The 224,392-nt window shown below is 67.8% G+C and carries 219 protein-coding genes, 2 tRNA genes, 1 other RNA gene and 2 pseudogenes (2 of these 224 only partly in view); 143 read left to right on the top strand and 81 right to left on the bottom strand.

All coding sequences use genetic code 11. The features are described from left to right. The 3 genes from H512_RS22645 to H512_RS22650 all read right to left on the bottom strand — a co-directional run. Positions 1-2,373: the 5' portion of an ATP-dependent helicase gene (locus H512_RS22645; protein WP_053239590.1), read on the bottom strand. The gene continues 51 nt to the left of window position 1, outside the view; only the first 2,373 of its 2,424 coding nucleotides appear in the window; it begins with the start codon at positions 2,371-2,373; the stop codon falls past the left edge of the window. Positions 2,374-2,444: 71 nt separating this feature from the next. Further along, a complete protein-coding gene (ligA, locus tag H512_RS0105440; RefSeq protein ID WP_026782607.1) occupies positions 2,445-4,601 on the bottom strand; it encodes an NAD-dependent DNA ligase LigA in 2,157 nt (718 codons plus the stop codon). Between the two features lie 69 nt (positions 4,602-4,670). Continuing rightward, complete coding sequence (locus H512_RS22650) at positions 4,671-5,225, bottom strand: hypothetical protein (protein WP_053239591.1); 555 nt, start codon at positions 5,223-5,225, stop codon at positions 4,671-4,673. Between the two features lie 219 nt (positions 5,226-5,444). Here H512_RS22650 and H512_RS0105450 point away from each other — a divergent pair, with 219 nt between their 5' ends. The 7 genes from H512_RS0105450 (at position 5,445) to H512_RS0105480 (ending at position 14,275) form a co-directional block, all read left to right on the top strand. Continuing rightward, the gene (locus H512_RS0105450; protein ID WP_026782608.1) at positions 5,445-9,176 is read left to right on the top strand and encodes an AsmA family protein; all 3,732 of its coding nucleotides are present in this window, start codon (positions 5,445-5,447) and stop codon (positions 9,174-9,176) included. Beyond that, positions 9,173-9,703, top strand: coding sequence for a GNAT family N-acetyltransferase (locus H512_RS22655; protein ID WP_053239592.1), 531 nt, complete (start codon positions 9,173-9,175; stop codon positions 9,701-9,703). Before H512_RS0105450 ends, H512_RS22655 begins: the two co-directional genes overlap by 4 nt. Beyond that, entirely contained in the window at positions 9,700-10,248 is a 549-nt protein-coding gene (locus tag H512_RS0105460) for a dihydrofolate reductase (RefSeq protein WP_026782609.1), read from the top strand. The genes H512_RS22655 and H512_RS0105460 overlap by 4 nt, the downstream gene beginning before the upstream one ends. Before the next feature lie 104 nt (positions 10,249-10,352). Next, positions 10,353-11,471, top strand: a complete 1,119-nt coding sequence (gene hflK, locus H512_RS0105465) for an FtsH protease activity modulator HflK (RefSeq protein WP_026782610.1) — start codon at positions 10,353-10,355, stop codon at positions 11,469-11,471. Next, on the top strand, positions 11,471-12,385 hold the full coding sequence (gene hflC, locus H512_RS0105470; protein ID WP_026782611.1) for a protease modulator HflC: 915 nt from the start codon (positions 11,471-11,473) through the stop codon (positions 12,383-12,385). The genes hflK and hflC overlap by 1 nt, the downstream gene beginning before the upstream one ends. 7 nt (positions 12,386-12,392) lie before the next feature. Then, complete coding sequence (locus H512_RS0105475) at positions 12,393-12,581, top strand: DUF2065 domain-containing protein (protein WP_026782612.1); 189 nt, start codon at positions 12,393-12,395, stop codon at positions 12,579-12,581. A gap of 188 nt (positions 12,582-12,769) precedes the next feature. Beyond that, positions 12,770-14,275 carry a DegQ family serine endoprotease gene (locus tag H512_RS0105480; RefSeq protein ID WP_036790208.1) on the top strand — a complete coding sequence of 502 codons (1,506 nt, stop codon included), beginning with the start codon at positions 12,770-12,772 and terminating at the stop codon, positions 14,273-14,275. 77 nt (positions 14,276-14,352) lie between these two features. Here the strand turns inward: H512_RS0105480 and H512_RS0105485 are convergent, their stop codons facing one another. From H512_RS0105485 to H512_RS0105495, 3 genes are read right to left on the bottom strand one after another with little or no spacing between them, the layout of a single operon-like run. Further along, the gene (locus tag H512_RS0105485; RefSeq protein WP_026782614.1) at positions 14,353-15,366 is read right to left on the bottom strand and encodes a DUF4424 domain-containing protein; all 1,014 of its coding nucleotides are present in this window, start codon (positions 15,364-15,366) and stop codon (positions 14,353-14,355) included. Continuing rightward, positions 15,363-16,157, bottom strand: a complete 795-nt coding sequence (locus H512_RS0105490; protein ID WP_026782615.1) for a thymidylate synthase — start codon at positions 16,155-16,157, stop codon at positions 15,363-15,365. Before H512_RS0105490 ends, H512_RS0105485 begins: the two co-directional genes overlap by 4 nt. A gap of 32 nt (positions 16,158-16,189) precedes the next feature. Continuing rightward, positions 16,190-17,512 carry a chloride channel protein gene (locus H512_RS0105495; protein ID WP_026782616.1) on the bottom strand — a complete coding sequence of 441 codons (1,323 nt, stop codon included), beginning with the start codon at positions 17,510-17,512 and terminating at the stop codon, positions 16,190-16,192. Between the two features lie 109 nt (positions 17,513-17,621). On the opposite strand from H512_RS0105495, the gene ssrA reads away from it, so the two are divergent. From ssrA to H512_RS0105515, 5 genes are all read left to right on the top strand, one after another. Continuing rightward, positions 17,622-17,991: a transfer-messenger RNA gene (gene ssrA / locus H512_RS26235) on the top strand. 142 nt (positions 17,992-18,133) lie between these two features. Beyond that, a complete protein-coding gene (locus H512_RS0105500) occupies positions 18,134-18,727 on the top strand; it encodes an SspB family protein (protein WP_026782617.1) in 594 nt (197 codons plus the stop codon). Positions 18,728-18,731: 4 nt separating this feature from the next. Then, entirely contained in the window at positions 18,732-18,944 is a 213-nt protein-coding gene (locus H512_RS0105505; RefSeq protein WP_026782618.1) for a DUF4169 family protein, read from the top strand. Then, positions 18,941-19,180 (top strand): ribbon-helix-helix domain-containing protein, encoded by a 240-nt coding sequence (locus H512_RS0105510; protein WP_026782619.1) that lies wholly within the window; start codon positions 18,941-18,943, stop codon positions 19,178-19,180. Before H512_RS0105505 ends, H512_RS0105510 begins: the two co-directional genes overlap by 4 nt. Before the next feature lie 14 nt (positions 19,181-19,194). Then, the gene (locus H512_RS0105515) at positions 19,195-19,983 is read left to right on the top strand and encodes a TSUP family transporter (RefSeq protein ID WP_026782620.1); all 789 of its coding nucleotides are present in this window, start codon (positions 19,195-19,197) and stop codon (positions 19,981-19,983) included. 99 nt (positions 19,984-20,082) lie between these two features. Here the strand turns inward: H512_RS0105515 and serB are convergent, their stop codons facing one another. After that, positions 20,083-20,973, bottom strand: a complete 891-nt coding sequence (gene serB / locus H512_RS0105520; protein WP_026782621.1) for a phosphoserine phosphatase SerB — start codon at positions 20,971-20,973, stop codon at positions 20,083-20,085. A gap of 12 nt (positions 20,974-20,985) precedes the next feature. Between serB and miaA the strand changes: the two genes are divergently transcribed. From miaA to H512_RS0105550, 6 genes are all read left to right on the top strand, one after another. Beyond that, positions 20,986-21,915, top strand: a complete 930-nt coding sequence (gene miaA / locus H512_RS22660) for a tRNA (adenosine(37)-N6)-dimethylallyltransferase MiaA (protein WP_036790211.1) — start codon at positions 20,986-20,988, stop codon at positions 21,913-21,915. A 253-nt stretch (positions 21,916-22,168) separates the two neighbouring features. Then, complete coding sequence (locus H512_RS0105530; RefSeq protein ID WP_036790216.1) at positions 22,169-23,935, top strand: acetolactate synthase 3 large subunit; 1,767 nt, start codon at positions 22,169-22,171, stop codon at positions 23,933-23,935. Continuing rightward, complete coding sequence (locus H512_RS0105535) at positions 23,935-24,486, top strand: hypothetical protein (RefSeq protein ID WP_026782623.1); 552 nt, start codon at positions 23,935-23,937, stop codon at positions 24,484-24,486. The genes H512_RS0105530 and H512_RS0105535 overlap by 1 nt, the downstream gene beginning before the upstream one ends. A gap of 13 nt (positions 24,487-24,499) precedes the next feature. Further along, complete coding sequence (gene ilvN / locus H512_RS0105540) at positions 24,500-25,081, top strand: acetolactate synthase small subunit (RefSeq protein WP_036790219.1); 582 nt, start codon at positions 24,500-24,502, stop codon at positions 25,079-25,081. Beyond that, on the top strand, positions 25,081-25,740 hold the full coding sequence (locus H512_RS25615; protein ID WP_053239593.1) for a VOC family protein: 660 nt from the start codon (positions 25,081-25,083) through the stop codon (positions 25,738-25,740). Before ilvN ends, H512_RS25615 begins: the two co-directional genes overlap by 1 nt. Positions 25,741-25,805: 65 nt before the next feature. Beyond that, a complete protein-coding gene (locus H512_RS0105550) occupies positions 25,806-26,555 on the top strand; it encodes a pyridoxine 5'-phosphate synthase (protein ID WP_026782625.1) in 750 nt (249 codons plus the stop codon). A 36-nt stretch (positions 26,556-26,591) separates the two neighbouring features. Here the strand turns inward: H512_RS0105550 and H512_RS0105555 are convergent, their stop codons facing one another. Further along, complete coding sequence (locus H512_RS0105555; protein WP_026782626.1) at positions 26,592-27,305, bottom strand: aspartate/glutamate racemase family protein; 714 nt, start codon at positions 27,303-27,305, stop codon at positions 26,592-26,594. A 160-nt stretch (positions 27,306-27,465) separates the two neighbouring features. Here H512_RS0105555 and H512_RS0105560 point away from each other — a divergent pair, with 160 nt between their 5' ends. Together H512_RS0105560 and H512_RS22670 are read left to right on the top strand one after the other, a co-directional pair. Beyond that, complete coding sequence (locus H512_RS0105560) at positions 27,466-27,930, top strand: Lrp/AsnC family transcriptional regulator (protein WP_026782627.1); 465 nt, start codon at positions 27,466-27,468, stop codon at positions 27,928-27,930. A 151-nt stretch (positions 27,931-28,081) separates the two neighbouring features. Beyond that, positions 28,082-29,731: a methyl-accepting chemotaxis protein gene (locus H512_RS22670; protein ID WP_053239594.1), complete on the top strand. Its 1,650-nt coding sequence runs from the start codon at positions 28,082-28,084 to the stop codon at positions 29,729-29,731. An 83-nt stretch (positions 29,732-29,814) separates the two neighbouring features. Here the strand turns inward: H512_RS22670 and fumC are convergent, their stop codons facing one another. Then, positions 29,815-31,212 carry a class II fumarate hydratase gene (gene fumC, locus H512_RS0105570; RefSeq protein WP_245585358.1) on the bottom strand — a complete coding sequence of 466 codons (1,398 nt, stop codon included), beginning with the start codon at positions 31,210-31,212 and terminating at the stop codon, positions 29,815-29,817. Between the two features lie 263 nt (positions 31,213-31,475). On the opposite strand from fumC, the gene H512_RS0105575 reads away from it, so the two are divergent. From H512_RS0105575 to H512_RS22675, 4 genes are all read left to right on the top strand, one after another. After that, positions 31,476-32,129 carry a TetR/AcrR family transcriptional regulator gene (locus H512_RS0105575; RefSeq protein ID WP_026782629.1) on the top strand — a complete coding sequence of 218 codons (654 nt, stop codon included), beginning with the start codon at positions 31,476-31,478 and terminating at the stop codon, positions 32,127-32,129. A 78-nt stretch (positions 32,130-32,207) separates the two neighbouring features. Further along, the gene (gene ilvC, locus H512_RS0105580; protein WP_026782630.1) at positions 32,208-33,227 is read left to right on the top strand and encodes a ketol-acid reductoisomerase; all 1,020 of its coding nucleotides are present in this window, start codon (positions 32,208-32,210) and stop codon (positions 33,225-33,227) included. 396 nt (positions 33,228-33,623) lie between these two features. Further along, on the top strand, positions 33,624-35,297 hold the full coding sequence (locus H512_RS0105585) for a methyl-accepting chemotaxis protein (RefSeq protein ID WP_026782631.1): 1,674 nt from the start codon (positions 33,624-33,626) through the stop codon (positions 35,295-35,297). 144 nt (positions 35,298-35,441) lie between these two features. Next, positions 35,442-36,158: an NUDIX hydrolase gene (locus H512_RS22675; protein ID WP_053239595.1), complete on the top strand. Its 717-nt coding sequence runs from the start codon at positions 35,442-35,444 to the stop codon at positions 36,156-36,158. 77 nt (positions 36,159-36,235) lie between these two features. Here the strand turns inward: H512_RS22675 and H512_RS22680 are convergent, their stop codons facing one another. Further along, positions 36,236-36,649, bottom strand: a complete 414-nt coding sequence (locus tag H512_RS22680; protein WP_053239596.1) for a BA14K family protein — start codon at positions 36,647-36,649, stop codon at positions 36,236-36,238. A gap of 185 nt (positions 36,650-36,834) precedes the next feature. Here H512_RS22680 and H512_RS0105600 point away from each other — a divergent pair, with 185 nt between their 5' ends. Together H512_RS0105600 and H512_RS0105605 are read left to right on the top strand one after the other, a co-directional pair. Next, complete coding sequence (locus H512_RS0105600) at positions 36,835-37,746, top strand: PhzF family phenazine biosynthesis protein (RefSeq protein WP_026782632.1); 912 nt, start codon at positions 36,835-36,837, stop codon at positions 37,744-37,746. A 222-nt stretch (positions 37,747-37,968) separates the two neighbouring features. Beyond that, a tRNA-Lys gene (locus tag H512_RS0105605) sits at positions 37,969-38,044 on the top strand. A 103-nt stretch (positions 38,045-38,147) separates the two neighbouring features. Here H512_RS0105605 and H512_RS0105610 read toward each other — a convergent pair. From H512_RS0105610 to H512_RS0105665, 13 genes are all read right to left on the bottom strand, one after another. After that, positions 38,148-38,342 (bottom strand): hypothetical protein, encoded by a 195-nt coding sequence (locus tag H512_RS0105610; protein ID WP_026782633.1) that lies wholly within the window; start codon positions 38,340-38,342, stop codon positions 38,148-38,150. A gap of 452 nt (positions 38,343-38,794) precedes the next feature. Next, positions 38,795-39,175, bottom strand: a complete 381-nt coding sequence (locus H512_RS0105615; protein ID WP_053239597.1) for a thermonuclease family protein — start codon at positions 39,173-39,175, stop codon at positions 38,795-38,797. A 4-nt stretch (positions 39,176-39,179) separates the two neighbouring features. Next, positions 39,180-39,341: a hypothetical protein gene (locus H512_RS27315; protein ID WP_169507128.1), complete on the bottom strand. Its 162-nt coding sequence runs from the start codon at positions 39,339-39,341 to the stop codon at positions 39,180-39,182. Between the two features lie 12 nt (positions 39,342-39,353). Then, positions 39,354-39,785: a DUF2158 domain-containing protein gene (locus H512_RS0105625; protein WP_026782635.1), complete on the bottom strand. Its 432-nt coding sequence runs from the start codon at positions 39,783-39,785 to the stop codon at positions 39,354-39,356. Positions 39,786-39,796: 11 nt separating this feature from the next. Next, a complete protein-coding gene (locus tag H512_RS0105630; RefSeq protein ID WP_026782636.1) occupies positions 39,797-40,159 on the bottom strand; it encodes a hypothetical protein in 363 nt (120 codons plus the stop codon). Continuing rightward, entirely contained in the window at positions 40,156-41,496 is a 1,341-nt protein-coding gene (locus tag H512_RS0105635) for a site-specific integrase (RefSeq protein ID WP_026782637.1), read from the bottom strand. Before H512_RS0105635 ends, H512_RS0105630 begins: the two co-directional genes overlap by 4 nt. 30 nt (positions 41,497-41,526) lie before the next feature. After that, positions 41,527-41,685, bottom strand: coding sequence for a hypothetical protein (locus H512_RS26860; RefSeq protein WP_156899376.1), 159 nt, complete (start codon positions 41,683-41,685; stop codon positions 41,527-41,529). Then, the gene (locus H512_RS0105645) at positions 41,682-41,954 is read right to left on the bottom strand and encodes a hypothetical protein (RefSeq protein ID WP_026782638.1); all 273 of its coding nucleotides are present in this window, start codon (positions 41,952-41,954) and stop codon (positions 41,682-41,684) included. Before H512_RS0105645 ends, H512_RS26860 begins: the two co-directional genes overlap by 4 nt. Beyond that, complete coding sequence (locus H512_RS0105650) at positions 41,951-42,181, bottom strand: hypothetical protein (protein ID WP_026782639.1); 231 nt, start codon at positions 42,179-42,181, stop codon at positions 41,951-41,953. The genes H512_RS0105645 and H512_RS0105650 overlap by 4 nt, the downstream gene beginning before the upstream one ends. Then, entirely contained in the window at positions 42,181-42,591 is a 411-nt protein-coding gene (locus H512_RS0105655) for a hypothetical protein (RefSeq protein ID WP_026782640.1), read from the bottom strand. The genes H512_RS0105650 and H512_RS0105655 overlap by 1 nt, the downstream gene beginning before the upstream one ends. Then, the gene (locus tag H512_RS0105660) at positions 42,591-42,878 is read right to left on the bottom strand and encodes a DUF2312 domain-containing protein (RefSeq protein ID WP_156899378.1); all 288 of its coding nucleotides are present in this window, start codon (positions 42,876-42,878) and stop codon (positions 42,591-42,593) included. The genes H512_RS0105655 and H512_RS0105660 overlap by 1 nt, the downstream gene beginning before the upstream one ends. Next, the gene (locus tag H512_RS26865; protein ID WP_156899380.1) at positions 42,875-43,183 is read right to left on the bottom strand and encodes a helix-turn-helix transcriptional regulator; all 309 of its coding nucleotides are present in this window, start codon (positions 43,181-43,183) and stop codon (positions 42,875-42,877) included. The genes H512_RS0105660 and H512_RS26865 overlap by 4 nt, the downstream gene beginning before the upstream one ends. Positions 43,184-43,451: 268 nt before the next feature. Then, positions 43,452-44,111 (bottom strand): S24/S26 family peptidase, encoded by a 660-nt coding sequence (locus H512_RS0105665; protein WP_156899382.1) that lies wholly within the window; start codon positions 44,109-44,111, stop codon positions 43,452-43,454. 77 nt (positions 44,112-44,188) lie between these two features. Here H512_RS0105665 and H512_RS0105670 point away from each other — a divergent pair, with 77 nt between their 5' ends. The 34 genes from H512_RS0105670 to H512_RS0105845 all read left to right on the top strand — a co-directional run bounded on the left by H512_RS0105670 (position 44,189) and on the right by H512_RS0105845 (position 77,718). Further along, positions 44,189-44,395: a helix-turn-helix domain-containing protein gene (locus H512_RS0105670; protein WP_026782643.1), complete on the top strand. Its 207-nt coding sequence runs from the start codon at positions 44,189-44,191 to the stop codon at positions 44,393-44,395. Continuing rightward, positions 44,392-44,919 carry a helix-turn-helix domain-containing protein gene (locus H512_RS0105675; protein WP_026782644.1) on the top strand — a complete coding sequence of 176 codons (528 nt, stop codon included), beginning with the start codon at positions 44,392-44,394 and terminating at the stop codon, positions 44,917-44,919. Before H512_RS0105670 ends, H512_RS0105675 begins: the two co-directional genes overlap by 4 nt. Next, positions 44,919-45,161, top strand: a complete 243-nt coding sequence (locus tag H512_RS0105680) for a hypothetical protein (RefSeq protein ID WP_026782645.1) — start codon at positions 44,919-44,921, stop codon at positions 45,159-45,161. Before H512_RS0105675 ends, H512_RS0105680 begins: the two co-directional genes overlap by 1 nt. Then, the gene (locus H512_RS22685; RefSeq protein WP_053239598.1) at positions 45,158-45,919 is read left to right on the top strand and encodes an SAM-dependent methyltransferase; all 762 of its coding nucleotides are present in this window, start codon (positions 45,158-45,160) and stop codon (positions 45,917-45,919) included. The genes H512_RS0105680 and H512_RS22685 overlap by 4 nt, the downstream gene beginning before the upstream one ends. After that, entirely contained in the window at positions 45,916-46,755 is an 840-nt protein-coding gene (locus H512_RS22690) for an adenine nucleotide alpha hydrolase family protein (protein WP_053239599.1), read from the top strand. The genes H512_RS22685 and H512_RS22690 overlap by 4 nt, the downstream gene beginning before the upstream one ends. Then, the gene (locus tag H512_RS0105695) at positions 46,752-48,518 is read left to right on the top strand and encodes a DNA cytosine methyltransferase (protein WP_036790226.1); all 1,767 of its coding nucleotides are present in this window, start codon (positions 46,752-46,754) and stop codon (positions 48,516-48,518) included. The genes H512_RS22690 and H512_RS0105695 overlap by 4 nt, the downstream gene beginning before the upstream one ends. Further along, a complete protein-coding gene (locus H512_RS0105700) occupies positions 48,515-49,624 on the top strand; it encodes a DUF7146 domain-containing protein (protein WP_026782647.1) in 1,110 nt (369 codons plus the stop codon). Before H512_RS0105695 ends, H512_RS0105700 begins: the two co-directional genes overlap by 4 nt. Before the next feature lie 10 nt (positions 49,625-49,634). Beyond that, complete coding sequence (locus H512_RS0105705) at positions 49,635-49,847, top strand: hypothetical protein (RefSeq protein ID WP_026782648.1); 213 nt, start codon at positions 49,635-49,637, stop codon at positions 49,845-49,847. Positions 49,848-49,884: 37 nt separating this feature from the next. After that, positions 49,885-50,148, top strand: coding sequence for a hypothetical protein (locus tag H512_RS0105710; RefSeq protein WP_026782649.1), 264 nt, complete (start codon positions 49,885-49,887; stop codon positions 50,146-50,148). Positions 50,149-50,150: 2 nt separating this feature from the next. After that, positions 50,151-51,197: a hypothetical protein gene (locus H512_RS0105715; RefSeq protein ID WP_156899384.1), complete on the top strand. Its 1,047-nt coding sequence runs from the start codon at positions 50,151-50,153 to the stop codon at positions 51,195-51,197. Between the two features lie 87 nt (positions 51,198-51,284). Further along, a complete protein-coding gene (locus H512_RS0105720; RefSeq protein ID WP_026782651.1) occupies positions 51,285-53,180 on the top strand; it encodes a hypothetical protein in 1,896 nt (631 codons plus the stop codon). A 49-nt stretch (positions 53,181-53,229) separates the two neighbouring features. Next, positions 53,230-53,754, top strand: a complete 525-nt coding sequence (locus H512_RS22695; RefSeq protein ID WP_036790227.1) for a hypothetical protein — start codon at positions 53,230-53,232, stop codon at positions 53,752-53,754. A 456-nt stretch (positions 53,755-54,210) separates the two neighbouring features. Then, positions 54,211-54,900, top strand: a complete 690-nt coding sequence (locus H512_RS0105730) for a hypothetical protein (protein WP_026782652.1) — start codon at positions 54,211-54,213, stop codon at positions 54,898-54,900. Between the two features lie 318 nt (positions 54,901-55,218). Continuing rightward, positions 55,219-56,802, top strand: a complete 1,584-nt coding sequence (locus tag H512_RS0105735; protein WP_026782653.1) for a hypothetical protein — start codon at positions 55,219-55,221, stop codon at positions 56,800-56,802. 36 nt (positions 56,803-56,838) lie between these two features. Continuing rightward, a tRNA-Met gene (locus tag H512_RS0105740) sits at positions 56,839-56,914 on the top strand. A 13-nt stretch (positions 56,915-56,927) separates the two neighbouring features. After that, complete coding sequence (locus tag H512_RS27435; protein WP_210162663.1) at positions 56,928-57,326, top strand: Acb2/Tad1 domain-containing protein; 399 nt, start codon at positions 56,928-56,930, stop codon at positions 57,324-57,326. 119 nt (positions 57,327-57,445) lie between these two features. Next, complete coding sequence (locus H512_RS0105750; RefSeq protein WP_026782654.1) at positions 57,446-57,907, top strand: hypothetical protein; 462 nt, start codon at positions 57,446-57,448, stop codon at positions 57,905-57,907. 132 nt (positions 57,908-58,039) lie between these two features. After that, on the top strand, positions 58,040-59,611 hold the full coding sequence (locus H512_RS0105760) for a portal protein (protein WP_053239600.1): 1,572 nt from the start codon (positions 58,040-58,042) through the stop codon (positions 59,609-59,611). Positions 59,612-59,688: 77 nt separating this feature from the next. Beyond that, positions 59,689-60,063, top strand: coding sequence for a hypothetical protein (locus tag H512_RS0105765; protein WP_026782656.1), 375 nt, complete (start codon positions 59,689-59,691; stop codon positions 60,061-60,063). After that, a complete protein-coding gene (locus tag H512_RS0105770; RefSeq protein WP_156899386.1) occupies positions 60,035-60,958 on the top strand; it encodes a hypothetical protein in 924 nt (307 codons plus the stop codon). Before H512_RS0105765 ends, H512_RS0105770 begins: the two co-directional genes overlap by 29 nt. 131 nt (positions 60,959-61,089) lie before the next feature. After that, positions 61,090-62,010: a phage capsid protein gene (locus tag H512_RS0105775; protein WP_026782658.1), complete on the top strand. Its 921-nt coding sequence runs from the start codon at positions 61,090-61,092 to the stop codon at positions 62,008-62,010. A 69-nt stretch (positions 62,011-62,079) separates the two neighbouring features. After that, positions 62,080-62,349: a hypothetical protein gene (locus H512_RS22710; RefSeq protein WP_053239601.1), complete on the top strand. Its 270-nt coding sequence runs from the start codon at positions 62,080-62,082 to the stop codon at positions 62,347-62,349. Between the two features lie 13 nt (positions 62,350-62,362). Then, positions 62,363-62,989, top strand: coding sequence for a phage connector family protein (locus H512_RS0105785; protein WP_026782659.1), 627 nt, complete (start codon positions 62,363-62,365; stop codon positions 62,987-62,989). 9 nt (positions 62,990-62,998) lie between these two features. After that, complete coding sequence (locus tag H512_RS0105790) at positions 62,999-65,074, top strand: phage tail protein (protein ID WP_026782660.1); 2,076 nt, start codon at positions 62,999-63,001, stop codon at positions 65,072-65,074. After that, positions 65,071-65,631, top strand: a complete 561-nt coding sequence (locus H512_RS25620; protein WP_156899387.1) for a hypothetical protein — start codon at positions 65,071-65,073, stop codon at positions 65,629-65,631. Before H512_RS0105790 ends, H512_RS25620 begins: the two co-directional genes overlap by 4 nt. Before the next feature lie 15 nt (positions 65,632-65,646). After that, positions 65,647-68,664 carry a transglycosylase SLT domain-containing protein gene (locus H512_RS25625; RefSeq protein ID WP_053239603.1) on the top strand — a complete coding sequence of 1,006 codons (3,018 nt, stop codon included), beginning with the start codon at positions 65,647-65,649 and terminating at the stop codon, positions 68,662-68,664. After that, the gene (locus H512_RS0105805) at positions 68,664-71,033 is read left to right on the top strand and encodes a hypothetical protein (RefSeq protein WP_026782661.1); all 2,370 of its coding nucleotides are present in this window, start codon (positions 68,664-68,666) and stop codon (positions 71,031-71,033) included. The genes H512_RS25625 and H512_RS0105805 overlap by 1 nt, the downstream gene beginning before the upstream one ends. Positions 71,034-71,042: 9 nt before the next feature. Further along, the gene (locus tag H512_RS22725; RefSeq protein WP_169507129.1) at positions 71,043-73,556 is read left to right on the top strand and encodes a hypothetical protein; all 2,514 of its coding nucleotides are present in this window, start codon (positions 71,043-71,045) and stop codon (positions 73,554-73,556) included. 45 nt (positions 73,557-73,601) lie between these two features. Then, positions 73,602-74,966, top strand: a complete 1,365-nt coding sequence (locus H512_RS26870; protein WP_026782662.1) for a hypothetical protein — start codon at positions 73,602-73,604, stop codon at positions 74,964-74,966. Continuing rightward, positions 74,963-75,520 (top strand): DUF4376 domain-containing protein, encoded by a 558-nt coding sequence (locus H512_RS0105820; protein WP_026782663.1) that lies wholly within the window; start codon positions 74,963-74,965, stop codon positions 75,518-75,520. Before H512_RS26870 ends, H512_RS0105820 begins: the two co-directional genes overlap by 4 nt. Positions 75,521-75,533: 13 nt before the next feature. Further along, positions 75,534-76,634 (top strand): N-acetylmuramidase domain-containing protein, encoded by a 1,101-nt coding sequence (locus H512_RS25630; protein ID WP_053239604.1) that lies wholly within the window; start codon positions 75,534-75,536, stop codon positions 76,632-76,634. After that, the gene (locus H512_RS27595; RefSeq protein WP_210162664.1) at positions 76,634-77,044 is read left to right on the top strand and encodes a hypothetical protein; all 411 of its coding nucleotides are present in this window, start codon (positions 76,634-76,636) and stop codon (positions 77,042-77,044) included. Before H512_RS25630 ends, H512_RS27595 begins: the two co-directional genes overlap by 1 nt. Continuing rightward, positions 77,041-77,310, top strand: coding sequence for a hypothetical protein (locus H512_RS0105835; protein ID WP_026782664.1), 270 nt, complete (start codon positions 77,041-77,043; stop codon positions 77,308-77,310). The genes H512_RS27595 and H512_RS0105835 overlap by 4 nt, the downstream gene beginning before the upstream one ends. Positions 77,311-77,442: 132 nt before the next feature. Further along, entirely contained in the window at positions 77,443-77,718 is a 276-nt protein-coding gene (locus tag H512_RS0105845; protein ID WP_026782665.1) for a hypothetical protein, read from the top strand. A gap of 215 nt (positions 77,719-77,933) precedes the next feature. Here H512_RS0105845 and H512_RS0105850 read toward each other — a convergent pair whose 3' ends face one another. Then, positions 77,934-78,347, bottom strand: a complete 414-nt coding sequence (locus H512_RS0105850) for a four-helix bundle copper-binding protein (protein WP_210162665.1) — start codon at positions 78,345-78,347, stop codon at positions 77,934-77,936. A 207-nt stretch (positions 78,348-78,554) separates the two neighbouring features. Here H512_RS0105850 and H512_RS0105855 point away from each other — a divergent pair, with 207 nt between their 5' ends. Beyond that, positions 78,555-79,049: a DUF305 domain-containing protein gene (locus H512_RS0105855; RefSeq protein WP_053239605.1), complete on the top strand. Its 495-nt coding sequence runs from the start codon at positions 78,555-78,557 to the stop codon at positions 79,047-79,049. A 69-nt stretch (positions 79,050-79,118) separates the two neighbouring features. Here the strand turns inward: H512_RS0105855 and H512_RS0105860 are convergent, their stop codons facing one another. Both H512_RS0105860 and H512_RS0105865 read right to left on the bottom strand, forming a co-directional pair. Further along, a complete protein-coding gene (locus H512_RS0105860) occupies positions 79,119-79,571 on the bottom strand; it encodes a DUF411 domain-containing protein (RefSeq protein ID WP_026782668.1) in 453 nt (150 codons plus the stop codon). Between the two features lie 90 nt (positions 79,572-79,661). Continuing rightward, complete coding sequence (locus H512_RS0105865) at positions 79,662-79,994, bottom strand: hypothetical protein (protein ID WP_156899391.1); 333 nt, start codon at positions 79,992-79,994, stop codon at positions 79,662-79,664. A gap of 158 nt (positions 79,995-80,152) precedes the next feature. Here H512_RS0105865 and H512_RS0105870 point away from each other — a divergent pair, with 158 nt between their 5' ends. Further along, positions 80,153-81,169 (top strand): 2-hydroxyacid dehydrogenase, encoded by a 1,017-nt coding sequence (locus H512_RS0105870; protein WP_026782670.1) that lies wholly within the window; start codon positions 80,153-80,155, stop codon positions 81,167-81,169. A 5-nt stretch (positions 81,170-81,174) separates the two neighbouring features. Here the strand turns inward: H512_RS0105870 and H512_RS0105875 are convergent, their stop codons facing one another. Next, on the bottom strand, positions 81,175-82,278 hold the full coding sequence (locus tag H512_RS0105875; protein ID WP_026782671.1) for a M24 family metallopeptidase: 1,104 nt from the start codon (positions 82,276-82,278) through the stop codon (positions 81,175-81,177). A 155-nt stretch (positions 82,279-82,433) separates the two neighbouring features. On the opposite strand from H512_RS0105875, the gene pxpB reads away from it, so the two are divergent. Together pxpB and H512_RS0105885 are read left to right on the top strand one after the other, a co-directional pair. After that, positions 82,434-83,084, top strand: a complete 651-nt coding sequence (pxpB, locus tag H512_RS0105880) for a 5-oxoprolinase subunit PxpB (protein WP_156899393.1) — start codon at positions 82,434-82,436, stop codon at positions 83,082-83,084. Next, on the top strand, positions 83,081-84,037 hold the full coding sequence (locus tag H512_RS0105885) for a 5-oxoprolinase subunit C family protein (protein ID WP_026782673.1): 957 nt from the start codon (positions 83,081-83,083) through the stop codon (positions 84,035-84,037). Before pxpB ends, H512_RS0105885 begins: the two co-directional genes overlap by 4 nt. Here the strand turns inward: H512_RS0105885 and H512_RS27445 are convergent. Both H512_RS27445 and H512_RS0105895 read right to left on the bottom strand, forming a co-directional pair. Further along, positions 84,022-84,567 carry a biotin/lipoyl-containing protein gene (locus H512_RS27445; RefSeq protein ID WP_053239606.1) on the bottom strand — a complete coding sequence of 182 codons (546 nt, stop codon included), beginning with the start codon at positions 84,565-84,567 and terminating at the stop codon, positions 84,022-84,024. The genes H512_RS0105885 and H512_RS27445 overlap by 16 nt on opposite strands. Further along, positions 84,567-85,349 carry a LamB/YcsF family protein gene (locus H512_RS0105895; RefSeq protein WP_026782674.1) on the bottom strand — a complete coding sequence of 261 codons (783 nt, stop codon included), beginning with the start codon at positions 85,347-85,349 and terminating at the stop codon, positions 84,567-84,569. The genes H512_RS27445 and H512_RS0105895 overlap by 1 nt, the downstream gene beginning before the upstream one ends. A 131-nt stretch (positions 85,350-85,480) precedes the next feature. On the opposite strand from H512_RS0105895, the gene H512_RS0105900 reads away from it, so the two are divergent. From H512_RS0105900 to otsB, 3 genes are all read left to right on the top strand, one after another. Beyond that, positions 85,481-86,944, top strand: a complete 1,464-nt coding sequence (locus H512_RS0105900) for an MDR family MFS transporter (RefSeq protein WP_036790235.1) — start codon at positions 85,481-85,483, stop codon at positions 86,942-86,944. Between the two features lie 10 nt (positions 86,945-86,954). Beyond that, the gene (locus H512_RS0105905) at positions 86,955-87,263 is read left to right on the top strand and encodes a Dabb family protein (RefSeq protein ID WP_026782676.1); all 309 of its coding nucleotides are present in this window, start codon (positions 86,955-86,957) and stop codon (positions 87,261-87,263) included. A 250-nt stretch (positions 87,264-87,513) separates the two neighbouring features. Further along, positions 87,514-88,266, top strand: a complete 753-nt coding sequence (otsB, locus tag H512_RS22745; protein ID WP_053239607.1) for a trehalose-phosphatase — start codon at positions 87,514-87,516, stop codon at positions 88,264-88,266. A 15-nt stretch (positions 88,267-88,281) separates the two neighbouring features. Here otsB and H512_RS0105915 read toward each other — a convergent pair whose 3' ends face one another. Beyond that, positions 88,282-89,106 carry a hypothetical protein gene (locus H512_RS0105915; protein ID WP_026782677.1) on the bottom strand — a complete coding sequence of 275 codons (825 nt, stop codon included), beginning with the start codon at positions 89,104-89,106 and terminating at the stop codon, positions 88,282-88,284. Positions 89,107-89,177: 71 nt separating this feature from the next. Beyond that, complete coding sequence (locus tag H512_RS0105920; RefSeq protein ID WP_026782678.1) at positions 89,178-90,104, bottom strand: LysR substrate-binding domain-containing protein; 927 nt, start codon at positions 90,102-90,104, stop codon at positions 89,178-89,180. Positions 90,105-90,175: 71 nt separating this feature from the next. Here H512_RS0105920 and H512_RS26880 point away from each other — a divergent pair, with 71 nt between their 5' ends. The 4 genes from H512_RS26880 to H512_RS22750 are packed head-to-tail and all read left to right on the top strand — an operon-like array spanning position 90,176 to position 92,549. Then, positions 90,176-90,412: a hypothetical protein gene (locus H512_RS26880; RefSeq protein ID WP_156899395.1), complete on the top strand. Its 237-nt coding sequence runs from the start codon at positions 90,176-90,178 to the stop codon at positions 90,410-90,412. Next, positions 90,409-91,065 (top strand): ribulose-phosphate 3-epimerase, encoded by a 657-nt coding sequence (rpe, locus tag H512_RS0105930; RefSeq protein ID WP_026782679.1) that lies wholly within the window; start codon positions 90,409-90,411, stop codon positions 91,063-91,065. The genes H512_RS26880 and rpe overlap by 4 nt, the downstream gene beginning before the upstream one ends. Further along, positions 91,062-91,733 (top strand): phosphoglycolate phosphatase, encoded by a 672-nt coding sequence (gph, locus tag H512_RS0105935; protein WP_026782680.1) that lies wholly within the window; start codon positions 91,062-91,064, stop codon positions 91,731-91,733. The genes rpe and gph overlap by 4 nt, the downstream gene beginning before the upstream one ends. A 9-nt stretch (positions 91,734-91,742) precedes the next feature. Continuing rightward, positions 91,743-92,549 carry an HAD-IA family hydrolase gene (locus H512_RS22750; protein ID WP_053239608.1) on the top strand — a complete coding sequence of 269 codons (807 nt, stop codon included), beginning with the start codon at positions 91,743-91,745 and terminating at the stop codon, positions 92,547-92,549. A 148-nt stretch (positions 92,550-92,697) separates the two neighbouring features. Here the strand turns inward: H512_RS22750 and H512_RS0105945 are convergent, their stop codons facing one another. Beyond that, positions 92,698-93,174 (bottom strand): Lrp/AsnC family transcriptional regulator, encoded by a 477-nt coding sequence (locus tag H512_RS0105945; protein WP_026782681.1) that lies wholly within the window; start codon positions 93,172-93,174, stop codon positions 92,698-92,700. Positions 93,175-93,303: 129 nt separating this feature from the next. Here H512_RS0105945 and H512_RS0105950 point away from each other — a divergent pair, with 129 nt between their 5' ends. Then, positions 93,304-93,720: a DUF2000 domain-containing protein gene (locus tag H512_RS0105950; protein WP_026782682.1), complete on the top strand. Its 417-nt coding sequence runs from the start codon at positions 93,304-93,306 to the stop codon at positions 93,718-93,720. Positions 93,721-93,723: 3 nt separating this feature from the next. On the opposite strand, the gene H512_RS0105955 is transcribed toward H512_RS0105950, so the two are convergent. After that, positions 93,724-94,281 carry a DNA-3-methyladenine glycosylase gene (locus H512_RS0105955; RefSeq protein ID WP_026782683.1) on the bottom strand — a complete coding sequence of 186 codons (558 nt, stop codon included), beginning with the start codon at positions 94,279-94,281 and terminating at the stop codon, positions 93,724-93,726. Next, on the bottom strand, positions 94,278-95,168 hold the full coding sequence (locus H512_RS0105960; RefSeq protein WP_026782684.1) for a LysR family transcriptional regulator: 891 nt from the start codon (positions 95,166-95,168) through the stop codon (positions 94,278-94,280). Before H512_RS0105960 ends, H512_RS0105955 begins: the two co-directional genes overlap by 4 nt. 169 nt (positions 95,169-95,337) lie before the next feature. Between H512_RS0105960 and H512_RS22755 the strand changes: the two genes are divergently transcribed. Continuing rightward, a complete protein-coding gene (locus H512_RS22755) occupies positions 95,338-96,267 on the top strand; it encodes an NAD-dependent epimerase/dehydratase family protein (protein ID WP_036790377.1) in 930 nt (309 codons plus the stop codon). Here the strand turns inward: H512_RS22755 and H512_RS0105970 are convergent. From H512_RS0105970 to H512_RS0105995, 6 genes are all read right to left on the bottom strand, one after another. Continuing rightward, the gene (locus H512_RS0105970) at positions 96,264-97,256 is read right to left on the bottom strand and encodes a dipeptide ABC transporter ATP-binding protein (RefSeq protein ID WP_026782685.1); all 993 of its coding nucleotides are present in this window, start codon (positions 97,254-97,256) and stop codon (positions 96,264-96,266) included. The two genes, H512_RS22755 and H512_RS0105970, sit on opposite strands and share 4 nt — an antisense overlap. Next, positions 97,253-98,269 (bottom strand): ABC transporter ATP-binding protein, encoded by a 1,017-nt coding sequence (locus tag H512_RS0105975; protein WP_026782686.1) that lies wholly within the window; start codon positions 98,267-98,269, stop codon positions 97,253-97,255. Before H512_RS0105975 ends, H512_RS0105970 begins: the two co-directional genes overlap by 4 nt. Beyond that, positions 98,269-99,153, bottom strand: coding sequence for an ABC transporter permease subunit (locus H512_RS0105980; protein ID WP_026782687.1), 885 nt, complete (start codon positions 99,151-99,153; stop codon positions 98,269-98,271). The genes H512_RS0105975 and H512_RS0105980 overlap by 1 nt, the downstream gene beginning before the upstream one ends. A gap of 4 nt (positions 99,154-99,157) precedes the next feature. Continuing rightward, complete coding sequence (locus H512_RS0105985) at positions 99,158-100,168, bottom strand: ABC transporter permease subunit (RefSeq protein WP_026782688.1); 1,011 nt, start codon at positions 100,166-100,168, stop codon at positions 99,158-99,160. 9 nt (positions 100,169-100,177) lie between these two features. Next, positions 100,178-100,675 carry a GNAT family N-acetyltransferase gene (locus H512_RS0105990; RefSeq protein WP_036790238.1) on the bottom strand — a complete coding sequence of 166 codons (498 nt, stop codon included), beginning with the start codon at positions 100,673-100,675 and terminating at the stop codon, positions 100,178-100,180. A gap of 209 nt (positions 100,676-100,884) precedes the next feature. Further along, the gene (locus tag H512_RS0105995) at positions 100,885-102,477 is read right to left on the bottom strand and encodes an ABC transporter substrate-binding protein (protein WP_026782690.1); all 1,593 of its coding nucleotides are present in this window, start codon (positions 102,475-102,477) and stop codon (positions 100,885-100,887) included. A gap of 300 nt (positions 102,478-102,777) precedes the next feature. Between H512_RS0105995 and H512_RS0106000 the strand changes: the two genes are divergently transcribed. The 10 genes from H512_RS0106000 to H512_RS22770 all read left to right on the top strand — a co-directional run bounded on the left by H512_RS0106000 (position 102,778) and on the right by H512_RS22770 (position 113,794). Next, entirely contained in the window at positions 102,778-104,289 is a 1,512-nt protein-coding gene (locus H512_RS0106000) for a CYTH and CHAD domain-containing protein (RefSeq protein ID WP_026782691.1), read from the top strand. A 90-nt stretch (positions 104,290-104,379) separates the two neighbouring features. Next, positions 104,380-105,258 (top strand): dienelactone hydrolase family protein, encoded by an 879-nt coding sequence (locus tag H512_RS0106005; protein WP_026782692.1) that lies wholly within the window; start codon positions 104,380-104,382, stop codon positions 105,256-105,258. Between the two features lie 101 nt (positions 105,259-105,359). After that, entirely contained in the window at positions 105,360-106,286 is a 927-nt protein-coding gene (locus tag H512_RS0106010) for a DMT family transporter (protein WP_026782693.1), read from the top strand. A gap of 219 nt (positions 106,287-106,505) precedes the next feature. After that, positions 106,506-107,531 (top strand): FAD-dependent oxidoreductase, encoded by a 1,026-nt coding sequence (locus H512_RS22760; RefSeq protein ID WP_053239609.1) that lies wholly within the window; start codon positions 106,506-106,508, stop codon positions 107,529-107,531. 22 nt (positions 107,532-107,553) lie between these two features. Next, entirely contained in the window at positions 107,554-108,162 is a 609-nt protein-coding gene (locus tag H512_RS0106020) for a thiamine phosphate synthase (protein ID WP_026782694.1), read from the top strand. Further along, positions 108,159-108,956: a bifunctional hydroxymethylpyrimidine kinase/phosphomethylpyrimidine kinase gene (gene thiD / locus H512_RS0106025; protein ID WP_026782695.1), complete on the top strand. Its 798-nt coding sequence runs from the start codon at positions 108,159-108,161 to the stop codon at positions 108,954-108,956. Before H512_RS0106020 ends, thiD begins: the two co-directional genes overlap by 4 nt. Before the next feature lie 194 nt (positions 108,957-109,150). Next, positions 109,151-110,794: a glucose-6-phosphate isomerase gene (pgi, locus tag H512_RS0106030; RefSeq protein ID WP_026782696.1), complete on the top strand. Its 1,644-nt coding sequence runs from the start codon at positions 109,151-109,153 to the stop codon at positions 110,792-110,794. Positions 110,795-111,073: 279 nt separating this feature from the next. Next, complete coding sequence (gene pgl / locus H512_RS0106035) at positions 111,074-111,766, top strand: 6-phosphogluconolactonase (RefSeq protein ID WP_026782697.1); 693 nt, start codon at positions 111,074-111,076, stop codon at positions 111,764-111,766. Positions 111,767-111,944: 178 nt separating this feature from the next. Further along, positions 111,945-112,748 (top strand): UDP-2,3-diacylglucosamine diphosphatase, encoded by an 804-nt coding sequence (locus tag H512_RS22765; protein ID WP_036790243.1) that lies wholly within the window; start codon positions 111,945-111,947, stop codon positions 112,746-112,748. Further along, complete coding sequence (locus tag H512_RS22770; protein WP_084798320.1) at positions 112,745-113,794, top strand: glycosyltransferase family 4 protein; 1,050 nt, start codon at positions 112,745-112,747, stop codon at positions 113,792-113,794. Before H512_RS22765 ends, H512_RS22770 begins: the two co-directional genes overlap by 4 nt. A 123-nt stretch (positions 113,795-113,917) precedes the next feature. Here the strand turns inward: H512_RS22770 and H512_RS0106050 are convergent, their stop codons facing one another. Then, entirely contained in the window at positions 113,918-115,111 is a 1,194-nt protein-coding gene (locus H512_RS0106050) for a protein phosphatase CheZ (protein ID WP_026782698.1), read from the bottom strand. Positions 115,112-115,146: 35 nt separating this feature from the next. Between H512_RS0106050 and H512_RS0106055 the strand changes: the two genes are divergently transcribed. Then, positions 115,147-116,442 carry an MFS transporter gene (locus tag H512_RS0106055; protein ID WP_084798321.1) on the top strand — a complete coding sequence of 432 codons (1,296 nt, stop codon included), beginning with the start codon at positions 115,147-115,149 and terminating at the stop codon, positions 116,440-116,442. A gap of 10 nt (positions 116,443-116,452) precedes the next feature. Here H512_RS0106055 and dgcA read toward each other — a convergent pair whose 3' ends face one another. Then, complete coding sequence (gene dgcA / locus H512_RS0106060) at positions 116,453-117,433, bottom strand: N-acetyl-D-Glu racemase DgcA (protein ID WP_026782700.1); 981 nt, start codon at positions 117,431-117,433, stop codon at positions 116,453-116,455. Between the two features lie 379 nt (positions 117,434-117,812). Between dgcA and H512_RS0106065 the strand changes: the two genes are divergently transcribed. The 4 genes from H512_RS0106065 to H512_RS0106080 all read left to right on the top strand — a co-directional run bounded on the left by H512_RS0106065 (position 117,813) and on the right by H512_RS0106080 (position 122,119). After that, on the top strand, positions 117,813-118,928 hold the full coding sequence (locus H512_RS0106065) for an ABC transporter permease (RefSeq protein WP_053239610.1): 1,116 nt from the start codon (positions 117,813-117,815) through the stop codon (positions 118,926-118,928). 3 nt (positions 118,929-118,931) lie between these two features. Continuing rightward, positions 118,932-119,729 carry an ABC transporter ATP-binding protein gene (locus tag H512_RS0106070; protein ID WP_026782702.1) on the top strand — a complete coding sequence of 266 codons (798 nt, stop codon included), beginning with the start codon at positions 118,932-118,934 and terminating at the stop codon, positions 119,727-119,729. A gap of 8 nt (positions 119,730-119,737) precedes the next feature. Continuing rightward, on the top strand, positions 119,738-121,390 hold the full coding sequence (locus tag H512_RS25640) for an MCE family protein (RefSeq protein ID WP_053239611.1): 1,653 nt from the start codon (positions 119,738-119,740) through the stop codon (positions 121,388-121,390). A 108-nt stretch (positions 121,391-121,498) separates the two neighbouring features. Further along, positions 121,499-122,119: an ABC-type transport auxiliary lipoprotein family protein gene (locus H512_RS0106080; RefSeq protein WP_026782703.1), complete on the top strand. Its 621-nt coding sequence runs from the start codon at positions 121,499-121,501 to the stop codon at positions 122,117-122,119. 125 nt (positions 122,120-122,244) lie between these two features. Here the strand turns inward: H512_RS0106080 and H512_RS0106085 are convergent, their stop codons facing one another. After that, positions 122,245-128,346, bottom strand: a complete 6,102-nt coding sequence (locus H512_RS0106085; RefSeq protein ID WP_026782704.1) for an apolipoprotein A-IV repeat region-like domain-containing protein — start codon at positions 128,344-128,346, stop codon at positions 122,245-122,247. A gap of 637 nt (positions 128,347-128,983) precedes the next feature. On the opposite strand from H512_RS0106085, the gene H512_RS0106090 reads away from it, so the two are divergent. The 3 genes from H512_RS0106090 (at position 128,984) to H512_RS0106100 (ending at position 131,017) form a co-directional block, all read left to right on the top strand. After that, positions 128,984-129,325, top strand: a complete 342-nt coding sequence (locus H512_RS0106090; RefSeq protein WP_026782705.1) for a hypothetical protein — start codon at positions 128,984-128,986, stop codon at positions 129,323-129,325. Between the two features lie 72 nt (positions 129,326-129,397). After that, complete coding sequence (locus tag H512_RS0106095; RefSeq protein ID WP_026782706.1) at positions 129,398-129,718, top strand: 2Fe-2S iron-sulfur cluster-binding protein; 321 nt, start codon at positions 129,398-129,400, stop codon at positions 129,716-129,718. A 162-nt stretch (positions 129,719-129,880) separates the two neighbouring features. Beyond that, the gene (locus tag H512_RS0106100; protein WP_026782707.1) at positions 129,881-131,017 is read left to right on the top strand and encodes an acyltransferase family protein; all 1,137 of its coding nucleotides are present in this window, start codon (positions 129,881-129,883) and stop codon (positions 131,015-131,017) included. On the opposite strand, the gene H512_RS0106105 is transcribed toward H512_RS0106100, so the two are convergent. After that, positions 130,963-132,342, bottom strand: coding sequence for a glutamine synthetase family protein (locus tag H512_RS0106105; RefSeq protein WP_053239634.1), 1,380 nt, complete (start codon positions 132,340-132,342; stop codon positions 130,963-130,965). The genes H512_RS0106100 and H512_RS0106105 overlap by 55 nt on opposite strands. Before the next feature lie 146 nt (positions 132,343-132,488). On the opposite strand from H512_RS0106105, the gene H512_RS0106110 reads away from it, so the two are divergent. From H512_RS0106110 to H512_RS0106135, 6 genes are all read left to right on the top strand, one after another. Then, complete coding sequence (locus H512_RS0106110; RefSeq protein WP_026782709.1) at positions 132,489-133,019, top strand: SixA phosphatase family protein; 531 nt, start codon at positions 132,489-132,491, stop codon at positions 133,017-133,019. Positions 133,020-133,119: 100 nt separating this feature from the next. Continuing rightward, positions 133,120-134,583: a YcjX family GTP-binding protein gene (locus H512_RS0106115; protein WP_026782710.1), complete on the top strand. Its 1,464-nt coding sequence runs from the start codon at positions 133,120-133,122 to the stop codon at positions 134,581-134,583. Continuing rightward, entirely contained in the window at positions 134,580-135,578 is a 999-nt protein-coding gene (locus H512_RS0106120) for a YcjF family protein (protein ID WP_026782711.1), read from the top strand. The genes H512_RS0106115 and H512_RS0106120 overlap by 4 nt, the downstream gene beginning before the upstream one ends. Before the next feature lie 198 nt (positions 135,579-135,776). Then, entirely contained in the window at positions 135,777-137,546 is a 1,770-nt protein-coding gene (locus H512_RS0106125; RefSeq protein WP_026782712.1) for a flagellar hook-basal body complex protein, read from the top strand. A 77-nt stretch (positions 137,547-137,623) separates the two neighbouring features. Continuing rightward, on the top strand, positions 137,624-139,516 hold the full coding sequence (gene flgK / locus H512_RS0106130) for a flagellar hook-associated protein FlgK (RefSeq protein WP_026782713.1): 1,893 nt from the start codon (positions 137,624-137,626) through the stop codon (positions 139,514-139,516). Positions 139,517-139,560: 44 nt separating this feature from the next. Further along, a complete protein-coding gene (locus H512_RS0106135; protein ID WP_026782714.1) occupies positions 139,561-141,234 on the top strand; it encodes a hypothetical protein in 1,674 nt (557 codons plus the stop codon). Positions 141,235-141,415: 181 nt separating this feature from the next. Here the strand turns inward: H512_RS0106135 and flbT are convergent, their stop codons facing one another. Together flbT and H512_RS0106145 are read right to left on the bottom strand one after the other, a co-directional pair. Further along, complete coding sequence (gene flbT, locus H512_RS0106140) at positions 141,416-141,829, bottom strand: flagellar biosynthesis repressor FlbT (RefSeq protein WP_026782715.1); 414 nt, start codon at positions 141,827-141,829, stop codon at positions 141,416-141,418. Positions 141,830-141,852: 23 nt separating this feature from the next. Continuing rightward, a complete protein-coding gene (locus H512_RS0106145; RefSeq protein ID WP_026782716.1) occupies positions 141,853-143,037 on the bottom strand; it encodes a flagellin in 1,185 nt (394 codons plus the stop codon). A gap of 326 nt (positions 143,038-143,363) precedes the next feature. Here H512_RS0106145 and H512_RS0106150 point away from each other — a divergent pair, with 326 nt between their 5' ends. The 3 genes from H512_RS0106150 to flaF all read left to right on the top strand — a co-directional run bounded on the left by H512_RS0106150 (position 143,364) and on the right by flaF (position 148,059). Continuing rightward, the gene (locus H512_RS0106150) at positions 143,364-145,142 is read left to right on the top strand and encodes a flagellin N-terminal helical domain-containing protein (protein ID WP_026782717.1); all 1,779 of its coding nucleotides are present in this window, start codon (positions 143,364-143,366) and stop codon (positions 145,140-145,142) included. Positions 145,143-145,671: 529 nt separating this feature from the next. Continuing rightward, positions 145,672-147,438, top strand: coding sequence for a flagellin N-terminal helical domain-containing protein (locus H512_RS0106155; RefSeq protein ID WP_026782718.1), 1,767 nt, complete (start codon positions 145,672-145,674; stop codon positions 147,436-147,438). 246 nt (positions 147,439-147,684) lie between these two features. Next, a complete protein-coding gene (flaF, locus tag H512_RS0106160; protein WP_026782719.1) occupies positions 147,685-148,059 on the top strand; it encodes a flagellar biosynthesis regulator FlaF in 375 nt (124 codons plus the stop codon). A 229-nt stretch (positions 148,060-148,288) separates the two neighbouring features. Here the strand turns inward: flaF and H512_RS0106165 are convergent, their stop codons facing one another. After that, a complete protein-coding gene (locus H512_RS0106165; RefSeq protein WP_026782720.1) occupies positions 148,289-148,666 on the bottom strand; it encodes a FlaG family protein in 378 nt (125 codons plus the stop codon). A 96-nt stretch (positions 148,667-148,762) separates the two neighbouring features. Further along, positions 148,763-149,098: a hypothetical protein gene (locus tag H512_RS26885; RefSeq protein WP_156899397.1), complete on the bottom strand. Its 336-nt coding sequence runs from the start codon at positions 149,096-149,098 to the stop codon at positions 148,763-148,765. On the opposite strand from H512_RS26885, the gene H512_RS22780 reads away from it, so the two are divergent. Continuing rightward, the gene (locus H512_RS22780) at positions 149,073-150,179 is read left to right on the top strand and encodes an acyltransferase family protein (protein WP_053239612.1); all 1,107 of its coding nucleotides are present in this window, start codon (positions 149,073-149,075) and stop codon (positions 150,177-150,179) included. The two genes, H512_RS26885 and H512_RS22780, sit on opposite strands and share 26 nt — an antisense overlap. Here the strand turns inward: H512_RS22780 and H512_RS0106175 are convergent, their stop codons facing one another. From H512_RS0106175 to H512_RS0106185, 3 genes are read right to left on the bottom strand one after another with little or no spacing between them, the layout of a single operon-like run. Beyond that, entirely contained in the window at positions 150,180-150,659 is a 480-nt protein-coding gene (locus H512_RS0106175; protein ID WP_053239613.1) for a hypothetical protein, read from the bottom strand. It lies immediately after the preceding gene. After that, positions 150,656-150,973: a rod-binding protein gene (locus H512_RS22785; protein WP_053239614.1), complete on the bottom strand. Its 318-nt coding sequence runs from the start codon at positions 150,971-150,973 to the stop codon at positions 150,656-150,658. The genes H512_RS0106175 and H512_RS22785 overlap by 4 nt, the downstream gene beginning before the upstream one ends. Further along, positions 150,973-152,049: a flagellar basal body P-ring protein FlgI gene (locus H512_RS0106185; RefSeq protein ID WP_245585360.1), complete on the bottom strand. Its 1,077-nt coding sequence runs from the start codon at positions 152,047-152,049 to the stop codon at positions 150,973-150,975. Before H512_RS0106185 ends, H512_RS22785 begins: the two co-directional genes overlap by 1 nt. Positions 152,050-152,320: 271 nt before the next feature. Between H512_RS0106185 and H512_RS27320 the strand changes: the two genes are divergently transcribed. Next, positions 152,321-152,743, top strand: coding sequence for a flagellar assembly protein FliX (locus H512_RS27320; RefSeq protein ID WP_026782723.1), 423 nt, complete (start codon positions 152,321-152,323; stop codon positions 152,741-152,743). A 267-nt stretch (positions 152,744-153,010) separates the two neighbouring features. Beyond that, positions 153,011-153,427: an RNA polymerase-binding protein DksA gene (dksA, locus tag H512_RS0106195; RefSeq protein ID WP_026782724.1), complete on the top strand. Its 417-nt coding sequence runs from the start codon at positions 153,011-153,013 to the stop codon at positions 153,425-153,427. A 235-nt stretch (positions 153,428-153,662) separates the two neighbouring features. On the opposite strand, the gene flgH is transcribed toward dksA, so the two are convergent. From flgH to flgF, 4 genes are read right to left on the bottom strand one after another with little or no spacing between them, the layout of a single operon-like run. Then, positions 153,663-154,406 (bottom strand): flagellar basal body L-ring protein FlgH, encoded by a 744-nt coding sequence (flgH, locus tag H512_RS0106200; protein WP_026782725.1) that lies wholly within the window; start codon positions 154,404-154,406, stop codon positions 153,663-153,665. A 16-nt stretch (positions 154,407-154,422) separates the two neighbouring features. Then, positions 154,423-155,409, bottom strand: a complete 987-nt coding sequence (gene flgA, locus H512_RS0106205) for a flagellar basal body P-ring formation chaperone FlgA (RefSeq protein ID WP_026782726.1) — start codon at positions 155,407-155,409, stop codon at positions 154,423-154,425. A gap of 8 nt (positions 155,410-155,417) precedes the next feature. Then, positions 155,418-156,206 (bottom strand): flagellar basal-body rod protein FlgG, encoded by a 789-nt coding sequence (gene flgG / locus H512_RS0106210; RefSeq protein WP_026782727.1) that lies wholly within the window; start codon positions 156,204-156,206, stop codon positions 155,418-155,420. A gap of 16 nt (positions 156,207-156,222) precedes the next feature. Next, positions 156,223-156,966 carry a flagellar basal-body rod protein FlgF gene (gene flgF / locus H512_RS0106215; RefSeq protein ID WP_026782728.1) on the bottom strand — a complete coding sequence of 248 codons (744 nt, stop codon included), beginning with the start codon at positions 156,964-156,966 and terminating at the stop codon, positions 156,223-156,225. Between the two features lie 345 nt (positions 156,967-157,311). Here flgF and H512_RS0106220 point away from each other — a divergent pair, with 345 nt between their 5' ends. From H512_RS0106220 to H512_RS0106240, 5 genes are all read left to right on the top strand, one after another. Further along, positions 157,312-157,824: a flagellar basal body-associated FliL family protein gene (locus H512_RS0106220; RefSeq protein ID WP_026782729.1), complete on the top strand. Its 513-nt coding sequence runs from the start codon at positions 157,312-157,314 to the stop codon at positions 157,822-157,824. A gap of 11 nt (positions 157,825-157,835) precedes the next feature. Further along, the gene (gene fliM / locus H512_RS0106225) at positions 157,836-159,056 is read left to right on the top strand and encodes a flagellar motor switch protein FliM (RefSeq protein ID WP_026782730.1); all 1,221 of its coding nucleotides are present in this window, start codon (positions 157,836-157,838) and stop codon (positions 159,054-159,056) included. Next, positions 159,053-159,526, top strand: coding sequence for a DUF6468 domain-containing protein (locus tag H512_RS0106230; protein ID WP_026782731.1), 474 nt, complete (start codon positions 159,053-159,055; stop codon positions 159,524-159,526). The genes fliM and H512_RS0106230 overlap by 4 nt, the downstream gene beginning before the upstream one ends. Then, a complete protein-coding gene (locus tag H512_RS25645; RefSeq protein WP_053239615.1) occupies positions 159,523-160,797 on the top strand; it encodes a MotE family protein in 1,275 nt (424 codons plus the stop codon). Before H512_RS0106230 ends, H512_RS25645 begins: the two co-directional genes overlap by 4 nt. 161 nt (positions 160,798-160,958) lie before the next feature. Beyond that, positions 160,959-164,651 carry a tetratricopeptide repeat protein gene (locus tag H512_RS0106240; protein ID WP_026782732.1) on the top strand — a complete coding sequence of 1,231 codons (3,693 nt, stop codon included), beginning with the start codon at positions 160,959-160,961 and terminating at the stop codon, positions 164,649-164,651. Between the two features lie 15 nt (positions 164,652-164,666). Here the strand turns inward: H512_RS0106240 and fliP are convergent, their stop codons facing one another. Together fliP and H512_RS0106250 are read right to left on the bottom strand one after the other, a co-directional pair. Further along, positions 164,667-165,482 carry a flagellar type III secretion system pore protein FliP gene (gene fliP, locus H512_RS0106245; RefSeq protein ID WP_084798325.1) on the bottom strand — a complete coding sequence of 272 codons (816 nt, stop codon included), beginning with the start codon at positions 165,480-165,482 and terminating at the stop codon, positions 164,667-164,669. A 106-nt stretch (positions 165,483-165,588) separates the two neighbouring features. Further along, the gene (locus tag H512_RS0106250) at positions 165,589-166,866 is read right to left on the bottom strand and encodes a flagellar biosynthetic protein FliO (protein ID WP_026782734.1); all 1,278 of its coding nucleotides are present in this window, start codon (positions 166,864-166,866) and stop codon (positions 165,589-165,591) included. A 405-nt stretch (positions 166,867-167,271) separates the two neighbouring features. Here H512_RS0106250 and flgB point away from each other — a divergent pair, with 405 nt between their 5' ends. From flgB to cckA, 7 genes are all read left to right on the top strand, one after another. Further along, positions 167,272-167,682, top strand: a complete 411-nt coding sequence (gene flgB / locus H512_RS0106255; protein ID WP_026782735.1) for a flagellar basal body rod protein FlgB — start codon at positions 167,272-167,274, stop codon at positions 167,680-167,682. Positions 167,683-167,690: 8 nt separating this feature from the next. Next, positions 167,691-168,101 (top strand): flagellar basal body rod protein FlgC, encoded by a 411-nt coding sequence (gene flgC, locus H512_RS0106260; RefSeq protein ID WP_026782736.1) that lies wholly within the window; start codon positions 167,691-167,693, stop codon positions 168,099-168,101. Positions 168,102-168,127: 26 nt separating this feature from the next. Then, complete coding sequence (fliE, locus tag H512_RS0106265) at positions 168,128-168,466, top strand: flagellar hook-basal body complex protein FliE (RefSeq protein ID WP_026782737.1); 339 nt, start codon at positions 168,128-168,130, stop codon at positions 168,464-168,466. A gap of 29 nt (positions 168,467-168,495) precedes the next feature. Continuing rightward, positions 168,496-168,759, top strand: a complete 264-nt coding sequence (gene fliQ / locus H512_RS0106270) for a flagellar biosynthesis protein FliQ (protein WP_026782738.1) — start codon at positions 168,496-168,498, stop codon at positions 168,757-168,759. Beyond that, positions 168,756-169,520: a flagellar biosynthetic protein FliR gene (gene fliR / locus H512_RS0106275; protein WP_026782739.1), complete on the top strand. Its 765-nt coding sequence runs from the start codon at positions 168,756-168,758 to the stop codon at positions 169,518-169,520. The genes fliQ and fliR overlap by 4 nt, the downstream gene beginning before the upstream one ends. A 9-nt stretch (positions 169,521-169,529) precedes the next feature. After that, positions 169,530-170,606 carry a flagellar biosynthesis protein FlhB gene (gene flhB / locus H512_RS0106280; protein ID WP_026782740.1) on the top strand — a complete coding sequence of 359 codons (1,077 nt, stop codon included), beginning with the start codon at positions 169,530-169,532 and terminating at the stop codon, positions 170,604-170,606. A gap of 186 nt (positions 170,607-170,792) precedes the next feature. Further along, positions 170,793-173,333: a cell cycle histidine kinase CckA gene (gene cckA, locus H512_RS0106285; protein WP_026782741.1), complete on the top strand. Its 2,541-nt coding sequence runs from the start codon at positions 170,793-170,795 to the stop codon at positions 173,331-173,333. Between the two features lie 7 nt (positions 173,334-173,340). Here cckA and H512_RS0106290 read toward each other — a convergent pair whose 3' ends face one another. The 3 genes from H512_RS0106290 to H512_RS22795 all read right to left on the bottom strand — a co-directional run bounded on the left by H512_RS0106290 (position 173,341) and on the right by H512_RS22795 (position 176,509). Beyond that, positions 173,341-173,940, bottom strand: a complete 600-nt coding sequence (locus H512_RS0106290; RefSeq protein ID WP_026782742.1) for a hypothetical protein — start codon at positions 173,938-173,940, stop codon at positions 173,341-173,343. A gap of 102 nt (positions 173,941-174,042) precedes the next feature. Further along, a complete protein-coding gene (locus H512_RS0106295) occupies positions 174,043-174,957 on the bottom strand; it encodes a pseudouridine-5'-phosphate glycosidase (protein WP_026782743.1) in 915 nt (304 codons plus the stop codon). 637 nt (positions 174,958-175,594) lie between these two features. After that, positions 175,595-176,509, bottom strand: coding sequence for a PfkB family carbohydrate kinase (locus tag H512_RS22795; RefSeq protein ID WP_053239616.1), 915 nt, complete (start codon positions 176,507-176,509; stop codon positions 175,595-175,597). A 209-nt stretch (positions 176,510-176,718) separates the two neighbouring features. Between H512_RS22795 and recA the strand changes: the two genes are divergently transcribed. The 3 genes from recA (at position 176,719) to alaS (ending at position 181,259) form a co-directional block, all read left to right on the top strand. Next, complete coding sequence (gene recA / locus H512_RS0106305) at positions 176,719-177,804, top strand: recombinase RecA (RefSeq protein ID WP_026782744.1); 1,086 nt, start codon at positions 176,719-176,721, stop codon at positions 177,802-177,804. A gap of 34 nt (positions 177,805-177,838) precedes the next feature. Then, positions 177,839-178,288: a RidA family protein gene (locus H512_RS22800; protein ID WP_210162667.1), complete on the top strand. Its 450-nt coding sequence runs from the start codon at positions 177,839-177,841 to the stop codon at positions 178,286-178,288. 316 nt (positions 178,289-178,604) lie between these two features. Further along, complete coding sequence (gene alaS / locus H512_RS0106315; RefSeq protein ID WP_026782745.1) at positions 178,605-181,259, top strand: alanine--tRNA ligase; 2,655 nt, start codon at positions 178,605-178,607, stop codon at positions 181,257-181,259. An 83-nt stretch (positions 181,260-181,342) separates the two neighbouring features. Here alaS and H512_RS22805 read toward each other — a convergent pair whose 3' ends face one another. Next, entirely contained in the window at positions 181,343-181,969 is a 627-nt protein-coding gene (locus tag H512_RS22805; protein ID WP_084798329.1) for a PadR family transcriptional regulator, read from the bottom strand. A gap of 310 nt (positions 181,970-182,279) precedes the next feature. Here H512_RS22805 and H512_RS22810 point away from each other — a divergent pair, with 310 nt between their 5' ends. The 3 genes from H512_RS22810 to H512_RS0106335 all read left to right on the top strand — a co-directional run bounded on the left by H512_RS22810 (position 182,280) and on the right by H512_RS0106335 (position 183,839). Then, positions 182,280-182,741: a GNAT family acetyltransferase gene (locus H512_RS22810; protein ID WP_053239618.1), complete on the top strand. Its 462-nt coding sequence runs from the start codon at positions 182,280-182,282 to the stop codon at positions 182,739-182,741. Between the two features lie 366 nt (positions 182,742-183,107). Next, a complete protein-coding gene (locus H512_RS0106330) occupies positions 183,108-183,368 on the top strand; it encodes a hypothetical protein (RefSeq protein ID WP_026782746.1) in 261 nt (86 codons plus the stop codon). Positions 183,369-183,470: 102 nt separating this feature from the next. Further along, positions 183,471-183,839, top strand: a complete 369-nt coding sequence (locus H512_RS0106335) for a VOC family protein (protein ID WP_026782747.1) — start codon at positions 183,471-183,473, stop codon at positions 183,837-183,839. Positions 183,840-184,263: 424 nt separating this feature from the next. Here the strand turns inward: H512_RS0106335 and H512_RS26255 are convergent, their stop codons facing one another. The 4 genes from H512_RS26255 to H512_RS0106355 all read right to left on the bottom strand — a co-directional run bounded on the left by H512_RS26255 (position 184,264) and on the right by H512_RS0106355 (position 187,527). Beyond that, positions 184,264-184,440 carry a YegP family protein gene (locus tag H512_RS26255; RefSeq protein ID WP_084798330.1) on the bottom strand — a complete coding sequence of 59 codons (177 nt, stop codon included), beginning with the start codon at positions 184,438-184,440 and terminating at the stop codon, positions 184,264-184,266. 260 nt (positions 184,441-184,700) lie between these two features. Continuing rightward, positions 184,701-185,918, bottom strand: coding sequence for an NADP-dependent isocitrate dehydrogenase (locus H512_RS0106345; RefSeq protein WP_026782748.1), 1,218 nt, complete (start codon positions 185,916-185,918; stop codon positions 184,701-184,703). Between the two features lie 157 nt (positions 185,919-186,075). Beyond that, on the bottom strand, positions 186,076-186,825 hold the full coding sequence (gene map, locus H512_RS0106350; RefSeq protein WP_026782749.1) for a type I methionyl aminopeptidase: 750 nt from the start codon (positions 186,823-186,825) through the stop codon (positions 186,076-186,078). 153 nt (positions 186,826-186,978) lie between these two features. Then, positions 186,979-187,527: an NADPH-dependent FMN reductase gene (locus tag H512_RS0106355; RefSeq protein ID WP_026782750.1), complete on the bottom strand. Its 549-nt coding sequence runs from the start codon at positions 187,525-187,527 to the stop codon at positions 186,979-186,981. Between the two features lie 232 nt (positions 187,528-187,759). Here H512_RS0106355 and H512_RS0106360 point away from each other — a divergent pair, with 232 nt between their 5' ends. Both H512_RS0106360 and H512_RS0106365 read left to right on the top strand, forming a co-directional pair. Next, positions 187,760-188,215 (top strand): Lrp/AsnC family transcriptional regulator, encoded by a 456-nt coding sequence (locus H512_RS0106360; RefSeq protein ID WP_026782751.1) that lies wholly within the window; start codon positions 187,760-187,762, stop codon positions 188,213-188,215. A gap of 2 nt (positions 188,216-188,217) precedes the next feature. Continuing rightward, complete coding sequence (locus H512_RS0106365; RefSeq protein ID WP_026782752.1) at positions 188,218-188,841, top strand: LysE family translocator; 624 nt, start codon at positions 188,218-188,220, stop codon at positions 188,839-188,841. Here the strand turns inward: H512_RS0106365 and H512_RS0106370 are convergent. Beyond that, a complete protein-coding gene (locus H512_RS0106370) occupies positions 188,838-189,752 on the bottom strand; it encodes a LysR family transcriptional regulator (RefSeq protein WP_026782753.1) in 915 nt (304 codons plus the stop codon). The two genes, H512_RS0106365 and H512_RS0106370, sit on opposite strands and share 4 nt — an antisense overlap. A gap of 257 nt (positions 189,753-190,009) precedes the next feature. Here H512_RS0106370 and H512_RS0106375 point away from each other — a divergent pair, with 257 nt between their 5' ends. The 4 genes from H512_RS0106375 (at position 190,010) to rpsD (ending at position 193,695) form a co-directional block, all read left to right on the top strand. Next, positions 190,010-191,047, top strand: coding sequence for an aldo/keto reductase (locus tag H512_RS0106375; protein ID WP_026782754.1), 1,038 nt, complete (start codon positions 190,010-190,012; stop codon positions 191,045-191,047). Positions 191,048-191,157: 110 nt separating this feature from the next. After that, positions 191,158-191,949, top strand: a complete 792-nt coding sequence (locus H512_RS0106380; RefSeq protein ID WP_036790257.1) for an RNA methyltransferase — start codon at positions 191,158-191,160, stop codon at positions 191,947-191,949. 104 nt (positions 191,950-192,053) lie between these two features. Then, entirely contained in the window at positions 192,054-192,875 is an 822-nt protein-coding gene (gene murI / locus H512_RS22815) for a glutamate racemase (RefSeq protein ID WP_053239620.1), read from the top strand. Between the two features lie 202 nt (positions 192,876-193,077). Continuing rightward, positions 193,078-193,695, top strand: coding sequence for a 30S ribosomal protein S4 (gene rpsD, locus H512_RS0106390; RefSeq protein ID WP_026782756.1), 618 nt, complete (start codon positions 193,078-193,080; stop codon positions 193,693-193,695). Between the two features lie 63 nt (positions 193,696-193,758). On the opposite strand, the gene H512_RS0106395 is transcribed toward rpsD, so the two are convergent. The 8 genes from H512_RS0106395 to purC form a co-directional block, all read right to left on the bottom strand. Beyond that, entirely contained in the window at positions 193,759-194,880 is a 1,122-nt protein-coding gene (locus H512_RS0106395) for a serine hydrolase domain-containing protein (protein ID WP_026782757.1), read from the bottom strand. Positions 194,881-195,072: 192 nt separating this feature from the next. Next, positions 195,073-195,603, bottom strand: a complete 531-nt coding sequence (locus H512_RS0106400; protein ID WP_026782758.1) for a hypothetical protein — start codon at positions 195,601-195,603, stop codon at positions 195,073-195,075. Between the two features lie 596 nt (positions 195,604-196,199). After that, a complete protein-coding gene (gene grxD / locus H512_RS0106405; RefSeq protein ID WP_026782759.1) occupies positions 196,200-196,541 on the bottom strand; it encodes a Grx4 family monothiol glutaredoxin in 342 nt (113 codons plus the stop codon). A gap of 51 nt (positions 196,542-196,592) precedes the next feature. Then, the gene (locus H512_RS0106410; RefSeq protein ID WP_026782760.1) at positions 196,593-196,823 is read right to left on the bottom strand and encodes a BolA family protein; all 231 of its coding nucleotides are present in this window, start codon (positions 196,821-196,823) and stop codon (positions 196,593-196,595) included. Positions 196,824-196,862: 39 nt separating this feature from the next. Further along, positions 196,863-199,070, bottom strand: coding sequence for a phosphoribosylformylglycinamidine synthase subunit PurL (purL, locus tag H512_RS0106415; RefSeq protein ID WP_053239621.1), 2,208 nt, complete (start codon positions 199,068-199,070; stop codon positions 196,863-196,865). 84 nt (positions 199,071-199,154) lie between these two features. Then, positions 199,155-199,826, bottom strand: a complete 672-nt coding sequence (purQ, locus tag H512_RS0106420) for a phosphoribosylformylglycinamidine synthase subunit PurQ (protein ID WP_026782762.1) — start codon at positions 199,824-199,826, stop codon at positions 199,155-199,157. A 125-nt stretch (positions 199,827-199,951) separates the two neighbouring features. Continuing rightward, a complete protein-coding gene (gene purS, locus H512_RS0106425) occupies positions 199,952-200,194 on the bottom strand; it encodes a phosphoribosylformylglycinamidine synthase subunit PurS (RefSeq protein WP_026782763.1) in 243 nt (80 codons plus the stop codon). 116 nt (positions 200,195-200,310) lie between these two features. Next, entirely contained in the window at positions 200,311-201,108 is a 798-nt protein-coding gene (purC, locus tag H512_RS0106430; protein ID WP_026782764.1) for a phosphoribosylaminoimidazolesuccinocarboxamide synthase, read from the bottom strand. A 345-nt stretch (positions 201,109-201,453) separates the two neighbouring features. Between purC and H512_RS0106435 the strand changes: the two genes are divergently transcribed. Continuing rightward, a complete protein-coding gene (locus tag H512_RS0106435) occupies positions 201,454-201,837 on the top strand; it encodes an ATPase inhibitor subunit zeta (RefSeq protein WP_084798331.1) in 384 nt (127 codons plus the stop codon). A 19-nt stretch (positions 201,838-201,856) separates the two neighbouring features. Then, positions 201,857-202,630, top strand: a complete 774-nt coding sequence (locus H512_RS22820; RefSeq protein ID WP_053239622.1) for an HpcH/HpaI aldolase family protein — start codon at positions 201,857-201,859, stop codon at positions 202,628-202,630. Between the two features lie 4 nt (positions 202,631-202,634). On the opposite strand, the gene H512_RS0106445 is transcribed toward H512_RS22820, so the two are convergent. Continuing rightward, positions 202,635-203,195 (bottom strand): RBBP9/YdeN family alpha/beta hydrolase, encoded by a 561-nt coding sequence (locus H512_RS0106445; protein ID WP_026782766.1) that lies wholly within the window; start codon positions 203,193-203,195, stop codon positions 202,635-202,637. A gap of 123 nt (positions 203,196-203,318) precedes the next feature. Here H512_RS0106445 and H512_RS22825 point away from each other — a divergent pair, with 123 nt between their 5' ends. After that, positions 203,319-203,579: an excalibur calcium-binding domain-containing protein gene (locus H512_RS22825; RefSeq protein WP_036790261.1), complete on the top strand. Its 261-nt coding sequence runs from the start codon at positions 203,319-203,321 to the stop codon at positions 203,577-203,579. A gap of 136 nt (positions 203,580-203,715) precedes the next feature. On the opposite strand, the gene purB is transcribed toward H512_RS22825, so the two are convergent. Together purB and H512_RS0106460 are read right to left on the bottom strand one after the other, a co-directional pair. Then, positions 203,716-205,038: an adenylosuccinate lyase gene (gene purB, locus H512_RS0106455; protein ID WP_026782767.1), complete on the bottom strand. Its 1,323-nt coding sequence runs from the start codon at positions 205,036-205,038 to the stop codon at positions 203,716-203,718. Between the two features lie 61 nt (positions 205,039-205,099). Beyond that, positions 205,100-205,660, bottom strand: a complete 561-nt coding sequence (locus tag H512_RS0106460; protein WP_026782768.1) for a flavin reductase — start codon at positions 205,658-205,660, stop codon at positions 205,100-205,102. 374 nt (positions 205,661-206,034) lie between these two features. On the opposite strand from H512_RS0106460, the gene H512_RS0106465 reads away from it, so the two are divergent. The 11 genes and pseudogenes from H512_RS0106465 to recO all read left to right on the top strand — a co-directional run bounded on the left by H512_RS0106465 (position 206,035) and on the right by recO (position 216,873). After that, the gene (locus H512_RS0106465) at positions 206,035-206,955 is read left to right on the top strand and encodes a branched-chain amino acid ABC transporter permease (protein ID WP_026782769.1); all 921 of its coding nucleotides are present in this window, start codon (positions 206,035-206,037) and stop codon (positions 206,953-206,955) included. Positions 206,956-206,957: 2 nt separating this feature from the next. Continuing rightward, positions 206,958-208,352: a high-affinity branched-chain amino acid ABC transporter permease LivM gene (gene livM, locus H512_RS0106470; protein ID WP_026782770.1), complete on the top strand. Its 1,395-nt coding sequence runs from the start codon at positions 206,958-206,960 to the stop codon at positions 208,350-208,352. 1 nt (position 208,353) lies between these two features. Further along, positions 208,354-209,208: pseudogene (locus tag H512_RS22830) on the top strand (ABC transporter ATP-binding protein); the annotation flags it as partial. A gap of 56 nt (positions 209,209-209,264) precedes the next feature. Further along, the gene (locus H512_RS0106480; RefSeq protein ID WP_026782771.1) at positions 209,265-209,999 is read left to right on the top strand and encodes an ABC transporter ATP-binding protein; all 735 of its coding nucleotides are present in this window, start codon (positions 209,265-209,267) and stop codon (positions 209,997-209,999) included. Between the two features lie 14 nt (positions 210,000-210,013). Then, positions 210,014-210,361: a DUF6867 family protein gene (locus tag H512_RS0106485; protein ID WP_026782772.1), complete on the top strand. Its 348-nt coding sequence runs from the start codon at positions 210,014-210,016 to the stop codon at positions 210,359-210,361. A gap of 166 nt (positions 210,362-210,527) precedes the next feature. Further along, positions 210,528-211,646, top strand: coding sequence for a branched-chain amino acid ABC transporter substrate-binding protein (locus H512_RS0106490; protein WP_026782773.1), 1,119 nt, complete (start codon positions 210,528-210,530; stop codon positions 211,644-211,646). A gap of 134 nt (positions 211,647-211,780) precedes the next feature. Further along, entirely contained in the window at positions 211,781-212,878 is a 1,098-nt protein-coding gene (locus H512_RS0106495) for a branched-chain amino acid ABC transporter substrate-binding protein (protein WP_026782774.1), read from the top strand. 169 nt (positions 212,879-213,047) lie between these two features. After that, on the top strand, positions 213,048-214,631 hold the full coding sequence (locus tag H512_RS26260; protein WP_084798333.1) for a Ppx/GppA phosphatase family protein: 1,584 nt from the start codon (positions 213,048-213,050) through the stop codon (positions 214,629-214,631). Beyond that, positions 214,624-215,373, top strand: a complete 750-nt coding sequence (locus tag H512_RS0106505) for an RlmE family RNA methyltransferase (RefSeq protein WP_026782775.1) — start codon at positions 214,624-214,626, stop codon at positions 215,371-215,373. Before H512_RS26260 ends, H512_RS0106505 begins: the two co-directional genes overlap by 8 nt. Then, on the top strand, positions 215,370-215,993 hold the full coding sequence (locus H512_RS22840) for a regulatory protein RecX (protein WP_053239624.1): 624 nt from the start codon (positions 215,370-215,372) through the stop codon (positions 215,991-215,993). The genes H512_RS0106505 and H512_RS22840 overlap by 4 nt, the downstream gene beginning before the upstream one ends. A gap of 139 nt (positions 215,994-216,132) precedes the next feature. Continuing rightward, positions 216,133-216,873, top strand: coding sequence for a DNA repair protein RecO (gene recO / locus H512_RS0106515; RefSeq protein WP_026782776.1), 741 nt, complete (start codon positions 216,133-216,135; stop codon positions 216,871-216,873). 6 nt (positions 216,874-216,879) lie between these two features. Here the strand turns inward: recO and H512_RS0106520 are convergent, their stop codons facing one another. Both H512_RS0106520 and H512_RS0106525 read right to left on the bottom strand, forming a co-directional pair. Then, positions 216,880-218,505, bottom strand: coding sequence for an AMP-binding protein (locus tag H512_RS0106520; protein WP_026782777.1), 1,626 nt, complete (start codon positions 218,503-218,505; stop codon positions 216,880-216,882). A gap of 25 nt (positions 218,506-218,530) precedes the next feature. Then, entirely contained in the window at positions 218,531-220,354 is a 1,824-nt protein-coding gene (locus H512_RS0106525) for an extracellular solute-binding protein (RefSeq protein WP_026782778.1), read from the bottom strand. Between the two features lie 361 nt (positions 220,355-220,715). Between H512_RS0106525 and H512_RS22845 the strand changes: the two genes are divergently transcribed. Continuing rightward, complete coding sequence (locus H512_RS22845; protein ID WP_169507131.1) at positions 220,716-221,396, top strand: invasion associated locus B family protein; 681 nt, start codon at positions 220,716-220,718, stop codon at positions 221,394-221,396. A 157-nt stretch (positions 221,397-221,553) separates the two neighbouring features. Here the strand turns inward: H512_RS22845 and H512_RS0106535 are convergent, their stop codons facing one another. Beyond that, complete coding sequence (locus H512_RS0106535; RefSeq protein ID WP_026782779.1) at positions 221,554-222,996, bottom strand: catalase; 1,443 nt, start codon at positions 222,994-222,996, stop codon at positions 221,554-221,556. A gap of 127 nt (positions 222,997-223,123) precedes the next feature. Here H512_RS0106535 and H512_RS22850 point away from each other — a divergent pair, with 127 nt between their 5' ends. After that, entirely contained in the window at positions 223,124-224,038 is a 915-nt protein-coding gene (locus H512_RS22850; protein WP_036790266.1) for a hydrogen peroxide-inducible genes activator, read from the top strand. A 55-nt stretch (positions 224,039-224,093) separates the two neighbouring features. On the opposite strand, the pseudogene H512_RS22855 reads toward H512_RS22850, so the two are convergent. Next, positions 224,094-224,392, bottom strand: a pseudogene (locus tag H512_RS22855) (cytochrome-c peroxidase); its annotated part runs 436 nt beyond the window's last position; the annotation flags it as partial.

The raw sequence follows: 224,392 nt of genomic DNA on the forward strand, positions 1-224,392 counted from the left end.
GAAATCGACGGTCACCTTGTTGCCGTCGACGGCGGCCACCGAGCCGGGGCCGAACTTGACGTGGAACACCCGGTCACCGGACGCGAATTTCGGCGCACCCTCCACCACCGACTTGGCGATCAGCTCGCCCTCGATCAGCTTCGGCTGGCCGCGGCCGCGGCCGTAGGCCGACTGGGCCGGCGAGGCGAAGCCGCGGCCGCTGGGGCCGTTCGCCTTCTGCGCCTTCTGGGCGCGTTGCCAGCCGGGCGTGCCGTAGTTGGACTGGAAGCGCTCGACGCTGTCAAAGCGCGAGGCGCCGTAAGGGTTCTGGCGGCCGTAGGAGGAACCGTAGCCGCCGTAGGCGCTGCCGGTCTCCTTGATCTCGACATGGGCGGCCGGCAGTTCGTCGAGGAAGCGCGAGGGGATCGACGACTGCCAGGAGCCGTGGATGCGGCGGTTCGACGTGAACCAGATCAGGCAACGCCGCTTGGCGCGGGTCAGGCCAACATAGGCGAGGCGGCGCTCTTCTTCCAGGCCGGCGCGGCCGCCCTCGTCGAGCGCCCGCTGGTGCGGGAACAGGCCCTCCTCCCAGCCGGGCAGGAACACGGTGTCGAATTCGAGCCCCTTGGCCGAATGCAGCGTCATGATCGAGACGGCGTCCAGCTGCTCGCCGGCGTCGCGGTCCATCACCAGGGATATGTGTTCGAGGAAGCCCTCCATGCTCTCGAACTCGTCCATGGAGCGGATCAGTTCCTTGAGGTTTTCGAGCCGGCCCGGCGCCTCGGCCGAGCGGTCGTTCTGCCACATGGCGGTGTAGCCGCTCTCGTCGAGGATCAGCTCGGCCAGCTCGGTGTGGCGCATGGCGGGGATCAGGTCGCGCCAGCGGCCGATGCTGTCGAGGAAGTCGCGGAGCGCGGTGCGCGTCTTGCCCTTCAGCTCCTCGGTGGCGACGAGCTGCCGCGTCGCCTCGGTGAGCGGCACGCCCTCGGCCCGGCCGTAGTCGTGCAGCGTGCGGACGGAGGTGTCGCCGATGCCGCGGCGCGGCGTGTTGACGATGCGCTCGAAGGCGAGGTCGTCGCCCGGCTGCATGACGATGCGGAAATAGGCGAGGGCGTCGCGGATCTCGGCCCGCTCGTAGAAGCGCGGGCCGCCGATGACGCGGTAAGGGATGCCGGAGGTGACGAAGCGGTCTTCGAACTCGCGCATCTGGAACGAGGCGCGCACGAGAATGGCGATGTCGTTGAGCGGCGTGCCGGCCCGCTGGAGGCGTTCGATCTCGTCGCCGATCGAGCGGGCCTCCTCCTCCGAATCCCAGGCCGAGGCGACGAACACCTTGTCCTCGTCGTCGCCTTGCGGCAGGTCGGTGAACAGCGTCTTGCCGAGCCGCGCCTCGTTGTGGGCGATCAGGTGCGAGGCGGCGCCGAGGATGTGGGCGGTGGAGCGGTAGTTGCGTTCGAGCCGGATCACCTTGGCGCCGGGGAAGTCGCGCTCGTAGCGCAGGATGTTGTCGACCTCGGCGCCGCGCCAGCCGTAGATCGACTGGTCGTCGTCGCCGACGCAGCAGATGTTGTGCGAGCCCTGGGCCAGGAGGCGCAGCCAGAGATACTGGACGACGTTGGTATCCTGGTACTCGTCGACCAGGATGAAGCGGAAGCGCTTGTGATAGTCGGCGAGCACGTCGGGGTTCTGGCGCAGGAGCGTCACCGTCTCCAGCAGCAGGTCGCCGAAGTCGACGGCGTTCAGCACTTTGAGGCGCGCCTGATAGTCGGCGTAAAGCTCGCGGCCCCGGCCGTTGACATAGGCGCGCGCCTCGCCCTCGGGGATGTCGGCCGGACGGAGGCCCTTGTTCTTCCAGCCGTCGAGGGCGGCGGCGAACTGGCGGGCCGGCCAGCGCTTCTCGTCGATGCCCTCGGCCTGGATCAGCTGCTTGATCAGGCGGATCTGATCGTCGGTGTCGAGAATGGTGAAGTTGCTCTTGAGGCCGACCAGCTCGGCGTTCTTCCTCAGCATGCGCACGCCGATCGAGTGGAAGGTGCCGAGCCAGGGCATGCCCTCGACGACGCCGCCGACCAGCTGGCCGACGCGCTCCTTCATCTCGCGCGCCGCCTTGTTGGTGAAGGTCACCGCCAGGATCTGCGAGGGGAAGGCGCGGCGCGTCGCCAGGATGTGGGCGATGCGGGTGGTCAGCACCCGCGTCTTGCCGGTGCCGGCTCCGGCCAGCACCAGGACGGGGCCGTCCAGCGTCTCGACCGCCTCGCGCTGCTCGGGGTTCATGCCCTGAAGATAGCCGCCGGCGCCGGCCGCCGGACGGGCGGCGGCCATGGCGCGGGCGGCGATGCCCAGCGCGGGCGCGGCGTCGAAATCGCTGTCGTCGTGATTCTGGGAAGCGGTCATGGGGAGAACAATAGAGCAACGGCGCGGCGGTTGCGAGACCGCCCGTCGATTTTCGGTTTTGGAGCCGAGACTCAGAGTCCCCTGATCCGTTCGAGCCAGGCGTCCTCGCCGATCACCTCGATGCCCAGTTCGGCCGCCTTGGTCAGCTTGGAGCCGGCGCCGGGGCCGGCGACCACCAGGTCGGTCTTCTTCGACACCGAGCCGGCCACCTTGGCGCCGAGCCGTTCGGCGGTAGCCTTGGCCTCGTCGCGGGTCATCTTTTCCAGCGAGCCGGTGAAGACGACGGTCTTGCCGGCCACCGGACTGCCGGCGGTTACCGGCGCCTCGGCGTCGAGCGGCGTGATCTCGGAAAGCAGCGCGTCGACGGCGGCGCGGTTGTGCTCCTCGCCGAAGAAGTCGGTCAGCGCCTCGGCCACCACGGCGCCGACGCCGTCGATGGCGTTGAGTTCGGCGAGCGTCTCCGGATCACCGGCGGCGCCTATCTTCATGGCGGCGTAGAAGTGATCCCACGAACCGTAGGCGCGGGCGAGCAGCTTGGCGTTGCCCTCGCCGATGTGGCGGATGCCAAGGCCGAAGATCAGGCGGTGCAGGTCGATCCGCCGCCGCGCCTCGATGCTCTCGAAGAGGTTCTTGACCGAGGTGGCGCCGAAGCCGGGGAAGTTGGCGAGACGGTTGAGGCCGGAGGATTCGCGCCGCTCCAGCGTGAAGATGTCGACCGGCGTGTGGATGCAGAGGTGGGCGTCGTCGAGGGCGTGGAAGAACTCGACCTGCTTGTCGCCGAGGCCTTCGATGTCGAAGGCGTTGCGCGAAACGAAATGCTTGAGCCGCTCCACCTGCTGCGCCGGGCAGATCAGGCCGCCGGTGCAGCGGCGGACGGCGTCGACCTTGCCGGTTTTCTCATTGGTCTCGCGCACGGCGTGGCTGCCGCAGCGCGGGCAGACGGTGGGGAACTGGTAGGGCAGAGCGTCGGCCGGCCGCAGCTCCAGCCGCACGTCGACCACCTGAGGGATGACGTCGCCGGCCCGCTGGATCACCACCGTGTCACCGACGCGGATGTCGCGGCCCTCGCGCAGCGGCGCGCCGTCCTGGCCGATGCCCTTGATGTAGTCCTCGTTGTGCAGCGTGGCGTTGGCGACGACCACGCCGCCGACCGTCACCGGTTCGAGCTTGGCGACCGGCGTCAGCGCGCCGGTGCGGCCGACCTGGATCTCGATCGCCTTGACGATGGTCGAGGCGCGCTCGGCCGGGAACTTGTGGGCGGTGGCCCAGCGCGGCGAGCGCGAGCGGAAGCCCAGCCGTTCCTGTAGCGCGAGACTGTCCACCTTGTAGACCACGCCGTCGATGTCGTAGCCGAGATCGGCACGGTGGCTCTCGATCAGCCGATAGTGGGCGATCAGCTCATCGGCCGAGTGGCAGCGCACCATCAGCGGGTTGACGGGAAAGCCCCAGTCGGCAAAGCGCCTGACGGCGTCGTATTGGGTGGCGGCGAGCGGTTCGGAGAGGTCGCCCCAGGCATAGGCGAAGAAGCTGAGCGGCCGGCCGGCCGTGACCTTGGGGTCGATCTGGCGCAGCGAGCCGGCGGCGGCGTTGCGCGGGTTGGCGAACAGCTTGCCGCCCTCGTTCAGCATCCGCTCGTTCAGCGCCGCGAAGTCGGCCTTCTTCATGTAGACCTCGCCGCGCACCTCGACGACGTCGGGTGCGCCGGGCGGCAGCTCATCGGGGATTTCCTTGATGGTGCGGATGTTGGCGGTGACGTTCTCGCCCATCGTGCCGTCGCCGCGCGTCGCGGCGGTGACGAGGCGACCCCGCTCGTAGCGCAGCGACATCGAAAGGCCGTCGATCTTCGGCTCGGCGGTGAATACCGGCGTGTCGACGATGCCGAGGAAGCTCTTCACCTGCTTGACGAAATCGTGGACGCCGGCGTCGGTGAACAGGTTGTCGAGCGACAGCATCGGCCTGACGTGGCGGACCTCGGAGAAGGTGGCCGCCACCGGCGCGCCCACCCTCAGCGACGGCGAATCGGGCCGGACGAGATCGGGGAAGCGTGCCTCGATGGCGATGTTGCGGGCGCGCAGGGCGTCGTAGTCGGCGTCGGAAATCTCCGGCGCGTCCTCGCCGTGATAGAGGCGGTCGTGATGGGCGATCTCGGCGGAAAGGCGGGCAAGCTCGGCCGCCGCCGCCTCTCGGTCGAGGCTGTCGACGGGAAGGAGGAAGGGGTCGGCCGGCATCGCGCGTCGTCTCCGATAGGTATCCTGTCGGTCTCGGTTAGAGCCGAAGGCCGGGCAGCGCGCAAGATGTCAAAGGCCGGCGACAGCCGTCGTCACCATGATCGCGCCGGCGAAGGCGGCGAGCACGGCGGCTGTGGTCTTGTTGACGGCCTCGGCGCCGGCCCAGCGGCGGCCGAGCCGGCCGAGCACGAGGCCGAGGAGGCCCCAGGCGGCGGTCGCCAGAAGGATGGCGGCGGCAAGGCCGGCGAGGAGCGGCGGCGGCGCGCCCGGCGGCAGGACGACGAAGGCCAGCACCAGCGCCTTCGGATTGACGAGCGTGATCAGGAAGACGCGGGCGATCGGCACGGCAGCGCCGTCGGCCGGACCGGAACGCCACAGCTTCACCGCCGACAGGGCGAGCACCGCCGCCGCCAGGAGCTTCAGGATCGGCGCGGCGCCGGACAGCGTGGCGGCGGCAAGGCCGAGCAGCGTCAGAGACAGGCCGTAGGCGGCGAGCACGGCGCCGAGCGCCGCCGGCAGGCGGCGAAGACCCTCCGTCGCCGTGGCGGCGGCGACCAGCGCGTTGGTCGGGCCAGGCAACAGCAGGAGCAGGACGGCGGCGGACAGCGGGGCGTCGAAGGGCATGGCGGCGGCGGGACGGCTCCGGGAAAAGCTTACCGGCAATAGCATATTTCGTGGCCGGAAAAAGCCGTCCGGCCCGGCCGGCGGATGGTCAACTATGTCTTAATCCCGTTTCCCAGGGGCGTTCCGATTTGCTAAGTCTCTGCGGACGGGGCGGAGCCCGCCGTGGTGCGATCCTTGCACGGCGGCGCGGCAACCGGTTGGGCGCGGCGCGGCAGAGGCTTGAGCCCGCCGTCGCACCGGATCGGGTATACGGGAGCCAAGACGCTGAATTCGCTGTATTTCGGTATCGGATTCACGGTCATTCTGGCGCTGTTCGTGGCGCTGGTGGGGCCGCTTTTCGTCGACTGGACGGCCTACCGGGCCGCTTTCGAGACGGAAGCCGCGCATGTTGTGGGACACAAGGTGTCCGTCCGCGGGACGGCCGATGCCAATCTGTTGCCCTATCCCTCGCTGTCCTTCTCCAACGTGGTGATCGGCGACGATCCGAACGCGCCGCTGATGACGGTCGGCCGCTTCGACATGGAGATCGAGCTGTTCCCGCTGTTGTCGGGTGAAATCCACGTCACCGCCATGCACGTCGTCGAGCCGGAGCTGAACGTCCGCATCGACGACAACGGCGCTTTCGAGTGGATGGCCGCCGACGGCGGCCTCGGCATCAACCCGAGCCGGGTGACGCTGAGCGGCGTCGATATCGAGAACGGCCGCGTCGTCGTCGCCGATGCCCGGCACAGCCAGCCGGTGGTGGTCGATGGCATCAACGCCCGCCTTGACGCGCCGGCCCTGGCCGGCCCCTACAAGATCGAGGGCACGGCGCGGACCGGCGGCGACACCTTCTCCGTCAAGGCGGCGACCGGCGCCGCCGACGGCAGCGGCACGCTGACGCTGAAGGCCAACGTGCGCTCGGCGGCCCGTCCGGTGGCGGCGAGCTTCGACGGCCGGCTGAAGATCGCCAACCACCGGCCGACCTGGGCCGGCAAGGCGACGCTCGCCCGCGTCATCGCCAAGGAGGACCGGGAGACGCTGCCCTGGTCGCTGGATGCCGATCTCGACGTGTCCAGCCGGGCGGTGCTGGCCAAGGCGCTGGAGTTCCGCTACGGCAGCGAGGAGCGGCCGTTCAGCATTTCCGGCGTCGCCACGCTCGATCTGGCGGCGGTGCCGAGCTTCGAGGCGGTGCTGTCGGCCCGCCAGATCGACCTCGACCGGACGCTCGGCGAGGGACCGGACAAGCCGGTGTCCTTCGACGGCGCGCTCACGGCCTTCGGCGCCGCCATCGCCGGCCTGCCGGTGCCGGGCGTGCCCGGCCGCATCGGCTTCGACATTCCCGGCGTGGTGGTCGGCGGCAGCATTGTCTCCGACCTCCGGGCCGACCTGGTCACCGCCGCCTCGGGCTGGACCATCGATACGCTGGAAGCGACGCTGCCCGGCCGTTCGTCGCTGGCCGCCCACGGCCGGCTGGCCACCACGCCGACCGTCGGCTTCGACGGCGACGTGACGCTGTCCTCCGATCAGCCGGCGACGCTGATCGCCTGGTGGGCGCCCAACCGGCCGAAGGTTGTCCTCGATCCGTTCCGCGTCAGCGCCAAGGTGGCCGCCTCGGCCGACGGGCTGACGCTCGACGAGGTCGACGCCCGCCTCGACGACGGCCGGGTCAGCGGCTCGCTCGATTTCGCGCCCGGTCTCGCCGGCCGCAAGCCGCGCCTGACGCTGGCGCTCGACGCCGACCAGTTGCGCCTCTCCGACGTCGAGACGGTGGCCGGTCTCGTCACGGGACCGGGCGCCGGGGCGGACGTGGTGGTCAAGGCGGCCATCGGCACGCTGATCGCCGGCGACGCTCGCGCCGAGGGCTTCGACGTGTCGGCGTCGCTGGTCGACGCCACGCTCGACGTCGACCGGCTGTTCGTCCGCTCGCTGTCCGGCGCCCGCGTCACGGCGGCCGGCACCATCCGCGACGTGACGACGACGCCCGACGGCTCGATCCAGATGCGCGTGTCGGCCGAGAAGCTGGACGGCATCGCCGATCTCGCCCGCGCGCTCGTCCCCGACACGCCGGCCGCCGCCTTCCTGCGCGACGCGGCGCCGCATCTCGGCCCGGCCAGCCTCGAAGGCACGGTGCTGGCCAGGGCGTCGGGCGAGGGCACCGACCTCAAGGTGGAGCTGAACGGCTCGGCCGGCACCACCGACATCCGCGGCGAGCTGGCGTTCAAGGGGCGCGTCGACGCCTGGGACGCCGCCGACATCTCCACCGACATCCGCCTTGCCGGTCCCGATGGCGCCGAACTGATGCGGCAATTCGGCCTCGCCGTGCCCGACGTCGGCCGGCCGGGCGCCGGCAGCCTGACGCTGTCGGCCATGGGCAAGTCGAAGGACGGCCTCGCCGTGGTGCTGCGCGGCGCCATGGGACCGACCGAGGTGACGCTGAACGGTTCGGCCACCTTGACGCGCGGCGCGGCGCCGGGCGCCGAGCTGGATCTCGACCTGAAGTCGCCCGACGTCGGCTCGCTGCTGGTCCTCTCGGGCAACATCGTGCAGGGGGTGATCGGCTCGACGCCGGCCGACGTCGCCGCCCATCTCTCCGTCGGCAACCGGCGCGTCGCCGTCAGCCGCATCGAGGGCAAGCTGGGCGGCGTGCCGACCGGCGGCGAGATCGCCGTCGACTTCGCGCCGGCCGTGCCGCTGGTCACCGGCAATCTCTCCTTCGACGAGAGTTCGCTCGCCAGCCTCGGCGAGGCGGTGCTCGGGCCGGCGGTGTTCGATTTCCCCATCGTCCAGAGCCGCAATCCCTGGCCGGAGGCGCCGTTCGGCGCGGCGCTGATCGACGGCTTCGACACGGCGCTGGCCCTGAAGTTCGGCCGGCTCGACATCGAGGGCGGCCTCGTGGCGGGGGGTGTGTCGCTGATGCTCAACAGCAATGCCTCGGGCACTGGTCTCGACGGCATCAAGGGAACGTTCGCCGGTGGCAAGCTCTCCGGCGACCTGATGATCAAGCGCGACCTCGACGGCACGGCCGGTGTTTCCGGCACGCTGCGCCTCGAGCGGGCGGCGGCCGACGAACTCGCCTGGCAGCGCGACGGACGGCCGATGGTCACCGGCGCCTTCAATGCCGACGTGCAGGTCAACGCCACCGGCCGCACGCTGGCCGGCTGGATGTCGTCGCTGACCGGCGGCGGCAGCTTCTCTCTGGAGGACGGCCGGCTGGCCCACATGACCACGCGCGCCTTCGATCCGGTGATCCGGCTGGCCGACGCCGGCAAGGACCTTTCCGAGGACCGCATCCGCCAGGCGTTCACCGACAATGTCGACATGGGCGATCTCGCCTTCGACCGGCTCGACGCCGCCTTCACGCTGGCCAGCGGCACGCTTCGCGCGCCCAACATCGTGGTGGCCGGCAAGGGCGGCACCACCACCGGCTCGGCGACGGTGGACCTTTCCCGCCTCAGCCTCCAAAGCGAGTGGCGCCTGTCGCTCGACGCCGCCGAGACGGCGGCCGGCGGCGTGCCGCAGGTGTCGGTGCTGTTCTCCGGGCCGATCGCCGATCCGTCCCGCCGCATCGACGTCACCGCCTTCGCCTCCTATCTCGGCATCCGCGCCCTCGAAAAGGAGACGCAGCGGGTGCTGATGATGCAGGCCGACATCCTCGAACGCGAGCTGCTGTCGCGGCAGGTGCTGCGCGACCGCGAGGCGCTCGACCGTCGCAACCGCCTGATGCTGGAGGCGCGCGACCGCGCCGCCGCGTCGGCGGCCGGCGAGAAGGCCAAGGCCGCCGCCATCGCCGCCGCCGAAAAGGCGCGGGCAGCGGCCGAGAAGGCCAAGCCCGCCGATCCGCTCGACGCCATCGGCAAAATGCTGGACGCCACGCCGCCGGGCAACGCGCCGCCGGCCGGCAAGCTGCGGCCGCTGCCCAGCTCCGACGTCGGCCTGCCGCCGGGCGGCGTCACGGGGAGCGCGCCATGACCTCGCCGAGCGATCATCCCGGTCCGCAGCGGAGCCGCCGGCCGAAGCCGACCACCCGGCCGGCTACGGTCGCCGACGTCGACATCATCGCCGGCTTCATCCGGTCGCTCGCCGCCTACGAGAACCTCTCCGAGAAGATGGTGGCGACGGCGGAGGACTATGCCGCCGCCTTCTTCGGCGATGCCCCGCGCGTCTTCTGCGAGCTGGGCTTCATCGGCGACCGGCCGGCCGGCATCGCCGTCTGGTTCTATTCCTTCTCGACCTTCCTCGGCCGGCACGGGCTCTATCTCGAAGACATCTTCGTCGATCCGGCGGCGCGCGGCCAGGGGGTGGGCAAGGCGCTGCTGGCCCGGCTGGCCCGGCGCTGCGTCGATGAGAATCTCGGCCGCTTCGAGTGGACGGTGCTCGACTGGAACAAGTCGGCGATCGGCTTCTACGCCGCCATGGGCGCGCCGCTCAACGACGCCTGGGTGCCGGTGCGCATGGGGCGGGAGGCGATCGAGAAGCTGGCGAGGGAAGCCCCGTGAGCCGGCCGCTTCTCGATATCGTGGTGGCCATGGCCGAAAACGGCATCATCGGCTCCGGCGGCGCCATGCCCTGGCATCTGTCGACCGACCTCAAGTATTTCAAGGCGCTGACGCTCGGCCGTCCCATGGTGATGGGCCGCAAGACCTTCGAATCCATCGGCAGGCCCCTGCCGGGGCGCGAGACCTTCGTCGTCTCCCGCGATCCGGCCTTCGCGCCGGCCGGCGTCACGGTGATCGGCGATCTCGACGCGGCGCTGCAGGCGGCGGCGGCCAGCGCCGAGACAAGGGGCGTTCCGTCCTTCGTGGTGGCCGGCGGCGGCATTCTCTACGCGGCGACGATCGGTCGCGCCGATCGGCTCTACGTCACCCGCGTCGCCGCGTCGCCGGAGGGTGACACCCGCTTTCCGCCGATCGATCCGGCGCTGTGGCGGCTGGCGGCCAGCGAGCCGATGATACGCGGCGAGCGCGACAGCGCCGACGCCCGTTTCGAGACCTGGGTACGGCGTAATGCGGGTACGTCGAAAGAATCGCTCACGGGCGGTTGATCGCCGCCGCCCCGCACCCCAAATGGCGTTTGATCTGTGCGTTGATGAGGGCGGCGTCGCCCCCTATGATCGCCGTACAAGCAACTCAAGGAGGACAGGACCCTATGCCCTGGAGCAATCAGAGCGGCGGCGGCGGATGGAAAGGCGGCGGCAACGGACCTTGGGGTCAGCCGCCCAGGGGGCCGCAGGGCGGCGGGGGCAACGAGCCGCCGGATCTCGAGGAACTGCTCCGGCGCGGCCAGGACAAGATTCGCCATCTCCTTCCCGGCGGCGGCCGGCCCGGATCGGGCGAGCCGACGGGCCTGTTGACGGCACTGCCGCTGATCGCGGTGGCCGCCGTCGGCTTCTGGCTCTACCAGAGCATCTACGTGGTCCAGCCGGACCAGGTGGGCGTCGAGCTGTTCTTCGGCAAGGTCAAGCCGGAGCTGAACGAGCCGGGCATCCATTTCGCCTTCTGGCCGGTCGAGCAGGTGGAAACGCCGGCCATCCTCAAGGAAAACCAGGAAGTGCTCGGCGGCGGAGCCGGTGGCGGCGCCGATTCGATCATGCTGTCGGGCGACCAGAATCTGGTCAGCGTCGAGTTCTCGGTGCTCTGGCGCATTGCCGACCCCGTCAAGTATCTGTTCCGCGTCGCTGATCCGCCGGAGATCGTCCGCAAGGTGTCGGAATCGGTGATGCGCGAAGTGGTCGGCCGTACCCGTGCCGACGAGTTCCGCACCACCGGCCGCGAGGCGGCCCAGACGGCGGTGCGCGAGCGCGTGCAGCAGACGCTCGACGCTTACGACGCGGGCATCTCGATCACTGCCGTCAACGTCACCCGCGCCGACCCGCCGCTTGAGGTGCAGGACGCCTTCGGCGAGGTGCAGCGCGCCCAGCAGGACCAGGACAAGTTCAAGCAGGACGCCCAGGCCTATGCCAACAAGCGGCTCGGCGAGGCGCGCGGCGAGGCGTCGCAGATCCGCGAGGGTGCGCTCGGCTACCGCGATCAGGTGATCGCCGAGGCGACCGGTGGCGCGCAGCGCTTCACCTCCGTCTACGAGCAATACATCAAGGCGCCCGACATCACGCGCGAGCGCATCTACCTCGAAACCATGGAGGGTGTGCTGTCGAAGACCAACAAGGTGCTTCTGGACAGCGGTTCCACCCAGGGCGTGCTGCCCTACCTGCCGCTGCCCGAGATCGGGCGGCCGACGACCCCCTCCAGCACGGGAGCCGCCCAGTGATGCGCACGATTGCCTTGCCCTTCGTCCTGATCGCCTTGGCTGTCCTCGCGCTGATCGTCTATTCGTCGACCTTCATCGTCACCGAACGCGACCAGGCCATCCAGCTCCGCTTCGGCGAGATCCAGCGGGTGATCACCCAGCCCGGCATCTACTTCAAGCTGCCGACCAACATGGTCGATACCGTGCAGATCGTCGACAAGCGCCTCAACACGCTGGAGATCGACAACAACGTCGTGCAGGTGCGCGACAGCCGGCAGTATGTGGTCGACGCCTTCGCCGCCTACCGCATCGTCAACGCCAGGGCCTTCCGCGAAAGCGTCACCGGCAACATGGCGCTGGCCGAGACACGCATCAAGACCCGCCTCGATTCGGCGCTGCGCCGCGTCTACGGCACGCGCTCGTTCGGCGACGCGTTGTCCGAGGAACGGGCGGCGATGATGCGCGAGGTGGCGGAATTCGTCCGGCCGGAGGCGGCCAACCTCGGCATCGACATCGTCGAGCTGCGCATCCGCCGCACCGAGCTGCCCAACAACGTGCTGGAGCAGACCTACGACCGCATGCGGTCGGAGCGTCTGGCCGAGGCGGCCGAATTGCGCGCCGAAGGCACGCAGGAAGCCGCCCGCATCCGTGCCGAGGCCGACCGTCAGGCGACGGTGCTTTTGGCCGAGGCGCGGCGCGACGCCGACATCCTGCACGGCGAGGGCGACGCCGAGCGCAACCGCATCTTCGCGGAGGCCTATGGCGCCGACAAGGGCTTCTTCGAGTTCTACCGCTCGATGCAGGCCTACGCGACCTCGCTCGCTTCGGGCACGACCATGCTGCTCAAGCCGGACTCGGAGTTCTTCCGCTTCTTCAAGGGCCCGTCCGGGATGGTGGCCAGCGAGGCGGCGCCGGCCGCCAACGCTCTGCCGTGAGGTCGTCTTGAACGACTTCCTTGTTGCCGTCGGCCTGATGGCCGTCATCGAGGGGCTGCTTTACGCGGCAGCCCCTCAAGTCATGCGCAAAGGGCTCCGCCAGCTCCTCCAGACCTCCGATTTCTGGCTGAGGACCGGCGGGATCATCGCCATGGCGGCGGGCGTCGCCATCGTCTGGGCGGTGCGGGGCGGCTGACGCTCCGCCATGGAGTCGTTCCGGCGCAATCCGGGGCCGGAACTGCTCCGTTTTGTTTTTACGCAATTCCTGACGGAAAAGTGTTCGCCCCTACCCTGGAGTTGTATTGGTGTGGGGTTTGTCTCCATCCGGGAAACGGATTATGACTGCGCCGGGTGTGCTCAGGCTCTAGTGAAGGAAGACCGGACATGGTCTCAGGAAACAGGACGGTGCGCGGCACCAGGCGGGGTCTTGCGGCTGCCATGCTGGCGGCGGCGCTGGCGTTTGCCGGGCCGGCATCGGCCGAGCAGGGACCGGATTCGGTCGCCGATCTCGCCGAGAAGCTGATCGGGGCGGTGGTCAACATCTCGACGACCCAGACGGTGGCCGAGACGCGACAGGTGCCACTGCCGCAGGTGCCGGAGGGCTCGCCCTTCCAGGACTTCTTCAACGAGTTCTTCGACAAGAACGGCCGCAATGGCGACAACGGCGGCGGCGACGAGGGCGGCAGCGACGAGGGCGGCGATCCGCGCAAGGTGCAGTCGCTCGGCTCGGGCTTCGTCATCGATCCCTCGGGCATCATCATCACCAACAACCACGTGATCGAGGATGCCGACGAGATCGTCGCCAACTTCTCCGACGGCTCCAAGCTGAAGGCCGAGCTGGTCGGCCGCGATGCCAAGACCGACCTCGCGGTGCTGCGCGTCAAGCCCGACAAGCCGCTGACCGCCGTGAAGTTCGGCGACAGCGAGCACATGCGCGTCGGCGACTGGGTGATGGCGATCGGCAATCCGTTCGGCCTCGGCGGCACGGTGACCACCGGCATCATCTCGGCGCGCAACCGCGACATCAATTCCGGCCCCTACGACAACTACATCCAGACCGACGCCGCCATCAACCGCGGCAATTCCGGCGGCCCGCTGTTCAACGAGACGGGCGAGGTGATCGGCATCAACACCGCCATCATCTCGCCGTCCGGCGGCTCGATCGGCATCGGCTTCGCCATTCCCTCGGAGATCGCCGTCAGCGTCGTCGATCAGTTGCGCGAGTTCGGCGAGACCCACCGCGGCTGGCTCGGCGTCAACATCCAGGAGGTCACCGACGACCTCGCCGAAAGCCTCGGCATCGACAAGCCGCAGGGCGCGCTGGTGGCCGGCGTCACCGAGGGCGGGCCGGCGGCGGTGGCCAGGATCGAGCCGGGCGACGTCATCGTTGCCTTCGACGGCCATCCCATCAAGGCCATGCGCGAGCTGCCGCGCCTCGTCGCCAACACGGCGGTGGGCAAGGAGGTGGACGTCACGCTGATCCGCAAGGGCAAGGAGCTGAACCTGCCGGTCAAGCTCGGCCGCCTCGAGGAGAGCGAGACGGTGGCGGCGAAGGCCGAGGAAGCGCCGCCCGAGCCGCCGAAGGACGAGAAGAAGATCATCGGCCTGACGCTCGGTCAGCTCGACGATGCCGCCCGTCAGAAGCTCAGCCTCAACGCCGAGGTGAAGGGCGTGGTGGTGACCGACGTCGATCCGGCGAGCCCGGCCGCCGACAAGGGCATCGCGGCCGGCGACATCATCGTCGAGGTGGCGCAGGAGGAAGTGCTGTCGCCCGAGGACGTCGCCAAGACCGTCGACAGGCAGAAGGCGATGGGGCGCAAGTCGGTGCTGCTCCTGGTCTCCAACGCCGGCGGCGACCTGCGCTTCGTGGCCATCAAGATCGATCGCTGAGGCAAGTTCCTTCGCCAAAGGACAGCGGCCGGTCCCTGATGGGGCCGGCCGCTTGTCATTGGGGAAGGGGCGGCCGTTCAGTCGGTCGGGCGCCGCACCAGCGCGATGTCGATGTCGCGCTCGGGGTAGAAATCGTCGGCGGTCAGCTCGAAGGTGGTCGGGCCGGTCTTCCTGACGCCGTCGCCGCAGAAGGACACCAGCGTGTCGGCGTCTCCCTTGTCGACCGTCAGGTGAAAGCGGCCGATGGTGCCGCCCCAGTTGGCGCCGGTGGTGAGCACGTAGGATATCCAGCTTTCCTGGAGATAGGACTCCTCGGCTTTAGCGGCGTCGAGGCGCCTGGACACCGCCTTGACGAAAGCATCGTCGAAGCAGAAGCGCTGCTTCTCCCGCTCGAACGCCTCGCCGGTGAACGGAGCGTTGTCGTCGTAGCCGACGAAGTTGAGGCCGGCCGAAGCGCCGACGCTCGGCGTGTAGCGGTGGGCGACCTTCAGGTCGCGGCCGGCCGGGAAGGTGGTGCGCCACCAGTAGGTGGTCTTCAGCTTCCACATCGGCACGTAGTCGGTCTTCCAGCCGCTGCCGTCGTCATAGTCCATGGGCACGACGATGCCGCGCTCGATCCAGTCGGCGAGAAGGTCTTTCGGCAGGGCGGCCAGCGCCTGGGCCGTGGCGTCGCCGAACGGCAGTAGCGGCACGGCGTGCGCCGCGAGGTCGCCGGTGATCTCGACGTCGGCGGCGAAGGCATGGCGGTCGATGGCCGGCGTCACCGGCTGACCGTCGATCGCCACCGAGAAGTTCATGAAGTTGTCGGAGTCCGGATTGGGGACCGACACCATGAAATCGCCGCTGCCCTCGACGTCCGGCATCGGGAAGGCGACCACCGCCGTGCGGTCCTGCTGGCCTTCGTTGTGGAAGACGTAGTCGACGCGCACTTCCTTCGGGGAGATGTAGAGATCCTCGCTCCGCATGCTGACGTTGTCGGCGGCGACGAAGGTCAGCCCGCCGGCCGCCAATTCAGCCATGGTGTCGTTGGCGCGGGCGGCAATGGGCAGCGCCGCCAGCGCGGCGGCTCCGAAGGCGGCGAGACGGTTCATACGGCGACCTCGGCCTTGATGTGCGGATGCGGATCATAGCCCTCGATCGCCACATGCTCGAAGCGGAAATCGCGGATGTCGGTTATCCCTTCGGCGAGCGTCAGGCGGGGCAGGGGGCGCGGCGCCCGCGTCAGCTGGAGGCGGGCCTGGTCGAGATGGTTGCGGTAGAGGTGAGCATCGCCGAGCGTGTGGACGAACTCGCCGGGCTTGAGGCCGGTCGCCTCGGCCATCATGGCGGTGAGCAGTGCGTAGGAGGCGATGTTGAAGGGCACGCCGAGGAAGACGTCGGCCGAGCGCTGGTACATCTGGCAGGAAAGGCGGCCGTTCGCCACGTAGAACTGGATCAGCAGGTGGCAGGGCGGCAGCGCCATCTTCGGCACGTCGGCCGGGTTCCAGGCGGTGACGATCAGCCGGCGCGAGTCGGGCGTGCGGCGGATCGCCTGTTGCACCTCGGCGATCTGGTCGATGGTGCCGCCGTCCGGCGTCGGCCAGGAACGCCACTGGTGGCCGTAGACCGGGCCGAGGTCGCCGCGCTCGTCGGCCCATTCGTCCCAGATGGAAACGCCGTTGTCCTTCAGATACCTGATGTTGGTGTCGCCCTGGAGAAACCAGATCAGCTCGTGGACGATCGACTTGACGTGCAGCTTCTTGGTGGTGAGCAGAGGGAAGCCGGCGGCGAGGTCGAAGCGCATCTGGTGGCCGAATACCGACAGCGTGCCGGTGCCGGTGCGGTCCTCCTTGGGCGTGCCGGTGTCGAGGATGAGCTTCAGGAGATCGAGATATTGCTGCATGGCCGTCCGCCGCTTGAACTGGGGCGACGAGCTTAACCGGAGTCGGACGGCGAGTCAGCCTTTGGCGGGGCGGCGAAGTTGCGGGCGAGGGCGTGATAGACGCCCTCCGGCGCGATCAGGCTGGATGTCTTGCCGGCGATCAGCGCCACCAGCATCAGCGGCAGCAGCATGGCGTGGTTGAGCGTCATTTCCTGGACGATCACCACCGAGGTCAGGGGCGCCTGCACGACGCCGGCCAGATAGGCGCACATGCCGAGCAGGGCGATGGCGGCGGCCGCGTCGACGTCGATCAGGCGGGCGACGTCGAGGCCGATGCCGGCGCCGATCGACAGCGACGGCGAGAAGATGCCGCCGGGAATGCCCGACAGCGTCGAGGCCAGAGTGGCGACCAGCTTGGCCGGACCGTACCAGAGGCTGATGCCGGACGGCGTCTCGTGGATGGCGGCGCGCGCCGCCTCGTATCCGGTGCCGCCGATATCGCTGCCCGAGGCGAAGCCGGCCAGGGCGACGACAAGGCCGAGGAGGGCGGCAGTCACCACCGGCCGGCGGCGGATGAAGGCGCCGGCCCGGCCGGGCAGGCCGCGCGACCAGACGACATTGAGGCGGTTGAACAGGCCGCCGAGCGCGCCGCCGACCACGGCGACGACGGGAATGGCGATCCAGGCGACGCCCGGCGCCAGCGTCAGATAGGACGAGCCGAAATAGGTGTAGTCGCCGAGCAGCGCCTGCGCCGTCAGGCCGGCCAGCATCACCGTCATGATGACGATGCCGCTCGCCCGGCTGTCGAACGACCGGCTCAGTTCCTCGATGGCGAAGACGATGCCGGCAAGTGGCGTGTTGAAGGCGGCGGCGACGCCGGCCGCGCCGCCGGCCAGCAGCAGCGACGAGCGGTGGATCGAGGCGACCCGTCCCGCCGCCTGCATGATGGCGGCGCCGACCTGCACCGTCGGCCCTTCCCGGCCAAGCGAGCCGCCGGCCAATAGGCCCAGCAGCATCAGGAGGATCTTGCCGCCGGCGATTTTGAGCGACACGAGATGTCCCGAAGATTCGCCGGCGGGCAGCTTGCGGGCGGCGATCACCTGGGGAATGCCGCTGCCCTGCGAGCCGGGAAACAGCCGGCGGGCGAGAAAGCAGGACAGGGCGAAGCCGGCCGGCGTCGCCAGCAGCGGCAGCCAGGGCAGGGCCGCCACCCCGGCCCGGAAGCTGGCCTGCGCCAGGTCGGCGGCACGCGCCATCAGCACGGCGGCGACGCCGACGCCGATGCCGCCGGCCAGAAACAGCATCTGGCGGCGCAGGCGCGTCGCCTCGACGCGGGAATAGCGGGCGTAGACTTTCGGCCGATGCAGTCGCGGCATGGACGGGCGTTCCGGTGCGTTGCGTCGGCGCTTCTATCCGCCCGGAAGCGGCGGCCCGTCAAGGCGGGATGCACGGCGGCATCCCGCTCTGGGGACGGATCGTTCGCCGCCCCTTCACAGGCGGCCCGCTTCACCCTATATGTCTTGGTGCCGGAGCAATCCGGCTATGGTGATAAACGGACTGCGCAATAAACCATTCGGACCCGGGGGCGGTACCCGGCGCCTCCACCCAAGACCTTGCGAGCCATCGATGATGGGCAAGGGCTTCGGCGGGGGCGAAATAGGATCGACGGGGGCGTAAAGGCGGCTCTTTCACTCGGCATTGTACCACCGTTATCGGGCTAAACCTATAGTTGCGAATGACAACTATGCTCCGGTGGCCGTCGCCGCGTAATGCGGTGCCCAAACTGGGAATCAAGTCCTGAGGGGTAGCACTTTCAGGCGGGGTCCGGAGGCACCTGGCAACAGAAGCCTCCACTCAATCCCAACCATATGGTTTCATGTCACACGCGTCCGGCTTCGCGCCGCGAAGGCGTTTACACTCTTGCGCCCGATGCACTAGACTGTCGGGCAGGCGAAGCGGCCGGGCCGGCCGCCCATGACCATCAAGGCGGAGCCTCAATGCCCAAGGACATGATCCGTTACGACGTTCTGGCTCAGGAGGCCTTCCGCGGGCTGGTGAAGAAGGTGCTGACTGAGGTGGCGCACGCCGGCCTGCCGGGCGAGCATCATTTCTACATCATCTTCGACACGCGGGCGCCGGGCGTGCGCATTTCCGCCCGCCTCAAGGAGCGCTATCCCGACGAGATGACCATCGTCATCCAGCACCAGTACTGGGAGCTGGTGGTGGGCGAGACCAGCTTCGAGATCGGCCTTTCCTTCTCCGGCGTGCCGGAAAAGCTGGTGGTTCCCTTCGCGGCCATCCGCGGCTTCTTCGATCCCTCGGTGGAATTCGCCGTGCAGTTCCCGCTCGTCGACGAGAGCGGCAACGCCGCCGACGTGACCGAGGACGGGCCGGTGAAGGCGATCGGTCCGGCGAGCGGCGCGCCCAAGGCGCCGCGTCCGGCCGCCAAGGCACCGGCCGCCGACAAGCCGGCCAAGGCCGACAAACCGGCGAAGGCCGACGCGCCGAAGCCGGCCGCCGAGGACAAGCCGGAGGATGGCGACAAGCCGCCGACCGTGGTTTCCCTCGACGCCTTCCGCAAGAAGACCTGAGGCCATGGGCGACCTCGTCAACCTTCGCCGGGCGCGCAAGGATCGCGACCGCCGTCGCCGCGAGGACGAGGCGGCGGAGAACCGCGTCAAGTTCGGCCGCGGCAAGGTGGAGAAGCTGACGGCCAAGGCGCAGGACGCGCTGGAGGCGCGGCGGCTCGACGGCCATCGCCTCAACGCCCCCGCCGATCCGGAGACGCCACCGGACTCCCGGACATGAACGCCAAGCGGTCGCTGTCACTGGCCGGCCACCGGACCAGCCTCGCCCTGGAACCGGAGTTCTGGGCGGCGGCCGAGCGGCTGGCCGGTCAGCGCGGGCAAAGCCTTTCCGCCTTCATCCTCGACATCGATCGGACGCGTGGCGCCCGCAACCTCGCAAGCGCCGTGCGCGTCGCCGTGCTCGCTCATCTCAGCGCCGCCGCCTCTTCCCCAGAGCGCGCCGTTTCTCCCTCCTGATCCCGAGTTTCATCTTGGTTGACCTGTCCCTGCATCTTCTGACGGCGCTGTTCTTCGCTGCCTTCGTCGCCGGCTTCATCGACTCGATCGCCGGCGGCGGCGGCCTGATCACCGTGCCGGCGCTGATGCTGGCGGGGTTCACGCCGATCCAGTCGCTCGGCACCAACAAGCTGCAGGCGCTGTTCGGTTCGGCCTCGGCCACCCTCGGCTATGCGCGGGCGGGGCAGGTCGATCTCCGATCGCAATTGCCGATGGCGCTGATGTCGGCCGGCGGCGCCGTGCTGGGGGCCTTGCTGGCCACCGTGCTGCCGGGGGACTGGCTGCAGATCGCCATGCCGGTGATGCTGATCGCCATCGCCGTCTATTTCGCCTTCAAGCGCGGCCTCAACGACCAGGATCGCCACGCGCGGATGACGCCTTTCCTGTTCACGCTGACCTTCGTGCCGGCCATCGGCTGGTACGATGGCCTGTTCGGTCCGGGCACCGGCTCGTTCTTCATGCTGGGCTTCGTGTCGCTGGCCGGCTTCGGTCTCCTCAAGGCGACGGCGCATACCAAGATGCTCAATTTCGCCAGCAATATCGGCAGTTTCTTCGTGTTTCTCGCGTCGGGCGTCATCTTCTGGAAGCCCGGCCTCGTCATGGGCGCCGGCCAGTTCCTCGGCGCGCAGATCGGCTCGCGCCTCGCCGTGCGGGGCGGGGCGAAGATCATCCGGCCGCTGCTGGTGATCACCTGCATCGGCCTCGCCATCCGGCTGCTCGCCGACCCGACCAATCCCGTGCGGATGTGGGTGCTGGGAGGCTAGAGCAATTCCAGCAAAAGTGGGAACCGGTTTTGCGTCCGGAATTGCGTCTAATCAAATAGATAGAGCGTTTCCGGTGAACCGGGCTTCACCGGAAACGCTCTAGATCGCCGCGAACTCGTCGCGAGCGTAGCCCTGCAAATAGAGCACGGCGGTTAGGTCGCCGTAGCGGATCGACACCTCGGCGGCCGCCGCCACCTTGGGCTTGGCGTGATAGGCGATGCCGAGGCCGCTGTCGTTGATCATGTCGAGATCGTTGGCGCCGTCGCCGATCGCCAGCGTCTCGTGATGGGCGAGGCCGCGCGCCTGCCTCAACTCGCGTAGCGTCGCCAGCTTGGCCGCCTTGCCGAGGATCGGCTCGGCGACGCGGCCGGTAAGCCGGCCGTCCTCGGTGATCAGGCAGTTGGAGCGGTGCTCGTCGAAGCCGATCAGCTCGCGGATGTGCCCGGTGAACAGGGTGAAGCCGCCGGAGACCAGAGCCGTGTAGGCGCCGTGCGCCCGCATGGTGGCGATCAGCTCGCGGCCGCCCGGCGTCAGGGTGATGCGCTCAGCCAGCACCTCCTCGACCACATCGGCGGAGAGACCCTTCAGCAGGCCGACGCGCTCGCGCAGCGCCGGCTCGAAGGCGATCTCGCCGCGCATCGCCCGCTCGGTGATGGCGGCGACATGCTCCTTGAGGCCGACGAAGGCGGCCAGCTCGTCGATGCATTCCTGGCCGATCATCGTGCTGTCCATGTCGGCGACCAGCAGCTTCTTGGCGCGCCCCTCGGCGGGCAGCACGGCGAAATCGACCGGTGCATCGCCGATCACTTCGGCCATGCGGCGGCCCGCCTCGTCGCGGGACAGCGAGCCGTCGACGGCGATATCGGCGGCAATCCCGGCATCCAGCACCCGGTTGCCCCCGCCGCCCAGCGCCCGCGACACGCCGGCGATCAGCCCTTCCGTCACTTGCGGATCGGCCGGAGATGAGACAAGCGTGGCGACGAGCGACATGGGAGGCTCCAGGTGACGACCGAGACGGCAGAAAGACGCGCGGTTCTGATAGCCGGCCCGACGGCCAGCGGCAAGTCGGCTCTGGCGCTGGCCATCGCCGAGCGCTGCGGCGGCGTGGTGATCAATGCCGATTCGATGCAGGTCTATCGCGAACTCAGCATCCTGACGGCCCGGCCGACGGCCGAGGACGAGGCGCGCGCGCCGCACCGCCTCTACGGCCACGTGGCGAGCGGTGACGGCTATACCGTCGCCCGCTATCTCGACGATCTCGAACGAGCGCTTCTGGAAACGGCCGGCCGGCCGGCGGTGGTGGTCGGTGGCACCGGGCTCTACTTCAACGCCATGACGCTAGGGCTCTCCGACGTGCCGCCGGTCGACGAACGGGTGCGCGGCTTCTGGCGCGAGCGGGCGAAGACGATGAGCGCCGGCGCCCTGCATAAGGAACTCGCCGTCGTCGATCCGGTGCTGCACGGCCGCCTGCATCCGCACGATACCCAGCGCATCCTCCGGGCGCTGGAGGTAGCCGACAGCACGGGACGGCCGCTGTCCGACTGGCAGGCGAAGCGGTCAGCGCCGCTCCTCGCCGGCGGCATCCGGATCGTCATGGCGCCCGACCGGGCGTGGCTGCACGAGCGCATCGACGAGCGCTTCCGGGGAATGGCGGCGGAGGGCGGCCTCGACGAGGCGCGGGCGTTTGCCGCCCTCCATCTCGATCCGGGGCTGCCGGCCATGAAGGCGATCGGCGTGCCGGAAATGATGGCGGCGGCACGGGGCGACATGCCGCTCGACGAGGCCGTCGAGGCGGCGGTGACGGCGACGCGGCAATATGCCAAGCGGCAGGAAACCTGGTTCCGCAACCAGATGGCCGACTGGCGGCGCGTCGATCCGGCAGCACGACATTTTCTTGCCGTGGCCGACGACGTGGCGCAACGAATGAAATAGGCTCTTGACCGATCCGCCGGCCGCCGCTAGGTTGCCGACCAATCCGGGGTGGTCCCGGCCGAACCAGAGGGCGATATGCGTTTCCTCTCCGTAGTACTTAGATGGCGCACCGTGGCGGAGGTCTCTTCCTGAGGCCTGCCGGTCAGTCATGGTGCGCGGAAATCGGGTCCCTTTTCGGGGCCTTTTTTATTACCTGAACTAACGCAGCAAACAGCCCCCGGAACGACGGGACGAAAGCTTGAGGTAACAGGCGATGACACGGCAGATGACAGGCGCGGAAATGGTCATCCAGGCGCTGATCGACCAGGGCGTCGACACCATTTTCGGTTACCCCGGCGGCGCGGTGCTGCCGATCTTCGACGAGCTGTTCCAGCAGGAGGAGGTCCGCCACATCCTCGTCCGCCACGAGCAGGGCGCCGGACACGCCGCCGAGGGCTATGCCCGCTCCACCGGCAAGGTCGGCGTGGCGCTCGCCACCTCCGGCCCCGGCGCCACCAACATGGTGACGGCGCTGACCGACGCGCTGCTCGATTCCATCCCCATGGTCTGCATCACCGGCCAGGTGCCGACGACGCTGATCGGCACCGACGCCTTCCAGGAGGCCGACACCGTCGGCATCACCCGGCCCTGCACCAAGCACAACTGGCTGGTCCGCCGCATCGAGGACCTGCCGGCCATCCTGCACGAGGCGTTCCGCATCGCCACCACCGGCCGCCCCGGCCCGGTTCTGGTCGACATCCCCAAAAACATCCAGTTCCAGACCGGCACCTACGAGAACTGCAAGGGCAAGGCGCTGACGCAGTATCATCCGGCGGTGAAGGGCCCGGAGGCCGCCATCCGCGAGGCGGTCGAGCTGATGGCCGCCGCCAAGAAGCCGATCCTCTACACCGGCGGCGGCGTCATCAACTCCGGTCCGAAGGCGGTGGCGCTCTTGCGCGACCTCGTCAAGCTGACCGGCTTCCCGATCACCTCGACGCTGATGGGCCTCGGCGCCTATCCGGCCTCCGGCAGGAACTGGCTCGGCATGCTCGGCATGCACGGCACCTACGAAGCCAACCTCGCCATGCACGACTGCGACGTGATGGTCTGCATCGGCGCCCGCTTCGACGACCGCATCACCGGCCGCATCGACGCCTTCTCGCCCAAATCGAAGAAGATCCACATCGACATCGACCCGTCGTCGATCAACAAGAACGTCGTGGTCGACCTGCCGATCGTCGGCGACGTCGGCAGCGTGCTGGAAGACCTGATCGCCGCCTGGACGGCCCGCAAGCCGATGCAGGACAAGGCGGCGCACGCCGCCTGGTGGAAGCAGATCGACGGCTGGCGGGCGAAGAGGTGCCTCACCTACCGCCCGTCGGCCGAGGCGATCATGCCGCAATACGCCATCGAGCGCCTCTACGCGCTGACCAAGGATCGCGACACCTACATCACCACCGAGGTGGGCCAGCATCAGATGTGGGTGGCGCAGTATTACGGCTTCGAGGAGCCGAACCGCTTCATGACCTCGGGCGGCCTCGGCACCATGGGCTACGGCCTGCCGGCGGCCATCGGCACCCAGCTCGCCCATCCCGGCGCGCTGGTGATCGACGTCGCCGGCGACGCCTCGATCCAGATGAACATCCAGGAGCTGTCGACGGCGGTGCAGCACAATGCGCCGGTCAAGGCGTTCATCCTCAACAACCAGTACATGGGCATGGTCCGCCAGTGGCAGCAACTGCTGCACGGCAACCGGCTCAGCCATTCCTACGTCGATTCCCAGCCCGACTTCGTGCGCCTCGCCGAGGCTTACGGCGCGGTCGGCATCCGCTGCTCCAAGCCCGCCGACCTCGACGACGCCATCGAGGAGATGATCCGCATCGACCGGCCGGTGCTGTTCGACTGCCACGTCGTCAGCCTCGCCAACTGCTTCCCGATGATCCCCTCGGGCAAGGCGCACAACGAGATGCTGCTCGGCACCGACGTCACCGACGAGGAGATCGAGACGGCGATCGGCGCCGCCGGCAAGGTCCTGGTGTAATGCCCGATCTGACAATCATAAAGGACTCGGCGGATATCGCCACGCCGATTATCTTCGGGCTGGCGACGCTCTACTTTGCCTGGAAGGCCTTTGTTTATGATCGGGAGCAGATTCAAGCGGCGAGAGAAGCCGACATCTGCTCCTGGAGTGAAAAGTGCCTGAAAGCTCTGTGCTCCGCTGAAGGCCTTTGTGAATTGTCGGATCAAATGCTGGATGAGATGGGCTGGCTCAATCGCAAGAGCGAAGTGCTTGGCGAGTTATCTGCCTTGGTTGATTATGGGCGCCTATATTTTCCGAATGTCGTCGACGGTCGCTTTGGCCTCCACAAAGAAGTGGCCTATCAAGGCGTTCGTCAGCCGATTCTTGACCATCTAGTGGATGCGCACAGGATAGTTTTGCGGTCTCGCTTCCGCTCTGGGGAGGGGCACCAACAGCGCAAGTCTATCGTAGAACAGCGTCGGGCCTTCATCTCAAGAGTGTATGAACAGATCAATCCACACCGCCGCCTGGGCTTCCTCAAGCGCGAAGCGGTCTTGAAAGATAGCAACTGAAACGAGCTCAATCATGATGATCGTCGCAGGTCAGTCACAGTCCGCCTACTTCCTCGAAGAGGAGCTTCCCTCCACCGAGCGCAGCCATACGCTGTCGGTGCTGGTCGACAACGAGCCGGGCGTCCTCGCCCGCGTCGTCGGCCTGTTCTCCGGCCGCGGCTACAACATCGAAAGCCTTACCGTCTCGGAGATTGAGCACGCGAGCCACATGTCGCGCATCACCATCGTGACGACCGGCCGGCCGCCGGTCATCTCGCAGATCATGCACCAGCTCGGTCGGCTGGTGCCGGTGCACAAGGTGGTCAACCTTACCTGGGCCGGCGACGCGCTGGAGCGCGAGCTGGCCTTGATCAAGGTGTGTGGCAAGGGCGAGATCCGCGACGAGGCGCTGCGCCTCGCCCAGGCCTTCAACGCCCGCATCGTCGACGCGACGCTCGACTCCTACGTGTTCGAGATCACCGGCGCGCCGGCCGACATCGACCGCTTCGTCGGCCTGATGAAGGACTGCGGCCTCGTCGAGCTGGCCCGCACCGGCCTTGCGGCGCTGTCGCGCGGCCGGAACGGCATCACGAGCGCTCCGGCCGTCGCCGGCTGATGGCGGGGCTCGAACTCGATCACCTGCTGGTCTTCGTCGACCGGACGGAGGCGGCGCCGGGCGGCGCCGTCTTCGATCGCCTGAAGGCGCTCGGCCTGGAGCCGTCGTTCGCGCGCCGGCACGTGGGGCAGGGGACGGCCAACCTCTGCTATTGCTTCGACAACGCCTATCTCGAACTGCTCTTCGTCGCCGATGCGGACGAACTGGCCGCCTCGCCGCTCAACCGCGCCGGCCTTGCCGCCCGTTCGGCTTGGCGGACAACCGGCGCCTCGCCCTTCGGCATCGCCTGCCGCGGCGGTCCGCCGCCGGGCGAGCGCTGGACCTATCGCATCCCGGATTTCCCGCCCGGCGTCTCCATCGCCGTGTCGGCGGACAGCGACGACCCGGCGATGCCGCTGGTCTTCTCCTCGCCGGGCGACGCGTCGCCCATAGCCTGGACCGACGGCCGGGCGGGGCGGCGGCAGGCGACGGCCGGCTTCTCCCGCCTGACGATCGAGCGCCTGAAGCTGCCGGCGCTGCCGCCGGCCGGCGGCGCGCTCGACGGCTTCCACCGGGCGGGACTGATCCAGGTGCTGGAGATCGCCGGCGGCGAGCCGGAACTGCTGATCGGCCTTGAGCCCGGCCGGCGCTTGCGCCTGCCGTCGTTTGCGGCCGCCTGAGGTCGCTTGTGCGGTGAGGGCGGGCAGATTATCGTCGCGGCTTCCGCACTCCCGGGCCGCCCGCGATGAACCACGCCAAGCTCTCCGTCAACGTCAACGCCATCGCCCACCTGCGCAACCGGCGCGACCTGCCGTGGCCGTCGGTGGCCGGCCTCAGCCGCATCGCGCTCGAAGCTGGCGCCGCCGGCATCACCGTGCATCCCCGCCCCGACGAGCGGCACATCCGCCGCACCGACGTCTTCGCGCTCCAGGAGATGCTGCGGACCGACTGGCCGGGCCGCGAATACAACATCGAGGGCTATCCGACCGAGGAATTCCTGACGCTCTGCGCGGCGGCCCGACCCGATCAGGTGACGCTGGTGCCCGACATGCCCGGCCAGAACACCTCCGACCACGGTTGGGACGCCGTCACCCACCAGTCCTTTCTCACGGACGTCGTGCGACGCATCCAGAGCCAGGGCATGCGCGCCTCGATCTTCATCGACGCCGATCCGACGCAGGCCGCCGCCGCCGCGCTCACCGGCGCGCGCCGCATCGAGATCTACACCGGCCCCTACGGCCACTGTTTCGACCCTGCCGAGCAGCGGGCGCGGCTCGAAGAGGTGGCGATCACCGCCGATGCCGCGGTGAAACTCGGCATGGCCGTCAACGCCGGCCACGACCTGACGCTCGACAACCTGCCACCGCTGGTGAAAAGGACGCCGCATATCGCCGAGGCGTCGATCGGCCACGCGATCATCGCCGATTGCCTGATCCACGGCATGGCCGAGACGGTGCGCCGCTATCGCGCCGCCCTCGGCGATGCCGACGCCTGAACGACACCGCGCAAGGGCGTCGCCGGGGTGGCCGCGCTATTCGGCGGCGGCCTTGGTCTCATCCCCGAGCGCGAAGTCGATGGCGGCGGCCACATGGATCGCCGTGCTATCGAAGCCGGGCAGCGGCAGCGCCGCCGGGTCGAGCAGCAGGCAGATTTCCGTGCAGCCGAGGATGACGGCGTCGCAGCCATCGTCCTTCGCCTTCTCGATCAGCGTGAGAAAGGCGGCGCGCGAGGCGTCGCGGACGGTGCCGGCGCATAGCTCGTCGAAGATGACGTCGTGGACGATGGCGCGACCGACCTCGCCGGGCGTCGTCAGCGCGAGGCCGTGGGCGGCCATGCGGCGGGCGTAGAAGCCCTCTTCCATGGTGTAGCGGGTGGCGAGCAGCAGCGGCCGGCGGGCGCCGGCGGCGACGATCGCCTTGGCCGTTTCGTCGATGATGTTGATGAGCGGCACCCGCACGGTGGCCGCCACCTCGTCGGCGACGAGGTGCATGGTGTTGGTGCAGATCAGCAGGCAGTCGGCGCCGGCCCGTTCGAGCCCCCGCGCCGCCTTGCCGAGCCGGTCGGCGGCGGCGTCCCAGCGGCCGGCCTTCTGCAAGTCGACGATGGTCTGGAAATCGACCGACCGCAGCAGGATCTCGGCCGAATGCAGGCCGCCGAGGCGGGCGCGCACCGCCTCGTTGATCGTCTTGTAGTAGACGGCGGTGCTCTCGAAGCTCATGCCGCCGATGAGGCCGATGGTGCGCATGGAAAACTCCCTGTCGTGATGGCCGATCATAGCGCCGCCCGCCCGCCCGGCGTTTGCGTCGTTCGGCGTGCGACAAACCGAAGCCGCAAGTTTGTAGCGCGATGTGAAGTTATTGTGCAATATCGGTGCGCCATATGACCGGATGAAAGGAATCGACGGCATGCTCGACGAACGCGACCGCAAGCTCCTGGAGCTGCTGCAGCAGGACGCCGGCCTGTCGGTGGCCGATCTCGCCGACCGCGTGGCGCTGTCGGTGTCGGCCTCATCGCGGCGCATCCAGCGGCTCGAAGCCGAGGGCTACATCGCCCGCCGCACGGTGGTGCTCGACCGCGGCCGGCTCGGCGTGCCGACCACCGTCTACGCGCTGATCCGCACCGCCCATCACTCGGCCGAGTGGATGGAGCGATTCGCCGCGGTCATCTCCGACATTCCCGAGGTGGTGGAGGCGCACCGGCTCACCGGCAACGTCGACTACATCCTGAAGTTGGCGCTGCCGCGCGTCGAACATTACGACGTCATCTACAAGAAGATCATCCGCAAGGTAGAGTTGTTCGACGTTTCGGCTTCAATTTCTATGGAGACTTTGAAGGACGGGGCGCCGTTGCCCGTAGACTATGCGATCTGATGCCCGCCGCCGCGCCATTTGCCTGTTTTTGCCGCCGCCGAAGCGGACCTAGATATTTTCTTAACTGAAGCCGTCTAACGTTAAGAAATTCCGGGCGTATGTGTGGGAGGTATGCATGGCCCTAAAAAATATGCGGATTTCACTCAAAATAGTGATTTCCCTGGCTTCCATCATCATCTTTTCGCTGGCCGCCATCTTCTACGCGGCCGAAAACATGATGAAGCTCAACGCCGAACAGGCGCAGTTCATCGATCGCGACGCGCAGTCGAGCCTGCTCAGCAAGGAGATCGAGGGAACGGCCTACCGGCTGAACACCACCCTCTACCGGCTGATCACCACCTTCGACAGCGAGCAGCTCGACAAGCTCACCGCCGAAATCCAGAATGCCGAGCCGCAGTTCCGTTCGGTGATCGACAACATCCGCGCCCGCCGGGGCGATCTGGCGGCCGATCTCGATGCCATCGCCGCACCGCTCGGCGAATTGTTTGCCAAGACCAAGGAGGTGGTCGAGGCGGCCAAGCTGATGGACGCCGGCCACGGCCGCGAGGTGATCTCCGGCGAGGTGGAGCCGCGCATCGACGCCATCCTGCAAGCCACCGACAAGTTGCAGTCAACCATCGAGGCGCAGCTCGTCGCCAACCGGGCGGCGCTCAACGACGAGGCCAACTCCACCGTCGAGATCATGGCGGCGATGGTCGGCGGCGGCCTGCTGGCCGGCCTCCTGGTGGCGCTCGCCATCTCGCAGGTCGGCATCTCCGCGCCGATCCGCCGCCTGTCGGCCACCATGTCGCTCTACGCCAAGGGCGAGTTCTCCGACGCGCCGCAGGGCACCGAGCGCAAGGACGAGATCGGCGCCATGGCGCGGGCGCTCGCCGTGTTCCGCGACAACGGTGTCGAGGCCGAGCGGCTGCGCGAGCAGCAGCGCGACGCCGAGGCGGCCCGCGAGCGCGACCGGCACGCCCTCCTGGCCGAGCTGGCCAGCGACTTCGAGGGCACCATGGGCGGCGTGGTCGAGGCGGTCGGCAAGGCGGCCGTCGAGATGAACCAGGGCGCCTCGTCCTTGCAGACGGCCACCGAGCGCACGGCGTCCACCGCCCGTTCCGTTTCGGCCTCGTCGCAGGTGATGTCGCAGAACGTGCAGGAAGTATCGGCGGCGGCCGGCCAGATCTCCTCGTCGATCGAGGACATCTCGCGCCAGGTGGAAAGCGCCAAGGGCATCGCCGAGGAAGCCGGCACCCAGGCGACGCAGACGGCGACCATCGTCGGCGACCTCAGCCAGGCGACGCACCGCATCGGCGAGGTGGTGAGCCTGATCACCTCGATCGCCGACCAGACCAACCTCCTTGCCCTCAACGCCACCATCGAGGCGGCGCGGGCCGGCGAGGCGGGCCGCGGCTTTGCGGTCGTCGCCGGCGAGGTGAAGGCGCTGGCCGGCCAGACGGCCAAGGCCACCGAGGAGATCTCCGGCCACATCTCGACGGTACAGGACGTCACCGACCGGGCGGTGAAGGCGATCAACCGCATCTCCACGACCATCGGCGAGATCAAGTCGGTGAGCGTCACCATGTCGGCGTCGATGCAGGAGCAGATGGCGGCGACGCAGGCCATCGTCCACAACGTCGCCTATGCCGCCTCCGGCGCGCAGGAGGTGTCGGGCGGCATCAACGGCGTGGCCGAGACCGCCCAGACGTCGGGCAGCGCCGTCGCCACCATCTGCGAGATGTCGGATGTGCTGATGAAGACTGTCGACCGGCTGAAGGCCAAGTCGACGGAGTTCGCGACGCGCATCCGCGTGGGGTGAGCGACAGCGCTTGAAACACATACGAAAGGCCGGGGCGTCGTGAGACGCTCCGGCCTTCGGCTTTCAGCGGCTGTGCTGATCGATCATTCCGGGCCGATCATCCGCTCCGGCCGGACCAGGGCGTCGAACTCGGCGTCGGTGACGTAGCCGCCGCCGACCGCTTCCTCGCGCAGGGTGGTGCCGTTCTTGTGGGCGGTCTTGGCGATCCTGGCGGCGATGTCGTAGCCGACCTTGGGGGCGAGCGCGGTGACCAGCATCAGCGAACGGTTCAGCGCCGCCTTGATGTTGTCCTCGCGCGGCTCGATGCCGACGACGCAGTTGTCGGTGAAGGAAACGGCGGCATCGGCGAGCAGCGTCACCGATTGCAGGAAGTTGTAGGCCATCACCGGATTGTAGACGTTCAGCTCGAAATGGCCCTGGCTGCCGGCGAAGGTCAGCGCCGAATGGTTGCCGAACACCTGCACGCAGACCATGGTCAGCGCCTCGCATTGCGTCGGGTTGACCTTGCCCGGCATGATCGACGAGCCCGGCTCGTTCTCGGGCAGCGACAATTCGCCGAGGCCGGAGCGCGGGCCGGAGCCGAGGAGGCGGATGTCGTTGGCGATCTTGAACAGGCTCGCCGCCACCGTGTTGAGGGCGCCGTGGCTCATCACCATGGCGTCGTGGGCGGCCAGCGCCTCGAACTTGTTGGGCGCCGAGGTGAAGGGATGGCCGGTCAGCTCGGCGACGCGGGCGGCGATCTTCTCGGCAAAGCCCTTGGGCGCATTGAGGCCGGTACCGACGGCGGTGCCGCCCTGGGCGATCTCCATCAGCATCGGCAGCGTCATCTCGATGCGCTTGATGCCGTTCTCCACCTGCCTGGCGTAGCCGGAGAATTCCTGCCCGAGCGTCAGGGGCGTGGCGTCCTGCGTGTGCGTCCGGCCGATCTTGATGATGTCGGCCCAGGCCCGCGCCTTGTCGTCGAGCGCCGCGTGCAGGTGGCGGAGCGCCGGCAGCAGCTTCTCGATCACCTCGGTGGCCGCCGCGATATGCATGGCGGACGGATAGGTATCGTTCGACGACTGGCTCATGTTGACGTGGTCATTGGGATGCACCGGCGTCTTGGAGCCGAGCGTGCCGCCGAGCAGCTCGATCGCCCGGTTGGAGATCACCTCGTTGGCGTTCATGTTGGTCTGGGTGCCGGAGCCGGTCTGCCAGACGACCAGCGGGAAGTGGGCGTCGAGCTTGCCGTCGATCACCTCCTGCGCCGCCGTGACGATCGCCTCGCAAAGCTGCGGATCGAGCTTGCCGAGGTCGCGATTGACCTCGGCGGCGGCACGCTTCAGCACGCCGAGCGCCCGCACGATGGAATGCGGCTGCTTCTCCCAGCCGATCCTGAAGTTGCCCAGCGAGCGCTGCGTCTGGGCGCCCCAGTACACGGAGCTGTCGACATCGACGGGGCCGAAGGTGTCGGTTTCGATACGGGTGGACAATCGAGTGATCCCTGTGGCTGCGGCGGTGGCGGGCGGTGGGGCGCCGGGGCGAGTTGCGGTCGCATGGATTCGCGCCCGAAGCCTCAACTTCCGGTTTTGCGCCCAGCGGGAACGCAAAACCACCACCCACTTTTGCGCGACATGCTTAGGCGATTTTTATCGGCGATTCCACCATGCCTAAGGAGTAATGCGGAGGTTTCACGACAATTTGGCCGGTCTTGACAGCCGGGGGGCGGCGAACTAGAACATCTGGAACCGTACCGTACGGTACATTGAGCGTCGACAGAGCGAGTCCCGTGGTGACCGAGTCCTTCACCCCCCGCCAGAATGCCGTGCTGGAATGCGCGCTTCAATTGCTGGTCGCCGGCGGCGAGCGGGCGTTGACCACGGCCGGCCTGGCGCGGGCCGCCAACTGCTCCAAGGAAAGCCTCTACAAGTGGTTCGGCGACCGCGACGGTCTGCTCGCCGCGATGATCACCTATCAGGCCAGCAAGGTGAGGACGCCGGGGCCGCGCGAGACCATGGCGACGCCCGACGACTTCAGCCGCAGCCTCGCCGTGTTCGCCGAGGACCTGATCGGCGTGCTGTCGGGCGAGGTGTCGCTGGCGCTCAATCGCCTGGCCATCGGCCAGGCCGACCGCGACGGCGCCCGGCTCGGCGCGCTGGTGCGCGAGCACGGCCGGCTGCCGATCGAGATGCGCGCCCGCGCCCTCCTGGAGCTTGGCCGGCGGCACGGCTATGTGCACTTCGCCGACACCCACGAGGCCTACGAGACGCTCTACGGCCTGATCGTCCGCGACAGCCACGTGCGGATGCTGCTGGGCGAGCCGCCCGTCGGCCTGTCCGACGACCGGCCGCAGCGGGCGCGGCTGGCCATCGCGCAGTTTTTCCGTCTCTACGGGCACGGCGCCCAGGACACCGAGTAACCCCCGTTTCACCAGTGAACCGACGACCGGCGGGGACCGGCCGTTCCAAGAACGCCAGCGGCGAGGAAGGACAACAACATGCGCGTCTATTATGATCGTGATGCCGATCTCAATCTGATCAAGGGCAAGAAGGTGGTGGTGGTCGGCTACGGCTCGCAGGGCCGGGCCCACGCCCTCAACCTCAAGGACTCCGGCGTGAAAGACATCGTCATCGCCCTGCGTCCGGGCTCGGCGACGGCCAAGAAGGTCGAGGCCGACGGCCTGAAGGTGATGTCGGTGGCCGAGGCCGCCAAGTGGGGCGACTTCCTGATGATCGCCACGCCGGACGAGTTGCAGGCCGACATCTACCGCGACGAGATCGCCCCCAACATCCGCGACGGCGCCGCCATCGCCTTCGCCCACGGCCTCAACGTCCACTTCGGCCTGATCGAGCCGAAGGCGACCCTCGACGTGGTGATGATCGCCCCGAAGGGCCCCGGCCATACGGTGCGCGGCGAGTACCAGAAGGGCGGCGGCGTGCCCTGCCTCGTCGCCGTGGCGCAGAACGCCTCCGGCAACGCCCTGGAACTGGCGCTCTCCTACGCCTCGGGCGTCGGCGGCGGTCGCTCGGGCGTCATCGAGACCACCTTCAAGGAAGAGTGCGAGACCGACCTGTTCGGCGAGCAGGTCGTGCTGTGCGGCGGCCTCGTCGAGCTGATCCGCAACGGCTTCGAGACGCTGGTCGAGGCCGGCTACGCGCCGGAGATGGCCTATTTCGAGTGCCTGCACGAGGTGAAGCTGATCGTCGACCTGATCTACGAGGGCGGCATCGCCAACATGAACTACTCGATCTCCAACACCGCCGAGTGGGGCGAGTATGTCTCCGGTCCGCGCATCATCACGTCCGAGACCAAGGCCGAGATGAAGCGGGTGCTGAAGGACATCCAGTCGGGCAAGTTCACCTCCGAATGGATGCAGGAATACAAGGCCGGCGCCGCCCGCTTCAAGGGCATCCGCCGCAACAACGACGCCCACCAGATCGAGGCGGTCGGCGAGAAGCTGCGCGCCATGATGCCGTGGATCGCCAAGAACAAGCTGGTCGACAAGGCCCGCAACTGATCGCCCCGGCGATCCACGCCTTCGGACTTGCGGAGAACGGCAGGTCGCTAGGCAGGATTGGCAATAGGTTAATTATCTTAAGTTGCAATAAACAACGCCGGAGAGCCTAGGGCACTCCGGCGTTTTCGTTTGTTGGTTGAGAAAATTTTCCCAGACACCGGCATGGGCGGAAGATCTGCGCCCTTATGAATTTGCAATTATTTTCTGTCGTTTGCCGCAGACGGTCGCCGCCTCGACTTTCGTCTATTGTCGGGGCCAACCATCTGGCGAGAACGGCTGTATTTAATGGGAATACTCCACGCGTTAACAACTCAGCAACGTAAATATTTCTATCCTCAGAACCGGTAGCCCACATCCGCCGACCGCGAAGGCTGACCCATCAGTGGAATCCCGAGAATGAAAATCCAAGGAAAGCTGTATTCGATCGTCGCCCTGCTGGGGGTCATCGCCATCGGCGTGGCCCTGCTCGGCATCCGCCTCATGCAGGGCTACAACGAACAGGTCGATGCCTACCAGCTTGCCTCCCAGCGAGCCTATGACGGCGAGCATCTCAACCGCCTGATTACGGCGGTGGTTATGGATTCGCGCGGCGTCTACTCGGCGCCGAGCACCGAGGCGGCGAAGCCGTTCGCCGACGGCATCGTGAAGAACCTCCAGGCGATCGACACGCTGCTCGGCGAATGGTCGGCGCGCGTGCCCGCCGACCGCAAGGATGCGTTCGCCGCCGTGGTTGCCAAGGCCAAGGAGTTCCAGACCTTCCGCACCGAGATCGTCCGCCTCGGCACGGAGGTGGACCCGGCCGCCGCCAACAAGCAGGGCAACAACGACGCCAACCGCAGCAACCGCAAGCAGCTTCAGGCCGACGTCGACAAGCTCGTCGATCTGGACGTGCAGGACCTCGACACGGTGCGCGCTTCGATTGACGACTATTACATCGCCGGCCGCCGCACGTTGATCATCGTCGCGGTGATCGGCATCCTGTTGGGCGTCGGCATCGCCTCGTGGATCGGCACCGCCAAGATCGCCGGCCCGCTCCGCCGCGTCAATGGCGCGCTCGGCGACCTGACGCACGGCAAGCTGGACGTCTCCATTCCCGCGAAGGTCGGCCGCGACGAGATCGGCCTCCTGTGGAGCACCGTCGGCACCTTCCGCGACACGCTGGTGGAGACCGAACGATTGAAGGCGGCGCAGGCCGACGCCGAAGCGCAGAGCCGCGCCGAGCAGAAGGCGCTGCTCGACAAGCTGGCGCAGCAGTTCGAATCCGAAGTCGGCGAGGTGATCGCCGCCGTGACCCAGACCACCCAGTCGACGCTGAAGGCCGCCGGGGTGATGGTGGCCGACGCCGAGGAGACCTCCGGCCGGTCGGTGGCGGTGGCCAGCGCCTCCGAGCAGACCTCGGCCAACGTGCAGGCGGTGGCCGGCGCCTCCGAGGAGCTGTCGTCGTCGATCTCCGAGATCGGCCGCCAGATCGGCGAGGCGTCGACGCTGATCGGCGCCGCCGTCGAGCAGGCCCGCCGCACCGACCAGGACGTGCGGTCGCTCGCCGACAGCGCCTCGAAGGTCGGCACCATCGTCGCCATGATCCAGGCGATCGCCGAGCAGACCAACCTCCTCGCCCTCAACGCCACCATCGAGGCCGCGCGGGCCGGCGAGGCGGGGCGGGGCTTTGCCGTCGTCGCCTCGGAGGTGAAGGCGCTGGCCAGCCAGACGGCCAAGGCGACGCAGGACATCGAGGCGCAGATGGGCACCATCCAGGGCGCCACCCAGCAGTCGGTCGAGAAGATCGCCGACATCTCCCGCCGCATCGCCGATCTCGACCACATCACCTCGTCGATCGCCGGCGCCGCCTCGCAGCAGAACGCGGCGACCGGCGAGATCGCCCGCAACATCTCCGAAGCGGCGGTCGGCGCCGCCGAGGTGGCCTCGACCATCGTCGGCGTGCGCAGCACGGCCGAGAAGAGCGGCGCGGCGGCGCGCGACCTGTTCGACCGCATGTCGCAGCTCGCCAGGCAGTCGGAAGCGCTGGACCAGAAGGTGTCGGCCTTCGTCGGCACCATCCGCGCGGCCTGACATCGACCATCGCGATCAATCCCATCCCCGCCGGTCCGCCGGCGGGGATTTTTCGTTGGAGGGAGGCGGCGCCTTTCGCTCGTCACGCGCGCCGGCTAGAGTCGGACGGCCCGGCCCGATCGGCCGCCTTTCCCGGAATGCCCCATGCTCCACGACATCACCGACGTCCGCCTGCGGCTCCGGCCGGGCTCCTGGCCTGTTCCCGACGATCTCAGGCCGAAGATCGAAGCGCACTGGGCGGCGCGGCTCGCCGCCAACCCGCATCTCTGGAACGGCCGGGTGCTCGGCACCTTGGCGCCGGGCCAGCCGGGCGGCATCGCCATTGACGGCGGCGTGCTCTCCGGCGAGGCGGTGGAGGGCGATTTCGCCGGCTTCCTCGCCTGGCGCGACTGGGGCTTTCCGGAGATCGGCATCCGCAACCTGTTCGGCTCGGCGCTGATCCTGTCGTCGGACGGCGCGCTGATCCTCGGCGTCATGGCCGCGACGACCGCCAATGCCGGCCAGATCTATCCGCCGGGCGGCAGCCTGGAGCCGGCCGACGTCGACGCCGGCGGCAACATCGGCGTGGTTGCCTCGATCGAGCGGGAACTCCGGGAGGAAACCGGGCTCGACGCCGCCGAAGCGGTGGTGGAGGGAATGATCGCCGCCTTCGACGGGCCGCGCGTCTCGATCGGCCGGGTGCTGCGTTTCTCGCGCACCGCCGACGAGATCATCGCCGGCATCATGGCGGACCTCGACCGGCAGGCCGAGCGCGAGCTTGAGCGGGTCGTCGCCTTCCGCGCGCCCGCCGAACTGGACCGGCCGGAGGTCACCGCCTATGCCCGCGCCTTCGCGGCGCGGCTGCTCGGAGGGCGACAATAAAAATCGCCGTCCGCCGGGAGGTCACGGCGAACGGCGACGAGGTGCTGCGATCTGCCTGGGGTGGTGGCTTGTTCCGGTCAGCCGCCGTAATAAGGCGACTGACAGGGGCGCAGGTTTCCGCGGTTGTCGACCCACGTGTTGTCGTAAGCGTTGTAGGAGCGGTAGCGTCCGGCGCACCAGGCCTGATGCTCGCCCGACATCGGAACGGCGGCGTAGACCGGGGCCGGCTGCTGGTAGACGACGACCGGTGCCGGCTGATAGATGACGGGCGGCGGAGCGGGCTCGTAGTAGACCGGCGGCGGCGGCGGCGAGGCCAAAGCCGCGCCGAGCATGGTGCCGCCGATCAGGCCGATCACGCCGGCGGCGGCGATGTCGCCACCGTTCGAGCGGTGATGGTGATGATAGTAGCCATCGGCCAGCGCCGGCAGCGCCAGCGACGACAGGACGGCGGCGATGGCCACGGGGGCGGCTATCTTCGAGAGCCTGAGCATTTCACGTCTCCACGTCCGGTCCCGGAGTATCGCCCGGCCGGAAAATCCTTTCCGTTAGCCATAGCTGGGAATTTTGGTCGCATTTTGGAAGGGCCGTGGTGAAATTCGGATGATAACCGACGTGGACTAACGTCCCCACCGCAACTATTGTGGCCGGCGTTCCGGCCGTCTCAGGAGAGAACCAAGTGGCTCGTCGATATGCGATTCTCGATGTCTTCACCGCCAAGGGGCTGACAGGCAACCCGCTGGCGGTCGTGCTGGACAGCGAGGGCCTCGACAGCGCTGCCATGCTGGCGATCACCAAGGAATTCAACCTTTCCGAGACCGTGTTCGTCGAGCCGCCGTCGCGGCCCGGCACGTCGGCCAAGATCCGCATCTTCACGCCCGGCCGTGAACTGCCGTTCGCCGGCCACCCGACCGTGGGAACGGCCGTGTTGCTCGCCCACGAGCGGCTGCAGGGCATCGCGCGCGAGACCGATGCCATGGTGGTGCTGGAGGAGGGGGTGGGTGTCGTCCGCTGCGGCGTCACCATCTCGCCCGAGCGCTCCGGCCGCGCCGTGTTCGATCTGCCGAAGCTGCCGGAGGAACGGCCGTTCCACGGCGACGTCGGCCTTGCCGCCTCGGCGCTGGGGCTCAACCGCGGCGACATCGGTTTCGAGAACCACGTGCCTTGCGTCTTCGACGGCGGCGGCCCGCTGTTCGTCTTTCTGCCGCTGGCCGGCCTTGACGCCATGCGCCGCATCCGCGTCGACAAGTCGCATTGGGCGGGCGCCTTCGGCTCGACCGAACTCGACCTCTACGTCTATAGCCGCGAGGTGGTCACCAACGGCCACGATTTCCACGCCCGCATGTTCGCGCCGCATAACGGCATCGGCGAGGATCCGGCCACCGGCTCGGCGGCCGCCGCCTTCTCGGCGGTGGTGCGGCGCTTCGACCGGCCGGCCGACGGCGAGCACAAGCTGGTCATCGAGCAGGGTTTCGAGATGGGTCGGCCAAGCCTGATCGAGCTTGAGATCATCATCGAGAAGGGCAAGCTCACCGGCGGCCGCATCGGCGGCGAAGCGGTGATCGTCGGCCGCGGCGAGCTTTACGTCTGAACCAGCCCGATGCGGCGATCGTCCCGCCGCCGACGCCTTGCCGCAGCCGCGGCAGGGCGCGCGGTTGCATGCCGCATTCAAGCTCCGATGCGGCTAACTCCTTGAAAGAAAAGACCGTTCAATTTTTTCACCAGCGGGGGCGAAAAGGGCTTGCGCCCGATCTCCGGCGTGGTTATAAGCCGCCATCGCTTCCGGACGACAACGCCGTCCGGCGAGAAAAGTGGGCGCGTAGCTCAGTTGGTAGAGCAGCTGACTCTTAATCAGCGGGTCTACGGTTCGATCCCGTACGCGCCCACCACTTTTCCCAACGACTTCAGATAGATAGCTCAGGCGCTTGAGAACAAACGGTGTTCTCGTGCGCACCGTGAGCACTTTGAAAGGTGCGCACGGTGCGCACACACTCATCCGGCCGTTTCGCGGGCGAGATCGTCGAGGGTTGCGGTGAGGGCGTCGATGTGCCGGCGCATGACGGCGTGAAGCTCTGCCATGGCGGCGCGCGCCTTGTCGTCGTCCTCGCGATCGATCTTCTGACAAAGGTGAAGCATCACGTCGATTTCCGTCACTCGGTAGTCGGCGGCACAGACAAGCTCGAACATTTCAATCCTCCAACGCAACAACTCGTGGACGTGGGAGGGAAATCACGCCTATTGGAATGATGCCAATTGGTATGCAATCAGGGATTCGATGTTGGCGCGCGTAGGCTTGCGGCTGTAGCTTGGCGAGACCGATCGTGCTTGGTCCGCTGCATTCAGCTTGAGCTAGGTGTTCCGATGACATTATCCGAACTGGCCTTGGCCTTCTTGATCCTTATCGCGTCAACAGGCTGGATCGCCGCGGCTCCAATTATCGGAATTCGTTTCTCTATATATATAGTTTCGATTTATGCCGATAAGCATTATTTGCTTACCGGGAATAAAGAATATAAGAATCTCGATTTGGAAAGATTTGCATTTCAGGTGGCGTTCTGCGTTTGGCTAGCAATGCTAGTAATTGTTCCACTTATGCTGTTTTACTTCCATCAAGCGGCCCGTAGTAATTCTTTGAACCTTTAGTTGCCGCACCACGTCCTCTCTCTTTCTTCGTAGGCCTGCCTGCCCGGTTCGTAGCGCACGGCGTGGCCGGACTTCAGCATCATGTCGCCGACGTCGCCGGCGTCGGTGCCGATGCGGGCGAGCGTGCGGCGGTAGCGGTCGGTGCCGTGGCGCTCGACGGTGATACGGGCGCCCGTCAGGATCCGCTCGAGCGCGGCCTTGGCCTTCAGGCCGCGCTCGAGCTCCGCCGGACAGCGGGGATGGAAGGTCTCCGGCGCGTCGATGTGGAGCAGGCGGAGGGTTTCGGTGCGGAGCACGACGGTGTCGCCGTCGACGACGCGGAGCGGGGCGGCGGCGCAGACGGCGGCACAGACGATGACGGTGAAGAACGTGGCCATGGGGCTATCGGCAGGCAAGCGCGCCGCCGAACTCGACGGCGGTGCGGTATCCAGCGATGAAGACGGCGAGACAGACGAGCAACAGCCAACCGGCGCCGATGCGAACATAGCCGACGTGATCCGGATCGACCTCGAGGCGGAAGGCCCGCTTCAGAAACTCCCCCATCTCGCCCTCCCTTCAGAACGGCAGATCGTCGAGGTCCTTCGCTGCCCTCAGGCAGCGCTCATCGACGCTAACTGTGATCAGGTCTTCGATGTGCCGATCGTATTCGCCGATGGCGCATTCGACCAACCGTCCGCAAGTTTCGCTGACCACCGTCATGCGGACGCCGCCGCTCGCGAGCTGCACCACGTCGCCGATCTTGAATTTACGCCGAACGCCCATGGCGTCCAGTGCCTCGGCCCAAGTCGTCGGCTTCGCCTCCGGCTCGGCGTGGCGCCGGCCTTCATGGAACGCCTTGGCGGCAAGGCCGATGCCGATCCTCGGCAGGCGCGTGCCCGCCATGATGAGGTCGGCCGTCCAACCGAGCCGCAGCATGGCAAGGACGAAATCCTCCTCGGCGGGCGAGAGCAGTTCATTCGTTTCGATGTTAGCGGTTGTCTCGGGCATGCCTGCCTCCTTCAGTTCGGCCGCTGGGAGGCCTGAGACGGCGTTCTGAGCATGGCGCTGCCACGGACGGTCATGCCGGTGGCGGCCTCGATCATCGCCTTGGTGAGGATCATCGCCAGTTCGGCCCTCATGCCGGTGTCATCGACCTCCCGGAGCATCTCGCCGATCGCGCTTCCGGCCACCGTGCCGAGAGCTTCCAGCGTGCAACCGGCGCAACAATCGTCGCGCTTCAGTTCGTCCAGAAGGAAGCGGACGATGGTCGCCGCCACGCCGGCCTCGTAGCAGCGGGCGGCAATGTCGTTGCCGTGCTCGCGCTGATGGGCGGCGTTCCGGCGGGTGATCTCGTCCGCCTTTTCCCTGTCCTCGTAGCTCATTTCCACATCTCCTCTGACCTGTCGTCGGTTTCGTACCAGGCGACGAGTTTCTTCATGCCGGCGCTGGCCATGTCGGGGTGCAGCGCCAGATAGTGCTTCATGATCTGGTAGGCCGACGCTTCGCTGTGGCCGGTGATCGAGCAGATTTCCGGGATGGTGAGGCCGGCGAGGCCCATCCAGGTGACGGCCGTGTCGCGCAGGTCCTGATCGCGAAAGCCCTTGAGCGACGGCACCGGCGGCAGCTTCCACACCGGCTCGTTCTCCGGCCGCTCCCCGGCGCGGCGCAGAGCCTCGTTCCGGGTGGCCGTCGCCTCGGCGTCGGGCACGCCGTCGACAGCGGCGCTGCGAACATCGTCCCAGAGATGGCGATACCAGTTGGCGGTGAAGGGCCGCCACGATTGCTCGTTCATGACGACGTGACGATCGACGATGCCGGCACGGATGCGGCGGACGCGACTGCCGGCGAGGCGAGCCTTCAGCTCCGGAGATTCCGGGATGACGACGCGGGCGCCCGTCTTCTGCTGGCGAAAGACGCGCCGTCCGCGATCGACCAGCACGGCCTCGTGCAGCAAGGCGAGACGGTCGGCCTGGCGCTGGCCGGTCCATACGCCGAGGATGATCATGTCGCCCATCTCCGGCCGGCCGATGGCGTCGGCGGCGGCCACCAGCGCCTCCAGCTCGGCACGGGAGGCGAAGCGCAGGCGGGGCTTCGATCCCGGCTTGCCCAGTCGAAAGGCCGGGTTGATCGACTTCCTTACCTTGCCGCGGCGCATGCCCCAACTGATTGCCGCCGACAGCACGCGCAGCACGGCGTTGGCCGTGGGCAGGCCGCGCTTCTGCCAGATGTCTTCATGCAGACCGACCAGGATCGGCTGATCGAGCGCCGCGACGGCCGAGTGATAGAGCTCGTGGTCGTGCGCCTCGAGGGTGCGCATCTTCTGGCGGTAGTCTTGCATGGTGCGATAGGACTTCTGCCCCTCGCCGCGCGGCGGCTGGGGGAGGCCGCGCGCCACCGGCCGGGGGAACAGCGGCGACAGCAGCCAGTCATCCACCAGATGGGCGACGGTGTAGATCGACGCGACGGGCGTTGCCGCCGGCGGCGCCTTGGGCACGAACACCTTGCGCTTCTTCTTCGCCTTCGCGGCCTCGCGGATGGCTTCGACCTCGGCGGCGCGCTTCTCGGCCCAGTCCAGCGCCTCGCCGCGCGTCATCCAACGGCCGTCCGCGTGCTTCAGGTCCATGGCCTTGAAGCCGAGGGCGCGCACCATGTGGTTGGGGTTGAAGCGCGGGCGCCCGTCGCGCCACGAGACGTAGGGGATGGACGGCAGCTTGGCCATGATGGGTACTCGATACTGGTGATGGGGTGATCAGCGGCCGGCGGGCCGGATGCGGGCGGCCTCGACGAAGAAGGCCGGCTCCGGATCGACCGGCCGGCGCGGCCGGCAGAGCTGGATGAGGGCGGAGAGGCCGAAGGCGGCGAGCGGCGCCAGCCAGCCGATGACGGCGGCGTAGGCGATGTCGCTCATGCCGCCTTCCTCCTGCCGGGCTTCGCCTTCAACTGCTCCACGTAGACCTCGCCCATGTCGGTGAGGGTGGCGACGGGGAAGATGTAGCCGTTGCGCTTGACGTCGCGGATGCGCACGAGGCCGTAGGACACCAGCTTCTCGATGGTCACCGGCTGGATGATGGCCGAGCGGTTCGACCAGCCGGAGCGGCGCTTGTAGAGCGTGTTGGCGCTGTCGATGACGCGGAGGGCGAGGCGCTGCGCGTCGGTGAGATCAGCAAGCGGCTTCATCGGCGGGCTTCTCCAAGGTCGGGCGGCGTGTGACGGATAGCGTCGAGGGCGGGGTGCATGGCACCGACGAACTCGGCGCCGTGAACGCGGGTCTTGCCCATGACCACCTGCGTTTCGAGCCGCAGGCGGTTGGCCTCGACGATCATCTCGCGGTCGAGCAGGCCGGATACCGAGGCCTCGTCGATGCGGGCGAGGAAGGCGAGGACGTTGGCGAAGTAGTCTTCCATCAGGCCGGCTCCTTGGGCTTCTTCGGCATGGTCCGGCAGACGGAAAAGGGTGCCTGGTAGTGATCGGGCAGGGCCTCGAGCGAGACGAGGGCGATGCCGCCGAGCATGGTCCGCCGCAGCGACATGTCGGGCCGCTTGCGGTGCGGGCGGCAGAACAAGCGCCGCAATGCGCCGTCGGCCAGGCACGCCTCGCGAAAGCGGTCGAAGTGTTCCGGGCTGAAGACGACGGCCTGCGGATGCGGGCCATATTCGGGAGCAATGCCGAGGTCGGACATCGCCTGATGGAGCGTGTTCAGCGCCAGATAGAGCTTCATCCAAGCGACAGTGATGCCGGTGGTTTCGGGCTTGGCGACGATGTGCGTGCTGACGCGCGTCATCCCGTCAGCCGTTGTTTCGACCTTGAAGCTCATCACGCCATCCCCAGCGCGTTCATGTAGAGATCGAGGATGGCATCGGCTTCCTGACGCGCGTCGGGGTCCATGCGGCGGATCTGCAAGAGGCGCTTGACGGTCTTGACGTCGTAGCCACGGCCCTTCAACTCGGCATAGATGTCTTTAATGTCGTCGCCGATGGCCGCGCGTTCCTCGTGCAGCCGCTCGATGCGCTCGACGAACTGGCGCAGTTCGCCGGCGGCGACGCCGCCTATGCTCTCGACGGCCGCCATGCCGCCGGAGGCTTCCGTTCCGCCCGCCTTCATGATGCTGCCCCTTGTCCGTAGCGTGTGCGCAGGAAGTCGGCCTGGGCGCCGATGATGTCGCCCAGGCCGCTGTTGCTGGCTCTGCTCACGGTGTTGTCGTTGGCTCCCGGCACAAGCGGGGTGGGGCCGTCGATCCAACGCGATACAGCACGACGGCCCCACACCCGGTTTCCGCCGGGGAGTGGCGGCGGAAATCCCGTCTTCTCATGAAGCCGGCGCCAGGAGCGCCACAGCCGATCCGGCGTGATGCGAAGGGCGGCTGCCACTTCGTCGATCGTGACCGTTTCCTCGCTGAGTGCTGACATCGCATCGACCTCCATGAGTCGGCGCGATGATTATGCATTTTTGCACATTCGTCAATGGTCATGCATATAACCGATGAGGCAAATGCATACAGCCGTGAGCGTGGGCGCTTCATGGAATCGCACAGGCGCCGTCCGGACATGCATTGATTGCCGACGGAACTGCCCTGTCCGGTCAGACGTTGATTGCGTCAAGGGCGGTGGTGTCCGGACATGCGTTGAGTGCAAGCGGGCCGGAGACGTGTCCGGACAGGCGTTGAGTGCCGATCGTTCAGTTGCGATGGCGCAGGACGGCGTCGATCACGCCCTTGATGACGACAGTCTCGTCATCGACCATGAGGGGCTTGGCACTCGGCATGGTGTGGGACTGGCTGACGAGGAAGGGCGGATCGTACATCCGCATGATGGTTTCGGCCGTCTGCGAGCGCCAGTCGTAAACCTGGGCGCAGACGAGATCGCCGGATTTCGGGCGCTTGTTCATGTCGACGATCATGATGTCGCCGGGCAGAATCCCGGCCATGTCGAGCACGGCGGACTTCATCGTCCATGGATCCCGACCATTGCGACCGGAGCACAGCTCCCGGATAGCCCGGGCGGAGCTGTCGAGCGCGTTGGCATTCTCCGGCGGCTGGTAGGGCGCCGCTTCGGCTTCCGTGAAGCCTCCGCGCTTGCCGGGAAACTCAAGCGGCTTCACCTCCGCCAGCGCCGCAAGAGCGGCGATGTTCTTGGTCGACAGGTTTCCCGCATAATCCGGACTGTTCAGAAATCGCGTGAGCGTGGACTTCGACATGCCGGCCCGATGGCCGAGCGTCGATGGCGGCAACCCGAGGTGATCGGAGATTGCCCTGACCCATGCCTGAACCTGCTGGCGACTGCCATACTCTCGCATGTGCAGCAGAGTATGCACCGCAAAGCCGCTACTCACGTACATCGGCGCCTTGACTGTGTGCAAAGATGCAGAACTAGTATGCATGAACCACGGGCGTGATTCGGCGTCAAGGGGCGACCATGTCGGATAGCATCCTTACCATCGACGAGATCGAACGGCGGCGTCGGGTCGCCGGCTTGACTCGCCGACGGGTCTACGAGACGGCGGGCATCGCGTCTACGACGTGGATGCGGATCATGCGCGGCGACAACTCGCCGAACCTGTCGACGCTCGAAAAGCTATCGGCAGCGATCGACCGGCTGACGGCGGCGAGGGCGGCGGAATGACCGACCGCGTAGCCCGCATCGACGCCAGGCGGACGGCGATGGGGCTGTCCATCGAACAGCTTGCGCGGCTTGCCGACGTGTCCGAGCGGAGCGTGCGGCGTGCCCTGCGGGAACGATCGCCGGTCAGCGAGGCGACGCTGACAGCGCTCGAACAGGCGCTGATCTGGGCGAAGCGCGGGACGGGCGGCCTGTCGCCGATCCGCGTCGCCTATCGCATGGCGCTCTACCTGATGGCCGGCGACTTCGGCGTATCCATGGCCGACCTCGATGCCGAGGATGCGGCGCCGCAGCGCAAGGCGACCAACAACCCCGTGTGGATGCGGGCGGCGACCATCCGCCGGCGGGCGGTCTACTGCCTCAACACGGTGTTCGGCTTCCCGCAGCACGAGCTTGTCGCCGTTTCCGGCCTGACGCCGGCCGGCGTGAGCCGCATCTGCCGCGAGATCGAGGACGAACGCGACGAAGACCCGGCGCTCGACGAGCGCTTTACGGAGCTGTCGCGCGAACTGATGGGGGGATTGTGATGGCGGATTTCATGAATGTTGCCGGTGCAATCGCAGTTATGCCCGACCGCTGGGCGCGGACCCTCATGGAGGTCGTTGCCAGTGAGGGCGACGACGCTGAACGCTGTTTGCATCACCTTCAGGGCGTGACGGTCGCGCTGGCCGCCATGTGCGGCGTTGAGTCCGATGTGCTTGCCAGTGGACTTGCCGCTCATATCGAGCACTTCAACAAAGCCTTCTCTTGCTCGGAGAAGGGTAAATGACCGCCTTCGACAATCGCGCGGTGGTCAACCGCAAGGCTCCGGGCTCGCGGCCGGAGCTGTTCCCGACGCCGCCGTGGGCTGGCAGGGCGCTATGTGGCGAGGTGCTGGTGCCGCTCGGCCTAATGCGCCGCGGTCCGGAGTTCAACCACATCGTCGATCCGGCCTGCGGCACCGGACACCTCGTCCACGCGCTCGACGACTTTGGGCGGGTGAGCTACAGCGACGTGCACCCCTGGCCGATGATCGGTGAATTCGAGGGGGTCGAGGCGCCGGTATTCGATTTCCTGACCGGCGATCCGCGCCATTGCCCCGAATGGCATCATTTCCACGGCGGCGGCCGCGCCGATTGGGTCATCACTAACCCGCCGTTTTCGCTGGCGGCGGACTTCTGGTCCCAATCCTATCCCAGCCGCGCCGCCGTGGCGCACAACGTAGCGCTGCTCTGCCGCACCAACTGGGTGGAAGGCCAGCGCCGCTTCCGGAGCATCTTCAGCCATTCGCCGCCGACGACGATCGTCCATTCGTCCGACCGCATCCCGATGATCGAAGGCGTGTGGGACCCCGAGGCGACGACGGCCACCTGCTACAGCTGGTTCGTGTGGGTGGCCGGCGCCGAGCGCCGTCCGGATATCTGGTTGCCACCGGGAATGGCGAAGAAGTGGACGCGCAAGAGTGACGCGGCGTTCGCCGTGCCCGGCGAGGCGAAGCGGCGGAAGGCGGCGAGGGAGGCCGAGAAGGCGGCGAGGGTTGGGCGATGACCTCTCCCTTCCTCATCCCCAGCCCGGCGTGCATCTCCTTTTCTGGCGGTCGCTCCTCGGCCCGCATGGTCTATGAGATCAACGCGGCACACGGCGGACGCTTGCCCGACGACATAATTGTCCTCTTCGCCAACACAGGGCGGGAGCGGCCGGAGACGCTTCGCTTCGTGCAAGAGTGCGGGTCGCGGTGGGGTATTCGCATCCGCATTGTCGAGTATCGGCCGGAATCTCCGGGATTCGAGGAAGTCGGCTTCAATAGCCTGTCACGCGATGGCGAGCCTTTTGAAGCATTGATCCGGAAAAAACAGCGGCTGCCGAACTGGAAAGAGCGCTGGTGCACGCAATTCCTGAAGGTGGGAGCGATGACCGCTTTCGCGCGGTCGCTCGGATGGGTGCATGGCAGCTACCTTGAGGTAATCGGTTTGCGCGACGACGAAGGCGTGCGGATCCTCAACGGATTGGAGCGGGCTGAGAAGGACGGCCGTCGCATCGCCTATCCCCTCGCCAAGGCGAAGCTCACGAAGGCCGACATCATGTCGTTCTGGGCCTCGCAGCCGTTCGACCTCGGCCTTGAGCCATGGGAAGGCAACTGCGATCTCTGCTTCTGTGTCGGACAGGCGAACCGGATGGCGCGCATCCGGCGCAATCCCTCGGCCGCGACCTGGTGGGCGAGACAGGAGGCCGAACAACAAGGGTTTTTCGATCGACGTGTTCGCGTTCACCAGCTCGTCGAGCGTGTTCGCAGGGAACCCGATCTGTTCGCCGACTTCCACGACGACGAGTTCGATGCGGAGTGCGGCCTACATTGCGGCTTCGACACCGGGGAGGTCGCATGAACGCCTATGCCTTTCCGCTCGACAACCGCCTGACGGTCGTGCTGTTCGCCGGCATGGGCGGCGGCTGCGATGGCCTCGAATGGGCCGGCTTCCCGGTCCACATCGCCATCAACCACGATCCCATCGCCGTCGCGGTGCATGAAGCGCGACACCCTCACACGCGGCATCTGCGCTGCGACGTCTACGAGGTTGACCCGCGTGAGGTCTGCGCCGGCCGGGACGTGCGTGTGCTGCACGCCTCGCCCGACTGCACACACTTCTCGGTGGCGAAGGGTGGCAAGCCGGTATCGCCGCGCCGCCGGTCGCTGGCCTGGGTGGTCTGCCGTTGGGGCGGCACGGTGCGGCCAGAGACCATCACTCTTGAAAACGTCTCGGAAATCCAGACGTGGGGGCCGCTGATCGCCAAGCGAGATGCCGCCACCGGGCGGGTGGTCAAGCTCGACGGCCAGATTGCCGCCAAAGGCGAGGTGGTGCCGGTGCGCGAGCAATGGCTGGTGCCGGACCCGCGCCACAAGGGGCGCATCTGGCGCGCATGGCTCAAGCACCTTACCGGCTTGGGCTACAGCTTCGAGGGGCGGGTGCTGGTCTGCGCCGATTTCGGCGTTCCGACCATCCGCAAGCGCTTCTTCGGCGTCGCCAAGGCGGACGGTTCGCCGATCGACTGGCCGGCGAGGACGCATGCGCCGCGCGACCAGGCCCGCAAGCTCGGGCTCAAGCCCTGGGTGGGCGCACATACCTGCATCGATTTCTCGCTGCCGATGCGGTCGATCTTCGGCCGCAAGAAGCCGCTCGCCGAGGCGACGATGCGCCGCACGGCGCGGGGCGTGATCCGCTACATCCTCGGCACCCGCAAGCCCTTCCTGGTGCCGATCACCCACACCAAGGGCGGCAACGGCGCGCGGTCGACGGCGGAGCCGCTGCCGACGATCACCACGGCCAAGGGCGGGGAGCAAGTCGTCATGTCGCCCGTGCTCGCCCGGTTTCGGGGTGATAGCGCCGGCGGCGACATGCGCGAGCCTGCGCCGGCGTTGACGGCCAACAGCTTTCGGAAGCGTCCCGGCGGCGCTTTGCCGATCGGCGTCATGGCGGCAAACCTGGTCGGCGTCGCTCATGGTGACAGCGGCGGCCGCCGGGAATACTCACTCGACGAACCCCTGACGGCCGTCCAAGCTGGTGGTGGCAACGCGGCGCTGGTTGCGGCCTACCTTGCTCAACACAACGACGGGCCGCGTGCGGGTTTGTGCGCGCGGGATATCGTCGATCCGCTTTCGGCCCTTACCACGACGGGTTCGCAACAAGGCGTGGTCGCCGCCACACTCGGGCGGATGCGCGGCGCCGATGTGGCGGGCCAGCCGGTCACGCTGCCCATGCCGACACAGACGGCCGGCGGCGGTCATGAGACGCTGATTCTCGGGTTCTTGCAGCACTACTATTCGACCGGCGGGCAGGACGGCGACCTTGCCGATCCGCTCGCCGCTCTCACCGCCAAGGCCCGGCACGGACTGGTGACGGTGGAGGTCGACGGCGTCGACTACGTGATGACGGATATCCTCTGCCGGATGCTTGAGCCGGAGGAGGGCGCCGCCTGCCACGGTTTCCTGCCGGGCTCGCTGCCCGCCGAGATCGTCGTCGACGGCAAGCGGCAGCGCCTCACCAAGACGCAAAAATACCACCTGGTCGGTAACAGCGTGCCGCCGCGCATGGTGCAACTGCTCGCCGAGCGCAATGTGCGTCGGGAGCTGGTGATGGAGGCGGCGGAATGAAGCGCGCCGACCTCGCCGAGATCAAGGACATGTTGCGCGACCGGATCGGCGACCTTTGCCTCGCGCTGCTGCCGGACGGCCGGCGCGAGGGGCGGCTGTGGGTGTCGCCCAACCCGGTGACGATGGACCACGGGCAGGTTCCGGCCTTCAAGGTGGCGCTTAACCGCGACACCGGCGCGTGGATCGATTGGCGGTCCGGCGAGAAGGGCGACGTGATCGGCCTCGTGGCCTATGTGCAGACGGGCAATACCGGCAACGTGGGCGATGCGCTGTCTTGGGCAAGCGACTGGCTGGGCATCAGCCGCTTGAGCCGCGACCAGCGGGATGAGTTGGCGCGGCAGATCAAGGTGCGGCGATCGGCGGCGGAGGAAGCCGCAAAGAAGGCGGCGTCCGATAGGCTGGCCGGCGTCGACCGGCTGTGGCGCAAGGGCGACGCGCTGGGCAGCGGCACCGCGGCCGAGGCGCGCGGGCTCGACTATTTTGCGTTCCGGGGCATGCCGCTCGTCAAGGTGCCAAACCTCGACAAGATGACGTTCCGGTTCGTGGCCAGCCTCGAATGGTGGGAGGGGCGCGTTTACCGCTACGACGGGAAGAAGCGGATCCTCGTCAGGCGCGGGCCGGAGTTTCCCGCCATCATTTCCGCCATGCGGGTGCCGACCGGGCAGGTGACGGCCGTACACTGCACCTTCCTCGACCCGGCCGGACGGGGCAAAGCGCCGGTGCCGGAGGCCAAGAAAGCCAAGCTGATGTTCGGTGACGCGCTTGGCGCAGTGATCCGCATCAGCCATGGGCCGGAGGGCCTGCCGCCGGAACAGTCCAGCCAGCCGCATCCGCTGATGATCGGCGAGGGCGTTGAGACCATGGGATCGGCAGCCATTGCCATTTCCGAAGCGCGCGCCTGGGCCGGCGGCAGCCTCTCCGGCATCCGCAACGCCAAGGTGGGGTGGCCGTTCGTCTCGTCTGTGCATCCCTGCGCGGAAAACGACTGGGCCAACCCGCAGGCGCTCGCCCAGTACGATCGGGCGATCGAGGAGCTTGAGGCCCAAGGCAAGCCGGTGTCGCCAATGCGACCGCACTTCGGCAGCGATTTCAACGACCTGATGTGAGGGAATAGACATGCATGATTACACGCCGCGATTGAAAGACACTGCTGTGCTGGAACTCGAAGGTCTTTTTGATGCAGAGCGTCGATTGCTCGAAATCATGGAACTTGTCGTTTCAGAGTGGGCAACCGATCCGATGTCTGTCGCGTGCTTCGACCTCCGTATCGTCGAAGAAGCTAAGCAACTCGTCGCCAAGCGCCACCGGCTTGATTGGTTTCGGCTTTAATTCGGCAGCGATTTCAACGACCTGATGTGAGGAGAAAATGGAAGAACGGCCCAAGTACATCATCATCCACCAGAGCGTGAAACAGTCATGGCTGAAAGACCTCGGCAGCGTCGTGACGCTGGCCGGGCTGATCGGCCTCGGCTGGGCGATCGGATCGACCGCCATGCAGTACGTCGGCGCCGCCATCGCCATGCTGACGCTCTTCGCCAGACAGAAGAACGCGGCCACGACGGCCATTTCGATCGGCGAGGCGAGGGCCATCCTCGACAAGCTCGAAGCCGAAGACGGAAAGGAAGACTGATCATGGCAAAGAGGAAAGGCAATGCACGAGTGGAACAGTCGCTTGAACAGGAGGCCGCGCCGAAGCCGAATGACGGTTCTGCCATCGAGATGGCGCCGGCGGGTGCGCTGGTGGTCGCCGTTGATGGGGTGGAAGACGGCCAAGATGGTTCGCCAGATGCCGCCGAAGCGGTTTCGTCGTCGGCCGGTGGACCGCACGACGATGCGCATGGAAGTGGCGGCTTTTCTATCGATAGTGAAGCCCCGGCCGGTCCGGAAGACGCCTTTCAGTGCGAGGCGTGCGACAAGGTGATCGAACCCGGCGACAAGGTGTGCGATCTGGAAGATGGTGGTGTGCTGTGCGAAGACTGCGCGCCGAAATGGGGCGAGGTGCTGGAGCGCCCGGCCGCATTCGATGTGTCGGCGGCCGAAGCCCGGGAGATGGTCGACAAGCACCTTGGCAGCGGCGGCAGCCTCGATGACCCTTATGTCGGGTACTCGGCCGAGGATGCCAATCATCTGGCCGACGCGATGGCCTACATGCTTCAGGCCGAAAGCACGATGAAGGTCAAACGTGGTACCGCGCTCGAGATGGGACAGGCAAAGCGGGCCGCCTATACCTCGCTCGCCGCGCCGATCGCGGCGGCCGAGGCGGCGGCCTATGCGGCAATGGAAGTCGCGCAGTTGCATCACGGCCCGGTCGACGGGGAATACGGCCTGCGGCTGCTGCCCGACGACGATCTTGCAAAATATGTCTGCGGGCTGAAGGAAGCGGCGGATTTCATCCGCGAGGGCGGAGCCTCAACGGATGGCCGCATTTTCTGGAATCACCTGTCGCTGGGCGGTTTCCACGCGGCCGGCCTCAATAACTGGCAGGACCTGCCGTTCGCCCTGCGCCTCGGCTGGAGCGCGTTCGGCGCTGTGCTCTTGGCCTATGACGTCTTCACGGCCGAGGATAACGCGAAGGCGACGAAGGTGACACCGCCGGCGCGGCGCGTGCCGATCGAGGACACGACGCTGGAGAGGGTGGACGGCGTTCTCGACCAGTTCGACTACGGACGCAAGGGCTAGGCGGCAGGTCGCATCCTGCTGGCGGCGCCGGCCCTCAAAGCCGCCGGCGCCGCTATTTTCACATCATTTGCATTTGCGCAGGTATCCGTGAGCAAAGAACCGCAGGCCGGCATCAAGGGCATCCGCGCCGCTTACATGGACAGCGTGAAAATGCTGTCAGCACGCGCCGAAATCGTCGATCCCGACCCTAGCGAGCCGCGCGACGGCGTCGAGCCCGGCCGATGGGCGAGCAAGCCGCGCATCAGCACGGTACCGCCGCACTGTCCGGTGCAGGTGGTCGGCCACGACGGCGAGGTCACCTACGTGGTCTCGGCCGCCGGCCAGCTTTTCGAGGTCAAGACGTGGGACGCGACGACGCTCTACAAGCTGTTCGCGCCCTACGGCAATTATCTCTGGTGGGCGTGGCCGCGCATGTCCAAGCCCAAGACGGACGATGCCGGCGACGTCGTCGAGCCGAGCCGCATCAACGGCCTCGAGGTGGCCGAGGCGGCGCAATGCCTGATTAACGAGGGCGCCAGGCGCGGCATGTTCGACCCGGCCGAGAGCCATCGGGGGCGCGGCGGCTGGAAAGACGCCCGGACCGGCGACTTCGTGTGGCATTCCGGCCAATTTCTCTGGCGCGTCAACGGCCGGAAACTGGAGGCGAGCATGCCGGGGCTCGACGGCGACGTGCTCTATACCCGCCAGCCCGACACCATCCACCCGTGGCCCGAGCCGGTGGATTTCGAGGATTCGCCTGCCACCAAGCTGCTCGACGGCCTGAAGACGTCCAACTGGGAGCGGCCGGGGCTAGATCCGCTGCTTGTTGTCGGCTGGTTCATGTCCGGTTTCATGGGCGCGGCCGTGGATCAGCGGCCGATCGTGTTCACGACCGGCGGGCATGGTGCCGGTAAGACATTCCTTCAGGGTATCCTGCGCGAAATCTTCCGCAAGGTGGCCTATACCTCTGCCAACTCGACGGCGGCGGCGATCTATCAAAAGCTCAAGCGCGACAGCCGACCGGTGATCATTGATGAGTTGGAGAGCAAGGCGGGCGACAGCCGCGCCACGGCGGTGATCGAGCTGGCGCGCATCGCCTATTCCGGCGACAGCCTCGACCGCGGCGGCCAGAACCACGACGGCGTGTCGTTCATCTGCCGTTCGGCTTTTTTTCTGTCGGCGATCAACGCGCCGGCGATGATGCCGCAGGACAAGAGCCGCATGGCCATTCTCAATCTCTCGCGGCTCGACAAGGCGTCGCGCGCCCGCGCGCTCGAAAAGCCGGTGCACATAGGCATGCACGACGGCCGCATGCTGCTGCGCCAGGTGATGGACGGCTGGCGGGAGTTTCGCGACCGGCTGCTGCCGATGTGGCGCGTCGGCCTGCTCAAGGCGGGCATGAGCGACCGGCACGCCGACACCTACGGCACGCTCTTGGCCTGCTGCGAGCTGGCCGTGGGGCCGCTCGCCATGGAGGAGTGCGGCCTCAAGGTGACCGACCCCGAAGCGCTGGCCGCCACGATCATGGAGGCAACCGAAGCTGAACGGGCCGAGCAGGTGGACAACTGGATGGCCTGCATCATCCGGCTGCTGTCGTCATCGATCGAAGCGTGGCGCGGCGGCGAAAAGCCGACCGTGGGCGGCGTTCTCGAAGACCTGATGGCTACCGGCCAGTTCGAGCCCGAAGCCCGCCAGAAGCTCGCCTGTGCCGGCGTGGGGCTGATCGACAAGGGCAAGGTATGCCAGGGTTACGCGCTGGCAGTGCCGCCGACGGGGCCGGCGCTGTCGCGCATCTTCGCCGACACGGAATGGCACGACGGCGTCTGGTTCAATGCGCTCAAGCAGGCGCCGGCCGACGTGGTGCTGCGCGGCAAGGCGCTGGTGGTCGAGGACGGCGGCAAGGCGAAGGACCGGGCCGTGGTGAAGATCAACGGCGTGTCGCAGCGGTGCCTGGTAATCGACCTGACGCGATTCGACGAGATGATGAGCGGGGTGGATACCTGACATCCGGCTGTCAGTTGTTCGCTTTTCGTTCTCATGAAACAATGCCGGGATGGAATCTCGGTCGATTGTCCTCGATGTCACATTCAGGGCCGCGCTGGCCGATCGCTGGGAACATCTGGAGATCCGGTGCGATGCCTGCGACGTGACCGTGCGCTATGGCGTGCAGGCCCTGCGCACCCGCACCCGGCATCGCGTCGTATCCGACCTGGTGGCGCACCTGCGGTGCCGCATCTGCGGGGCGGCGCCGACGTCCGTCCACCTGGTGCGGACGCACGAGGACGTGGACCCCTTCAAGTTCCTGCCCTTCCGCGTTGAAGAATGGACCCACGACGGCCGGCAGGTAGAGACCATGAAGGCGGCCTGCGGCAGCGTGACGGCCGGCTGGGCGGCCTATCATGTGGTGGTGGCCGACAATCCCGGGCGGCACGTGACGCTCCGCATCGGCTCCTACTTGCTGGCCAGCACGCGGCCAGAGCCGCCGCCCGAGCCCCCGAGTAACGTCACCCAATTGCCTGCGCGAAAGCACGGCACTATTCGGCCGGCGCGCCGTCGGGCGCGGATCGCCCCGTTCTAGGCCCCATTTCGCCAAACCCGACACCCGCCCTCGCTCCATTGACCGTCAGCACTCAACGGTACTCTCGTTCCACCCCGGAACCCAATTGTTACAAGGCGCTCGCGCGGCGCGGCTTAAGTCATTGATCTTCATCAGCCTTGGCGCTCCGCGCCGTGCGAGCACTCAATAAGGGCGACCAGCGCGGAGACTTGGGTTGCAGCCCGATGGGGGCGGGGACGGTTACGGAAGTTACGGGCAGTTACGCCTGATGTAACCGGAAGATCAAGGAAAATCAAAGACTTGTGGCGGTTACGGAAGTTACGGCGATTTGGTCACGTACGCGCGCGCGATCACACACGCGAATTGATGGATGTAACCTCGTAACCTTCGTAACCTTATGTATAACTTATTGTTATGATTGAGGTTGGCGGTTACGGATCGGGTTACAGCGCGGTTACGAGCGGCGGGAATAAAATAATGGTCACGGGCGCAAATGACGGCAAAGAGGGGCGTCGAGAGGCACACACGGGGGCGGAAATCGCCGGAAATCCGCCGCTTCCGGCCGGCGAGGTCGATCCTCGGCCGCTGGCCGACGCCTTGAAGGCGGCGCTCGAAGCCGAGGCCGGCCACCAGCCCGGCCTGTTCGACGATGATGAGCCGGAGCTTCCCGAGACGCTGCCGATCGGCGGGGCGCGATCCCGCCTCGATGCCCAGAGGGGGCGGGGACGGCCGCTCGGCGCCGGCAACAAGCGGTCCGAGCTGCTGCGCGAGCAGCTGCTTAAGCTGGGGTTCGCCCATCCGCTGGTGACGCTGGCGACTATCGCGTCGTCGACGCCTGACGAGGTGGCGGCCGAGATGGTCGGCGGCGTGGCCAACCTTGCCGCCCTGCCGCGCAAGCTGCGGGTCGATGTCGGCAAGGCTGCGGTCAAGGCGATCTCGGATGCAGCCGACCGGCTGGCGCCCTACTTCGAGAGCAAGCGGCCCCAGCAGATCGACGTCCAGACGGATGCCCGGCACCTGTTCGTGGTCGGCCGCATCGACGCGACGGCGCCCGGATCTGCGGCACTGTCGATCGGCGGCGAAAACGGAAATCCATTTGTTATTCAAGAGGTTAGCGAAATCGACGCCGTGCGCACTCCTAGCGATGGTGCGCACGATAAAGACTAGAGCGTTGATATAGCTCGCGAAACGGCTATGAGCGCGCTGATTGAAAATCAGTTGCCTTGGCCGATGGCGCCGCCTGGCCGCGCCAGTCCGGCAGTCCGGCGCCGCCCCGGCGACCGCCACCCCACCACCACCCCTCGCGCGCGTGCGCCTGCGCGCGAGCATTTTCAAAAACGCGCGCCCGCCCCTGCCTGTACGGGGGTGCGCTGTCACACACACCGGCCTCCCGGCGGCAATTGAGGCGGAACGCGGCGACTTACCCTCGAGCCATGGGACAAGGGCGCGGGATTTCCCGCCCTGCCACCGAACCGGGCGCGGGGCATGGCCGACAGCAAATTCAACCTTCACCAGTTCGAACCGCCGGGGCCGGTGGGCGCCGCGTTCCTGACCTCGCTGTCGCCGCTTTCCGTGATCATGGGGCCGGCGGGATCGGGCAAGACGGTGGTGTCGGCCTACCGCGGGCCGCTGCTCGCCTCGCACTTCGCGCCGATCTGCCGGGACGGCGTGATCCGGGTGAAACAGGCGACGATCCGCGACACCTATCGCGACCTCGCCCGCACCTGCCTCGCCACCTGGCACGAGTTCTTCCCGCCAGACGGGCCGCTGACCAAGAAGGGCGGCTACGAGGGCGGCCAGGACCGGCCGATCAAGCACACGCTGACATGGGAGACGATCCGCGACGGCTGCCGGGTGCCGGTCGAGTTCGTCATGCAGTTCGGCGCGATCGGCGACGCCAACATCGAAAGCTTCATCAAGGGCTACGAGCTCACCTACGGTTGGGGCAACGAGTGCGATTTGCTGGACATCCGGGTGCTGCCGCTCCTTTTGCAGCGCACGGGGCGCTATCCGCGCGTTGCCGACATCCATCCGCTGGAACTTCAGCGGCTCCGGCCCGTCGTCGAACAGCAGTTCGCGGCGATGGGAACGAAGCTCGAGGACGGGGAGATCGCCCTGCCGCGCATGGTGTGGGGCGACATGAACCCGCCGGACATCGGGCACGAGCTGCACCGCGTACTGGTGAAGGAAAAGGCGAAGAATCCCGGCTGGGCCTTCTTCAAGCAGCCGGGCGGCCTCAGCCGCGACGCCGAGAACCGCAAGGGCAAGCCCCGGTCGAGCTACGAGCTCGAAGCGCGGACCATGAACGAGTATGACGTGCGCCGCTATGTGCACGGCGAGTTCGGGTGGACGCGGGACGGCAAGCCGGTCTACCCGGAGTTCCGCGAACAGGAGATGGTGGCCGACCAGCCGCTCGACCCCATTCCGGGCCTGCCGATCGGCCTCGGCCTCGATGCCGGCGGTTCGCCTGCCTGCGGCATAGGCCAGTTCCCGCCGAACGGCCAGATGCGCATGCTGGCGGAAATCTGCTGCGATCCCGGCACCGGCCCGAGCCGGTTTTCGGAAATGATCCTGGAAGTCCTGTTGACGCGCTTCCGCGGATTTGCGGTGTCGGAAGCCTTCGGAGATCCAGCGGCGTTCATGGGCAAGATGTACGAGAACGACCAGCTCGCCTACATGGAGATGGTCGCCCGCGCCCTCAACGTGAACATCATGCCGACCTACACCAACGAGGTGGGCGTGCGGCACGAGGCGGTGCGCTGGTATCTCGGCGCGCCGATCGACGCCGTCACGCCGCGCCTTCTGATCGATCCGCGCTGCGAGCGGACCATCGGCGGCTTCGCGGCGCACTACAAGCTGACCAAGCAGGCGACCAGCGGCGCAACCGACCGGGTGTTCGTGGCGAAGAACGAGTACAGCCACATCCATGACGGCTGGCAATACCTCTGCCTCGGCCATCGCGGCCGGGCGGCGGTGATCAAGGACGGCGCCCAACTGGGGCGGCCCGCCAACGTGGTGTCGATCAAGCAGCACGTCGCCAGGACGGACTTCGACGTGTTCTCGGTGTGAGCAATTCACGGCCGCCGGGCGGTGCGATTCTTCCTCGGCGGCGTAGAGCAGCGGATAGCTCGGTGGGTTCATACCCCGCAGGTCGGAGGTTCGAATCCTCCCGCCGCAACCATGCAGGAGGTATCATGACCGAACACAAAGGCCTTCCGGTTGCCGGCTACCAGCCGCAGAGCGGCGAGAAGGTTGCCATCGTCAACGACAACAAGGAACTCGAAGAACGGGTTCTTCGGAAGATCGACGCGATGAAGAACTCGGCCTCGGAAGTCGGATTCGATGGCCGCTGGCTCGCCATCGCGGCGACGCAGATCGAACTGGGATTCATGGCGCTCAATCGTGCTGTTTTCCGGCCCGGCCGCGTCGACCTGCCCGACGATCATGCCGACGACATCGCCGATCTGAAGGCCAGCAACGAGCGCATGGCCGACATCCTGTCGAGCATCCGCAACCGCTTCGGCCTCGCCGACAACGAATCGATCCTCGAAAGGATCGACGGCCTGCTGCCGGTCGCCAAGCCCCAGACGTGAAGCAATACCCCGAGAGAGGGGCGGCGATCGAAATCGGCGAGGCATCCGGCCAAGCCCGCCGCCCCGCCAGGCAGCCCCGTCCGGTCCCGCCGGGCGGGGCATTTTCTTTGGAGGCCATCATGCTGCGCGTCGTCATGCCCGCCCCGCCGTCGGCCGTGCTGGAAGTGGCGCCGCCGTTCGCCCGTCTCCGTGGGCGGCTCCTCGCGCAGGGGCGCGCGAGCGAGACGGCGGCGATCTTCGACGGTGACGAGCTGCTGGTGGTGGCGATGATCATGGCCGTCGACGCCGAACGCGAACTCTGCCTCGGCTTTTCCTCGCGTGCACGCGCACGCATGCGAGAGCTGGTCCGCCTCTGCCACTCAACGATGCTCGCCTACGCCGACAATGGCGTCACGGTGATGGTGTCCGTCCTGCCCGAGAACCGACAGGGGCGCCGTATGGCGCATCTGGCCGGCTTCGTGGCGGATCCGGACCATCCCCGCAAGATGGTTTTCAGAGGAAGCGGCCATGTCGATCTTCGGAAATTCGAGCGCGTCGGCGGACGCGGAGAAAAGCCGGAAGCTGCAACAGATCAGCAATGACCGGCAAATCTCATCGACGCAGGCCGAGGAACAGCGCGTGTCGCCCAGCCGCAAGGCGCCGCGCGGCCGGCGGCTGTTCACGACCGACGTCAATTCGTCGCTTCCCACGACGTTCGGCGGGGGCACCGCGTCATGAGCGAGGCCGACGTTCTCGCCCAGAAGAAGAAGGCCGACAAGGTGTGGTCCGACCGGGCGCCGTGGGATTCGCTCTACCGCGAGGCCTACGAATACGCCATCCCGCAGCGGCGGCCGTCCGGTCAGAACCAGACGAAACGGCTCGCCGACAAGATATTCGACATGACGGCCTGCATGTCGTCGATGTATTTCGCCGGCAGCCTGCAACGTGACCTGTTTCCCGCCGGCAAGGCGTCGATCATCCTCGAATCCGGTCCAGTGGCGCGATCCGCGTTCAGCGCCGGCGGCGTGGCCGTACTCGACCGGCATCTTGGCGCCATAGCCAACCGCATCCAACCGTTCTTCCTGACCGGTGACTGGGACACCGCGGTGCACGAGGCTTGCATCGATCTCGGTGTCGGCAGCGGCGCCGTCATCCCGGTGAAGGGCACGCGGGATAACCCGCTGTCCTTCGTGACGCCGCCTTTCGATGACCTCGCCATGCGGTGCGATATGTTCGGGCGGGTGAACTTCGTGTCGTGGCTACAGTCCCTGTTGCCCGATGAGATCATGGAAGGGTTTCCGGATGGCCGGTTCGACAAGGAGTTCCGCGACAAGGCGGTGAACCGGGCATCGACGCCGATCCGGCTCTATCAGGATTTCTTCGTGCTGCCGGGCGGGCGGCGCTGGCGGATGGTCGCCTATACTGAAGGCGCCAAGGACTTTCACGTCGTGCAGGAGAGCCGCACCAAGCCGCTCGCAACGCCGCGATATTATCGCGTGCCCGGCGAGGCCTATGGGCGCGGACCACTTCTGCTCGCCCTGCCGTCGATCAAGACGCTGAACAAGGCGCAGGAACTAGCGCTGAAATCGGCTGCAATCCAGATGCTCGGCATCTGGGGCTACCGCGCCGGTGGCACGTTCAACCCCGATACGGCCAGCGTCCAGCCCGGCGCCTTCTGGGCGATGCAATCGACGGGCGGCATGCTCGGGCCGGACGTACAGCGCATCGACCCGGCCAACGGCCGCCTCGAAGTCGCCAAGATGGTGATCGGCGACTTGCAGCAGCAGATCAAGCAGGCGCTCTATGACATGCGACTGCCGGAAGAACAGGGCACGCCCAGATCGGCGTCGGAGATTGCCGCGCGGCTGCAACAGAAGGCTGAAACGCATATCGGCGCCTTCGGTCGCCTCACGCGCGAGATCATGCCGGTGATCGTGCCGCGCGCCGCCGAAATCCTCTACGATTTCGGCATCCTGTCGTCGCCTCTCAACGTCGACGAGTTCCTGATTTCCTGCTCCGTCCGGAGCCCGATGCAGGCGGCGATGAACGCCGACGACATGCAGTCGATCGCATCTTATCTCGAATTTGCCCAAGCGATCGTCGGCCAGCCGAACGTCAAGTATTACGCCGACCTCGACAAGGTGATGGAGCTGGTCCGCAAGGGCTTCCAGATCCCGCAGAGCGTCGTGCCGGACGAACAGAAGGTTGCCGCCATGCGCCAGCAGGACGCGGCGCAGCAGGCCATCGCCGCCGCCATGCAGGCGGGCGGCATCGACCCTACCAAGGTCACGCAACAGGCAGCTTAGGAGATGAATCATGCCGTATTACCGAAAAAAGCCAGTGGTCATCGAGCCCGCTTCAGTCCCGGCCGAGAGCTGACGCCATGAACGTGCTCGCCAGCAAGCGACAGGCCATGTCGCTGGAACAGCTTCTCGAGAACGGCTGGGACGGCTTCGAGCAGTTGGAAAGGCTCAACCTCTCCCCGCCGAAGGACGGCTACCGGCCGTCCGACAAGGTGGCGCGCGTCGCCCATGCGCTGACGCTGAACCCCGACACGCTCGAATTCCTCGACTGGCTGATGGACATCACGCTCAGGGCGCCGCTGCGTGTGCCCGATGCCGGAATCGAACAGGTTGCGCTCGCCTACGCCACCCGCAGGGGCATCAACGGCGTGGGTGAGGCCGTGCTGGCGGCCATCGAAATGGGCCGCAAACTCCAGGAGGAAAACCATGCACATGATCGGCAAACTTCTGAATAGCGTTGCGCGCGCTCCCGACGGGGCCGGCGGCGCCGGTGGTGGTGAATCTGGCACCCAGCCGGCAACGCCTGGTGCCGAGGGCGCCGGCGCGCCGCCGTCCGTCACCCCTCCTGCGGCGGACGGCAACCCTCCGGCTGACGGCGGCAATCCTCCCGCTGCCTCGCCGGAGGGTCCCTATCGGCCCGACGGGCTTGCCGAAAACCTCTATGGCAAGAGCGATCGAGAGACCATCGACAACCTCGCCAAGGCCGTGAAAGGATATCGCGACCGTGATGCCAAGGGCGGTGGCGTGCCGGATGAGGCGGCGGGCTACATTGCCGATGTCCAGAACGTGCCGGAGAAGGCAAGGGGGTATTTCGACGCGCTTTCCTCCGACCCCGTGTTCCAGAAGATCGCCGACGTTGCCAAGGAGAACGGCGTCTCCAAGGGGGCATTCGGCGCGCTGCTCGGCGCCTTCCTCGAAGGCAATGTCGACGCCGGCATGTTCGATCCGCTGATCGACGTCGCCGCCGAGAGGTCGGCGCTGATTCCCGACCACGCCAAGGCGCTGCCGCAGGTGGAACAAAATGCGGCCATCGACAAGCGGATGCACGACAATATCGCTTGGCTTGATGCCATGGTTCAGCAGGGCATGCCAAAGGAAGCGGCCGACTATGCCCAACTGATGATGTTCGACACGGCGAAAGGGCACCAGTTCGTCGAGTTCTTCCGGTCGCGGATCGAGGGCGGCGGAATCAAGCCGCTTGGTGGGGGCGGCGGCGGAGGCAACGCGGACAGCCGCGATAGCCTGCGGGCCGAAATGGAGCTGCCGAAGCACACCATCGGCAGCAGGGAATTCGACCAGGCATCCTACAACGCCCTGATGGAGCGCTACCAGAAGCTCGGCAGCACTTAACATCGGCCGGCTGGACTTACCTTCTGGGCTACCGGCCGGGTAGACCCACTCGCGGCGCGGCTATCCTCGGACCCGCGCCGCTTCTGGCTCCATCGACCCTGCATGGCAAACGCAACCTGTAGGGACCAATCATGACCGATTATTCGACGAACCCCACCGCATGGTTTCGCGAAGTCATCGTCGACAAGGTGACGATCCTCGACAAGACCAAGGGCGACTACCTCGCCGGCATGTTCATGCCGGGCGACCGCGACGGCAGCTCGATCAAGTTCCCGCGGTCTTCGACCGGCACCGTGATGTATCCGCTGACCGGCGCCATCGAGCCGGTGGTGCCGAGCGGCATCGCCATCGACGTGGTGACCTGCCAGCCCGAGTATTTCGAGGCCGCCGCCTTCGTCAAGCGGCAGGACATCAACAAGATCGGTTCCAGTCCGGCGCTGCAGCAGGTGCTCGCCGACGATTTGCAGCGCTCGCAGCGCGTCAAGAAGGACACGATCAAGCTGAACGCGCTCAGCAATTTCGCCGGCATCGAGACGATCGGTACCGGCGGTTCCATTCTGGATATCCTCGACATCAGCGAGGCTTCCGACCTCATCCTTGGCGTCGGCGAGGACGAAGAGATCTACTGCCCCATCCCGTTCTCGTGGATGACGCAGCTCGAAATGTACAAGGAGTTCGCCAACTCTCAGTGGCAGGGACCGACAGACCTGCCGCTGGCCAGCCGCATCGGCGTGCGCAAGCGCACGTGGAAGGGCGTCAATCTGTTCACCGTGCCCGACTACATGCTCGAGCCGTTCAAGCCGGCGGAGGGTGAGCTGGTCACGTGGGCCTGGTCGAAGTCGGCCATGGCGGCGGAAACTCCGGTCGACCAGCAGAACGTCGACATCTCCACTCGCAAGGACCTTCAGGGCAATCCTGAGCAGTTCAAGACGATGGTGGCAGGCGCCGCCGTCGGCCTGAACCCGAAAGGCGTCAAGAAGCTGCGCTTCAAGTTCGCCAAACGGGCGACGCGGCCGGTCGAGACCGTCATCACCGAAGCGGCTGGCGGTTGACCGGCGCCTTGAGCGCCCGCCCTGGCCGCGGGCGCTTTCCTCTCTCCAATCATCACGTGAGGCAAGAAAATGGCACTCGCCAAGGCTGCGTTCACCCGTGTCTCGACATCCGTCCGCGACGGCGCCCAGAGCGGTCTGCACTTTTATTCGACCGCCGATGCGTCGGCGGCGATAGTCACCAATGGTTATTTCAACGGCGTGCGCGACAAGGTGAAGGTCGGCGACCTGGTGCTGGTCACCGCCGGCCTTGGCGGCGTACCGGCCACCCATGTGCTGCGTTTCGTTGCCGTGCCGGCGACTGGAGACGTCACCGTCGCCCAGGCGATCGTCGTCGCCTAACCGGGTCTCCGACATGACCTCAGCAGCGGCCAACCGTGCGCGCATCGTCAACCAGGCGCTGGCGCGCCTCGGAACGAAGGCGAAATTCTCCGCCGATTCGACGGATCGCCTCGCCGGCATCATCGATCTGATTTGGCCGATGACGGTCGGCCGCTGCTTCGGCATGCATTCCTGGACATGGGCGACCGAAGTTGCAGTGCTCGTCCGCCGAGCCGAGGTGGCGCCAGACGGCTACGAGTATGCTTTTGACCTGCCGCCTGGCACGTCCGGGCCGCAGCTTCGCTTCTTCGCTGACAGCGACTGCCGCAACCTTATCCGGGATTTCCGGATCAACGGCGCCGTACTCGCCTGCCGCGTGCCGTCCGTGTGGGCGGAAAGCCCCTATCCGGTCGATCCGGGTGCGTGGGATCCGTTCTTTTCGGCTGCCTTCGTTGTGGCCCTCGCTTCCGACCTCGCCGTACCGCTGCAACAGGACACCGACAGCCGCGACCGATATTGGCAGGAGGCGTTCGGCACGGCCAGCGAGGGGGGCACCGGCGGCATGTTCGGCCGGCTCATCTCGCAGGACAGGGCGCGCCAGCCGCAGGAATCGCCGCAGCGCTGGAGCGATCCGCTGACCGCCGCCCGCTACCTCCCCTGAAGGTGAGACATGGTCAACCGCACGGGTGATTTCGCCACCTCGTTCGCCTCCGGCGAGTTCTCCGAGGACTGCCTCGACCGCATCGACATCAAGCAGTATTACGCCGCCGGCAAGCAGGTGAAGGGCTTCGAGCCGGTGCCGCAGGCCGGCCTGCGCCTCATGCCCGGCACGCGGCTTGTCGGCACCTGGCCGACCGCGACGCCGCCGCGCTTCTCGGGCTTCCGCGTCGACGCGGCGACCGGCTACATGATGGCGGTCAGCCCCGGCAGCGTCAGGGCCTATCTCGGCACCACGCTTTCCGCCACGATCGCCGCAGCGGCCATCACGACGGCCAACATCGACGACGTCGACTTCTACGGCGAAGCGAACACCTTCGGCATCTTCGGGCCGGCACTCAAGAGCCTGCGCATCCGCTCGTTTTCCGGCGGCGTGTGGACGCTCGACGACTGGCCCTTCGAGAACATCCCGGAAGTCGACTACGGCGGCGACTATGCGAAAACCGCCGACGTCTGGGAAATCTGGGTGAAGATGGCCGAATCCACCTATCTGTCGATCGCCGTCACCGTCGACGGCGAGACGACGGCGGCCGTCAATCTCGGGCCGGACGTGCTTTCCGGCGCGGCCACCGAAGCGCAATGGAGCGCATGGGCTGCGGCGATCGCCGCCGCCATGAACGGCCTGCCGTCGCTTTCGGACGGCGGGGTAACCGTGACGCAGGCCTCCGTTTCCGGCGCGCGCCGGCTGACCGTGACCTTCGGCGGCGACCTCTCGGGCGCCGAATACGACGTGAGCGGCGACATCGTGAACACTTCGGTGGCCTCGGCGCTGGCCACGCACAAGACGATCGGCGAGACGGCCGGCGAAGCCTTCATGAGCGCGACTCGCGGCTGGCCGGCCAACATGAACCTCTACCAGGACCGCGCCGTCTACGGCGGCGTGCCGGCGCGGCCGTCGGCGCTGATGATTTCCGAGGTCGGCGAGTATTTCCAGCTCAACATCAAGCGGCAGAAGGACAGCGCCGCCCGGCTCGATGCCATCCGGACGCAATCGACGGAAACCATTCTTCAGGCGATCGACACCAAGTATCTCGTGGTGTTCACCGATCTGACTTCATATTTCGTGCCGAACCGCACCGTGGAGCGCTCGACGCCGCTCAACTTCGTGAAAACGGGCAGCCAGAACATCGGCCTTGCCAAGGGCACCAAGGTGTTCGAGATCGACAACTTCCTGTTCTGGATCGGCGCCACCGGCAACATCCTCTATTCGGCCCAGTATAACGACGTCTCGACCAGCTACGACGCGGTGCCGCAGAGCCTTCTTTCCTCGCACCTCGTTTCCGGCATCGCGCGGACGGCGATGCAGCGGCCGAGCGGGGCGACGAACGCCAGCCGCTTCTGGATGATGCGCGACGACGGCCGCCTCGTGCTGGCGCCGATCATCGCTTCGCAGGACATCACCGGGGTGGTGGAATGGCTTTGCGCGGCGGAAGGCCTCGTCAGGGACATCGGCCAGGACGGCGACAACCGGATATGGCTCGCCGTGGAACGCAACGGCATCGGTACCATCGAAGTGCTCGAGGAGGATCTGCCGTTCCAGTCGGCGGTGACGAAGACGATCGAGGGCACGCTGTTCGACGGCCTCGGCCACCTCGAGGGCGCCGACGTGTGGGCCGAGGATGCGGCCGGCTTCATCTTCGGCCCGTTCACGGTGACCGCCGGCGCGGTGACCCTGCCGGAGGCCGGCACCTATACCGTCGGCGCGTGGGTGGCGCCGGTGGCCGAGACCATGCCGGCCGTGCTGATCGTTGCCGACAACAAGATCATCCGCCGGCCCGGCCGCATCCACACGGCGCATCTTTCGCTGATCGACACCACGTCGATCGCCATCGGCGCCAACGGCGAGGAGCCGGAAGAAATCGAGCTGCTTTCGATCGACGATCCGTTCGACGCGCCGATGCCGGGCAAGTCGGGGCTGTTCACGGAAACCGGCATGCCCGGCTTCGTCGACGCGCCGACGCTCGTCATCACTCAACTCAGGCCGGGCCGGCTTAGGCTGAGGGACGTGACCGTGGAGGCGAAGCTGTGACCGTCCTTTTCGACCTTCTGCCCGCCGCGCTTGGTGGAACGGCTGCCGCAGGGGCAACGGCGGCAGGAGCTGCGGGCACCGCCGTTGGAACGGCGGTTGGTGTCGGCGGTGCCGCCGCCGGCACAGGCATCAGCCTGTCGTCGATCCTTTCCGGCACGGCATCCCTGCTATCGGTGGTCGCGGGCATGGCCGGCGCCAATGCCGATGCGGAGGCGCTGGAACAGCAGGCGCGCGAAGCGGACATGGAACAGCAGACGGAGGGCGTGAAGGGCAGGGCGAACCAGCTCGCCATCAAGCGCGAGATGATGGACGCCGTGGGCCAGCGCGACGTGGCGGCGGCGGCCTCCGGCGTCGACCTCTCCTTCGGCACGGCGGCGGAGGTGCGCAAGGATGCGTTCCGCGAGGCCGACCAGGCGCTGACCAGCAACACCTTCACCACCATGTCGAACCAGAGCCAGTACGAGCAGCGGGCAGCGACCTATCGCAAGCGCGCCAAGCAGGTGAAAAGCGCCGGCATCATGAACGCGCTAGTGGGCGGCCTGACCGCCTTCGCCTGATCACGGGAGAGCACCATGGCGCGCATGCGCGAACCGGCCGGCTACCAGCCGTTCCGCCTCAATCCGATCCTGCCGGAAGGGCGCGTCGGCCAGCCGGCGTTCGGCGGCGACCTATGGTATCGCACCGCCGACGCCCTGGCCAAGGCGGCCGGCGTGTTCGGCCAGCGGGCAAAGGAAAAACAGGCCCAGGCACAGGATCAGCGCGACCTTCAGGAAGCGCTCGCTTCTTCGGAAGGCTCGACGACGATCAGCGGCGGGCCGGTGCCCGACATCGGCGCCGGCGACCTCGGCACGGCGATCGATGCCGCCGCCGGGAAATATGGCGAGGACGCGAAGACGATGCGCGGCATCGCCTTCATCGAAAGCCGCGGCGACGTCAAGGCCTACAATAAAGGCAGCAAGGCGGCCGGCCCATTTCAGTTCGTGCCGGGTACGGCGCGCGACTACGGCCTCGCCAACCCCTACGATCCCGCCCAGGCCTCCGACGCGGCGGCCCGCCTCCTGCGCGACAATCGCGCCTACCTGAAGAAGTCGCTCGGCCGCGATCCGACGCCGGGCGAACTGTACCTTGCTCACCAGCAGGGCGCCGGCGGCGCCGAGGAGCTGCTGAAGAACCCCGACAAGCTCGCCGTCAACGTGGTGCCGCTCAGCCACATCCTTTCGAACGGCGGCACGGCCGACATGACGGCCGGCCAGTTTGCCAAGCTCTGGATCGACAAGATGGGCGGGGCGCCCGGCGTCACCCGCTCGGCGCCGGGGGTGCGATCGAGCAACCCGGATACGCCGTTCGGCCGACACGCCGTGGACTACTGGCAGCGCATCCAGGTGTCGATCGACAAGGATGTGGGCGAGATCGAGACGAGGTTCGCCGACGATCCGGCGGGCATGACGCAAGCGCTAACCGACCTCAGGAAAGCCTATCAGCCGCAGATATTCCCCGAACTGCAAGCCGACTTCGATGCGACATGGCAGCGCTCTACGGCGCCGGCCATCGCCCAGGCCGGCAAGCGGGCCGAAGCGAAGCTGACCGCCAACCAGCAGGCGACGTTCCTCGGCAACATCCAGTCGTCGGAAGAACAGCGCGACAGGGCCGTGGAAGGCGCCGTGCCGGGCTCGACGGCTGGCCTTGCCGATCTCACGCGCCGACAGGGCGAGATCGACGCCCAGTATGACGAGGCGGCGAAACGCGGCTACATCACGCCACTTCAGGCGATCGACCAGAAGACGGCCAGCCGGCGCGCCACGGTGGGCCGCTTCTACGAGCGGCAGGGCGAGGCACTGACGACGCCCGAGGACGTGGCGGCGCTTCGGAAGAAATATCATGAAGATTTCGCGGCGGGAAAGCTCGACGGGATCGATCAGCAGGGATGGGAATCTCTCGACGCGCGGATGGGGGCGATCGAGGCGAAGAAGCGCACCGAAGGCAATGTCGCCGACGCGGCGCTGAAAACCCGCGCCGACGATTTGGCGGCGCGTGTCGCGGCTGGTGGCGAGGCCAGCCCGGCCGAGATCAACAAGCTGACGACGGACGCCGGGACGGCGCCGAACGGCGAGGCCATCGTGCGCGGCGCCACGGCCAAGATCGAAGTGGCGAAGATCCTGCGAGACCTGCCCGTCGACCAGGCGGAAGCCAAACTTCAGGAAATGTCTGATCAGGTTTCGACCGATCGCTATATGGCAGCGCCTTCACCAGAAGGCCTCGTCCAGCCGGGCAATATCGATCTTACGGCGAGGCCACACGTCCAGAACGCCGACGGAAGCGTGTCGACCGTCCGCAGCATGTCGTTCGGCGAAGATGGGGTGGAAGTGCTTGTCCCCACTGTTTCAGACGACGGCCGGCTGCTCACCGATGATGAGGCCATCGACGAATATCACCGCACGGGTAGATTCCTCGGCAAGTTCAAGGATGCGGACAGTGCCACGGCCTATGCCGAGGCCCTGCATCAGCAGCAAGCATCCGGCGATGCGCCCGGTCGCGCGCCGACCGCCGAGGAACTGGAAGCCATCCAGTTCGGCAAGCAGCAGGTGCTGAAGACACGCACCATGCTGGCGAAAGACCCGCTCGGCCTCGCGGTTGAGCGCGGTCTTGTCGGCGATGTGCCGGCGCTCGACCTTTCCGGAGGCGTCGAAGCGGCGGCGCTCGCCGGCGATGTGGCCCAGCGCGTCGTCACGGCGCGGGCCATCTCCGAACACTACGGCATCGCGCCGCGCTATCTCCGGCCCGGCGAGGCGAAGGAACTGGCCGGGTTGCTGAAATCCGATCCGGACGCCGTGGCGTCGGCGCTGACCGGCATCGTCGGCGGCAGCGCTTCGGCGGCGCCCGACATCCTCGGCGAGATTTCGGAAAGCTCGCAGCCGATCGCCGATGCCGGACGCCTGTTGCTCGCCGGCGGATCCGGCGATACGGCGCTCGACCTCCTGCGCGGCGCGTCGAAATCGCCGGACGGCAAGGAGTGGAAGTCGATCAAACCGGAAGTGCAGGCGCCGTGGGCGGCACAGACGATCGGCAACGCCTACGAGGCGATGCCCGAGGACATGCGCCGGCTGAAGTCGTCTGCCGCGCTGATCGCCCGCTATCGGCTGGCCGAGGCCGGCATCCTGCCAGACGATCCCGGTGCCGAAGACATCTACAAGCAGGCGCTCAACGAGGCTGCCGGCGCAACGATCGTCGGCGCACATCAGTATGGCGGCATCGCCGATCTCGACCGACCCGGCTACTGGAGCGGCAGCGACCAGGTGATCGTGCCGAGTGACGTCGACGCCAGCCGGTTCGGCGATTTGCTCGACGCCATCCGGGACCGCGACCTGCCGAGCCGACCGGCGACAGACGACGGCACGCCACTCAACTGGGGCGAAATCCACGGTGCGCGGCCGGTCGCCGTTGCCGGCGGCTACGTGTTCGTGCTCGGCGACCAGACTGGCGGCAACGGCCGGATGTTCCGCAACGCCGACGGCACGCCCTGGGTGCTCGACCTCGACAGTCTGCTGCCGACGCTGGCGAAGCGCACCGTCGGGATCGTCAGGGGGTATTGATGCCGTTCGACCTTTCCAAGGCCTACCCCGGCCGTGCCGGCAGCTCCGAGGCAGCGCCGGACGATGGCGGCTGGCTCGGCGCGATGGGCCGCCTGTACAGCGCGACGGTGGCAGACAGCGACGCCGTGCGCAACAGCATGTCTTCGCGCCTCATGCTGCGCGAGGCCTACCAGCGGCGGATCGAGGCCATCAAGGCGGCGACGGGCGCCAGCATGGACAATCCGATGGACGATCCCAACCAGCCGCCCGGCCTTGGCGGCGGGTTCATGCCCGTGCGGGGGTTGACGCCGACGCAGGCGGCCGTCCGCTGGGGGCTTCAGGCTGAGAAACTGGCGAAGAAGTTTCCCGGTCAGCGGCAGATCATCCTCGGCGACAAGACGGTTGCCGAGGAAGCCGACGATCTGGCGCGCCAGAAAGCGCGCGACCTTTCCGAGGCCGCCGCCGATCCGCGCCTTGGGACGCTCGGCAAGCTTGCGGCCAGCTTCGCCGGCGGGGCTGTAGGCATGGTGCGCGACCCGATGCAGGCACCGCTGCTGTTCGCCGGCGGCGGCTTCCTCGGTAGCGGCAAGACGATCATCGGCAGCATCGCCCGGACCATGGCGTCGGAGGCCATCGTCAACGCCGGCGCCGAAGCGGCCGTGCAGCCCTTCGAGCAGAGCCGCCGCCAGCGCCTCGGCATGGAACACGGGGCCGGACTGGCCGCCGGCAACATCGCGGAAGCCGGCGCAGTCGGCGCGGCGTTCGGTGCCGGCGGCAAGCTTGCCGGCGCCGCTGTCCGCAAGATGCTTGGCGCCCGCACCATCGCCGACCTCGAAGCCGCCGCCAAGGAAGCGGGCGTCGAACTTGACGAGACGAACAAGGCCATGGCGCGGCAGGCAGAACTTTCCGATGCCGCCGATGCCAGCGCCTTCGGCACGCCGCCGGCCGGGCTGACGCCGGACGAAGCCTCCATGCTGAAGGCGCAGGCGATCGGCGCCGCCGAGTTTCCGACCGAAGCGGCGCGCGCCGTCGGCCCGGTCCCGAAACCGGAACGTCCGCCGGAGGTGGCGCGCGTCGTCGACGAAAGCCAGAAGGGCGAGAGCGGCGCCATCGGCGGCAAGCCGGTGACCTATGCCAGCTTCGATCCGAAGGACATCGGCACGGACGCGCGCGCCTTCCAGTACAAGGATGGCGGCGACGCGGCCGGCGTGACCGATCGACTTGCCGGCGTCACGCGCTGGGACCCGATGGCGAGCGGCAAGGTGTTCGTCTTCGAGCGCGCGGACGGCGCGAAGGTGATCGCCGACGGACACCAGCGGCTGGGGCTGGCCAAACGCCTCGAGGCGGCCGGCCAGGACGTGAAGCTCGACGGCTACGTGTTCCGCGAGGCGGACGGCTGGACGGTGCCCGACGTGCGGGCGCTCGCCGCCAAGAAGAACCTGCAAGAGGGCAGCGGCAGCGTGCTGGATGCCGCCCGCATCCTGCGCGACCGTCCGGATATTCTCGACGCCAGCCTGCCGACCACCGGCCCGATGATCCGCAAGGCACAGGGCCTCGCCCGGCTTTCCGACGACGCATGGCGGATGGTGACGAACGGCCTCGTGCCGGACAGCCACGGCGCTTTGGTGGGCGAGATGGAGGCCAACCCGGCCCGGCACGCCGCCATTCTCGCCGATCTCAAGCGCTACGCGCCGGACACTGAACGGGAAGCGCGGCTTCTCGTGCAGGAAATCCAGCAGTCGGGCGTCTCTCACGAGACCCAGACGGACATGTTCGGCGCCTTCGACGTGGCGAAGACGCTGATCGGCGAGCGCGTCAAGGTGCTCGACCAGGCGATGCAGCAGCTCCGCACCGACAAGCGGGTGTTCCAGCAGCTTTCGGCCAATGCCGACCTGATCGAACAGGCCGGCAACAGCCTCGATCGCACCGGCAACCGAGTGCGCGCGGTGAGCGCCGACTTCGTGGCGACGCTGATCGAGAAGATGGCACGGCGCCGGGGCGAGATGAGCGACCTCCTGACCGACGCGGCGCGGGCGGTTTCGGAAGGAAAGACCATCGCCAACCAGTCGCGGCGATTCCTCGACGACGTGAAGGACCTGATCGAACGGCGCGGCTTCAGCCGGCTGATGCAAGACGCGCAGAGGCCGGAGCCTGTGCTGAAGCCGGCCGTGGCGCCGGAGCCGGGAAGCGCCGAGGCGCTGCGGATTGCCGAAGCGGCGGCGCCAATCCCGGAGCCTGATACTGCGGCCGAACTGTCGCTTTGGGACGTGCTGCCCGACGGCGCGAACGCCGACGGCACGCCGCGCTTCGTCTCGGCTGTCGACCAGATCGACCGGGCCGACCGGACGCAACACCTCGCCACGATGGCCGAACTCTGCACGATGCCATGACATGAGGGTATGATGGGCTTCAAGGATTGTCTGGTTTCGCTTGCCGCCGAAGGCGACATCACCAAGGAGGAAGCGGCCTTCCTCGCGGACGAATTCGAGGAAAGGTTTGCCCAGGCACGGCTTTCTCTCGGCGATGGCCCGGCGGCCGGCGCTGCCCGCGAAAAGCTGATCGCCGACCTGAAGGCCGACGCGGCGGAGCAGAAACGGCAGGCGCACCTGACTGAAGCGACTCGCCTCGGGCTTAAAGAGGAACTTCAGGGCTACCGCAACGCCTCCGGCGAGCCGGACGTGTACGAGGCATCGCTTGGTGAACTCAGCCACTACGGCTTCCGCGGCATGTCGTCGATGCGCGGAAAGTCCGAAGCGATCATCGCCATGGCACACGGCAAGCTCGCCGACCTGATGTTCACCTTCGACCGCACACCCGTGCTCGGCCGCCGCAAGAACATGGTGACGGCCGCCGACATGGTGCGCGAGATGCGCGGCGAGAACACCGGCAACGCCCTTGCCAAGGCGCTCGGCGAGAACCTGTCGGAAGTGTTCGAGTATCTGCGCCAGCGGTTCAACAATGCCGGCGGCAGCATCCCGAAACTCTTGAACTGGGGTATGCCACAGACCCACGACGCCGCCCGCATTCGCGCGCTCGGCAAGACAGCCGTCGAAGCCAAGGCGGTCTGGAAAAGCTTCATCGGACCGTTGCTGGATCCCGACAAGATGATCAGCCCGCTGACCGGCCAGCCGGTCGGCGCCGGCGGCCTCGACAAGGCGCTTGACTACGCCGCCGATTCCATCCTGACCGGCAACTGGGCGCACATGCAGCCGGCGATGCGGCCGCAGGGGCGCGGCAAGCTGGCCAGCCAGCGGCAGGACGAGCGCTTCCTGGTATTCAGGACGGCCGACGACTGGCTTGTCTACAACGAGCGTTTCGGCACGGGCGACGTGATCCAGACGGCCTTCGATCACATCAACTCCATGGCGAAGGATATCGCCGCGATGGAGAAATTCGGGCCGAACCCGGATGCCATGGTGGCGTGGATGACGCAGGTTGTCCGACACGAGATCGCGCAAGCGGATCTCGGCAAGGCCAGCTTCGCGCGGCCGACCGGCAAGGTGAAGGGTTGGGCGGAAGGCAAGGGCAACCCGGGCGCCGTGGCGGCCTATCGCATCGAAAGCCTCTACGACACCCTGCGCGGCCGGCCGACCGTGATGGGCGGCGTCGCCAAATCGACGGCGGATATCCGCAACCTCGCCAATTCCGCCATGCTCGGCGCCGCCGGCGTGACCGCCTCGGTAACCGATCCGTTCGTCGCAGCGTCGGCGCGGCGCCTCGCCGACCTGCCGGTGTGGAAGCCGTTCGGCCAGTTGTTCGCCATGATGTCCAAACAGAACCGGAAGGACATCGTGGCGTCGGCGGTGATCTGGGACGACTTCATGCACACCTATCGCGACGAGGCGCGCATGCTCGGCGTGATGACGGGCTCGGACTGGTCGAAATATCTGGTCGACCGCTCGATGACGCTGTTCGGCCTGAAGCCGGTGACGACGGCGCGGCAGCTCCTCGAGGCGCGCATCTGGCATCGTGAGATCGCCTCCCAGTCCGGCACCGAATGGGCCGACCTCACGCCCCGATTCCGCGCCGCCATGGAAGGGTTCGGCATCAGCGCTTCCGACTGGCTGGTCATGCAGAAGTCGGTCGATCCGGACGGGCTCGTCACGCCCATGTCGATCGTCGGGGAAACCGGCAATCGTGATGTGGCCGAGAAGCTGGCGGAACTGACCATGAGCTGGCGCGAGCGTTCCGTGCCGAGCGGCACGCCGAACACGCGATCGATGTTCACCGGCAAGGTGCCGCGTGGAACCATGGTTGGCGAGACGGCAGAATTCTTCCTTCAGTTCAAGAGCTTCGGCCTGTCGTTCGCGGCCAACCAGATTGAGGCGATTTCCCGATATGCCCTGAACGACAGCCGAGGCGCGAAGATCGGCGCTGCGCATTATGCCTCGACGCTGCTGATCGGCCTGACCATCGGCGGCGCCATCGCACAGCAACTGATCGGTCTCAGCGATGGCAAAGACCCGGAAGACATGACGACGGCGAGCTTCTGGGGAAAGGCCTTTCTGAAGGGCGGCGGCTTCGGCATTTTCGGGGATATGCTTCAGGCCAATACCAACCGGTTCGGCACCGGCCTTGCCGGAATGCTCGCCGGTCCCGGTGCCGCCCTGCTGTCGGACACGGTGCAACTGCCCTTCGACATGCTGAACTCGGCGGAGGGCAAGACGGCCAAGCCGGCGATCGATTTCGCCGGCCGCTACACGCCGATCCTGCCGAGCTTCTGGGCAACGCGCGGCGCCTGGCGGCGGATGGTGCTCGACCAACTGCAATGGCTGGCCGACCCCAAGGCACACCAGAGCTTCCGGGCCAAGGAGCGCGATCTCAGGAAGCGCACCGGGCAGGACTACTTCTGGCGGCCGGGCGACCCGCTGCCGGCAAGGGAGCCGGACCTGTCGCACATAGGCGGCAATTAACGGGCGCGCGCGCGATTCACAATCGGGCCAAAGAAGAGGCCCGACATGGTGCAGCCCTATCCGCTTCCGCGAAGCTATCGCGAGGCCGGCCCGTATGACTTCGACGGCGTGTCGGCGGTCTACGGGCCGTTCGGCGCGCCCGGCCAGTTCTCCATCTTCGATCCGGAAGACGTCGTCGTAGAGGTGCGTGCCGGGGAGACGGCCGACTGGATCGAGGTTGACGCGACCATCGCCAAGACGACGGCGGCGGCTCTGTCGCCCTTCACGGTGACGTTCGGAGAGGCCTATTCCGCCACGCACGATTTTCGGATTTCCGGGCGCCGCCTGCACGAACGCAGCCTCGACGTGACGAAGGGCGTGAGCATTTCGGCCGACAAGCTGGAACTGGAGCTATCCAAACAGGCGGCGTGCCTGCAAGAGCAGCGGCGCGACATCGACGCTTCCACGGCAAGAGTTTCCGCTGTGCTCGAAACCGTCACCGATGCCGTCGAGACCACAACGGCCAACGCGGAGGCGGCGGCCGACGCGGCCGAGGCGGCCGCCCACAGCGCCGAGGCGGCGTCTACGTGGGACCCGTCCTCCTACTCCACCACAGCCCAGATCGAGGCCATGCTCGCCGGCTACGTGCCGGCGACGAGGACGATCGCCTCCGGCCCTGGCGTATCGATCAATGGCGGCGCGAGTGCGACGCTTGGCGCAACGGTCACCGTGTCGCTCGACTACGCGACGGAGGCCGAAGCCAAAGCGGGTGTGCTTACTGGCAAGCCGATGTCCCCGCTCAACGTAGCTCAGGCCATCGCCGCGCATGGGAGCGGATACACGGATGTCGACTTCATAACCGTGTCGGGTAACTACACGTTCCCTGCTGACCTTGACCCGTCCATCGATCCGCTCGTGTTCGTCTGGGGTGGCGGTGGCGGGTCGAATTCGTCGTCTAATAGTTACGGTGGCGAAGGCGGAGTGGCGTGTGGAACAGTCACCGCCACGGCAGGCGAGGTTGTAGCCGCCGTGGTCGGTGCCGGGACCGTCTCGTCTACCGCGGGCACGTCGTCCTTCAAGGGGCTTAGTGCGACCGGTGGGTCTAGCAATCAGGCCAGCGGAAGTGTCACCCATGGTGTAGGCTCTGGCGGCAATATACAAAACACCTATGTAGAGAATTGCCGATTTTCCATCACCGCTATGCCAGCCGGTAGAGAGCTTACGGCCGCCGTTTTTTCGCTCCAGGCATCAGTTAGACGCGCCGCGTTCCCGAATGAAGCTCTGTCAAACGTTCAGATTTCTGGAAAGTCAGCCGCCGCAGCTTGGGATCGCACATCCGCATACTGCCCCGGCGCTCGTGGATATTATAACACCATCCTCAGTTACGGGGTAAACGGCGCTGTGGCCGTTTTCTATCGGAGAAAGTCATGATCGGAATTGTCCTTGCCGGCGGCCTTGTCGTGAACGTCATTGCGCTGGCGGATGACGCAGACCCGGCGGACTTCGGCGCTGTGCTCGGCCCGGACGGTGTCGATATCGGTATTGGGTGGACCTTCGACGGGGCGACTTGGGCCGCGCCAGCCGAGGCCGCCTCGTCGCTCGACGATCTCCGCGCCGCCAAAATCGCGGCCATCAACGCCGCCGCCGACGCCCTGCTCTCCGCTGGCGCGCCGGTTGACGGTGGGCTGCACGTCGCCCTCGATACCGACAGCCGGTCCGATCTCACCGCCATGGCGGCGACCGCGACGGCGGCCGCCAGCGGCGCCGTCTCCTGGCCGGAGAGCTATTCGCGGGGGTGGATCGCGCTCGAGAACACACGCATCCCTCTCGCCACGCCGGCCGCCGGGCTGACGCTCGCCGCCACGGTGGGCGACTGGTACGCCGCCATCGTCCAGCATCGCCGCGACCTCAAGGATCTGGCGCTGGCGGCCGAGGACGCCGCCGCGCTCGACGCCATCGACATCACCGCCGGCTGGCCGGCCTGACAGGGGGCTCACCATGGACATGCAGGTTTTCAACGTCGCGCAGGCCATGGCCGTCGCCTACGACGCGCCGGCGGCGTGGATCGCGGCCATCATCGCCAAGGAAAGCAACGGAGAGGTGTTCGCGACCGCCAACGGCAACAAGCTGCCGCTGATCCGTTGGGAAGGGCACTACTTCTATCAGCGGCTCAAGGGCGACAAGCTCGCCGCCGCCGTCGCCAAGAAGCTGGCGTCGCCGAAGGCCGGCGGCATCAAGAACCCGAGGGAACAGGCCGATCGTTGGTACAAGCTGGTGGAACCGGCCTGCGGCATCGACACCGATGCAGCCCATGAAAGCATGAGCTGGGGCGTCGGCCAGGTCATGGGCGCGCACTGGAAGCGGCTCGGCTTCGCGTCCGTCGCCGACCTCGTCAAGACGGCGTGCTCCGGCCTGTACGGGCAGGTCGACCTGATGATGCGCTACATCAAGGAATTTGCCTTGCTCGACGAGCTGCGGCGCGGCGACGCGCTCGGCTTCTCGCGCGGCTACAACGGGCCGAAGACGCCGGCCTCCTACGCCCGCGACATCGAGCGGCTGGCGAAGGAGTTCGGCGGCGAGGTGAAGACGGCCGGCGCCGCGAACATGCTGCGCATGGGCATGAAGGGCGCCAAGGTGCGCGAACTGCAAGCGCTGCTCAACCGCACCGGCGCCGCCGTCAAGGTGGACGGCGATTTCGGGCCGACCACCAAGGCGGCCGTGCTGGTGTTCCAGCGCAAATCCGGCCTCGCCGCCGATGGCGTCGCCGGCCCCGAGACCATGCAGGCGCTCGCCGCCTATCGCGTGGCGCCGGACGAGCAGCTCGGCGTCGTCGGGCCGCTCCAGACGGCCGAGGCGCGGCAGGGTGGCACCTCGGCCGGCACGGGCGTCCTGGCGCTCGAGGCGGCCAAACAGGTGCAGCCCTACGTCGACCAGCTCAACCAGACGGCCGACAAGCTGCAATCGCTGGCGTCGCTGTCCGACCTCGCGGGCTACGCCACGGCGGCGCTCTACGTGGCCGGCGGCCTGCTGATCATCGGCGGGCTGGTCTGGGCTGCGGCGGGGTGGATCAGAAGCCGGCGGACGGTAGGGGGCGTGTGATGCCTAGCTTAGCTGCTGTTAATGCCGAAGGCGCCTTTTATCTAGAGCAAGAACTTGCCAAGGCTAAGCGCAAACTTGCCGAGGTCGAGCGCGAAAGAGACGATCTAAAAGCTGCGTTTTGTTGTTCCATAGCGGTAGAGAGGATGCGGCACATCAAGGTTGAGGGGTGGACCCCTGAACATGATGACGCACACAGCAAGGGAGAGATGGCCATGGCCGCTCTCTCTTACATCTTCCATGCCATCTTTCCTCATGTCGAAGGCCGCGTAGGGCCGATGCGCTGGTGGCCGTGGGGAAAGTCATGGTGGAAGCCCTCAGACGACCCCATCCGCGACTTGGAGAAGGCGGGCGCGCTTATCGCAGCCGAAATTGATCGCAGACTTCGATTGCGGCCAGAGGTGCCGGAATGACTACCGCGCTCTCCGCCCTCACCTTCCTTCGCGCCAACTGGCGCCTGGTACTAGCCGGCATCGCCGCCGTCATCCTGCTGCTGGCCGTGTGGGCGATCTTCGACGCCGGCCGGGACAGCGAGAGGGCAAAACAGGATCGGGCGTCCATGACCAACCTGCGCGACAGGAGCGCTATCGACGATGCGGTACGGACGGATGACGATGTGGCGCTGTGCCTGCGCCTTGGTGGCGACGGCGACTGTCGGGGCCTGCGCGTCGGCCGGTAGCACGTGCGACGGCTGGCGGCCGATCCCGCTCAAGCCGGCGTCGGCCGTCTACCTCGTCGGCAACGACCGGCCGGCGGCCGAGGCGATCGCCGGGCACAACGATTTTGGCGGCAAGAAGTGCGGGTGGAAGTGATGCCGGATCTCCGGAAAGAAATCTCGCTGTCGACCGTCATCGCCCTGGTGACGCTGGCCATGGCGATGGCCGGCGGGTGGACGGCGCTGCAAACGTCGATCACGGGCGTTGAGGCGAAGGTTGGCGATCACGACCGGCGGCTTGGTGATATCGAGGCCGACAGCAAGGGCGCCCGCGCCGCCACGTCGCTGGTGCTTCAGGACATCGCCGAGATCAAGACGGACCTCCGGTACATGCGTCAGGCGATGGAGCGGGATGGCTCGCGCGGAAAGTAACGGGGACGTTGTTTCCCGAGCGTCAATCCGACGCCGAATGCTTTCTGGATGCAATTTGCGGCATCGTGAGCTAGAATGTATTGGGCTTCACAGAAGTGATTGATTTATATAAAGTTCGCAATAACTCTTAATCAGCGGGTCTACGGTTCGATCCCGTACGCGCCCACCACTTTTCCCTAATACGCAAATCGTTGAAGCGGCTCCCTGGGAGCTGGTCATTGCAGCGACGACTTGATGCCGTCGGCGGCGGTGGCGCAGGCGTCTTCGCAGTGGCGGCAGGCATCGGCGCAGACGCGGCAATGCTCGTGCATGGTGGCGTGACGGCCGCATTCGGCGGCGCAGGCCCGGCAGGCGTCGCGGCAGGCGAGGATGACCGCCCTCAGCACCTCGCCGTTGGAGCCGGTGCGCCGCGAGGCGATCGTGGCTGTCGCCAGGCAGAGGTCGGCGCAGTCGAGGTTGAGACGGATGCATTGACGCAGGTCGTCGACGTTTTGCTCGCCGAGGCAGGCGTCGGCGCAGGACGTGCAGGTCTGCGCGCAATCGAGACAGGCCTCGATGCAATGGAGCAGATCGTTATCGACGGTGCCGTTCAGGGCGGGATGAGAGCGGATCATCGCTTCGGTGTGCATGGCAGCCTCCAGAGCTTGGGTTTGGAATTCTTGGGTCAACCGTCCTGATGGCGGTTTGTTCCGCGCCGATTGCTCCATGGGCCTTTCGCCATGGCCGGTTTCGGACATCGGTGGCGAACCCGGACGGGGCCGTCGGCGTTATGCCCTTGGCGGCATCGCCGGCATGCCGAGCCGGATGAGCCGCGCTCCAGCCACGGGAGACTTACGATGCGGATACGCCCGATCCTCTTTGCCATGGCCCTCATCGGACCGGCCACCGGCGCCGTCGCCCAGGAGGCGGCGCAAACCGACCTGTCCATCCTGCCGCAGGCCTGCCGTGCCGCCATCGTGCCGCCCGAGCAGGCGATGCCCGGCTCCGACGACCCCCACGAAGACATGGCCGGGGCGCCGCGTGCCGCTTCGGAAGCGCAAGTCTCGAACGCCGGCGAGGCCGGCACCACCGCCGCCGCGCAGACCGAGACCATGCAGGCGATCAACCGCATGCACGGGCCGATGATGGCGGCGGCCGGCATCGCCGATGCCGACCTTGCCTTCAATTGCGGCATGCTCGCCCATCATCAGGCGGCGATCGACATGGCGCGGATCGAACTCAAATACGGCACCGACGCCGACAGCCGAAAGATGGCCGAGGCGATCATCGAGGCGCAGACCAAGGAAATCTCCGAGATGTCGGCGCGCATCGCCAAGCTGGCGCAGCGATAGGCGCCCGGAACCCGACAGGTTCGGAACTCCGGGCGCCCGATCGTCAGCCCCGATGATCAGCCCCGATGATTAGCCCTTGTCGGGCTGGACGGTGGCGAACACCTCGGTGCTGCCGTTCTTCCTGATCAGCAGCACGTCGAACGGCTCGGCATCGGCGTCGGCGCCCATGCCGGGCGAGCCGAGCGGCATGCCGGGCGCCGCGAGGCCGACGGCATCAGGTCTCTCGGCCAGCAGGCGGTCGACCAGCGCCGCCGGCACGTGGCCTTCGATGGCGTAGCCGCCGACCAGCGCGGTGTGGCAGGAGACGGCGTCTCCGGGGATGCCGAGCGCCGTCTTGCGCGAGGCGAGGGCATTGTAGTCCATCTCGGTGGCATGGGCGGTGTAGCCGGCCGCCTGCATGTGGGCGATCCACTCGTGGCAGCACATGCAGCCTTCGTTGAGCAGTACCTCGACCGGCTGGCCAGCCATGGCGAGCGAGGTGGACGCGGCGAGGATAAGGGGAGCGAGAATACGGAATTTCATGATTTTGCCTGTGTCTGGTGTCTTGTGTCCGATCGCGGCGCATCGCAGGGCGCCGGCGGTCGCGGAAAGAAAAGGGATGATGGCGGTCGCTCAGGCGCGCGGCGGTTCGAGCGGCGGCGCCGGCGACCGGCCGTCGAGTTCGAGGACGACGAGCGGCGTGTCGGCGGGGCGCCCGGAATCGGTTTCAAGGACCGGAGCCGCGGCCGGCAGGGCGGGCGCGGCCATGGGGCAGCCGGCGCCGAGGCAAGTGCCGGCCTTCTCGATGGGGGCGGATGACGTCTTGCCGCAGCAATCGTGCTTCAGGTCGGCGGCCGCCATCGCCGCGTGCGCGGTGGTGACGGAGAACACGGCACCGCGTCCGCCGATCAGGCCGATCAGCGCGAGGGCGACGAGAAGCAGGCGGAGGCCGGCGAGGAAACGCATGGCGGCAATGTCGCATCCTTCGCTCCGGCCGGCCAGCAGGGATTCGTGCTGATGGGCGCGGTCCAACTTTCGCCGCAGACGCCGGATCGCGTCTGCCCTCTTTTCTTGGGTCCGGCGCCTGATACTGTCGCCGCCAGACCATCCATCCGGAGATCCCGATGCGCGTTGCCGTCTTCAGCACCAAGCCCTACGACCGCACCTTCCTGAGCCGCGCTGCCGCCATGCACGGCCACGAGCTGACCTTCTTCGAGCCACGGCTCGACCATACGACGGTGCGGCTGGCCGAGGGCTTCCCGGCCATCTGCGCCTTCGTCAACGATACGCTCGACGCCGAGGTGATGGCGGCACTGGCCGCCGGCGGCACGCGCATCGTGGCGCTGAGGGCGGCCGGCTTCAACAACGTCGCCCTCGACGCCGCCGCGGAGGCGGGCCTTGTCGTGCTGCGCGTGCCGGCCTATTCGCCGCACGCCGTCGCCGAATTCTCGGTCGGCCTGCTGCTGGCGCTCGACCGGCGCATCCATCGCGCCTGGGCGCGCGTCCGTGAAAACAATTTCGCCCTGGAGGGCCTGCTTGGCCACGATCTCTACGGCCGCACGGTGGGCGTGGTCGGCACCGGCCGCATTGGCGCGCTGGTGGCGCGGGCCTATCGCCTCGGTTTCGGCTGCGAGGTGCTGGCCCACGACCGCTACGAGGTCGACGACCTCAAGGCGATTGGCGTCACCTACGTCGGGCGCGACGAGCTGATCGAGCGGTCGGACGTCATCAGCCTGCATTGCCCGCTGACGCCGGAAACGCACTACCTGATCGACGAGGCGGCGATCGCCCGCGCCCGTCACGGTTTCCTGCTGATCAACACCTCGCGCGGCGCGCTGATCGACGCCGAGGCGGTGATCGGCGGCCTGAAGAGCGGCCGCATCGGCGGTGTCGCCCTTGACGTCTACGAGCAGGAGGCCGACCTGTTCTTCGAGGACCTGTCGAGCGAGATCATCCAGGACGACGTGTTCCAGCGCCTCTTGACCTTCCCCAACGTGCTGATCACCGGCCATCAGGCCTTCTTCACCGAGGAGGCGCTGCTGGCCATCGCCGAGACGACCATGGGCAATATCGCCGAGGAGGAAGCCGGCAGGGTGTCGCCCAACCGCGTGCTCAGCGAGAAGGTGGCGGGCAAGGGGTGAGGCGCTCAGCTCCCGGCGACGAGGATGTCGCGGGAAAGGCCCGACAGGATCTCCGGGCCATCGGCCCGGAGGATGACGATCTCCTCAAGGCGGCAGCCGTAGCGGCCGGCGAGATAGATGCCCGGCTCGATCGAGAACACCATGCCTTCCTCGAGCACGGTCTCGGACGTGGCGGTAATATAAGGCGGCTCGTGGCCGTCGATGCCCATGCCGTGGCCGGTGCGATGGGTGAACGCCTTGCCGTAGCCGGCATCGGCGATCACCGCGCGGGCGGCGGCGTCGACCTCGCGGGCCAGCACGCCGGGCCTGGCGGCGGCAAGCGCCGCCTCGACCGCCCGCTCGACGACGGCGTGCACCTCGACGAAGCCCTCCGGCGGCCGGCCGACCACCGCGACGCGAGTGATGTCGCTCGGGAAGCCGGACTTGACGCCGCCGACGTCGATCACCACCGCATCGCCCTCGACGATATGGCGGTCGGAAGCGTGATGGTGCGGGAAGGCGCCGTTGGGGCCGCTGCCGACCACCCAGAAGCTCGGCGCCGCGCCTTCTTTCAGGAACTGGTTGCGGATGACGGCGGCAAGCTCGTTCTCGGTCATGCCGGGCTTGAGGGCGGCGAGGGCCGCCTCGATCGCCCGGTCGGCGATGCCGGCGTTCATCTTGAGGAGGCCGTACTCGCGCTCGTCCTTCTTCATGCGCAGCCCGCCGAGCGTGTCGGCGGTAAAGGTGCGCAGCACGTCGGAGGGCAGGGCGTCGAGCACCAGCAGCGCGAAGTCGGCGCGCATGGTCTCGTCGATGGCGACGCGGTCGGGCGCACTGGCGCCGATGGCGCTGAGCGCCTGGCAGAGCGCCACGTGCGGCCCGACGTCGTCGGCCCAAGGGACGAAATCGATGTCGGTATGTTGGCGCACGTCGTCGGCATTGACTTCAGGCATCAGGAAGGTGGTGCCACCCGGCGATATCAGCAGCAGGCACGGCCGCTCGTCGGAGGCCGGCGCGTAGCCGAGCAGCCATTGCATGTGCGAGCCCGGCGCGAGGGCGACGAGGTCGGTGTCGGTGGCGACCATCCGCTCTCGCAGCGCGGCGAGGCGGGCTTGGGTCTCAGGGGTCATTGATCACGGTCCTTGGCAGTCCGCCGGCGTCTGGCGGCCGGTTATCGGTAACGTTATAGGCTTTCGCCGGCCGCCGACCAATCGCATTGCCGCGTGGCTCCCTTGCACGGCGGGCATTGGCCGCCGATAATCGCCTGACAGGACAGGGGGAACGGTTGGCCGACGATTTCATCCTCTCCGAGGCGGGCGCCGGCGCGCTGCTCCTCGACGTCGCCGCCGGCGCCTTCGACGAGGACCGGCAAGCGCGGCTGCTGGCGCTCGCCGACAGCCTCTCCGGCGCCGACGGCATCGAGGACGTGGTGCCCGGCATGAACAACCTGATGGTCGCCTTCGATCCGCTGGCCGTCGAGGCCGGCGAAATCACGCGCCGCCTCGTCGACGGCTGGCGGACCGCGGTCGCCACGGCGCGCGCCGGCTGCGAGCATCGCATCGATGTCGTCTATGGCGGGCCGGATCTCACCGATTTCGCCGCCGGCCTTGGTCTCGCCGTCGACGAGGTGATCGGCCGGCACGCCGGCGCCGTCTACCGGGTGGCGGCGATCGGCGCCATGCCCGGCTTTCCCTATCTCTCGGGCCTCGATCCGGCGCTGTCGGCGCCGCGCCGGGCGGTGCCGCGCGCCGGTGTGCCCAAGGGGGCGGTGATCGTCGGCGGTGGTCAGGCCGGCATCATGCCGATCACCGCGCCGTCCGGCTGGCATATCCTCGGGCATACCGATTTCACGCTGTTCGACCCCCATCGCGTCCGGCCGGCAACGCTGGCGGCCGGCGACGTGGTGCGTTTCGTCGTCGCCGGTGTCGAGCGATGATCGAGATCCTGTCGTCCGGCGCGCTCAATTCGGTGCAGGACCGTGGCCGTCGCGGCTCTCTGGCCAGCGGCGTGTCGCGCTCCGGCGCCATGGATCGTCCGGCGCTCGACGCCGCCAACGCGCTTCTCGGCAACGATGCCGGCGCGGCGGCGATCGAGGTGGCGGCCTTCCCGTTCCGCCTGCGGTTCCAGGCGGGCGCGGCGGTGGCCGTCACCGGCGCGCTCGCCGAGACGCGGCTCTCCGGCCGCCGCCTGCCGCCCTGGTGGGCGACCGAGGCGCGGGCCGGCGACGAGCTGACCATCGCCCCGCCGACGCTGGGCGCCCGCGTCTATGTGGCGGTGAGCGGCGGCATCGACGCGCCGCTGCTGCTCGGGGCGAGGGCGACCGAGCTGAAGAGCGGCTACGGCGGCCACGAGGGCCGGGGTCTCAGGCGCGGCGACCTGCTGCCGCTCGGGCCGCGACTGCCGGGCCGGCTGCCCGAGGGCGGCATCGGCGCGCTGCCGCCGCCCGGACGGAGCGACGCCGGCCGGCCGCTGCGCCTGCTGCCGGCCGCCGAGTGGCCGGAATTCTCCGAGGACGCGCGGCGGCTGTTCGTTGCTGCCGATTGGCAGGTGACCGCCGAGGCCGACCGGCAGGGCTGCCGGCTCGACGGGCCGGAGCTTGTCCGCGCGCGGCGGCGCGAGCTGATGTCGCACGGCATCGTGCCGGGCACGGTGCAGGTGCCGCCGTCCGGCCGGCCGATCGTCCAGCTTGCCGAGGCCAACACCTGCGGCGGCTATCCGAAGATCGCCACGGTGATCGAGGCCGACCTCTGGCGGCTGGGGCAGGCGATGCCCGGCGACCGGCTGCGCTTTGCGCTCGCGAGCCGCGACGAGGCGGTGGCGGCGCTCAGGGAGACGGCCGACTGGCTCGACCGGCTGAGGTCGGCGGCGGCGCTCTATCGCGCCTCGTAGAGCGGCGTTCCCCAGCCGACCGGCGCGCCATCGTCGACGAGACGCCGGCCGAGCGTCAGGTCGGCGGCGGCGATCGCCGGCAGCAGCAGGCCGTTGGCCTCGACGAAGGCGACGGTGTCGCCCTTGCCGACGCGGTCGCCCTCGGAAAAGCGCGGCGCGGCGTCGAGCGGATGGCAAAGCCTGACGCGGCCGGGCGATGGCGCGGCGACGAAGGGCGGCGGCGGTTCGGCCGCCAGCTGTGCGGCTGGCGGCGGTTCGGGCGCCGCGTCCTCCGGGCCGGCAAGGCGGTAGAGCACCGTGCCGCGCGTCACCAGCGCGCCGTCCTCCGCGGCGATCGCCGCGACGCGGCCGGCGTGGTCGGCCTCGATCGGCGTCAGCATCTTCATCGCTTCGAGGAGGCCGACCGTTTGTCCTTCCTCCACCAGATCGCCCACCGCGACGAAGGGCGGCGCCTCCGGCGACGGCGAGCGGTAGAAGGTGCCGGTGAGGCCGGCGACGATCGTCTGGCCGGTGGTCGGCGTGCCGGCCATCAGGCGGCTCCGGCGAAGGGCGCCAGCGCGATGCCTTCGGCGGCAAGGCGCTCGCGCAGGAGGCGCGCCGTCACCACCGCCGTCGGGCTGTCGCCGTGGACGCAGATGGAATCGACCGATGTCGGCAGCGCCTTGCCGGCCACCGAGACGATCTCGCCCGTCCGCACCATGCGGCAGGCCCGCTCCACCGCCTCGGCCGGATCGTGGACGAAGGCGCCGGCCTGGGAACGCGGCATCAGCGAGCCGTCGTCGCGATAGCCGCGGTCGGCGTAGACCTCGGAGAAGGTGGCAAGACCGGCCTCGCGGGCCAGCCGCTCCTGCGCGCCGTGGGCGATGGCGAGGCAGGCGAGCGCGGCGTCGACGCCCTTGATCGCCCGCACGCTGGCGGCGGCGACGTCCGGGTCGGCGACGGCGAGGTTGGCGAGCGCGCCATGCAGCTTCACGTATCTGATCGGGTGGCCGGAGAGCGCCGACAGCGCCGCCGCCGCGCCGATCTGGTAGGCGATCAGCCGCTCGATCTCGCCGGCCGAATAGGGCAGGGCGCGGCGGCCGAAGCCCCAGAGGTCGGGAAAGCCGGGGTGGGCGCCGACCGCGACGCCGCGCGCCTTGGCGTGGCGGAAGGTCTCGACCATGATCTCGGGATCGCCGGCGTGCAGGCCGCAGGCGACGTTGGCCGAGGTGACGACGTCGAGAAGCGCCGCGTCGTCGCCGATGCGGTAGACGCCGAAGCCCTCGCCGAGGTCGGCGTTGAGATCGACGGTGCGGGGAGGGGCTGCTGTCATCGCGGCGGTCTCCGGTTCATCGCCCCCGAGTATAGAGGCTCGGATGGCGAACGGAAGGCGGCAGAGGCGGCGGCTGGCTTTCGCGCCGGACTATCGATAGGGTGCGGCGGCGAATCCGCCGGACCGATGCCATGACCACGACGCCCCAATCCGCCGCTCACCTGCTCGGCGAGGACGACAAGACCAAGATCGTCATCACCGCCCTCCTTTGCATGTTCCTCGCCGCGCTCGACCAGACCATCGTCACGCCGGCCCTGCCGGTGATGGGCGCCTCGCTCGGCGGCGGCGAGTGGGTGTCGTGGATCGTCTCGGCCTATTTCCTGACGGCGACGGCGGTGACGCCGCTCTACGGCAAGCTCGCCGACCTCAAGGGCCGGCGGCCGGTGCTCTACGCCGGCGTCGGCATCTTCGTGGCGGGATCGGTGATCTCGGCAGCGGCGCCGTCGATGGCCGTGCTGATCGCCGGCCGCGCCTTGCAGGGCCTCGGCGGCGGCGGGCTGATGGCGCTCGTCCAGACCATCATCGGCGACGTGGCGCCGCCGCGCGAACGCGGCAAGTACATGATGTACATCTCGGCCGTCTGGGCGACGTCGAGCGTCGCCGGGCCGGTGCTCGGCGGTCTCCTCGCCGAATACGTCCACTGGTCGGCGATCTTCTGGCTGAACCTGCCGCTCGGCGCGCTGGCCGTCGGCCTGTCGCTGAAGCCGCTGTCCCGCCTGCCGGACATCCGCCGCGACCACCGGCTCGACATCGCCGGCGCGCTGGTGATCATGGCGGCGACGCTGCTGTTCCTGCTGCCGCTGACGCTGGGCGGCCATTCCTATCCCTGGACCTCGCCGCTCGTCCTCGGCATGCTGGCGCTGTCGCTCGCCGCCTTCGCCTTCTTCGCCTGGTACCAGTTCCAGCCGGCCGAGCCGCTGTTGCCGCCGCGCATCTTCGGCGACCGGGTGATCGCGCTGACCTCGGCCGTCTCCTTTCTGGCCGCCGCCGGCATGTTCGGCCTGTCGGTCTATTTCCCGGTCTACCTGCAACTGATCGACGGCTTCGGCGCCTCGGCGGCCGGCATCGCGCTGCTCGGCCCGATGATCGGCTCGGTGATCGGCTCCAACATCTCGGCGCGCATCCTGCGCAAGGCGCCGCATTACAAGCGGCTGCCGGTCGTCGGCAGCCTGTTGTCCGCGCTGGCGCTGGCGGCGGTCGGCGTCGTTGCCGGCGACGCGCCCTTCTGGGTGATCGAGGCGCTGGCGGTGGTCACCAGCTTCGGCCAGGGCGCGCTGTTCCCGGTGGCCACCGTCATGGTGCAGAACGCCGCCGATCCGCGCGATCTCGGCACCGCCACCGGCGCCTACACCTTCGTCCGCTCGCTGGGCGCCGTCGTCGCCATCGCCGTGCTGGGCGCCATCCTCGGCAGCGCCGGCATCGGCGACCACATCAGCGGCGGCGGGCTGGCGCCGGCGGCGCGGGAGGGCGCCGTCGCCGCCTTCCGCGCCCTGTTCTTCGCCGCCGCCCTGGCGCAGTTCGTATCGCTCCTGCTGCTTGCCGCCATCGAGGAACGGCCGTTGCGCGGCCGTACGCCGCCGCCCGTTGCCGACTGAGGACTGACCCATGATCCTGCATTGCGTGTTCCTGAAAATGCCGGCCGCGGCGACGACGGCCGACGTCCTGAAGCTCTATGGCGCCGTGGCGGCGCTGAAGCCGATCATCCCCGGCATGCTCGACTTCAAGGCCGGGCCGAACGTGTCGCCGGAAGGGCTCGACCGCGGCTTCCACCACGGCTTCGTCGTCACCTTCGACGACGAGGCGGCGCGCGACGCCTACCTGATCCATCCCGAGCACGTGAAGGTCGGCAACCGGATCGTGGCGGCGACCGACGGCGGGCTCGAGGGCATTCTGGTCTACGATCTCTCCGTCTGAGCGATCGACCGCAAATTTCCCTCCGGCGCCTGTCTGGCGCCACTTTCTCCCGTTCCGGGGCTCGAAAGCCGAGCCAGCCGACTCGCCGGGCGAATTTCAGAAACCGTCCCCAAAAGGCGGCTTTCATATCGATTCAAGGCTTGGGGCATTGTCGGATCGCGGCGATGGCTGTAGAGGCTAGGGATGCTGCGGACGATACTTTCGTCTTAGCGGCAATCTCTTTCTTGTTTCCGACCGCAGGCCCGTACCCTTGATCGACCCGACCGACCTCGCCGCCCGTCTGCCCGCCCCCGATCGTCTTGCGCTGTTCCTCGACGTCGACGGCACGCTGATCGGCCCAACCTATGCCGACCGCGAGCGCGGCATCGCCGCCGAGCGCATCGCCTTCCTCGGCCGCCTTTACGACCGGCTCGGCGGGGCGATGGCCATCGTCAGCGGCCGCTCGGTCGAGACGGTCGATCCGATGTTCAAGCCGTTGATCCTGCCGGTGGCCGCCTTGCAGGGCGCCGACCGGCGCTTCCCCGACGGCCGCCGCTTCACGCCGGTGCAGACGCCCGAGGAGCGGCGAGCGCTCGACGACATCGCCTCGGCGGTGGCCGACGCCTATCCCACCATGGACATCCAGTGGAAGATCGGCGCGCTGGCCATCGTCTACAACGAGGGCGACCCTCTGGCCGACGGCGTGGCGGCGCTGGCCGAGCGGCACGCCAGCGGCCACGTGTCGGTGATCCCCGGCCGCGTGTCGATCGACGTGGTGCCGCGAGGGGCGAACAAGGGCTCCGGCCTCACCTTCCTGATGGAGCACACGCCCTTCCTCGGCCGCGTTCCGGTGCATGTCGGCGACGACGTGCCCGACGAGTCCGGCTTCGCCGCGGCGCACAGGCTCGGCGGCTTCGGTATCGGTATCGGCCTGAAGGCGAGAGGCGCCGATTTCCGCCTTGCCGACCACGAGGCGACCTGGGCCATGCTCACCGCCTATGCGGCGCGCCATCCGGGTGCCTGAGCCTCAGCCCGAGCCTCAGCCGATGGCGATGCGGAGGTAGGTGGTGTCGTCGAAATAGTCGCGGCCCGGCATGAACGGCCGCGAGCCGGTGGCAAGCTCCACCATCAGCGGGTCGTTCTCCCTGACATGGGCGATCTCCGCGAGACCCTCGGCCAGCGTTGCCGGCGGCGACAGGAAGCCGTCGCTGGCCAGCACGATCTCACGGGCGCCAGCCGCCGGGATCACCTCGATGAAACGATCGGGCACCGGCGTGCCGGCAAGGCCGCCGTAGGCGAGCGGATCGTCGCTGTCGAGGTTGAGAAAGGCGTGCTGGGCGATGACCAGCGGCCGGAACGGCTGCTCCATGGTCGGCACCCGCCGTTCGGCGTCGAGGCTGGTGAGGCCGAGCCGGAGCCGCGCCCTGATCACCGCGCAGCGGAACTCATAGCCGATGCGGTCGATCTCCTTGCCGCCGTAATAGGCCCGGTCGTCGATGCGGACGTGGCAGTCGCCGACCCGCCAGACCTCGTTGCGGGCGCGCGACCAGACGGCGGCCACCGCCGAGGGGCGCATCTCCGTCTTGTCCGGCCATGCGCCGATCGCCGCGGCGACGGCCGCCGTGGCGCGGTCGACGAAATCGCGGGCGATGGCGTCGGGTGGCAGTGCCTTGACGGCGGCTTCCACCGCCTCGGCGGCGACGATGCCGCCCGGCCGGCCGCCGATCGGGCCGGAGGAGGTGGCGCCGTCGATGACCGCGGCGAAGTCGTCGGTGACGACCAGCCGATCCTCCTTCTTCGCCTCCGACTCCTTGCCGGTGGCGCAGAGGCTTTCGACCACGCGGAAGGGACGCAGGGCGGTCATGGGAGTCTCCGGCTCAAGTCGTTTCCTCGCGCATCCGCTTGTCCAGAAAGTCTGCGACTTTTGGGCGGATGCTAGTCGGCCCGTCCGCTGATCTTCGGCAGGTAGTCGCCGCCATGCTCGACCCAGAAGCGGTACATTGCCTCGGCCGACGGCAGCAGCCGCTTGTCGGTGCGGCGGACGACGTGCCAGGTCTTGATCAGCGGCAGGCCGACCACGTCCATGATCACCAGACGACCGGCCTCGACCTCGGCGGCGACGGTGTGCGAGGAGATGAAGGAGATGCCGAGCCCGGCCATCACCGCCTGCTTGATGGTCTCGTTGGAACCCATCTCGAATTCGCGCACGTCGCGGCCGCCGTCGTGCTGGCTCATCAACTGGGCGAAGGAGTTGCGGGTGCCGGAATTGGCCTCGCGCACCAGGAAGGTCTCGCCCATCAGCGCCTCGATGGGGATATTGCGCTCACGGGCCAGCGGATGGTCGGGCGCGCAGATGATCACCTGCGGATGCTTGCCGATCGCCTTGGCCTCGACGTCGAAATCGCTCGGCGGCCGGCCCATGACGGCGAGGTCGACCTCGTAGTTCCGGAGCCTGAGGATGGTCTCGTCGCGGTTGCCGACGATGAAGTCGATGTCCACCTTCGGCCGTTCCTTGCGGAAGGCGGCCAGCACGGTCGGCGCGAAATAGCGGGCGGTGGAGACGACGCCGACGGCGACGCGGCCCGAGCCGGCCTCGCGCATCTCGGCCAGCGCGCCGGAGCATTCGTTGAGCAGCGCCTCGATGCGGTCGAGCGTGCCGGCGATCTCCTGGCCGGCCGAGGTGGCGATGAAGCGGTCGCCGACGCGTTCGAGCAGCGGCAGGCCGACCAGATCTTCCAGCGCCTTGACCTGGGCGGTGATGGCCGGCGGCGTGACGTTCATCGCCGACGAAGCGGCGGTGACGGTCCCGGTCTTGATGACGGCCGACAGGAACCGCAGCTGCTTCAGGGTGGTGTGGCGCATGCTCGGCGTCCCGTCTCTTTCTCCGGACTCACGAATGGTCTTCCCGGGTCTTCCGGAGCTTACCGCAAGCCTTGGCCGGATTCCATTTGCCGGCCGCCGTTTTGGCGGTTGTCCCGAGGAAAACGGCGGTGGTGCCCTGGTTGCGCGGCGAAAGCGACGACATCGTGGCCGGCGGCTGGCTTGATCGATTACGTCCGGGCGGCCACATGCTTTTTGGCCAGCGTCGAGAATCGGCATTAGCGCTCGGCGGCGTCTTGCTTTATGAATTTCCGACCCCTGAACCTCATCGCCGGAACGCCCCTTCATGACCGTCAAGATCGCCCCGTCCGTGCTGTCGTCGGATTTCTCGCGCCTCGGCGCCGAGCTTGCCGCCGTCGAGGCGGCCGGCGGCGACTGGATCCACATCGACATCATGGACGGCCATTTCGTGCCCAACATCACCTTCGGTCCCTCGGTGGTGAAAGCGATGCGGCCGCACACCAAACTGCCGTTCGACGTGCACCTGATGATCGAGCCGGCCGATCCGTTCATCGGCGCCTTCGCCGAGGCCGGCGCCGACCTGATCTCCGTGCATGTCGAGGGCGGGCCGCACGTCCACCGCTCGCTGCAGGTGATCCGCTCGCTCGGCAAGAAGGCCGGCGTGGTGCTCAACCCCGGCACCGACATCGGCGGCCTCGAATACATGCTCGACGAGATCGACCTCGTGCTGGTGATGACCGTCAACCCCGGCTTCGGCGGCCAGGCGTTCATCCCGGCCGTGGTCGAGAAGGTGAAGAAGGTGAAGGCGCTCACCGGCGACCGGCCCATCCACATCGAGATCGACGGCGGCGTCTCCACCGCCAACGCCGGCCTGCTCGCCCGCGCCGGCGCCGACGTGCTGGTGGCCGGCACGTCGGTGTTCAAGGGCGGCACCGAGGCCGACTACCGCCGCAACATCCAAGCCCTGAGGGACAGCCTATGAACCATCCCATCCGCGCCCTGGTCTTCGACCTCGACGGCACGCTGGTCGACAGCCTGCCCGACCTCACCGAGGCAGTGAACGATCTGATGGCGGCGAACGGCCTCGGCCCTCACCCCGAGAGCGCCGTGTCGGCGATGGTCGGCAAGGGCGTGCCGGTGCTGGTGCAGAAGGCCTTCGACGCGCACGGCGTCATCGTGGCCGGCGAGGCGCTGGCCGCCCAGGTCAAGACCTATCTCGGCTTCTACGAGCCGCGCGCCACCCGCCTTACCCGCCTCTACCCGCACGTGGCGGAAATGGTGGGCAAGCTGTCCGGGGCCGGCTACCGGCTGGCCGTCTGCACCAACAAGCCGACGGCGGTGTCGCGTGAGATCGTCGACAGCCTCGGCATCGGCGCCGAGATCGACGTGGTGGTCGGCGGCGACAGCGGCGTCGCCGCCAAGCCGGCGCCCGACATGCTGTGGCTGGTGGCCGAGCGGCTCGGCCTGCCGAAGGAGCAGTTGCTGTTCGTCGGCGACAGCGCCAACGACGTTGCCTCGGCGCGGTCGGCCGACATCCGCGTGGCGCTGGTGCGCTACGGCTACACCGAGGTTCCCGCCGACGAACTCAAGGCCGATTTCGTGATGGACGATTTCCGCGGCCTGCCGGCGGTGCTGGAGAAGCTCGGCTAGGGAGATCCGATGGCACCGGTCAAGGCGCTGATCTTCGACGTCGACGGCACGCTGGCGGAAACCGAGGAGGTTCACCGCCTGGCCTTCAACCGCGCCTTCGCCGACGCCGGCCTGCCCTGGGTGTGGGAGCCGGACTTCTACGGCGAGTTGCTCGCCGTGCACGGCGGCCGGGCGCGGCTCGAACATTTCATCGAGCATTATGCGCCGCCGATGGCCGAGGAGGGGCGGCGCAAGGTTGCCGAGCTGCACGCCGCCAAGACGCGCCTGTTCGCCAAGCTGGTCGATCGCCGGCTGGCCCGACCGCGGCCGGGCATCGAACGGCTGTTCGACGATGCCCGCTCGCAAGGGCTCGCGGTGGTGCTGGCCACCACGTCGAGCGTGGAGAATGCCGAGGCGCTGATTCTCGCCAACTTCGGGCTCGACGGCCTGGAGAAGATCACCGCCATCGTCGGCGGAGCCGGCACGGTGGCGCCGAAGCCGGCGCCCGACGTCTATCTCGCGGCGCTCGATCGGCTCGGCCTTTCGGCCCGCGCGGCCATCGTGTTCGAGGACAACGGACCGGGCCTTGCCGCGGCCACGGCGGCCGGCATCCGCACCATCGTCACGCCCAGCCGCTATGCCGGTGGTGACGATTTCAGCACCGCCTTCGCCGTGCTGTCGCATCTCGGCGATACGTTCGAGCCCTACCAGCACATCGCCGGCGTCGGCGACGAGGGGGGCACCGACATGGTGACCGTCGCCGCCCTCCAGCGCTGGGTGGACGACGACGACGACATGCTCGGCCTGCTGACCATCGGCGGCAAGCCGGTGTATTGACCGGGCGGCCTGTCTCCGCCTGCGCGGGGATAGCAAATTTATATAAATAAAACAGATATATAGCTTGTCATCCTCCCCGGAGGCGCAAGACCTCGGGCAGGATAAGGCGGGAGATCCGTACAGGTCGTCCCGCCTCAATCAAAGCCTTTTATCCCAGCCCTACCGGGAAGCCCTTGAACGGCTTGATTTCCTTCAGGACGAAGGTGGTCTGCATCTCCTTGATGCGGGGCAGGCGGCGGATCACCGACATGGCGAAATCGGCGTAGGTGTCGAGGTCGGGCGACACCACCTGCAACAGGAAGTCCGAGTCGCCGGCGATCGAATAGCAGGCGATCACCTCGCGGAGCCGGGCGACGCTCCGCGAGAATTCCTCGGCTTCCGTCTCGCTGTGGCTGTCGATCTTGACGCGGACAAAGGCCAGCACGCCCAGGCCGATCTTCTGGCGGTCGAGCGCGGCTTGGTAGCCGCCGATGACGCCGGCCTCCTCAAGCTGCCGCACCCGCCGCCAGCAGGGAGAGGTCGACAGGCCGACCTCGGCGGACAGAGCCTGATTGGTGAGGCGGCCGTCGGCCTGGAGAGCGTCGAGAATCCGGATGTCGACCGGTTCGAGGGATGTATCCGGCATAGTCTGCCCCATTCTTCATAAAATCAGGCAAGTTCTACCACATTTGCCGACTGTGGCGCAAACTCCGGCAGGAATTGCCCCGAAAGCCCGGATATCCTGCCGGCGTTCCTGCCCGAAGCCGGAGTTGCCATGATCCCCGACAGCCGCCTCGCCATCGTCGTCAATCCCGAGCTGCCGCCCGGCCTTCTCGCCAACACGGTCGGCGCCATCGGCATAGGGCTCGGCGCCCGCCTGCCATGGCTCGGCAATCGGCCGCTCGCCGACGCCGACGGTCGGATCATCGATGACAGTTCCATCCTGCCGGTGCCGATTCTGGCGGCCGGACCGGAGGCGATTCGCGCGCTGATGCTGAAGGCGATGCCGCGCGGCGACGACAACGCGCTGGTGGTGTTTCCGGCCTTCTCGCGGGCGCTGCACGACTATCAGGAGTACGAAGCGCAACTGCCGGGCAAGCGGCTCGCCGACGAGGCGATCGACGGCGTCGGCCTGTGCGGCCCGGCCAAGTGGGTGAAGTCGCTGACCGGCTCGCTGCGCCTGTTGCGCTGACGGCTAGCGGAACGGCCGGCTGAGGAAGCGCGATCCCCTGAGGCCGAAGCGCCAGGGACGTTCGGCCGCCCTGGTGATGCCGATGCGCGAGCCGGTGACGATCTCCGGCGCCGTGTCGCGCGGCGTCAGATGGAAAGGCGGCATGGTCAGCGGCAGGCCGTCGTGGGCGATGGTGATGCCGAGCGCCTCGGTCAGCCGGCCGGGACCGGAGGCGAGGAGACGCGGCTCGGCGGTGCGCCGCCGCGTGCTCATCATTTCGAGGCCGACGGTCGGCTCGATCGCCCGCACCAGCACGGCGGCACCGTGGCCGGGCGGGCCGCAGACGATGTTGAAGCACCAGTGGACGCCGTAGGAGCGATAGACATAGGCGGTGAGCGGCGGGCCGAACATCGCCTTGTTGCGCGGCCGCGGGCCGGAAAAGGAATGCGAAGCGGGGTCGTCGGCCTCGTAGGCCTCGGTCTCGACGATGACGCCGCCGACGCCGTCGACGGTGAGCGTGGCGCCGATCAGCAGCGGCGCCAGTTCGAGGGCGGGCAGGGCGGCAAGCTCGTCGGCGGTCATGGTGTCGTCCGGGCGATGCGTTTTCCGAGGCCGCCGGCGAGGCGGTCGGCGACGAAGCGGATGCGGCGGTTGTGCCTGAGGTCCTCGTGATAGGCGAGCCAGAGCGGCAGCGCAAAGCCGACATCCTCGACCGGCAGACGAACCACGCGCGGCTCGGCCTCGGCGATCGGCACCTGGGCGAAGCCGATGCCGGCGCCGGCGATCACCATCTGCCAGCCGACCACGTGATCGTCGGTGCGGATCGGGAACCACTCGCGCGGTACCGGCAGGCCATAGCGGGCGAAGCCCTGCAACAGGTCGTCGCCGCGATCGAGGCCGATCACGTCGTGATCGACGAGATCGGCCAGCCGCTTCGGCGTGCCGCGTCGGGCGAGATAGGCAGGCGCGGCGTAGACGGCGAGCGGAAGATCGCCGACGCGGCGGCGGACGAGCTGGGCCTGCCGCGGCTCGTACATGCGCAGCGCGATGTCGGCGTCGCGGCGCAAGAGGTTCTGCGTCGCGTCGCTGGCGACGATCTCGACGTCGATGTCCGGCGCCTCGATCCGCATCGCCGCCACGATGTCCGGCAGCAGGTAGGTCGATACCATGCGGCTCGCCGTGACGCGCACCGTGCCGGCGATGCCGTCGGCGGCGCCGCTCGCCTTGCGGGCCAGCGCGTCGGCGGCCTCGCCCATGCGGCGGGCGTCCTCGACGAGGTCGAGGGCGGCCGGCGTCGGATCGAGCCCGCGCGGCTGCCGGCGGAACAGCGTCGCGCCGAGCGCCTCCTCCAGCTCGTGGACATGGCGGCCGACGGTCGGCTGGCTGAGGCCGAGCCGGTCGGCGGCGGCCGACAGCGATCCCGTGTCGATGACGGCGAGGAAGGAGCGAAGGAGGGTCCAGTCGAGCATGTTGATATGCAAAAAATGAATATCTTCATGGAAATTATAGCGGATTGATATGCGAATTCAATCCTCATATTTCTTCGCCCAAGGACCCCTCTCCTGTTTCTTCCCCCTATTAGGGAAGGGATAGGGAGAGGGGTAAAGCGTTGAGCCAAATCCATTTTGGGAGATGATCATGACCGGACACGTACTCGTCCTCGGCGCGCTTGGCGGCGTCGGCCGGGCGGTGGCGGAAGAGTTCCATCGCCGGGACTGGCAGGTGTCCGGCCTCGTTCGCAAGGGCCGGGCCGGCGAGTTGCCGGACTGGATATGGCCGGTGGAAGCCGACCTCTCCGACGCCGGGGCGGTGGCGGCGGCGGCCGGCGGGCCGGTCGACGTGGTGTTCGACGGTCTCAACGCGCCCTATCACCGCTGGGCCGAGCTGGCGAAGCCGCTCTACGCCGCAGCGCTGGCGGTGGCTGAACGGCTGGGCGCGCTGCATCTCTTCCCCGGCAATGTCTATGGTTTCGGCGAAGGCATGCCGGAACGGCTGACCCCTGATGTCGCCTTCGCGCCGACCTCGGAGAAGGGCCGCATCCGCGTCGAGATCGAGGCAATGTTCGCGGCGGCGGCGCGGGAAGGCCGCGTCCGGACCTGCATCCTGAGGGCCGGCGACTTCTTCGGCCCGTCGATCTCCGGGCAGAGCTGGCTGTCCGCCTTCATCGCCGCCAGGGCGGGGAAGGGCGTCATCCAGGCGCCTGGCCCGGCTGGCGTGCCGCACGCCTGGGCCTATCTGCCCGACCTCGCCGTCGCCTTCGTGCGGCTGGCCGAGCGGCGCGACCGGCTCGGCGCCTTCGAGGTGTTCCACTTCGACGGCCATACCGTGTCGATCGACGATCTGGCGACGGCGGCGAGCGCCGCCTACGGCCGGCCGATGCGGGTGCGGCGGGTGCCGGGCTTCGTCTTCGACCTGATCGGCCTGTTCGACCCGGTCATCCGCGCCTCGCGGGAGATGGCCTATCTCTGGCGGGTGCCGCACGGGCTCGCCGACCGCCGGCTCGAAACGATCGCGGGGCCGCTTGAGGCGACCCCGCTGGTGAACGCATTGGCGTCGATTGGCCGCTAGAGCAGTTCGCCCTGCACCGCGAAGCAGGCGACGTCGGCGTTGCCGCCGGGCGCCTTCAGCAGCTTCGGCGTGTCGACGTCGCAGGGCTCGTAGGCGAAGGGGCAGCGCGGATGGAAGGCGCAGCCGCGCGGCGGCCTCAGTGGCGACGGCAGCTCGCCGGTGAGGCGGATGCGTTCGCGCCGCTTCTCCGGCTCGGTGGTCGGCGTCGCCGACAGGAGGGCGCGCGTGTAGGGATGGCGCGGCGTGGTGAAGATCTCCTCGGCGGTGCCGAACTCGACGGGGCGGCCGAGATACATCACCATCACCTCGTCGGCGATGTGGCGCACCACACTGAGATCGTGGCTGATGAACAGGTAGGCGAGGCCGAATTCCTGCTGGAGATCCATCAGGAGGTTCAGCACCTGCGCCTGGATCGACACGTCGAGCGCCGACACCGGCTCGTCGAGCACCAGGATCTTCGGGTTGAGCATCAGCGCCCGGGCGATGGCGATGCGCTGGCGCTGGCCACCGGAGAACATGTGCGGATAGCGGTCGTAGTGCTCGGGCCGGAGGCCGACCTTCTCCATCATCGCCCGCGCCTTCTTCTGCCGCTCGGCGGCGGACAGCGAGGTGTTGAGGCGCAACGGCTCCTCGAGGATGGTGCCGACCTTCTGGCGCGGGTTGAGCGAGCCGTAGGGGTCCTGGAAGACGATCTGCACGGTGCGGCGGAGATCGTGGCCCGGTGCTTCGTCGAGGTGCACCGGCTTGCCGTCGATGATCAGGTCGCCGGCGGTCGGCGGCTCGATCATGGTGACGAGGCGGGCCAGCGTCGACTTGCCGCAGCCGGATTCGCCGACCACGGCCAACGTCCGGCCGGCAGTGAGCTTGAAGGAGGCTTCCGACAGCGCCCGCACGGTGGCCGGCTCGCCGAACATGCCGCGCTTCAGGCTGTAGTGGCGGGCGAGGTGCTGCGCCTCGAGAACGACGGTCGGCGGGATGGGGGCGGTCATGCCGAAAGCCTCCGGTCGAGGATAGCGGCCGGGCCGGGGTGGCCGACCGGCTTGCCCTGATTGAGCGGATAGTGGCAGAGCGCGTGGCCGGCGGCGGCGCCCTGGACCGGCGGCACCTTCTCGACGCAGCGCTCGGTGGCGAAGTCGCAGCGCGGGCTGAACAGACAGCCGGTGGGACGATCGTACTGGCCGGGCACCACGCCGGGGATCGACGGCAGGCGGCGCGTCGTCGCCCGCTCGGGCAGCGCCGACAGCAGGGCGGCGGTGTAGGGATGGTGCGGATCGGCGAACAGTTCGGCTACCGGCTGCTCCTCCACCTTCTGGCCGGCGTACTGCACCGACACGCGGTCGGCGGTTTCGGCGACGACGCCCATGTCGTGGGTGATCAGCACCAGTGCCATGCCGGTGTCGCGCTGCAGCTTGGCGAGAAGATCGAGGATCTGCGCCTGGATGGTGACGTCGAGCGCGGTGGTCGGCTCGTCGGCGATCAGGAGCTTGGGATTGCAGGCGATCGCCATGGCTATCATCACGCGCTGGTTCATGCCGCCCGACATCTGGTGCGGGTAGGTGTCGAGCCGCTCGGCGGCCGAGGGGATGCCGACCAGCTCCAGGAGTTCGACGGTGCGGTCGCGCCGCGCCCGCTTGTTGAGGCCGAGATGGGCTTCCAGCACCTCGCCGATCTGCCAGCCCACCGTGTAGCACGGGTTGAGCGAACTCATCGGCTCCTGGAAGATCATCGCCATGTCCTTGCCGATGATGCGGCGGCGCTGGCGCGGCGAAATGGTCAGGAGGTCCTTGCCGTCGAACATCATGCGGTCGGCGGTGATGGTGGCCGTCCACGGCAAGAGGCCCATCAGCGCCAGCATCGACACCGACTTGCCCGAGCCGCTCTCGCCGACGATGGAGACGATCTCGCCCGGCTCGACGGTCATCGACACGCCGTCGACGGCGCGGAACTCTCCGCCCACCGTGCGGAAGTCGACCGAGAGGTTGCTGATTTCGAGAATGGGCATCACGACCTCTTCAGCTTCGGATCGAGGGCGTCGCGCAGGCCGTCGCCCATCAGGTTGATGGCCAGCACGGTGATCAGGATGGCAAGGCCCGGGAAGGTCACCACCCACCAGGCGCGGGTGATGAACTCGCGCGCCTCGGCCAGCATGGTGCCCCATTCCGGCGTCGGCGGTTGGGCGCCCATGCCGAGGAAGCCGAGGGCGGCGGCGTCGAGGATGGCGCCCGAGAAGGAGAGGGCGGCCTGGACGATCAGCGGCGCCATGCAGTTGGGCAGGATGGTTACGAACATCAGCCACAGCGGCCCGGCGCCGGAGACGCGGGCGGCCGTCACGTAGTCGCGGTTGCGCTCGGTGAGCACGGCGGCGCGGGTCAGGCGGACGTAATGCGGCTGGGCGACGATGGCGATGGCGATCATCGCGTTGGTGAGGCCGGGGCCGAGGATGGCGACCAGCGTCAGCGCCAGGAGCAGCGACGGGAAGGCCAGGATGATGTCCATGACGCGCATGATCACGGTGTCGATCCAGCCGCGGAAGAAGCCGGCGAACATGCCGATGATCACGCCGCCGATCAGCGACACCGAAACGACGACGACGCCGATGAACAGCGAGAAGCGGGCGCCGAAGATCAGGCGCGACAGGATGTCGCGGCCGAGTGCGTCGGTGCCGATGAGGAACAGGCCCTCGCTGCCGCGGGTGAGCGGCGGCATCAGCAGGGCGTCGCGGAACTGCTGGTCTGGGTCGAAGGGCGCGAACACCGGCGCGGCGACGGCGACGATCACCAGCGCCACGAACAGCACCAGCCCGGCGACGGCGCCGTGGTTTTCCGAGAAATAGCGCCAGAATTCCTTGAGGCGGCCCGGACGGACGGAAGCGGAGACGGCGGTCATCGGGTCACCTCTGGTGCCGGATCTTGGGATTGACGAGGCCGTAGAGCATGTCGACGACGAGGTTGACGGCCATGACGATCAGGGCGATCAGCACGAGGCCGCCCTGCACGGCCGGATAGTCGCGGCGGAAGATCGAATCGACCATCCACTTGCCGATGCCGGGCCAGGAGAAGATGGTCTCGGTCAGGATGGCGCCGGCCATCAGCACGCCGATCTGCAGGCCGATGGTGGTGATCACCGGGATCAGCGCGTTCCTCAGCGCATGCACGGCGACGACGCGGAACGGGCTGAGGCCCTTGGCCTTGGCGGTGCGGATGTAGTCCTCGCCAAGCACTTCCAGCATGGCCGAGCGGGTCTGGCGGGCGATGACGGCGAGCGGAATGGTGCCGAGCACGATGGTCGGCAGGATCAGGTGGCTGGCCGCCGACCGGAAGGCGCCGGCCTTGCCGGACAACAGGCTGTCGATCAGCATGAAGCCGGTGACCTTGGGGAAGAAGAAGGTCAGCGAGATGCGGCCCGACACCGGCGTCCAGCCGAGCATGCCGGAGAAGACGATGATCAGGAGCAGCGCCCACCAGAAGATCGGCATGGAATAGCCGACCAGCGCGGTGGCCATGGCCGTGTGGTCGAACCAGGAATTGCGCTTCACCGCCGCGATGACGCCGGCCGGCACGCCCAGCACCACGGCGAAGATCACCGCGCAGAACGACAGCTCCAGCGTTGCCGGAAACAGCGTGAAGAACTCGGTGAAGATCGGCTTCTTGGTGGAGATCGAGGTGCCGAAGTCGCCGTGCAGCAGACTGTTGAAATAGGAGAGGAACTGCCGCCAGAGCGGCAGGTCGAAGCCGAAGCGGCTCATCAGCTCGGCATAGCGCGCGGGCGAAATGCCGCGCTCGCCGGCCATCAGCAGCACCGGATCGCCCGGCAGCAGGCGGATGAAGAAGAAGGCGACCAGGCTGACGCCGATGAAGGTCGGGATCAACAGGCCGAGGCGTCGGAGGATGAAACCGAACATGATGCAGTGTCAGTCCAGGCTCGAGAGTTGCTTGACGAAGATGTGGGTCGGATGGGTTTCATGCCGTCCGTCGGGTGTCCAGATCGGGGCATCGCGGACGCCGCCGTCGCGCCAGCCGGCCCGGACATAGAAGCGTCGGGCGCGTTCGTTGCCGGCCGTGCACTGGATCGCCGCGTCGCGGACGCCGCGCCCGGCGAGTTCCGCCTCGGCGGCGGCGAGCAGTCCGGCCGCCACGCCGCTGCCGCGCGCTTCGGAAGCGACGTAGAGCTGGTCGACCTCGTCGCCCTCGACGGCGGCGAAGCCGACGATGCGGCCGCCGGCCTCCGCAACGATGCAACCCGGCTCGAGCGGCCCGAGACGGTCCTCGAAGCTCGTGACGCTGCGCTCGGCGACGACGCGCGGCGGCAGGATGGCGCCATGGCCGTCATGCCAGGCGTCGTGCCAGAGCTGGACGACGGCGGCGCGGTCTTCGGAACGGAACGGACGGATGAGGGTGGCGTTCGGCATGGCTTCCAGTAGCGGCCGGACATCCGGCCTGCAAGCGACAACCGCGATATTTGAACGTTTTCGCGGCACGAGAATGCCCGAATTCCCGCCATCCTACATGGTTTCCCGCATAAGGACGGCCAGCCCGGCATCGACCGGCGCGGGTATCCGGATGCAAAAACGGTTCCGGGGATGGCTCCCCGGAACCGCGTCTCGCAGGACGGATGCGCTTACTCGGCGAGGTCGACGCCGTCGAAGCGGTAGGAGCCGAGCGGATCGACCTTGTAATCGATCACCGCCTTGGACATCGGCACGTAGGTGGTGGAGTGGGCGATGGTGGCCCACGGCGCCTCGCGCTTGAACACGACCTGGGCGTCCTCGTAGAGCTTGGTGCGCTCGGCGACGTCCGACACCTTGCTGGCCTTGACGACGAGGTTGTTGAACTCCTCGTTGCACCAGTTGGCGCGGTTGGAGCCGCCGACGCCGGCACAGCCGAGCAGCACGGCGAGGAAGTTGTCCGGGTCGCCGTTGTCGCCGGTCCAGCCCATCAGCACGGCACCGTCGCGCTCCTTGTCCTGGCTGCGCTTCAGGTACTCGGCCCACTCGTAGGAAACGATCTCGACCTTGACGCCGACGGCGGCGAAGTCGGCCTGGATCAGCTCGGCCATGCGGCGGGCATTCGGGTTGTAGGGACGCGACACCGGCATCGCCCACACCTTCATGCTGAGGTCCTTGACGCCGGCCTCGGCGAGCAGCTTCTTGGCCGCTTCCGGATCATAGGGGTCGTCCTGGACTTTGTCGTTGTAGGACCACATGGTCGGCGGGATCGGGTTCTTGGCCGCCTGGCCGGTGCCCTGGAAGACGGCGTCGATGATCGCCTTCTTGTTGATCGCCATGTTGAGGGCCTTGCGGACGCGCACGTCGTCGAAAGGCTTGGCAAGCACGTTGTAGGCGAGATAGCCGATGTTGAGGCCGGCCTGGCTCATCAGCTGGATGCTGTCGTCGGACTGCATCGCCTGCACGTCGGCCGGGTTCGGATAGGGCATCAGCTGGCATTCGCCGGCCTTCAGCTTCTGGGCGCGCACCGAGGCGTCGGGCGTGATGGCGAAGACGAGGTCGTCGATCTTCTGCTTGCCGCGCCAGTAGTCGCCGAAGGCCTGGTAGCGGATGACCGCGTCCTTCTCATAGGCGACGAACTGGAACGGACCGGTGCCGACCGGCAGCTGGTTGAGGTCGGACTGCTTGCCCTCGGCGGCCAGCTTGTCGGCGTATTCCTTGGAGAGGATCGACGCGAAGTCCATGGCGAGGTTGGCGAGCATCGGCGCGTTGGCGGCGGTCAGCGTCATCTTGACGGTGTAGTCGTCGACCTTCTCGATGGACTTCACGAGGTTCGGCATGTCCATGCCGTTCCAGTATTCCCAGGTGCCGCCGGCATAGGAGTACCACGGGTCGTTCTTGTCGTTCTGGCGCTGGAACGAGAAGATCACGTCATCGGCGTTGAAGTCGCGGGTCGGCGTGAAATACTCGGTGGTGTGGAACTTGACGCCCTTCCGGAGGTGGAAGGTGTAGACGGTGCCGTCTTCGGAGATGTCCCAGCTCTCGGCAAGGCCCGGAATGACGTTGGTGGTGCCGCGCTCGAACTCGGCCAGGCGGTTGTAGACCGGCTTCGATGAGGCGTCGAAGGTGGTGCCGGCGGCATACGGCGCCGGGTCGAAGCCCTCCGGGCTGCCCTCGGAGCAGTAGACGAACGTCTTGGCATGAGCGGCGCCGGCAAGGCCGGCCACGAACATGGTGGCCGCCAGAAGGCGGGACATCGTTTTCATAAGGTATACTCCCCTGTTGCCGAGCGGCGTCGGCGAACCCCGTGCCTGGCGGACGGTCTTGTTGTCACTTTTCCCGTCCGTCGGCGAGCCCATATCCGAGCCGACAATTGACCGGTTGGCAAGCATTTTTTCCCATTCGGTCGGAAAAGACGAGCAATCCGCCGGGTGCCGGGGCGACCCGTCGGGCCGCTGCCGGCGGGAGCGCCGCCGAAGGTCAGGAATCGACCGGCGATGGCGCTCGTCAAACCCTTCCGGCAGCGATAGGATCGGCCCCGGCAGGCCAGCGGGACGAGGGTGAACATGGCAGACGGCGTCGAGGCGGAGCTGAAGGTCGAGGTGGGCGCGGCCGGCGCCCGGCATCTCGCGCACCTTGGCGCGCTGCCGGGGCTCTCGGTATCGCCGAAGGGCGAGAAGCGGCTGGTCAGCACCTATTTCGACACGCCGGACCTCAAGCTGCGCGACAAGGGCGTCAGCCTGCGGCTGCGCCGGACGGGCCGGAGCGGCGAGCAGACGGTGAAGTTCCCCGGCGGCTTCTCGCTCGGCCTCGCCGAGCGGCCGGAGTTCAACGTGTCCTATGCCGGCCGGGTGCCGGACCTCGCGCGCTTTCCCGACGAGCCGGCCGCCGAACTGTCCCGACTGGTCGACGGCCGGCCGCTGGTGCCGCTGTTCTCCATGCGAGTGGCGCGGCGGCGCTGGGAGATCGCCACCGCCGCCGGCGACCGGGTCGAGATGGCGCTCGACCGCGGCGCGGCAACGGCCGGCAGCCGGCAGGCCGGTATCCTCGAGGTGGAGTTCGAGCTGCTGTCCGGCGACCGGCGGGCGCTGTTCGAGGTGGCGCGGTCGGCGCTTTCCGGCGTCGCCTTCCACTTCTCGACGCGCGTCAAGTCCGACCTCGGCTACGCGCTGCTCGACGGCGAGATCGGCGCGACCGGACCGGTGAAGGCGGCCGACGCCGACCTCGACGAGACGATGTCGGTGGAAGCGGCGATGCAGTTGATCCTCCGGTCCTGCGCCGCCCAGATTTCAGCCAACGTCGCCGCCATCAGGACAGGCGACGATCCCGAGGGCGCACACCAGCTGCGCGTCGGGCTGCGGCGCCTCCGGACGGCGCTGAAGGTGTTCGCGCCGGTGATGGCGACCGGCGCCGCCGAGCCGCTGGCCGCCGAGGCGCAGCGGCTCTCCGCCGAGGTGGCGGCGACGCGCGACATGGACGTGCTGATCGACGAACTGGTGGCACCGCTCGACGGCGACGACGTCGCCGCGCTGCTTGCCCTTCTCGAAAAGCGGCGGACGGCGGCGCGCGCCCGCCTCGCCGCCGTGCTGGCCGAGCCGGCCACCGGCGACTTCCTGATCGACCTCCTTGCCTTCACCGAGGCGCGCGGCTGGCTGTCGACGGACGACGTCGGCCAGAGCGCGCTGCTGGCGGCGCCGGTCGGCCCGTTCGCCGGCGAGACGGTCGGTCGCCTCAGGCGCAAGGTGGAAAAGCTCGGCCGCGATCCGGAGGCGCTGTCGCCCGAGGAGCGGCACGAACTCAGGAAGCGCTTCAAGCGGCTGCGCTACGCCTACGACTTCTTCGAGCCGCTGCTGCCGAAGTCGACGCGGCGCAAGCTCCTGCCGCGCGTCAGGGCGGCGCAGGATGTGCTCGGCGTGCTCAACGACATCCACATGGCGCATCTCATGCTCGATGACGTCCATGTCCACGGCCCGAGGGCCGCCGCCGTCGAGCGGGCCGTCGGCTACTGTCTCGGCTGGCACAGCGCCCGCGCCAAGGCGATCTGGGAGCGGCGGTCGGATGACCTGACGCTTGATTGAGGCGCCGGCCGGCCAAATGCATGGGTTTACACATGCGGGAAAATACCTGACTGTCGATGCGGGCGGGGGCCCCTTGCGAGGAGCGCCGACATGAGCGAACGCATCGTCATCACGCAGGACATGATCCGTCTCTACGACGAATACACCCACCTGACGTTCGACCGCCGCGGCTTCATGGAAAAGCTCGGCAAGCTGGCCGGATCGAGCGCGGCGGCGGCCGCCATCGTGCCGCTGATCGAGGCCGGGCAGGCCAGGGCGGCGGTGGTCGACGCCGCCGACGACCGGCTCGACACGTCGACGGTGGAGTTTCCGGGCGACGGTGGCGCGCTGAAGGGCTATCTCGTCCGACCCAAGCTGGCGGCCGCGCCGCTGCCGGCGGTGATGGTCATCCACGAGAACCGGGGGCTCAACGGCCATATCGAGGACGTCGCCCGGCGCCTCTCGCTCGAAGGCTTCCTGGTGCTGGCGCCGGACTTCCTGTCGCCGGCCGGCGGCACGCCCGCCAACGAGGACAAGGCGCGCGAGATGATCTCCGCGCTCGACCGGGTGAAGACGGTGAACAACGCCGTGGCTTCCGCCCAATACCTGCGCGGCGCTGACGGCGGCAACGGCAAGTCCGGCAGCGTCGGCTTCTGCTGGGGCGGCGGGCTGTCGCTGCAGACGGCGGTGGCCGATCCCGGCCTTGGCGCGGCGGTCTCCTACTACGGCGCGCAACCGGTGGCCGAGACGGTGGAGGCGATCAAGGCGCCGCTGCTCCTGCATTACGCCGGCCTCGACGACCGGGTGAACGCCGGCATCCCGGTGTTCGAGGCGGCGCTGAAGGCGGCGGGCAAGACCTACGAACTCTACGTCTATCCGGGCGTCAACCACGCCTTCAACAACGACACCTCGGCGGCCCGCTACGACAAGGCGGCGGCCGATCTCGCCTGGTCGCGGACGGTCGGCTTCCTGAAGACCCATCTCGGCTGAACCGCCGACCGCGCCGGGGATCGCCGAAAAATATGATAAATCGGGGCTTGGACCCGTGGCAAATCGCTATATAAGCGGCTGTTGAAGGAGCCGTCCCTCTGATGTCGCCGACCGCCACGGGCATTCTTCTGAAGCTCGTCTCGACCGTTGCGTTTGCCATCATGCTGACGCTGATCAAGCTGGCGACCAGCCGCGTGCCGGCCGGTGAAGCGCTGTTCTTCCGCTCCTTCTTCGGCATCATCCCGGTGTTGATCTATCTGGTGTCGCTCGGCGACTTCCCCGCCTCGCTCCGGACGAAGCGGCCGCTCGGCCACGTGCGGCGGTCGGTGGTCGGCACGGTGTCGATGTTCTGCTGGTTCATGGCGGTGTCCTACCTGCCGCTGCCGGACGCCACCGCCATCAGCTACTCCGGGCCGCTGTTCGGCGTCTGCCTGGCGGCGCTCGTCCTGCACGAGCGCGTCAGGATCTTCCGCTGGGCCGCCGTCGGCATCGGCTTCGTCGGCGTGCTGATCGTGCTGTCCGAGCAGATCAACGGTCTCGGCGGCGCGCTGGAGGGCACCCGGGCGATCGGCGCGGCCCTGGCGCTGGCCTCGGCTGTATTGGGGGCGGTGGCTGCCGTCACCATCCGCGAATTGACGGCGACCGAGAACACCGGCGCCATCGTGTTCTATTTTCTCGCCAGCGGCTCGGTGTTCTCCTTCGTGACGCTGCCGTTCGGCTGGGTGGTGCCGAGCTATACCGACGCCGCCATGCTGGTGGTGGCCGGTCTGTTCGGCGGCGTCGGGCAGGTGCTGATGACCCAGTCCTACCGCTTCGCCGAGGCGTCGGTGATCGCGCCGTTCGATTACATCAACATGCTCTGGATCGTCATCCTGTCCTATCTGGTGTTCGGTGACGTGCCGACGGCGGCGGTGCTGGCCGGCTCGGCGGTGGTGATCGCTTCCGGCGTGTTCGTGGTCTGGCGGGAGCGGCGCCTCGGCATTCTCGAAGCCAAGGCGAAAGCCAAGAGCGCCGACACGCCGACTTGATTCCTGGCCTCAAGCGCCGGCGGCGACATCCGTCGCCTTGGCTTCCGCTCCGCTTGGCGCCGTGAAGCCGCTCCGCGGCGTCAGGGTGTCTTGGTCTCGATTGCGGCAGAGGCGGTCGCCTCGATCGGTCTGGGTATCGGCCCGGCGCTTGACGCCACCCCGACCGCGGGCCGATAAGTGTCCATCGATACGGGAAAAACGCGGCGCGAGAGGCGGTTCATGGTCGAAGGTGCGGGCGGCAAGCGCGATACGGCCGACGTGGCGATCGTCGGCGCCGGGCCCATGGGGCTCGTCACGGCGCTGATGTGCGCCAAGGCCGGCGTCAAGGTGGCGGTCTACGAGCGGCAGGGCGATTTCTCCGCCTCGCCGGCCTGGAACGGCACCGGCGTCATCGCCCCCGACTGCGAGGCCGACAGCGCCGACGCCACCATCGTCGACCTCGGACGCCGCTCGCTCGAACTGTGGCCGACGCTGGTTTCCGGCCTGACCATCAACGGCGCGCTGGTGCTCGGCAACCGGCGCATGCCATCGGCGCTCGACGACTATTCCGCCTTCGTCCTCAACTATGACTGGGTGGACGAGGAGAAGATCGCCGCCCTCGAACCGTCGCTTGCCGGCATCTACGGCCGGGGGATGTATTTTCCGCAAGCCGCCCACGCCGACCCGCGGGTGATATTCTCCGGATTGCGCGAGGCGCTGGAAGCGGCCGGCGTCCGCATCCGCTTCGACTGGATCGGCACGCTGGACAGCCTCACCGCCGCGCGCATCGTCGACACGCGCGGCCTCGGCGCCCGCGATCGCTTCCCCGAACTCCGGGCGGTGACGGCCGAACTGGCCATGGTGCGCAGCCACAAGATCGAACTCAACCGGCCGATCCGCCTCCTGCACAACCGCCACGCTCTCTACGTCACGCCGCGCGGCCAGGGACTCTTTGCCGTCGGCGCCACCACCATCGACGACAGCCGCACCGGCGTATCCGTGCGGTCGGCCGGCGAGCTAATGATGCACGCCGTGTCGCTGCTGCCGGCCTTTGCCGAGGCCGAGGTGGTGGATTTGCGCTCCGGCCAGATGCCGGTGCTGATGAACGGCGTGCCCAAGGTGGCGGTCGGTGACCGCGTCATCGCCGTCAACGGCCTCTACCGCTACGGCTGGATGGTGGCGCCGGCCATCGCCGAGGATCTGGTCCGGGTGATTTACACCCAGGCGACCAAGGTCATCCATGCGACCAAGCCGCCGCGCCGCTGACCCCTTTCCGACGGAACGTCCCATGCTCGACCGCTTCTACCTGATCATCGACCGCGCCGCCTGGCTGCCGCGCCTGCTGCCGCTGGGGCTCAAGCTGGTGCAAATCCGCACCAAGGCGCCCGACGTCGAGACGCGGCGGCGCGAAATCCGCGATTCGCTCGCCCTCTGCAAGGCGGCGGGCGCCATTTGCGTCGTCAACGATCACTGGCGCGAGGCGATCGAGTTCGGCGCCGACTGGCTGCATCTCGGCCAGGAAGACCTCGACACCGCCGACCTCGCGGCCATCCGCAAGGCCGGCATCCGCCTCGGCGTCTCCACCGCCAACCGGGAAGAACTCGACCGGGCGCTGGCCATCGATCCGCATCACGTGGCGCTGGGGCCGATCTGGTCGACCGTCTCCAAGGATGATGCGGCGCCGGAGAGCGGTCCAGAGCTGCTGACCGAGTGGAAGCGCATCGCCAAGCGGCCGCTGGTGGCGATCGGCGGCATCACGCTCGAGCGGGCGCCGATCTGCTGGAGCGCCGGCGCCGACAGCGTGGCGGTGATCTCCGATGTCCTGTCGGCCGCCGATCCGGAGGCGCGGCTCGGCCAATGGCTGACGGCGGCGGCCAATTGGGAGACATGGGCATGACGGCGATCGCGGTCACCATTGCCGGCTCGGATTCGGGTGGCGGCGCCGGTATCCAGGCCGACCTCAAGACCTTTTCGGCGCTCGGCGTCTACGGTGCATCGGTGATCACCGCGCTGACGGCGCAGAACACGCTGGGCGTGACCGCCATCCATGAGGCGCCGGCCGACTTCGTGCGCGCCGAGATCGACGCCGTGTTCTCCGACCTCGACGTCGGTGCGGTCAAGATCGGCATGCTGGCCAGCCCGGAACTGATCCGCACGGTGGCCGGTGGTCTCCGCGACTACGGCCAGCGCCGCGTCGTGCTCGATCCGGTGATGGTGGCGACCTCGGGCGACAGCCTGCTGAAGTCCGAAGCGGTGGCGACGCTGCGCGACGAGCTGTTCCCGCTGGCCACGCTGATCACCCCCAACCTGCCGGAGGCGGCGCGGCTGATCGGCCGGCCGGTGGAAAACGAGCCTGACGCCATGCTTTCGGCGGCGCGCGACCTGCTGGCGCTCGGGCCCCAGGCGGTGCTCATCAAGGGCGGCCACGGCACGAGCGCCGAGAGCGCCGACCTCTTCCTCGACGCCGACGGGCCGCGTTGGCTGTCGGCGCCGCGCCATCCGACGCGCAACACCCACGGTACCGGCTGCACGCTGTCGTCGGCCATCGCCGCCGGTCTCGCCAGGGGGCTCGACCTCGCCGCCGCCGTCGCGGAGGGCAAGGCCTATGTCACGGCGGCGATCGTCGCCGCCGATCGGCTCACGATCGGCAAGGGCCACGGCCCGGTACACCACTTCCACGCCTGGTGGTAGTCAGTATCGGCGCGTTTTGGTTGTGGTTGCCGAGTCCGTTGTCGCGGCGCGAATGCCGTCAATTCAAAGATTTATGACATAGGGACCGGCGAGATTCGCAACCCGCCCCGGACAAAGGCACTAGCCATCCGGCGGGTCCGCCCATAATATCGCGCCCCACACGGCAAGGAATGCCGGCAGGGAGTAACGTGAACATGGCCGCCGAGCTGGACCCCATCTTCAACCGTCTGGACGCCAAGAAGGCCGAGCTGGCCGATCGCCCGATGCGCAAGCTGTTCGCCGAGGACGCCGGTCGCTTCGATCGTTTCAGCGTCAGCCTCGACGACCTCTTGCTCGACTACTCCAAGAACCGGCTCGACGCCGACGCCTTCGCCCTGCTGATCGATCTGGCCAAGGCGGCCGGCGTCGCCGAGCGGCGTGACGCCATGTTCGCCGGCGCGGTGATCAACACCACCGAGAAGCGCGCCGTGCTGCATACGGCGCTTCGCAACCGCTCCAATACGCCGGTGATCGTCGACGGCAAGGACGTCATGCCCGAGGTCAACGCGGTGCTCGATCGCGTGCGCGACTTCGCCGAGGGCGTCCGCTCCGGCAGGATCGCCTCGTCGACCGGCGCCAAGTTCACCGACGTCGTCAACATCGGCATCGGCGGCTCCGACCTCGGCCCGGCCATGGCGACCATCGCGCTGACGCCCTATCGCGGCGACGGCCCGCGCCTCCACTATGTTTCCAACGTCGACGGCGCCCACATCGCCGACACGCTGGCCGAACTCGATCCCAGGACGACGCTGTTCATCGTCGCATCGAAGACCTTCACCACCTCCGAGACCATGACCAACGCCGGCACCGCCCGCGCCTGGATCAAGGAGCATCTCGGGGAGGCGGCGGTCGGCTCCCATTTCTGCGCCGTCTCCACCGCGCTCGACAAGGTGGCCGCCTTCGGCATGGACGTGTCGCGCGCCTTCGGCTTCTGGGACTGGGTGGGCGGACGTTATTCGGTGTGGTCGGCGATCGGCCTGCCGGTGGCGATCGCCATCGGCTTCGACAATTTCGTCGAGTTCCTCACCGGCGCCCACGAGGTGGACAACCATTTCCGCAGCGCGCCGCTCGACAAGAACATCCCGGTGATCCTCGCCCTGCTCGGCGTCTGGTATCGCAACGTCTGGGGCTTCTCGACCCATGCCGTGCTGGCCTACGACCAGCGGCTTGCCCGCTTCGCCGCCTATCTCCAGCAGCTCGACATGGAGAGCAACGGCAAGGGCGTCCGCCTCGACGGCACGCCGGTGCCGCGCGCGTCCGGCCCGATCGTCTGGGGCGAGCCGGGCACCAACGGCCAGCACGCCTTCTACCAGCTGATCCACCAGGGCACCGACATCATTCCGGCCGACTTCCTGGCCGCCGCCGTGCCGCACGAGCAGGTGGGCGACCACCACGCCAAGCTCCTGTCCAACGTGCTCGCCCAGACCGAGGCGCTGATGCTCGGCAAGACCGTCGAGGAAGCCGCCGCCGAGCTGCGCAAGGCCGGCAAGCCGGAGGGCGACATCGCCGCTCTCGCCCCGCACAAGGCGTTCCCCGGCAACCGGCCGACCAACACCATCCTCTACCGGACGCTCGACCCGAGGACGCTCGGCCGCCTGATCGCCATCTACGAGCACAAGGTATTCGTGCAGGGCACCATCTGGGGCGTCAATTCCTACGACCAGTGGGGCGTCGAGCTGGGCAAGGAGCTGGCCAACCGCCTGTTGCCGGTGATGAAGGGCGAAGCCGAGCCGGCGGCGACGCAGGACGGGTCGACCAAGGGTCTCGTCGCCGCCATCAAGGCGCTGCAGCGGGACTGATTCGTTGCAGAATGGCCGCCGCCGCCGCCGACCGTTTTCCCGGCGGTTGTTTCACCGCTGACGCGTGGGGAAAAGGGTAGTGCGGCCATTCCCCGCATACGGGTGAACGGCCGACAGGACTTTGTTCGGGGTTGCAGAAAGTCGGCCGGTGCCAACGCCGGCCGATTGTGTATATTGTACCAAGGGGAAAGCTGGCCGGCACCGCGATGTGACCGGACCGAACCGCCGCTCGAGAGGCGAGAGCCGGCGGCGTCACGGGTCGCCGATCTGGAGGAAGGCATGTACGAGTTTCAGGAGTTCGAGAACGGTGCGGCGCTGGCCGACGCGCTGACCGTCGAGGTGGCGGGCGCGCTTGCTCACACCATCCGCCTGCACGGCAAGGCGGCGCTGGCGTTGTCGGGGGGCAAGACGCCGGTCCGTTTCCTGGAGGCGATGAGCCGCTACCGCATGCCCTGGAACGACGTGGTGGTGACGCTGGTCGACGAGCGCTGGGTGCCGGAATCGCACGAGCGTTCCAACGCCGGCCTTGCCCGCCGCCATCTCCTCAAGGGGCCGCTCAGCAACATCGAGTTCGTGCCGCTCTACCGGCCGGTGCCGACGCCCGAGGAGGCGGTGGCCGAGGTCGGCAAGGTGATCGCCGACCTGCCGCTGCCGTTCGCCGCCGTGGTGCTCGGCATGGGCGAGGACGGCCACACCGCCTCCTTCTATCCGGGCGGCGACAACCTCGCCGCCGCCAACTCGCCGGACTGCAAGGCGCAAGTGATGTCGATCCGCGCCGAGGCGGCGATAGAGCCGCGCATCACGCTGACGCTGCCGCTGCTGCTCGCCGCCGACACCATCCTGCTGCACATCGAGGGCGAGGAGAAGCGCGCCGCCTTCGACAAGGCGGTGGCCGGCGACGACGTGCTGGAGATGCCGGTACGCAGCCTCCTGAAATCGGAGAAGCTGGTGAAGGTGCTCTGGTGCCCGTGAGCACCATCGCTATCCATCGAGATTCCCACGCGGCCCGGCATAGCCGGGCCGTTCGCTTTTGGGGGTGTGCCGCGGCTGTCATAAAACTGAGAGGCTGATGGAACAAAAGGAAGTTGCAGAAACGGCCATCGGTCGTTGATTCCCGTTCGGAGAAGATGCCCCGCGCATCTTGTTTGTCATGACGGATCTTCCTATCCCGCGCAGTCTCAGAGCCTTGTTCCTGTCCGATATCCACCTCGGCACTCGCGATTGTCAGGCCGACCTGCTGCTCGACTTCATGCGCGTGCACGAGGCGGAGACGATCTACCTGGTCGGCGACATCGTCGACGGCTGGCGGATGCGCCGCTCCTGGTTGTGGACGCAGAGCCACAACGACGTGGTGCAGAAGCTGTTGCGCAAGGCGCGCAAGGGCGCCCGCATCGTCTACATCCCCGGCAATCACGACGAATTCCTGCGTAATTATCTCGGCACGCATTTCGGCGGCGTCGAGGTGATGGACCGCTGCGTGCACGAGGCGGCCGACGGCCGCCGCTTCCTGGTCATCCACGGCGATCAGTTCGACGTGGTGGTGCGGCATGCCCGCTGGCTCGCCTATCTCGGGGACTGGGCCTACGAGACGGCGCTGTGGACCAACACCTGGCTCAACCGGGCGCGACGCTTCGTCGGCTTGCCCTACTGGTCGCTGTCGGCCTGGGCCAAGCTCAAGGTGAAGAACGCCGTCAACTTCATCGGCGCCTTCGAGGAGGCGCTGGCCCACGAGGCAAAGCGGGTGGGGGCGGACGGCGTCATCTGCGGCCACATCCACCACGCCGCCCTGCGCGACATGAACGGCATCGCCTACGTCAACACCGGCGACTGGGTGGAGAGCTGCACGGCGATCGCCGAGAACCACGACGGCAGCCTGGAGATCATCCGCTGGACCCGCCTCGACCACGAGCGCAAGGCGCCGCTGCTGCTGCCGCGCGCCGAGGCCGCCGAATGACGCGCATCACCGTCGTCACCGACGCCTGGCATCCGCAGGTCAACGGCGTCGTCCGGTCGATCGAGCGCACCAATGCCGAGCTGACCGCCATGGGCGCCCACGTCACCATGGTGACGCCCGACCTGTTCCGGACGCTGCCGCTGCCGAGCTATCCGGAGATCCGCGTCGCCATCTCCACCTACGGCCGGGTGGCGCGCGAGATCGAGCGCGGCCAGCCGTCCTATGTCCACATCGCCACCGAGGGGCCGCTCGGCCTCAAGGCCCGCAAGTGGTGCCGCCGCAACGGCATGCCCTACACGACGAGCTATCACACCCGCTTTCCCGAATACGTGGCGGCGCGGCTGCCGGTGCCGCAATCCTGGCTCTACGCGCTGGTCCGCCGCTTCCACAACGGCGGCGCCGGCTGCATGGTGGCCACCGACACGCTGGCCGCCGAGCTGTCGGCGCGCGGCTTCCGCAACCTGATGCGCTGGGGGCGGGGCATCGACGCCGAGCTGTTCCGGCCGCGTCCGGCCGAGGAGGGCGTGTTCGGCGACCTGCCGCGGCCGATCTTCCTCAACGTCGGCCGCGTCGCCGTCGAGAAGAACCTCGAAGCCTTTCTCGCCCTCGACCTGCCCGGCTCCAAGGTGGTGGTGGGCGACGGGCCGTCGCGGGCGAGCCTGGCCCGGCGCTATCCGGACGTCCACTTCGTCGGCATCAAGGTCGGCGAGGATCTCGCCCGCGCCTACGCCTCGGCCGACGTGTTCGTCTTCCCCTCGCGCACCGATACTTTCGGCAACGTGCTGCTGGAGGCTCTGGCCTCGGGCTTGCCGGTGGCCGCCTATCCGGTGATGGGGCCACTCGACGTGCTCGGCGACAGCGACGCCGGCCTCCTCGACGAGGACCTTCGCGCCGCCTGCCTCGGGGCGCTCGCCCTCGACCGGTCGGCGGCGCGCGAACTGGCACTGACCTTCAGCTGGCGGCGGGCGGCCTTGCAGTTCCTCGACAATATCCGTCTCGCCAACGGCGAGACGCTGGATAGCCCGCTGGTGCCGGCCGTGGTGTGAGTTCTTGGCAGGTCATTCGCTCGAAATGCCCCGCCTGCAAGAGGGAGCCCGACATCGCGGCCGCTCTTCCGGTTTCGCCGCGGCAATGCCGCCGCACAACCGCTCCAGCGGGCAAAAACAGTCTCAGGAGAACAGCGCCTGTCGCTCGGCCTTGGTCATGCGGGCGAAGGGATCGTCGGCATCCTTGCCCTGGCGCACCGAGTCCGACACCTCCTTCAGCGCCTCGATGGCGGTGTCGACCGCTTCGGAGGCGATGGCCAGAGCCTCGTCGCTCGGCTCGATGGCAGCCGCCTCGGCCAGCGTTTCGAGGGCGTCGTCTTCCAGCGTATCGAGGATGGCGTCGATCGCCGGTTCCTCGGCCGCCGGCGCCTCGTCGACGACGACGGCATCGAATCCGATGCTGTCGGCCAGCGCCGCTGCGTCCTGGGGTTCGTCGTCGTCGGTCGGGATGGCGTCGAAGTCGATCTGGCCGTCGGCGCCGATCATCGACGCCTTGTCGAGGGCGGCCATGGCGTCGATGCGGTCGAAGTCCATCTCCTCGATGGCGTGGCTGGCCACGGCGTCAAGCGCCGCCCGGTCGGCGTCGGCGTCCTCGACCAGCAGGCCGTCGACGAGGGTCTGCTCGATGCCTTCGCCGGCCAGCGCCGGACCGTTCAGGAGGTGGGCGTCGGGGCGGTGGTCCTGGGCGTTGACGGCGACGCGGCGCTCGGTCGAGGTACCGTGCACCTCGGCATCGTCCATGCCCCAGATCTCGATCATCGCGTTGATGCGGTTCTCGAGATAGCGCAGCACCTGCACCACCTTCTGCGTCCGCTGGCCGGTGAGGTCCTGGAAGGAGCAGGCCATGTAGATGTTGGTGGTCAGGTTCTCGACGTCGTCGCAGAGCGCATTGTCGACGCCGGCCTCGCGCATGGTCCAGGCCAGTTCCTGGATCTTTTCGGCCGAGCCGAGGATTTCCGAGGTGGCGCCCTCGGTCTGTTCGACGATGGCGTCGAGTTCGTTGGAGGCGCGGTCGAAGCGGCTCAGCGGCGAGCGGCCGTCGCTCTTGATCTGGGCGATCTCCAGCTTGGTGCGCTCGATGGCGTCCTTCATCTCGCCGATGTCGAGACGGATGCGATCGGCGTCGGGCCGGCGCTCGCGCTTCAGGATCAGCTCCAGGCGGCCGATGGCGCCGAGCACCTCGTCGGTATCGGCGGAGCGGTGACGCCGCGCGTATTCGGCCAGGAACCAGCGACCCTTCTCCGTCTCCATGACGGCGGCCTCAATGGCTTCGTAGTCGGATTCGCGCAGGGGCGAGAGGGCTTGCGAATTATCCATATTTTCGCCGCAGACCCCTTTAAAGACCAAACGAGATGGAGCTAAAGCTAAAGCGCCAGCCAGAGGCGGGCAAGCGAATCAAATCGGCAAGCCGCCATCATCGGCACGAATCCTTCACAACGAGTTTATTCCGAGTTGCGCCGTTGACAAGAATGATCGGGCGATTTGCCCCCGCCTATTTGATGGGCGCCTTCTACGCCATCGCCTTCTTCGTCAACGGAGTGATGACGCCGTTCTTTCCCGTCCTCCTGGAGGTGAAGGGTCTCAGCGGCCAGGAGATCGCCTTCGTGCTGGCGACGCCGCAGGTGATGCGCATGTTCACCATGCCCGTGGTGAGCGGCCTCTCCGACCGGGCCGGCGACCGGCGGCAGGTGATGGCCGGACTGATCGGCCTGACGCTCGGCCTCGCGTTGCTGTTCGGCATCGCCCATGGCGACACCGCGGTGATGGCCGTCGGCGCGCTGCTTCTGGTGCTCTCCTATTGCGTCGGTCCGCTCGCCGACGCCTTCGCCATGATCATGGACCGGCACGGCCTCGGCGAATACGGCAAGATGCGCCTCTGGGGCTCGGCGTCGTTCATCCTCGGCAACGTGGTCGGCGGCTATGCCATGCAGCATTCCGGCCCGACGGCCGTCTACGCGCTGGTGCTGTTCGGCTTTACCATCGCCATGCTGTCGACGGCGGCCATTCCGCCGGCGCCGCCCGCCGCGTCGCCGGCCTCGGCGGTGGCGCTCACCGTGCTGCGCAAGCCGGCCTTCCTCGCCGTGCTGCTCGGACACGCCGTCAACCAGGCCGGCCACGCCGCGCTCTACAGCTTCGGCACCATCATCTGGCGCGCCAACGGCTTTTCCGACTTCACCATCGGCATCTTCTGGGCGATCGGCGTCATCGCCGAGATCATCCTGTTCGCGCTGGCAGGACGGATGCTCCGGGCCGTGTCGCCGCTGAAGCTGATGGCCGCCGGGGCGGTGATCGGCTGCCTGCGCTGGCTGCTGTTCTCGCTGGACCTGCCGCTGTTGCCGACGCTGGCGTTGCAGGTGATGCACGCCGGCTCCTTCGCGCTCGCCCACATCGGGCTGATGCGCTTCCTGCGCGAGGTGGTGCCGACCGAGCGCGCCGCCTCGGCGCAGGGCACCTTCGTCATCTTCAACGGCCTCGCCATGGCGCTCGGCACGGCGCTGGCCGGCCGACTGGTGCCGACGCTCGGCTCGGACACCTATGTGGTGATGTCGGTCTTCCCCATCCTCGGCCTGATCATCCTGACGGCGGCCGGCGGCGGCGCCCGGCGCCTGCCCGCCCACGACGCGCCGTCGGGCGTCACGGCCGCCTGAAGAAGAAAGCTCACCCCCAGAGGTCGGGGTAGGGCGGATGGACGATGGTGCCGGAGAACATCAGGCCCGGCACGCGGTCGCGCGCCAAGAGCAGCGGCCCGTCGATGTCGGCATATTGCGCCCGCTGGGCGGCGACGAAGGCCGGCGCCATGGCCAGCGAACTCGACACCATGCAGCCGACCATGACGATCAGCCCTTCCTCCTCGGCGGCGGCGATCATCTCCAGCGCCTCGGTGAGGCCGCCGGTCTTGTCGAGCTTGACGTTGACGGCGTCGTAGCGGCCGACCAGGCGCTTGATGTCGGCGGTGGTGTGGGCGCTCTCGTCGGCGCAGACCGCCACCGGGCGCTTGGCCTCGATGAGATAGTCGTCGGCGCCGGCCGGCAGCGGCTGCTCGATCATGGTGACGCCCAGTTCGATGCAGGCCTCCATCATCTCGGGGAACATCTCGGGCGTCCAGCCCTCGTTGGCGTCGACGATGATGCGGCTGCGCGGCGCGGCGCGGCGGATGGCGGCGAGGCGCTCGCGGCCGCCGTCCTTGCCGAGCTTGACCTTCAGCATCGGCCGGTCGCAGGCCGATTTCGCGGCGGCGGCCATCGTCTCGACGCCGTCGAGCGAGATGGTGAAGGCGGTGTTGACCGGTTCGAGCGGCGGCAGGCCCAGGAGATGGGCGACGCCGCGGCCGGTCGCCTTGGCCTCGAGGTCGATCAGCGCGCAGTCGAGAGCGTTGCGGGCGGCGCCGGGCGGCAACTCGCCGCGCAACGCGAAGCGGTCGCCCCCGTTCTCGATGAACCGGCGGGCGCTGTCGATCTGGGCGACGACGCTGTCGACCGATTCGCCGTAGTGGGCATAGGGAACGCCTTCGCCCCGGCCCGATATGGCGCCCTCGGCGATGGTGGCCACCACCACCACCGCCTCCGTCTTGGAGCCGCGCGAGATGGTGAAGGTGCCGGCGATGGGGAACCGCTCGACGGCTATGCTGAGCTTACGCAAGACGACCTCACATCGATTTCCGCAGGACGGGCCTGCTTGGCCGAAGCCGGCCACGGCATGCCCCGGAAATGCCGCATCCTCGTCCGAACCACTGTCCGTTTCCGTCAACGTTGTCCATCAGTTGCTCCACGGACACTCCTGGAAACACCCGCCGCCCGTGGCGCAATCTTTCGCATGGTAGAAGATATCCTGCCGGATGCGGAGTCCGGAACGCCGCCTTCTTATGTTGAAACCCTTATCTTTGGTCTAGGTGTGGCAACGCGGTTCCGGAAGGGCAGAGAAACGTTGAGGGAGGGTGGCGCAGGCAGGCAAGGCTGATGTATCGTGCTAGGCGATTCCGCGCCATGGGCGCGGTAAAGTTGTATCGGGGAGTTCGGGCGTGCAGTCGGCTGACGGGGCGCGGGGCGAGGTGACGGTGCTCGGGATTTCCGGCGACTGGACGGTCGAGACCGTTGGTTCGGTGCTGGCCGACACGTCCAGCAAGGTGGCGCCCGGCCGGCATCTGGTGTTCGACGGCAGCGACCTCGGCCGGTTCGACACGGCCGGCGCCTGGGCGCTGATCGACCTCAAGCGGCGGCAGGAAGCGGCCGGAGGCTCGGCCGAACTGAAGGACTTCTCCAAGTCGGCGACGTCACTGATCGCCGAGGTCGACCCGCTCGGCCGCGATCCGTTGCCCGAGCCGGAGCGCGTCAACCCCGTCACCTGGACGCTGGAGGAGATCGGCCGCGGCGCCGCCGGCATCGTCGACGATGGCTATGCGCTGCTCGCCATGCTCGGCGAGGCGACCATGTCGTTCGGCCAGCTGCTGCTGCTCCGCCGCCGGGTGCGCTGGGCGGCCCTGTTCAACAACATCAGCCGCGCCTCCATTCAGGCGGTGCCGATCATCGCCCTGATGAGCTTCCTGATCGGCATGATCATCGCCCAGCAGGGCGGCTTCTATCTTGCCAGCTACGGCGCCGACGTGCTGGTGGTCGATCTCGTCGGCGTGCTGACCTGCCGCGAGATCGGCGTGCTGCTCACCGCCATCATGATCGCCGGCCGCTCGGGCGCCGCCTATACCGCCGAACTCGGCTCGATGAAGATGCGCGAGGAGGTGGACGCGCTGAAGGTGCTCGGCCTGTCGCCGGTCGAGGTGCTGGTGCTGCCGCGCCTCGTGGCGCTGATCATCGCGCTGCCGATCCTGACGCTGGTCTCCGACCTGGCGGCGCTGGCCGGCGCCTGGGTGGTCGGTCTCTTCTACATCGGCATCCCCACCGACGTGTTCCTCGACCGCCTCAAGAGCGCGCTGACGCTGACGCACGTGCTGATCGGCTTCGCCAAGGCGCCGTTCATGGCGGCGATCATCGGCCTGATCGCTTCCGTCGAGGGCATGAAGGTGAAAGGCTCGGCGGAATCGCTCGGCGAGCACACCACGGCGGCGGTGGTGAAGGCCATCTTCATGGTGGTGGTCACCGACGGCGTGTTCGCCATGATCTTCGCGACGATCGGAATCTAGGGCATGGACCACGGCAGCCACGAGGCGGGAAAAGACGGCGAACGGGAGGCGGTGATTTCCGCCCGCGGCATCACCGTCGGCTTTTCCGGCGAACCGGTGCTGGAGGGGCTCGATATCGACGTCTGGCGCGGCGAGATCCTCGGCGTGGTCGGCGGCTCGGGCACCGGCAAGTCGGTACTGCTCAGGACGATCATCGGCCTCAATGCCCGCTCGGCCGGCACCATCAAGGTGTTCGGCGAGGATCTCGATCGCATGACGGGCGAGGAGCGGCAGAAGATCGGCCGCCGCTGGGGCGTGCTGTTCCAGCAGGGGGCGCTGTTCTCCTCGCTCACCGTGCTCCAGAATGTCGGCGTGCCGTTCCGCGAGCACATGCGGCTGCCCGACGTGATCGCCGACGATCTCGCCCGGCTGAAGATCGAGATGGCCGGCCTGCCGGCCGACGCCTGCGGCAAGTATCCGTCCGAGCTGTCCGGCGGCATGATCAAGCGGGTGGCGCTCGCCCGGGCGCTGGCGCTCGATCCCGACATCGTCTTCCTCGACGAGCCGACCGCCGGCCTCGATCCGATCGGCGCCGCCGAGTTCGACCAGCTCATCCTGCGGCTGAGGTCGACGCTGGGGCTCACCGTGTTCATGGTGACACACGACCTCGACAGTCTCGTCACCATCACCGATCGCATTGCCGTGCTGGGCAACCGCCGCGTTCTGGTTGATGGTACATTCGCCGAACTGAAGAAATTCGACCACCCGTGGGTGCGCGCCTATTTCAATGGCCCGCGCGCCGAGCATTTCACCTTCGGATAGGACACGCCATGGAATCTCGGGCCAACTACGCAGTGATCGGCGGCTTCGTCCTGATCATGCTGACGATCGGCCTGCTGTTTCTCGCCTGGCTCTCCAACGTCGGCCAGACGCATCGGCAGGCCGACGTGCGCGTGGTGTTCTCCGGCGCCGTCACCGGCCTTTCCACCGGTTCGGCCGTGCTGTTCAACGGCATCAAGATCGGCGAGGTGCGCACGCTCAGCCTCGACGAGAACGACCCGCGCACCGTCATCGCCGTCATCCGCGTCAGCCGCGACGTGCCGCTCAAGACCGACACCCGCGCCACGCTGTCCTATCAGGGCCTGACCGGCGCGGCGACGCTGCAGCTCGAAGGCGGCTCGCGCAACGCGCCGACGCTGTTCGACGCGGCGAGCGACGGCATGCCGACCATGCCGGCCGAGATCTCGCCCTTCCAGGATATCCTCGAAAGCGCCCGCAACGTGCTGACGCGCGCCGACAGCGCCATGGCGGCCATCGACGACTTCATCACCGAGAACGGCCCGGCCTTCAATCGCACCGTCAACAACGTCGAGAAGTTCTCGGCGGCGCTTGCCGACAACTCCGGCGGCATCTCGAAAGCGATGGCGTCGATCTCCTCGGCCGCCGACGCCATCGGCGATATCTCGCGCGACCTCAAGAGCGCGGCGGCGCAGGTGACGCGCATCCTCGATGCGGTGGAGCCGGCCAAGGTGACCGAAGTCGTCGACCGGCTGTCGACGGCGTCGCAGCGGCTCGACGCCGTGCTCGCCCGCGCCGAGACCATCGCCAACGGCATCGACCCGGAGGCCGTCAACGGCGTGATCAACGACATCGCCAATGCCGCCAAGACCTTGGACGAGACGGTGGGCGAGGCGAAGTCCATCCTCGCCGCCGTCGATCCGCAGTCGGTCGACCGGCTGGTCACCAGCATCACCGCCACCTCGGACGGCCTGCGGGCCACCGCGGCGCGGGCCGATGAGCTGCTCGCCGCCGTCGACACCGACAAGGTGAAGTCGGTGGTGTCGGCGGTGGAGACCGCCTCGCAGAACGTCGCCGCGGTGTCCGGCTCGCTCGACGGCGTGGTCGACAGCGCCCGCCGGACGCTCGACGCGGCGCAGGAGGTGGTGACGGCGGTCGACCCGGCCAAGGTGCGGGCGACGGTAACCGACGTCAGCGACTTCGCCGCCATGCTGAAGGGCTACAAGCCGCAGATCGATGCCGTCATGGAGGACGTCAACCGCGCCTCGGCCAGTCTCGCCCGGCTCGGCGACACCATCGACGAGCGCCGACCGGACATCGACCGCATCGTCCGCGACACGCGCACGCTGGCCGAACAGCTGAACGGCATCGCGACGCGGGCCGACGGCGTGCTCCAGAAGATCGACGGCTACGTCACCGGCGACGGCCAGGGTCTGGTCGCCGAGGCGACGGCGGCGGCCAAGTCGATCCGCGAGGTGGCCGACAAGCTGAACAGCCAGGTCGGGCCGATCGCCGACAACGTGTCACGGTTCTCGAGCCGTGGCCTGGAGAGCGTGGTGGCGCTGGCCGACCAGGGACGGCAGGCGCTGGCCCGGCTTGACCGGGTGCTGCAAGGCGTCGAAAAGAATCCGCAGCAGTTCATCTTCGGCGGGCAGGGCGTGCCGGTCTACTCGCCGCGCCGATAGGGACGGCCGGGGCGAGGGCCGGCGGTCGATCGGCCCTTGTCCTGACCTTTGTTTTTTCATGCCGCCGCGTTCCGAAAAGTCTTTCGGGCGGCGCTCCAGGAGGCGAGATTGGTTCTTGGACTCACCGGCCGGACGGCCGCCCTTTCTGCCCTGGCGCTTGCGCTCGTCCTCTCCGGCTGCTCGTCGATGCTCGGCCTCGGACCTTCGGGCAAGCCGGACGCCCTGTTCGACCTTGCCGCGCCGACCAGCTTCGACGGTGCCGCCAGGCGGTCCGGCGTGCAACTGCTGGTGCCGGTGCCGAGCGCCAGCGATGCGCTGGCGACGGCGCGCATCGCCGTGCGGGGCAATGGCGGCTCCGTCGCCTATCTGGCCGGCGTATCCTGGACCGATCAGCTGCCGCCGCTCATCCAGACGATGCTGGTGCGCGCCTTCGAGAATTCCGGCCGCGTCAGGGCGGTCGGCAAGCCGGGCGAGAGTCTGGCCATCGACGATCAGGTGATCGTCGACATCCGCGCCTTCGAGCTGGACGTCACCGGCGCGCCGACCGCCCGCGTCGCGCTCGGCGTCAAGCTGCTCGACGACCGCAGCGGCAAGGTGCGGACCAGCCGGGTGTTCGAAGTCAGCCGTCCCGCGGCTTCCGACCGGCCGAAGGATGCCATCGCGGCGATCGACGCGGCCGCCACGGCGGCAGTGGCCGAGGTGGTGGTGTGGACGGCTTCGGCGTTATAAGGGGGCGCCCCGGGCCGGAAGGGTGAGAGGCGATATCAAGTCTTTCCCACTTCTCCGCGGCTGCTACAGCCTACGAAAAAGGGCGCCTCGGCGCCCTTTTCCATGATCGCTTGGGTCCGCCCGGCTCAGCCGAGCTTGCCGCTGGCGTGGGCGAGCAGCGTGTAGACCTTGCCGGTATCGGAGTTCAGGTAGTTCTCGGCGAGGCGGCCGTTCGGGTCTTTCTGCACGGCCTCCTCGTAGAGCGCGCTGAAGTGGTCGATGTAGCGGTCGACCGCCTCGCGGAAGTCGGCCTCGCGGCCGTAACGGCGGCGCACCTCGTCGAAGGTCTGCTGGCCTTGCAGCGTGTAGACGCGGCGCGTGAACACGTTGCCGTCGCCGCGGCGGTAGCGGTCCCAGAGGTCGGCATAGGCGTCCGGATCGATCGACCGGGCGATGTCCGAGGTCAGGGAGCCGAGGCCGTCGAGCGGGTTGCCGCCCTTGTTGCCGCGATCGGACGACGGCAGGCGCGGCGACGGGCTGTCCTCGTCGGAGACGCGGCGCAGCAGGTCGGAAATCCAGCCGCTCGACCGTTCTGACGACCGTTCGGGCCGCTCCTCGGCGGCGGGCTGCTGCCGCGTCTCCGAACGCCGTTCGATGGGCGCCGGACGCGGCGGCTGGTTGGCCGGCTGGCGGGTGAAGGCGCGCGGCGGCTCGGCCGGCTGCGACGACTTCTGGGCCGGCAGGCTGCGGGCCGCCAGGGCCGGCGACGGGCCGGACGCCTGGGCGCGGGCCGGCGCCTCGGCGAAGGCCTGGCTCGGCGCCTGACGCGAGACGATCTCGGACAGCTCGTTCAGGGCGCGGATCTGCTCGCTGACCACGCGACGCATGGCGGCGGCGTGCTGGCTGGTCTCCTCCGGCAGATCGAGGACGCCACGGCTGAGGTCGGCGCGGATCTCGTCGATCTCGCGACCGACGGCGCGTGTCGCCTTGCGCATCTCCTCGGTGGCGCCGGCAAAGCGGTCGACCGCCGAGCCGATGGAGACGTTGATCTCCGAGATCAGCTCGCCGCGCACCCGCTCGATGGTTTCCTGCGTCTTGCGTCCCTCTTCCTCGGCGCTGACCGACAGCTGCTCCAGCTGGTGGGTGACGCCGTTCATCGCCGTCTCGGCGTTGCGGGCCAGCTGATAGCCGACGTCGCGGGCGCGGCGCTCGGCGTTGGACAGCGTGTCCTGGATATTGGCCGCGATGGTCTGCAAGCCCTCGGACATGGTCTCGGTGCGCTCCTGCAACGCCGACAGCACGCCGTCGAGCGCGGCGAGGCGCTCGCCGACGATGCCCTGGAGGTTGCCGCCCACCGACGACAGCGCGCGGGCCGACGATTGCAGGTCGCCGGTCTGTTCGGCCAGCGACGTGGCGATGGCGCCGATGTCGGCGAGCACGGTGCGCGACACCTCGCGCAGCACCTCGGTGGTCTCGGCGATGGTGCCGCTCGACGCCGTGGTGTCGGCGACGACGCGGTCGAGCGCCAGGCGCAGGTCACCGGTCTGCTCGTTGAGGCCGCGCTCGATGCGGGAGAGGTTGCCGCCCGCCTGGTCGACCACGGTGCGCAGCGACCGGTTGGCGGTCTCCACCTGCTCCAGCACCGCCACGACGTCGGTCTTGACGCGCGACGTGGTGTCGTCGAGCGACTGGAGGATCTCCCGGCCCTGCTCGTCGAAGGTGGCCATCAGCGACAGCGTCGCCTCCTTCAGCGCCTCGGCCGCCTCGCCGCCGCGCTGGGTGATGGCGCGGCTGACGCCCTCGCCACCATGGGCGAGAGCCGCCAGCACGTCGCTCGCCGCGTTGCGGACCATGCCGGCCACTTCCTCGCCACGGCTGCCCACGGCATCGTCGAGGCTGCGGGTGCCGGCCAGGAAGGCGTTGGCGAGTTCGCCGCCGCGGCCGTCGATCAGTTCGCCCAACTCGGCCATGCGGCGGCTGACCAGGTCGACCACCTTCTCGGCGCGGCCGTCCATGGCGCTGGCCGCCGCCTCGGTGCGGGCGTCGAGCACCGCTTCGAGGTCGCGCGTCGCCGACGCAAGGCGCTCGGTGGCCGCGGCGATGGCGGCGGCCAGGATGTCGTTCGACCGTTCGGTCTCGCCGGCGATGCGGCTGGTGACCGCCTCGGCCGAGCCGATGAGGTTGGACCGGGCGCGGGCAGTCTCTTCCGACAGCCGGTCGGTGACCTCGTCGATGGCGCCGATCAGGCCGGCGCGCGCCTTCTCGCTCTCCGCCGCCATGCGGCCGGTGACGTCGTCGACCGAGCCGATGATGGTATCGCGGACACGCTCGCTCTCGCCCACGAGGCGGCCCTCGACGGCGGTGATCGCCTCGTAGACGTTCTCGCGCGCCTTCTGGCTCTCGGTGGACAGCACGTCGGACAGGGTGGAGACCAGCTCGTTGAGCGTGCCGTGCGTCTCGTCGCGCAGGCTGGCGAGACGGCTCTCGGCGCCTTCCAGCGACTGGCTGATGGCAAACGAGGCGTTCTCGCCCTCGGAGGCGAGCCGCGCGGCGGCGCCGTCGATGGCGGCGATCACGCCGTCGCGCACCAGCTGGCTCTCGCCGGAGAGGCGCTCGGACATGCCGTCGAGCACGCCGGCCACCACGTCGCGGGCGCGGGTCGAGCCGGTCGCCATCTCGCGGGCGATCTCCTCCATGGCCTCGGTAACCAGGGTCTTGGCCCGGTCGGCCTCGGTGCGCAGCTTGTCGGCCGCCGCCTCGACGGAGCCGGTGAGGTCCTCGCGGACGCGGGCGCTCTCCTTCTGGAGCACGGCGGCGGCGTTGATGAGGGCGTGGGCCAGCTCCTCGCGGGCCGTCTCGGTCTGGCTGCCGAGCATGTCGACGATGGAGGCGAGACGCTGGGTGAGCGAAACCTCCAGCGAGTTGGCGCGGCTGTCCAGCGTCTCGGCCACCTCGAACACCTTGGAGCCGAGCGACACGTTGATCTCGGCCACCTTGTCGGCCAGCGTCTCGGTGAATTCCTCGGTCTTGCGCTGCAAGGAGCGGCCGACCGCGTCGAGCCGGCCCTCGATGGCGTCGACCATCTCCGACTGGCCGGACGAGAAGGCCTGGGCGAGGTCGCGGGTGCGGGCCATCAGCGTTTCGGTGATCTGGCGGGCACGGCCGTCGAGGGCGTGGTCGATCAGCTCGATGCGGCTGTCGAGCGTGCCGGTCAGCGCGTCCGCCTTGTCGGCGAAGGTGCGGGTGGCATCCTCAAGGCGCTTGCCGACGCTGCCGTCGAAGCTGGCGAGCTGGCCTTCGAGCGCGGCGCCGAAGCTGCCGGCGCGGCTTTCCAGCGAGCTGAGCACCGCCGAGGTGCGACCGTCCAGCGTCTCGACCAGCGTGCCGGAGCGCTTGTCGAACTCGCTGCCGAGCCGTTCCAGGCGCTCGTCGATCAGGCCGGTGATGTCGCCCGAGCGGCCGGCGAGCGTCGCCTCGAGGGCGGTGGTGCCGGCGTTGAGGGCGTCCTGGATGGTCAGCGTGCGCTCGGCGAGCGCCGCCTCGATGCGGGCGATCTGCTGTTCGAGCGAGCCGTCGAGCATCGACGTGCGGCTGACCAGGCTTTCCACCAGCTCGGCGGCGCGGCCGTTGATGATCTCGTCCAGCGAGCGGATGCGCTCGGCGAAGCTCATCGACATGCTGTCGGAGCGGTCGTCGAGGAGGTTGGCGATCTGGCTGCCGGCGGCCAGGATGGTCTCGGCGACACGTTCGCCGCGCGCATTGACGGCGCGGGCGATCTCGGCGCCGATGGTTGACAGGCGCTCGGAGAACAGGCTGCCGCTGTCGGCGAGCAGCGTCTCCACCGACAGCGTGGCGCCGTCGATGATGCCGCGGATCGACGTGGTGCGGTCGTCCATCATGCGGGCGACTTCCTGGCCGGTGGCGGCGATGCGGTCGGCGAGATCGACGCCGTTGACGTTGATCGCCGTATGCACGGCCTCGCCGGTGACGGCCAGCCGGTTGACGAGGTCGGTGCCGCGCTCGGTGATGGTCGAGCTGATCAGGTTGCCGGTCTGGTCGAGGCGGTCGGTGATCTCGCTGCCGCGGATGGAGAGGTCGAGCAGCACGCCCTCGGAGGTGGAGCGCAGCGTCTCGTTGATGGTCTCGATCTTCTCGGCCATCGCCCGCGACGCTTCGTCGGTGGTGCGGGCGACCTGCTCGCTGACGGCGAAGGCGCGCTGCGAGATGTCCTCGGCGAAGGTCTGGCCGGAGCGGGCCAGCGTCTCGTCGATCTCGCGGGTGCGCAGCGTCAGGTTCTCTTCCAGGGCGGCGACGGTGGTGTCGATCGAGAAGACGATGGCGTCGCTGCGGTCGCGCAGCAGCGTCTCCAGCGAGCCGGTGCGGCTTTCGAGCGTCGAGGCGATCTCCTGCGAGCGCTCGGACAGCACGCGGTCGAGGCTGTCGGTGCGGGCGAGAAGCTGCGTCTCCATGACGGACGAGGTGGTGGCGATGGTCGACACCAACTGGTCGACGCGATTGCCGATGGTACGGTCGAAGTTGGCCGACTGCTCGGCGATGGTGGCGCCGAACAGCTCGGCGCGGGTGGCCAGCGTGTCGGACAGCTCGGCGGTGCGGCCGGACAGCGTGCGGTCGATCAGTTCGGTCTTGTCGGCAAGCTCGCCGCTGAGTTCGCCGGTGCGGGCCTCGATGGTGCTGGCCAGTTGCGCCGAGCGCAGGGCAAGCGTGCTTTCGAGCGCATCGCTCTTCTCGGCGAGGGCGGCGGAGAACTCGGCGGTGCGCGTCTCCAGCGTGGTGCCGATCTCCTCGGCCCGCTCGCCTAGCGCCTTGCCCAGCTCGAAGGTGCGGACCGCCAGCGTCGACGACAGCTCCTCGGAGCGGGCGGCGATCGACGAGACGATCTCCTCGGTGCGGGCCGACAGGGTGAAGGCGATGTCGCCGGTGCGGTCGGTGAGCGTCGAGGCCAGCTCCTCGGAGCGGGCGGCCAGCGTCGACACCAGTTCCTCGGTGCGGGCGGCCAGCGTGAAGGCCAGTTCGCCGGTGCCGTCGCTCAGCGCCGACGACAGGTCGGCGGCGCGGGTGCTGAGGGTCGACAGCAACTCGTCGGAGCGCTTGGCAAGCTCGCTGCCGAGTTCCTCCGTTTCCTTGCCGATGGCGGCGGTCAGGCGGCCGCCTTCCTCGGTGATGGTGCGCGTCAGCGTGTCGCTGCGGGTGGCGATCGCCTCGTTGAGGGCGGTGCCGGTCTCGGCCAGCTCGCCGATCAGCCGCTCGCGCTCGGCGCCCAGCGTCGACAGGAAGTCGGCGCCGCGCTTGACGACGGTCTCGGTGACCGAGTTGCCGGCCGCCTCGAAGGCCAGCGCCAGTTCCTCGGCCTTGGAGCCGAAGGTGCGGGTGACGTTGCGGCCGGTCTCGTCGATGCGGTTGGTCAAGAGGTCGCCGGCGGTGCGCAACTCCTCGGACAGGTTGACATGGGCGCCGGAAATGGCGGCGCGCGCCTTCTCGGCGTTGGCGACGACGCTTTCGCGCTGGTTGACCAGCTCCTCGATCAGGCCACGGATGCGCAGCTCGTTTTCGGCATAGGAGCGTTCGAGCGAGGACACCTCGTTGTGAACAAGCACTTCCAGCTCGCTGGCGCGGGCGAGCGCCCGCTCGATGCCGTCGCCCATGGCGGCGACCTCGCGGCGGATGGCCTGGCCGACGGTGACGACGTTCTCGCGGGCCGACACTTCGGGCTCGGCCAGCTTGACGGCCACCTCGGTGAGCGAGCGGGCGGCGAGACGCAGATCCTGGGCGCGCCAGACCATCAGGGCGATGGCGAAGAACAGGAAGACCGGGGCGAGCATGCCGCCGGCCAGCGCAAGGCCCTCGGGCCGCGCGAACAGCACCGACGGCTGGACCAGAACGGAGAAGTCGCCGAACACGGCGCGGGCAATGTAGAAGCCGGCAGCGATCCAGGCGGCCGAGGCGGCGAGCGCCACCCAGAAGGGCAGGGCCGACGGTCGGCGCTGCATCTGGTAGAGCAGTGTCGCCACCGAGCGGCGATCATCGTTGGCGGGCATCCGGCCCGGCCGGGCCGCGGCGCGCGAGGCATCCGGCGCGGCATCGGCGTGCGACCGCACCTGCGGACTTTCGGTATCCTGGTCGGCGGCTCCCGGCGCATCGGCCTCGACGCCGAAGTCGATCTTCAGGGCCTCCTCGACGGCAGAGAGTGCGGCCTCTGCCGGATCCGATGCCTTGGTGCTTTTTACCATGATACCCTCATGTCCGCATACTTGATGCCGGACGACGACGGAAGCGTACTCCCGGTTGCCGTTCCGGTCGAACCATGCCCGCCGCCTGGCCTGCGCGGAGGGCATGAACTCGGGCTTTCCCGGCCGCCATGCGCCTCAACGAGGCGGCAACGGCTACGCCGGCCGAGGAATGCCTATCAAAACGTAATGGCACAACAGGGCCTTCCGGACAAGGAAGCCTCCCGTGGCGCCCGGTATTGTTAACAAGCCCCTAACAGGCATCTTCCATATTTACTCGCCCTGTAGTTGTATTATCGAGGCGCATCGGCAGCGATCTCCGCCGGCGCCCGAGCGCATCCGAAGGACGGCGCGCGCCACCGCCGGGGGACCGGAGATGCCGGCCGGACACAGTCAAGACGCTAGGGCAGCCACTTGAATACGGCATTAAAACATATGGTTACCACGCCGGTCACCAATCCGCCCCGTTGGCCGGCGGCGCTCCGGGGTGGCAGGCGGATCGGGCCGGCCGGCGGCTGGCTCTGCTTGCTTGCGGCAACAGGCGTGGATTGCAGCGACCGGGTTAACCATATCTTCAGAATTCCGGCCACTCCTCGAAGGCGGCAAGGGGCGGACGGACGGCTCCGGAAGGGGAACGGCGATGCGCGGCGACGACAGGACCGAGGGCTCTCCCATCGATCTCGACCATCTTTCGGAACAGACTTTCGGCAACGCCGAGCTGGAGGCGGAGGTGCTGCGCCTGTTCCTGAAACAAGGTCGCCAATGCCTCGATCGCCTTGATGCTTCGCCCGACGCCGGCGCGGCGCATCTGCTGGTCGGCTCGGCGCGCGGCATCGGGGCCGGCGCAGTGGCGGCCGCCGCCTCGGCGCTCGAAGCGGCGCTGATGGCCGGCCGGAACGGGGCGGCGGAACGCCGGCAGCTCGACGAAGCGCTGGCGGTTGCCGGTGCCTTCATCGAGGCGCGTCTCGGCGTCGGGGGTTGACGGCGGCGGAAGCTCCTATATCTGCATGAGACGTAATTCCGAGGGGCAACGCCCCGCAGCCGCCATGTGTCCATGCCCAATATCACCTACATCTCTCCCGAAGGCAGTCGCTACGAGGTGGAGGCCGAGGTCGGCACCACGGTGATGGAGAACGCCGTCAAGAATCTCGTGCCCGGCATCGAGGCCGAGTGCGGCGGCGCCTGTTCCTGCGCCACCTGCCACGTCTACGTCGACGAGGCCTGGGTGGCGGCCACCGGCGAGCCCGAGCCGATGGAGGAGGACATGCTCGATTTCGCCGCCGATCCGCGGCCGACCTCGCGCCTGTCCTGCCAGATCAAGATGCGCGACGACCTCGACGGGCTCGTGGTCCACGTGCCCGTGCGGCAGGCCTGAACGACACGCATCGCGGCACGTTAGCCATATTTTCTAGTTCAGATTGCTTCCAACTGGCGCTTCAGGCATGAAGTTGAACTCCCCGGTGCGCTTTTGCCGCCGGGCTGTCGCCGCCGCATGGTCGGGCAGGTCCCGGCATGTCGGCAACGAGAGGAGAACGTCATGCGCATGCGGGCACTCGACGGCTGGCGGGGTATCGGCGCGCTCGCCGTCTGCTTCATCCACCTTCAGCTCAGCGGCTATCTGACCTCGGCGCCATCGCTGGACTCCTGGACGCTGGCGGTCGACTTCTTCTTCGTGCTGTCCGGCTTCGTCATGGCGCGCGTCTATGCCGAAGAACTCGTCGACGGCGACAGTGTGACTGCGTTCGTGGTGCGGCGCATCGGCCGGCTGTGGCCGCTGCACGTCTCGATGCTGGCGCTGTTCGTCGCCGTCGAATTCCTGAAACTGATGATCGAGCGCAAGACCGGCTTCTCCTCCGGCCAGCCGGCCTTCGCCGCCGCCCGCAACCCCTCCGACATCCTGCCGATCGCCCTGTTCCTGCAAACCGCCCGCATCGGACCCGACCTCACCTGGAACTTCCCGAGCTGGAGCATCTCGGCCGAGGTGTGGACCTACGCCGTCTTCGCGCTGCTCGCCCTCCGGACAGCCGGCCATCCGGCCCGGCGCCTGGCGATGGCCGGCGCCATCGCGCTGGCCGCCTGGCTGGTCCTCGCCTTCGACAGCGACTACGGCATGACCAGCACCGACATCTTCGGCATCGTGCGCTGCCTGCTCGGCTTCTTCACCGGCGTGCTGGCCGAGGAGCTGCACCGCCGCGGCGTCTTCCGGGCGCTGGCCGATGGCCGGGCCGAGCTGCCGTCGGCGGCTCTCGGCGTCGCCCTCGTCGCCGTGGTCGCCGTGCTGCCGGCTGCCCGCTACGCCGCGCCGCTGGTGTTCCTCACGCTGGTGGTCGCCCACGCCGACGATCGCGGCCTGCTGTCGCGGCTCCTCGCGACGTGGCCGGTGCAATGGCTGGGCCGGCTCTCCTATTCGATCTACCTGACCCACCTGTTCATGGTGGCCTATGTCGTGCCGCGCCTGTCGCAGACCATGGACCGGCTGCTGCCGGGCGCCCTGACGCTGCGGGAGGCCGTCGTCGCGGCGATCTACATCGCCCTGGTGCTGGCCATGTCGGTCGCGACCTGGCGGTTCATCGAACTGCCGGGCCAGCGCCTGGCGGCGAAGATCGTCGCCGGCCGGCGTCAGACGTTGAGCAGCAGGTATTCGCGCTCCCAGCTGGATATGACGCGGTTATAGAGCCGCAATTCCAGCTGCTTGACGTCGATGTAGGCTTCGACGAAGCGCTCGCCGAGCACCGTCTTCAGGCGCTCGCACTCGCCAAGCTCGGTCAGCGCGTCGGAAAGGTGGACCGGCAGCGTGACGCCGAGCGTCTTGGCATCGACGGTCACCGCTTCGTCCGGGGCCGTCTCGTCCTCGAGGCCGATCAGGCCGCAGGCCAGCGTCGTCGCCATGGCGATGTAGGGATTGCTGTCGGCGCCGATCACCCGGTTCTCGACGCGGCGCGATTCCGGTCCGGAATCCGGCACGCGCAGGCCGCAGGTGCGGTTGTCTCGGCCCCAGTGGACGTTGATCGGCGCGTCGCTTTCGAGGCGGATGCGGCGGTAGCTGTTCACGTTGGGGCAGAACAGGCTCATCGACATGGGCACGTAGCGTTGCAGGCCGCCGATATAGTGGCCGAGCTTGTCGGTGTCGCTGCCGTCGGGGTTGGCGAAGATGTTGCGGCCGTCGGCGAGCCGCACCACCGACTGGTGGATATGGGTGGCCGAGCCCGGCATCTCCTGATGCGGCATGGCCATGAAGGTGGCGACCATGCCGAACTTGCGGGCGGCGAGGCGGGCGGTGCGCTTGAACAGGAAGGTCTGGTCGGCCAGCTCGATCGGGTCGCCGTGGCGGAAGTTCATCTCAAGCTGCGCCGGGCCGGCTTCGTGCGCCATGGTGGCGATCTCGATGCGCGACGCCTCGCAATAGTCGTACATCTGGTTGACGACGTGATCGTAGTCGTTGGCGTGCTCGATGCCGTAGGCCTGGCTGCCGCTCTCCTTGCGGCCGGAAAGGCCGATCGGCACTTCCAGCGGCAGGTCGGGGTCGTCGTTCTGGCCGGTCAGGTAGAATTCCACCTCCGGCGCCACCACCGGGCGGATGCCGTGGCCGGCGTAGAGTTCGGTGACGCGGCGCAGCACCGAGCGCGGCGCGAAATCGACGAGCCGCCCGTCGGCGAAGTGGCAGTCGCAGATCACCTGCGCCGTCGGCTCGTCGTACCAGGGCACCAGACGCAGCGTCGCCAGGTCGGGCACGCAGCGGACGTCGCGGTCGAGCGGATTGACGATCTTGCTCTCGACGGCGCTGTCGCCGGTCACCGCCTGGAAGAACACGAATTCCGGCAGCCGGACGCCGGCGTCGATGATGCGGATGAAGTCCTCGCGCGGCACGATCTTGCCGCGCATGATGCCGTTCATGTCCGGAATGATGCACTCGACCTCGTTGATGCGACGGTCGCGGAGCCAGTGGATGGCGTCGGCCTGGTTGGAAAAGCGCGGCGCGACGTCGGAAAAGCTGGGCATGAAGACATCCTCGAAGACCCTGACCTGGCCGGATCGGCGAGCCACGACGCGCGGCGGATCGTCGAGGCCGCGCCGGCAGCCCGGAATCAGGTTAGAATGGCTGGACACTACGCCAAGTCCGGCGGGAAGGAAGCCCCGGAGCGATCATGCCGCGTCTTTTTCTGCTTCGTCATGCCAAGTCGTCGCCGGCCGGCCCCGGCCAGAAGGATTTCGACCGGCCGCTCAACGGTCGCGGCAGAGTGGCGGCCGCGGCGGTCGGCCGCTTCATGGCCGACAGCGACTTCCTGCCCGACCGCATCCTGTGCTCGCCGGCGGTGCGCACCCGCGAGACGCTCGACCACGTCAGGCCGTTCCTGCCGGAGGACACCCACGTCGACTACGTGCGGGAACTCTACGAGTCCTCGGCCGAGGGCATGTTCCGGGTCATCGCCGACCATGCCGCCGGAGCGGACCGGCTGCTGGTGGTCGGCCACAATCCGTCGATGCACATGCTGGCGCGGGCGCTGTCGCACGACGGCGATCGTGATCTCATCGACCGGCTCAAGGCGAAGTACCCGACCGCCGCGCTGGCGGCGATCGATCTGCCGGGCGGCGGCTGGTCGGCAATCCGGCCGGGCGGCGGCCGGCTGGTCGCCCACGTGACGCCCGAGGATCTCGGCGGCCCGGCCGGCGACTGACCGGCTGACCACCAACCATTGTGGCGGCGCGGCGCATCCCTACATAGAGGCCGCGGCGCCTTTCGCGCCGGACGAGGTTCGAGGAAGGTTCCAGGGGGTCGTGAGCTTCACCACGCTTTCCGACGAGGCGCGCATCGCCCTCGACAACATGGCCGATTTCGCCTGGAGCCTCGGTTCGCCGTCGCTGAGGCTCGGCGTCACGGGCCTGTCCCGCGCCGGCAAGACGGTGTTCATCACGGCGCTGGTCCACAACCTGATCCACGGCGGCCGCCTGCCGATGTTCGCGCCCTGGCGGACCGGCCGGCTCAACGGCGCCGACATCCGGCCGCAACTCCATCCCGGCGTGCCGACCTTCGACTATCGCGGCCACGTGCGGCAACTGACCGACGCCCGCGTCTGGCCGGACTCGACGCGGCAGATTTCCGAGTTGCGCCTCTCCATCGCCTACGACAGCGCCACCTTCTTCGGCCGCTCGCTCGGGCGCGGCAAGCTCGACCTCGACATCGTCGACTATCCCGGCGAATGGCTCCTGGACCTGCCGCTGCTCGGCAAGGATTTCCGCGCGTTCTCCCGCGAGACGCTGGAACGGGCGCGCGAGCCGCGCCGCACGGCTATCGCCGCCGACTGGCTGACCCACGCCTCCGGCATCGATCCGCTGGGCCCGGCCGACGACGAGGCGGCCGGCCGGCTGCACGCGCTGTTCTCGGCCTATCTGGCCGCGGCGCGCGGCGGCAATCTGGCGCTGTCCATGGTGCCGCCCGGCCGCTTCCTGATGCCGGGCGATCTGGCGGGATCGCCGGCCCTGACCTTCTCGCCGCTCGATCTGCCCGAAAGCGGCGAGGCGCCGCGCGACAGCCTGTGGGCGCTGATGGAAAGCCGCTTCGAGGCCTACAAGGACGTGGTGGTCAGGCCGTTCTTCCGCACCCATTTCGCCCGGCTCGACCGGCAGGTGGTGCTGGTCGACGTGCTCTCGGCGCTGAACGGCGGCCGCGAGGCGCTTCTCGACCTCGAAGTGGCGCTCGGCGAAATCCTCGGCTGCTTCCGGCCGGGCCATTCGTCCTGGCTCGGGCAGGTGCTGACGCGGCGGATCGACCGCATCCTGTTCGCCGCCACCAAGGCCGACCACCTGCACCATACCAGCCACGACCGGCTGGAGCTGATCCTGCGGCGCCTCACCGACCGGGCGATCGCCCGCGCCTCGTTCTCCGGTGCCGAGGTGGACGTCAAGGCCATCGCCGCCGTGCGGGCGACGCGCGAGGCGACGGTGCGGCGGGGCGGCGAAAGCCTGCCCTGCATCATTGGTGTGCCGCAGGAGGGCGAGCTGTTCGACGACCATCTCTACGATGGCCGCGAGGAAATCGCCCTGTTTCCCGGCGACCTGCCGGAGAACCCGCAGGCGCTGTTCCGCGAGCCGGAGGAGGGCGAGGCAGCCGTCGATCCCGTGCGCTTCCTGCGCTTCCGGCCGCCGCCGGTGGAGGTGACGGCCGAGGGCGTCAGTCTGTCGCTGCCGCACATCCGCCTCGACCGCGCCCTCGACTTCCTGATCGGAGATCGCCTCGCATGACCCGGCGCCCCACCGCCTTCGATCTCTCCGCCGACGACGTCGGCCTCGTCCGGCCGGGCGAGGCGCCGCCGCCGGGTGCTGCCGTGCTGGTCGAGGAGGCGCCGAACGAAGAGGATGAGTTGCCGCCGCCGCCCGTCGTGGCGCGGAAGCGCTTTTCCTGGTCGCGGCTGCTGTTCGGCGCCATCGGCGGCATCCTGTCGCTGGCTGTCGGCCTGTGGCTCGACCGGCTGGTGCGCGATCTGTTCGCCCGCGAGGACTGGCTCGGCTGGCTGGCGGTGGCGCTGATCGCGCTCGCCGGCATCGCCGTGCTGGCCATCGTGATGCGGGAGATCGCCGGCCTGATGTGGCTGAGGCGCATCGACCGGATGCGCCGGCGCGCCGACCTCGCCGCCGCCGGCGACGACCGGCCGGAGGCCGAGGCGGTGGTCGGCGATCTGGTGCAGCTCTACGCCGACCGCATCGACCTCGCTCCCGGCCGGCGGGCCACCGAGGCGCGCGCCCATGACGTCATCGACGGTCGCGACCGGCTGGTGCTGGCCGAGGCCGACCTCATCGCGCCGCTCGACGCGGCGGCCCGCCGGCTGGTGTCGGATGCCGCCGCCCGCGTGTCGGTGGTGACGGCGGTGTCGCCGCGCGCCGTCGTCGACCTGATCTTCGTCGCCGTGGCGACGCTCGGCCTGATCCGCCGCCTCGCCGCGCTCTACGGCGGCCGGCCCGGCTTCATCGGCTTCGCCCGGCTGACGCGGCTGGTCATCACCCATCTGGCGGTCACCGGCTCGATCGCCATCGGCGACGGCCTCGCCCAGCAGCTGATCGGCCACGGCCTTGCCGCCAAGCTGTCGGCGCGGCTCGGTGAAGGGGTGATCAACGGCCTGCTGACCGCCCGGGTCGGCATCGCGGCGATCGACGTCTGTCGTCCGCTGCCGTTCCTCGAACGGCGTCGGCCGCAACTCTCGGAGATCATGGCCGGCATCCGGGCGCCGAAAGCGCGCTAGGGCCGGTTCGGCCCGGCAGGATTTGCCGGGGCTGTCGAACCTTGCCGCCGCGTTAACTCATCCTTCACCAAAGCCAACCGCCTGTTTCCTGAAAACAAACGGAAAAAGTCCGACATCCGTTTGGCACGCCCGTTGCCCTAGTGCTCGTAGCGGCCGTTTCTCCGGCCGACCGCGTTGTAGATCGTAAGGGAAACGAGCATGGGTATCCTGACCGCAATGAATTCGGCCGTGGGCGGCCTCAGTGCGCAGTCCTTCGCCTTGGAGAACATCTCGGGCAATATCGCCAACTCCTCGACGACCGGCTTCAAGCGCAAGGACACCAGTTTCGCCGACCTGGTGCGCTCGAACACCTCGAACGCCTCGCGCGTCACCTCGGGCGGCGTCACCGCCTCCTCGCGCTCGACCATCACGCTCGACGGTGATGTCCAGGGCTCGGCCGTCGACACCCATCTCGCCATCAACGGCACCGGCTTCTTCTGCGTCTCCTCCGATCCGCTCGACAGCAGCCTCGGCACCCGCTACACGCGCGCCGGCGACTTCGAGCAGTATTACGACGCCCGCAACGGCCAGACCTACCTGCGCAACCACTCGGGCTATTCGCTGATGGGACAGGCGATCGACCAGTCGTCGGGCAACCCGGTCGGCAGCAAGCAGGTCATCACCATCGACAAGACCTCGCAGAGCGCCAAGGCCACCCAGGGGTTCACCTACAAGCTCAACCTGCCGACCGTCGCCAGCACCGAGTCCGGTTCCACCATGTGGACCACGCCGGCGCCCACGGCCAGCGTGCTGGCCGGCAACATCACCAAGGCCGATACGGCCAACTTCCTGAAGAATTCGATTTCCGGCGGTTCGACGACCATCTACGACGCGCAGGGCACGCCGGCGAACGTGGTGCTCCGCTGGGCGAAGTTCTCCGAGGTGCCGAGCGGGCCGACCGCCGCGGTTCCCGCGACCAACGCCACGGTCACCGGCAGCGCCGCCCTGCCGAGCGACCTGACGTCGCTCAATAGCAAGTCGTTCACCGTCTCCTATGACGGGGGCGCGGCAAAGACCATCACGATGGGGGCAACGGACTTTACCAGTTCCAGCGCTCCGAGCGATGCCGTGTCGAAGGTCCAGGCGGAGCTCGATACCAATTTCGGGTCTGGCGTCATGACCGCTTCTGTCGACGCCAGCGGCCATCTGGTCATCGAGGCCGCGACGGCCGGTTCCCACACGATCGCGGTTGCCGGAACCGATGCCGGCGATTTCTTCGGCAGCGCTCCGGCCGCCGTCGGCGGAACGGACGCCGTTGCCGCTTCAGGCCCCAGCCCCAATGCCGGCCGCAGCGAGTGGGCCCTGTTCTACCAGGTGGCCGGAGATCCCGCCAACGCCACCGACGTCACCTGGAAGCAGATCCCGACGACCGCGACCAAGGACGCCAACAGCGTTCTCGACGGCGGCGCCTTCTTCTTCGACAACAACGGCAGGCAGATGGACGACACGTCGGCCATCAGCCTCGGCACCATCACCGTCGAGGGCAAGAGCTTCTCCGGCGTCACCATGAACCTCGCCGCCACCGAGTTCGCCGACAAGAACGGCCAGGCGACGACCAACCAGCTGACGCAGGACGGCTACGCCACCGGTGCCTTTGAAGGCGTGTCGATCGACAGCAACAGCGGCATCATCAGCTTCAACTATTCCAACGGCCAGACCGTCAAGAAGTGGTCGATCCCGGTGGTCGCCTTCAACGGCGCCAGCTACCTCAAGGCCGAGGACGGCGGCGCCTATACCGAGACCATCCAGAGCGGCGGCCCGATCGATATCAGCGGCGCGCTGTCCAGCTCGGCGCTCGAGGCGTCCAACGTCGACATCTCCGAGGAGTTTACCAAGCTGATCGTCACGCAGCAGGCGTTCTCGGCCAACTCCAAGGTGATCACCACCGCCAACCAGATGATGTCGGACATCCTCCAGATCATCCGCTGATCCTTCCCCGGCCGCCGCGCCCAGTGGCGTGACGGCCGGCTTCCGCGCCCGCGTTTCGCGTTTCCCCCGAGGCGGCCATGCCTGTTTCCAGCGCTCTCTCGACGGCCCTGACCGGCATCAAGACGACCCAGCAGCAGCTGGGCGTGACGTCGGCCAACATCGCCAACGCCAAGAGCACCGGCTACAGCCGCCAGTCGATGACCTCGTCGGCGCTGGTCGCCGGATCGAGGGTCTATGGCGTCGGTGCCAACCAGGTCAAACGCGAGATCAACCTTCTCGTGCAGACGCAGTGGCGCACCGCCACGGCCAATTCCGCCTATGCCGACACACGTCTCACGGCCTTGTCGGCCCTCGACAGCTATTGGGGCGCCCCGAACAGCACCAGCTCGCTGACGTCGGTCTACGGCGGCTTCACCAGCGCGTTGCAGAAGCTGGCCACCACGCCGGGCGACTCGGCGACGCAGGGCAGCGCCGTCTCCACCGCCCAGACCCTGGCGACCCGCCTCAACCAGCTGTCGGGCAACGTGCAGTCGCTGCGGCAGGAGGCGGAGTCCAACATCGCCAACGCCGTCAGCCGCGTCAACTCGCTGCTGTCGACCATTTCCGATCTCGACAAGCAGATCGTCGCCACCGGCGCCGGCGGCACCAACAGCACCGCCGGCCTGCAGGACAAGCGCGACGCCGCCGTCGACGAACTGTCCGAATACATGGACATCCACGTCACCGACCAGTTCGGCGGCGGCATCGCCATCTCGCTCACCGACGGCACCCAGCTCTACGACAACGTGCCGGTGACGCTGAGTTTCGACCAGCAGGGCGTGGTCGACGCCTCGCGCGTCTATTCCGCCGACGACAGCCAGCGCTCGCTCGGCACCATCCGCATCAGCTCCGGCCCCGGCAGCGGCTTCGACCTGTTCAAGAGCGGCTCGCTGCGCTCGGGCAAGATCGCCGCCTACAAGGAACTGCGCGACGAGACGCTCGTCCAGGCGCAGGCGCAGCTCGACACCATCGCCGCCACGCTGTCGAAGGCGACCTCGACGCGTCAGGCGTCGGGTGCATCGTTCGAGGATACGACCGCCAAGGTCGCCGGCTACACGCTCGACGTCTCCGGCTTCACCGAGGGCAACACGCTCAAGGTCGAGTATACGACGGCCGCCGGAAGCAAGAAGGCGATCACCTTCGTCGGCTACAACTCCGGCGCTTCCGCCGCCCCCGGTGACAGCTTCACGGCCGATCCGGGCGACACGGTGGTCGGCATCGACGTCACCGGCGACATCGGCGCCCAGATCGCCGCCGCGCTCAACACCGCCACCGGCGGCACCGACTTCAACGGTTCGGTGTCGACGTCGGGCACGCTGACGCTGTCGGCCTCGACCGACACGTCGACGGCGCCGCATGCCACGCTCCGCACCGTCAGCGGCGAGATCAGCGTGTCGGGCGTGCAGGACGGCCACCAGGAATTCCCGCTGTTCGTCGACAGCTCCACCGGCCAGGCCTACACCGGCCTCACCAACGGCGCGGACAATATCAACGGCCTCGCCGCCCGCATCTCGGTCAATCCCAAGGTGGTGGCCGATCCGTCGCTGACGGTGAAATACGACAGCTCGACGCTGTCGGGCGACGGCACGCGGCCGCAGGCCATTCTCGACGCGCTCGACGGACGCACCTATGCCTATTCCGCCACCATCGGTATCGGCTCCGCCTCCACACCGTTCACCGGCAGCTTCGAAGGCCTCCTGTCGCAGGTGATCAATACCCAGGGCGCCCAGGTCGAGGACGCCCAGAATGTCTCCGACGGCCAGTCGGTCGTCACCTCCAACCTCAAGGAACGTTATGACAACAGCCGCGCCGTCGATTTCGACACCGAGCTGATGTCGCTCATCCAGCTGCAAACGTCCTATTCGGCCAATGCCCGGGTGCTCTCCGTGGCGCAGGAGTTGATAGACGTGCTGATGAACACGTTCAAATAATCGCCGGCAGCGCCGAAGCGCCGCCAAGTCGTGGGTAGGATGCCATGCCGATCAACAGCGTGCTCACCAATCCGAACATGTCGCTCCTGTCGACCATGCGGCAGCAGCTTGAGGACATGCAGCGCCAGCTGTCGACGGGACAGAAGGCGGCGACATATGGCGCGCTCGGCGCCGAGCGGACGCAGTCGATCACCTTCCGGTCGAAGCTCTCCGAACTCGACAGCTACCTGCAGAACTCCGACGTGCTGAACATGCGCGTCTCCCTGCTCGACAAGTCGATGAGCCGGCTGGAGGATATCCCGAGCGACGCCGCCGCCTCGATCGATCCGAACACCTACAACATCGATTCCACCGGCACCACCACCGGCCAGAAGAGCGCCAAGATCGCCCTCAACGAGGTGATCGGCCTGCTCAATTCGGAAGCCGACGGCCGCTATCTGATGTCCGGCAAGTCCACCGATACCAAGCCGGTGGTCAGCATGGACGAGATGCTCAACGGCTCCGGCACCAAGGCCGGCCTGAAGCAGGTGGTCGCCGAGCGCTACACGGCCGATCTCGGCACGGGCAAGCTCGGCCGCCTCGGCCTCGGCACCGCCACCGGCGCGGTCGCTGGCGACACGGTCACCATCACCCGGCAGGGCGCCACCGACACGCCGCCGTCGGTGTCCGCCGAATTCGGCTACAAGCTGTCGGGCGCCTCGGCCTCGACGACCGACGCCACCCACATCTCCGTGACGCCGACCAGCGGCACCGACAGCGCCGGCAAGACCGTCACCACCGCCTACAACATCCAGTTCGGTTCCGGGCTTCAGGCCGGCGACAGCGTGTCGCTGGAGCTGGAGAACCCGGACGGCACCAAGTCGACCGTCAAGCTGGCCGCCACGCTGACCGACCCGCCGGGCGACGGCCAGTTCACCATGGTGCAGGACACCAGCACCACGCCGCCCACCGTCGACGTGGCGGCCACCGCCGCCAAGTTCCAGGCCCGCCTCAACGACAGCCTGACCACCGAGACGAAGACCAGCTTCCAGGCCGCCTCGATGATGCGGGCGTCGGATAGCTTCTTCGACACGGCGGGCGGCAAGATGCCGCAACGCGTCGATGCCGCGTCGGCGGCGGACCTCGCCACCGCCACCGGTCTCCGCGACGGCACCGACACCGACACCGTGCAATGGTACAAGGGCTATAACGCCGCCATCGATCCGAACGACGTCTCGACCTCGCCGCGCAACGACGTGACGGCGCGCGTCGACAGCAACATCAGCGTCGGCTACGGCGTCCGGGCCAACGAAACCGCCTATGCCAACCTGGTGCGTTCGCTCGCCGTGATGACGGTGGCCGAGTTCGATCCCAAGGCCGGCACCTCGGCCGACACCAATGCCACCACCGACGCCGAGCGGCAGAAGAACCTCGAAATCGAGAAGGCGCGCTATTCGGCGCTGGCGGGCCGGGTGGACGGCGTTCTCGCCTTTGCCGACGGCAGCCAGAAGCCGACCGACATCCACACCGAGATCGCCGTGTCCGGCAACGTCGCCAAGAGCGCCGCCGACCGGCAGACCAGCTCCAAGACGACGCTGCAGGTCATGCTCGACGGCGTCGAGGGCATCAACAAGGAAGATCTGACCGCTCAGATCCTGACGCTGCAGACCCGCATGCAGGCGAGCTACACGACGTCGATGATCCTCAACAACCTCAGCCTGCTCAACTATATGAAGTGACGGGCAAGGATATCCGGCGGCACGGCAAGGGGAGGGCACCAACCGCCTCTTCCGGCCGGCGATCCTCCTTCCAGCAAGGAAGGGGGCAAGCTGCGCGGCCGTTCCAAAGATGAAAATATCATCGTGGTCCGCGTCGGCGGACCATCTCATGCCGGGCGGCTATTTCTTCCGCAACCCCGTCTCAAGACTTGTCGGCGTCGGCCGCCGTCGGGTTGAGCGCGGCGAAGATCAGCTTCTCGTGCTCGATCAGGGCGCGGGCTTCCTTCAGCGCCTTGTAGAGCTGGTCGGCGATGATGTGGTTGCTGATCCGCGTCACGAAGGGGATGGTGCTCGGCGCCGCCTGGATGATGTCCTGGACGAGCGTGAAATAATCGTCCTGGAACTTGGCGATCTCCCGCGACAGGTACATCAGCTGCACGGCAAGGTAGATCCTCTTGGCCGGCGTGTCGGCGGACTCCACCGTCAGGATGTCCTTCTCACGCAGGATCGGGGCGTTGCCCTCGATGTAGAGACGCGTGCGCTGGTCGTCGTTGGTGATCAGCGATTCGCCGATGATGATGCGCTCGCCGGGCTTCAGTTCAACCTTGAGGGTCATCGGGGTGCGGTCCTGTCGAAAGGTCAGCTGCTGCCGCCGCCGAGAAGGCGGAGGATGCCGTTATCGGCGGTCTGGGTGATGGAGAACGAACTGATGGCCAACTGCTGCTGCGTGCTGAGCGCCAGCATGGTGGCCGCCTCCTCGTCCTTGTTCGAAGCGCGCAACGATTCCGCCGTCGAGTTCAGCACCTCGGAGAAGCTGCCGACGAAGTCGGCGCGGCTTTTCAGGAGCGTCAGGCCGATGCCGATGTTGGTGGCGTGCTTCTGCGTGGCCTGGCGGGCGTCGGCCACCGTCTGCTTGGCGGCCTCGGCGTCGGTGCGCTTCACCCAGGACGAGGCGGTGGCCGACGTCAGGTCGGCGATGGCGGTGGTGGTGCCGCCGGCATCGGTCTTGTCGATGGTGAAGCCGTCGGCCGCCTCCACCGTCAGCACGCCGTCGGTATCGAGCGAGGCGCGCAGGCCCTTGTCGGGCAGGGAGAAGGCGGTGACCAGATCGCCGGCCGTGGTGTCGGCGGTGACGGTCAGCGTGTTGACGATGTTCGGCGGCGAGGCCGAATCCTTGACGTAGATCGTGTCGCCGACCGCGTACTGGCCGGAGTCGGTCAGCTTGCTGGTGGTCTTCAGCGGCTTGGGCGGCGATCCGCCGTCGGTCAGCTTGGTCTCGAAGGTGGCGAGCTTGCCCTCGTCGAGCTTCTTGAGGCCGAGCGTGTTGAGAAGGTCGGTGAAGTCCACCGCGTCGATGGTGACGGATTCGTCCTGGTCGGCGGACAGGTAGAGCTTCAGTTCGTTGCCGGCGCCGAGCAGCAAGTTCTTGCCACCGTAGGAGGAGTCCTTGGCGGTCTCGACGATATGGTCGAGAATGCTGTTGTATTCCTTGGCAAGGTCGGCCCGATCGAAGGCGCTCTTGCTGGAGGCGGCGCGCGTCACCACGCCTTTCAGCGTGTCGATGCTGTCGGTGATCGAGGTGAGGCCGTTGTTGGCGCTGTTGATGACGCCGAGGCCCTGGTCGAGGCGCTCGAGATACTTGTCGAGCGCGGCGGCGTGCAGCGACAGGTTCTTGGCGGAGATGTAGGCGCTGGGATCGTCGAGCGCCGTCTGCACCTTGATGCCGGTGGTCAGCCGCTGGCTGGCGGCGGCCGATTCATCGCTCACCTTGTTCAGCATCGCGACGGTGCTGCGCAGCGATTTCGTCAAGGATATGTCGACCATCGGCAGGCCTCTCAGCGATGCGTCCCGGAGACGGCGCGTTGCATTTTGAGAATCATAGCGCCCAATTGGTTAAGAATAGCTGTTCACGCATCGAAGAAAAGCCCGCAACCGGCCGAAAAATCGGCCTGTTTTCCAAGATGTCGGCGTTAACCACTCTCGGGACCGCCGGCGATGGACCATTGGACAAAAGTCTCGAGCGCGAGAAATTCCGAGCAAAGGCGGCATTTGACCGACGCCATTAACGGCTCGGCAACGGGTCAGCGCTAGGGTCGGTCCACTTCCTCAGAACGGGGAAGATGAGTTCACCCAAGGAATGGGATGTAAAAATGTCCGACATCAACCTGACCAAGGCCGTCCGCCAGAACCTGCTCACGCTGCAGGGCACCGCGAAGATGATGGCGACGACGCAGAACCGCCTCGCCACCGGCAACAAGGTCAACTCCGCCCTCGACAATCCCTCGAACTTCTTCACCGCGTCCTCGCTGAATTCGCGCGCCAGCGACCTCAGCAACCTGATGGACTCGATGGCGAGCGGCATCAAGACGATCGAAGCGGCCGACAACGGCCTCAGCTCGATCACCAAGACGCTGGAGTCGATGCAGTCGACCCTGCGCCAGGCCCGTCAGGACAAGTCCTTCGAGACCGCCTCCTACACGCTCGGCACGGCCACCGACTACGCCAACGACCAGATCAGCTTCACCGGCGGCGCCTTCGGTGCCGGCGGCAAGGGCACCGTCAAGCTGATGACCGATTCGGCCCAGTCCGCGACGGGCGCGGCCAGTTACGCGGCTCCGACGGCGGCCGCCAATGCCAGCCTGACCGGCGCCGCCTCCCTGGCTTCGCCGATCGACTTCAGCGCCAGCAGCGGCGCCAACGCCGGCAGCCTGAAGTTCACCTACGGCGGCGTCACCGCCACGGCCGCGTTTACCACTTCCGATACGGCTGCCTCTGGCAGCGACATCGTGACCCGCGTGCAGGCGGCGATCGACGCCACCGCGCTCAACGGCAAGCTGACCGCCTCGCTCGATAGCTCCAACCACCTGGTGGTGAAGGCTAACGATCAGGACGATGGCAAGGCCGTCACCACCACCGGCAGCACCGCGGCCACGCTGACCGCCGTCATGGGCTCGCCGACTTCGGTCACCGGCTCCGACGGCAAGAACACCTTCTCGGTCAACGGCGTCGAGGTCAACCTGACGGCGGACGACAGCACCGTCGCCAAGGCGGTCTCGACCATCAACACCCAGCTCAGCAACGCCGGCTCGAAGTTCAAGGCGGTGGAAGACTCGGGCAAGCTGAAGATCCAGGCCAACGACTCGACGGCCGGCAAGCTGAAGATCACCGGCGCCGATGCCTCGCTGTTCGGCGCGGCGTCCGACGACGCGACGATCCATCTCGCCAAGACCACCGATCAATTGGTCAACGAGATCAACAACAACTCCGGTCTGTCCTCGAAGATCAAGGCGTCCAACGACAACGGCAAGCTGCGTCTCCAGAACCTGTCGACGCAGGATCTCAGCATCGACGGCGTGACGTCGTCGGGCGAGATCGACGGTACCTCGGCCGGCGCCGCCAAGATCGACGGCAACTCGGTGCGTACCGGTTTCGCCGATCAGTTCAACGAGCTGCGCGATCAGCTCGACAAGCTGGCCGACGATGCCTCGTTCAACGGTATCAACCTCTTGCGCGGCGACAAGCTGAAGATCACCTTCAACGAAACCGGCGCCTCGTCGATCGATATCCAGGCCAAGGACGGCAAGTCCGTCGACTCGACCAGCCTCGGCGTGCCCACCACGCTGAAGGCGCAGGACCTCGACTCCGACGACACCATCGACGGTTTCCTCGATCAGGTGAAGGCCGGCCTCAACAAGGTCCGCTCGCAGTCTTCGGCCTTCGGCTCCAACCTGTCGGTCGTCGAAAACCGCCAGGACTTCTCGAAGAACATGATCAACACCCTGCAGACGGGCGCCGGCAACCTGACGCTCGCCGACATGAACGAGGAAGCGGCCAACATGGTTGCGCTGCAGACCCGCCAGTCGCTGGCGACCTCCTCGCTCTCCATGGCCAACCAGGCCGACCAGAACGTGCTTCAGCTTCTCCGCTGAGGCCAGTCGGTCCGAATCAAACGACAGACGTGGGGGCGGGCCAGAAGGCCCGCCCCTTCTTTTTTGCGCCTTGCAGTCTTTGCACCGGGCGTTTCCATTTCTTAACAAATCGTTTCGCCGTCCGGAGAGGCCGCGCCTTTCAACAGTGCCGGGCCTGTCGCTTTCTTGCCGCCGGCCTCTTCCGGCCAGAGTCCGAAATGTCTTCAGGATCAAGCGGTTGTTTCTCTTCCGCTATCGGGATCGGGACGACTTGCGCCGAGGCGGCCGCCGAGACCGCCGCGGCAACGTTTGCAACTTGCCGTCTCGTTCCGATGCAGGGTGTTACCCAGCGTTAACAAGCGTTTATCGGGATTAATTCCGCTTCGTTGCAAAACGCCATGCGGAAACTTTTTGTTAACCATGTCGGGTGTTAACTCCGTCGTGAGAAGCACCGCCGCGTCCGCCATGCAAGGGATGGTTGGTCGGTCAGGCTCGGTTTGTTTGTCGGGATGAAAGAGACCCGTCAGCCCCAAGGAAGTGGGATGCAGAAATGAGCGAGATCAATCTGACCAAGGCAGTGCGCCAGAACCTTCTGTCTCTGCAAAACACTGCCAAGATGATGGCGACGACGCAGAATCGCCTTGCGACCGGCAACAAGGTCAACACCGCCCTCGACAATCCCTCGAACTTCTTCACCGCGTCCTCGCTGAATTCGCGCGCCAGCGAACTCGATGCGCTGCTCGACTCGATGAACAACGGCATCAAGACGATCGAAGCGGCCGACAACGGCCTGACCTCGATCACCAAGACGCTGGAATCGATGCAGTCGACGCTGCGCCAGGCCCGCCAGGACAAGACCTTCGAGACGGCGTCCTACTCGCTCGGCACGGCCACCGACTATGCCAACGACCAGCTCTCCTTCACCGGCGGCGCCTTCGGCGCCAGCGGCGGCGGCACCGTCAAGCTGATGACCGACTCGGCCCAGGCGGCGACGGGCGCGGCCGCTTACGCGGCTCCGACGGCGGCGGCCAATGCCAGCCTGACCGGTACGGCTTCCCTGGCCTCGGCGAGCGACTTCAGCTCGGCCGGCGCCGGCGACCTGAAGCTCACCTATGGCGGCGTCACCGCCACGGCGACCTTCACCACAGGCGATACGGCGCTGACCGGCGCCCAGATCGTGACCCGCGTGCAGGCGGCGATCGACGCCACGTCGCTCCAGGGCAAGCTGACCGCCTCGCTCGACAGCTCCAACAATCTGGTGGTGAAGGCTAACGATCAGGACGATGGCAAGGCCGTCACCACCGTTGGCAGCACCGCGGCCACGCTGACCAAGGTCATGGGCTCGCCGGCTTCGGTCACCGGTTCCGACGGCAAGTTCACCTTCTCGGTGAATGGCGTCGAGGTCAACCTGACGACGGCCGACAATACCGCCGCCAAGGCGATTGCGACCATCAACACCCAGCTTGGCAACGCCGGCTCGAAGTTCAAGGCGGTGGAGGACTCCGGCAAGCTGAAGATCGTCGCCAACGACTCGACGGCCGGCGCGCTGAAGATCACCGGCACCGATGCCTCGCTGTTCGGCGCGGCGACCGACGACACGTCGATCCACCTCGCCAAGTCCACCGATCAGCTGGTCAACGAGATCAACAACTCGACGCTCGGCTCGAAGATCAAGGCGTCCAACGACAACGGCAAGCTGCGCATCCAGAACCTGTCGACGCAGAGCCTTGCCGTCGACGGCGTCAGTTCGTCGGGCATGATCGACGGCACCTCGGCCGGCGCCGCCACCATCGGCGGCAACACGGTGCGCTCGGGTCTCGCCGATCAGTTCAACGTGCTGCGCGACCAGCTCGACAAGCTGGCCGACGACGCCTCGTTCAACGGCATCAACCTCTTGCGCGGCGACAAGCTGAAGATCACCTTCAACGAGACCGGCACGTCGTCGATCGACATCCAGGTGGCAGGCGGCAAGTCGGTCGACACCACCGAACTCGGCCTGCCGACGACGCTGGAAGCCAAGAGCCTCGACTCCGACGACAGCATCGACACGCTGCTCGGCAGCGTGAAGACGGCGCTCAACGGCGTCCGGTCGCAGGCCTCGACCTTCGGCTCGAACCTCTCCGTGGTGGAGAACCGCCAGAACTTCACCAAGAACATGATGAACACGTTGCAGACCGGCGCCAGCAACCTGACGCTCGCCGACATGAACGAGGAAGCGGCCAACATGGTGGCCTTGCAGACCCGGCAGTCGCTGGCGACGTCCTCGCTGTCCATGGCCAACCAGGCCGACCAGAACGTGCTCCAGCTCTTGCGCTGACGACAGGGCAGGGGTTTCGGCAGGACCGGAGGGCGGATCGCAAGGTCCGCCCTTTTCCTTTTTGTTCAGATGGATAGTTTGTTTCTACTTTCGCCGGGTTGGCCTGTTTCAATATCGTTTACCGCGTTTATTTCCGATGTCTTCAGTGAAACTTGTTGTTAACCGTGACAGGTGTTTAATTGCTCCAAGGCTTCGGCGGCGAAGCGATCGCGCCGCCTGCGGCGAGCATCCGGGAGTGTTGGGTCGATGAACGGTTACGGAGCGTCAGCGTACCAGCGGGTCCAGACGACATTGGGGCCGCGCCAGCTGGAAGCGCACCTGCTGCTCAAGGCGGCGGCGCAGTTGCAGTCCTTCAAGGACAACTGGTCGTTCGACGCGGAGGCCGTCTCCGAGGCGCTGACGCTCAATCGCAAGCTCTGGACGATCCTCGGTACCTCGGCCACCGAGGAAAGCAATCCGCTGCCGCTGGAGATCAAGGAGAACATCGCCAATCTCACGGTGTTCGTCCTCCAGCGGACGCTCGACATCATGGAAGACCCGACGCCGGAGAAGCTGTCGGCGCTGATCACCATCAACCGTTCGCTGGCGCAGGGCCTGCGCGGGCAGGGCGACGAGGAATAAGCAGCCCACCGGCTGCCGAACGCAGGAAGGCGCCGTCGGCGCCTTTCGTCGTTTCGGGGATCGGTTGCGGCCAACGCCAGAGCATTTCCGGTTCATTGGATATGCCCTGTCTCTTTGTTGAGACGCAATTCCGGACGCAGAACCGGTTGCCACTTTTGCTGGAATTGCTCGAGAAGCGCCCGGCCGGAGGTCCGGCAGGACGCGACGAGAAACGCATCGGGATTGCCGCTCAGGCGATGGTGCTCGCCGCCGGGTAGGTCGATCCGCGCGTCGCGTTCGTCCAGGCGTTGATCATTGCCCGGAGGCGCAGGCGGCTCTCGTCGGGAATCTGGTCGACGACATTGCCCGTCACCTTGTCGATCCGGCGATAGACCACCATGTCGGCGTCCTTGTCGACGGTGACGGTGGAGCGAAGGTTGGGAGAATAGAGCGCCGACTGGCTGGTGCCGCCGCGGCTTTCAGTGTCGGGATTAGTCGTCTCGCCGGTCCTGGCGACGGCCGATCCGACCGGCAGATCGGTGCTCGCCGCCTGTTCCGCCGCCGCCGGCGCTCTCGGCACCGGCGCGTTCATGCCGGGTATCACCGGTCTCACGCTGCCGATATCCATGACGATAGTCCTTTTCAAGGCAATACCCTGGGGGTTCGCCTGGAAAGGACGATAATAGCCACGGTTGAAAGGGGCGTTTACAGGATAGTTAAAGTTTTAGCGATCCGGCGTTTTTCCGCTTTTTTCTCGTTCGGTCGAAATCCGGCGGCTGTTGCCGCGCAGGTCCTCCGGCTGACCAGATAAGGCCGCGAATCTTAACAAACGGCGAAGACGGGCTGGCCGGCGCTGTGGAAAGTCGACAATCCGTATCGACACGTAGTTGTGGTCCCGTGTACCGGCCGGCGGGCGGATTTCTCGGTCCGGATTAACCGGCCGCTCATCGACGACATGGTAGAAGCGCGGATGGCCGCTGCCGGCCGCTTCCGCCGGCGGCCGGTTCGGCGTTCCCTGAGGGAGACCGGGACCAATGCGGGTGAACTTCCAGGACGTCAAATACATTCCCGGCCTCGACGGCTTCCGGGCGATCGCCGTGCTCCTGGTGCTGGTCGCCCACTTCGGCTACGACCATGTGGTGCCGGGCGGCCTCGGGGTGACGATCTTCTTCTTCATTTCCGGCTTCCTGATCACCTCGCTGCTGCTCTCCGAGCGGAACCGCTTCGGGTCGATCTCCATCCGCAACTTCTACATCCGGCGCTTCCTGCGCCTGTTGCCCGAGCTGGTGGCGCTGATCGTCGTCTCCGGCTTCTACCGGGCGCTGATGGGCCATCCGCTCGGCCTGGGTGAGATCGTGGCGGCGATGACTTACACGACCAACTACTTCGTGTTCTGGCTGGAGAACCACGGCATCGCCTCGTCGCTTGCCTGGCCACAGCTGTGGTCGCTGTCGGTCGAGGAGCACTACTACATCACCTTCCCGGCGATCTTCGCTTTCGTGCTGGTCGGCCCGTCGCGGACCAGGTCCTTCTTCGCCGCCGTGCTGGTGCTCTGCCTGGTCTATCGACTGGTGCTGGTGCTGGGCGGCTTCGTCGATCTCCAGGCCGCCCATCCCTACACCTACCTCGCCTCGGAGGCGCGCTTCGATTCCATCGCCTACGGCGCCGGCTTCGCCTTCCTCTGTCAGCGGGCCTGGGAGCTGTCGCGGCAGGGGGGACTCGCCGTGGGGCTGGCCGGCGGTCTGCTGCTCCTGATGACGCTGCTGGTGCGCGGCGACGTGTTCCGCGAGACGGTGCGCTATTCGATACAGGGCGTGGCGCTGACGCTGATCTTTGCGGCGATCTACCGGTCGGCCGCCTGGGACTGGACCATGTCCATCCTGGAATCGCCGCTGTTCCGGCGCCTCGGTATCCTGTCCTACGGCGCCTATCTCTGGCACTTCGAGTATCTGTTCCTGTCGAATTCCGTTTTGGGCGACGCGGTTCCGACCGGCGGCCTCGGCCAGCTGGCCTATCTCGCCGGCGGCCTCGTCTTTTCCTTCGGCGCGGCGCAACTCTCCTACCGCTATGTCGCCCAGCCGATGCAGGCGCTTCGCCACCGCTTCTCGATGCGGGGTGCGGCGCCCGCTCCCGCCGAGTGATCAGAAGCTGCGGTTGACGGCGACGCCGGTAGCGCTCATGGCGCGGGGGGCGGGCGTCTGACCGCCGCGTCCATAGACGGCCGGCGTCTCGGCCCGGCCGACCTCGGTGGCGACGGTGCGCAGGATGTCCTCGGCGACGTCGCGGGCGGTGTCGAGCACGGCGAGGTTGATCTGCACCTCGGCGCGGAACAGCTCGTGCCGTTTGAGGAGGGCTGCCGTCTCGGCCGGCACGTAGGCTTTCAGCGTGTCGATCTCGTCGCGGGCGGCCAGCATCAGGCGGGTGTAGAGGGCCGCCTTCTCCTCCTTGTCCATGGCCAGCTCGCCGGCCTGCCGCAGCTTGCCGGCCTTGACCAGCGCCGTCTCCTCGCGCAGCAGCAGCAGCAGGTCTTCCATGGCGTTGCCGAGCTTTTCCACCAGCTTGCCGGCAATCTCCGGGCTCGTGACGAGCCGTGGGCGGGTGTCGTGCAGCGCGAGGCTCATCCGGCGTGCCCTTCCTGTATCTTGATCAGTTGGGCGGCGATGCCGTCGGCGATGCCGATGCCGCCCTTCTTGACGAAATCCTTGGCGTACTGGTCGATCAGCATGTCGCGCCAGGTTTCGTTGGAGTTGTCCGACTTGCCGTTCAGCGGGTCGACCGACACGTCCTTGAACATCGCCTTGAAGGCGTCGGCGACGTAGACGGACTCGAAATCGGCCGCCACCTCGCGCGCCTTGGCGGCAACCGCGGACTTGTCCATGCCGGCATAGGTCTTGGAGGCAAAGGCGGAGGTGACCGAGGCGAGGCTGGCGTCCATCACATCACCTTCACGTCGGCTTGCAGCGCGCCGGCCGCCTTGATGGCCTGCAGGATGGAGATGAGGTCGCGCGGGCCGAGACCGAGGGCGTTGAGGCCGTCGACCAGCTCCTGCAGCGTGACGCCCGAGCGCACCACGGCGAGCTGGTGCTCCTTGCCGTCGGAGACCTGAATCTGGGTGCGCGGCGTGACGGTGGTGGTGCCGTCCGACAGCGGCGCCGGTTGCGACACCTGCGGGTCCTCGGTGATCATCACCGTCAGGTTGCCCTGGGCGACGGCCACCGTCGACACCCGCACCTCCTGGCCCATGACGATGATGCCGGTCGCCTCGTCGACCACCACCTTGGCGGGGAGGTCGGGCTCGACGATCAGCTGCTCGACGTCGGTCAGGAGGTCGACGATGTTGCCCTTGTAGCGCGGCGGCATCGACAGGCGCACCGTCGACGGGTCGGTCGGCTCGGCCACCGGCGCGCCGTAGAGGTCGTTGATGGCGAGAGCGATGCGGCGCGACGTGGTGAAATCGGGATTGCGCAGCGACAGGCGGACGGAGCCCAGCTCGGCGAGCTTGAACTGCAACTCGCGCTCGATGACGGCGCCGTTGCTGATGCGGCCCTGCGTCGGCACGCCGCGCGAGATCTTGGCCGCGTCGCCCTGGATGTCGAAGCCGCCGATGGCGATCGCCCCCTGGGCGATGGCGTAGACCTCGCCGTCGGCGCCCATCAGCGGCGTCACCAGCAGTTGGCCGCCCTGCAGGTTCTTGGCGTCGCCGAGCGCGCTGACCGACACGTCGATGGCCGTGCCCTGGGCGGCGAAGGCCGGCAGCTTGGCGGTGACCATCACGGCGGCGGTGTTGGCGGTGCGCATGGTGGAATCGCGCACGTTGACGCCGAGCCGCTCCAGCATCGCCTGCAGGCTCTGCTTGGTGAAGGGCGAATTGTTGAGGCTGTCGCCAGTGCCTTGCAGACCGACGACCAGGCCGTAGCCGATCAGCTGGTTCTCGCGAACGCCCTCGACGTCGACGATATCCTTGATGCGCGAGGCGGCAGCCGCCGCTTCCACGCCGGTCATAAGGATCATGAGGGCGCCGAGCGCGCCGAGAATCCTGTTTCGCATTGTCATCATCCCCGTGTTTCCCGACACGGCTTCCCGAGGCTGGGTTCGCAATCGGCATGCCAACCGGGGCCTGGATGCGCGTCGCCCTATGTATCTGAAAAGACGGGCGGTCCTGACGGCCATCTTCCCTGCCGCCGAAAAGCCGCCGCCGGCGGGCGGCATTTCTTGCCGGGTGAGCATGGACGCGGTAACCTTGGCGGGTCGAAACTGCCGGGTCAGCCTCAAGGAAACAGCGATGCGCATTCAGGGTCCGAACCGCCTCGGGGGGGTCTCCACCGGATCGCCGGCCAAGCGAACCGACGGCTCCGGCTTCGCGCTGCCGTCCGAGGCCGAGGGCGGCGCGCCCAAGGCCGCCACCGCCACCGCCACCCACGCGCTGACCGGGCTCGACGCGCTGATCGCCCTCCAGTCGGTGGACGCCGACGCGCCGCGCAAGAAGCGCAAGGCGGTGAAGCGCGGCCGCGACCTGCTCGACAAGCTCGACGAGATCCGCATCGGCCTGTTGTCGGGCCAGATGTCGGGCGAGGCGATCACCCGCGTGCTGAACCTGCTCGAAGAGGCCGAGCCGACGGGCGATCCGCGCCTCGACGAACTGATGGAGGACATCGCGCTTCGGGCCGAGGTCGAGCTTGCCAAGCTCGGCTATTTCAGGGGCTGAGGGCGCGGCGAAGGGGCGTTCCGAGCAATCACCAATGGCGCCGAAGTCGGGCTTTTGCCGCCGCCGTCCGCGGCGGCATGCCTGCCTTCGCGGCGGCGCCGGCGCGCCCTCGCTGCGGCAGCCCTGTCCAATCAATGCCTTAATCGATTGATATGTATTGAAAAATGCCGGACCTACAAGGTTTGGTGATTTTCTTGCATTTGCCGTTGTCGGGCGGGGGTCAGATGGCTATATTCCGCCCGCTTTCGTGGTGTGTGAGGACCGTCGATGTCGATTGAGCTTGCGGATGACTACCGGCCGTCCGACGACGAGCCGTTCATGAATGATCGCCAGCGCGAATACTTCCGGCGCAAACTGCTCCAGTGGAAAGAGGACATCCTGCGCGAAAGCAAGGAGACCCTCCAGAACCTCCAGAACGAGAACACCAACCTGCCCGACATCGCCGACCGCGCTTCGTCGGAGACCGACCGCTCCATCGAGCTTCGGGCGCGCGACCGCCAGCGCAAGCTGATCTCCAAGATCGAGGCGGCCGTCAAGCGGATCGAGGACGGCTCCTACGGCTATTGCGAGGAGACCGGCGAGCCGATCTCCCTGAAGCGCCTGGACGCCCGGCCGATCGCCACGCTGTCGATCGAGGCGCAGGAACGGCACGAGCGGCGCGAGAAGGTCTATCGCGACGAGTGACGGCGAGCCCGTTTGCCTGAAACCCATCGAGGGCGGCCGCCGGGCCGCCCTTTTTCGTCTGTGCCCGTTGGGGCGCGGCCTCCCGGATGACCTGGGAAAGGGAGACCGCGCCGCTCGGGAAAGCCGGCCCGGATTTGGGAAGGGGCCGGCGGTCGCCTCGGGCCAGTTGGGGAGCGGCCCTCGGGCGATACGGCTCGCTTGGATGCTTGGGGAGCGCGAGCCGATCTCGTTGCCGTCAGAACGGCAGCAGGATGTCGAGCACCTGCTGGCCGGTGCGCGGCTGCTGCACGTCGGAAATCTGGCCGCGGCCGCCGTAGGAGATGCGGGCCTCGGCGATCTTGGCGCTCTCGATGGTGTTGTCGGCGGCGATGTCCTCGGGCCGGACGACGCCGGCCACCACCAGCTCGCGGATCTCGTAGTTGACGCGCACTTCCTGCCGTCCCTCGATCACCAGGTTGCCGTTGGGCAGCAGTTGCGTCACCACGGCGGCGACGTTGGTGGACAGTTTTTCCGACCGGTCGATGGAGCCCGTACCCTTGTAGGCCGAGGCGCCCTTGGTGGAGGCGAGGTCGCTGGCCGCCATGCCGGCCGGCAGGGCGATGGTGTCGATGGCCGTGCCGAGCGCGCCGCCGACGCCGGTCGAATCGCTGGAGGCCCGCGACCGCTCCGAGGAGTTGTCGAAGGCGGCCTTGTCGGAGATCGACACCTTGACGGTCAGGATGTCGCCGATGCTGCGGGCCCGCTGGTCCTTGAAGAAGGTGCGCGAGCCGGACTGCCACAGCGAGTTGGGGCTGTAGGCCACCGGCTGGACGACCGGCATCGGCATCTGCACCGGCTTGTAGCCGGCCTGGGCGGTGGGGTTCTCGATGGCCGACAGCTTGGGCGTCTGGCCGACCTCGGACAGGCGGTCGATGGTGCTGCCGCAGGCGGAAAGACCGATGCCGAGGAGGGCGATGGCGAGGGCGGAGGTGAAACGCATCTGATGATCCTCGGGCTCAGTTCATCGCGGTCTTGAGGACGGCCGGGCCGGTCGAGGCGGTGACCGCCACGATACCGGCGCCGGTGACGACGCCCTGCACGGTGCGCTTCGACTGCTCGTTCATGACGGAAACGAGGTCGCCCTTGGCGCCGTCGCCGAGGGCGCGGCCGCGGGCGTTGAGCGTCAGGCCGGGGCGGGAATACTGCAGCGTGACGACGTCGCCGCGCAGGATGACGCGCGGCGGCTCGACGTCGGCCGACGCGATCGCCTCGCCGGCCCTGAGCGGACGCTTGGCGGCCATGTCGATCAGTTCGTTTGCGTCGAGGATCGCCGAGCCGGGCACGCGCCGCGTCTCGATGCGGACGACGGCGACGTCGGCGGCATGGATGACGTCGCGGCGGTCGACCGGCCGGTTCAGCACCGGCACGGCGATGGTCTCGACGGCGCGGCCGGTGAGCGCCAGCGTCTGCTCGCCGTCGCCGACGTCGATCGCCACGGTGGCGTTGAAGCGGCCGGAGCCGGACTGAAGGAAGAAGTCGGACAGCACGGCCGGCGCGGCGGCGGCGGCATTGGCGGCGACCGGAGCGATGCTGCCGTCGAGGCTGACGTCGAGGGTCTCGACGGCGACACCCAGACGGGCGGCGGCTGCCTCGGCAACGAGGCTTGTGACGGCGGCGGCATCGACCGTGACGGCGCGGCGGACCACGGCGACGCTGTCGAAGGACGGCAGGCTGTCGATGGCGAGGCCGGCGGCGACGGCCGCCTTGACCGCCTCGGCGGCCGGCAGCGCGCCGGTGACGCCGAGCGCCGGCGCCCGGAACACGGCGCGGCCGGCCAGGGCGCCGGCGCCGTCGAACAGGTCGCCGAGCGTGACGATGCCGCTGCCGACCTCGATGCGTTGCCGCAGCTCGGCCGCCGCCGCCTGATGGGTGGCGATGAAGCCGGCGGCCAGCCCGGCGAGCGCGGCGGCGAGGACGATCCGGAAGAACAGGGCGCGCATCATGGCCGGTCTCACTTGCCGAGGTTGGAGGTGGTCTGCGACATCTGGTCGGCGGCGCTGATGATGCGGGAATTCATCTCGTAGGCCCGCTGCGCCGAGATCAGCGACGACAACTCGCTCACCGCCTCGACGTTGGAGCTTTCGAGATAGCCCTGCAGCAGTGTGCCGTAGCCGGCGTCGCCGGGGCTGCCGGTCTGGGCGGGGCCGCTCGATGCGGTTTCCAGGAACAGGTTGTCGCCCATCGGCTCAAGGCCGTTCTTGTTGACGAAGCGGGCGAGTTCGATCTGGCCGAGCACCGTCATGGAACTGTCGTTGCCGATCTTGGCCTGCACCTGCCCGGTGTTGGAGATGGTGAGACCGCTGGCATTCTGCGGCACGGTGATGGCCGGCTGAACAGTATAGCCGTCGGCGGTGACCAGCGTGCCGGTGGAATCAAGCTCGAAAGAGCCGTCGCGGCTGTAGGCGGTGCGGCCATCGGGCAGGGTAATCTGGAAGAAGCCCTCGCCGCGGATGGCCACGTCCTTTTCGTTGCCGGTGGATTCGGGATCGCCCTGGGTCATGTTGCGCGGCGTCGCCACGACGCGGACGCCCGAGCCGAGCTGCACGCCGGCCGGCACCTGGGTACCGGCGTCCGAGGTGCTCGACCCCTGGCGGCGCAGCGTCTGATAGAGCAGATCCTGGAAATTGGCGCGCTGGCTCTTGTAGCCGGTGGTGCGCATGTTGGCGATGTTGTTGGAGATGACCGAGACGTTGGTCTCCTGGGCCTTCATGCCCGTGGCGGCGATGGTCAGAGCTTTCATGTCAGGTCACTCCGGATCAGGCATTGACCGAGCCGAGGCGTTCGATCGCCCGGCTGCTGGTGTCGTTCTGCTGCTTGACCAGGTTGGAGATGCGTTCATAGGCCCGCTGGACGTCCAGCATGGCGGTGAGTTCCTGGACGCCCGAGACGTTGGATTTCTCGAGGGCGCCCTGGCGGACGCGGACGTAGGCGGGCGCCTGCGGCGCCGCGCTGGCCGAGTAGAGGTTGTCGCCGTCCTTGGCGAGCACCGTGGTGTCGGGGAAGTCGGCGATCCGGAGCTTGCCTTTCAGGCCGGCGCTCGAGGAGATGGTGCCGTCGCGGGCGACGGCGATGTTGGTTTCCTCGGCGCCGAAGGTGACCTCGCCGCCGTCGGCGAGCACCGGCTTGCCGTCGGAGGTGACGAGGCGTCCGGTGCTGTCGATGGCGAAGTCGCCGGCGCGGGTGTAGCGCTCGCCGGCCGGCGTGCCGACCACGAAGAAGCCGCTGTCGCCCTCGATCGCCACGTCGAGGTCGTTGCCGGTGACTTCCACCGAGCCGGCGGAGAAGTCGTGCACGGTGGCCAGCTCGCGGACGAAGCGGTTGTCGCGGTCGCGGCGGGGAAACAGCGTCGCCGACGCCTTCGGCATGGTCGTCTCCTCGAAGTCGAGCGAGACGCGCTTGAAGCCGGCGGTATCCATGTTGGCGACGTTGTTGGCGATGACGTCCAGCTTGCGCCGGAGCGCAATCTGACCCGACAGCGCCACCAGAGTTGCATTCTGCATGGCAGATCGTTCCCAAGTCCTGACCGGACGGCGTCACGCTCCCCAGCGGCACCGCCCGCTGTGGATATCGCAGGGAACGTGCCAACCGGCGAGGTGTTGGGAAACAAGGGTTTGGCGCGACAATCCTCTCCGCCGCGCCCGGCGTTTCCTGCCGGCCGGCAAGAACGGGCGGCAACATTTGCCGGGCCGTTAACCAATTATCAACCAATCGTTAACTATCCTGACATCAAGCGAAACGACTGTGGGCGCCGGCAAAGAATCGTTGTCGTCGAGGAGGGGCCGACCCATAGCTTGCCGGAGGAGGCGCTCGGCTTCCCCCGCGAATGAGAGCAGGCGCCTGAGGCCATGGCCAAGACTCCGAAACCCGAAGGCGAGACGCAGGAAGGCGGCGAGGCCGGCGGTTCCTCCTCGAAGAAGAAGCTGATCATCATCGGCGGCGCGGCGGTGGCCGTGCTGCTGGTCGGCGGCGGCGCTGCCTTCTTCCTGACGGGCGGCTCGCCGGCGACGCCGGCGGTGGCCGACGTGGCGGCGGTGGAGGCGGCCTCGCAGCCGCATGCCTACTACTACGACCTGCCGATGATGATCCTCAACCTGTCGACCGCCGACGAGCGGCCGACCTTCGTCAAGATGGAGATCGCCCTCGAGGTCAGCGACGACAAGATGCTCGAGGTGATCAAGCCCAACCTGCCGCGCGTGCTCGACGCCTTCCAGACCTACATGCGCGAACTCCGCGCCTCCGACCTGCAAGGCTCGGCCGGCCTGTTCCGCCTGAAGGAAGAGTTGCAGCGGCGCGTCAACATCGCGGTCTATCCGGCCCGCGTCGACGACGTGCTCTTCAAGAACGTCATCGTGCAATAGGGATGTCGAGCATGGCTGGCGACGACGACGATCTTTCGGCCGACTGGGGCGCGGCACTGGCCGAGCAGCGGGCCGACAGCGGCGACGAGATGGACGATCTCGCCGCCGAATGGGGCGCCGCGCTGGAAGAGCAGGGCGTCGAGAACGCCGACGCGGTGGCCGCCCAGTGGGCGGCGATGATCGACGACAACGATTCCGAGCTGGACGCGTCGAGCCGCGGCGCCGACCGCGTGCTCAACCAGGAGGAAATCGACAACCTCCTCGGCTTCAATGTCGAGGATCACGTCTCCAGCGACCAGAGCGGCATCCGCTCGCTGGTCAACTCGGCGCTCGTCTCCTACGAACGCCTGCCGATGCTGGAGATCGTCTTCGACCGTTTCGTGCGTGAGACGACGACGACGCTCCGCAACTTCACCTCCGACAACGTCGAGGTGTCGCTCGACGGCATCTCGTCGGTGCGTTTCGGCGACTATCTCAACTCGATCCCGCTGCCGGCCATTCTCTCCGTGGTCAAGGCCGAGCAATGGGACAACTACGGGCTGATGACCGTCGATTCGTCGCTGATCTACTCGATCATCGACGTGCTGCTGGGCGGCGGTCGCGGCACCACGGCGATCCGCGTCGAGGGGCGGCCCTACACCACCATCGAGATGAACCTCGTCCGGCGGATGATCGACCTGCTGCTCGCTGATTGCGAGAAGGCATTCGCCCCGCTCACCCAGATCAACTTCACGCTGGAGCGCCTTGAGACCAACCCGCGCTTCGCGCCGATCTCGCGACCGGCCAACGCCTGCATCCTGATCCAGTTCCGCGTCGACATGGAAGACCGCGGCGGCCTTGTCGAGATGCTGCTGCCCTATGCGACCATCGAGCCCATCCGCAACCTTCTGTTGCAGATGATCATGGGCGAGAAGTTCGGCCGCGACAACATCTGGGAAAGCCACCTCGCCACCGAGATCTACAACGCCGACATCGAGGTCGACGCCGTGCTGGTGGAGGAGGAACTGCCGCTGTCCATGGTGATGGACCTCGAGGTGGGGCAGACGCTGCTGTTCGGCGTGTCGCCCGACGATCCCGTGGCCATCAAGTGCGGCGACGTGCACATCACCTCGGGCAACATCGGCCGGCTCGGCGACAAGGTATCGGTGAAGATCAACAGGAATCTCAAGCGGCCGCGCATGACGCTGGCCGCCTTCGAGCGGGCGGTTCAGAAGGAGATGCAGAACACATGACCTCCGGCCTCAATCTCGGCGTGGCGATCGAGGTCGTCGTTGCCGTCCTTCTCGCGCTCACCATCGTCTATTGCGCCATCCTCAACCGCCGCCTGACCCGTCTCAGGGCCGACGAGGAGGTGCTGCGCGCCACCATTTCCGAGCTGATCACCGCCACCGAGATCGCCGAGCGGGCCATCCTCGGCCTGAAGGCGACCGCCTCCGAATGCGAGCGGGCGCTGGGCGGCCGCATGCTGGCCGCCGAGACGCTGCTCGGTGATCTCGACCAGCGGCTCACCGCCGGCAACGAGATCGTCAAGCGGATCGGCGCCATCGTCGGCGCGGCGCGGAACGGCGCGATGGCGCCAATGGCCGAGACCGAGCCGGAGCCGGCGCGCGAAAGCACGGCGCGCAATCTCAAGGCAGCCGCCGAGGCGGCGGCGGAGCGTCTGTCGGCGCTGAGGCGCGGCAAGCGGGAGGCCGCTGCGTGAACAGGATCCGCCTGCTCCCGCTGGTGCTGATCGCCGTCACGGCCTTGCTCGCCGTGAAGGTGCTCGGCTTCGTGATGGGAGTGGAGCCTTTCGCGGTCGGTCCGCAGCCGGCGGTCGCCTCGGGCGGCGAGGCGGAAGGCCATGGCGAGGTGGCGGCCGATCCGAGTCCCACCGCCGACACGTCGGCGGTCGACCGGCTGACGGCGCCCGTCGATCTGGCCGGCGAATACAAGAAGCTGAAGGCCGAGCAGGAGAAGGATGCGGCCGGCCACGGTGGCGGCCATGGCGAGGCGCCGGCCGAAGGGCACGGCGAGGCGGCTCCCGCCGCGGAAACGCCGGCCGAGGGCGCGCCTCCGGCCGCGGAAACGCCGGCCGCCGACGGCCACGGTGACGCTCCGGCGGCCGACGCTGCCCATGGAGAGCCGCCGGCGACCTCCGGCGGCGATGCCGCCGCTCCGGCCGAAGATGTCGCTCCGGCCGAGGAAAAGCCGGCTGCCAATGCGCAGGGAGAGGCCAAGCCGGCTGCCGACGCGCAGGGAGAGGCCGAACCGGCCGCCGACGCGCATGGAGAGGCCAAGCCGGCCGATGGCGGGCACGGCGGCAACGCGCACGGCGCCAAGGGCAAGAGCGACGTCTACACCGAGCGGCCGAAGGAATATTCGCCGCCGATCGGCTCGTCGGAGCGCGCCATCCTGGAGGGTCTCGCCACCCGGCGCGACGATCTCGACAAGCGCGAGCACGACCTCGACCTGCGGGCCAAGCTGCTGGAGGCGGCGGAAAAGCGCCTCTCCGATCGCTTGAACCAGTTGCAGTCGATCGAGACGCAACTCGGCGGCGGCGCCAACGCGCCGGCCGCCCCGTCCGCGCCGGGGACGCCGCCGGCCGGCAGTCAGGCGGCGGGTAACGGTCAGGCGGCCGGCGGGGCACCGGCGGCCATGGACGACAAGCTGGCGGCGCTGGTGTCGCTCTACGAGAGCATGAAGCCGAAGGCTGCCGCCGCCGTGTTCGACAAGCTCGACGGCGACACGCTGCTCGAACTGGCCGAGCACATGAACCCGCGCAAGCTGTCGCCGATCGTTGCCGCCATGGATCCGGACAAGGCCAGCCGCATCACCAACATGATGATCGGCGCCCGCGAGGCGCAGAAGCGCGTGGTCGTCCAGGTCGAGCAGACGACGGCCGTCGCCGACCCCACCCCGTCGCCGGGCGAGTCGCCGCCGACCGACGCCTCGCAGCTGCCGCAGATCATGCCGGCGCCCTCCGGCCGCTGAGGCCGGTATCCGGCCGGCATTTTCCCGGCGATCCGCTGGTTTCGCAGACGCAAGTAACCGCACATTAAGCGCGCACGCCCTAGGATTCCGGGAGCGCCGGCGTATCCCGGCGCGCTCGGGGTGTGTTCATGCGTTGTGCCCGGTTGGTCCGCGAGGCCGCGTTGCGTATCCGGTCGTCGGCCCGTCTCCTGGCCGCCGCCCTGGCGCTGTGCCTCGTCGCGGCCGGCGCTCCAGGCGCCGTCCGGGCCGAGCAGGCGGCCGAGCCGGTCAAGGTCGACTACGAGGCCCGGCCGAATTTCGGCCGCATGGTGCTGACCTTTCCCAACCTCAATCTCCTGCCGCCGCACAAGGTGACGTCGGACAGCGGTGTGCTGGTCATCCAGTTCGACCAGCCGGTTGCCCTCAATGCCGAGGCGGCCGTGGTGCGCCTGGCCAATTATGTGCTGATCGTGCGCACTGACCCCGACAACCTCGGCGTGCGCATGGCGCTGGCCCGCTCGGTCAAGATCAACGTCATGGAGGCGGGGCCGCAGCTGTTCGTCGATTTCCTGCCCGGCACCTGGAAGGGCGAGCCGCCGCGCCTGCCCGACCAGGTGGTGGCCGACCTCGCCAAGAAGGCCGACGAGATGGCCAAGGTGGCGGCCGAGGCGCAACGGATGATCGCCGAGGCCGAGAAGCCGATCCGCCTCGACGTGTCGGCGGCGCGGGCGCCGACCTTCAGCCGCCTGACCTTCAAATGGAATGTGCCGTTCGAGGTGGATTTCCGCCGTACCGACCTCGGCGTCGACCTCAAGTTCAACCGCGTGGCGACGCCGGACATCGCGGCGATTCGCGCCGATCCGCCGCCTTTCATCAACGATATCACCGCCGAGCAGGGTGAGGGCGGCGTGGTCGTCCATGTGCTGGCCGACAACGTCGCCGACGTGCGTGCCTACAAGGACGGCGACAGCTACGTGGTCGACGTGCGCGGCCCGGACAATCCGGCCGCCATGACGCCGCTCGACCGCGCCCTGCAGGCGGCCGTCGCGCCGCTGCCGGCGGTTCCTCCCGGCGCCAAGCAGGCGGTGAGCGCCGCTGGCGCCGACGCGTCGGCGCATGGTGAGCCGCCGGCCGCCGCCGATGCCGTCGCCCCGGCCCATGACGAAGCACCGGCCGTCGCGGTCGAGCACGCCGCTCCCGTGCAGGCTCCGGCCGATCAATCGGCGCCGCCGTCCACCGAGACCGCAGCCGCCGAGCAGCCGGCCCCCGAGCAACCGGCAGCCGCGCCGCCGGCCGACGCGCCGGCGCGGCCGGTGATCATCGCCGCGCCGGACAAGCCGCGCGAGGACATCGCCGAGCTGCCGGAAAACGCCGTGGCGCGGGCGCTGGTCGACGGCGTCATCCGCGTCGAATCCGAGCGCGTCGGACAGGCCGTGCACATCACCTTCCCCTACAAGAAGGAAGTCGGCGCGGCGCTGTTCATGCGCGACAACACGCTCTGGATGGTGTTCGACGACGCGGCGCCGATCGACGCCGCCACGCTCCAGGACGCCTTCGTCGGTTTCGCCCGCAGCATCGAGCCGACGACGCTCGACGGCGCCCAGCTGATCCGCATCGAGATGACCGAACGCTTCGTGTCGACGCTGAGCCCGGACGGCCCCAAATGGGTGATGACGATCGGCGAACTGGTCACCGATCCCACAAGGCCGCTGTCGATCGGCCGGCAGGTGCACCCCGACGGCAGCAAGTCGCTCGACATTCCCTTCGGCCCGGTGTCGCGCATCCACCGGCTGACCGACCCGCAGAGCGGCGACGCCGTCATCGTGGTGACCGGCAAGGGGCAGGCGCGCGGCCTCGTCAAGCCGCACGGCTTCACCGAGTTCGACGCGCTCGCCTCGATCCACGGCATCGCCGTGGTGCCGAAAGTCGACGATCTCGCGGTCAACTCCGACGGCATCCTGGTGTCGATCACCCGGCCGGGGGGGCTTGCGGTGTCGACCTTCGCCGAGGAGAAGAAGGCGACGCTGTTCGACCTGCCGGCGGCGCTCGGCTCGTCGGTGGCGCGCAAGGCGGCTTTCATCGACTTCGGCGATGCCCGCGATCTCAATCCGGCCGGCTACTGGGCCGGCCGCCACAAGCTGATGACCGCCATCACCCAGGCGCGCGAGATGCCCGAGCGCATCGACGGCTGGTACAAGACGGCGACCTTCGCACTTGCCGAGGGCCTCGGACCGGAAACCACCGGCGTGCTCGATCTCATCGGCAAGCTGGCGCCGGAAGAGACGGCGTCGAGCCGCATGGCGGCGCTGCGGGCCGGCGGCGAATTCTTCACCTACCGACCCGAGCAGACGCTGAAGCTGCTTGATCGGCGCGAGTTCGACGGCAGCCCCGATGCGGCGGTGTGGAAGGCGATGGCGCTCTCCGACCTCGGCCGCCACGACGAGGCGGCGGCCGAGTTCGCCAAGGGCGATCCGGTGATCGGCAGCTTTCCGCCGGTGATCCAGCGCCGCTACGCGCTGAGCCATATCGCCTCGGCGATCGACCTCAAGGACTACACCACGGCGCGCGATCTTCTGGCGCGGCTCGATCCGACCAGTCTCAGCGTCGACGAGCGGGCGCGGCTCGACCTTCTCAACGCCCTGGCACGCGACGCGGCCGGCCACGCCATGGACGCGGTGGCGCTGCTCTCCAACATCGTGCGTGAGCGGCAGGGGCCGGTCGCCGCCGAGGCCACCTACCGGCTGGTGCAGCTGCAGCGGCGCGAGGGCCTGATCACCCTCGACCAGGGAATCGACCGGCTGGAACAGCTGGCCGTCTCCTGGCGCGGCGACGAACTGGAGCTGAAGACGCTGCGTCTGCTCGGCCAGTATGCCATCGAGCGCGGCAACTACCGCCGCGCCTTCGAGGTGATGCGGGTCGCCGAACAGGTCAATCCCAAGTCGACCACCTCGCGGCAGATGACCGAGGAGATGCAGTCGGCCTTCTCGCAGATCTTCCTCGACAAGAAGAACTCCGATCTCAGCCCGGTGCAGGCGCTGTCGCTCTACTACGACTATCGCGAGCTGACGCCGAGCGGCCGGCGCGGCGACGCCATGGTGCGCAAGCTGGCCGATCGCCTCGTCGACGTCGACCTGCTGCCGCAGGCGGCGTCACTGCTCGACTATCAGGTGAAGAACCGGCTGCGCGGCGCGGCGCGTGCCCAGGTGGCCGCCGATCTGGCGCTGGTCCACCTGCTCGACCACCGGCCCGACAAGGCGCTGTTCACGCTGTCGACCACCCGGCAGGCGTCGCTGCCGGTGGCGATCGAGCGGCAGCGGCGCACCGTCGAGGCCAAGGCGCTCGCCGAATCGGGCAATCCCGACGGCGCGCTCGAGGTGCTGCAGCCGCTCGACGGCGTCGAGGTCGCCCGCCTCAGGGCCGACATCCTGTGGTCGGCCGACCGCTACGCCGAGGCCGGCACCTCCTACGAGCGCATGCTCGGCGCCCGCTGGACCGACGCGTTGCCGCTCAGCGACAGCGAGCAACTGGCCGTGCTGAAGGCCGGCATCGCCTACACGCTGTCCGGCGACCGGATGAGCGTCGACCGGCTCCGCTCCAAGTATGCGCAGAAGATGGCGCCGACCGCCAACGGCTCGGCCTTCGACGCGGTGACCGGGCCGATCGTGGCGAGCGGCAGCGATTTCCAGAGCATCGTCAAGTCGATCGCCGACGCCGACACCATGAAGAACTTCCTCGCCGACTATCGCAAGCGCTACCTCGACATCGAGGCCGCCGACAAGCCGGACATGATCCTGCCTGCCGAGGGAGCGGCCGCGCCGAAGGCGCCCGATTCCAGCGCCGCCGCCGAGGCGGCTGGTCTGCCGAAGGCCGGATAGGGCGCTTGAAGCTACTCAAGTGGCGTAGCTGCGCACCAGGCTGCCGGCCAGCAACGCCCAGCCGTCGACCAGCACAAAGAAAATCAGTTTGAAGGGCAGCGACACCACCACCGGCGGCAGCATCATCATGCCCATGGCCATCAGGATCGACGACACCACCATGTCGATGATCAGGAAGGGCAGGTAGATCAGGAAGCCGATCTCGAAGGCGCGGCGCAGCTCGGAGATCATGAAGGCCGGGATGATGATGCGCGTCTCTAGGTCGGCCTGGCTTTCCGGCTGCGGCTGGTTGGCGAGGTCGACGAACAGGCGGAGGTCCACCTCGCGGGTATGCGCCAGCATGAAGGCGCGCATCGGCTGCATCGTCCGGGTGAAGCCCTCGGTGAGGTCGATCTGGTTGTTGACCACCGGCTCGATGCCGTTGGTGTAGGCATCCTGGAAGGTCGGGGCCATGATGAAGGCGGTGAGGAACAGCGCCAGCGACACCATCACAGCGTTGGGCGGCGCCGATTGCAGGCCGATGGCCGAGCGCAGCAGCGACAGCACCACGACGATGCGCGTGAACGACGTCATCATCACGACGATCGACGGGGCGAGGCTGAGAACGGTGAGCAGGCCGACCAACTGCACGGCGCGTTCGGTCAGCGTCGATCCCTGGCCGAGCGAGATGCTGACGTCCTGGGCGAGGGCGAGCCCGGTCGACAGGCCGAACCAGAGGAGACCGAGCAGCAGCGGACAGACAAGCGCGACGATCCGCCACAGGCCGGAACGCCGGCGCGGCGCCGAGGATATCGTCCGTCCCTGATCCGTCGTGGTGTCGTCCGTCGCCATCGCGCCCTTCCGGGAAAGCCGGACGCGAATCATCCGGCTTGCCGCGACACTGTCGCCCCGGCGGGCGGGCCGCTCAAGGCGGCGGCCGGCGAAAGCGGGCGAGGGCTCAGCGTTTTCCCTTGGAATCGCCGGCCAGCTCGTCGAGCAGGCGGGCCATCTCGTTCTCCAGCGAGGAGAAGTCGGCGTTGCCCTTGGCGTCGCTTTCCGGCGGTTCGGCCGCCATGTCGGCGGGACGGGGCGCCATCGACTCCGGCGCGGCGACGGGCTCGGGCGCCGGCTCAATGGCGCGCGGCTCGACGACCGGAGGCCGGACCGGCGGGCGCTGCTGCGCCACCGGCTCGCGCGGAACGGCGGGCTCGCGCGGCGCCATCGGTTCGCGCGGTGCCATCGGCTCGCGGGTCGGCGCCGGCTCGCGCTGGACGAGCGGCTCGCGCGCCACGACAGGCTCGCGGGGCGTGATCGGCCGCGCCGGTTGGGCGGTGCGCGGCCGCAGCCAGGCCGAGGCGGCGGGCACCACCGGGCGGGCCGGCTCGGGCCTCGGCGCCGGCTCCGCGACGGGCGGCGCGACCGGTTCCGGAGGCGGGGCGGCGGCCTCGATCTTCATGTCCTCGATCTCGCTCTTCAGCGCCTCGTCAAGCTGGCGGGCGAGATCCTCGAAGCCGGGGCCGTCATCGGAGAGGGTCGGCTCATTGGCGGGAAGCGGGCGGGCAGGCTCGGCCCGACGCTCGGTCCTGGGCGTCTCGGCGGCCGGCTCGTCCAGCTCGGGAACTATCGCCGGGATCGGTGCCACCGTCGGCTCGACGCGATGGGCTTCCGGCGGAATGTAGGGCGAGGCCGGCTTGGGCGGAACGCGGTTGAGCCGGGCCTGGATCGACGTCGCCTTGGGGTGCTCGCCGGCGACATGCGAGGGGAAGGCCGGGCGGGCCGGCTCGACGGCCGGGGCCGGCCGGGGGGCGGGTGCCGGGCGGGCGGCGACGGCCGGCGCTTCCGCCGTCGCGGCGGGCGTGTCGATGGCCGGCGTCTCGACCTCGTCGACGGCGGGGGCCGGCGCCGGGCGTGCCGCGCGGCCGAGGCTGCCGACCGGCACGCCGCGGATGATGGTCGGTTCGACGACGAGGTCGTTGCCGCCGCCGACCAGAATCAGATGCTCGACGTTGTCGCGCCGCACGAGCAGGAGACGGCGGCGCTGGTCGAGGGCGACCTGCTCGACGACCGTCAGCCGGTTGTGGCGGTTCCGGCCGATCGACAGCTGGCCGCCGACGGCGTAGTTCCGGAGAACCCAGCGGAGCAGCAGCAGCAGACCGATCACCACCGCGAGGGCCACGGCATAGCGCACGACGGTTGCCCCCGTGGTGCCGAACCAAGTTACCAGCAATTCCTGCATTTCACTTCTTCCACTCAAGACCTGTTTCGTTGAAGGCGCCGGTTGATCAGGCCGATTGTCCATTTATCTCGAAATGGGAAATTATTCGGAAACTTCTCTCGCCACCGTTGCTCCGCCCCTCGCCCGGCCGGCAAGCCGGCCGACACCGCCGTCCACCGGCCGTTGCAGAACGCAACCATAAGCCCTTTCGACACTTTTTCCCAGCTATCAGCCAAATCGGGCGTTTTTCAAGTCTCCATGCGGGCCGGCAAAAGAATTGTTAACCATTCATTAACCAGACGGCCGGCAAATATTGCCTATCGTCTTCTAGCCGCGAATCCTTGGTGGGCATCGCGGTTTTTCGGGCGCCGTCCGTCCGGCGGCGCTCCAGGCGGCTGGTTGGCCGCCGCTTCCGTGAGTTCTTCGATGTCGATGACCGATCTGCCGGTTCTGCAGGCCCTCAAGGGCAAGCTGCGTTTCCACGAGGCGCGTCAGAAGGTACTGGCCGAGAATGTCGCCAACGCCGAGACGCCCGGCTATGCGGCACGCGACATCAAGGCCCCCGACTTCTTCCGCGTGGCGGTGGAGGGCTCCGGCGAAGGCGGCGTCGCCACGGCGGTGACCAGCCCGATGCACATCGCCGCGCCGGCGATCGGCAACGGCACGCCCTACCGGACGCAGAAGGTCGACGGCTACGAGGTGACGCCGGACGGTAACGCGGTGTCGCTCGAAGACCAGATGATGAAGGTCACCAGCAACCAGATGGACTACCAGACGGTGACCTCGCTCTACCAGCGCAGCCTCGGTCTGCTGAAGACCGCCGTCGGAAAGAAGTGAGGGCTATCATGGATTTCCTCAAGACTCTGATGATCTCCTCGGCCGGCCTCAAGGTGCAGACCGGCCGCATGCGCATCATCGCCGAGAACGTCGCCAACGCCGATTCGGTGGCCTCGACGCCGGGCGGCGATCCCTACCGGCGCCAGATTCCCACCGTCACCTCCAAGTTCGACAAGGAACTGGGGGCGGAGATGGTGCGGCTCGGCCAGGTGGTGCCCGATCGCTCGGACTTCGAGATGAAATACGAGCCGAACAGCCCGGCCGCCGACGCCAGCGGCAACGTCAAGTATCCCAATGTGTCGCCGCTCATCGAGATGGTCGACATGCAGAGCGCCCAGCGCACCTACGAGGCCAACCTCAACGTGGTCTCCTCGACGCGCAGCATGCTCCAGAAGACCATCGACATCCTGCGCGGCTGAGCGCGCACTGAAGGAGGAACCCCATCATGGCGCTCACCACCACCGCGCTCAACGCCAGTCATGTGTACGGCGCCATGTCGAAGCTGGCGAATCGCGGCCAGGCGGGGCAGGCTGGCGAGGCGGCCGGACTGGCCGCCGGGACGTCGTCGTCGGACTTCGGCGCCATGCTGCGCGACCAGGTGCGTGACGTGGTCGACCAGGGCAATGCCTCGGAGGCCAAGCAGGCGAGCTACATGGCCGGCAAGGGCAACATCATCGACGTCGTCACGGCGGTGTCGGAAGCCGAGGTGGCGCTCGACACCATGGTGTCGGTGCGCGACAAGGTGATTTCGGCCTATGAGGAAATCATGCGCATGGCGATCTGACGCCGGCGCCGGTGCGGGAGCGGACGGGAATGGGTGGCGCTGAGGTTCTCGACCTGGCCCGGACCGCCATCTGGGTGACCATCAAGATCGCCGCGCCGGTGATGCTCGCTGGCCTGGCGGTGGGCTTTCTCGTGTCGCTGTTCCAGGCGCTGACCCAGATCCAGGAACAGACGCTGGCCTTCATCCCGAAGATCCTGTCCATCTTCATCGTGCTGATGCTGACGCTGCCGTTCATGGCCGACTCGCTCAACAGCTTCATGTCGACGCTCGCCGAATGGATCGTCCGGGGATGACCATCCGCATCCTCCCCGAGGTGACGGTGCTGTTCCTGATGCTGTTCGCGCGCATCGGCGCGCTGTGCATGCTGATGCCGGGCATCGGCGAGCAGACCATCTCGGCGCGCGTCCGCCTGACCTTCGCGCTGCTGCTCACCGCCGTGTTTTATCCGGTGCTATCGAACCGGCTGCCGGCCGGCCTCGCCAACGACATGAACCGGCTGATCTTCGCGCTGATCGCCGAGGTGATCATCGGCGTCGCCATCGGCCTCACCGCCCGCCTCCTGATGAGCGTGGTGCAGACCGCCGGCACGGCCATCGCCTCCGATATCGGCCTCGGCTTCGCCCAGAGCGTCGACCCCACCATGGGCCAGCAGGGCGCCATCATCTCGTCCTTCCTGTCGGTGACCGGCATGACCGTCATCTTCGTCACCGACCTGCACCACGTGGCGCTGGCCGGCATCGCCGGCAGCTACACCATGTTTCCACCCGGCGAGATGGTGCCGGTCGGCGACTTCAAGGACGCCGCCATCCTGACCATCGCCGAATCCTTCAAGACGGCGTTGCAGATCGCCGCGCCGTTCCTGGTGTTCGCGCTCGTCTACAATCTCGGTCTCGGCGTGCTGCAGAAGCTGATGCCGCAGTTCCAGGTCTATTTCCTGGCGATGCCGCTGACCATCATGATCGGCCTCGCCATTTTCGCCTCGCTGATCGTCACCATCATCGGCCTCTACCGGTCCTTCCTGGAGACCGGTCTGATGCGCCTCGTTCCGGGTTGAGGTGCCGCCATGGCCGGTCCGGACGACGACAGCGACAAGACGGAAGAACCAACACAACGAAAACTCGAGCAGGCGCACGAGCAGGGCGACGTCATCAAGAGCATGGAGGTGAGCACCTTCTTCGGGCTCGTCGCCGTGACCGCCGTCATCGGGCTCACCGGTTCGGGGATGACCGGCGCGCTGCTGCCGCCGCTGCGCGGCATCTTCGAGCACGCGGCCGAAATCGCCGTCGACGGCGGCGGCCTGCGCCGGCTCTACCTGACGCTGGTCGGCGGCTTCCTGCTGGCGCTCGCCTTCCCGCTGCTGCTGGTGGCGCTCGGCGCCATCGTCGGCAATCTCGCCCAGCACCGCATGGTGTTCTCCTGGAAGTCGCTGGAGCCGAAGCTCAACAAGGTGTCGCCGCTCGCCGGCCTGAAGCGGCTGTTCTCGCCGGAAAGCCTCGCCAACTTCGTCAAGGGCCTGATCAAGGTGGCGGTGCTCGGCACGGTGATGACCATGGTGCTGTGGCCCGAGCGCGACCGGCTCGACGCTCTCGTCACCATCGACATCGCCCGCACGCTGACGGTGGCCAAGTCGCTGGCGCTCAGGATGCTCGGCTTCATGCTGGCGCTGATGTTCCTGATCGCCGCCGCCGACTATTTCTGGGCCCGCTTCCGCTACATGCACCGCCAGCGCATGTCGCTGCAGGAGGTCAAGGACGAGCACAAGCAGACCGAGGGCGATCCGCACGTCAAGGGCCGCATCCGCTCGCTGCGCATGCAGCGGGCGCGCCAGCGCATGATGCAGAAGGTGCCGGAGGCGACGGTGGTGGTCACCAACCCGACCCACTATGCCGTCGCCCTCAAGTATGACGACAGCACGCCGGCGCCGATCTGCGTCGCCAAGGGCGTCGACGAGGTGGCGCTGCGCATCCGCGAGATGGCCAAGGCGTCGGACGTGCCGGTGGTCGAGAACCCGCCGCTCGCCCGCGCCCTCTACGCCAGCGTCGACCTTGACGAGGCCATTCCCGAGCAGCACTACAAGGCGGTGGCGCAGGTGGTGGGCTACGTCATGAACCTCAAGAAGAAGGCCAGCTGGCGCTCCTGAGGTGGCGCCAGGGCCGCGAACGGACGGCAAAAGCCGGTATATCGACATTGGGAAGGCGAAAAGGCGCAAGTCGGCGTTTGCCTCGCCATGGCCGATTGCTAAAGATCATGGCATGAACAGACGATTCCCGGCCGGCGGGCGGCGTGCTGCCGCATGGCGCCGGTGGGCGGGCAGGGCAAGAGCAGCATGAACGAGACCGAGCCGTCGGCACCTTCCGTCGAAACGCCGATCGTCGACCGCTCCGAGCGCGGCGGCAACGTCGGGCTGGTGATCGCGCTGGCGCTGGCGCTGGTGGCCGCCGCCGCCGTGTTCGCGGTGCTCGACCGGGCGGCCGCCGAGCCCTATGTGCTCGGCCTCCTGGGCCTCCTGGCGGTGATCGGCGTGTTCTCGCTGTTCGCCATCGCCATCGGCCTGGTGCGCCTGTCGTCGCGCAACGACGGCCAGATGCAGCTCGCCAAGCGCTTCCTCGACACCATGACCGACGGCGTCTGCGTCACCGACGGCGACGGCCGCATCGTCTACGCCAATGCCACCTACGGCCGGCTGATCCGCGCCGAGGCGGCTGCCGACGTCCGCACCGTCGAGCGGGTGTTCTCGGGCGATCCGGACACCGCCGACGTCATCTTCCGCCTGGCGCAGGCGTCGCGCGAGGGGCGGCGGGCGACCGAGGAACTGCGCGTCGCCCATCCGCTCGGCCGCATCGACGGGCCGGCCCGCTGGTACCGCATCCGCGTGCGGCCGCTGACCGGGCTCAGCCAGCCGCTCAACGTCTGGCAGGTGGCCGACATCACCCGCGATCGCGACGAGCAGGAGAACAGCTTCCAGGCGTTGCAGCGGGCGGTGAACTTCCTCGACCACGCGCCGGCCGGCTTCCTGTCCGCCAACGCGCTCGGCCGCGTCGTCTACATGAACGCCACGCTGACCGACTGGCTCGGCTACGACCTCGCCGAGTTCGAGGCCGGCGCCATGCCGCTCAAGGAGATCGTGGCCGGCGACGGCGTGGCGCTGCTCGACGGCATCCGCGGCGCTTCCGGCGAGGTGAAGACCGGCATCGTCGACCTCGACATGATGAAGCGCAACGGCCAGATCCTGCCGGTGCGCATCATCCACCGCGTGCCGGTGGGCAGTGATGGCGCCGTGGGCGACAGCCGCACGCTGGTGCTGAACCGCTCGCCCGGCGAGGACATTTCCGAATCGCTGCGCGCCGCCGAGGTTCGCTTCACCCGCTTCTTCAACAACACGCCGGCCGCCATCGCCTCGATCGACAAGGAAGGCCGCATCGGCCGCAACAACGCGCCGTTCATGCGGCTGTTTGGCGCCTCGATCCGGCCGGACGCCACGGCGCCGCGCGGCCGCCTGACTGACGTGGTGGCCGAGCGCGACCGCAAGGCGATCTCCGAGGCGATCGTCTCGGCGGTGAACGGCCAGGGCAACATTTCCGGCATCGACGTGTCGCTGGCCGGCGACGGCGACCGCTCGGCCCGCTTCTACGTCTCCACCGTCGAGGAGGGGGCCGGCGACGGCGAGGTGGCGGTCGTCTACGCGCTCGAGACCACCGAGCAGCGGGCGCTGGAGGCGCAGTTCGCGCAAGGCCAGAAGATGCAGGCGGTGGGCCAGCTGGCCGGCGGCGTGGCGCACGACTTCAACAACGTGCTCACCGCCATCATCGGCTTCTCCGATCTCCTGCTCAACAACCACCGGCCGACCGACCCGTCCTTCCAGGACATCATGAACATCAAGCAGAACGCCAACCGCGCCGCCGGTCTCGTCCGGCAGCTCTTGGCCTTCTCGCGCCGCCAGACTCTCAGGCCGCAGGTGCTGGTGCTCTCCGACGTGCTGGCCGAGCTGTCCAACCTCCTCAGCCGCCTCCTCGGCGAGAAGGTGCAGTTGAAGGTTGTCAACGGCCGCGACGTCTGGCCGGTGATGGCCGACCTCAACCAGCTCGAACAGGTGATCATCAACCTCGCCGTCAACGCCCGCGACGCCATGACCCGGGCCGGCAAGCTGGAGATTCGCACCTCCAACGTCACGGTGGCCGACTGCGCCGCCTACACGTTCAAGGGCATGCCGGCTGCCGAATACGTCCACATCGAGGTGGAGGACACCGGGTCGGGCATGACGCCGGAGATCATGGAGAAGATCTTCGATCCGTTCTTCTCCACCAAGGAGGTGGGCAAGGGCACCGGCCTCGGCCTCTCCACCGTCTACGGCATCATCAAGCAGACCGGCGGCTACATCTATCCGATGTCGGAGGTGGGGGTGGGCACTACCTTCCACATCTTCCTGCCGCGCCACGAGGCGGCGGCCGAGACGGCGCCGAAGAAGAACGTCGAGGCGACGCCGATCGCCGACCTCACCGGCACCGCCTCCATCCTGCTGGTCGAGGACGAGGAGGCGGTGCGCGCCTTCGCCGCCCGGGCACTGATCTCGCGCGGCTACACCGTCCACGAGGCATCGACCGGCGCCGAGGCGCTGGAGGTGATGGAGGAGGCCGGCGGCAAGATCGACCTCGTGGTGTCCGACGTGGTGATGCCGGAGATGGACGGACCGACGCTGCTGCGGGAACTGCGCAAGACGCGGCCCGACCTCAAGATCATCTTCGTCTCGGGCTATGCCGAGGACGCCTTCAAGAAGAACCTGCCGGAGAACGAGCAGTTCAACTTCCTGCCCAAGCCCTTCTCGCTGAAGCAACTGGCGACGACGGTGAAGGAAACGCTGGCCGAATAGCGGGGGATCATCGCGCGAGGCGATCGGCGTGCCAGCGGTCGAACGCCGCGATGGTCCGGATGTGGTGATCGACGACGGCCTCGTAGACGAGGATGCTGGGAATGGCGTCCGTCGATGCCGGGCGCCCGGCCAGCGCATGCTTGATCTCCAGGATCGCGCGGCGATGATCGTCGCCGATGCGGGGCAGCAGGCTTTCGAGATGCCGGAGGTCGGGTTGTCTGGCCGGCTGGCCGACGAGCCAGATGTCGAGCGTCCAAGGCTCGCCGGTTCCGGCGCGCACCGTCAGCCCGAGGTAGAAGCCGTCGGGGTACTTCTCCGGCTCCTTGTTCCATTGGCCGGCGTCGTTCCGGAACCTGACCGATTCCACGCTTGCCGTGCATTGCATGAGACGGGCGGCGAGATCGGCGAGCTGCCCCAGGGCGTGTTCGTCGAGTGTCCGGCACACGACGGTGATGTCGATGTCCCGGCGCACCATCGGCCCCATCGCCGAACTGCCGACCCTGACGGGCCGGCCGAGCGGGCGGAGCATGTCTTCGAGCTGGAGGTCGCGGAGGAGGGCGTCGGCCTCGGCTTGCAAGGCAGCCTGGGGCTGAAGCAGTCCGGTCATGACAGCGTCCTCGGCCGCCGGTTTCCGTGAGAGCCGCCGGCCGGGCGTGGCCGCGCGGGAGGGAGGGGTGCGGGACGCGCGAGGCGCGTCCCGACTGCCGGATCAGGCCTTCAACGCCTTGGCGATGTCGGCGGCAAGGCGGGCGTTGTTCATGACCAGGGCGATGTTGGTCTTGAGCGATGAGCCTGCGGTGCGCTCGAACATGTCGGCGAGCAGGTAGGGCGTCACCTCCTTGGCCGAGATGCCGGCCTCCTTGGCCGAGGCCAGCGAGGCGGCGATGAAGCCCTGCATGCGGACGGCCGGGATCTCGTCGGTCTCCGGCACGGGGTTGGCGATCAGCATGCCGCCGCCGATGCCGATCAGCTCGCGCGCCTTCTGGAAGGCGGCGATCTCGGCCGCCGAATCGAGTCTCAGCGGCGCCTTCAGGCCGGAGCCGCGCGACCAGAAGGCCGGGAACTCATCGGTGCGGTAGCCGACCACCGGCACGCCCTTGGTTTCCAGCACCTCCAGCGTCTTCGGCAGGTCGAGGATGGCCTTGGCGCCGGCGGCGACGACGATCACCGAGGTGCGGCCGAGTTCCTCCAGGTCGGCGGAGATGTCGAAGCTCTCCTCGGCGCCCTGGTGAACGCCGCCGATGCCGCCGGTGGCGAACACCTCGATGCCGGCGAGACGGGCCGAGATCATGGTCGCGGCGACGGTGGTCGAGCCGGGTCGGCCGGTGGCGAGCGCGAAGGCGATGTCGGCGCGCGACAGCTTCATGACGCCGGTCATCGTGCCGAGGCGATCGAGCGTTTCGGCGTCGAGGCCGATACGGATCTTGCCTTCCAGCACGGCGATGGTGGCCGGCACAGCGCCGCGGCTGCGGATTTCCGCCTCGACGGCACGCGCCGTCTCGACGTTGTCTGGATACGGCATGCCGTGGGTGACGATGGTGGATTCGAGCGCGACGATCGGCTTGCCGTCGGTGATCGCGGCTTCGACTTCAGGCGAAAAGACGAGTGGCAGGGATGCCATCATGCCTCCGAATGTGGCCGCACGACAGGGCCACGGAGCGGGCACGCGACGTCGGCGGCGGGTGATGGATCTCCGAGCCTCAGTTTATACGACGAGCCGGTGGCCTTGCGAAAGGGGGCAGGCGCGCTTCAGAGCGTCAAAAGCCGAATTTCGTTATGTTCCAATGATATCGCCCCGGTCCTGCCGGGCAGTCTCCTGCCCGCCGCACCAACTTGCCGCAGAACCGGCGGCAAGGCGTCCCCCTCGCGTCGGGAAGGTGACGGCATTTCCATCACGTCCGGCCGGCAGCGGCTCCCCTGATGGATGAGGCGTCTTTCGGGGCCGGGAGCCGTATCTCAGGCCGATACGACCGTGCAGGCAGGGAATACCGGCGGCTCGCCATGGTGTTCCGGCTGTCGGGCTTGTTTCGATCCGCTCTCGCGTGAGGATGACACCGGCCGGCGGCCCGAAACGGTCACGCACATACGCTCAATCAGCGCCCTCGCACGGCGAGAGTCGCTCCGGATAGGCCCACTCTCTCGTCCCATTCCCAGCTTCGATCCCCGCTTTTGGGGAGCGACGCAAATCTCCCTCCATGCTGCCGACAGGGGGTCTGTCCCCCAAACAGGCGGAATATCTCGCGGTCCTCTCCCCGGCTCAATCAATCGGCCGCGATCCGCATACCCTTCTCCTGTCCGGCCCCGATCGCCATGGCCACCACGTCCTCCGGCAGCGCGCGCAACGCGCCGGCTGTGGCAAGCGCGACACGGGCTGCCGCCATGCCGACCCGGACGGCGGCGATCAGCGTGGCGCCGGCCGACAGCGCCAGCAGCAAGCCGGCTGTCTGGGCGTCGCCGACGCCGGTGACGTCGACCACCTCGGCCGGCTCCGGGGCCAGTTCGGTGACGCGCCCGTCCTCCAGCACGGCGAGCGGCCTGGCGCCGCCGGTGACGACGGCCCGCCGTGCACCGGCCGCCCTCAGCCGTTCGGCTGCCTCCGCCGGCCGGCTCACAGCGCTGCCGACCAGCAGTTCCGCTGATGGCAGGTTGCAAATGAACAGCGCGCCGGATTGAACTAGCGGCCTCAGGCGTGGCGCCTTGGCCCTGGATATGGCGTCCAGCACCAGATTCTCGCCATGGGCCTTGCTGAGGCGGGCAAGCTCGCTGGCCGCGAGGTTGGCGTCGGCAAACACCAGCGGATCGCCGTCCGTGGCGAGCGCGGCGGCCGGCAACGCGAAGCCATCGTAGAGGCCGAGGTCGGAGACGGCGGACACCAACTCGCCGGCTCCGTCGTGGATGGCGAGATAGGTGCCGGTGCGGCCGGCCGCGTCAACCACCACCGCCGAGGCGTCGATGCCGGCGGCCTCGAGTTCGGCGACAAGCTCGCGGCCGGCGGCGTCGTCGCCGACCATCGACACGAATCGGCAGGGCGCCCCGGCGCGGCCGAGCAGCACCGCGACATTGCGCGCCACGCCGCCGGGACGGCGCGTCACGATGCCGGGACAGGAGGTTGCCGGCTCGTAGGCGCCGCTCGTCCGGCCGAGCACGTCCTGATGGCAGCCGCCGACCGCCAGCACCGGCCGGAAACCCTCGCCTCGATTCCCTGTTTTCAGCGCGTTTCTCCCCTGATGTCCGGCTTCTCGATCCTCCCGGAACACGACGGGAACGAAATCAGAGTTGCTTTTTCCTGTCAATGACATATATGGCTCTTGCAAAAGAGAACATATCATGTACATTGGCCGGGTGTTTGAAATGGCCGGCCGGGCGTGGAATAAGGAGCGGACCAGTGTCGCAGAATTCACTTCGCCTCGTGGAAGGAACCTCCATGGACAAGACCAAGGCGCTCGACGCCGCTCTGTCGCAGATCGAACGGGCCTTCGGCAAGGGCTCCATCATGCGTCTCGGCAAGGGGCAGGTGGTGGAAGTGGAGACGGTGCCGACCGGCTCGCTGGGGCTCGACATCGCGCTCGGTATCGGCGGCCTGCCCAAGGGGCGCATCGTCGAGATCTACGGTCCCGAATCGTCGGGCAAGACGACGCTGGCGCTGCACACGGTGGCGGAAGCCCAGAAGCGCGGCGGCGTCTGCGCCTTCATCGACGCCGAGCACGCCCTCGATCCGGTCTATGCCCGCAAGCTTGGTGTCAATCTCGACGAACTCCTGATTTCGCAGCCGGATGCCGGCGAGCAGGCGCTGGAGATCACCGACACGCTGGTGCGCTCGGGTGCCATCGATGTGCTGGTGGTCGACTCGGTGGCGGCGCTGACGCCGCGCGCCGAACTCGAGGGCGAGATGGGCGACCAACTGCCCGGCTTGCAGGCCCGCCTGATGAGCCAGGCGCTCAGGAAGCTCACCGCCTCGGTCTCGAAGTCGAAGACCATGGTGATCTTCATCAACCAGATCCGCATGAAGATCGGCGTGATGTTCGGCAGCCCCGAGACCACCACCGGCGGCAATGCCCTCAAGTTCTACGCCTCGGTGCGCCTCGACATCCGCCGCATCGGCGCCCTCAAGAACCGCGAGGAGATCGTCGGCAATCAGACCCGCGTCAAGGTGGTCAAGAACAAGCTGGCGCCGCCGTTCCGCGAGGTTGAGTTCGACATTCTCTACGGCGAGGGCGTCTCCAAGGTGGGCGAACTGATCGACCTCGGCGTCAAGGCCGGTATCGTCGAGAAGTCCGGCGCCTGGTTCTCCTACAACAGCCAGCGGCTGGGGCAGGGACGCGAGAACGCCAAGCAGTTCTTGCGCGACAACGAAGCGCTGGCCAACGAGATCGAGGCGGCGATCCGCCAGAACGCCGGCGTAATTGCCGACTCGATCCTGAAGGGCGCGCCCGAGGACGATGCCGAGGGGGCGCCGCCCGACGCCGAGTGAACGGCGAGGCCGGCCCGATAATGCGGTGCGGCGGATGATGGGGGAGGCCGTGCAGGCGCGCAATCCAAGTGACGTGCATGCACCGGTCGCGGCCGACACCCATCAGATCGAGGTGGCGGCCGGCTCCCGTTGGCTGGTTCCGTCGGGACAGATCGGCATGCGGGTCGACGGCACGCAGCCGGCCGATGCGATCGGGCAGATCGAGGTGGCGCTCGACAATCTCCGGGGCAATCTCGCCGCTGCCGGCATGGAAGTCGGCGGCGTCGTCAAGCTGATCGGCTATCTGGTCGGCGATGTCGATGCGGCCCGGCGGCGGGACGCGTTGGCTGCCTTTTTCGGATCGCATCGCCCCTGCATGACGCTTCTCCATGTCGCGGCGCCGGCGACGACGGCGGTGCGGGTGGAGATCGACGCCTGGGCGGCCCGAGAGGCGCCGACTGATGGACCCGTCGCGGTGTCCGGCGGGGCGTCGGGCTGGCGATGAGCGGGCGGCGGGAGGATCGCCGCCTTTCCGCTATCCCGCGCCGCTGGACAGCCGGCAAGCCGGCGGATAAATAACCCTTTGCCTTGCTGGACCCGATACCGTCGGCCGCCGGTCGGGCCTGCGCGTTCCCTTGTCGCGGCAGCCGGATCTCCGGCCGACGCGGAGAGGCTGCCGCCGGCCACGGCGCACGGACCGAAGCCGGATGACGCAGGGCGCGCGACATCGGCGGAGCGCGAGCGCGGCCGATGCAAACGAGGTTCGGGCGGGGCGGCGGCAGGGAACGCGGCGTTCGCCCCAGCGAGGCAGGCGGATCGTCATGAGCGGTGTGAACGAGATCAGGAAGACCTTCGTCGACTTTTTCGGCAGGAACGGTCACGAGGTGGTGTCGTCGAGCCCGCTGGTGCCACGCAACGATCCGACGCTGATGTTCACCAACGCCGGCATGGTGCAGTTCAAGAACATCTTCACCGGCCTTGAAAAGCGGCCCTACAGCCGCGCCACCACCTCGCAGAAGTGCGTGCGGGCCGGCGGCAAGCACAACGACCTCGACAACGTCGGCTACACCGCCCGCCATCACACCTTCTTCGAGATGCTGGGCAACTTCTCCTTCGGCGACTATTTCAAGGACCGGGCGATCGAACTGGCCTGGGACCTCGTCACCAAGGAATTCGGGCTGCCGAAGGACCGGCTGCTGGTCACCGTCTATTCCGAGGACGAGGAGGCGGCGACCTACTGGAAGAAGATCGCCGGCCTCTCCGACGACCGCATCATCCGCATCGCCACTTCGGATAATTTCTGGGCCATGGGCGACACCGGCCCCTGCGGCCCCTGCTCGGAGATCTTCTACGACCACGGTGATCATATCTGGGGCGGCCCTCCGGGGTCGGCCGAGGAGGATGGCGATCGCTTCATCGAGATCTGGAACCTCGTGTTCATGCAGTACGAGCAGATCTCCAAGGGCGAGCGCGTCAATCTGCCGCGACCGTCGATCGACACCGGCATGGGGCTCGAACGCATCGCCGCCGTGTTGCAGGGCGTTCACAACAACTACGACATCGACCTGTTCCAGGCGCTGATCCGCGCCTCGGTGGAAGCGACCGGCGTGCCCGCCGAGGGCGACCGCCTCGCCTCGCACCGCGTCATCGCCGACCATCTGCGCGCATCGAGCTTCCTGGTGGCTGATGGCGTGCTGCCGTCCAACGAAGGCCGCGGCTACGTGCTGCGGCGCATCATGCGCCGGGCGATGCGTCACGCGCATCTGCTTGGCGCCGAGCAGCCGCTGCTGCATCGTCTGGTGCCGGCGCTGGTGCGCGAGATGGGGCAAGCCTATCCCGAACTGGTGCGCGCCGAGGCGCTGATCACCGAGACGCTGAAGCTCGAGGAAAGCCGCTTCCGCCGCACGCTGGCGCGCGGCCTCGGTCTGCTCGACGAGGCGACCGGCGGCCTCGGACAGGGTGCCAGCCTCGACGGCGAGACCGCCTTCAAGCTCTACGATACCTACGGCTTCCCGCTCGACCTGACGCAGGACGCGCTGAAGGCGCGCGGTATCGGCGTCGATACCGACGGCTTCGCGTCCGCCATGCAGCGGCAGAAGGCCGAGGCGCGCGCCAACTGGGCCGGCTCGGGCGAAGCGGCCACCGAGACCGTCTGGTTCGGCCTCAGGGAGAAGGTCGGCGCCAGCGAGTTCCTCGGCTACGACACCGAGCAGGCCGAGGGCGTCGTCGTGGCGCTGGTCAGGGACGGCAAGGAGGTTGCCGAACTCAAGGCCGGCGAGACGGGCTCGCTGATCGTCAACCAGACGCCGTTTTATGGCGAATCCGGTGGCCAGGTGGGTGATACCGGCACGATTTCCGGCACCGGCCTCCGCGTCAGGGTGGCCGACGTCGTCAAGAAAGCCGATGGCCTCGTCGTGCATCAGGTGACGGTGGAGGAGGGTGCGGTGAAGGTCGGCGACGCCGTCGAACTGACCGTCGACCACGCCCGCCGCTCGCACATCCGCGCCAACCATTCGGCGACGCATCTCCTGCACGCGGCGCTGCGCACCGTGCTCGGCAAGCACGCGGCGCAGAAGGGCTCGCTGGTGACACCCGACCGGTTGCGCTTCGACTTCTCGCATCCCAAGCCGATGGACGAGACGGAGATTGCCGAGGTCAGCCGCCTTGCCAACGCCATCGTGCTGCAGGACGGCCCGGTGACGACGCGGTTGATGGGCCAGGAAGAGGCGATTGCCGAGGGGGCCATGGCGCTGTTCGGCGAGAAGTATGGCGACGAGGTGCGCGTGGTCACCATGGGCACGGCGCTCGAGGGCGACAAGGCCGGCCGGACCTATTCCACCGAGCTGTGCGGCGGTACGCATGTGTCGCGCACCGGCGAGATCGGTCTCGTCCACATCGTCGCCGAAAGCGCGGTGGCGGCCGGCGTGCGCCGCATCGAGGCGTTGACCGGCGACGGTGCCCGCGCCTATTTCGAGGACCAGGAAAAGACGGTGCGCAACGTCGCCCGCGAACTCAAGGTACCGGTGGCCGATGTCGTCGACCGCGTGGCGACGCTGGTCGAGGAGCGGCGCAAGCTGGAGCGCGAGCTGGCCGATGTCAGGCGCAAGCTGGCCATGGGCGGCGGTGCGGCGACCGACGAGACGATGGAGATCGCCGGTGTCAAGTTCCTGGGGCGGGTCGTCGAAGGCGTCAGTCCGAAGGACCTGAAGGGTCTCGTCGACGAGGGCAAAGCCAAGCTCGGCTCGGGCGTGGTGGCGCTGGTCGGCGTATCGGAGGACGGCAAGGCCGGCGTGGTGGTCGGCGTCACGCCGGACCTGACCGGTCGGTTCTCGGCGGTCGATCTGGTGCGCGTGGCGTCGGAGGTGCTGGGCGGCAAGGGCGGCGGCGGCCGGCCCGACATGGCGCAGGCCGGCGGTCCCGACGGCGCCAAGGCGGCCGAAGCGCTGGCTGCGCTGCGAAAGGTGCTCGGCGGCTGAGGCTGGCCGACAGGCAGAGAACAATTTCGCCCGTCCGAGCGGCAGCTCGGGCGGGCGCTTTCGTTTACGGTCCGCAGATTGCGTCAGATCTGTTCGATCTTGCGGGCGGTGTCGTCCAGAAGCTCGGCCAGCGCGTCGATCTGCGACGGCGTCAGGGCGGCGGCGTCGGTCTTCAGGCGGAGGGCGAGGCGCAGGTTCTCGACGGCGCGGATGAGGCGCGGGTCGCGGTCGGCCCGGCGATCGGAGCCGGCCTCGGCGAAGCGGGCCAGCACGGCGTCGATGGCGGCGCGGTTCTCCTCGACGGTGGCGCGGCCGGCGTCGGTGGCAGCGTAGAGCTTCTTGTTGCCCTCGGCGCTCATCACCTCGATCTGGCCGGTTTCCTCCAGCAGCGTCAGCGTCGGATAGATGACGCCGGCGCTCGGCGCATAGGCGCCGCCGGTGCGATCCTCGATCTCCTTGATGATCTCGTAGCCGTGGCGCGGCTGTTCGACGATCAGCGCCAGCACGACGAGGCGAAGCACGCCGTTGTCAAAGAAGCGGCCGCGGCCGAATGGACCGCCGCGATGGCCGGGGCCGTGGCCAGGACCATGGCGATCGGGGCGCTCGCCCCGCTCACCCCACAAGGGGCGGCCGAAGGGGCCGCGGCCGCCGGCGGCGCGGCGGTCGTCGTGATCGTCGGCATGATGATGGAAGGGAAACTTGTGATGCATGTTTTTATCCTCGTTAGATCGTGATGCATTTAGATATATCGAAAAGATAGCGGATTGCAAGACGGATTTTTTGGAGAAGCGGCATTTTTGAGGATCGAGATGGAAAACATCCTCTCGCTGGACAGTGGACTTCGGTGTAAATCATTGAAATAACGGCAACTTGCCGAGGTGCGGCGGAAAGCCGGTAGAGCAGCTGTCATCAATGGGCGGCCCTGTTGCGCGAGCCATGGTGGCGCGCAAGATCGGGTCGGCTATATCTGAACTGCCGCCAACAGGGGCGGGCAAGGAGGCAGGCGTGGACGGAGACACCATGATCGACGGCATGGGGGACGATGACCGGCAGGCGGTGATTGCGCTCTGGACGCGCTGCGGGCTGACGCGCCCCTGGAACGATCCCGCTGCCGACATCGATCTGGCGCTGGCCACGGAGACCGCCACCGTGCTGGTGGCGCGCGTCGGCGGGCGCCTCGTCGGTGCGGTGATGACCGGGCATGACGGCCATCGCGGGGCCATCTACTATCTCGGTGTCGATCCGGACTGCCGGCGCGGCGGCGTCGGCCGGGCGCTGGTGCGGGCTGCTGAGGACTGGTGCCGATCGCGCGGCGCGCCGAAGGTCAACCTGCTGGTTCGAAATGAGAACCAGGCTGTCCTCGCCTTTTATGCCGCGCTGGGCTACCGGCCGACCGACTGCGTCTCGCTGTATCATACGCTCGACCCGGCACGCGCCGAACGCGAACAGGCGGAGAAGGCGGACTGGGCGGCACACACCTGACATCAAGGGGATTCGGTCGATCGACACTGGCGTGCCGGCCGGAGGTGACCGGAAAGCCGCGGCGGCGCGCGCCGGATTGTCGCTTCGATACCGGAGTACTTGTGATTTCGACTAAAGTCTAATCATGCGGCATTTTCTCGCTAAGTCCTTGAATGCAACCCGATCGTCAACTCGTCAGTAGAATCGCCAAGCCGGAAATCGACAACTGGGACACCGCTGACCTGTAGCACTACGGGTAAGTAGAATTGGACCGCGAACCAAATTTTGAACATGATATGGTTTCTGGATGTCGAATTCGAGGGTCCGGCTGGTTCGTCACAATCCCGCGGCGGGGAGGACGGTATCCCGGACTTCGGAGGCCGAAGCATGCTTGCGCTCGAGTTGGTGCTGTTGGTGATGGCGGCCGGCCTTGTCGTCGGAACGCGTTTCCGCGTGCTGGCCATGGCGCCGCTGGCACTGGCCGCCTGCGGCTGCGCCTTTCTCGAAGCCCTGACCATCGGTGCCTCGGGCGGACGCGCCGCGTTGCATGCCGCCGAGGCGGGGGTCGTCTTCGAGGCCGCTTATGCCTTCGGGGCCATGCTTGTTCACGGGCGGCTGCCTTTCCTGCCGGCACGGTCGCAGGTCTGAAAGCGGATCGCCGTTTGGCAGCTACCTTTCCTTATGCTGACATAATTTGGCAGTTTGACATCATAGTCCTGTTCCGTTTTGCAACGGTGCAAGGAGATGATCGTGGCGACGCCCACCTATTACCTACTGCATGTAGCCGATCCCGCGAGAAGCAGCGGTTTCTACGCCGAATTGTTCGGCCGCCCGCCAGTCGAGACGTCGCCGACCTTCGTGCTGTTCGTTCTCGACGGCGGCATCAAGGTCGGGCTGTGGTCGCGGGAGACGGTGGAGCCGGCGACCGGCGGCGCCCCCGGCGCGCTTGAAATCGGCATCGCTCTCGGCACCCCGGCCGACGTGGACGCCTTCCATGCCAGCTGGCTGGCGCGCGGATTGCCGGTCCTGCAGGCGCCGACCGACATGGATTTCGGCCGCAGCTGCATGGTGGCCGATCCGGATGGACACCGGACCCGCGTCTTCGCAATCAGCATGTGAAGCCAGGAGGCATCGGGAAGGCTCCGGTAGTCGGCGTGGCGGTTGTTCATGCCGCTGACGCAACCGGGAAATCGGCGATACTCCTGGCGGAGCGGATGCGCCGGCATCTCCACGGATTGGTTCGAGGGGTGCCGGGCATCGGCAGGCGGGCACGCACCGATGCCGTCCGCTCCACGCGGCATCGGGTTGTCGCTTTGGATGGATGTGGCGTCCGATCGCAGCCCTCGCCGCTCACCACCCGAACGAAGGTGTTTCCCGCCGCTGCGGGAATCCAGCGGAATCCGGTACTCGACATGGACCTGTTGATCGGTCCGGAGGCGAACCGGCTTCCTCTCGCGGCCATGTCCTGCAGCCATACGACACCCACCGCCGACGTCGTTGCCGGTGGGGTATCGCCTGCAGGTCTGCCGTCAAGCCGAGGACGTCAGCTGTTGTCTTCGGTGGGCGCCGGGGGGCCGTTCTTCTTGATCGACTCGATGGCGTTGATCGCCGAAGCCTTGGACTTGTAGCCCTCGGTCCAGAAGATCACTTCGCCATTGTACTTGAAGTAGGCGACATACTCGTCGGCCTTGTTCTTCTTGATCTCGAACTTGTGCGCCACTTTCGAGCCTCCCCTTGATGGCTGACGCCTCGCGTCCACGGCGGCGGACCCGCGCCAAACTCCGGAACGGCGCCTTTCCCGCCGCCGGCGGCACGCGGAAAAAGCGATCGGTCGGTATCGAGACTATTTTGAGATGCGCGAGCTGTCATCTTCAAACGACGGCCACTGCCGCCGCCGCCGCTTATCCTTATGGCTAGCTCAAGAAAAAGCGGCGGGCCGTTGCCGATCCGCCGCCCGATCATCTTGCCGCTATGGCCAGCTTACCACTTGGCCATTTCGGCTTCGAGGTTTTCGGCGACCTTTTCGAGGAAGCCGGTGGTGGAGAGCCACTTCTGGTCCGGCCCGATCAGCAGGGCGAGATCCTTGGTCATGAAGCCGGCCTCGACCGTGTCGACGCAGACCTTTTCCAGCGTGTCGGCGAACTTCGCGAGATCGGCGTTGTCGTCGAGCTTGGCGCGGTGGGCGAGGCCGCGCGTCCAGGCGAAGATCGAGGCGATGGAGTTGGTCGAGGTCTCCTTGCCCTTCTGGTGCTCGCGATAGTGGCGGGTGACGGTGCCGTGGGCAGCCTCGGCCTCCACCGTCCTGCCATCGGGCGTCAGCAGCACCGAGGTCATCAGGCCGAGCGAGCCGAAGCCTTGCGCCACGGTGTCGGACTGCACGTCGCCGTCGTAGTTCTTGCAGGCCCAGATATAACCGCCGGACCACTTCAGGGCCGAGGCGACCATGTCGTCGATCAGGCGATGCTCGTAGGTGATGCCGAGCTTGTCGAATTCGGCCTTGAACTCGGTGTCGAACACCTCCTGGAAGATGTCCTTGAAGCGGCCGTCATAAGCCTTGAGGATGGTGTTCTTGGTCGACAGGTAGACCGGCCACTTGCGCATGATGCCGTAGTTCATCGAGGCGCGGGCGAAATCGCGGATCGATTCGTCAAGGTTGTACATGGCGAGCGCCACGCCGGCGCCGGGCGACTTGAACACCTCCTTCTCGATCACCGCGCCGTCCTCGCCGACGAACTTGATGGTCAGCGTGCCCTTGCCGGGGAACTTGAAGTCGGTGGCGCGGTACTGGTCGCCGAAGGCATGGCGTCCGACGACGATCGGCTGCGTCCAGCCGGGCACCAGGCGCGGCACGTTCTTGCAGATGATCGGCTCGCGGAAGATGACGCCGCCGAGGATGTTGCGGATGGTGCCGTTGGGCGACTTCCACATCTCCTTGAGGCCGAATTCCTTCACCCGCGCTTCGTCGGGCGTGATGGTGGCGCACTTGATGCCGACGCCGTGCTTCTTGATGGCGTTGGCGGCGTCGACCGTCACCTGGTCGGAGGTGGCGTCGCGGTTCTCAACGGAAAGGTCGTAGTAGTCGATGTCGATATCGAGATAGGGCAGGATCAGCTTGTCCTTGATCAACTGCCAGATGATGCGGGTCATCTCGTCGCCGTCGAGATCGACGACCGGGTTCGCAACCTTGATCTTCGCCATGTTAGGGTGACCTTCCGAACGTGTGGCCGGGCATTTTGCCGGTTCGCGCGCCTGCCGATTACGCAAACGCACGGATGCTCCGCCTGTAGCATGACGTCGGCGCCGAGGCCAGACCGGCCATGCAGCTTTTGGGCGAACGCTGACGTAAAGGGAAGGCTCAGGAGGGAAGCGTCACCACCACCGGTCCGTTGCGGGTGGCGACGATGGTGTGCTCGAACTGAACGGTCGGCGCCCGCGGCTCGGAATAGAGCGTCCAGGCGTCGTCGCCGTCCTCGGCCCATTCGGCGCCCAGCGACAGGAAGGGCTCGACGGTGAAGACGAGGCCGTCGGTGATGACGCGTCGCTCGTGCCGATCGGGCCAGGTGGCGATGTCGGTCGGCTCCTCGTGCAGGGCGCGGCCGACGCCATGGCTGCCGAGATTGCGCACCAGCGTATAGCCGTTCTTGCGGGCGAAGGCGCCGACGGCGCGGCCGACGCCGGCCAGCGGCCGGCCGAGGGCGACGGCGCCGATGCCGGCCCACATTGCCCGCCTGCCGTCGCGGCAGAGCCGGTCCAGCCGGGCCGGGACGGGAGAGACGGCGAACGAGGCGCCGCTGTCGGCGAAGAAGCCGTCCTTCGAGGCGGAAACGTCAAGGTTGATCAGGTCGCCGGCTTTCAGCACCCGCTCGCCGGGGATGCCGTGGGCGATCTCCTCGCCCACCGAGATGCAGGCGACGCCGGGAAAGCCGTAGGCCGCCCGTGGTGCCGGCACGGCGCCGGCATCGTCGAGCAGGCGGCCGGCGATGGCGTCGAGTTCGGCGGTGGTGACGCCGGGACGGACGGCGGCGGCCATGGCGGCGATGGCGTCGGCGACGATGCGGCCGATCGCCTTCAGCCCGTCGAGTTCGTCCTGATGGGTGACGGTCATGTCGTCCTTCCCGGCGTTGTCGATATCATGCCAATCCGCGAAGATGCTGACGCATCCGCTCATTGAGGCCATTGCCGATTTCTCGTCCGCATCAGTGGAGCGAGACATCGGCAAGCGGGATACCCGGCGGTCTTTATCAATACCTCCCAGGGATCACTTCGTCTTGCCGATCCAGGTGGCGAAGGCGGCGAGGAAGGCCTTGAGGAAGGTCTTGGTATCCTCGTTGATGAACTTGCCGTCCTGGCCGAGGAGGTCGCCCACCTTGGAGACATAGGCTTCCGGCTGCTGCATCACCGGCATGTCGAGGAACACCAGCGGCTGGCGCAGGTGGTGGTTGGCGCCGAAGGCCCCGAGCAGGCCGGGCGACACGCTGACCACCGCGGCCGGCTTACCCGCCCAGGCGCTCTTGCCATAGGGGCGGGAGCCGACGTCGAGGGCATTCTTCAATGCGCCGGGAATGGAGCGGTTGTATTCGGGTGTCACGAACAGCACGGCATCGGCCCTGGCGACCTCGTCGCGGAAGCGGGTCCAGGCGGCGGGCGGAGCATCTTCGAGATCGGGATTGTAGAGCGGCAGGTCGCCGATCTCCACCATGCGGAGCTTCAGTGCCGCGTCGGCGAGAGTGACGAGATTGTCGGCGACGGCGCGCGAGAAGGACCCCTTGCGCAGGCTGCCAACCAGAACCGCGACATCATAGGCCATGCTTGTCTCCTCTGTTCCGCGAAGCCGGCGGCGCCGTGCTCCACCACGATGCTCGCCTGCGCCGTGCGGCACGGTGGAACATCTACCGTATGTTATATGGGATTTCCCGCAAAGGTTCCATGATCGGCGGATGTGCGGCCATGGTGGCCCGTTGGCGCAAGGTGTACTCCACCTATCGTATATCACAGCAAAAATTATTGACGAATCGTCATAATGCGAGAATATGTGCGGCATGGATGACATCGATCGTCAAATCGTGATCTGCCTTGGCGAGGATTGCCGCCGCTCGCTGGCCGATATCGGCGGCGCGGTGGGGCTGTCGACCTCGGCCGTCAACGAGCGAATCCGCCGTCTGGCGGCCGCCGGGGTGATCCGCCGCTTCACCGTCGACGCCGATCCCGAGGCGCTGGGGCGCGGCATTGCCGCCTTCGTGTTCGTGGGGCTTGCCGCCGACGCCGACGAGGCGGCGTTCCGCGCCGTCGCCGCCGGCCACCCCGATATCGTCGAGTGCCAGCACGTCACCGGCGGCTGGAACTATCTGATCAAGATCCGGGTCGGTTCGCTGGCCGGCATCGAGGCCTTTCTCGACGGCTTCAAGCGGCGACGGCTGATTGCCCGCAGCGAGACGATGATCGCGCTGTCCACCGTCGTCGAGCCGCCGTTTCGGCCGAAGGGGGAGGCGACGTGAGCCTGCTGCTGCTGGCCGCCAAGGGCTTCGCGCTCGGTTTCGCCGTCGCCGCGCCACTCGGGCCGATCGGCGCGCTCTGCATCAACCGGACGCTGGAGCGCGGCTTCCGGGTCGGCCTGGCCGGCGGGCTCGGCACGGCGCTGGCCGACGCCGCCTATGGCGGGCTGGCCGCGCTCGGCTTTGCCGCCTTTTCGGCCGTTCTGGCGGCGATCGACGGACCGATGCGGCTTTTCGGCGGCCTCGCCATGATCTGGCTCGGCTGGCAGGGCATGCGGCCGAAGCCGCCGCAGCCGGCCGCCGAGATCGGCGCCCGCGACCTCCTCGGCACCATCGGCGCCACCTTCCTCCTCACCATCGCCAACCCGACCACCATCCTGTCCTTCGCGGTGTTCTTCGCCGGACTGGGTCTCGCCTCGACGGCCGGCGCGGCGTCGGCGGCCGTGGTGGTGGTAGGCGTGTTCACCGGCTCGCTTGCCTGGTGGATCATCCTGACCGGCGGCGTGGCGCTGATCCGCCACCGGCTTCCCGACCGCTTCGCGCTGTGGGTCGGTCGCCTCTCCGGCGGGCTGATCCTCGCCTTCGGCCTTCTGGCGGTGGGCTCCGTCCTGGTCGGACTCAGGCGCTAATCCCTCGGTCGCTCGTGCATACGTCTGAGGCAGGCGTCGATGAAGACGCGCAGCTTCGGCTGTAGCCGGCTCGACCTGGGATAATAGAGATAGAGCGCGTCGCGGGCCGGCGCGAAGGCGTCGAGGCAGGTTTCGAGGCGGCCGTCGGCCAGCTCGCGGCGGGCGTTCTGCGACGACGAATAGCTGAGGCCGAGGCCGGCCACCGCCATCGCCCGCAACAGGGCGGAGTCGTCGGAGGTGATCTGTCCGGGTGGATTGATGGTGACGGCGATGCCGTCGCGCTCGAATTCCCAGCGGTAGAGGTCGCCGGTGTCGGGCAGGCGGAAGCGCAGGCAGGTGTGGCGGGCGAGATCCTCCGGCGTCTCCGGCCGGCCGTGGGCGGCGAAGTAAGCCGGCGCGCCGACCACCACCCAGGAGAACGGCGGGCTGACGCGCACCGTCAGCATGTCCTGGTCGATGAACTCGCCGATGCGGATGCCGGCGTCGAACCCGCCGCCGACCAGATCGTGGCGCTTGCTGTCGGTGATCACGTCGACGGCGATGTCCGGATGGGCGGCGAGGAAGGCCGGCAGCACCGGCGCCAGCACCTCCCGCGCGGCGACGTGGTGGACGAGCAGCCGCAGCGTGCCCGACGGCCGGGCGCTGAGGCTGGCGAGCGCGTCGAGCGAGCCGGCGATGGCGTCGGCGGCCGGCCGGACCTCGGCGAGAAACCGCTCGCCGGCCTCGGTGAGGGCGACGCGGCGGGTGGTGCGATGGAGGAGCGGCAGGCCGATCCGCCGCTCCAGCGTCTGCACCGCCTGGCTGATCGCGCCGGGGGTGACGCCCAGCTCGCGGGCGGCGGCGCGGAAGCTGCCGCGCTTGATCACCGTCAGGAACTCGCTGATGCCGTCGAAGATGTCGGTTCGGGCCATGGGTCCTCCAGGCGGCTCCTCGCCCAAGCGTGATTTGGCGGAGCGCCGCGACGGTCGCATACTAGCAGCCTCGATAGCCGGCGATTGTATAGATCAACTGATCAGGCTGTGCCATTCGGCACGGCTATTCCGGCCACCAGCGGCGGCCTATGTCTGGTGTGGGCGCCGGGGGCTGCGCTTTCGTCGTGGCGCCCGAGCCGCGCGCCGCGGCGCCGGCCGCTCTCGCTTTCCTCAATGCAATTTCTCAAGGTGATGACATGCGCTACAACACGCTCGGCGGCACCGGCCTTCTCGTTTCCGAAATCTGTCTCGGCACCATGACCTTCGGCGGCCAGGGCTTCTGGACCGCCATCGGCGCGCTCGACCAGTCGGTGGCCGACCGCATCGTCGCCGGCGCCCTCGACAAGGGCGTCAACTTCATCGATACCGCCGACGTCTATTCGGAGGGCCTGTCGGAGGAGATCACCGGCGCGGCGATCCGCAGTTCCGGCCGCGTCCGCTCCGACGTGGTGCTGGCCACCAAGGTGTTCGGCTCGGTCGGCAAGGGCGTCAACGATCGCGGCGCCTCGCGCGGCCACATCATGAACGGCGTCAAGGCCAGCCTGAAGCGGCTCGGCACCGACTATATCGACCTCTACCAGATCCACGGCACCGATCCGGTGACGCCGATCGAGGAGACGGTGCGGGCGCTCGACGATCTCGTCCGCGACGGGCTCGTCCGCTATGTCGGCGTCTCCAACTGGCCGGCCTGGCGCATCATGAAGGCGCTCGGCATCGCCGACCGGCTCGGTCTCGACCGTATCGCCAGCCTGCAAGCCTACTACACCATCGCCGGCCGCGACCTCGAACGCGGCATCGCGCCGCTGCTCCTCGCCGAGAAGGTGGGGTTGATGGTGTGGAGCCCGCTGGCCGGCGGTCTCCTGTCCGGCAAGTACAGCCGCGACGGCTCGGGGCCGGAGGGCGCCCGCCGCGCCAACTTCGACTTCCCGCCGGTCGACAAGACGCGCGCCTTCGACGCGCTCGACGTGATGGCCGGGATCGCCGCGGACAAGGGCGTGTCGGTGGCGCGGATCGCGCTCGCCTACGTGCTGGCCAAGCCGTTCGTCTCCTCGGTGATCATCGGGGCCAAGTCGGTGGAGCAACTCGACGACAACATCGCCGCCAGCGAGGTGGTGCTGTCGGACGACGAACTCGCCCGCCTCGACGCCGTCTCGGCGCTGCCGCCCGAATATCCCGGCTGGATGCTGGAGCGGCAGGGCGCCGAGCGCCTCGCCTCCGTTCATCGCAAGGCCTGACCCCCTTCCATAACCGCCGACCGGGCGCGGCAGCACGCCGCGCCCGGTTTTTGCTTTTCTTGGGGCCGTCGATGTGCCAAACCCGCGCCGAAAACGCGGGACAGGCGATCATGTCGGACGAACAAGCGGCCGGGCGCGGACCGGCCATCATCCTCTGCGAGCCGCAGATGGGCGAGAACATCGGCGCGGCGGCCCGCGCCATGGCCAATTTCGGGCTCAGCGATCTCCGGATCGTCGCGCCGCGCGACGGCTGGCCCAACGACAAGGCCGAGGCCAACGCCGCCAAGGCGACGCACATCATCCATGCCGCCCGCGTCTATGACCGGCTGGAGGAGGCGATCGCCGACCTCTCCTTCGTCTACGCGACGACGGCGCGCGACCGCGACGTCACCAAGGCGGTGCGCGGTCCCGTCCATGCCGGCAAGCACATGCGGGCGCTGGAGGCGCAGGGCGCGCGGGTGGGCCTCCTGTTCGGCCGCGAGCGCTGGGGCCTCAACAACGACGAGGTGGCGCTGGCCGACGAGATCCTGACGCTGCCGGTGGTGCCGGAATACGCCTCGCTCAACATCGCCCAGGCGGTGCTGGTGGTCGCCTACGAATGGCGCAAGGCCGGCTTCGACGACCCCGACGCCGCGCTGCCGTTCGCCGCGTCCGACCGGTCGCCGCCGGCCGGCAAGGCGGACCTCCTCGGCCTGTTCGACCATCTCGAATCGGTGCTCGACGCGCGGCATTTCTTCCATCCGCCCGAGAAGCGGCCGACCATGATCCGCAACCTCCGCGCCATCTTCCAGCGCCAGCAACTGACGCAGCAGGAGATCCGCACGCTGAGGGGCATCATCACCTGCCTCGACGGCAAGAACCACCGGCCGGCCAAGCCGGTCGCCGACGACGGCGAGGCGTGAGCGGCAAGGCTTCGTTAACCCTGCCGGCCCAAGGATCGGCACGGCCCGCCTGTCGCCGCATTCGGCCGGCAAGACTTGGCGGACGAGCGGTTCAGAGAAGGTCCATGCGCATCCTGGTATTCGACAGCGGCGTCGGCGGCCTGTCGGTGGCCCGCGAGATCGGCAAGGCGCTGCCGGCCGCCGGCATGGACTATGTCGCCGACCTCGCCGTGTTCCCCTATGGCGCGCTGGAGCCGGACGTGCTGGTGACGCGCGTCGTGTCGCTGATGGAGACGGCGTTGGCCGCGCTCGACCCGGCGGCGCTGGTGATCGCCTGCAACACCGCCTCGACGCTGGTGCTGCCGCCGCTGCGCGCCCGCTTCAAGCTGCCGATCGTCGGCACGGTGCCGGCGGTCAAGCCGGCTGCCGAGCATTCGCGGAGCCGCCTCGCCTCGGTGCTGGCGACGCCCGGCACGGTGAAGCGCGACTATACGCGCGGCCTGATCGAGACATTCGGCGGCGATTGCCGCTTCACGCTGGTCGGCTCGCAGGCGCTGGCCGGCCTCGTCGAGCGGCAGTTCGCCGGCGAGACGGTGAGCGACGCCGAGCTTCTGGCCGAGATCGCTCCATGCTTCGTCGAGGAGGGCGGCCGGCGCACCGACACCGTGGTGCTGGCCTGCACCCATTATCCGCTGCTGCTCGACCGCCTCAGGGCGCTCGCCCCCTGGCCGGTGGAGTGGATCGACCCGGCGCCGGCCATCGCCCGCCGCGTCGTCACCGTCACGGCGGGCGCCGGGCCGTCGCGCGACGACGGGCTGCCGCACCGCTTCTTCTCGACCGGCCGGCAGCCGCCGGGGTCGCTGCTCGACGCCTTCGGATTCGTGGCCGGCGGCGATCTTTTCGCCGGCGAAGCGGCAAAAGCCGGCAAGTCCGCGCTTTCGGTTTGACAGCGGCCGCTGCCTCGACTATTCACCCCTCAACCCGCCGGCTTCTTGACAAGAGGAGCCGGCGTGGCCGTTCACGTGTCCCGTGGGGGACCTGCCGCGCGCAGCGTTTCCCTGTCGGTTTCGGGCGTCTCCCTTGGGAGCGGATCGAAGCAGAGGAGGGCGCGCGTCCTGAATGAAACACTGACGATAAGCGGGATACGCGATGTCTAAGCGCCATAGTGCAAAGTACAAGATCGACCGCCGCATGGGCGAGAACCTCTGGGGTCGCCCGAAGAGCCCGGTCAACAAGCGTGAATACGGCCCCGGCCAGCACGGTCAGCGCCGCAAGGGCAAGACCTCCGACTACGGTCTGCAGCTCCGTGCCAAGCAGAAGCTGAAGGGCTATTACGGCGACCTCAGCGAGAAGCAGTTCTACCGCATTTACGAGGAGGCGGTCCGCCTGCGCGGCGACACCTCCGAGGCGCTGATCGGCCTGCTCGAGACCCGTCTCGACGCCATCGTCTACCGCGCCAAGTTCGTGCCGACGCCGTTCGCGGCGCGCCAGTTCGTCAACCACGGCCATGTCACCGTCAACGGCCGCAAGGTCAACATCGGTTCCTACCGCTGCAAGGTCGGCGACGTGATCGAGGTTCGCCAGAAGTCGAAGGAAATGATTCTCGTTCTCGAGTCGATCGAACTCGCCGAGCGCGATACGCCCGACTACATCGAGGTCGACACCTCCAAGAAGGTCGCCAAGCTGGTGCGCGTGCCGGCGCTGGCCGACGTTCCCTACGCCGTCAAGATGGAGCCGAACCTGGTCGTCGAGTATTACTCGCGCTGATCGGTTTCCGAGCTTCGGACATCTGGAAAGGCCGCCCATCGGGCGGCCTTTTTGTCTTTCCGGTCAAGCGGCGAGGTCGGCGTAGACGGCGCGGAAGACGTCTTTGGGGAAGGCGCCGTTGCAGCCTTCGACGGCGGTGTTGGTGAAGATGACGATGGTCAGCTTCGAGGCCGGGTCGACGTACCACTGGTTGCCGTAGATGCCGCCCCAGGCCCAGGTACCGGCCTTGCAGGGCAGGCCCTGCACCTCTGGATCGCGATAGATCGACCAGCCGTGCGAATAGCCCTGGCCCGACGGCGCCGGATCGAGGTCGACGGTGCGCGCCTCGGTCAATAGTGGCATCGAGGCCGGCGACAGCAGCGGCGCGCCGCCCTGGCGCATGGCTTCCAGGAAGAGGAGGAAGTCCTCGGCCGAGCCGATCATGCCGGCGCCGCCCGACGGGAAGGCCGTGGGATCGAAGGCGCGGCCGGGCCAGAACAGCGTGAAGCCGTCGCCATCCTTGACCAGCTCGGTGACGCCCATGCGGACGGGCGGCGCGCCGTCGGCATAGGCGACGGCGAGGCGGTTGGTGTCCACCGGCTGGAAGGCGGTATCGACCATGCCGAGCGGATCGGTGACACGTGCCTTGACGATCTCCGGCAGGGTGCGGCCATCGGCGGCCTCCATGACAGCGCCCAGCACGTCGATGCCCACCGAATAGCGCCAGGCCGTGCCGGGTGGAAAGGCCAGCGGCAGGGCGGCGATACGGGCGATGTTCTCGGCGAGGTCGAAGTCGGAGGGGCCGGTGCCGCCGGAAGCCGGCTTGCCGTTGCCGATATCGAGATCATAGGTGAGGCCCGAGGTATGGGTCATCAACTGCGAGATGGTGATCGGCGGTGCGCTGCCATCCGGCAGACGTGGCCGGAACTCGGGCAGGTAGCGGGTCACCGGATCGTCGAGCCGCATCCGGCCGGCCTCGACCATGGCGAGCGCCGCCACCGACACCATCGGTTTGGTCACCGAGGCCAGGCGAAACAGGGTGCGCGGGATGACCGGCTTCTTCGCCTCGCGGTCGAGAAAGGCGGCCTGCCGGCTGTAGACGACATCGCCGTTCAACGCGATCAATATGTTGGCGCCGACGATGGTGCGGCCGATCGCCCTGTCGACGACGGCGTCGACGCCGGAAAACTGCACTATCCTGCCCACTTGGCTCTCTCCCCGCGATTGCTGGCCCCGAGCCGCCCTTCAGCGGCCATCAGCGCCATCCTACTCGTTCGAGAGCGCATTTGTGGCAGGAAAGGCGGCGATCGCCGCCCGTCTGCGGCCGTATCCCGCGAACGCAAAAAGGCCACCCGAAGGGGTGGCCTTTCAGCACTTATCTCAGCTGGCGAAGTCTGATTACTTGACCAGGATCGGCAGAGCCGAGAACTGCGGGTCGTTGGTCTGGGCACCCGGATTGTAGTAGGTGACGGGCTTGACGCCCACCGAGCCGTGCGTACCGATCAGCGCGCCGGACTCCGCAGCCTTCTCGAGCTGGGCATACCGCTCGGCGTCGGCCTTGGCGGCGGCGGCGTTAGCGGGATTCTCGATCACCACCTTGGTCGGGAACTGCGGGTCGTTGGTCTGGGCACCCGGATCGTAGTAGGTGATCAGCTTGGCGCCTTCGACACCGGTCGAACCATGGGTGCCGATCAGCACGCTCGAGCCATTGGAGCCCTTCAGGGCCTGCTCGGCCGCGGCATAGCGCTCGGCATCAGCCTTGGCAGCGGCGGCGTTGGCACCGCTGGTCTTGAAGTTCATCTGAATGAAATCAGGGTCGTTGCTGGTCGCGGCCGGATCGTAGCGGTCACGCGGAGCAGCAGCGGCATTGGCAATGGCCGGAACCAGCAGAGCGGCGAAGGCGGCGGTGACGAAGATCTTGGTGTTCATGATATATAGCTCCTTATCGAACGTTATCGTCCGGCCTTTTCTCTCTCGGCCGGGACATGCCCCAGAAAACAGCTTGATCAGGCCAGCGATTATTTCGGAGGTCTTGATCGCTGCCGATGACCCTCATTTGGGGCAGGATCGTTCACGTTCAAACCGGGCGATGGTGACGTCTGCGAGCTATCCAGTTGATCGCCGGTCGCGAAAACGTGTCCGGGGAGTTGAACGGCGGCGGCTGGTCAGCCGAAAACCGTGCCATGGAGCCGCGGTCGGCCGGAGCTATTCCGGACACCGCTCCAGGCTGTTGATTCCACTTTGGAATCTTTCGAAAAGTTGTCCCGATTTTTTACATGCACCCATGGCGTGCAAGGATATCTTTCTGCCGCTCACGAAAGACGGGAAAGGATGTGAAGAGAGGGGGCCGGCATTCACTCTTTCGGGTTGGAGACGGCGCCATTTTCTTAGCCCAACGGCCGATTTTCGCGACTTGACCGGCTTGAATGTCCGTCCTTGGATCCCTTGTCGTGCAGAAGACAATGAAAAGGCCCCCGCCGGTGACCGGTCGGGGGCCTGAAACGCTTGATGCCGGAGCTGGGGCCTTACTCGGCGGCGGCTTCCTTCACCTCGATACCGGCGGCGCGGAGATGGTTCTGAAGCTCCTGCTTCTGGAACATCTCGCGGACGATGTCGCAGCCACCGACGAACTCACCCTTAACGTAGAGCTGCGGCAGCGTCGGCCAGTTGGAATAGGCCTTGATGCCGTCGCGCAGCTCGGGGTTGTCCAGGACGTTGATGCCCTTGAAGGGCACGCCGAGGTAGCTGAGGATCTGCACCACCTGCCCGGAGAAGCCGCACATCGGCATATCCGGCGTGCCCTTCATGAACAGGACGATGTCGTTGGTCTTCACTTCGTTGTCGATAGTCGACTTGATGTCAGCCATGGGTCTACCTCGGTCGGTCGGATTCAAGGTCCGAATTGGAAGCATTCAAAGTTAAGGCGCGCTGGTCTGAAGCGCAAGGGCGTGCAGTTCGCCGCCCATCTTTCCCTTGAGCGCGTCGTAGACCAGCTGGTGCTGCTTGACGCGCGTCAGACCGCGGAAGGCTTCCGATACGACGATGGCCGAATAATGGTCGCCATCGCCGGCGAGGTCGCGGATTTCGACTTTTGCGTCGGGCAGCGCCTCCCTGATCATCGCCTCGATGTCTCTTGCCTGCATGGCCATGGTCGTTCCCTCTTCTCGTTACCGGCCAGATGCCGCCGCCTAGGCCAGTCCGCCACCCATGAAGGCGGGGAACCAGCCGTCGTAGGCCGCCCTGAGGTCGGCGACCGCTACCTTGCCGGCGGCGCCGAAATCGACGGCGTCGCCGCCGACGGTGCCGATCCGCTCCGCCCTGACGCCGGCCTTTTCGGCGTCGGCCAGGATGGCCGCCGCGATGTCCGGTTTCACGGCGATCAGGTAGCGTGCCTGATCCTCGGCGAATACTGCCACATGCGGCGCGAGATCGCCAAGCTCGACGCGGACGCCGCGCCGGCCGGCCATAGCCATTTCGGCCAAGGCGAGCCCGAGGCCGCCGTCGGAGAGGTCGTGACAGGTGGAAACGCGGCCGGCGGCGATCAGGCCGCGCACGAAATTGCCGTTCTTCTTTTCCAGCGCGAGATCGACCGGCGGCGGCGTGCCGTCCTCGCGGCCGAACAGGTCGCGCAGGTAGACCGACTGGCCGAGGTGGCGGCCGTGGCCGCCGATCAAGAGCACCTCGTCGCCGTCGGCCTTGAAGGCGATGGTCGCCATCTTCGTCACGTCCGGCAGCAGGCCGACGCCGACGATGGTCGGCGAGGGCAGGATGCCTTCGCCATGGGTCTCGTTGTAGAGCGACACGTTGCCCGAGACGATCGGGAAGTCGAGCGCCCGGCAGGCCTCGGCGATGCCCTGAAGGGCGCGCACGAACTGGCCCATGGCCTCGGGCTTCTCGGGGTTGCCGAAGTTGAGGTTGTCGGTCAGGGCGATCGGGTCGCCGCCGACGGCGGTGACGTTGCGCCAGCTCTCGGCCACCGCCTGCTTGCCGCCCTCGAACGGATCGGCCTCGCAGTAGCGCGGCGTCACGTCGGCCGACATGGCGAGCGCCTTGCTCGTGCCCTCGACGCGGACGACGCCGGCGTCGCCGCCGGGGATCTGCGCCGAATTGCCCTGCACCAGGCAGTCGTATTGCTCGTAGACCCAGGCGCGCGAGGACTGGTCCGGCGCGCCGATCAGCTTCAGCAGCGCGGCGCCGACGTCATTGACCGCCGGGATGTCGTCGTCGGCGAGCGGGGCGGCCTTTTTCGGCTCGACCCAGGGACGGTCGTATTCCGGCGCCTCGTCGCCCAGCTCCTTGATCGGCAGGTCGGCTACTTCCTTGCCCTGCCAGATGATGCGGAAGCGCAGGTCGTCGGTGGTCTCGCCGCAGACGGCGAAGTCCAGCTCCCACTTGCGGAAGACGGCCTCGGCCTCCGCCTCCCGCGACGGCTCCAGCACCATCAGCATGCGCTCCTGGCTCTCGGAGAGCATCATTTCGTAGGGCGTCATGTCGGTCTCGCGCTGCGGCACGCGGTCGAGGTCGAGGCGGATGCCGAGGTTGCCCTTGGCGCCCATCTCGACGGCCGAGCAGGTGAGGCCGGCGGCGCCCATGTCCTGGATGGCGACCACGGCGCCGGTCTGCATCAGCTCCAGGCAGGCTTCAAGCAGACGCTTCTCGGTGAAGGGATCGCCAACCTGCACGGTCGGCCGCTTCTCCTCGATGGTGTCGTCGAACTCGGCCGAGGCCATGGTGGCGCCGCCGACGCCGTCGCGGCCGGTCTTGGCGCCGAGATAGACGACGGGCAGGCCGACGCCCTTGGCTTCCGACAGGAAGATGCCGTCGCGTTTGGCGATGCCGAGGGCAAAGGCGTTGACGAGGCAGTTACCGTTGTAGCGGGGATGGAAGCGCACCTCGCCGCCGACGGTCGGCACGCCGAAGGAGTTGCCGTAGCCGCCGACGCCGGCGACGACGCCGGCCACGAGGTGGCGGGTCTTCGGATGGTCGGGCTCGCCGAAGGACAGCGAGTTCATGGCGGCGATCGGCCGGGCGCCCATGGTGAACACGTCGCGCAGGATGCCGCCGACGCCCGTCGTCGCGCCCTGGTAGGGCTCGATATAGGACGGGTGGTTGTGGCTCTCCATCTTGAAGACGGCGACGTCGCCGTCGCCGATGTCGATGACGCCGGCGTTCTCGCCGGGGCCGATCACCACCTTGTCGCCCTTGGTCGGCAGCGTCTTCAGCCACTTCTTGGAGGACTTGTAGGAACAGTGCTCGTTCCACATCGCCGAGAAGATGCCGAGTTCGGTCAGCGTCGGCTTGCGGCCGATCAGGCGGAGGATGCGCTCGTATTCGTCTGTCTTCAGCCCGTGGCGGGCGATCAGCTCGGGCGTGATGTCGATGTCGTTCTGGAACACGGGCAATCCCCTTGGGCGAAGGTCCCTCTGGCCGGCGGCGGGCCGGACCGTCCGGCCGGGCGGCAACCGGCCGCGCTGGTTCTGTCAGGCGGCGATGGTCCGGACGACGCTCTCGAACAGGCCGCGGCCGTCGAGGCCGCCGTGCAGCGCCTCGATCAGGTTTTCCGGATGCGGCATCATGCCGAGCACGTTGCCGGCCTCGTTGAGGATGCCGGCGATGTCGTTGATCGAGCCGTTGGGATTGGTGCCCTCGGCGTAGCGGAAGGCGACGCGGCCGTCGCCCTCGAGGCGGGCCAGCGTCTCGGGATCGGCGAAATAGTTGCCGTCGTGATGGGCGACCGGGCAGCGGATCACCTGGCCCTTCCGATAGGCGCGGGTGAAGTCGGTGTCGTCGTTGGTCACTTCCAGCTTCACCTCCTTGCAGACGAAGCGGAGGTGGGCGTTGCGCATCAGCGCGCCGGGCAGGAGGCCGGCCTCGGTGAGGATCTGGAAGCCGTTGCAGACGCCCAGGACGCGGACGCCGGCCTTGGCCTTACGGGCCACGTCGAGCATGGCCGGCGAGCGGGCGGCGATGGCGCCGCAGCGCAGGTAGTCGCCGTAGGAGAAGCCGCCGGGCAGCACGATCAGGTCGACGTCGGGCAGCGTGGCGTCCTGATGCCAGACGACGGTCGGCCGGAAGCCGGTGACGTCGTAGAGCGCCTTGACCATGTCGTGGTCGCGGTTGGAGCCGGGAAAGAGGACGACGGCCGAGCGCATGGGAGTTCTCCTCGTCAGGTGGCGCCTTGCGACGGCAAGGCTCGACACGCCGGGGAGAGCCGCCGCCCCGGCACGGGGAAGCGGGCGATCCGGCGTCCCTCGCCGGGAGCGCCCGCCGGTCCGCTTCAGCCGAGAACGTCGATGTCGTAGTTCTCGATGACGGTGTTGGCCAGGAGCTTCTCGCACATCTCGGCGACGGCGGCCCTGGCCCTGGCCGGGTCGGTCTCGGCGAGCGCGAGGTCGACGATCTTGCCCTGCCGGGCGCCGTCGATGCCGGCAAAGCCGAGGCCGCGCAGCGCGCCCTCGATCGCCTTGCCCTGCGGATCGAGAACGCCCGCCTTGAGGGTGATGGTGACGCGCACTTGCATGGGCCTGCCCCGAGAAATGAAGAACGCCGGGGGAATAACCCGGCGTTCTCGGATTCACAAGCCGTTCGTCGCGCTTTTCCGCCGCATCCGGGGCCGTTTTCCGGGCCGGCGGCGGCTCACTTGACCAGCGTCGGGCCGGAGGGGCGCGTCTGCTCGCTTTCGTTGAGGATGCCGAGGCGGCGGGCCACCTCGGTGTAGCTCTCGACGAGGCCGCCCATGTCCTTGCGGAAGCGGTCCTTGTCGAGCCGGTCGCCGGTGGCGATGTCCCACAGGCGGCAGCTGTCGGGGCTGATCTCATCGGCGACGACGATGCGCATCATGTCGCCTTCCCAGAGGCGGCCGCATTCCATCTTGAAGTCGACGAGGCGGATGCCGACGCCCAGGAACAGGCCGGCCAGGAAGTCGTTGACGCGGATGGCCAGCGCCATGATGTCGTCGATTTCCTGCGGCGAGGCCCAGCCGAAGGCGGTGATGTGCTCCTCGGAGACCATCGGGTCCTTCAGCTCGTCGCTCTTGAAATAGAACTCGATGATCGAGCGCGGCAGCTGCGTGCCTTCCTCGATGCCGAGGCGGGTGGCGATCGAGCCGGCGGCGACGTTGCGCACCACCACTTCGAGCGGAATGATTTCCACCTCGCGGATCAACTGCTCGCGCATGTTGAGCCGGCGGATGAAATGGGTGGGGATGCCCATGTTGTTGAGATGCGTGAAGAGGTATTCCGAAATCCGGTTGTTCAGAACACCCTTGCCGTCGATGATTTCGTGCTTCTTGGCATTGAACGCCGTGGCGTCGTCCTTGAAGTGCTGAATCAACGTACCCGGTTCGGGACCTTCGTACAGGATCTTGGCCTTACCTTCGTAGATACGCCGGCGGCGGTTCATTGGGATATACCGTGGTCTGTTGATGAAATCCATGAGGCCGGGCTCCGGGTCCGAATCACCAAATTAGCCCGCTTGTCGCCTCGGCGGGAATTCAGGATGCGTCGACAGCGTGGCCGGAGCACACCGGCCAACGTGGACACATTCTAAGCACAGAAAGCGGGCGAACTGACGTCCGCCCGCTCCCTCGCCTGTGCCGCACACTATCCGAAAGGCGCACCGATAACAATCCCGTCGCGCCGCAATTTCGCGTAGTGGTCATTCCTTAACGACGTTTGTGGTTTACCGACTTCCGTCCAAGTTGAACGAAAGGCTCAGAAAGCATATATTCAAAAGGCGAAGAGTGTTTGAGCTTTTGCCTTTCAGAGAAAGGAGGTTCGGATGTCCACGACATGGAGCCGAAGCCTGCCTTTGTCGGGCGAAAGCGGCCATAACGGAACCATCGCCGTCTTCGATAACCGCGAAAAAGCGTTCGAGATCAAGTTCGCGCTCGACGAGGAACTGAAGTTTCGAGCCACCGCGCGCCGCAACAAGCTGATGGGCCTGTGGGCGGCGCGCAAATTGGGGATGGGAGATCCGGAGGCTGCGGACTATGCTCGCGCCGTCGTCTTCGCGGATCTGGCGCGGGTCGGCGGCCGGGATGTCTGCGCCAAGCTGACGGCCGATCTCGCCGCCGCCGGCATTTCCGTGACGGACGAAGAGTTGCAGCTGGCGATGCGCGATTTCATGGCGCTCGCCGAGCAGGAGGTCAGGGCCGAAGCCTGACCCGTCCGAAAGGAAGGCCATGGAACGAACCTCCTTGCGTGCCGCCCTTGCCGGCGACCGTCCGCTCAGGGTTGGCTGGTCGTGCCTCTCCGATCCGCTCGCCGCCGAGATCATGGTGCGCGCCGGCTTCGAGGCGGTGCTGATCGACCTCCAGCACGGGGTGATCGACATGGGCGCGGCGCCGGTCCTGCTGGCGGCCATCCGCGCCGCCGGCGGCTACGCGCTGGCGCGCATTCCGGTCGGCGAATACCAGTCGGCCTCGCGCCTCCTCGACTGGGGCGCCGACATGGTGGTGGCGCCGATGATCGAGACGGCGGACGATGCCCGCGCCTTCGCTTCCTTCATGAAATATCCGCCGGACGGCCTGCGCTCCTACGGTCCGGCCCGAGCCGTCCAGCTCTCCGGCCTTTCCGCCGACGCCTACCGCACGTCCGCCAACGGCTCGACGCTGGCCGTGGTGATGATCGAAACGCGCGGGGCGCTCGCCAACCTCGACGCCATCCTGGCGGTGCCGGGCATCGACGGCGTGTTCGTCGGTCCGTTCGATCTGTCGATCGCCCTGTCGCCGGACGGCGAGCCCGGCCCCGACCGCCCCGACACCATGGCCGCCATGGAGCGGGTGGCGCGGCAGGCCAGGGCGGCCGGCAAGGTGTGCGGCGCCTTTGGTGCCAACGCGATGCTGACCCGCCGCTATCTCGACCTCGGCTTCACCTTCGCCTCGCTGTCCACCGATATGGACCTGATCGCCGGCGCGGCGCGGGCGGCGATCGCCGAGGTGGAGGGCACGGGCTGAAGGCTCACGGCGCCGCCGGGGCGCCGGCCCGCTTCAGGAGCATGGCGAAGCGCGTCAGCCCCTCCGGCCACGGGCCGTAGCCGGTGTCGCCGTTGATATGGCCGGCGGCGCCGGCGTCGACGAAGTCCGAGCCCCAGGCGGCGGCGAGTTCGTCGGCCCGCTCGAAGGCGCAATAGGGATCGTCGCGGCTCGCCACCAGCATCGACGGGAAGGGCAGGGGATCGGTGGACAGGCCGGCGAAGCTGGCGATCGCCGGTTCATCGAGCCGGTCGACGTCGGGCAGCGCGACCAGGAAGGCGGCGGCCACCCGCCGGCCGACGTAGGGCGCGGCATGAATCACCGTGGCGACGCCGAGCGAGTGGGCGACCAGCACCACCGGCCGACGCGCCTTGCCGATGGCAAGGCCGAGCGCCGATACCCAGGCGTCGCGGTCCGGTTGCGCCCAGTCGCGCTGCTCGACGCGACGGGCCGTCGGCAGACGGCTCTGCCAGCGGCTTTGCCAGTGGTCGGGACCGGAATTGTTCCAGCCGGGAACGATCAGAATGTCACATTCGGAGGTCTTCATGCGGTGAGCTTGACCGGGAACGTCGTGGAAAGCAAGGCAGGCGCGCCGGCAACCGCAGGCGGCACCGGGTTTGTTTCGCCGGCATCCGCAAGGGCGGATAAAGGCGGCGGGAGGCCGTTATCCATGGTCCGCAAACTCGTCGCCGCGCTCTGCTCTGCGCTGGCAATCGTCCCGGCCGACGCCGCGGCGGCCGGTGCCGCCCGGCCGGACGGCGGCCATTCCCGCCTGGTGATCGAAACCGGTTTCTCCTGTGATGGTCGCCACCTCTGCCGGCAGATGCGCTCCTGCGCCGAAGCCCGCTATTTCCTAGAGGTCTGCGGCGTTTCCCGGCTCGACGGCGATGGCGACGGCGTGCCCTGCGAAACGCTGTGCGGTTCGCACTGAAGACGCATCGGCGTAGACAATCGGGCGGCGATCGCCAGTCGGATCAACAGCTTGCCGCCTTGAATTGCAACGGCCGGGCAGGTTCGCCGCCCGGCCGTCCTCAAGTTCCGATTCAGGTGGAAGACCTGCGTGTCGCCTATTCGCCGAACACGCGGGCAAAGATCGTGTCGACGTGCTTCAGGTGATAGCCGAGGTCGAACTTGTCGCTGATCTCCTCCTCGGAAAGCGCGGCGCGCACCTCGGCATCGTTCAAGAGTTCGCCGAGGAAATCGACGCCGGCGCTGCCGTGATGGTAGCTCTCCCATACCTTCATGGCGTTGCGCTGCACCAGCCGATAGGCGTCCTCGCGGGAGACGCCCTTCTGCGTCAAGGCCAGCAGGATGCGCTGCGAATGGACGAGGCCGCCGAGCCGGTCCATGTTGGCGACCATGCGCTCGGGATAGACCAGCAGCTTGTCGACGACGCCGGCGAGGCGGGCGAGGGCGAAGTCGAGGGTGATGGTGGCGTCGGGGCCGATGTAGCGCTCCACCGACGAATGCGAGATGTCGCGCTCGTGCCAGAGGGCGACGTTTTCGAGGGCCGGCGTCACGGCGGCGCGGACGACGCGGGCAAGGCCGGTGAGGTTCTCGGTCAGCACCGGGTTGCGCTTGTGCGGCATGGCCGACGAGCCCTTCTGGCCGGGCGAGAAATACTCCTCGGCCTCCAGCACCTCGGTGCGCTGGAGATGGCGGATCTCGATGGCCAGCCGCTCGACCGACGAGGCGACGACGCCGAGCGTCGCGAAGAACATGGCGTGACGGTCGCGCGGGATGACCTGCGTCGACACCGGCTCCGGCCGGAGGCCGAGCGCTTTGGCCACATGCTCCTCGACGCGCGGGTCGATGTTGGCGAAGGTGCCGACGGCGCCGGAGATGGCGCAGGTGGCGATCTCCTCGCGGGCGGCGACCAGACGGGCGCGGCAGCGGTCGAACTCGGCGTAGGCTTCGGCCATCTTCAGGCCGAAGGTGACCGGCTCGGCATGGATGCCGTGGCTGCGGCCGATGCAGACGGTGTGCTTGTGCTCCAGCGCCCGGCGCTTCAGCGCGGCGAGCAGGGCGTCGACGTCGGCGATCAGCAGGTCGGCGGCCCGCTTCAGCTGGATGTTGAAGCAGGTGTCGAGCACGTCCGACGAGGTGAGGCCCTGGTGGATGAAGCGGCTGTCGGGGCCGACGAACTCGGCGAGATGGGTCAGGAAGGCGATGACGTCGTGCTTGGTGACGCGCTCGATCTCGTCGATGCGATCGACGTCGAAGGTCGCGGCGTTGCCCTTCTCCCAGATGGTTCTGGCCGCCGCCTCGGGCACCACGCCGAGGGCGGCGAGCGCGTCGGTGGCGTGCGCCTCGATCTCGAACCAGATGCGGAACTTCTGTTCCTGGCTCCAGATGGCGGTCATCTCGGGGCGGGCGTAGCGCGGGATCATGGCTCGGCCTTTGGCGTGGGAGGAAGGTCGGGCGCGGTTTACCAGCAACGGCCTGACGGCATCAAGCCTCGCCGTAGTGCCGGTCGTGGTAGATCAGCACTTCCTTGGCGCCGTCGGGGTCGCGCGGCTTGGTCATGGTGGCGACCACGGTGCCGAAATAGACGGTGTGCGAGCCGACGTCCTGAGAGGACAGCAGGCGGCAGTCGAGCGCCATGATGGCGCCCCTCAGCACCGGCGCGCCGGTGGCCAGCGTCGTCCAGTCGCCATGCCGGAAGCGGTCGTCGAGGTGGAGGCCGGTGCGGCCGGCGAAGATGTTGGCCAGCGTGACTGCATCTTTCGGCAGCAGATTGATCGAGAATTGAGCATTCTCCCGCACCAGCCTGTTTTGCGGGCTCTTGCGGTTGAGGCAGACCAGCACGGTGGGCGGATCGTCGGACACCGAGGCGACGGCGGTGGCGGTGAAGCCGGCCTTGCCGGCCGGGCCGGCGGTGGCGACGATGTTGACGCCGGAGGGCAGGCGGGCGATGGCGTCGCGGAAAGCCTCGCCGGTGGCCGGCGGCAAGGCGTCGGCGGCGCTTTCCTGCGCCGAAAGACTACTGCCGGCTGTGCTGTCGGTCGCCATTGTCGCCCCTTCCGAAAGCGAATCCATTGATCTCAATTGGCTTATCACGAACGGGCCGGGCTGCGGACCCTATATTGAGGCCCTCTCCAAAACGGCAGACTTCTTGCATGGCAGTCACCAGGTGAAACTGGAATTTTGACGGATCCTTTTCGTAGATTACGCAGAAATCCCCATAAAATTCCATAAAACTAGTGAGAATCACTACGTTTCCGGCCGCTGGGGCGGCATTTCGGGCCAGGGGAGGGATTTCCCGAGGAAAGACAAGGGGCTTAGTTGTCTTGATCGATCTATGCTGCTAATGGAATCCATAAAGCCCGCAAATGAAGCCGCCGTCAAAGGCTGCCGTGCGGGTGACTGCAGGGGGTCTCTATTTCATGGAAGTTTTCGTCCAGCAGGTGATCAATGGGATCACTATCGGATCGCTGTACGGTCTGATCGCCATTGGTTACACCATGGTGTTCGGCATCATCGGCATGGTGAATTTCGCCCATGGCGATGTGTTCATGGTGTCTGCCTTCTTCGCGCTGATCTTTCTCCTGTTGCTGACCTCGTGGTTCGGCATCGCCTCGGTGACGCTGGCGCTGATCCTGGTCATGGTCATCTCGATGGTGCTGACCGGCCTGCTCGTCTGGGCCATCGAGCGAATAGCCTACGCGCCTCTCCGGGGCTCGTTCCGTCTGGCGCCGCTGATCTCGGCCATCGGCATGTCGATCGTGCTGTCCAACTTCGTGCAGGTCGCCCAGGGCCCGCGCAACAAGCCGATTCCGCCGGTCACCCGTGAGGTCTACACGCTGTGGCAGGGGCCGACCGGCTATCCGGTCAACATCTCGCTGAAGCAGATCATCATCTGGGTGGTGACGGCGCTGCTGCTCGCCGCCTTCTGGTACGTGGTGCAGAAGACGGCGCTCGGCCGGGCGCAGCGCGCCTGCGAGCAGGACCGCAAGATGGCCTCGCTCCTCGGCGTCAACGTCGACCGCACCATTTCCCTGACCTTCGTCATCGGTGCGGCGCTGGCCGCCGTCGCCGGCACGCTGTTCCTGATGTACTACGGCGTCGTGGTGTTCTCGGACGGCTTCACGCCGGGCGTCAAGGCGTTCACGGCGGCGGTGCTCGGCGGCATCGGCTCGCTGCCCGGCGCGGTGCTCGGCGGCCTGCTGATCGGCCTCATCGAGACGCTGTGGGGGCAATATGTGTCGGCCGACTACCAGAACGTCGCCGCCTTCTCGATCCTGGTGATCGTGCTGATCTTCATGCCGCAGGGCCTGCTCGGGCGTCCGGAAGTCGAGAAGGTCTGATCATGAGCACACAAGCCAAGTCTCTCCCCCAGGGCGGCCCCGACTTCGGGCAGGCCCTGAAGGACGGCGTCATCGTCGCCATCATCGCCTTCGCCCTGCTCGGGCCGCTGGTCGGTCTCCGGACCGACCAGAACATGGCCAACGAGCTGATCATCCAGAACCGGCTCGGCCTGGCGGCCATCCTCTCGGCCATCGTCGGCGCCGGCCGCTTCCTCTTGTCGGCCTTCGTCTATCCCTGGCTGACCGCTCGCGGCCGCAAGACCAAGGCGGCGGTGACGCTGGCCGAACTGGAGACGCGGGCGACGCGCGCCCGGCACCTGTCGATCGGCGGTCTCGCCTTCCTGTTCGTCTATCCGGTGCTGATCATCTCGCTGGTCGGCGTGCAGGGGTCGATCAAGTGGGTGGACAACTTCGGCGTCCAGATCCTGATCTACGTGATGCTGGGCTGGGGCCTCAATATCGTCATCGGCCTCGCCGGTCTGCTCGATCTCGGCTACGTCGCCTTCTACGCGGTCGGCGCCTATTCCTATGCGCTGCTCGCCATCAACTTCCACCTGAGCTTCTGGGTGCTGCTGCCGGTGGCCGGCATCCTCGCCGCCTTCTGGGGCCTGATCCTCGGCTTCCCGGTGCTCAGGCTGAGGGGTGACTATCTCGCCATCGTCACTTTGGCCTTCGGCGAGATCATCCGTCTGGTGCTGATCAACTGGAAGGCCTTCTCGGGCGGTTCGGCCGGCATCTCGTCGATCCCCAAGGTGACGCTGTTCGGCCTCTATTCCTTCGACGTCAGCGCGCCCAACAACTTCGCCAAGGTGTTCCACCTCGCGGCATCCTCGGCCTACTACAAGGTGTTCCTCTACTATCTGATCCTGCTGTTGGCCCTCTTGACTGCCTTCGTCACCATGCGGCTGCGAAGGTTGCCGATCGGCCGCGCCTGGGAGGCGCTGCGCGAGGACGAGGTGGCCTGCCGCTCGCTCGGCATCAACACCACCAACACCAAGCTGACGGCCTTCGCCATCGGCGCCATGTTCGGCGGTTTCGCCGGCTCGTTCTTCGCCGCCCGCCAGGGCTTCGTCTCCCCCGAATCCTTCATCTTCATGGAATCGGCGGTGATCGTCGCCATCGTGGTGCTCGGCGGCATGGGGTCGATGATCGGCGTCGCGCTGGCCGCGGTGGCGATGATCGGCGGCACAGAACTCCTGCGCGAACTCTCCTTCCTGAAGGCGGTGTTCGGCAACGACTTCAATCCAGACCAGTATCGCATGCTGCTGTTCGGCCTCGCCATGGTGATCATCATGGTGTGGAAGCCGAGGGGCTTCGTCTCGGTCCGCCAGCCAACCGCCTTCCTGTTCAGGCGCAAGACGGTTTCCGGCGATCTCGTGAAGGAAGGCCACGGCTGACATGACGACATCCCTCAGGACCTGGGACAGCGATGCTGTCCTCGCGGTCGAGCACCTGACCATGCGCTTCGGCGGTCTCGTGGCGGTGAACGATCTCACCTTCTCCGTCGGCCGCGGCGACATCACGGCGCTGATCGGCCCCAACGGTGCCGGCAAGACGACGGTGTTCAACTGCATCACCGGCTTCTACAAGCCGACCACCGGCATGATGTCGATGCGGCCGAAGGACGGCTCGCTGCACCTGCTGGAGCGGATGCCCGACTTCATCGTCGCCCGCAAGGCCAAGGTGGCGCGCACCTTCCAGAACATCCGCCTGTTCTCCGGCATGACGCTCTTGGAGAACCTCCTGGTCGCCCAGCACAATCCGCTGATGATCGCCTCCGGCATGACCATCCTCGGCGTGCTCGGCATCGGCGGCTACAAGGCCAAGGAAAAGGAGGCGATCGACCGCGCCCGCTACTGGCTCGACAAGATCGGCCTCACCGCCCGCGCCGACGATCCGGCCGGCGACCTGCCTTACGGCGCCCAGCGGCGGCTGGAGATCGCCCGTGCCATGTGCACCGGCCCCGATCTCCTCTGCCTCGACGAGCCGGCCGCCGGCCTCAACCCGCGCGAGTCGGCCGAACTCAACGACCTCCTGCTGTCGATCCGCCGCGACGACGGCACCTCGATCCTGTTGATCGAGCACGACATGTCCGTGGTGATGGGCATCTCCGACCACGTCGTGGTGCTGGAATACGGCACCAAGATCGCCGACGGCACCCCCAATGAGACCCGCAACGATCCGCGCGTCATCGCCGCCTATCTCGGCGTCGAGGACGAGGAGGTCGAGGAGATCGAGCAGGAGCTGGACGAGCAGTTCGGCGACGGCCACGACGAACAGCCGGCGGGCGACAACGAAGGGGAGCGGGCATGACCGAAGCGGCAAAGCCCCTTCTGACCGTGAGGGGCGTCAGAACCTATTACGGCAACATCATCGCCTTGAAGGGCGTCGACGTCGACGTCGCCCAGGGCGAGATCGTCACGCTGATCGGCGCCAACGGTGCCGGCAAGTCGACGCTGATGATGACCATCTGCGGCAATCCGCGCGCCCGCGACGGATCGATCGTCTACGACGGCCAGGACATCACGCGCCTGCCGACCCATGACATCGCCCGCCTCAGGATCGCCCAGTCGCCCGAGGGGCGGCGCATCTTCCCGCGCATGACGGTGCTCGAGAACCTGCAGATGGGCGCGTCGATCGACAACCTGGAGTTCTTCGACACCGACATCCAGTACATGTTCGACCTGTTCCCGCGCCTCAAGGAACGCCTGCACCAGCGCGGCGGCACGCTGTCGGGCGGCGAGCAGCAGATGCTGGCCATCGCCCGCGCGCTGATGGCGCGGCCCAAGCTCCTGATGCTCGACGAGCCGTCGCTGGGTCTGGCGCCGCTGATCGTCAAGCAGATCTTCGACGCCATCCGCGAGCTGAACCGGCGCGACGGCCTCACCGTGTTCCTCGTCGAGCAGAACGCCTTCCACGCGCTGAAGCTCGCCCATCGCGGCTACGTGATGGTCAACGGCGTCATCACCATGAGCGGCTCCGGCCGCGAACTCCTGGAAAACCCCGAGGTGCGCGCCGCGTATCTCGAGGGCGGCGCCCACTGAGGGGAGGGACGGACATGCAGGGCATCCTCTACGAAGAAGCCTCCAGCCTCACCTTCATTTTCGTGACGCTGCTCCTCGGTGGCTTTCTGGCGCTGCTGACCGGCCGCGCCTGCGCCAAGACCTGGCGGCCGCGGCTCGTCATGGCGATCTACATCGCCATCCTGACCATCGGCAGCCGCTTCATCCACTTCTCGATCTTCGGCGGCACGCTCCTGTCGCTGCACTACTACCTCGTCGATCTGATCGTACTGGAAATCGTCGCATTCGCCGGATTCCAGTTTACGCGCACGCGGCAAATGGTTACGCAATACTACTGGCTCTACGAGGCCGCCGGCCCCTTCTCGTGGAAGGCGCGCGGGTGAGCCGCACCGACAATCGCCGCGGCCGTCCGGCCCCGGCGCAGGCGTTCCGGATGGCGACCGGAGTCACGGAGCAGGGATTATCTCCGCCGGCCGCCGTCCCGAGACCCGAGGGTTCGGGCTTGAACCCGCCTAACTTCCAGCCAAAGACAAAATGGGAGACCACAACATGAAGAAGTTCCTCCTGTCGGGCGTCGTGTTCGCCGCCGGCTTCGCCTTCGCCGGCGCCGCTTCGGCCGACGTCATCATCGGCGTGGGCGGTCCGTTGACCGGTCCCAACGCCGCCTTCGGCGCCCAGCTCCAGAAGGGCGCCGAGCAGGCGGCCGCCGACATCAACGCCGCCGGTGGCATCAACGGCGAGAAGGTGGTGATCGAACTCGGCGACGACGTGTCCGACCCCAAGCAGGGCGTGTCGGTGGCCAACAAGTTCGTCGGCGACGGCGTCAAGTTCGTGGTCGGCCACTTCAACTCGTCGGTGTCGATCCCGGCCTCGGAAGTCTATGCCGAGAATGGCATCCTGGAGGTGACGCCGGCCTCGACCAATCCGACGTTCACCGAGCGCGGCCTCTGGAACACCTTCCGCGTCTGCGGCCGCGACGACCAGCAGGGCGCCGTCGCCGGCAAGTACATCGCCGATCACTTCAAGGACGCCAAGGTGGCGGTGCTGCACGACAAGACCACCTACGGCCAGGGCCTCGCCGACGAGACCAAGAAGGCGCTCAACGCCGCCGGCGTCACCGAGGCGATCTACGAGGGCGTCAACCTCGGTGACAAGGACTTCTCGGCCCTGGTCTCCAAGATGAAGGAAGCCGGTGTTTCCAGCATCTACTGGGGCGGCATGCACACCGAGGCCGGCCTGATCGCCCGTCAGGCGGCCGAAGCCGGCCTCAAGGCGACGATGATGTCGGGCGACGGCATCGCCTCGGCCGAGTTCGCCGCCATCGGCGGTCCGTCGGTCGAAGGCACGCTGATGACCTTCGGTCCCGATCCGCGCGAGAACCCGGCCGCCACGGAAACCGTCAAGAAGTTCCGCGACGCCGGTTTCGAGCCGGAAGCCTACACGCTCTACAGCTACGCTGCGGTGCAGATGATCGCCGCCGGCGCCAAGACGGCCGGTTCGACCGATCCGCAGGCGGTGGCCGATGCTCTCCACAAGGGCGACCCCATCCCGACCGTCATCGGCGACCTCGCCTATGACGAGAAGGGCGACCGCAAGGATGCCGACTACACCGTCTACCAGTGGTACAAGGCGGACGATGGCAAGATCACCTACAAGATGCTGAAGTAAGCCGGGGTGCGGCCGGGCCATCCCGGCCGGTCCCGTTCTCTTCGAGGCGCGCCGCCGGAGCGATCCGGCGGCGTTCCGTTTTTTCGGACAAGCTGCTATTGCTGCGGGCGGTTCAACGGGGAAGCCGCGAAGTGATGGGCGCACGGTTGCATGTTCTGCTGGTGGCGGCGCTTGCCGTCGCTTCCCTCTCTCCGGCGCGGGCCGACGTGACGATCGGCATCGCCGGTCCGATGGCCGGCAGTTTCGCCGACGTCGGCCGCGACATCCGCGCCGGTGTCGAGATCGCCGTGGCGGCGGCCAACGCCCGCGGCGGCATCAAGGGCGAGACGATCCGCACCGTGGCCGTTGACGACAAGTGCGAGGCGGAGACCGGCGCGGCGGTGGCCAACCAGTTGATCGGCAAGGGCGTCCGGGCGGTGATCGGCCACGCCTGCACGGCGGCGGCGCTGCCGGCGGCGCGGGTCTACGGCCAGAATGGCGTGCTGTTCCTGTCGCCGGCCGCCACCAATCCGCGCCTCACCGACGAGAACATCGGGCCGGGCGTGTTCCGCCTCGCCATCCGCTCCGACCGCGAGGGCCAGGCGATCGCCGCCTATCTCGGCGACCGCTTCAAGGGCAAGCGGGTGGCCTTCGTCCACGACGGCAGCGTCTATGGCCAGGGGCTGGTCGAAGAGGCGGGCAAGCTGTTCGCCCAGGCCGGCGGCGCCGTGGCGATGACCGAAGCCTTCACGCCCGGCGAAAAAAGCCAGAACAATCTGATCGGCAAGATCCAGGACGCCGCCGTGTCGGCGGTGGTGATGGGCGCGCTGCAAGCCGACGCGGCGGTGATCGCCGGCGAGGTGAAGGCGCGCGGCCTCAACGTGGCGCTGATCGGCAACGAGGCGCTGGCGCTGGCCGAATTCAAGGCGCTGGCCGGCGACGCCGCCGAGGGCACGGTGTTCTTCCTGCCCTTCGTCGACAAGTCGCGGCCCGAGGCGGTCGACCTTCTCCTGTCGCTCGAGGAGCGGCAGCTGATGCCGACCAACACGCTGTTCACCGCCCATGCCGCGACGGAAGCGGCGATCGCCGCGCTGGCGAACGGTGGCGACCTCGCTGCCGAGGCCGCCTTCCTGCGCCAGAGCGGCGCTGCCACGGTGATCGGCAAGGTGAGCTTCGACGGCAAGGGCGACTGGCGCGAGGCGGCCTACAAGCCTCAGGTGTGGCGCGGCGACGCCTTCGTGCCGCTGCCCTGACGGCGGCCATCGCCGGAGCGGTCCGCCGCCTCGCGAGGCTTTTACTGGCGTTTGCCATCGGCAACTGGTACTGTCGCCGCGACGACAAACGAGCAAGCGTGCCGCTCGAGCCCCCGTGCCATTCCCTCCGGGAAGACGCGCGGATGATGGCCGGGGCCTTCCACAGCGGATGGCGCCGGCTCCCGGATCGCGGCGCGCCGGAGTGATCTCAGTGGGTGACGCGGGCGATCGAAGCGACCGCGCAGACCCCACGCGAGGACGTGCCGACCCCGCCACCCCGGCGGCGGACGGAGCGTCTGGTGCCCTGTCGAAGCGGGCGGCGCGACGCCGCCGCAAGCGCCGGCCCGGTTCGGGCGCGGCGGGCGACAAGGCCTCGGTGGGACATGCGCCGACGGCGGGCGACAGGCAACCGGAGCGGGCACCGCTGCCGGTCCGTGGCGATTCACCGGCCAATTCCTCTCCCGACAAGGCCGAAGCCGCCTCCGGCCGGCCGCGCGAGGAGGGTGCGCGGCGGCGCCGGCGGCGTGGCCCTGCCAAGGGCGCCCTGCGCGGCGTGCGCAAGCCCGGCCGCGAGGATGGCCGCGACGACGGTCGCCCCGACGAGGGACGCGGCCGCGACGGCGAGCGCCGCAAGGGCGGCGAACGGCACGCCGAGGCCGGCGAGGCGCCGGCCATCAACGGCGCCGCAATCAACGGTCATCATCACGGCCACCGTCGCGGCGTGGCGGCGACCGGGCCGCTCTACGCGGCGCTCGACCTCGGCACCAATAACTGCCGCCTGCTGGTGGCCGAGCCGCAGGATCGCGGCTTCCGTGTCGTCGACGCCTATTCGCGCATCGTCCGGCTGGGCGAGGGCATCGGCCGCACCGGCCGGCTTTCGGAGGCCGCCATGGACCGCGCCGTCGACGCGCTGGCCATCTGTCGCGGCAAGCTGGCCGACCTCAGGGTGCGCAAGATGCGGCTGATCGCCACCGAGGCCTGCCGGCAGGCCGACAACGGCGCGCTGTTCCTCGACCGGGTGCGCAAGGAGACCGGCCTCAGCCTGGAGATCGTCAGCCGCGAGACCGAGGCGCGCCTCGCCGTCGCCGGCTGCGCCACGCTGATCGATCCGCGCTCTGAGGGCGTGCTGCTGTTCGACATCGGCGGCGGCTCGTCGGAGCTGGTCTGGCTCGATCTTCGGCGGCGCGGCGAGGCGCGCGGCTTCGCGCTCACCCGCTTCATCCGCAGCTGGACGTCGCTGCCGGTCGGTGTCGTCACGCTTTCCGAGCGGCACGGCGGCCACGTGGTGACCGAGGCGGTCTACAACGACATGGTCGACGAGGTGAGCGGCCTGATCGACGGCTATGAGGGCATGGACGGGGCGGCCGAACTGGTGGCCGCCGGCACCGCCCACATGCTCGGCACCTCCGGCACGGTGACGACGCTGGCCGGCATCCACCTCGGTCTCAAGCGCTACGACCGCCGCCGCGTCGACGGCGTCTGGATGGACGGCGGCGAGGTGGACGACATGATCCGCCGCCTGATCGACATGGGCTACGATCAGCGCGTCGCCAACCCCTGCATCGGTGCGGACCGCGCCGACCTGGTGCTGGCCGGCTGCGCCATTCTCGAAGCCATCCGCCGCAAGTGGCCGTGCGAGCGGCTGCGCGTCGCCGATCGCGGCCTCCGCGAAGGCATTCTGGTCGAACTCATGGCCCGCGACGGCGTCTGGCGCCGCCGGCCTCAGCCGCCAAGGACGGAAGCGCATGTCTGACAAGGGCAAGACCACCGGCTCCGACAAGCCCAAGGGCAAGGGCCGCGCCGATACCGGCCTCAAGGTGAAGGTGAAGACGGCGCGCGGCCGCACCGCCTCGTCGGTGCGCTGGCTGCAACGCCAGCTCAACGATCCCTATGTCGTCAAGGCACGCAAGGAGGGCTGGCGCTCGCGCGCCGCCTTCAAGCTGATCGAGATCGACGAGAAATATCACCTCCTGAAGCCCGGCAACCGGGTGGTCGACCTCGGCGCGGCGCCCGGCGGCTGGTGCCAGGTGGCGGCGAAGAAGACCGGCTCGACGCCGGGCAATCCGCTGATCGTCGGCATCGACTATCTGGAGATGGACGGCGTGCCGGGCGTTGCGCTGCTGCAGAAGGATTTCCTCGACGAGGACGCGCCGGCGGCGCTGATGGCGGCGCTCGGCGGCCATGCGCCCGACGTGGTGCTGTCCGACATGGCGGCGCCGACCACCGGCCACCACAAGACCGACCATCTCCGCACCACCCACCTCTGCGAGGTGGCGGCGGCCTTCGCCGTCGACGTGCTGCGTCCGGGCGGCGCCTTCGTCGCCAAGGTGTTCCGCGGCGGCACCGAGAACGAGCTGCTGGCCATGCTGAAGCAGAACTTCGCGCAGGTGTTCCACTTCAAGCCGCCGTCGTCGCGCCAGGAGAGCGTCGAGATGTATGTCGTCGCCAGGGGCTTCAAGGGGCGTCAGGAGGCGGCGGAGGACGGGCGGCCGTGAGCGGCGTCCCGACCGACGATGACGACGACGGCTGGGGCCGCATTCCCGACGCGCCTGACGGCGCGCCGCGGTCGGCGCCGACCGATCCGCGGAAGCTCCGCGACAAGCTGCGCCGCTCGGGCTTTGCCTATCTCCAGCGCTACTCGTCGTCGGAGGCGCATTTCTCCGGGCTGATGGAGAAGAAGCTCCGGCGCTGGGAGGCGGCCGGCTACGTGGCGCTCGGCGAGGCGAGTGTCGCCGACCTTGTGTCCGAACTGGCGCGCGAGTTTCGCGAGCTTGGCCTGATCGACGATGCCGGCTTCGCCGCCTCGCGCGTCGCCTCGGCCCGGCGCAAGGGCACCTCGCGGCTGAAGATCGCCCTCGGCCTGCGGGCCAAGGGCGTCGACGGCGATCTGGCCCAGACGGTCATCGCTGAGGAGGGCACCGACGAGACGGTGGCGGCCCTGCGCTTCTGCCGCCGCCGGCGCATCGGCCCCTGGCGGCGCGGCGAGCGGCCGGACCGCGACGGCCTCAACCGCGAGATCGCCGTGCTGGTGCGGCAGGGCTTTGCCGCTCAGCTTGCCCGCAGCGTCGTGCTACTGTCGCTGCCGGAGGCCGAGGAGAAGCTCGAGGCGGACTGAGACCAAGAGGCATCGAAAATGACCCCCAGGTATTCCGCTTGTCGATTTCTCGTGCCCCTGATGCAAATGAGACATCGGCAATGGCCGCAATGAGCGGATGCGTCCGCGTCTTCGCGAATTGGTGTGACGGGTCGACGAGATGGAATGGGTGTCGGAAGCGCTGCTGATCGGCCTTCGCCCGCATGGCGAGACCAGCGCGGTGATCGAGGTGATGACGCCCGGGCACGGCCGCCATCTCGGCCTCGTCAAGGGCGCCCGCTCGCGGCGCCTGCAACCGGTTCTCCAGGCCGGCAACTCGCTGACCGTCACCTGGCGGGCGAGGCTCGAAACGCATCTCGGCCTGTTCGTCGTCGAGCTGGAGCGGGCGCGGGCGGCCCGGCTGATGGAGAGCGCCGCCGGCGTGTTCGGCGTGCAGATCGTCGCCGGCCACCTGCGGCTCCTGGCCGAGCGCGAGGCGCATGCCGGCCTTTATCGGGCGGCCGAGACGCTGCTCGACCATCTCGACGGCCTGCTGCAATCGGCGGCGCTGGTCGCCCGCTTCGAGCTGATGCTGCTCGATGAGCTGGGCTTCGGGCTCGATCTTTCGAGTTGCGCCGCCACCGGCCGCAGCGACGATCTCTGCTTCGTCAGCCCGAAATCGGCGCGGGCGGTGTGCCGCGAGGCAGGCGCGCCCTATGCCGACCGCCTGCTGGCGCTGCCGGCCTTCCTGCTGCCCGGCGCCGAGGGGGCGCCCGACGCCGCCGATGTGGCGGCGGCACTGAAACTCACCGGCTTCTTCCTCGACCGTCACGTCGTCGGACCCAGAGCGGTCGACCTGCCGCCGGCACGGGCGCAACTGGTCGCCAAGCTTGAGGCGGAACAGCGGGCTGGTTCCTCGTAGCCTCCGTCAGGCGACGGCCGCCAGGAACAGCGCCTCGCGGCGCACCGAGCCGTCGGCATTGCGAGGGATTTCCGGCACCGACAAGAGCGCCACCGGCCGGTCGAGCTTGCCGGCCGCCTCGCCGTCGAGCCAAGCCAGCAACTCGGCGAGTTGCGGCCGCTCGCCGGGCTTTGGTACCACGGCGAGGCCGATGCGGTGGCCGACCGGGCCGGCGTCGATCGGGAACACGGCGGCGTCCTCGACGCCCTCGTAGCGGCGGAACAGCGCATCGAGCCGCCGCGGCGACACGGTGATGCCGGCGACGCCGATGGTCTCGCCGAGCGTACCGGTGATCATTAACCGGCCTTCGTGCTCCTCGACGGCGAGACCGGTACGCAGGAAGCCGTCGGAGGTAACGCCGAGCAGGGCGCCGCGCCGGCCGGACTGCGGCTCGGGCCAGGGCGCGTCGGGAATGGCGGCACCGCCCAGCAGCAGTTCGCCCTCCGCCTTGCGGCTTCTCGCGCCGGCCTTCGGCCGGATTCGCGCCTCGAACAGCGCCGGTGCGTCGTCGTAGCCGCCCATGCGCGCCTCGCCGAGCGGCAGCGCCACCATGGCGCCGCCGGCGTCGCGGGCGCGCGGGATCAGGCAGAGGCCGCCGAGCGTGACGAGATCGACGGTGCGGGCGGCCGGCGCCGGCATAAGGCCAAGGCCGGCGCCGACCGCCGAGAAGGCGACCGGCCGGTCGAGGGCGGCGGCGAGCGGGGCGACGATCGCCTCCGGCAGCACGACGCGGTCGGCGCCGGCGCTCTCCACGGCGCCGGCAAGGCCGGCAAGCGAGGTGCCGTGATGGAAGGCGACGTGGCCGCCCGCCATCAGCGCGGTGGCGATGGCGCCGGCCATCGAGGCGAGGCTGGCCGGATGCATGGTGGACAGCACGGTCTCCGGCGCGGCGACGCCGGCTTCCATGAGATGGCCGGCGGCGATCGCCGTCAGCTGGTTGTGGCTGTAGGGGACGATCAGCAGTTCGTCGTCGGGCGTGCGCGCCATCGACAGCAGCGCGACATGATCGGCCGCCACGCCGCGCCGCGTCACCTCGGGCGGCGGCCCGAGCGCGTCGACGTCGGCCAGCACCTCGGTGAGATCGATCAGTCCGTCCGGCTGGCCGTCGCCGACGGCGAACACGAAGCGGATGGCGAAGGTGTCGGCGGCGACGTCGCGCACCAGTTCGCCCGACGGCTCGTTCTCGATCTCCGAGGCGGTGACCATCGCCTTGATCGACGCCGCCTCGATGGCCGCCTCGATCTCCGATTTCGTCCAGTAGACCGGCAGCGGCGCCACCACCAGGCCGGCCTTCAGCGCCGCGAAGATGACGATCGCCGCGTCGGCGCAGGGCGGCAGGTGGATGCCGAGCACCATGTCGGGCCGGAGGCCGACGGTGGCGAAGAAGGCGGCGAGGCCGTCGATGCGCCTGACGGCGTCGGCAAAGCTGTAGTGAGCCGACAGGCCCGGCACAGCGCCGGCGCCGACGTCCTCGAAGGCGGTGGTGGCCGGCGCGGCGGCGGCGGCGCGGCGCATCAGCTCGTCGAGCGTCACCTGGCTCCAGGCGCCGGAGGCAACGCAGGCTTCGGCTCGTTGTTCGGACGTCAGGATCATGGCGCGTTTCCCAATTTGCCTAGCGTCAGGACTTGGCGTCCGCCCACCAGGCGGACGGCTGGATACCGGCGATCGACGTCGCCTCGGGCCGGCGGATGCGCACCCAGCGGGCGACGAGATCCTCGGGCAGGTGATAGAGCGGCACGCAGTAGACGCCGGAGATCAACAGGCGGTCGAGGGCGCGGACGGCGGTCTCGAACTCTTCGCGCTCGGTGGCGGCGAGCAGCGCGTCGATCATGGCGTCGATGGCCGGGCTCGACGCGCCGGCATAGTTGAAGGTGCCCTCGGTGACCGCCGCCTTCTGCGACCAGCGATTGACCTGCTCGTTGCCGGGCGACAGCGACGCCGTCCAGATCATCTGCAGCATGTCGAAGTCGAAGGTCTTCTGGCGGTCGTAATATTGCGTCGAATCGACGAGCCGTACAGCCATGTCGATGCCGATCAGCTTCAGCGTCGCCTGATAGGCGAGGGCGAGGCGCTCCTCGTCCGGCACCTTGGCCATGAACTCGAAGGCGAAGGCTTGCCCGTTGGCGTCGACCAGCCGGCGGCCGTCGAGCTTCCAGCCGGCCTGGTTCATGAGATCGAGGGCGGCGCGCAGGGCCTTGCGGTCACGGCCGGAGCCGTCGCTGACCGGCGGCGCATAGGTGCCGGCCATGACCTCCGGCAGCACCAGATCCTGGTAGGGAGCGAGCAGCGCCTTCTCGGCCTCGGAGGCCGGGACGCCGAGCGCCGACAGGCTGGAGCCCTCGAAATAGGAGCCGGTGCGGGCATAGGCGCCGTAGTAGAGCGTGCGGTTGACCGCCTCGAAGTCGAACAGCAGCGTCAGCGCCTGCCGTACGCGGATATCCTTGAACAGCTCGCGGCGGGTGTTGAAGACGAAGCCGGTCATGCCCTTGGGCGTGCCGGTCTTCACCTTCTCCATGACGACGCGGCCGTCGCGCACGGCCGGGAAATCGTAGGCCTTGGCCCAGTGGCCGGGGTCGCTGTCCATGTAGAGGTCGAAGGTGCCGGTCTTGAAGGCCTCGAAATAGGCGGTGGCGTCCTTGAAATACTCGATGCGGATCTCGTCGAAATTGTCGAGGCCACGCTTGATCGGCAGATCCTTGGCCCAGTAGTCCGGGTTGCGCTTCAGCACCACCTGCCGGCCCTCGTCGATGCTGTCGATCACGTAGGGGCCGGAGCCGAGGAGCGGCTTCATCGACGACTGGTCGAAGGTGGCGGCGTCGATGGCGTGGCGGGGCAGGATCGGCGTGAAGCCGCCGATCAACAGCGGCAGCTCGCGGTCGGCGCCGTCGGCGAAGGAGAAGCGCAGCGTGCGCTCGCCGACGCGGTCGACCGACACCACCTTGTCGAAGCGGCGCTTGTAGACCGGCCGGCCCTTGTTCTTCAGGAGATCGACGGTGAACAGCACGTCGTCGACGGTCACCGGCTGGCCGTCGGAGAAGGCGGCGCGCGGGTTCAGCGTGAACTCGACCCAGGCCCGGTCGGCCGGCATCTCGACACCCTCGGCGAGAAGGCCGTAGAGCGAGAAGGCCTCGTCGGCCGAGCGCTGCAGCAGCGTGTCCCAGACGTTGTTGCCGTAGAGCGTGTCGGAGAGGCCGCGCGGCGCGTTGCCCTTGACGATGAACGGGTTGAGGCTGTCGAAGGAGCCGGGGAAGCCGAGGGCGAAGGTGCCGCCCTTCGGCGCGTCCGGATCGGCATAGGGCAGGTGCGGAAAATCGGCCGGCAGGGCCGGTATGCCATGCATGGCAATGCCATGGGTCGGCGCGGCGCGGGCCGGCAGCGACAGCAGGAGGCCGGCGCCGACGGTGCCAAGACAGAAGACGCGGCGGGTGATGACGCAGGACATGAACCGGGGTTCCGTTCGGACGCGAATCTTTCCGGAACGTTAACACGTCCATCCCCGCTTGGAGCCGTCAATTTTGGCCGGCCGGCCGCCGGTCCACCGCCGGAACGCTTCGCCGGCCGACGAATTTCCGGCCGGGGACGCGGGGCCACCGTGTTGCCCAAATTTGCCGTCATCGGGTTCTCCGAGCGCCCAAGGCGCGGGCAGGGTGAGCCCCGCGCGCCGCAGGGCGGAGAAAAGTCACTTTCGGCAGGCTTCCGGGGTTCGGATTGCGCGAAGCGCTGTTGACAAGTCGATCGAAATCAGACGATCGGTAGCGCCAATGGCGTGTGCTAGAGATCGACGCATGCAAAGGATTGGGCGAATGGCAACGGTTACTTCCCTCAGGACCATGGTCTTTCTGGCGGCGCTGGCGCTGCCCGCGGCCACCGCGCTGGCGCAGGACAAGCCGGCCGCTCCGGCCGACGCGGCTCCCGCCGACAACGCCGCTTCGGCGCCGAGCGACGATGCCAACAATCCCTGGAACAAGCTCTGCGGCCAGGACGCCCGCACCAAGAAGCAGGTCTGCTTTACCGTGCGCGAGCTGCGTACCGACAGCGGCCAGTTCCTGGCCTCGGCCGGCGTGCGCGAGGTGGACGGCGAGACGCGCAAGATCCTGCTGGTGCAGACGCCGGTCGGCATGCTGATCCAGCCGGGCATCCGCGTGCAGGTCGATCAGAACACCCAGGTGCCGGGCAAGTACACCATCTGCATGCCCAATGCCTGCTTCGCCGAGATCCCGATCACCGACGACTTCACCGCCTCGATGAAGAAGGGCAAGGACCTGATCATCACCACGCAGAATCAGCAGGCCAAGGCGCTGAACTTCCCGATCTCGCTGACCGGCTTCACGGCGTCCTACGCCGGTCCGGCGATCGACACGGCGGCGCTGCAGCGCCAGCGCGAACAGCTCGCCTCCGAGGTGCAGCGCAAGGCCAAGGAAGCGCAGCAGAAGCTGCTCGACGCGCAGAACGCCGCCTCCGGCGCCGGTGCCGCCAAGCCCTGAGCTTCAGGGGCCCATTGAAGACATTCGAGCCCGGCCGGGGAAACCCGGCCGGGCTTTTTCATGCCGGGCTTTCCGGCGAGAGCGGCTGGCGGCCGCCGCCGGCTTGCAGGCCCGGCGGCGACCGCGCCATTTGCCGGCGACGGGGCTGTGCGCCGGCTCAGCTTATGCCGAGGGCATCCCTGACGCCCGCCGCGTAGGCCGGATCGACCTTGGCGAAATGGCCGAGCTGGCGGTCGACGATGTCGCGCGGCACGCCGGCCATGGCGGCGGCGATGTTCTGGAGCAGGCGCTGGCGCTGCCCGTCGTCGAACAGGCGGAACAGAGCGGCGGCCTGGCCGTAGTCGTCGTTGCCCTCGCGATGGTCGTAGCGGTCGGCGTCGCCGGAGATGCGCAGCGGCGGCTCGCGGAACTCCGGCGCCTGACGCGGCCCGCCGAAGCTGTTCGGCTCGTAGTAGGCGTCCGGATTGGGCTTGTTGGGCATGAAGTTCATGGCGCCGTCCTTGTGGTAGTGGTGGACGGGGCATTTCGGCGCGTTGACCGGCAGCGCCTCGTAGTGGGTGCCGAGCCGGTGGCGGTGGGCGTCGGCATAGGAGAACAGGCGGGCCTGCAACATCTTGTCGGGCGAGAAGCCGACGCCGGGCACGATGTTGGACGGCGAGAAGGCGGCCTGCTCGATCTCGTTGAAATAGTTGTCGGCGTTGCGGTTGAGTTCGAGGATGCCGACCTCAATCAGCGGATAGTCGGCGTGCGGCCAGACCTTGGTCAGGTCGAACGGGTTGTAGGGCGTCGTCTCGGCTTCCAGCTCGGGCATGATCTGCACATAGAAGCGCCAGCGCGGATAGTCGCCGGCCTCGATGGCGCCGAACAGGTCCTCCTGCGTCGATTCGCGCGTCCGGCCGACCACCTCGGCCGCCTCGGCGTTGGTGTAGTGGCGGTGGCCCTGCATCGTCTTGAAGTGGAACTTGACCCAGAAGCGCTCGCCGTCCGCGTTGATGAAGGAATAGGTGTGCGAGCCGAAGCCGTCGATATGGCGGACGTCGGTCGGCAGGCCGCGGTCGGAGAACAGGATGGTCACCTGGTGAATGCTCTCCGGGCTGAGCGACCAGAAGTCCCACATGGCGGTGGCCGAGCGGAGGTTGGTCTTCGGATGGCGCTTCTGGGTGTGGATGAAGTCCGGGAACTTCAGCGGATCACGGACGAAGAACACCGGCGTGTTGTTGCCGACGAGGTCCCAGTTGCCTTCCTCGGTGTAGAACTTCAGCGCGAAGCCGCGCACGTCGCGCTCGGCATCGGCGGCGCCCAGCTCACCGGCCACCGTCGAGAAGCGCATCAGCAGCGGCGTCTTCTTGCCGACCTCGGAGAACGGTCTGGCGCGCGTGTAGCGGGTGATGTCCTGCGTCACCGTCAGTTCGCCGAAGGCGCCCCAGCCCTTGGCGTGGACGACGCGCTCGGGAATGCGCTCGCGATTCTGGTGGGCAAGCTTCTCGATCAGCTGCCAGTCCTGCATCAGCACCGGGCCGCGCAAGCCGGCGGTCAACGAATTCTGGTTGTCGGCGATCGGGCTGCCGGCGGTGGTGGTCTGGATCGGTCTGTCGGTCAAGGCGGGTCTCCCTGCATGAGAACGGACGCGGCGCCGGCAGGCCGGCATCGCCTCTCCGCATCGACATGACGGCATTTCTTAGAATCATTCCAATTGCATTATCCGACCAGGCTGATAGGATTTTCCTATGAGGATCACCCTGCGCCAGCTCCGCTATCTCGACGCGCTCGCCGCCGAGGGGCATTTCGGCCGTGCCGCCGAGCGGGTTTCGGTCAGCCAGCCGGCGCTGTCGGCGCAGATCCGCGAGCTTGAGGAGGCGCTCGGCTGTCCCCTGGTCGAGCGTGCCGCCGCCGGCGCCCGCCTGACACCGGCCGGCGAGGCCATCGTCGGGCGTGGCCGCCGCATTCTCGCCGAGGTGGGCGACCTCGAGGCTTATGCCCGCGCCGCCGCAGACCCGGCCACCGGCGCGCTGAAGCTAGGCATCATCCCGTCGATCGGTCCCTATCTCTTGCCGAAGCTGCTGCCGGCCATCGCCGACGCCTTCCCGGCGCTCAGGGTCGGCGTACGCGAGACGGTGACGGCGACGTTGGTCGGCGAATTGCAGGCCGGCGGCCTCGATCTGGTCATCGCCAGCCTGCCGCTCGGCGATCCGTCCTTCGTGGAAGTGCCGGCATTCGCCGATGCCTTCCTGCTGGCGACGCCGGCGACGGGGCCGCTGTCGCTCGGCGCCTTCGACAGCGCCGCCGACATCCCGACCGAGGCGCTGCTGCTGCTCGAGGACGGCCATTGCCTGCGCGACCAGACGCTGGCCTCCTGCGGCGCCCTCGACGCCCGCCGGCTGACGCGGGCCGGCGTCACCTCGCTCGCCACCATCCTGCAACTGGTGGCGGCGGGGCAGGGGATCACGCTGTTGCCGGAGCTGTTTCTCGCCGCGACGCCGCTCGACGCCGACCGGGTGCGCCTGCGCCGGCTGTCGCGGCCCGAGCCGCACCGCACCATCGGCCTCGCCTGGCGCCGCACCAGCCCGCTCGCTCCGCTCTGCGAGCGAATCGCCGGCCTGATGCCGGGGCTGAAGCCGGCCGCCGACCGCCTGCCGGCATGAAAAAAGCCGGCCCCGTGGGGCCGGCCGTGAGGCAATCGATCATCGCGATGGCAGATTACTTGGCGATGACCTCGGCGGTCGGCCGCGGCGTGGTCGCCGTCTCCGGCGGCAGCACCGGGTATTCGACCGGACGCAGCTCGCCGGTCAGCGCCGTCAGGAAGGAGGCGATGGCCGTGGTCTCGTCGTCGTTGAGTTCGGCGCCGAGCTGGGCCGATCCCATGATGGCGACGGCCTGCTTCAGATCCCAGACCTTGCCCGAGTGGAAGTAGGGCGCGGTCAGCGCGACGTTGCGCAGCGGCGCGGCGCGGAAGACATACTCGTCGTCCGCCGTCTTGGTGACCGAGAAGCGGCCCT

Origin of the sequence: Pleomorphomonas koreensis DSM 23070 (assembly GCF_000425185.1) — a bacterium.
In the GTDB taxonomy this organism is placed as follows: domain Bacteria; phylum Pseudomonadota; class Alphaproteobacteria; order Rhizobiales; family Pleomorphomonadaceae; genus Pleomorphomonas; species Pleomorphomonas koreensis.

Excerpts from the sequence above, each read along its gene's own strand:
- H512_RS0105835 (WP_026782664.1), top strand. The coding sequence starts at position 77,041 with ATGACTACCGCGCTCTCCGCCCTCACCTTCCTTCGCGCCAACTGGCGC.
- H512_RS0105560 (WP_026782627.1), top strand. The coding sequence starts at position 27,466 with ATGCTCGACGAACGCGACCGCAAGCTCCTGGAGCTGCTGCAGCAGGAC.
- H512_RS0106020 (WP_026782694.1), top strand. The coding sequence starts at position 107,554 with ATGCTCGACCGCTTCTACCTGATCATCGACCGCGCCGCCTGGCTGCCG.
- livM (WP_026782770.1), top strand. The coding sequence starts at position 206,958 with ATGAGCACACAAGCCAAGTCTCTCCCCCAGGGCGGCCCCGACTTCGGG.
- H512_RS0106125 (WP_026782712.1), top strand. The coding sequence starts at position 135,777 with ATGGGTATCCTGACCGCAATGAATTCGGCCGTGGGCGGCCTCAGTGCG.
- flgC (WP_026782736.1), top strand. The coding sequence starts at position 167,691 with ATGGATTTCCTCAAGACTCTGATGATCTCCTCGGCCGGCCTCAAGGTG.
- H512_RS0105655 (WP_026782640.1), bottom strand. The coding sequence starts at position 42,591 with ATGAGCTTCAAGGTCGAAACAACGGCTGACGGGATGACGCGCGTCAGC.
- H512_RS0105980 (WP_026782687.1), bottom strand. The coding sequence starts at position 99,153 with ATGACCGCCGTCTCCGCTTCCGTCCGTCCGGGCCGCCTCAAGGAATTC.
- H512_RS27435 (WP_210162663.1), top strand. The coding sequence starts at position 56,928 with ATGACCGAACACAAAGGCCTTCCGGTTGCCGGCTACCAGCCGCAGAGC.
- H512_RS0106070 (WP_026782702.1), top strand. The coding sequence starts at position 118,932 with ATGGACCACGGCAGCCACGAGGCGGGAAAAGACGGCGAACGGGAGGCG.
- murI (WP_053239620.1), top strand. The coding sequence starts at position 192,054 with ATGCGCATCCTGGTATTCGACAGCGGCGTCGGCGGCCTGTCGGTGGCC.
- grxD (WP_026782759.1), bottom strand. The coding sequence starts at position 196,541 with ATGGCTGACATCAAGTCGACTATCGACAACGAAGTGAAGACCAACGAC.
- H512_RS0105900 (WP_036790235.1), top strand. The coding sequence starts at position 85,481 with ATGACCACGACGCCCCAATCCGCCGCTCACCTGCTCGGCGAGGACGAC.
- flgA (WP_026782726.1), bottom strand. The coding sequence starts at position 155,409 with ATGATGCGCGCCCTGTTCTTCCGGATCGTCCTCGCCGCCGCGCTCGCC.
- H512_RS0105765 (WP_026782656.1), top strand. The coding sequence starts at position 59,689 with ATGAACGTGCTCGCCAGCAAGCGACAGGCCATGTCGCTGGAACAGCTT.
- fliQ (WP_026782738.1), top strand. The coding sequence starts at position 168,496 with ATGGGTGGCGCTGAGGTTCTCGACCTGGCCCGGACCGCCATCTGGGTG.
- H512_RS0105895 (WP_026782674.1), bottom strand. The coding sequence starts at position 85,349 with ATGACAGCAGCCCCTCCCCGCACCGTCGATCTCAACGCCGACCTCGGC.
- H512_RS0106085 (WP_026782704.1), bottom strand. The coding sequence starts at position 128,346 with ATGGTAAAAAGCACCAAGGCATCGGATCCGGCAGAGGCCGCACTCTCT.
- H512_RS22760 (WP_053239609.1), top strand. The coding sequence starts at position 106,506 with ATGGTCGAAGGTGCGGGCGGCAAGCGCGATACGGCCGACGTGGCGATC.
- flhB (WP_026782740.1), top strand. The coding sequence starts at position 169,530 with ATGGCCGGTCCGGACGACGACAGCGACAAGACGGAAGAACCAACACAA.
- H512_RS0105860 (WP_026782668.1), bottom strand. The coding sequence starts at position 79,571 with ATGAAATTCCGTATTCTCGCTCCCCTTATCCTCGCCGCGTCCACCTCG.
- H512_RS22695 (WP_036790227.1), top strand. The coding sequence starts at position 53,230 with ATGGAATCTCGGTCGATTGTCCTCGATGTCACATTCAGGGCCGCGCTG.
- H512_RS0105770 (WP_156899386.1), top strand. The coding sequence starts at position 60,035 with ATGCACATGATCGGCAAACTTCTGAATAGCGTTGCGCGCGCTCCCGAC.
- H512_RS0105650 (WP_026782639.1), bottom strand. The coding sequence starts at position 42,181 with ATGGAAGACTACTTCGCCAACGTCCTCGCCTTCCTCGCCCGCATCGAC.
- H512_RS0105660 (WP_156899378.1), bottom strand. The coding sequence starts at position 42,878 with ATGAAGGCGGGCGGAACGGAAGCCTCCGGCGGCATGGCGGCCGTCGAG.
- H512_RS22825 (WP_036790261.1), top strand. The coding sequence starts at position 203,319 with ATGGTCCGCAAACTCGTCGCCGCGCTCTGCTCTGCGCTGGCAATCGTC.
- H512_RS0106165 (WP_026782720.1), bottom strand. The coding sequence starts at position 148,666 with ATGGATATCGGCAGCGTGAGACCGGTGATACCCGGCATGAACGCGCCG.
- H512_RS0105885 (WP_026782673.1), top strand. The coding sequence starts at position 83,081 with ATGATCGAGATCCTGTCGTCCGGCGCGCTCAATTCGGTGCAGGACCGT.
- H512_RS22685 (WP_053239598.1), top strand. The coding sequence starts at position 45,158 with ATGACCGCCTTCGACAATCGCGCGGTGGTCAACCGCAAGGCTCCGGGC.
- H512_RS22765 (WP_036790243.1), top strand. The coding sequence starts at position 111,945 with ATGACGGATCTTCCTATCCCGCGCAGTCTCAGAGCCTTGTTCCTGTCC.
- flbT (WP_026782715.1), bottom strand. The coding sequence starts at position 141,829 with ATGACCCTCAAGGTTGAACTGAAGCCCGGCGAGCGCATCATCATCGGC.
- H512_RS0105710 (WP_026782649.1), top strand. The coding sequence starts at position 49,885 with ATGGAAGAACGGCCCAAGTACATCATCATCCACCAGAGCGTGAAACAG.
- purS (WP_026782763.1), bottom strand. The coding sequence starts at position 200,194 with ATGCAAGTGCGCGTCACCATCACCCTCAAGGCGGGCGTTCTCGATCCG.
- ligA (WP_026782607.1), bottom strand. The coding sequence starts at position 4,601 with ATGCCGGCCGACCCCTTCCTCCTTCCCGTCGACAGCCTCGACCGAGAG.
- H512_RS0106520 (WP_026782777.1), bottom strand. The coding sequence starts at position 218,505 with ATGATCCTGACGTCCGAACAACGAGCCGAAGCCTGCGTTGCCTCCGGC.
- H512_RS0106355 (WP_026782750.1), bottom strand. The coding sequence starts at position 187,527 with ATGGCCTATGATGTCGCGGTTCTGGTTGGCAGCCTGCGCAAGGGGTCC.
- H512_RS0106290 (WP_026782742.1), bottom strand. The coding sequence starts at position 173,940 with ATGACCGGACTGCTTCAGCCCCAGGCTGCCTTGCAAGCCGAGGCCGAC.
- H512_RS0106485 (WP_026782772.1), top strand. The coding sequence starts at position 210,014 with ATGCAGGGCATCCTCTACGAAGAAGCCTCCAGCCTCACCTTCATTTTC.
- H512_RS0106410 (WP_026782760.1), bottom strand. The coding sequence starts at position 196,823 with ATGGCCATGCAGGCAAGAGACATCGAGGCGATGATCAGGGAGGCGCTG.
- H512_RS0105700 (WP_026782647.1), top strand. The coding sequence starts at position 48,515 with ATGAAGCGCGCCGACCTCGCCGAGATCAAGGACATGTTGCGCGACCGG.
- H512_RS0105875 (WP_026782671.1), bottom strand. The coding sequence starts at position 82,278 with ATGACCCCTGAGACCCAAGCCCGCCTCGCCGCGCTGCGAGAGCGGATG.
- H512_RS0106005 (WP_026782692.1), top strand. The coding sequence starts at position 104,380 with ATGAGCGAACGCATCGTCATCACGCAGGACATGATCCGTCTCTACGAC.
- H512_RS0105705 (WP_026782648.1), top strand. The coding sequence starts at position 49,635 with ATGCATGATTACACGCCGCGATTGAAAGACACTGCTGTGCTGGAACTC.
- H512_RS27595 (WP_210162664.1), top strand. The coding sequence starts at position 76,634 with ATGCCTAGCTTAGCTGCTGTTAATGCCGAAGGCGCCTTTTATCTAGAG.
- H512_RS0105715 (WP_156899384.1), top strand. The coding sequence starts at position 50,151 with ATGGCAAAGAGGAAAGGCAATGCACGAGTGGAACAGTCGCTTGAACAG.
- H512_RS22850 (WP_036790266.1), top strand. The coding sequence starts at position 223,124 with ATGAGGATCACCCTGCGCCAGCTCCGCTATCTCGACGCGCTCGCCGCC.
- H512_RS0105820 (WP_026782663.1), top strand. The coding sequence starts at position 74,963 with ATGATCGGAATTGTCCTTGCCGGCGGCCTTGTCGTGAACGTCATTGCG.
- H512_RS0105550 (WP_026782625.1), top strand. The coding sequence starts at position 25,806 with ATGAACCACGCCAAGCTCTCCGTCAACGTCAACGCCATCGCCCACCTG.
- alaS (WP_026782745.1), top strand. The coding sequence starts at position 178,605 with ATGAGCGGTGTGAACGAGATCAGGAAGACCTTCGTCGACTTTTTCGGC.
- H512_RS0105960 (WP_026782684.1), bottom strand. The coding sequence starts at position 95,168 with ATGCTCGACTGGACCCTCCTTCGCTCCTTCCTCGCCGTCATCGACACG.
- gph (WP_026782680.1), top strand. The coding sequence starts at position 91,062 with ATGAACCATCCCATCCGCGCCCTGGTCTTCGACCTCGACGGCACGCTG.
- H512_RS0106135 (WP_026782714.1), top strand. The coding sequence starts at position 139,561 with ATGCCGATCAACAGCGTGCTCACCAATCCGAACATGTCGCTCCTGTCG.
- H512_RS0105680 (WP_026782645.1), top strand. The coding sequence starts at position 44,919 with ATGGCGGATTTCATGAATGTTGCCGGTGCAATCGCAGTTATGCCCGAC.
- H512_RS0105530 (WP_036790216.1), top strand. The coding sequence starts at position 22,169 with ATGACACGGCAGATGACAGGCGCGGAAATGGTCATCCAGGCGCTGATC.
- H512_RS22750 (WP_053239608.1), top strand. The coding sequence starts at position 91,743 with ATGGCACCGGTCAAGGCGCTGATCTTCGACGTCGACGGCACGCTGGCG.
- H512_RS0106445 (WP_026782766.1), bottom strand. The coding sequence starts at position 203,195 with ATGAAGACCTCCGAATGTGACATTCTGATCGTTCCCGGCTGGAACAAT.
- dksA (WP_026782724.1), top strand. The coding sequence starts at position 153,011 with ATGTCGATTGAGCTTGCGGATGACTACCGGCCGTCCGACGACGAGCCG.
- H512_RS0105500 (WP_026782617.1), top strand. The coding sequence starts at position 18,134 with ATGCCCAAGGACATGATCCGTTACGACGTTCTGGCTCAGGAGGCCTTC.
- pgl (WP_026782697.1), top strand. The coding sequence starts at position 111,074 with ATGTACGAGTTTCAGGAGTTCGAGAACGGTGCGGCGCTGGCCGACGCG.
- H512_RS0106330 (WP_026782746.1), top strand. The coding sequence starts at position 183,108 with ATGCTTGCGCTCGAGTTGGTGCTGTTGGTGATGGCGGCCGGCCTTGTC.
- ilvN (WP_036790219.1), top strand. The coding sequence starts at position 24,500 with ATGATGATCGTCGCAGGTCAGTCACAGTCCGCCTACTTCCTCGAAGAG.
- H512_RS0105750 (WP_026782654.1), top strand. The coding sequence starts at position 57,446 with ATGCTGCGCGTCGTCATGCCCGCCCCGCCGTCGGCCGTGCTGGAAGTG.
- H512_RS0105760 (WP_053239600.1), top strand. The coding sequence starts at position 58,040 with ATGAGCGAGGCCGACGTTCTCGCCCAGAAGAAGAAGGCCGACAAGGTG.
- H512_RS26260 (WP_084798333.1), top strand. The coding sequence starts at position 213,048 with ATGGCGCCGGCTCCCGGATCGCGGCGCGCCGGAGTGATCTCAGTGGGT.
- H512_RS0106400 (WP_026782758.1), bottom strand. The coding sequence starts at position 195,603 with ATGAACACCAAGATCTTCGTCACCGCCGCCTTCGCCGCTCTGCTGGTT.
- H512_RS22690 (WP_053239599.1), top strand. The coding sequence starts at position 45,916 with ATGACCTCTCCCTTCCTCATCCCCAGCCCGGCGTGCATCTCCTTTTCT.
- H512_RS0105985 (WP_026782688.1), bottom strand. The coding sequence starts at position 100,168 with ATGTTCGGTTTCATCCTCCGACGCCTCGGCCTGTTGATCCCGACCTTC.
- H512_RS27445 (WP_053239606.1), bottom strand. The coding sequence starts at position 84,567 with ATGGCCGGCACGCCGACCACCGGCCAGACGATCGTCGCCGGCCTCACC.
- H512_RS0106435 (WP_084798331.1), top strand. The coding sequence starts at position 201,454 with ATGTCCACGACATGGAGCCGAAGCCTGCCTTTGTCGGGCGAAAGCGGC.
- ilvC (WP_026782630.1), top strand. The coding sequence starts at position 32,208 with ATGCGCGTCTATTATGATCGTGATGCCGATCTCAATCTGATCAAGGGC.
- H512_RS0105870 (WP_026782670.1), top strand. The coding sequence starts at position 80,153 with ATGCGCGTTGCCGTCTTCAGCACCAAGCCCTACGACCGCACCTTCCTG.
- H512_RS22680 (WP_053239596.1), bottom strand. The coding sequence starts at position 36,649 with ATGCTCAGGCTCTCGAAGATAGCCGCCCCCGTGGCCATCGCCGCCGTC.
- H512_RS0105645 (WP_026782638.1), bottom strand. The coding sequence starts at position 41,954 with ATGAAGCCGCTTGCTGATCTCACCGACGCGCAGCGCCTCGCCCTCCGC.
- H512_RS22755 (WP_036790377.1), top strand. The coding sequence starts at position 95,338 with ATGACCGGACACGTACTCGTCCTCGGCGCGCTTGGCGGCGTCGGCCGG.
- H512_RS0105785 (WP_026782659.1), top strand. The coding sequence starts at position 62,363 with ATGACCTCAGCAGCGGCCAACCGTGCGCGCATCGTCAACCAGGCGCTG.
- H512_RS0105630 (WP_026782636.1), bottom strand. The coding sequence starts at position 40,159 with ATGAGCTACGAGGACAGGGAAAAGGCGGACGAGATCACCCGCCGGAAC.
- H512_RS0105970 (WP_026782685.1), bottom strand. The coding sequence starts at position 97,256 with ATGACCGCCCCCATCCCGCCGACCGTCGTTCTCGAGGCGCAGCACCTC.
- H512_RS0105585 (WP_026782631.1), top strand. The coding sequence starts at position 33,624 with ATGAAAATCCAAGGAAAGCTGTATTCGATCGTCGCCCTGCTGGGGGTC.
- H512_RS0105670 (WP_026782643.1), top strand. The coding sequence starts at position 44,189 with ATGTCGGATAGCATCCTTACCATCGACGAGATCGAACGGCGGCGTCGG.
- flgK (WP_026782713.1), top strand. The coding sequence starts at position 137,624 with ATGCCTGTTTCCAGCGCTCTCTCGACGGCCCTGACCGGCATCAAGACG.
- H512_RS22675 (WP_053239595.1), top strand. The coding sequence starts at position 35,442 with ATGCTCCACGACATCACCGACGTCCGCCTGCGGCTCCGGCCGGGCTCC.
- H512_RS0106145 (WP_026782716.1), bottom strand. The coding sequence starts at position 143,037 with ATGGTCGACATATCCTTGACGAAATCGCTGCGCAGCACCGTCGCGATG.
- H512_RS0106460 (WP_026782768.1), bottom strand. The coding sequence starts at position 205,660 with ATGGCGACCGACAGCACAGCCGGCAGTAGTCTTTCGGCGCAGGAAAGC.
- map (WP_026782749.1), bottom strand. The coding sequence starts at position 186,825 with ATGACCGTCACCCATCAGGACGAACTCGACGGGCTGAAGGCGATCGGC.
- H512_RS0106185 (WP_245585360.1), bottom strand. The coding sequence starts at position 152,049 with ATGATCCTTATGACCGGCGTGGAAGCGGCGGCTGCCGCCTCGCGCATC.
- H512_RS0105805 (WP_026782661.1), top strand. The coding sequence starts at position 68,664 with ATGCCGTTCGACCTTTCCAAGGCCTACCCCGGCCGTGCCGGCAGCTCC.
- recO (WP_026782776.1), top strand. The coding sequence starts at position 216,133 with ATGGAATGGGTGTCGGAAGCGCTGCTGATCGGCCTTCGCCCGCATGGC.
- H512_RS0106490 (WP_026782773.1), top strand. The coding sequence starts at position 210,528 with ATGAAGAAGTTCCTCCTGTCGGGCGTCGTGTTCGCCGCCGGCTTCGCC.
- H512_RS0105955 (WP_026782683.1), bottom strand. The coding sequence starts at position 94,281 with ATGACCGCCGACGAGCTTGCCGCCCTGCCCGCCCTCGAACTGGCGCCG.
- H512_RS0106370 (WP_026782753.1), bottom strand. The coding sequence starts at position 189,752 with ATGGCCCGAACCGACATCTTCGACGGCATCAGCGAGTTCCTGACGGTG.
- H512_RS0106480 (WP_026782771.1), top strand. The coding sequence starts at position 209,265 with ATGACCGAAGCGGCAAAGCCCCTTCTGACCGTGAGGGGCGTCAGAACC.
- H512_RS0106230 (WP_026782731.1), top strand. The coding sequence starts at position 159,053 with ATGACCTCCGGCCTCAATCTCGGCGTGGCGATCGAGGTCGTCGTTGCC.
- H512_RS22845 (WP_169507131.1), top strand. The coding sequence starts at position 220,716 with ATGGCAACGGTTACTTCCCTCAGGACCATGGTCTTTCTGGCGGCGCTG.
- H512_RS0106495 (WP_026782774.1), top strand. The coding sequence starts at position 211,781 with ATGGGCGCACGGTTGCATGTTCTGCTGGTGGCGGCGCTTGCCGTCGCT.
- H512_RS0105695 (WP_036790226.1), top strand. The coding sequence starts at position 46,752 with ATGAACGCCTATGCCTTTCCGCTCGACAACCGCCTGACGGTCGTGCTG.
- H512_RS0106110 (WP_026782709.1), top strand. The coding sequence starts at position 132,489 with ATGCCGCGTCTTTTTCTGCTTCGTCATGCCAAGTCGTCGCCGGCCGGC.
- flgB (WP_026782735.1), top strand. The coding sequence starts at position 167,272 with ATGTCGATGACCGATCTGCCGGTTCTGCAGGCCCTCAAGGGCAAGCTG.
- H512_RS0106220 (WP_026782729.1), top strand. The coding sequence starts at position 157,312 with ATGGCCAAGACTCCGAAACCCGAAGGCGAGACGCAGGAAGGCGGCGAG.
- hflC (WP_026782611.1), top strand. The coding sequence starts at position 11,471 with ATGCGCACGATTGCCTTGCCCTTCGTCCTGATCGCCTTGGCTGTCCTC.
- H512_RS0105495 (WP_026782616.1), bottom strand. The coding sequence starts at position 17,512 with ATGCCGCGACTGCATCGGCCGAAAGTCTACGCCCGCTATTCCCGCGTC.
- H512_RS27315 (WP_169507128.1), bottom strand. The coding sequence starts at position 39,341 with ATGGGGGAGTTTCTGAAGCGGGCCTTCCGCCTCGAGGTCGATCCGGAT.
- thiD (WP_026782695.1), top strand. The coding sequence starts at position 108,159 with ATGACGGCGATCGCGGTCACCATTGCCGGCTCGGATTCGGGTGGCGGC.
- H512_RS0106095 (WP_026782706.1), top strand. The coding sequence starts at position 129,398 with ATGCCCAATATCACCTACATCTCTCCCGAAGGCAGTCGCTACGAGGTG.
- H512_RS0105510 (WP_026782619.1), top strand. The coding sequence starts at position 18,941 with ATGAACGCCAAGCGGTCGCTGTCACTGGCCGGCCACCGGACCAGCCTC.
- H512_RS0106175 (WP_053239613.1), bottom strand. The coding sequence starts at position 150,659 with ATGAGCCTCGCGCTGCACGACACCCGCCCACGGCTCGTCACGAGCCCG.
- H512_RS0105995 (WP_026782690.1), bottom strand. The coding sequence starts at position 102,477 with ATGAAAACGATGTCCCGCCTTCTGGCGGCCACCATGTTCGTGGCCGGC.
- H512_RS0106380 (WP_036790257.1), top strand. The coding sequence starts at position 191,158 with ATGTCGGACGAACAAGCGGCCGGGCGCGGACCGGCCATCATCCTCTGC.
- H512_RS0106050 (WP_026782698.1), bottom strand. The coding sequence starts at position 115,111 with ATGGATAATTCGCAAGCCCTCTCGCCCCTGCGCGAATCCGACTACGAA.
- H512_RS0105850 (WP_210162665.1), bottom strand. The coding sequence starts at position 78,347 with ATGCACACCGAAGCGATGATCCGCTCTCATCCCGCCCTGAACGGCACC.
- H512_RS22655 (WP_053239592.1), top strand. The coding sequence starts at position 9,173 with ATGACCTCGCCGAGCGATCATCCCGGTCCGCAGCGGAGCCGCCGGCCG.
- H512_RS22800 (WP_210162667.1), top strand. The coding sequence starts at position 177,839 with ATGATGGGGGAGGCCGTGCAGGCGCGCAATCCAAGTGACGTGCATGCA.
- H512_RS0106295 (WP_026782743.1), bottom strand. The coding sequence starts at position 174,957 with ATGATGGCATCCCTGCCACTCGTCTTTTCGCCTGAAGTCGAAGCCGCG.
- H512_RS22805 (WP_084798329.1), bottom strand. The coding sequence starts at position 181,969 with ATGCATCACAAGTTTCCCTTCCATCATCATGCCGACGATCACGACGAC.
- H512_RS25615 (WP_053239593.1), top strand. The coding sequence starts at position 25,081 with ATGGCGGGGCTCGAACTCGATCACCTGCTGGTCTTCGTCGACCGGACG.
- fliR (WP_026782739.1), top strand. The coding sequence starts at position 168,756 with ATGACCATCCGCATCCTCCCCGAGGTGACGGTGCTGTTCCTGATGCTG.
- rpsD (WP_026782756.1), top strand. The coding sequence starts at position 193,078 with ATGTCTAAGCGCCATAGTGCAAAGTACAAGATCGACCGCCGCATGGGC.
- H512_RS0106360 (WP_026782751.1), top strand. The coding sequence starts at position 187,760 with ATGGATGACATCGATCGTCAAATCGTGATCTGCCTTGGCGAGGATTGC.
- H512_RS26870 (WP_026782662.1), top strand. The coding sequence starts at position 73,602 with ATGGTGCAGCCCTATCCGCTTCCGCGAAGCTATCGCGAGGCCGGCCCG.
- H512_RS0106105 (WP_053239634.1), bottom strand. The coding sequence starts at position 132,342 with ATGCCCAGCTTTTCCGACGTCGCGCCGCGCTTTTCCAACCAGGCCGAC.
- H512_RS0105635 (WP_026782637.1), bottom strand. The coding sequence starts at position 41,496 with ATGGCCAAGCTGCCGTCCATCCCCTACGTCTCGTGGCGCGACGGGCGC.
- H512_RS0105920 (WP_026782678.1), bottom strand. The coding sequence starts at position 90,104 with ATGCGCCACACCACCCTGAAGCAGCTGCGGTTCCTGTCGGCCGTCATC.
- H512_RS0105775 (WP_026782658.1), top strand. The coding sequence starts at position 61,090 with ATGACCGATTATTCGACGAACCCCACCGCATGGTTTCGCGAAGTCATC.
- H512_RS22820 (WP_053239622.1), top strand. The coding sequence starts at position 201,857 with ATGGAACGAACCTCCTTGCGTGCCGCCCTTGCCGGCGACCGTCCGCTC.
- H512_RS0106375 (WP_026782754.1), top strand. The coding sequence starts at position 190,010 with ATGCGCTACAACACGCTCGGCGGCACCGGCCTTCTCGTTTCCGAAATC.
- H512_RS0105975 (WP_026782686.1), bottom strand. The coding sequence starts at position 98,269 with ATGCCCATTCTCGAAATCAGCAACCTCTCGGTCGACTTCCGCACGGTG.
- fliP (WP_084798325.1), bottom strand. The coding sequence starts at position 165,482 with ATGGCGACGGACGACACCACGACGGATCAGGGACGGACGATATCCTCG.
- fliE (WP_026782737.1), top strand. The coding sequence starts at position 168,128 with ATGGCGCTCACCACCACCGCGCTCAACGCCAGTCATGTGTACGGCGCC.
- H512_RS0105675 (WP_026782644.1), top strand. The coding sequence starts at position 44,392 with ATGACCGACCGCGTAGCCCGCATCGACGCCAGGCGGACGGCGATGGGG.
- H512_RS0106010 (WP_026782693.1), top strand. The coding sequence starts at position 105,360 with ATGTCGCCGACCGCCACGGGCATTCTTCTGAAGCTCGTCTCGACCGTT.
- H512_RS0105535 (WP_026782623.1), top strand. The coding sequence starts at position 23,935 with ATGCCCGATCTGACAATCATAAAGGACTCGGCGGATATCGCCACGCCG.
- H512_RS0105480 (WP_036790208.1), top strand. The coding sequence starts at position 12,770 with ATGGTCTCAGGAAACAGGACGGTGCGCGGCACCAGGCGGGGTCTTGCG.
- H512_RS22725 (WP_169507129.1), top strand. The coding sequence starts at position 71,043 with ATGATGGGCTTCAAGGATTGTCTGGTTTCGCTTGCCGCCGAAGGCGAC.
- H512_RS25640 (WP_053239611.1), top strand. The coding sequence starts at position 119,738 with ATGGAATCTCGGGCCAACTACGCAGTGATCGGCGGCTTCGTCCTGATC.
- H512_RS26865 (WP_156899380.1), bottom strand. The coding sequence starts at position 43,183 with ATGTCAGCACTCAGCGAGGAAACGGTCACGATCGACGAAGTGGCAGCC.
- H512_RS0105950 (WP_026782682.1), top strand. The coding sequence starts at position 93,304 with ATGATCCCCGACAGCCGCCTCGCCATCGTCGTCAATCCCGAGCTGCCG.
- hflK (WP_026782610.1), top strand. The coding sequence starts at position 10,353 with ATGCCCTGGAGCAATCAGAGCGGCGGCGGCGGATGGAAAGGCGGCGGC.
- H512_RS0106100 (WP_026782707.1), top strand. The coding sequence starts at position 129,881 with ATGCGCATGCGGGCACTCGACGGCTGGCGGGGTATCGGCGCGCTCGCC.
- H512_RS0105915 (WP_026782677.1), bottom strand. The coding sequence starts at position 89,106 with ATGACCGCCCTGCGTCCCTTCCGCGTGGTCGAAAGCCTCTGCGCCACC.
- H512_RS25630 (WP_053239604.1), top strand. The coding sequence starts at position 75,534 with ATGGACATGCAGGTTTTCAACGTCGCGCAGGCCATGGCCGTCGCCTAC.
- H512_RS0106250 (WP_026782734.1), bottom strand. The coding sequence starts at position 166,866 with ATGCAGGAATTGCTGGTAACTTGGTTCGGCACCACGGGGGCAACCGTC.
- H512_RS22650 (WP_053239591.1), bottom strand. The coding sequence starts at position 5,225 with ATGCCCTTCGACGCCCCGCTGTCCGCCGCCGTCCTGCTCCTGCTGTTG.
- H512_RS0106120 (WP_026782711.1), top strand. The coding sequence starts at position 134,580 with ATGACCCGGCGCCCCACCGCCTTCGATCTCTCCGCCGACGACGTCGGC.
- H512_RS0106055 (WP_084798321.1), top strand. The coding sequence starts at position 115,147 with ATGGAGCTAAAGCTAAAGCGCCAGCCAGAGGCGGGCAAGCGAATCAAA.
- flgG (WP_026782727.1), bottom strand. The coding sequence starts at position 156,206 with ATGAAAGCTCTGACCATCGCCGCCACGGGCATGAAGGCCCAGGAGACC.
- H512_RS0106525 (WP_026782778.1), bottom strand. The coding sequence starts at position 220,354 with ATGTCCTGCGTCATCACCCGCCGCGTCTTCTGTCTTGGCACCGTCGGC.
- H512_RS0106505 (WP_026782775.1), top strand. The coding sequence starts at position 214,624 with ATGTCTGACAAGGGCAAGACCACCGGCTCCGACAAGCCCAAGGGCAAG.
- serB (WP_026782621.1), bottom strand. The coding sequence starts at position 20,973 with ATGTCGCTCGTCGCCACGCTTGTCTCATCTCCGGCCGATCCGCAAGTG.
- H512_RS0105735 (WP_026782653.1), top strand. The coding sequence starts at position 55,219 with ATGGCCGACAGCAAATTCAACCTTCACCAGTTCGAACCGCCGGGGCCG.
- H512_RS0105990 (WP_036790238.1), bottom strand. The coding sequence starts at position 100,675 with ATGCCGAACGCCACCCTCATCCGTCCGTTCCGTTCCGAAGACCGCGCC.
- H512_RS0105855 (WP_053239605.1), top strand. The coding sequence starts at position 78,555 with ATGCGGATACGCCCGATCCTCTTTGCCATGGCCCTCATCGGACCGGCC.
- purC (WP_026782764.1), bottom strand. The coding sequence starts at position 201,108 with ATGGATTTCATCAACAGACCACGGTATATCCCAATGAACCGCCGCCGG.
- H512_RS25625 (WP_053239603.1), top strand. The coding sequence starts at position 65,647 with ATGGCGCGCATGCGCGAACCGGCCGGCTACCAGCCGTTCCGCCTCAAT.
- H512_RS0106000 (WP_026782691.1), top strand. The coding sequence starts at position 102,778 with ATGGCAGACGGCGTCGAGGCGGAGCTGAAGGTCGAGGTGGGCGCGGCC.
- rpe (WP_026782679.1), top strand. The coding sequence starts at position 90,409 with ATGACCGTCAAGATCGCCCCGTCCGTGCTGTCGTCGGATTTCTCGCGC.
- cckA (WP_026782741.1), top strand. The coding sequence starts at position 170,793 with ATGAACGAGACCGAGCCGTCGGCACCTTCCGTCGAAACGCCGATCGTC.
- H512_RS0105485 (WP_026782614.1), bottom strand. The coding sequence starts at position 15,366 with ATGAACCGTCTCGCCGCCTTCGGAGCCGCCGCGCTGGCGGCGCTGCCC.
- H512_RS0105730 (WP_026782652.1), top strand. The coding sequence starts at position 54,211 with ATGGTCACGGGCGCAAATGACGGCAAAGAGGGGCGTCGAGAGGCACAC.
- H512_RS0105790 (WP_026782660.1), top strand. The coding sequence starts at position 62,999 with ATGGTCAACCGCACGGGTGATTTCGCCACCTCGTTCGCCTCCGGCGAG.
- H512_RS0106465 (WP_026782769.1), top strand. The coding sequence starts at position 206,035 with ATGGAAGTTTTCGTCCAGCAGGTGATCAATGGGATCACTATCGGATCG.
- H512_RS0106150 (WP_026782717.1), top strand. The coding sequence starts at position 143,364 with ATGTCCGACATCAACCTGACCAAGGCCGTCCGCCAGAACCTGCTCACG.
- H512_RS22770 (WP_084798320.1), top strand. The coding sequence starts at position 112,745 with ATGACGCGCATCACCGTCGTCACCGACGCCTGGCATCCGCAGGTCAAC.
- H512_RS27320 (WP_026782723.1), top strand. The coding sequence starts at position 152,321 with ATGCGCATTCAGGGTCCGAACCGCCTCGGGGGGGTCTCCACCGGATCG.
- flgH (WP_026782725.1), bottom strand. The coding sequence starts at position 154,406 with ATGCGTTTCACCTCCGCCCTCGCCATCGCCCTCCTCGGCATCGGTCTT.
- H512_RS0105505 (WP_026782618.1), top strand. The coding sequence starts at position 18,732 with ATGGGCGACCTCGTCAACCTTCGCCGGGCGCGCAAGGATCGCGACCGC.
- H512_RS22780 (WP_053239612.1), top strand. The coding sequence starts at position 149,073 with ATGCGGGTGAACTTCCAGGACGTCAAATACATTCCCGGCCTCGACGGC.
- flgF (WP_026782728.1), bottom strand. The coding sequence starts at position 156,966 with ATGCAGAATGCAACTCTGGTGGCGCTGTCGGGTCAGATTGCGCTCCGG.
- flaF (WP_026782719.1), top strand. The coding sequence starts at position 147,685 with ATGAACGGTTACGGAGCGTCAGCGTACCAGCGGGTCCAGACGACATTG.
- H512_RS0105610 (WP_026782633.1), bottom strand. The coding sequence starts at position 38,342 with ATGTTCGAGCTTGTCTGTGCCGCCGACTACCGAGTGACGGAAATCGAC.
- H512_RS22710 (WP_053239601.1), top strand. The coding sequence starts at position 62,080 with ATGGCACTCGCCAAGGCTGCGTTCACCCGTGTCTCGACATCCGTCCGC.
- H512_RS0105665 (WP_156899382.1), bottom strand. The coding sequence starts at position 44,111 with ATGTACGTGAGTAGCGGCTTTGCGGTGCATACTCTGCTGCACATGCGA.
- H512_RS0105905 (WP_026782676.1), top strand. The coding sequence starts at position 86,955 with ATGATCCTGCATTGCGTGTTCCTGAAAATGCCGGCCGCGGCGACGACG.
- pgi (WP_026782696.1), top strand. The coding sequence starts at position 109,151 with ATGGCCGCCGAGCTGGACCCCATCTTCAACCGTCTGGACGCCAAGAAG.
- H512_RS26860 (WP_156899376.1), bottom strand. The coding sequence starts at position 41,685 with ATGAGCGACATCGCCTACGCCGCCGTCATCGGCTGGCTGGCGCCGCTC.
- H512_RS0105945 (WP_026782681.1), bottom strand. The coding sequence starts at position 93,174 with ATGCCGGATACATCCCTCGAACCGGTCGACATCCGGATTCTCGACGCT.
- H512_RS0105490 (WP_026782615.1), bottom strand. The coding sequence starts at position 16,157 with ATGCAGCAATATCTCGATCTCCTGAAGCTCATCCTCGACACCGGCACG.
- H512_RS0106090 (WP_026782705.1), top strand. The coding sequence starts at position 128,984 with ATGCGCGGCGACGACAGGACCGAGGGCTCTCCCATCGATCTCGACCAT.
- H512_RS0105615 (WP_053239597.1), bottom strand. The coding sequence starts at position 39,175 with ATGGCCACGTTCTTCACCGTCATCGTCTGTGCCGCCGTCTGCGCCGCC.
- H512_RS0106345 (WP_026782748.1), bottom strand. The coding sequence starts at position 185,918 with ATGGCGAAGATCAAGGTTGCGAACCCGGTCGTCGATCTCGACGGCGAC.
- purB (WP_026782767.1), bottom strand. The coding sequence starts at position 205,038 with ATGATCCCGCGCTACGCCCGCCCCGAGATGACCGCCATCTGGAGCCAG.
- H512_RS22785 (WP_053239614.1), bottom strand. The coding sequence starts at position 150,973 with ATGGACGCCAGCCTCGCCTCGGTCACCTCCGCCTTTGCCTCCAAGACC.
- H512_RS0105865 (WP_156899391.1), bottom strand. The coding sequence starts at position 79,994 with ATGCGTTTCCTCGCCGGCCTCCGCCTGCTTCTCGTCGCCCTCGCGCTG.
- H512_RS0105845 (WP_026782665.1), top strand. The coding sequence starts at position 77,443 with ATGCCGGATCTCCGGAAAGAAATCTCGCTGTCGACCGTCATCGCCCTG.
- H512_RS0105625 (WP_026782635.1), bottom strand. The coding sequence starts at position 39,785 with ATGCCCGAGACAACCGCTAACATCGAAACGAATGAACTGCTCTCGCCC.
- H512_RS0106155 (WP_026782718.1), top strand. The coding sequence starts at position 145,672 with ATGAGCGAGATCAATCTGACCAAGGCAGTGCGCCAGAACCTTCTGTCT.
- H512_RS0105555 (WP_026782626.1), bottom strand. The coding sequence starts at position 27,305 with ATGCGCACCATCGGCCTCATCGGCGGCATGAGCTTCGAGAGCACCGCC.
- fliM (WP_026782730.1), top strand. The coding sequence starts at position 157,836 with ATGGCTGGCGACGACGACGATCTTTCGGCCGACTGGGGCGCGGCACTG.
- H512_RS22810 (WP_053239618.1), top strand. The coding sequence starts at position 182,280 with ATGATCGACGGCATGGGGGACGATGACCGGCAGGCGGTGATTGCGCTC.
- purQ (WP_026782762.1), bottom strand. The coding sequence starts at position 199,826 with ATGCGCTCGGCCGTCGTCCTCTTTCCCGGCTCCAACCGCGACCACGAC.